The organism is Sorangium sp. So ce406 (assembly GCF_051474675.1).
Taxonomy (GTDB): Bacteria; Myxococcota_A; Polyangia; order Polyangiales; family Polyangiaceae; genus Sorangium; species Sorangium cellulosum_G.
Genome location: NZ_CP150340.1, coordinates 5,570,001 through 5,800,686, shown reverse-complemented (window position 1 = coordinate 5,800,686; position 230,686 = coordinate 5,570,001). Strand labels below are relative to the sequence as shown.

At 71.4% G+C, this 230,686-nt stretch carries 168 protein-coding genes, 1 rRNA gene and 4 pseudogenes (2 of these 173 only partly in view); 92 read left to right on the top strand and 81 right to left on the bottom strand.

Annotated features, from left to right (window positions below):
* A protein-coding gene (locus WME96_RS21355; protein ID WP_437291935.1) for a helix-turn-helix domain-containing protein crosses the window boundary here: on the bottom strand, nt 1–814 show its 5' portion. 452 nt of this gene lie to the left of the window's left edge; only the first 814 of its 1,266 coding nucleotides appear in the window; it begins with the start codon at nt 812–814; the stop codon falls past the left edge of the window.
* A gap of 295 nt (nt 815–1,109) precedes the next feature.
* Here WME96_RS21355 and WME96_RS21350 point away from each other — a divergent pair, with 295 nt between their 5' ends.
* Nucleotides 1,110–1,817 carry a DUF899 domain-containing protein gene (locus WME96_RS21350; protein WP_437291934.1) on the top strand — a complete coding sequence of 236 codons (708 nt, stop codon included), beginning with the start codon at nt 1,110–1,112 and terminating at the stop codon, nt 1,815–1,817.
* 119 nt (nt 1,818–1,936) lie between these two features.
* Nucleotides 1,937–2,335, top strand: coding sequence for an iron chaperone (locus WME96_RS21345; RefSeq protein ID WP_437291933.1), 399 nt, complete (start codon nt 1,937–1,939; stop codon nt 2,333–2,335).
* Between the two features lie 39 nt (nt 2,336–2,374).
* On the opposite strand, the gene WME96_RS21340 is transcribed toward WME96_RS21345, so the two are convergent.
* A complete protein-coding gene (locus WME96_RS21340) occupies nt 2,375–3,871 on the bottom strand; it encodes a sigma 54-interacting transcriptional regulator (protein ID WP_437291932.1) in 1,497 nt (498 codons plus the stop codon).
* Between the two features lie 204 nt (nt 3,872–4,075).
* On the opposite strand from WME96_RS21340, the gene WME96_RS21335 reads away from it, so the two are divergent.
* Nucleotides 4,076–6,223 carry a caspase family protein gene (locus tag WME96_RS21335; RefSeq protein ID WP_437291931.1) on the top strand — a complete coding sequence of 716 codons (2,148 nt, stop codon included), beginning with the start codon at nt 4,076–4,078 and terminating at the stop codon, nt 6,221–6,223.
* A 12-nt stretch (nt 6,224–6,235) separates the two neighbouring features.
* Here the strand turns inward: WME96_RS21335 and WME96_RS21330 are convergent, their stop codons facing one another.
* The 6 genes from WME96_RS21330 to cml all read right to left on the bottom strand — a co-directional run bounded on the left by WME96_RS21330 (nt 6,236) and on the right by cml (nt 16,435).
* Nucleotides 6,236–8,797 (bottom strand): protein kinase domain-containing protein, encoded by a 2,562-nt coding sequence (locus WME96_RS21330; RefSeq protein ID WP_437291930.1) that lies wholly within the window; start codon nt 8,795–8,797, stop codon nt 6,236–6,238.
* A gap of 75 nt (nt 8,798–8,872) precedes the next feature.
* Nucleotides 8,873–11,968: a multidrug efflux RND transporter permease subunit gene (locus WME96_RS21325; protein WP_437291929.1), complete on the bottom strand. Its 3,096-nt coding sequence runs from the start codon at nt 11,966–11,968 to the stop codon at nt 8,873–8,875.
* 17 nt (nt 11,969–11,985) lie between these two features.
* A complete protein-coding gene (locus WME96_RS21320; protein ID WP_437291928.1) occupies nt 11,986–13,143 on the bottom strand; it encodes an efflux RND transporter periplasmic adaptor subunit in 1,158 nt (385 codons plus the stop codon).
* A 236-nt stretch (nt 13,144–13,379) separates the two neighbouring features.
* On the bottom strand, nt 13,380–13,766 hold the full coding sequence (locus WME96_RS21315) for a fucose-binding lectin II (protein WP_437291927.1): 387 nt from the start codon (nt 13,764–13,766) through the stop codon (nt 13,380–13,382).
* A gap of 361 nt (nt 13,767–14,127) precedes the next feature.
* Nucleotides 14,128–14,943: a S1 family peptidase gene (locus tag WME96_RS21310; RefSeq protein WP_437291926.1), complete on the bottom strand. Its 816-nt coding sequence runs from the start codon at nt 14,941–14,943 to the stop codon at nt 14,128–14,130.
* 259 nt (nt 14,944–15,202) lie between these two features.
* Nucleotides 15,203–16,435 (bottom strand): CmlA/FloR family chloramphenicol efflux MFS transporter, encoded by a 1,233-nt coding sequence (gene cml / locus WME96_RS21305; protein ID WP_437291925.1) that lies wholly within the window; start codon nt 16,433–16,435, stop codon nt 15,203–15,205.
* 663 nt (nt 16,436–17,098) lie between these two features.
* On the opposite strand from cml, the gene WME96_RS21300 reads away from it, so the two are divergent.
* A complete protein-coding gene (locus WME96_RS21300) occupies nt 17,099–18,169 on the top strand; it encodes a hypothetical protein (protein ID WP_437291924.1) in 1,071 nt (356 codons plus the stop codon).
* Between the two features lie 244 nt (nt 18,170–18,413).
* The gene (locus tag WME96_RS21295; RefSeq protein WP_437291923.1) at nt 18,414–19,898 is read left to right on the top strand and encodes a hypothetical protein; all 1,485 of its coding nucleotides are present in this window, start codon (nt 18,414–18,416) and stop codon (nt 19,896–19,898) included.
* A 135-nt stretch (nt 19,899–20,033) separates the two neighbouring features.
* Here WME96_RS21295 and WME96_RS21290 read toward each other — a convergent pair whose 3' ends face one another.
* Nucleotides 20,034–22,097: a toxin-antitoxin system YwqK family antitoxin gene (locus WME96_RS21290; RefSeq protein WP_437291922.1), complete on the bottom strand. Its 2,064-nt coding sequence runs from the start codon at nt 22,095–22,097 to the stop codon at nt 20,034–20,036.
* Between the two features lie 159 nt (nt 22,098–22,256).
* Here WME96_RS21290 and WME96_RS21285 point away from each other — a divergent pair, with 159 nt between their 5' ends.
* Nucleotides 22,257–23,081, top strand: coding sequence for a hypothetical protein (locus tag WME96_RS21285; RefSeq protein ID WP_437291921.1), 825 nt, complete (start codon nt 22,257–22,259; stop codon nt 23,079–23,081).
* Nucleotides 23,082–23,090: 9 nt separating this feature from the next.
* On the opposite strand, the gene WME96_RS21280 is transcribed toward WME96_RS21285, so the two are convergent.
* Complete coding sequence (locus WME96_RS21280; protein ID WP_437291920.1) at nt 23,091–24,035, bottom strand: LysR family transcriptional regulator; 945 nt, start codon at nt 24,033–24,035, stop codon at nt 23,091–23,093.
* A gap of 237 nt (nt 24,036–24,272) precedes the next feature.
* On the opposite strand from WME96_RS21280, the gene WME96_RS21275 reads away from it, so the two are divergent.
* On the top strand, nt 24,273–25,127 hold the full coding sequence (locus WME96_RS21275; protein WP_437291919.1) for an SDR family oxidoreductase: 855 nt from the start codon (nt 24,273–24,275) through the stop codon (nt 25,125–25,127).
* Between the two features lie 55 nt (nt 25,128–25,182).
* Here WME96_RS21275 and WME96_RS21270 read toward each other — a convergent pair whose 3' ends face one another.
* Both WME96_RS21270 and WME96_RS21265 read right to left on the bottom strand, forming a co-directional pair.
* Nucleotides 25,183–26,127 (bottom strand): bifunctional methylenetetrahydrofolate dehydrogenase/methenyltetrahydrofolate cyclohydrolase, encoded by a 945-nt coding sequence (locus WME96_RS21270; RefSeq protein WP_437291918.1) that lies wholly within the window; start codon nt 26,125–26,127, stop codon nt 25,183–25,185.
* Between the two features lie 216 nt (nt 26,128–26,343).
* Complete coding sequence (locus tag WME96_RS21265) at nt 26,344–27,153, bottom strand: hypothetical protein (protein WP_437291917.1); 810 nt, start codon at nt 27,151–27,153, stop codon at nt 26,344–26,346.
* Nucleotides 27,154–27,838: 685 nt separating this feature from the next.
* On the opposite strand from WME96_RS21265, the gene WME96_RS21260 reads away from it, so the two are divergent.
* Nucleotides 27,839–32,734: an MG2 domain-containing protein gene (locus WME96_RS21260; protein ID WP_437291916.1), complete on the top strand. Its 4,896-nt coding sequence runs from the start codon at nt 27,839–27,841 to the stop codon at nt 32,732–32,734.
* A gap of 61 nt (nt 32,735–32,795) precedes the next feature.
* Here WME96_RS21260 and WME96_RS21255 read toward each other — a convergent pair whose 3' ends face one another.
* Nucleotides 32,796–34,319, bottom strand: coding sequence for an endo alpha-1,4 polygalactosaminidase (locus WME96_RS21255; protein ID WP_437291915.1), 1,524 nt, complete (start codon nt 34,317–34,319; stop codon nt 32,796–32,798).
* Between the two features lie 245 nt (nt 34,320–34,564).
* Between WME96_RS21255 and WME96_RS21250 the strand changes: the two genes are divergently transcribed.
* The 3 genes from WME96_RS21250 to WME96_RS21240 all read left to right on the top strand — a co-directional run bounded on the left by WME96_RS21250 (nt 34,565) and on the right by WME96_RS21240 (nt 39,939).
* Nucleotides 34,565–36,025 carry a sigma 54-interacting transcriptional regulator gene (locus tag WME96_RS21250; RefSeq protein ID WP_437291914.1) on the top strand — a complete coding sequence of 487 codons (1,461 nt, stop codon included), beginning with the start codon at nt 34,565–34,567 and terminating at the stop codon, nt 36,023–36,025.
* 822 nt (nt 36,026–36,847) lie between these two features.
* Nucleotides 36,848–38,506, top strand: coding sequence for a DUF1592 domain-containing protein (locus WME96_RS21245; protein ID WP_437291913.1), 1,659 nt, complete (start codon nt 36,848–36,850; stop codon nt 38,504–38,506).
* Nucleotides 38,503–39,939 (top strand): DUF1552 domain-containing protein, encoded by a 1,437-nt coding sequence (locus WME96_RS21240; RefSeq protein WP_437291912.1) that lies wholly within the window; start codon nt 38,503–38,505, stop codon nt 39,937–39,939. Before WME96_RS21245 ends, WME96_RS21240 begins: the two co-directional genes overlap by 4 nt.
* Nucleotides 39,940–40,043: 104 nt before the next feature.
* On the opposite strand, the gene WME96_RS21235 is transcribed toward WME96_RS21240, so the two are convergent.
* The gene (locus tag WME96_RS21235) at nt 40,044–41,102 is read right to left on the bottom strand and encodes a LacI family DNA-binding transcriptional regulator (protein WP_437291911.1); all 1,059 of its coding nucleotides are present in this window, start codon (nt 41,100–41,102) and stop codon (nt 40,044–40,046) included.
* A 579-nt stretch (nt 41,103–41,681) separates the two neighbouring features.
* On the bottom strand, nt 41,682–43,388 hold the full coding sequence (locus WME96_RS21230; protein ID WP_437291910.1) for a right-handed parallel beta-helix repeat-containing protein: 1,707 nt from the start codon (nt 43,386–43,388) through the stop codon (nt 41,682–41,684).
* A gap of 664 nt (nt 43,389–44,052) precedes the next feature.
* Here WME96_RS21230 and WME96_RS21225 point away from each other — a divergent pair.
* The 8 genes from WME96_RS21225 (at nt 44,053) to WME96_RS21190 (ending at nt 54,273) form a co-directional block, all read left to right on the top strand.
* Nucleotides 44,053–45,705 (top strand): ribulokinase, encoded by a 1,653-nt coding sequence (locus tag WME96_RS21225; protein ID WP_437291909.1) that lies wholly within the window; start codon nt 44,053–44,055, stop codon nt 45,703–45,705.
* An 11-nt stretch (nt 45,706–45,716) separates the two neighbouring features.
* Nucleotides 45,717–47,222 (top strand): L-arabinose isomerase, encoded by a 1,506-nt coding sequence (araA, locus tag WME96_RS21220; protein ID WP_437291908.1) that lies wholly within the window; start codon nt 45,717–45,719, stop codon nt 47,220–47,222.
* Nucleotides 47,223–47,280: 58 nt separating this feature from the next.
* Nucleotides 47,281–47,931, top strand: coding sequence for an L-ribulose-5-phosphate 4-epimerase AraD (gene araD, locus WME96_RS21215; protein WP_437292338.1), 651 nt, complete (start codon nt 47,281–47,283; stop codon nt 47,929–47,931).
* An 81-nt stretch (nt 47,932–48,012) separates the two neighbouring features.
* A complete protein-coding gene (locus WME96_RS21210; protein ID WP_437291907.1) occupies nt 48,013–48,984 on the top strand; it encodes an ABC transporter substrate-binding protein in 972 nt (323 codons plus the stop codon).
* 48 nt (nt 48,985–49,032) lie between these two features.
* A complete protein-coding gene (locus tag WME96_RS21205) occupies nt 49,033–50,556 on the top strand; it encodes a sugar ABC transporter ATP-binding protein (protein WP_437291906.1) in 1,524 nt (507 codons plus the stop codon).
* Complete coding sequence (locus tag WME96_RS21200; RefSeq protein ID WP_437291905.1) at nt 50,553–51,611, top strand: ABC transporter permease; 1,059 nt, start codon at nt 50,553–50,555, stop codon at nt 51,609–51,611. The genes WME96_RS21205 and WME96_RS21200 overlap by 4 nt, the downstream gene beginning before the upstream one ends.
* Before the next feature lie 44 nt (nt 51,612–51,655).
* Nucleotides 51,656–52,687, top strand: a complete 1,032-nt coding sequence (gene yjfF, locus WME96_RS21195; RefSeq protein ID WP_437292337.1) for a galactofuranose ABC transporter, permease protein YjfF — start codon at nt 51,656–51,658, stop codon at nt 52,685–52,687.
* 467 nt (nt 52,688–53,154) lie between these two features.
* Complete coding sequence (locus tag WME96_RS21190; RefSeq protein WP_437291904.1) at nt 53,155–54,273, top strand: non-reducing end alpha-L-arabinofuranosidase family hydrolase; 1,119 nt, start codon at nt 53,155–53,157, stop codon at nt 54,271–54,273.
* 228 nt (nt 54,274–54,501) lie between these two features.
* On the opposite strand, the gene WME96_RS21185 is transcribed toward WME96_RS21190, so the two are convergent.
* The 6 genes from WME96_RS21185 to WME96_RS21160 form a co-directional block, all read right to left on the bottom strand.
* Nucleotides 54,502–55,536: an alpha/beta hydrolase family esterase gene (locus WME96_RS21185; protein WP_437291903.1), complete on the bottom strand. Its 1,035-nt coding sequence runs from the start codon at nt 55,534–55,536 to the stop codon at nt 54,502–54,504.
* A 130-nt stretch (nt 55,537–55,666) separates the two neighbouring features.
* Nucleotides 55,667–57,001, bottom strand: a complete 1,335-nt coding sequence (locus tag WME96_RS21180) for a DUF1552 domain-containing protein (protein ID WP_437291902.1) — start codon at nt 56,999–57,001, stop codon at nt 55,667–55,669.
* 58 nt (nt 57,002–57,059) lie between these two features.
* The gene (locus WME96_RS21175; RefSeq protein WP_437291901.1) at nt 57,060–58,550 is read right to left on the bottom strand and encodes a DUF1592 domain-containing protein; all 1,491 of its coding nucleotides are present in this window, start codon (nt 58,548–58,550) and stop codon (nt 57,060–57,062) included.
* A 940-nt stretch (nt 58,551–59,490) separates the two neighbouring features.
* Nucleotides 59,491–60,357 (bottom strand): formylglycine-generating enzyme family protein, encoded by an 867-nt coding sequence (locus WME96_RS21170; protein WP_437291900.1) that lies wholly within the window; start codon nt 60,355–60,357, stop codon nt 59,491–59,493.
* Nucleotides 60,357–61,487 (bottom strand): hypothetical protein, encoded by a 1,131-nt coding sequence (locus WME96_RS21165; RefSeq protein ID WP_437291899.1) that lies wholly within the window; start codon nt 61,485–61,487, stop codon nt 60,357–60,359. Before WME96_RS21165 ends, WME96_RS21170 begins: the two co-directional genes overlap by 1 nt.
* Nucleotides 61,488–63,284: a protein kinase domain-containing protein gene (locus WME96_RS21160; protein ID WP_437291898.1), complete on the bottom strand. Its 1,797-nt coding sequence runs from the start codon at nt 63,282–63,284 to the stop codon at nt 61,488–61,490.
* A gap of 146 nt (nt 63,285–63,430) precedes the next feature.
* Between WME96_RS21160 and WME96_RS21155 the strand changes: the two genes are divergently transcribed.
* Entirely contained in the window at nt 63,431–64,012 is a 582-nt protein-coding gene (locus WME96_RS21155; protein WP_437291897.1) for a type 1 glutamine amidotransferase domain-containing protein, read from the top strand.
* A gap of 28 nt (nt 64,013–64,040) precedes the next feature.
* Here WME96_RS21155 and WME96_RS21150 read toward each other — a convergent pair whose 3' ends face one another.
* Entirely contained in the window at nt 64,041–64,436 is a 396-nt protein-coding gene (locus tag WME96_RS21150) for a VOC family protein (protein ID WP_437291896.1), read from the bottom strand.
* Nucleotides 64,437–64,770: 334 nt separating this feature from the next.
* On the opposite strand from WME96_RS21150, the gene WME96_RS21145 reads away from it, so the two are divergent.
* Entirely contained in the window at nt 64,771–65,703 is a 933-nt protein-coding gene (locus tag WME96_RS21145) for a hypothetical protein (protein WP_437291895.1), read from the top strand.
* A 55-nt stretch (nt 65,704–65,758) separates the two neighbouring features.
* Here WME96_RS21145 and WME96_RS21140 read toward each other — a convergent pair whose 3' ends face one another.
* The 3 genes from WME96_RS21140 to WME96_RS21130 are packed head-to-tail and all read right to left on the bottom strand — an operon-like array spanning nt 65,759 to nt 69,515.
* A complete protein-coding gene (locus WME96_RS21140) occupies nt 65,759–66,751 on the bottom strand; it encodes a formylglycine-generating enzyme family protein (protein ID WP_437291894.1) in 993 nt (330 codons plus the stop codon).
* Nucleotides 66,752–66,756: 5 nt separating this feature from the next.
* The gene (locus WME96_RS21135) at nt 66,757–67,368 is read right to left on the bottom strand and encodes a hypothetical protein (protein WP_437291893.1); all 612 of its coding nucleotides are present in this window, start codon (nt 67,366–67,368) and stop codon (nt 66,757–66,759) included.
* Nucleotides 67,369–67,394: 26 nt separating this feature from the next.
* Nucleotides 67,395–69,515, bottom strand: coding sequence for a hypothetical protein (locus WME96_RS21130; RefSeq protein ID WP_437291892.1), 2,121 nt, complete (start codon nt 69,513–69,515; stop codon nt 67,395–67,397).
* Between the two features lie 95 nt (nt 69,516–69,610).
* Between WME96_RS21130 and WME96_RS21125 the strand changes: the two genes are divergently transcribed.
* The gene (locus tag WME96_RS21125) at nt 69,611–70,477 is read left to right on the top strand and encodes an alpha/beta fold hydrolase (protein ID WP_437291891.1); all 867 of its coding nucleotides are present in this window, start codon (nt 69,611–69,613) and stop codon (nt 70,475–70,477) included.
* Between the two features lie 52 nt (nt 70,478–70,529).
* Here the strand turns inward: WME96_RS21125 and WME96_RS21120 are convergent, their stop codons facing one another.
* Entirely contained in the window at nt 70,530–72,386 is a 1,857-nt protein-coding gene (locus WME96_RS21120) for an alpha/beta fold hydrolase (RefSeq protein ID WP_437291890.1), read from the bottom strand.
* Nucleotides 72,387–72,535: 149 nt separating this feature from the next.
* Between WME96_RS21120 and WME96_RS21115 the strand changes: the two genes are divergently transcribed.
* Complete coding sequence (locus WME96_RS21115) at nt 72,536–73,726, top strand: cytochrome P450 (RefSeq protein ID WP_437291889.1); 1,191 nt, start codon at nt 72,536–72,538, stop codon at nt 73,724–73,726.
* Nucleotides 73,727–73,783: 57 nt separating this feature from the next.
* Here the strand turns inward: WME96_RS21115 and WME96_RS21110 are convergent, their stop codons facing one another.
* Together WME96_RS21110 and WME96_RS21105 are read right to left on the bottom strand one after the other, a co-directional pair.
* Nucleotides 73,784–74,644, bottom strand: coding sequence for a fibrinogen-like YCDxxxxGGGW domain-containing protein (locus tag WME96_RS21110; protein ID WP_437291888.1), 861 nt, complete (start codon nt 74,642–74,644; stop codon nt 73,784–73,786).
* A 243-nt stretch (nt 74,645–74,887) separates the two neighbouring features.
* Nucleotides 74,888–75,778: a hypothetical protein gene (locus WME96_RS21105; protein ID WP_437291887.1), complete on the bottom strand. Its 891-nt coding sequence runs from the start codon at nt 75,776–75,778 to the stop codon at nt 74,888–74,890.
* A 441-nt stretch (nt 75,779–76,219) separates the two neighbouring features.
* On the opposite strand from WME96_RS21105, the gene WME96_RS21100 reads away from it, so the two are divergent.
* From WME96_RS21100 to WME96_RS21060, 9 genes are all read left to right on the top strand, one after another.
* Complete coding sequence (locus WME96_RS21100; protein WP_437291886.1) at nt 76,220–77,539, top strand: CmpA/NrtA family ABC transporter substrate-binding protein; 1,320 nt, start codon at nt 76,220–76,222, stop codon at nt 77,537–77,539.
* Nucleotides 77,540–77,602: 63 nt separating this feature from the next.
* Nucleotides 77,603–78,400, top strand: a complete 798-nt coding sequence (gene ntrB / locus WME96_RS21095; RefSeq protein WP_437291885.1) for a nitrate ABC transporter permease — start codon at nt 77,603–77,605, stop codon at nt 78,398–78,400.
* Nucleotides 78,401–78,405: 5 nt separating this feature from the next.
* Nucleotides 78,406–79,230 carry an ABC transporter ATP-binding protein gene (locus WME96_RS21090; protein WP_437291884.1) on the top strand — a complete coding sequence of 275 codons (825 nt, stop codon included), beginning with the start codon at nt 78,406–78,408 and terminating at the stop codon, nt 79,228–79,230.
* Complete coding sequence (locus tag WME96_RS21085) at nt 79,227–80,108, top strand: ABC transporter ATP-binding protein (RefSeq protein WP_437291883.1); 882 nt, start codon at nt 79,227–79,229, stop codon at nt 80,106–80,108. The genes WME96_RS21090 and WME96_RS21085 overlap by 4 nt, the downstream gene beginning before the upstream one ends.
* A gap of 323 nt (nt 80,109–80,431) precedes the next feature.
* Nucleotides 80,432–85,489: an AAA family ATPase gene (locus WME96_RS21080; protein WP_437291882.1), complete on the top strand. Its 5,058-nt coding sequence runs from the start codon at nt 80,432–80,434 to the stop codon at nt 85,487–85,489.
* A 211-nt stretch (nt 85,490–85,700) separates the two neighbouring features.
* Nucleotides 85,701–86,735, top strand: a complete 1,035-nt coding sequence (locus WME96_RS21075; protein WP_437291881.1) for a sugar-binding protein — start codon at nt 85,701–85,703, stop codon at nt 86,733–86,735.
* A 70-nt stretch (nt 86,736–86,805) separates the two neighbouring features.
* Nucleotides 86,806–88,329: a sugar ABC transporter ATP-binding protein gene (locus WME96_RS21070; protein ID WP_437291880.1), complete on the top strand. Its 1,524-nt coding sequence runs from the start codon at nt 86,806–86,808 to the stop codon at nt 88,327–88,329.
* Nucleotides 88,330–88,373: 44 nt separating this feature from the next.
* On the top strand, nt 88,374–89,510 hold the full coding sequence (locus tag WME96_RS21065) for an ABC transporter permease (RefSeq protein ID WP_437291879.1): 1,137 nt from the start codon (nt 88,374–88,376) through the stop codon (nt 89,508–89,510).
* Nucleotides 89,511–89,919: 409 nt separating this feature from the next.
* On the top strand, nt 89,920–92,550 hold the full coding sequence (locus tag WME96_RS21060; RefSeq protein WP_437292336.1) for a glycoside hydrolase family 15 protein: 2,631 nt from the start codon (nt 89,920–89,922) through the stop codon (nt 92,548–92,550).
* 82 nt (nt 92,551–92,632) lie between these two features.
* On the opposite strand, the gene WME96_RS21055 is transcribed toward WME96_RS21060, so the two are convergent.
* From WME96_RS21055 to WME96_RS21035, 5 genes are all read right to left on the bottom strand, one after another.
* A complete protein-coding gene (locus WME96_RS21055) occupies nt 92,633–93,718 on the bottom strand; it encodes an NAD(P)H-dependent flavin oxidoreductase (protein WP_437291878.1) in 1,086 nt (361 codons plus the stop codon).
* A gap of 15 nt (nt 93,719–93,733) precedes the next feature.
* A complete protein-coding gene (locus WME96_RS21050) occupies nt 93,734–95,434 on the bottom strand; it encodes a M1 family metallopeptidase (protein WP_437291877.1) in 1,701 nt (566 codons plus the stop codon).
* Between the two features lie 71 nt (nt 95,435–95,505).
* Entirely contained in the window at nt 95,506–96,687 is a 1,182-nt protein-coding gene (locus tag WME96_RS21045) for an ATP-binding protein (RefSeq protein WP_437291876.1), read from the bottom strand.
* On the bottom strand, nt 96,684–97,907 hold the full coding sequence (locus WME96_RS21040) for a sensor histidine kinase (RefSeq protein ID WP_437291875.1): 1,224 nt from the start codon (nt 97,905–97,907) through the stop codon (nt 96,684–96,686). Before WME96_RS21040 ends, WME96_RS21045 begins: the two co-directional genes overlap by 4 nt.
* Nucleotides 97,908–98,219: 312 nt before the next feature.
* Nucleotides 98,220–99,722 (bottom strand): cobalamin B12-binding domain-containing protein, encoded by a 1,503-nt coding sequence (locus WME96_RS21035; protein WP_437291874.1) that lies wholly within the window; start codon nt 99,720–99,722, stop codon nt 98,220–98,222.
* A 219-nt stretch (nt 99,723–99,941) separates the two neighbouring features.
* Here WME96_RS21035 and pucL point away from each other — a divergent pair, with 219 nt between their 5' ends.
* From pucL to WME96_RS21005, 6 genes are all read left to right on the top strand, one after another.
* On the top strand, nt 99,942–100,787 hold the full coding sequence (gene pucL / locus WME96_RS21030) for a factor-independent urate hydroxylase (protein WP_437291873.1): 846 nt from the start codon (nt 99,942–99,944) through the stop codon (nt 100,785–100,787).
* 33 nt (nt 100,788–100,820) lie between these two features.
* Nucleotides 100,821–102,500 (top strand): lipase maturation factor family protein, encoded by a 1,680-nt coding sequence (locus tag WME96_RS21025; RefSeq protein ID WP_437291872.1) that lies wholly within the window; start codon nt 100,821–100,823, stop codon nt 102,498–102,500.
* Between the two features lie 141 nt (nt 102,501–102,641).
* Entirely contained in the window at nt 102,642–104,351 is a 1,710-nt protein-coding gene (locus WME96_RS21020; RefSeq protein ID WP_437291871.1) for a DUF1592 domain-containing protein, read from the top strand.
* A gap of 13 nt (nt 104,352–104,364) precedes the next feature.
* Entirely contained in the window at nt 104,365–105,708 is a 1,344-nt protein-coding gene (locus WME96_RS21015; RefSeq protein WP_437291870.1) for a DUF1552 domain-containing protein, read from the top strand.
* Between the two features lie 96 nt (nt 105,709–105,804).
* Nucleotides 105,805–106,815, top strand: a complete 1,011-nt coding sequence (locus tag WME96_RS21010) for an NAD-dependent epimerase/dehydratase family protein (protein WP_437291869.1) — start codon at nt 105,805–105,807, stop codon at nt 106,813–106,815.
* A 146-nt stretch (nt 106,816–106,961) separates the two neighbouring features.
* Complete coding sequence (locus WME96_RS21005; RefSeq protein WP_437291868.1) at nt 106,962–108,641, top strand: RICIN domain-containing protein; 1,680 nt, start codon at nt 106,962–106,964, stop codon at nt 108,639–108,641.
* A 4-nt stretch (nt 108,642–108,645) separates the two neighbouring features.
* Here WME96_RS21005 and WME96_RS21000 read toward each other — a convergent pair whose 3' ends face one another.
* The gene (locus WME96_RS21000) at nt 108,646–110,616 is read right to left on the bottom strand and encodes a hypothetical protein (RefSeq protein ID WP_437291867.1); all 1,971 of its coding nucleotides are present in this window, start codon (nt 110,614–110,616) and stop codon (nt 108,646–108,648) included.
* Between the two features lie 14 nt (nt 110,617–110,630).
* Nucleotides 110,631–113,099 carry a heavy metal translocating P-type ATPase gene (locus tag WME96_RS20995; RefSeq protein ID WP_437291866.1) on the bottom strand — a complete coding sequence of 823 codons (2,469 nt, stop codon included), beginning with the start codon at nt 113,097–113,099 and terminating at the stop codon, nt 110,631–110,633.
* A 194-nt stretch (nt 113,100–113,293) separates the two neighbouring features.
* Between WME96_RS20995 and WME96_RS20990 the strand changes: the two genes are divergently transcribed.
* Both WME96_RS20990 and WME96_RS20985 read left to right on the top strand, forming a co-directional pair.
* Nucleotides 113,294–113,905: a cadmium resistance transporter gene (locus WME96_RS20990; protein WP_437291865.1), complete on the top strand. Its 612-nt coding sequence runs from the start codon at nt 113,294–113,296 to the stop codon at nt 113,903–113,905.
* 702 nt (nt 113,906–114,607) lie between these two features.
* Entirely contained in the window at nt 114,608–115,402 is a 795-nt protein-coding gene (locus WME96_RS20985; protein ID WP_437291864.1) for a hypothetical protein, read from the top strand.
* A 61-nt stretch (nt 115,403–115,463) separates the two neighbouring features.
* Here the strand turns inward: WME96_RS20985 and WME96_RS20980 are convergent, their stop codons facing one another.
* The 3 genes from WME96_RS20980 to WME96_RS20970 form a co-directional block, all read right to left on the bottom strand.
* Nucleotides 115,464–116,705, bottom strand: coding sequence for a flavin-dependent oxidoreductase (locus WME96_RS20980; protein ID WP_437291863.1), 1,242 nt, complete (start codon nt 116,703–116,705; stop codon nt 115,464–115,466).
* A gap of 130 nt (nt 116,706–116,835) precedes the next feature.
* A complete protein-coding gene (locus WME96_RS20975; RefSeq protein WP_437291862.1) occupies nt 116,836–118,191 on the bottom strand; it encodes a sigma 54-interacting transcriptional regulator in 1,356 nt (451 codons plus the stop codon).
* 330 nt (nt 118,192–118,521) lie between these two features.
* Nucleotides 118,522–120,015, bottom strand: a complete 1,494-nt coding sequence (locus WME96_RS20970) for a serine/threonine-protein kinase (RefSeq protein WP_437291861.1) — start codon at nt 120,013–120,015, stop codon at nt 118,522–118,524.
* A 74-nt stretch (nt 120,016–120,089) separates the two neighbouring features.
* Between WME96_RS20970 and WME96_RS20965 the strand changes: the two genes are divergently transcribed.
* The 4 genes from WME96_RS20965 (at nt 120,090) to WME96_RS20950 (ending at nt 127,271) form a co-directional block, all read left to right on the top strand.
* Entirely contained in the window at nt 120,090–124,274 is a 4,185-nt protein-coding gene (locus tag WME96_RS20965; RefSeq protein WP_437291860.1) for a protein kinase domain-containing protein, read from the top strand.
* A gap of 164 nt (nt 124,275–124,438) precedes the next feature.
* Complete coding sequence (locus tag WME96_RS20960) at nt 124,439–125,287, top strand: hypothetical protein (RefSeq protein WP_437291859.1); 849 nt, start codon at nt 124,439–124,441, stop codon at nt 125,285–125,287.
* A 410-nt stretch (nt 125,288–125,697) separates the two neighbouring features.
* A complete protein-coding gene (locus tag WME96_RS20955) occupies nt 125,698–126,849 on the top strand; it encodes a zinc-dependent alcohol dehydrogenase (protein WP_437291858.1) in 1,152 nt (383 codons plus the stop codon).
* Nucleotides 126,846–127,271: a hypothetical protein gene (locus WME96_RS20950; protein WP_437291857.1), complete on the top strand. Its 426-nt coding sequence runs from the start codon at nt 126,846–126,848 to the stop codon at nt 127,269–127,271. The genes WME96_RS20955 and WME96_RS20950 overlap by 4 nt, the downstream gene beginning before the upstream one ends.
* Nucleotides 127,272–127,492: 221 nt before the next feature.
* On the opposite strand, the gene WME96_RS20945 is transcribed toward WME96_RS20950, so the two are convergent.
* Nucleotides 127,493–128,293, bottom strand: coding sequence for a DeoR/GlpR family DNA-binding transcription regulator (locus tag WME96_RS20945; RefSeq protein WP_437291856.1), 801 nt, complete (start codon nt 128,291–128,293; stop codon nt 127,493–127,495).
* A 77-nt stretch (nt 128,294–128,370) separates the two neighbouring features.
* On the opposite strand from WME96_RS20945, the gene WME96_RS20940 reads away from it, so the two are divergent.
* Entirely contained in the window at nt 128,371–129,606 is a 1,236-nt protein-coding gene (locus tag WME96_RS20940) for an MFS transporter (protein ID WP_437291855.1), read from the top strand.
* Between the two features lie 125 nt (nt 129,607–129,731).
* Here WME96_RS20940 and WME96_RS20935 read toward each other — a convergent pair whose 3' ends face one another.
* From WME96_RS20935 to WME96_RS20905, 7 genes and pseudogenes are all read right to left on the bottom strand, one after another.
* On the bottom strand, nt 129,732–131,261 hold the full coding sequence (locus tag WME96_RS20935; protein ID WP_437291854.1) for an arylsulfatase: 1,530 nt from the start codon (nt 131,259–131,261) through the stop codon (nt 129,732–129,734).
* Between the two features lie 51 nt (nt 131,262–131,312).
* Nucleotides 131,313–131,933: a class I SAM-dependent DNA methyltransferase gene (locus WME96_RS20930; RefSeq protein WP_437291853.1), complete on the bottom strand. Its 621-nt coding sequence runs from the start codon at nt 131,931–131,933 to the stop codon at nt 131,313–131,315.
* A gap of 66 nt (nt 131,934–131,999) precedes the next feature.
* Nucleotides 132,000–132,719, bottom strand: coding sequence for an alpha/beta fold hydrolase (locus WME96_RS20925; RefSeq protein WP_437291852.1), 720 nt, complete (start codon nt 132,717–132,719; stop codon nt 132,000–132,002).
* Nucleotides 132,720–133,041: 322 nt separating this feature from the next.
* Nucleotides 133,042–133,431 (bottom strand): annotated as a pseudogene (locus tag WME96_RS20920) (response regulator); the annotation flags it as partial.
* A 132-nt stretch (nt 133,432–133,563) separates the two neighbouring features.
* Nucleotides 133,564–133,875 (bottom strand): annotated as a pseudogene (locus tag WME96_RS20915) (sensor histidine kinase); the annotation flags it as partial.
* Nucleotides 133,876–134,037: 162 nt separating this feature from the next.
* A pseudogene (locus tag WME96_RS20910) lies at nt 134,038–135,012 on the bottom strand (DUF4118 domain-containing protein); the annotation flags it as partial.
* Nucleotides 135,013–135,197: 185 nt separating this feature from the next.
* Nucleotides 135,198–137,504 (bottom strand): response regulator, encoded by a 2,307-nt coding sequence (locus tag WME96_RS20905; protein ID WP_437291851.1) that lies wholly within the window; start codon nt 137,502–137,504, stop codon nt 135,198–135,200.
* 761 nt (nt 137,505–138,265) lie between these two features.
* Between WME96_RS20905 and WME96_RS20900 the strand changes: the two genes are divergently transcribed.
* Nucleotides 138,266–139,165, top strand: coding sequence for an S-adenosylmethionine decarboxylase (locus WME96_RS20900; protein ID WP_437291850.1), 900 nt, complete (start codon nt 138,266–138,268; stop codon nt 139,163–139,165).
* A gap of 90 nt (nt 139,166–139,255) precedes the next feature.
* Here WME96_RS20900 and WME96_RS20895 read toward each other — a convergent pair whose 3' ends face one another.
* Complete coding sequence (locus WME96_RS20895) at nt 139,256–140,155, bottom strand: metallophosphoesterase family protein (protein WP_437291849.1); 900 nt, start codon at nt 140,153–140,155, stop codon at nt 139,256–139,258.
* Nucleotides 140,156–140,571: 416 nt separating this feature from the next.
* Here WME96_RS20895 and WME96_RS20890 point away from each other — a divergent pair, with 416 nt between their 5' ends.
* Nucleotides 140,572–142,065: a protein kinase domain-containing protein gene (locus WME96_RS20890; protein WP_437291848.1), complete on the top strand. Its 1,494-nt coding sequence runs from the start codon at nt 140,572–140,574 to the stop codon at nt 142,063–142,065.
* Between the two features lie 107 nt (nt 142,066–142,172).
* On the opposite strand, the gene WME96_RS20885 is transcribed toward WME96_RS20890, so the two are convergent.
* Nucleotides 142,173–142,982, bottom strand: a complete 810-nt coding sequence (locus WME96_RS20885) for a helix-turn-helix domain-containing protein (protein WP_437291847.1) — start codon at nt 142,980–142,982, stop codon at nt 142,173–142,175.
* Nucleotides 142,983–143,157: 175 nt separating this feature from the next.
* On the opposite strand from WME96_RS20885, the gene WME96_RS20880 reads away from it, so the two are divergent.
* A complete protein-coding gene (locus WME96_RS20880; RefSeq protein ID WP_437291846.1) occupies nt 143,158–143,577 on the top strand; it encodes a hypothetical protein in 420 nt (139 codons plus the stop codon).
* Between the two features lie 61 nt (nt 143,578–143,638).
* On the opposite strand, the gene gstA is transcribed toward WME96_RS20880, so the two are convergent.
* Nucleotides 143,639–144,244: a glutathione transferase GstA gene (gene gstA / locus WME96_RS20875; RefSeq protein ID WP_437291845.1), complete on the bottom strand. Its 606-nt coding sequence runs from the start codon at nt 144,242–144,244 to the stop codon at nt 143,639–143,641.
* A 1-nt stretch (nt 144,245) separates the two neighbouring features.
* On the opposite strand from gstA, the gene WME96_RS20870 reads away from it, so the two are divergent.
* Nucleotides 144,246–144,425 carry a hypothetical protein gene (locus WME96_RS20870; protein ID WP_437291844.1) on the top strand — a complete coding sequence of 60 codons (180 nt, stop codon included), beginning with the start codon at nt 144,246–144,248 and terminating at the stop codon, nt 144,423–144,425.
* Here WME96_RS20870 and WME96_RS20865 read toward each other — a convergent pair.
* From WME96_RS20865 to WME96_RS20840, 6 genes are all read right to left on the bottom strand, one after another.
* On the bottom strand, nt 144,422–144,928 hold the full coding sequence (locus WME96_RS20865; RefSeq protein WP_437291843.1) for a GNAT family N-acetyltransferase: 507 nt from the start codon (nt 144,926–144,928) through the stop codon (nt 144,422–144,424). The two genes, WME96_RS20870 and WME96_RS20865, sit on opposite strands and share 4 nt — an antisense overlap.
* Before the next feature lie 135 nt (nt 144,929–145,063).
* Nucleotides 145,064–146,773 (bottom strand): TIM44-like domain-containing protein, encoded by a 1,710-nt coding sequence (locus tag WME96_RS20860; protein ID WP_437291842.1) that lies wholly within the window; start codon nt 146,771–146,773, stop codon nt 145,064–145,066.
* Nucleotides 146,770–147,402 carry a TPM domain-containing protein gene (locus tag WME96_RS20855; RefSeq protein WP_437291841.1) on the bottom strand — a complete coding sequence of 211 codons (633 nt, stop codon included), beginning with the start codon at nt 147,400–147,402 and terminating at the stop codon, nt 146,770–146,772. Before WME96_RS20855 ends, WME96_RS20860 begins: the two co-directional genes overlap by 4 nt.
* A gap of 207 nt (nt 147,403–147,609) precedes the next feature.
* The gene (locus tag WME96_RS20850; protein WP_437291840.1) at nt 147,610–148,323 is read right to left on the bottom strand and encodes a Uma2 family endonuclease; all 714 of its coding nucleotides are present in this window, start codon (nt 148,321–148,323) and stop codon (nt 147,610–147,612) included.
* Nucleotides 148,324–148,521: 198 nt separating this feature from the next.
* A complete protein-coding gene (locus WME96_RS20845; protein WP_437291839.1) occupies nt 148,522–149,118 on the bottom strand; it encodes a TlpA family protein disulfide reductase in 597 nt (198 codons plus the stop codon).
* A gap of 9 nt (nt 149,119–149,127) precedes the next feature.
* Complete coding sequence (locus WME96_RS20840) at nt 149,128–149,685, bottom strand: hypothetical protein (RefSeq protein ID WP_437291838.1); 558 nt, start codon at nt 149,683–149,685, stop codon at nt 149,128–149,130.
* Here WME96_RS20840 and WME96_RS20835 point away from each other — a divergent pair.
* The gene (locus tag WME96_RS20835) at nt 149,684–150,016 is read left to right on the top strand and encodes a YnfA family protein (protein WP_437291837.1); all 333 of its coding nucleotides are present in this window, start codon (nt 149,684–149,686) and stop codon (nt 150,014–150,016) included. The genes WME96_RS20840 and WME96_RS20835 overlap by 2 nt on opposite strands.
* A gap of 910 nt (nt 150,017–150,926) precedes the next feature.
* Nucleotides 150,927–153,626, top strand: coding sequence for an RICIN domain-containing protein (locus tag WME96_RS20830; protein ID WP_437291836.1), 2,700 nt, complete (start codon nt 150,927–150,929; stop codon nt 153,624–153,626).
* A 117-nt stretch (nt 153,627–153,743) separates the two neighbouring features.
* Here the strand turns inward: WME96_RS20830 and WME96_RS20825 are convergent, their stop codons facing one another.
* The gene (locus WME96_RS20825; RefSeq protein ID WP_437291835.1) at nt 153,744–155,375 is read right to left on the bottom strand and encodes an amidase; all 1,632 of its coding nucleotides are present in this window, start codon (nt 155,373–155,375) and stop codon (nt 153,744–153,746) included.
* Nucleotides 155,376–155,976: 601 nt separating this feature from the next.
* Here WME96_RS20825 and WME96_RS20820 point away from each other — a divergent pair.
* From WME96_RS20820 to WME96_RS20800, 5 genes are all read left to right on the top strand, one after another.
* A complete protein-coding gene (locus WME96_RS20820; RefSeq protein ID WP_437291834.1) occupies nt 155,977–156,453 on the top strand; it encodes a hypothetical protein in 477 nt (158 codons plus the stop codon).
* Between the two features lie 435 nt (nt 156,454–156,888).
* Complete coding sequence (gene tkt / locus WME96_RS20815) at nt 156,889–158,877, top strand: transketolase (protein ID WP_437291833.1); 1,989 nt, start codon at nt 156,889–156,891, stop codon at nt 158,875–158,877.
* 82 nt (nt 158,878–158,959) lie between these two features.
* A complete protein-coding gene (locus WME96_RS20810) occupies nt 158,960–159,157 on the top strand; it encodes a hypothetical protein (protein WP_437291832.1) in 198 nt (65 codons plus the stop codon).
* 61 nt (nt 159,158–159,218) lie between these two features.
* Entirely contained in the window at nt 159,219–160,169 is a 951-nt protein-coding gene (locus tag WME96_RS20805; RefSeq protein ID WP_437291831.1) for an AEC family transporter, read from the top strand.
* A 102-nt stretch (nt 160,170–160,271) separates the two neighbouring features.
* Nucleotides 160,272–160,691, top strand: a complete 420-nt coding sequence (locus tag WME96_RS20800) for a nuclear transport factor 2 family protein (RefSeq protein WP_437291830.1) — start codon at nt 160,272–160,274, stop codon at nt 160,689–160,691.
* 50 nt (nt 160,692–160,741) lie between these two features.
* On the opposite strand, the gene WME96_RS20795 is transcribed toward WME96_RS20800, so the two are convergent.
* Nucleotides 160,742–162,295 carry an Hsp70 family protein gene (locus WME96_RS20795; protein WP_437291829.1) on the bottom strand — a complete coding sequence of 518 codons (1,554 nt, stop codon included), beginning with the start codon at nt 162,293–162,295 and terminating at the stop codon, nt 160,742–160,744.
* A gap of 202 nt (nt 162,296–162,497) precedes the next feature.
* On the opposite strand from WME96_RS20795, the gene WME96_RS20790 reads away from it, so the two are divergent.
* On the top strand, nt 162,498–163,376 hold the full coding sequence (locus tag WME96_RS20790) for a hypothetical protein (RefSeq protein WP_437291828.1): 879 nt from the start codon (nt 162,498–162,500) through the stop codon (nt 163,374–163,376).
* Between the two features lie 83 nt (nt 163,377–163,459).
* Here the strand turns inward: WME96_RS20790 and WME96_RS20785 are convergent, their stop codons facing one another.
* The 4 genes and pseudogenes from WME96_RS20785 to WME96_RS20770 form a co-directional block, all read right to left on the bottom strand.
* Nucleotides 163,460–164,080: a hypothetical protein gene (locus tag WME96_RS20785; RefSeq protein WP_437291827.1), complete on the bottom strand. Its 621-nt coding sequence runs from the start codon at nt 164,078–164,080 to the stop codon at nt 163,460–163,462.
* A gap of 41 nt (nt 164,081–164,121) precedes the next feature.
* Nucleotides 164,122–164,271: pseudogene (locus WME96_RS20780) on the bottom strand (NADH:flavin oxidoreductase/NADH oxidase); the annotation flags it as partial.
* A 233-nt stretch (nt 164,272–164,504) separates the two neighbouring features.
* The gene (locus WME96_RS20775; RefSeq protein WP_437291826.1) at nt 164,505–165,644 is read right to left on the bottom strand and encodes a substrate-binding domain-containing protein; all 1,140 of its coding nucleotides are present in this window, start codon (nt 165,642–165,644) and stop codon (nt 164,505–164,507) included.
* Between the two features lie 451 nt (nt 165,645–166,095).
* Nucleotides 166,096–168,606, bottom strand: a complete 2,511-nt coding sequence (locus tag WME96_RS20770; protein ID WP_437291825.1) for a glycoside hydrolase family 31 protein — start codon at nt 168,604–168,606, stop codon at nt 166,096–166,098.
* A 1,058-nt stretch (nt 168,607–169,664) separates the two neighbouring features.
* Between WME96_RS20770 and WME96_RS20765 the strand changes: the two genes are divergently transcribed.
* The 7 genes from WME96_RS20765 to WME96_RS20735 all read left to right on the top strand — a co-directional run bounded on the left by WME96_RS20765 (nt 169,665) and on the right by WME96_RS20735 (nt 179,977).
* On the top strand, nt 169,665–171,350 hold the full coding sequence (locus tag WME96_RS20765) for an Ig-like domain-containing protein (protein WP_437291824.1): 1,686 nt from the start codon (nt 169,665–169,667) through the stop codon (nt 171,348–171,350).
* A gap of 3 nt (nt 171,351–171,353) precedes the next feature.
* Nucleotides 171,354–173,702, top strand: coding sequence for a PKD domain-containing protein (locus tag WME96_RS20760; RefSeq protein ID WP_437291823.1), 2,349 nt, complete (start codon nt 171,354–171,356; stop codon nt 173,700–173,702).
* Entirely contained in the window at nt 173,699–175,108 is a 1,410-nt protein-coding gene (locus WME96_RS20755; protein WP_437291822.1) for a c-type cytochrome, read from the top strand. Before WME96_RS20760 ends, WME96_RS20755 begins: the two co-directional genes overlap by 4 nt.
* A 144-nt stretch (nt 175,109–175,252) precedes the next feature.
* The gene (locus tag WME96_RS20750) at nt 175,253–176,278 is read left to right on the top strand and encodes an amidohydrolase family protein (protein ID WP_437291821.1); all 1,026 of its coding nucleotides are present in this window, start codon (nt 175,253–175,255) and stop codon (nt 176,276–176,278) included.
* 197 nt (nt 176,279–176,475) lie between these two features.
* On the top strand, nt 176,476–177,489 hold the full coding sequence (locus tag WME96_RS20745; protein ID WP_437291820.1) for a zinc-binding alcohol dehydrogenase family protein: 1,014 nt from the start codon (nt 176,476–176,478) through the stop codon (nt 177,487–177,489).
* Nucleotides 177,490–177,522: 33 nt separating this feature from the next.
* Nucleotides 177,523–178,653 carry a mannitol dehydrogenase family protein gene (locus tag WME96_RS20740; protein ID WP_437291819.1) on the top strand — a complete coding sequence of 377 codons (1,131 nt, stop codon included), beginning with the start codon at nt 177,523–177,525 and terminating at the stop codon, nt 178,651–178,653.
* A gap of 43 nt (nt 178,654–178,696) precedes the next feature.
* Complete coding sequence (locus tag WME96_RS20735) at nt 178,697–179,977, top strand: MFS transporter (RefSeq protein ID WP_437291818.1); 1,281 nt, start codon at nt 178,697–178,699, stop codon at nt 179,975–179,977.
* A gap of 78 nt (nt 179,978–180,055) precedes the next feature.
* Here the strand turns inward: WME96_RS20735 and WME96_RS20730 are convergent, their stop codons facing one another.
* Entirely contained in the window at nt 180,056–181,543 is a 1,488-nt protein-coding gene (locus WME96_RS20730) for a UxaA family hydrolase (RefSeq protein WP_437291817.1), read from the bottom strand.
* Nucleotides 181,544–181,772: 229 nt separating this feature from the next.
* Between WME96_RS20730 and WME96_RS20725 the strand changes: the two genes are divergently transcribed.
* Nucleotides 181,773–182,204 carry a carboxymuconolactone decarboxylase family protein gene (locus tag WME96_RS20725; RefSeq protein ID WP_437291816.1) on the top strand — a complete coding sequence of 144 codons (432 nt, stop codon included), beginning with the start codon at nt 181,773–181,775 and terminating at the stop codon, nt 182,202–182,204.
* 1 nt (nt 182,205) lies between these two features.
* Nucleotides 182,206–183,120, top strand: a complete 915-nt coding sequence (sigJ, locus tag WME96_RS20720) for an RNA polymerase sigma factor SigJ (RefSeq protein ID WP_437291815.1) — start codon at nt 182,206–182,208, stop codon at nt 183,118–183,120.
* 8 nt (nt 183,121–183,128) lie between these two features.
* Here sigJ and WME96_RS20715 read toward each other — a convergent pair whose 3' ends face one another.
* Entirely contained in the window at nt 183,129–183,962 is an 834-nt protein-coding gene (locus WME96_RS20715) for a helix-turn-helix domain-containing protein (RefSeq protein WP_437291814.1), read from the bottom strand.
* Nucleotides 183,963–184,121: 159 nt separating this feature from the next.
* Between WME96_RS20715 and WME96_RS20710 the strand changes: the two genes are divergently transcribed.
* From WME96_RS20710 to WME96_RS20700, 3 genes are all read left to right on the top strand, one after another.
* Nucleotides 184,122–184,994, top strand: a complete 873-nt coding sequence (locus WME96_RS20710; protein ID WP_437291813.1) for an NAD(P)-dependent oxidoreductase — start codon at nt 184,122–184,124, stop codon at nt 184,992–184,994.
* Between the two features lie 72 nt (nt 184,995–185,066).
* Nucleotides 185,067–185,831, top strand: a complete 765-nt coding sequence (locus WME96_RS20705) for an SDR family oxidoreductase (RefSeq protein WP_437291812.1) — start codon at nt 185,067–185,069, stop codon at nt 185,829–185,831.
* Between the two features lie 120 nt (nt 185,832–185,951).
* Nucleotides 185,952–186,764, top strand: a complete 813-nt coding sequence (locus tag WME96_RS20700; RefSeq protein WP_437291811.1) for a hypothetical protein — start codon at nt 185,952–185,954, stop codon at nt 186,762–186,764.
* On the opposite strand, the gene WME96_RS20695 is transcribed toward WME96_RS20700, so the two are convergent.
* The gene (locus tag WME96_RS20695) at nt 186,712–187,113 is read right to left on the bottom strand and encodes a PEGA domain-containing protein (RefSeq protein ID WP_433937234.1); all 402 of its coding nucleotides are present in this window, start codon (nt 187,111–187,113) and stop codon (nt 186,712–186,714) included. The genes WME96_RS20700 and WME96_RS20695 overlap by 53 nt on opposite strands.
* 134 nt (nt 187,114–187,247) lie before the next feature.
* Here WME96_RS20695 and WME96_RS20690 point away from each other — a divergent pair, with 134 nt between their 5' ends.
* Genes WME96_RS20690 through WME96_RS20640 form a run of 11 tightly spaced genes read left to right on the top strand, consistent with a single transcriptional unit; the run spans nt 187,248 to nt 196,852 of the window.
* A complete protein-coding gene (locus WME96_RS20690) occupies nt 187,248–188,813 on the top strand; it encodes a radical SAM protein (RefSeq protein ID WP_437291810.1) in 1,566 nt (521 codons plus the stop codon).
* Nucleotides 188,810–190,312, top strand: a complete 1,503-nt coding sequence (locus tag WME96_RS20685; RefSeq protein ID WP_433937232.1) for a radical SAM protein — start codon at nt 188,810–188,812, stop codon at nt 190,310–190,312. Before WME96_RS20690 ends, WME96_RS20685 begins: the two co-directional genes overlap by 4 nt.
* Entirely contained in the window at nt 190,309–191,052 is a 744-nt protein-coding gene (locus tag WME96_RS20680; protein WP_434048374.1) for an SDR family NAD(P)-dependent oxidoreductase, read from the top strand. Before WME96_RS20685 ends, WME96_RS20680 begins: the two co-directional genes overlap by 4 nt.
* A complete protein-coding gene (locus tag WME96_RS20675) occupies nt 191,052–191,807 on the top strand; it encodes an SDR family NAD(P)-dependent oxidoreductase (RefSeq protein ID WP_437291809.1) in 756 nt (251 codons plus the stop codon). The genes WME96_RS20680 and WME96_RS20675 overlap by 1 nt, the downstream gene beginning before the upstream one ends.
* Complete coding sequence (locus WME96_RS20670) at nt 191,807–192,400, top strand: hypothetical protein (RefSeq protein ID WP_437291808.1); 594 nt, start codon at nt 191,807–191,809, stop codon at nt 192,398–192,400. Before WME96_RS20675 ends, WME96_RS20670 begins: the two co-directional genes overlap by 1 nt.
* The gene (locus WME96_RS20665) at nt 192,400–192,876 is read left to right on the top strand and encodes a 3-hydroxyacyl-ACP dehydratase FabZ family protein (RefSeq protein WP_437291807.1); all 477 of its coding nucleotides are present in this window, start codon (nt 192,400–192,402) and stop codon (nt 192,874–192,876) included. The genes WME96_RS20670 and WME96_RS20665 overlap by 1 nt, the downstream gene beginning before the upstream one ends.
* Complete coding sequence (locus WME96_RS20660; protein ID WP_437291806.1) at nt 192,873–193,769, top strand: beta-ketoacyl synthase N-terminal-like domain-containing protein; 897 nt, start codon at nt 192,873–192,875, stop codon at nt 193,767–193,769. The genes WME96_RS20665 and WME96_RS20660 overlap by 4 nt, the downstream gene beginning before the upstream one ends.
* Complete coding sequence (locus WME96_RS20655; RefSeq protein ID WP_437291805.1) at nt 193,766–195,022, top strand: beta-ketoacyl-[acyl-carrier-protein] synthase family protein; 1,257 nt, start codon at nt 193,766–193,768, stop codon at nt 195,020–195,022. The genes WME96_RS20660 and WME96_RS20655 overlap by 4 nt, the downstream gene beginning before the upstream one ends.
* Nucleotides 195,019–195,777 (top strand): SDR family NAD(P)-dependent oxidoreductase, encoded by a 759-nt coding sequence (locus WME96_RS20650; protein WP_437291804.1) that lies wholly within the window; start codon nt 195,019–195,021, stop codon nt 195,775–195,777. The genes WME96_RS20655 and WME96_RS20650 overlap by 4 nt, the downstream gene beginning before the upstream one ends.
* Nucleotides 195,774–196,403, top strand: coding sequence for a nitroreductase family protein (locus WME96_RS20645; RefSeq protein ID WP_437291803.1), 630 nt, complete (start codon nt 195,774–195,776; stop codon nt 196,401–196,403). The genes WME96_RS20650 and WME96_RS20645 overlap by 4 nt, the downstream gene beginning before the upstream one ends.
* Complete coding sequence (locus WME96_RS20640) at nt 196,400–196,852, top strand: phosphopantetheine-binding protein (RefSeq protein WP_437291802.1); 453 nt, start codon at nt 196,400–196,402, stop codon at nt 196,850–196,852. The genes WME96_RS20645 and WME96_RS20640 overlap by 4 nt, the downstream gene beginning before the upstream one ends.
* A gap of 32 nt (nt 196,853–196,884) precedes the next feature.
* Here the strand turns inward: WME96_RS20640 and WME96_RS20635 are convergent, their stop codons facing one another.
* Nucleotides 196,885–197,316 (bottom strand): nuclear transport factor 2 family protein, encoded by a 432-nt coding sequence (locus tag WME96_RS20635; protein WP_437292335.1) that lies wholly within the window; start codon nt 197,314–197,316, stop codon nt 196,885–196,887.
* 340 nt (nt 197,317–197,656) lie between these two features.
* Between WME96_RS20635 and WME96_RS20630 the strand changes: the two genes are divergently transcribed.
* Nucleotides 197,657–200,497, top strand: coding sequence for a glycoside hydrolase family 3 C-terminal domain-containing protein (locus WME96_RS20630; RefSeq protein WP_437291801.1), 2,841 nt, complete (start codon nt 197,657–197,659; stop codon nt 200,495–200,497).
* A 300-nt stretch (nt 200,498–200,797) separates the two neighbouring features.
* On the top strand, nt 200,798–202,246 hold the full coding sequence (locus tag WME96_RS20625) for an amidohydrolase family protein (RefSeq protein ID WP_437291800.1): 1,449 nt from the start codon (nt 200,798–200,800) through the stop codon (nt 202,244–202,246).
* Between the two features lie 86 nt (nt 202,247–202,332).
* Here WME96_RS20625 and WME96_RS20620 read toward each other — a convergent pair whose 3' ends face one another.
* The gene (locus WME96_RS20620) at nt 202,333–202,716 is read right to left on the bottom strand and encodes a VOC family protein (RefSeq protein WP_437291799.1); all 384 of its coding nucleotides are present in this window, start codon (nt 202,714–202,716) and stop codon (nt 202,333–202,335) included.
* Between the two features lie 335 nt (nt 202,717–203,051).
* Complete coding sequence (locus WME96_RS20615; RefSeq protein WP_437291798.1) at nt 203,052–203,489, bottom strand: hypothetical protein; 438 nt, start codon at nt 203,487–203,489, stop codon at nt 203,052–203,054.
* 220 nt (nt 203,490–203,709) lie between these two features.
* Here WME96_RS20615 and WME96_RS20610 point away from each other — a divergent pair, with 220 nt between their 5' ends.
* Nucleotides 203,710–204,039: a hypothetical protein gene (locus tag WME96_RS20610; RefSeq protein WP_437291797.1), complete on the top strand. Its 330-nt coding sequence runs from the start codon at nt 203,710–203,712 to the stop codon at nt 204,037–204,039.
* A 23-nt stretch (nt 204,040–204,062) separates the two neighbouring features.
* Here the strand turns inward: WME96_RS20610 and WME96_RS20605 are convergent, their stop codons facing one another.
* The 3 genes from WME96_RS20605 to WME96_RS20595 are packed head-to-tail and all read right to left on the bottom strand — an operon-like array spanning nt 204,063 to nt 205,412.
* Entirely contained in the window at nt 204,063–204,548 is a 486-nt protein-coding gene (locus WME96_RS20605; RefSeq protein ID WP_437291796.1) for a hypothetical protein, read from the bottom strand.
* A gap of 10 nt (nt 204,549–204,558) precedes the next feature.
* A complete protein-coding gene (locus WME96_RS20600) occupies nt 204,559–205,209 on the bottom strand; it encodes a hypothetical protein (RefSeq protein ID WP_437291795.1) in 651 nt (216 codons plus the stop codon).
* A complete protein-coding gene (locus WME96_RS20595) occupies nt 205,173–205,412 on the bottom strand; it encodes a hypothetical protein (protein WP_437291794.1) in 240 nt (79 codons plus the stop codon). The genes WME96_RS20600 and WME96_RS20595 overlap by 37 nt, the downstream gene beginning before the upstream one ends.
* An 823-nt stretch (nt 205,413–206,235) precedes the next feature.
* Between WME96_RS20595 and WME96_RS20590 the strand changes: the two genes are divergently transcribed.
* Entirely contained in the window at nt 206,236–208,074 is a 1,839-nt protein-coding gene (locus tag WME96_RS20590; RefSeq protein WP_437291793.1) for a M2 family metallopeptidase, read from the top strand.
* Nucleotides 208,075–208,111: 37 nt separating this feature from the next.
* Here the strand turns inward: WME96_RS20590 and WME96_RS20585 are convergent, their stop codons facing one another.
* The 8 genes from WME96_RS20585 to WME96_RS20550 all read right to left on the bottom strand — a co-directional run bounded on the left by WME96_RS20585 (nt 208,112) and on the right by WME96_RS20550 (nt 217,345).
* Nucleotides 208,112–208,912, bottom strand: a complete 801-nt coding sequence (locus WME96_RS20585; RefSeq protein ID WP_437291792.1) for a GNAT family N-acetyltransferase — start codon at nt 208,910–208,912, stop codon at nt 208,112–208,114.
* A gap of 107 nt (nt 208,913–209,019) precedes the next feature.
* Nucleotides 209,020–209,571, bottom strand: a complete 552-nt coding sequence (locus WME96_RS20580; RefSeq protein ID WP_437291791.1) for a hypothetical protein — start codon at nt 209,569–209,571, stop codon at nt 209,020–209,022.
* A gap of 274 nt (nt 209,572–209,845) precedes the next feature.
* A complete protein-coding gene (locus WME96_RS20575) occupies nt 209,846–210,148 on the bottom strand; it encodes a DUF3817 domain-containing protein (protein ID WP_437291790.1) in 303 nt (100 codons plus the stop codon).
* A 75-nt stretch (nt 210,149–210,223) separates the two neighbouring features.
* Entirely contained in the window at nt 210,224–211,468 is a 1,245-nt protein-coding gene (locus WME96_RS20570) for a ferritin-like domain-containing protein (protein WP_437291789.1), read from the bottom strand.
* A gap of 166 nt (nt 211,469–211,634) precedes the next feature.
* Entirely contained in the window at nt 211,635–212,960 is a 1,326-nt protein-coding gene (locus WME96_RS20565; RefSeq protein WP_437291788.1) for a hypothetical protein, read from the bottom strand.
* Between the two features lie 127 nt (nt 212,961–213,087).
* On the bottom strand, nt 213,088–215,418 hold the full coding sequence (locus WME96_RS20560; protein WP_437291787.1) for a hypothetical protein: 2,331 nt from the start codon (nt 215,416–215,418) through the stop codon (nt 213,088–213,090).
* A gap of 137 nt (nt 215,419–215,555) precedes the next feature.
* The gene (locus WME96_RS20555) at nt 215,556–216,590 is read right to left on the bottom strand and encodes an ABC transporter permease (protein ID WP_437291786.1); all 1,035 of its coding nucleotides are present in this window, start codon (nt 216,588–216,590) and stop codon (nt 215,556–215,558) included.
* Nucleotides 216,587–217,345 (bottom strand): ABC transporter ATP-binding protein, encoded by a 759-nt coding sequence (locus tag WME96_RS20550; protein ID WP_437291785.1) that lies wholly within the window; start codon nt 217,343–217,345, stop codon nt 216,587–216,589. The genes WME96_RS20555 and WME96_RS20550 overlap by 4 nt, the downstream gene beginning before the upstream one ends.
* A gap of 161 nt (nt 217,346–217,506) precedes the next feature.
* Between WME96_RS20550 and WME96_RS20545 the strand changes: the two genes are divergently transcribed.
* Nucleotides 217,507–218,631: an anion permease gene (locus WME96_RS20545; protein ID WP_437291784.1), complete on the top strand. Its 1,125-nt coding sequence runs from the start codon at nt 217,507–217,509 to the stop codon at nt 218,629–218,631.
* On the opposite strand, the gene WME96_RS20540 is transcribed toward WME96_RS20545, so the two are convergent.
* The gene (locus WME96_RS20540) at nt 218,584–220,044 is read right to left on the bottom strand and encodes an alpha/beta fold hydrolase (protein WP_437291783.1); all 1,461 of its coding nucleotides are present in this window, start codon (nt 220,042–220,044) and stop codon (nt 218,584–218,586) included. The two genes, WME96_RS20545 and WME96_RS20540, sit on opposite strands and share 48 nt — an antisense overlap.
* 92 nt (nt 220,045–220,136) lie before the next feature.
* On the opposite strand from WME96_RS20540, the gene WME96_RS20535 reads away from it, so the two are divergent.
* The 5 genes from WME96_RS20535 (at nt 220,137) to WME96_RS20515 (ending at nt 225,448) form a co-directional block, all read left to right on the top strand.
* A complete protein-coding gene (locus WME96_RS20535; protein WP_437291782.1) occupies nt 220,137–221,069 on the top strand; it encodes a LysR family transcriptional regulator in 933 nt (310 codons plus the stop codon).
* 126 nt (nt 221,070–221,195) lie between these two features.
* Nucleotides 221,196–222,686, top strand: coding sequence for a radical SAM protein (locus WME96_RS20530; RefSeq protein ID WP_437291781.1), 1,491 nt, complete (start codon nt 221,196–221,198; stop codon nt 222,684–222,686).
* The gene (locus tag WME96_RS20525) at nt 222,683–223,435 is read left to right on the top strand and encodes an SDR family NAD(P)-dependent oxidoreductase (RefSeq protein ID WP_063826962.1); all 753 of its coding nucleotides are present in this window, start codon (nt 222,683–222,685) and stop codon (nt 223,433–223,435) included. Before WME96_RS20530 ends, WME96_RS20525 begins: the two co-directional genes overlap by 4 nt.
* Before the next feature lies 1 nt (nt 223,436).
* Nucleotides 223,437–224,744, top strand: coding sequence for an aspartate aminotransferase family protein (locus tag WME96_RS20520; RefSeq protein ID WP_437291780.1), 1,308 nt, complete (start codon nt 223,437–223,439; stop codon nt 224,742–224,744).
* The gene (locus WME96_RS20515) at nt 224,741–225,448 is read left to right on the top strand and encodes an SDR family NAD(P)-dependent oxidoreductase (RefSeq protein WP_437291779.1); all 708 of its coding nucleotides are present in this window, start codon (nt 224,741–224,743) and stop codon (nt 225,446–225,448) included. The genes WME96_RS20520 and WME96_RS20515 overlap by 4 nt, the downstream gene beginning before the upstream one ends.
* On the opposite strand, the gene WME96_RS20510 is transcribed toward WME96_RS20515, so the two are convergent.
* Nucleotides 225,397–226,101, bottom strand: a complete 705-nt coding sequence (locus WME96_RS20510) for a DUF1349 domain-containing protein (RefSeq protein ID WP_437291778.1) — start codon at nt 226,099–226,101, stop codon at nt 225,397–225,399. The two genes, WME96_RS20515 and WME96_RS20510, sit on opposite strands and share 52 nt — an antisense overlap.
* Nucleotides 226,102–226,175: 74 nt before the next feature.
* On the opposite strand from WME96_RS20510, the gene WME96_RS20505 reads away from it, so the two are divergent.
* A complete protein-coding gene (locus WME96_RS20505; protein ID WP_437291777.1) occupies nt 226,176–226,619 on the top strand; it encodes a hypothetical protein in 444 nt (147 codons plus the stop codon).
* Nucleotides 226,620–226,680: 61 nt separating this feature from the next.
* Here the strand turns inward: WME96_RS20505 and WME96_RS20500 are convergent, their stop codons facing one another.
* A complete protein-coding gene (locus tag WME96_RS20500; RefSeq protein WP_437291776.1) occupies nt 226,681–228,201 on the bottom strand; it encodes a hypothetical protein in 1,521 nt (506 codons plus the stop codon).
* A gap of 1,387 nt (nt 228,202–229,588) precedes the next feature.
* Here WME96_RS20500 and WME96_RS20495 point away from each other — a divergent pair.
* Nucleotides 229,589–230,686: ribosomal RNA gene (locus WME96_RS20495) — 16S ribosomal RNA — on the top strand (it continues 459 nt past the right edge of the window).

Below are 230,686 nucleotides of genomic sequence, written 5' to 3'. Positions count from 1 at the left end.
GCGCGAGCGCCTCGAGCATGGCGAACAGCACCGGACGGCGCGAGAGGTCGGCGCGCGCGGCGCCGCCATCGAGGACGCGGCGGCGGATCGCGTCGACGACGACGCGTCCGGCGGCCGCGGCGGCCAGGGACTCGACGTCGGCGAGGCGCGCGAGCTCCTCGCGGCCGCCGCGGAGGACGCGCGCCACGGGCTCGTCGTGCGCGCGGAGGAAGCGCTCCGTCTCGGCGATGAGCTGCGGGTGTCCGCTCGCCCGCGCGCACGCCGCCGCCTGCTCCGCGGCGCGCCGCGCCGACGACGCGCGCACGAGCCGCGCGTGCAGCTCGGCGCGCGCCAGCGCCAGCGCGGCCCTCGTGAACGCCGGCGCGTCGCCCGTGACCGTGGCCTCGGCGGACGCGAGCGCCCGCGCCGCCTCGGCGACCTGACCGTCGAGCAGCGCGGCGCGCGCCGCGCCGAGGCGGGCCCACGCCGCGTTCGTGAGATCGCCGGCGCGCTCGAGGGCGTCGCCGGCCTCGACGAGCCCGCGCCGCGCCTCGCCGAGCTCCCGCTGCGCGAGCGCGACCTCCCCGAGGGCCGCGCTCGCCCGCGCGAGCGCGCGCTCCGCGCCCGACGCCGCGAACACCCGCGCGGCGCGCTCGAGCGCCGCCCTGGCCTCGGCGTAGGCGCCGATCTGCGCGAGCGCGATCCCGCGGAGCGCGAGCGCGTGGGGACCACCGAACGGGCCGGCCACCTTCAGCGCGTCGAGCGCGTCCCCCGCCGCGAGCGACCGGGCCGCTCGCGCGCCGAGGTCGGCGGGGATCTCGACGGTCGCGTCCACCGCCTCAGCATCTCACGCCGGACCGCGCGCGCCAACCGATCGCGACATCGATGTTGCTGTCGCGGTCCCAGGCGGCGTGGTCATCTCTCCGCGTCGGCGACAGAACGCAGCGAGCGGCGGACAGCCGCGCGCGGCGCCGGCAGGAGGAGAGCAGTCCCATGTGTCCTGCGTGTCTCACATCTCTCGGATTGGTCCTCGCCAAGGCGGCGTCGGCCAGCGCCGTGACCGCGATCGTCGTCAAGAAGCTCCGGAGCGCGAAGGCCGCCGGCGCGCCCGCCTCGAAGGGAGGGAGCCGATGAGCCGCGCCAGGGTGGTCTCGAGGGAGGAGTGGCTGGCGGCGCGCCTCGCGCTGCTGGAGAGGGAGAAAGAGCACGACCGGCGGCGCGACGCGCTGAGCGCCGCGCGCCGTGAGCTGCCGTGGGTGAAGGTCGAGAAGGGGTATGTGTTCGACGGCCCTTCGGGCAAGGTGACGCTGCGCGAGCTCTTCGGCGCGCGACGGCAGCTCATCGTCTACCATTTCATGTTCCACCCGAGCTGGGACGAGGGGTGCAAGAGCTGCTCGTACGTGGCCGACAACATCCAGGGGGGCCATGTCCACCTCGCGGCCCGCGACACGGCCTATTGCGCCGTATCCCGCGCGCCGCTGGCCAAGATCGAGGCGTTCAAGGCGCGCATGGGCTGGACGTTCCCGTGGGTCTCCTCGAACGAGACGGATTTCAACTTCGACTACGCCGTGTCGTTCCGGGAGGACGAGTACGCTCGAGGCGACATCGAGTACAACTTCAAGAAGTCGCGGTTCCCCCAGCCCGAGGCGCCGGGGCTGAGCGTCTTCGCCCGCGAGGGGGACGAGGTCTTCCACACCTACTCGACCTATGCGCGCGGGCTCGACATCCTGATGGGCACCTACAACTACCTCGATCTCACGCCCCTGGGCCGCGACGAGGCCGCGCTCCCGTACGGGATGGCGTGGGTCCGCCACCACGACAGGTACGGCACGACGTGATGTACCGAGTCCGGTGATGTCCACGCCGTCGGCGGTGCCGCGTCGCCGGTCGCCTGCCCCCTGGCCACCGCGACCTCGGTGCACTATCCTGCGGCCTCGCCACCCCGACAGGAGGAGCAGTGCCCGCCGCCCCGACGACGATCGACGAGTACATCGCCGCCTGCCCCGAGGCGGTTCGCCCGGCGCTCGGTGGCATTCGCGACGCCATCCGGCGGGTGTTGCCCGACGCCGAGGAGCGCATTCGTTACGGCATGCCCGCGATCATGTTCGACGGGCGAAACGCCATCCACTTCGCCGCGTGGAAGAAGCACATCGGCCTCTACCCGATTTACCGCAGCGACGACCCCGTCGAGGCCGAGATAGAGCCTTACCGCGACGGCAAAGATGGCCTGAAGTTCCGGCTCGACCGGCCCGTACCGTATGATCTGGTCGAGCGCGTGGTGCGCATGCTCGCGGCGCATCACGGCGATGCAGCTCGGCGGACACCTCCGCGCGCACGGCGGCCTGCCTCTCCCTGAGCTCGGGAAGCGCGCCGTCGAGGCGCGCTCCGAGGCCGGCTACGTGGCGTCCGTCGTGATCCCGTACCTCCGCATCAGCCGATAAAGCACATACCGGCTCGACAACCCCAGCGCCTGCGCCGTGCGCACGATGTTCCCATCATGCGCAGAGAGGCTCGCCCGCACCTCGGCCTCCGACGGCTCCGGCGCGTCCCGGACCCGCGCGGGCTCCACGTCGGCGGGATGGTCGTCCTTCAGGGGCTGCGCGGCGCCCGGGGGCGCCGAGCCAGCCGGCGGGGCGCCGTCGCTCCACGCGATGGCGTCGCCCGAGCTCGTCGACATCGCGCGCCAGAGGAGCGCATCGAGCTCCCGGATGTTCGTTGTGTACGGGCGCTTCAGCAGATGATCGATGAGGCTCGGCCGGAGGTTCGGCTCCAGCGCCCCGTCGCTCGACGGCGTGAAGAACCGCCGGACGGCGTCCGGGCTCCTCGCCGCCGCGCGGCCGAGCAGATGGCGAATCAGCAAGGGCACGTCGTCGCGGCGCTCGTCGAGGCCCGGGAGCTCCAGCCGGAGCACGAGGCGCGCGGCAAGGTCGTGCTTCAAGGCCTCGGGATCCCGGTTCGTGGCGCCGAGCAGACGGAAATGGGAGCGCCTCGTCGTGGATCCGCCGAGGCTATGGTACTCGCCTCCCTCGTCGAGCACGCGCAGCAGGTTGGCCTGGAGGCTCTGGGGCAGCTCGCCGATCTCGTCGAGGAACAGCGTGCCGCCGTTCGCCGACCCGATCAGCCCTGGCCGCTCGGGCATCCCCGGGTTCGGATACCCCTTCACGTTCCCGAAGAGCTCGGCGTCCACGAGGCTGCCGGGGATCGTCGCGGCGTTGCGCGCCACGAAGGGCCCGCGCGCGCGGGCGGAGAGCGCGTGCACGGCGCGCGCGCACAGCTCCTTTCCCGAGCCGCTCCCGCCGAGCAACAGCGTGTGCGCGTCGGCCTTCGCCGTCCAGGCGAGCCGATCCCGCAGGCGCCAGACGGCGGGGCTCTCGCCGAGGATCCCGTGAGCGTCCGGCATGCCGAAGGGAGGCGCATCGTCGAGCGACGCGGTGCGGAGCGGATCGAGCTTCCGGGGGCGAGCGGTGCAGAAGAGCAGCAGCTGCCCTCTGAGCAGCAACGTATCGCCGCGCGCGAGGACGCACCGATCCACCCGCTCGCCGGCGACCTCCATCGCGCATTTGCCGATCCGCTCGATCCGCAGGCCGTCGCCGGCGGGGCGAATACGGAGCTGCTCCCGCGACAACCCGGGGCTCGCGAGGGGCGGCATTCGCTCGGTGGTCCCGGGGCGCTGGCGGTGAAACACCACCCGTTCGCCGCCCGAGCCGTCCGCAGGCGCGCCGCGGCCGAGGATCCGCGCGCCCTCGCCCGCCTCGAAGAGCGCCACCTCGCCGACGCGCGAAGGCTCGGCGGGCGCCCAGGCGATCACCAGCGCAAGCGCCTCCTGCTCGTGATGGCCCGGTCCCAGGGCGGCTGAGCTGCCGAGATCGAGGGTGGAATCACGCTGGATCATGCCGGCTGCCAACCTACACGATCCGGGGTCCTCCCGGCATCCGCCGTGGCGCGCGCTCGCGACGACGATGCGACCGCTGGCGCAGCGCTTGCTTTGTTGCTGTGGCAGACGGTTCATCCGACGATGCCAGCGCCGACGCTCGTTCGGTCGCGCCACCCCTGGCGCGGCCCCGCTCGGCGAGCAGCTTACCCCGCGGAGACGATCATGACCAAGACAGACTCCCCCGTCGAGCGTGACGCGCCGAGCGCCGTGAGGCCCGCTCTGGCCGCTGCCAGGGAGCAGATCTCCCGGCTGCGCGGCGGCGCGCTGCTGATCGGCGTGGAGCAGTACCCGAACTTCACCGACAAGGACCTTCCGGCGGGCCGCAATGACGTGCTCGCGTTCTGGAAGGTCTGCCGTCGACTGGGTTACACGCAGATCCGGGCGCTCTCCAGCCCGGCGCTCACGGAGGACGATCTCGTCCGCGCCGAGCTGGAGCTGGCGCCCGAGCTGTCCCCGGGCGAGACTCGAGTGGAGGTCGAAGCGCGCGTCAGGCGCTGGCTGTCGCGCAAGGCGCCGGAGCCGACCCCCGAGCTCACGGGGGAGACCGCGGCAGAGGTCGCGGAGCGCGTCCAGGAATGGCTGTCGCGCATGCGGCGGGAGCCCGGCGATCTGGAGGTGACCCTCGGCGAGGCCACCTCCGACGAGATGAAACGAGGGGCCGAGTGGCTGGCCAGGGGGCTCGTGACCAGCGTGAAGCTCACGTGGGGAGCCTGGGAGATCGATGAGGACTGGATGGCGCTCCCCGGGCTCATGACGTATTCTGGTCACGGCGCGCAGCGGGACGGCGACCTCGTACTCTGCCCGGCGGACACCGGCCGCGGGCTCGAGAACGCCGTCTCGTTCTCGGAGCTTCACGCGCTGTTCAACCCCGCGCTCGATCGCCCCGGCAGAAAGCGGCCCTCCGACAACCTCACCATCGTGCTCGACTGCTGCTTCGCGGCTGCCGGCGAGCCGACCGGCAACGCCCAGCGGGTGCCGACCCTCACGCCGGCCGGGCCGTCCACGGGGACGACGCCCCGCGCGACGAAGGAGATCGGCAGCCGCGTCTTCTGCGCGTCGGGGCGCGACGAGCCGTCGTACCAGGCCATGCTGGGCGGACACTGGCACGGCGCGTTCACCTGGGCGCTCACGGTGGCGCTGGAGCAGTGGAAGATCCAGCAGGACGGCCAGTTCAGGCGGAGCACGATGTCGCACGCCGAGCTGCTCTTCCGGGCGAGGATGCTGCTCCAGGCGCTCTCGTTCCGCCAGCACCCGATCCTGGTCGACGGGCTGGGGAACCTGCCTGTGTTTCACCACGGCGCGAGCGACGGCCACGAGACGAGCCCGGTGCCCGACGCCGAGCGGCCGGGGGGTCAGATCGACCCGACCGGGGACCGCGATTACGCGTACTACCGGATCCTCGCGAACGGCGAGCTCCTGCTGGAGATCGTCGCGACCCGCACGGGCAGCCCCCAGGGCGGCTTCATCAAAGGCAAGGAGTACTGGAAGATCCGTGATGGCCTCGCGCAGATCGACACCAACCAGGCGTCGTCCATCAAGGTCGTCAAGCGCGTCCGCATGTGGAGCGACGGGAACAACCCGCCGCCGTTCGCGGCGGCGGCCGCGAGCTTCATCTGCTCCCTGGACGCGACGTGGACGGCCCGCAACCACGCCTCGGATTACCGTGCCTATGCGGACGAGAGCGGCGGATACCAGGGCTTCCGGCTGAACGCCAGTCGGAGCCAGGACGGCACGTGGGCCGGAACCATCGAATGGTTCAGGCCGGCCTCCCAGGTCCATCCCATGTTCTTCAGCAACAACACGGACCGAGAGTTCACGCTGACCGCGCGGCGCGACGCGATCGGCACGACGTTCGTGAATTACCTGGGGACGCACTGGACCGGCCCGCTCACCGGGTACGGCGACGGGGACTGGAAGGCCGCTGTGCTGCTCCCGGGTGGGGCCCCCGCGACGGCGGTGCAGGTGCGTTATCAAGACTCGCCCTACGGGATCATCAACGCCAGGTTGTTCGCGGGCTCCACCCCCACCGCGGCGTGGGCGAGCGACGACATGGATGGCAGCTCCTTCCCATCCGACGCGAAGGCGTCGCAAGGGGCGCCCGTCATGGGCGTGCGGATCTACGCCGACGGCAACAAGGGGCTCGTGAACCTCGACCATGGCACCGGCTGGCTCACGGCATGGAAGAGCGGGACCGTCATCGACGCGCCGATCCCCGCCGGCTGCGTCGTGGTCGGCGTGAGGGGCAAGAAGCGGGCGGGGTACGGACTGGTCGATATCGACGTTGCCTACCGTCAGCTACAGCGGGCCTGACAAGGGCTCGCTTCACCGCCGGATCGGCGCGTCTCTCGCCAGCCGGACGCCCACCACCGAGCGGCGAATGCCCGGCCGCCCGCCGAACCGGGCCGGCGCGCGGCCCTGGCTCAGCGCGCCGGTCCACGCGCCGCCCTTGATCACGCGGAGGTCCGGATCGTCCGGCGCCGCGGCGTCGAGCCGGAGCCGTCCGGCCTCGACGCGCGGGCCGTCGTGCCTCCAGACATCGAGGCACCAGTCGCGCGCGTTGCCCGCGAGACCTCGCACGCCGTAGGGGCTCTCGTCGAACGGGTGGCCATTCACGCCCTCGCGCGCTGCTTCCGAGGGGCTCGTGTCGGCCACGCAGGCGAAGGTCGGGTCGGCGTGGTCGCCCCACGGGAAGAGGCGGCCGTCGACGCCGCGCGTCGCCTTCTCGCGCTCGATCTCGCCCGGCAGCCGCCAGGGGTGCCCCGTGCGCTCGGCCAGCCACCTCGCGTGAGCCGTCGCCGCGTGCCAGTCGATGAGGACCATCGGCCAGTCGAGGCGCCAGCGCAACCCCTCTCGGTCCGGCGGCAGACAGAAGAGGCCGGACGCGTCGCGGTGGAGCGCCGGCTCGTCGGCGACGGCCGAGACGCCCTCGTGCACCTTGGGGCACGCCGCGACGGCCTCGGCCTCGCGCCCGCGGGTCACGAGGTCGTTCAGGAAGTCGAGGTACTCCGCCGTCGTGACAGGGAACCGGCGGAGCACGAACCCGGCGATCCAGATCCGCCTCCGAGGCAGGCTGTCCGGCGTCGCCGCGTCACCGCCCGTCCAGCACCACCCCGCCGGCACAACCACGTCGTTCGGGCCGAGCTCGCCCTCCGCCGGGAGCACGATCGGATACGGCTCCTCCTCCCCGGGCGCCCGCCCGTCCCAGCGCTCGTCGCGCTCGATCAGCACAGGATACCGCACCTCGGCCCGCCCGGGCGCGCGCAGCCGCAGCAGATAGCTCCCGCGCCCGAGCGGCACCTCGACGAGCGGCGTTCGCCCCAGCGCGCGCTCGGGCACCGGCACGAGACGCCGGTCCTGCGGGACGAAGCGCTCGACGACGACCTCCGCGCCCGGCGGATCGGTCACCAGCGTCAGCGCCCCGTCGCCGCGCAGGAACGCCGCGTGCCGGCCGCGATCGTGGATGCGCAGCATCTCCTCGGCGCGCGCCGCGTCCTCGTCGTCGTGGGCCAGCTCCGCCTCGGCGAGGCGCGTCCGGTGGTGGTCCGCGAGGAGCGCGTGCGCCTCGGCGAGCTCCGGATCCAGGCTCAGCGCGCCGTGCACCGCCTCCAGCCACCTCGTCTCGGCGAGCGCGGCGGCGCGGCTCAGGCGGGCTGCCTCGTCCTCCTGCGCCCACGCGGGGCGCTTTCTCTCGAGGGGGTCGAAGGGCCGCAGCGCGCTCCGGAGCGTCCGGGCCCGCGCCGCCGCGTCGGCGGCCTGCGCGCGCAGCGAGGCGTTCTCGGCGCCGAACGAGCGCGCCCGATCGAGGGCCGCGAGGGCCTGCTCGCGGCGGCGCGCGCCGTCGAGCCAGCCGAGCACGCCGGCGGCCAGCGCCTCGGCGCTCGGGGTGCGGTCGGCGATCGCGGGGCGCATGGCGCGATCGCAGAGCGCGCACAGCTCCTCCGGGACCGGAGGCCCGCCGCGCGCCGCCGCCATCGCGGGCGCGGGAGGTCCCGAGAGGATCGCCGCGAGCACCTCCGCCGCGCTGCTGCCCCAGTACGGAGGACGCCCCGTCAGGAGGCAATACAGCACGGCGCCCAGCGCGTAGACGTCGCTCGCCGGGCCGTGCATGGACGTGTCGCCGCGGGCCTGCTCGGGCGGCATGTACGCGGGCGTGCCGAGGATATCGCCCTGGCGGGTGAGCGCGGGAGATCGCAGGTCAGGCGCGCTGTCGTCGCCGGTCTCCGCCGGCTCGTCGACATCGATCCTGCGCGCGAGGCCCCAGTCCATGACGAGGACCTCGCCCAGCTCGCCGACCATGAGGTTGTCGGGCTTGATGTCGCGGTGCACGACGCCGCGGCCGTGCGCGTGCGCGATGGCCTGCGCGATGCGCGCGAACGCGTCGACGAGGCGGCGGAAGGTCCAGCCCGCGGCCGTGGCGCCGAACCCGGCGGGGCCCGAGGCGGCGTGCAGCTCGTCGATGACCTCGCGCAGCGTGCGGCCGCGGACCTCCCGCATCGTGAACCAGAGGCGGCCGTCCGGGAGCTCCCCGCGGTCGTACAGCGCGATGATGCCGGGGTGCTGGAGCTGCGCGGTGAGCCGCGCCTCGGCGAGGAAGCGGCGGCGCAGGTGGGCCGCGCCCGCGTGCTCGGCGTGGAGCAGCTTCATCGCGACAACGCGGTCGAGGAACGTGTCGCGCACGCGGCGGACCTCGCCGAACGAGCCGCCGGCGATGAGGCCGAGATCCTCGTAGCGGCCGGGCAGCTCGATCGTCGCCGCCGCGCCCCGCGGGACGACGCCGCTGCCGAGCGCCGCGAGCGTGTCGCCGCGAGCGGTCTCGGCGCCTTTCGTCGCGTCGTCGTGGTGGGGCTTCTTCACCTGCTCGCGCTCGGTCGGGCAGGTTACCACGGCGAACGTTCGCGGCTGTGCGGCTCGACCGGGGCCTGTGCGCGAACATGTGCGCCGCCGGCGCCGGCGCTGGGCTCACCCTGGCGGCGCCCGCCGGAGGCGGCTGATGAGCACGAAGAACAGCGGCGCGAAGAAGATGCTGAAGATCGTCGCCGTGATCATGCCGCCGAACACGCCCGTGCCGATCGCGTGCTGCGTGGCCGAGCCGGCGCTCCGCGCGAAGACGAGGGGCACGACGCCCAGGATGAACGCGAGCGACGTCATCAAGATCGGCCGGAAGCGCAGGCGCGCCGCCTCGATCGCCGCCTCCCGGGCGCTCTTGCCCTGCTCGCGGAGGCTCTTCGCGAACTCGATGATCAAGATCGCGTTCTTCGCCGAGAGCCCCATGATGGTGATGAGCCCGACCTTGAAGAACACGTCGTTCGGCAGGCCGCGCGCCGTCATCGCCAGCACCGCGCCCACCACGCCGAGCGGCACGACGAGGATCACGGCGAGCGGGATCGACCAGCTCTCGTAGAGGGCCGCGAGCACCAGGAACACCACCACGAGCGCCAGCGCGAGCAGCGCCGGCGCCTCGGCGCCCGACAGCCGCTCCTGGTACGACTGGCCTGTCCACTCCACCCCGAAGCCGGGCGGGAGCTGCGCCGAGAGGCGCTCGATCTCGGCCATCGCCTCGCCGGTGCTGCGCCCCGGCGCCGGCTGCCCGCTGATCCCGGCGGCGGGGTAGCCGTTGAAGCGCCCGAGCTGGAGCGGGCCGCGCTCCCACTGCGCCGTGGCGAACGCGGCGAGCGGCACCATCTGCCCCGCGCCGTTGGGGACGAAGAGCGCAAGCAGATCCTCCACCTGCATCCGGCTCGCGGCCTCGGCCTGGACGATGACCTGCTGGAGCCGGCCCTGGTTCGGGAAATCGTTCACGTACGACGAGCCCAGCGTCGTCGACAGCACGGCGGCGACGCTCTCGAACCGCACGCCGAGCGCGTTCGCCTTCTGGCGGTCGATCCGGAGGCGGATCTGCGCGGCGTCGCTCTGCGCCTCGGCGCGCACCTGCTCGAAGACAGGGTTGCCCGACGTGAGCTCGATGAGCCTCTGCTGCGCGGCCACGAGCGCGGCGTTGCCGCGGCCGCCGCGGTCCTGCAGCTTCAGGCTGAAGCCCGAGGTCACGCTGAGCTCCATGATCGGCGGCGGCACGAGGCTGAAGATCGCCGCGTCGCGCACGGCGCCGAGCTTCTCGTTCGCCAGCGCCGCCTCCTCCTGCGCCGTCGCGCCGGCGGGGCGCTCGTCCCAGTCCTTCATCATCATGAAGACGAGCGCCACGTTCTGCCCCGACCCCGAGAAGCCGAAGCCAGGGTAGGCGGAGACGAAGCGAACGGCGGGGCGGCCCTCGAAATGCGCCTCGATCTCCTTCACGGCCCTGAGCGTACGGTGGAGGGTGGCCTCGGGCGGGAGCTGGACGTCGACCATGACCACGCCCTGATCCTCCTCGGGCAAGAACGAGGTCGGCAGCCGCACGTAGAGCACGCCGAGCGCCGCCGTGATGAGCGCGAACGCGAGGAGCATCCGGAGGGGCCTGTCGAGCGAGCCCGCGGCCCACCGCTTGTACCCGCCGGTGAGCCGCGCGAAGCCCGCGTTGAACCACCCGAACGCCCCCCGGCGCTCGCCGTGGCCCGCCGGGATCGGCCTGAGGAGCTTCACGCAGAGCGCCGGCGTCAAGGTCAGCGCCAGGAACGCCGAGAACAGGATCGAGACCGCCATCGAGAGCGAGAACTGCCGGTAAATCGCGCCCGTGGACCCCGACGCGAACGCCATCGGGACGAACACCGCCGACAGGACGAGCGTGATGCCGACGACCGCGCCGGAGATCTCGCGCATCGCCTTGATCGTCGCGTCGCGCGGGGACAGGCCCTCCTCGGCCATGATCCGCTCCACGTTCTCGACGACCACGATCGCGTCGTCGACGATGATGCCGATCGCGAGCACCATCCCGAACAGGCTCAGCATGTTGATCGAGGCGCCGGCGAAGAGCATCACCGCGCACGTGCCGAGCAGCGCGATCGGCACGACGATCGCCGGGATGAGCGTGTAGCGGATGTTCTGCAGGAACAGGAACATCACCACGAACACGAGCAGCATCGCCTCGGCCAGCGTCTCGATCACCTTGTGGACCGACACCCGGACGAACGGCGCCGTGTCGAACGGGACGCTGTAGGTCACGTTGGGCGGCAGGCCGCGCGAGAGCTCCTCCATGCGGGCGCGCACGAGGTCGGAGGTCTTCATCGCGTTGGCGCCGCTCGCGAGCTGGATGCCGATGGCCGCGTCGGGCTTGCCGTTGCTCCGCGACGACGACGCCATGTTCTGCGCGGCGATCTCGATCCTCGCGACGTCGCGGAGGAGCACGCGCGACCCGTCGGGCCGCGCGCGCAGGACGATCTCCCCGAACTCCTCGGGCGTCGTGAGCTGGCCCTCTGCGATGAGCGTCGCGCTGATCTGCTGCGTCGGCGGGCTCGGCACGTCCCCGACGCGGCCCGAGGCGAACTGGATGTTCTGCGCGGCGATCGCGCTCGACACGTCGGCGGGCGAGAGCGAGAGGGCCGCGAGCTTCGCCGGGTCGATCCAGATCCGCATCGCGCGCTCGCTGGCCCAGAGCTGCACGCGGCCGACGCCGGGGACGCGCTTGATCTCGTCGATGACGCTGCGGGCGAGGAGGTCGCCGAGCGAGGTCGGGTCCACGCTGCCGTCGCGCGACGACAGGCTGACGATCATCAGGAAGCTCGACGTCGAGGCCTCGACGAAGAGCCCGTATTGCCGGACGGCCGGCGGCAGGCGCGGCTCGACCGCCTTCAGGCGGTTCTGCACGTCGACCTGCGCCAGATCGGGGTCGGTGCCAGGCTGAAAGGTCGCGGTGATCTGGGCGCCGCCGGAGGCGTCGCTCGTCGACTGGAAGTAGAGCAGCCGCTTGACGCTGCTCAGCTCGCGCTCGATCAGGCTGACGACGCTCTGGTCGAGCGTCTGCGGCGTCGCGCCGGGGTAGCTCGCGTAGATCGAGACGGTGGGCGGCGCCACCGAGGGGTACTGCGCGACGGGCAGGCGCGGGAGCGCGATCGCGCCGACGATCGCGATGAACATCGCGAGGACGATCGCGAAGATGGGCCTGTCGATGAAGAAGCGCGGCATGCTCGCCTCGGATCGGGTCAGGGCGCGGCCGGGGCCGCGGGCCCGGAGGTCCAGGGGACGGCGCGGACCTCCGCGCCGGGCGCGATCTTCTGCTGGCCTTCGACCACCACCCGGTCGCCGGGCGCGAGCCCCTCGGTGACGATGTAGCGGTCGCGATCGACGCCGCCCGTCTGGATTGGCCGCACGAGCGCCTTGCCGTCCGCCTGGACGACGACGACCGTCGCCTTGCCGCCGGTGTCGCGCCCCACCGCCTGCTGCGGCACCATGAGCGCCGCCGGATCGACGCGCCGCGCGAGCTTCACGCGCGCGAACATGCCGGGCAGGAGCAGGCGGTCGGGGTTGGGGAAGGCGGCGCGGAGCGTGACCTCGCCGGTGCCTGGATCCACGCTGATGTCGGAGAAGAGGAGCGCGCCCTTCTCGGGGTACTCGGTCCCGTCGTCGAGCACGAGCGTCACCGGCGCTTCACCGGATCCGCCCTCCGTTCCGGAGCCGCCCGTGGCCGCGCGCCGCAGCCGCGTGAGCTGCGACACGGGCTGCTTGATGTCGACGTACACGGTGTCGATCTGCTGGATCACGGCGAGCGGCGTCGCCTCGTTCTGGCCGACGAGCGCGCCCTCGGTGACGAGCTCGCCGCCGATGCGGCCGCTGATCGGCGCGGTCACGGTGGCGTGGCCGAGGTCGAGGAGCGCCTGCGCGTGCGCCGCGCGCGCCTGCGCGAGGTCGGCGCGCGCCATGGCCTGCGCCGCGATGGCGTTGTCGTACTGCTCGCGCGTCATGAGCCCCTCCTCGACGAGCCCTGTCGCGCGCCTGGCCTGGGCCTCCGCCTGGGCGAGGCTCGCCTGCCCCTTCTCGGTGGCGGCGCGGGCGCTCGCGGCGGCGACCTTGAACGGCCCCGGGTCGATGTGGAAGAGCGTCTGGCCCTGCTTGACCTCGCTGCCCTGCTCGAAGGTGCGCTTCAGCACGACGCCGGGCACGCGCGCGCGCACCTGCGCCATGCGGAAGGGCTCGACGCGGCCGGGGAGCTCGTCGCGGATCGTGACGGGCTCGGGCTTCACCTCGATGACGGCGACCTCGGTCGGGGGCGGCGGCGGCGGGGCATCCGGCGTCGATCGGCAGGCGCCGAGGAGCAGGAGGACGGCTGCAAGGCCCCCGCCGAGCGTGGGTAGTCGAGACATGGGTCGCTTCCGTCTGGGGCTGAGCGGAGGCCGCTCGCGGGGTTGGCTGGCTGCCGGCGGCTGCCGTACTGCGACCCAGGCCGGCCTTCAATCCCGTAGCAGCGTTCGACCCCGCGCCAGGGCGGCCTCATCCTGGACGGCCTGTCGACCGGCGCGACGCGCTGGAGGCGGGAAGCGGCGGGCTGACGTTGAGCCGCAGCGCGAGCGCTCCTCCGCCTCCGGAGCTCCGGACGACGCTACCGGGGCGTGCTCCAGTTGAATTCGAGGACGCTATCGTTGTAGTCGTTGTCGTCCCCGTTCTCGGCGACGACCACCATGAAGTTGTGGTTGCCCACCGTATAAGGACCGCCAGCTTTCAGCTGGCTGGACTTGCGCCATTCTGCGTTGATGTCCGTTTGATACTCGAACGTCGCTCGCAGCTTCGCTCTTGAACTGGCAACGATCGTCGACTGACCCGTCATCGCGTTGCGCTCACCGGAGCCCGTGAAGGCGCACAGCACCTCGTCGTTGCGAGTCACGGTGATCTTCTGGGTGTGACGCGAGTTGGTCGTCGCTCTGATGGTCACGGTCACACCGTCCGGAAGTTCATCGATCTCGCAGGTGTTGCCGTTCAATTGAGGCATGTGCTCGTGTCCCTTCCTATGGATCGCGTCCCGCGGCCGGGAGGATGACCGTCGAGACCGGGGACGGTCTCGCGGCGCGAGGTGCCAGAGGATGGCTATCAAACCTCCCGTAAACGCGCAACGACAAACAGAAGTGCTGTGTGGACGTGTGGTCTTATATCGCCTGTCCGCGGTGGCGTGTCGGCGAGCGCCGCCTCGATGTCGCGCTCGCTCATTTTCCGCGGCGCGGCGCGGCGCGGTCAAGGTCGTGTGGCGCGCGCTCGCGCTCGACCTCCCGCTCCGCGCGTCCGCTCGCCTGATGTCTCGCACGCGGAGCGGCTGGCCCGGAAGTACGGGTCGTGCCCGGGCGGCGGGGCGCTCGCTACGGCGCGCTCACGAACGCGTCGATGAAGCCGGTGTAGAGGTCGACGCGCGTATCCCAGCCGTCCACGCAGACATTGCCGTCGATCGAGGTGCCGAATGACGTCACGCCGATGATGGTGGGGACGCCGTTCACATCCATCAACGCGGGCCCGCCCGAGTCACCCGTGCACGTGTGGTGGTCCGCGTCGCCGAGGCCCAGCAGCAGCGGCGTGACCGTGTTGATGATGGTGGTCACATGGCGCTTCGTGCCGTCCCAGAAATCCTCGTCCAGGCCGAAGCCGATCAGCCGGACCGGCGCGCCGACCATGTCCTCGGTGATCGGCGCGCGGTTGTAGGGCAGCGGCGCGATGGCGACGGGCTCCTCGAGGATGGCCACCGCGATGTCGTGCCCCCCGTGCAGGTTGGAGCGGTTGAACTCGGGGTCGTAGTGAACCTCTTTCACGTTGACCCAGTATCCTGCTTCCGAGACCTCGGTGCCGAAGAGGGCCCTGCCGACAGGTCCGCTGTCCACCAGCCGGAAGTCCATGCAGTGGGCCGCCGTCAGGAGCACCGTCGGAGCGATGAGCGAAGCGGTGCAGTTGTAGGTCACCACGCTTCCAGACGGCCTTTTCGCGTAGATCTGCAGATTCGCCACGGCCGGATCGCCCTCGTCGATGGTGCCTCCGATGATGGCCGCGGAATCAGCGTCTGTCGGGCTCGTAGGCAGGTCGTCCGCCCCTCCCACGCACGCTGTAAGGAAGGCCGCCGCCGCGAAAATGATCTTCTTCATGGCAATCTCCGCCGAAATTTCAAGTCCTGTCAGAAAAACATCCAAGAGGAGCGCAGCGCCGCCGGGCTCCGCCGGTAGGCCACGGAGATGCGCCCTCAGCTCCAGCGGCCCCGAGGCTCGAGGCGCTGCCGGCCGCTGCGTCGACGCTCCACCGTCAGCCAGTGGATGCCGGCAACCCCGGTCGTCCTTCGCGCGAACGAGAAAGCCGGGACGTTTTTTTCGCTGCTGTGCGGGACCGGGCAGGGGGGATGGCGGTCCCTGTCGGGCGAGCGGCGGGCTCGACGATACGCCGAGCCCGCTCACCTCACGTCTCGCGATGACGCGCTGGATCCGGCAAGACGCCGGTCACCGGGGACGTCTCCGCTCGCCAGACGAAGCCCAGCACAACGAGGGCCATGAGCGTGCAATAGGCCGCCAGCGGCCATGCCGTATCCCCGGGCAGCAGGACGACCAGCGTCGTTCCCACGACGCCGACGATGAGGCTCTCGATGCAGTAGTAGAGCGCTGTCGCGGTGCCGGCGACGTCGCCGAAGCTCTGGAGCGCGCCGTTCGCCGTCACCGAGCTGGCGAACACGATGCCTATCGCGATGATCCACATGGGCGGGATGAACGTCCAGAACGACGGAGCGGCGATCACCTGCCCGACGACCAGCAGCGCGGCTCCGAGGAGCAGCATGCCCATCCCGCGGACGAGGCTCCCGGCGCTTCCCCATCGCGCCACGAACCGCCTCGCGAACCGGGTCGTCGCGATCATGACGAGCGCGACCGTGGCGAAGAGGAGGCTGAAGGCGAGCTGCGAGAAGCCTGCGCGATCGATCATGACGCGTGACGCCGTCGAGAAGAAGACGAAGAACGCGCCCATGGCCGCGCTGAAGCCGAGCGTGTAGGTCCAGAACGAGGCGTCCGCGAGGATCCGACCGAACGCCGCGCGTGGCCTCGACGCGTTCACGGGCCGCGTCTCGGGCCACCTCGGAGCCGCGTTCAGCGCCGCCGCGGTGGCGGCGACGCCGAGCGCGAGGAAGATCGCGCGCCAGCCGAGATGGTCCGCGAGTAGCGCGCCGACCACGGGCCCCAGCGCTGGCACGAACGCCAGCATCGAGCCGAACAGGCTGTAGATCACCGCCCCCTCGGCGCGCTCCGCGTAGACATCGCGCACCGTCGCGAACGTCGCGACGAGCGCCGCGGCCGCGCCGAGCGCCTGCAGGACGCGAAGCACGACGAACCCCGCGGCGGACACGGTGCCCGCGAGCAGATACGACGCGGCGGCAAACAAGGCCGCACCGGTGAGCAGGACCGGCCGCCGGCCCATCCTGTCCGAGATGGGCCCGAACACGAGCTGCCCGGCGCCCAGGACGACCATGTAGAGGCTCAAGGTCAACTGAACGACCGCCGGCGATGTGCCGAGGATGCCTGGCATCATCGGTACCACCGGCAGATAGACATCCATGGCCAGCGAGGCCAGGAGGTCGAAGGGGGCCATCAGCAGCAGCGCTGCGGCCAGCGAGAAATTCCAGGTTGTTGATGTGGTTCGAGGCACGACGATACACCCGCGCAAATGGTGGACATTCGGCGGCGATCTGCCTCAGGACGGCACTCGTCGGACGATCGAGAGCAGATGGCCGCAGCAACGAGATCAGGAGTTGCTGCGGCTCAATCGTCTGAGGTGATGGTGTCCATGCGTACGCCTCGGGCGTGCCTTCGTTGCAGACGGCGCAGGATAACGGTCATCGAGCAGCTCGTCGAGGGCTCACGAAGCCTCGATGCCCAGCCGTGCGTCTTCGCCTTCGCCGCTCCGAGAGCGCGCGGGCGCCGCCGCCGCGCCGGTCGAGGGGGAGCCATGCCCTGCCGGCGGTGCACGCCTCTGGCGCCGCCCGTGTGCCGGCAGCAGGCGCCCGCGGGCGCATGGCGGCACCGTGATCAGAGCGCGCGGCATCTTCGCGCTTGTTTCCCCGGCGCGGCGCGCGCAGAGGTGGGTAGGGGAACAGCAGTTGCATGACCCGTCCCGGTCATGAGGTGGACAATGGCACAGATTGGCAGGATTCCGGGGTTGTTGCTCGCGCTCGCAGCCTTTGTGGGCTGCGGCGAGGTCACGGTGGTGCCTCAAGAGGACGGGGCTCCGCCTGAAGGGGAGGGGCCCGTGCCAGCCCAGGAAGGTGCGGTGCCAGCCGAGGAAGGTGCGGTGCCAGCCGAGGAGGGGGGCTTGCCCGTGGATGTCCCGGCCGATCCCTGCATGGCCGGAACGCTCGTCTCGCTCTTCGCGCAACCGGGGATGGACGCCAACGCGCTTCTTCCCGTCGAGGGCGAGGGGTTCATCGCGATCGGGGCGCCGCACAACGGGGGCGTCGCGGAGCTCGACGGCGCGGGAAACGTCGTGTGGAGCTCGGTCCCGCTGCCCGGGGGATTCCTGCATACAGGCGCCCGGACCGGGGACGGCGGGCTCATGGTGGCGGGACAGACGTATGATCCGGCCTCTCCCTCCGGCAAGGGGCTCTGGCTCGGCCGGCTCGACGGTGCCGGTACGCTGCTCGCCGCCCATTCGCTCGGACCGACGCATTATATGGCGCTCGTCGAGATAGAGCTGCTCCAGCACCCAGAGGGCGGATACTTGCTCTCCACCCACGAGAGCCTGCAGGATGGAGAGGCGCCGCAGCTCGTGCTGCTCCGGCTCGACGACGAGGGCCAGCTCGTCCACCGGCGGGCGACGCCGCTCTCCCCGGGATCCGAGGTGGGGTACAACTGGAGCCACGGCGCCGCCGCGCTCCTGCCCGGAGGGGACGTCGTTCAGCTCACCGCGGACGGCGCGCATGTGCGCATCATCCGCAGCAACGGGGCGACCGAGCCGGTTTTCGACCGCGTTCTGGAGGAGATCGGCGAGGCCTGGCCGCAGGACGTCGCCGTCCTGCCGGACGGCCGCATCGCCGTCGTCGCGCTCAGCGTCGGGCACAACCACGTGGTCCTGCTGGATACCGAGGGCTCGGTGCTCTGGCACAGGACGTATCGACCCGAGCGCGACACCGAGCTGAGCGCCGTCGCCCACGACCCGAGCACAGGCCTCCTGCACCTCGCCGGGACGACGCGCGGAGCGGACGGCGGCACGCAGCGCATGTGGCTGATCTCCGTCGATACCGACGGCGCGCTGCGCTGGGAGCACGAAGGCGAGGTCGGGACGCCGACCGGGATCAACAACGTCACGGCGCTCCCCGACGGAGGCTTCGCGGCGGCTGGCTTCGGCGACTTCGCCTATGCCGTGGTCCGTCCGGCGTGCCCCTGAAGAGCCCGCGCTGGGCCGTCTTGCGCGCGACGAGTCCGGTTCGAGCAAACCCGGCGCAACTTGCGCAACACCACCGCGACCGATGATCCCGCGTCTGGCGGGAAAGCCTGCCCTGTCCCGCTGGCACGCCGGTTGATCGTGCGTCCGGCACGCTGGGCGCGTCGCGGGCCCCGGGGGCGCACGCGCAGCCGCTCCGCCGGGCGCCTCCCGCGCCGGCGCGAAAGGACGCGTTTTTCTCATGCAGATGTTCGGCAGAACTCTCGCCCTCGCCCTCGCCGGCGCCGCGATCGTCGCCGCGTGCAGCGGCTCGCCCGAAGACGCCATGTCCGAAGACGCCATGTCGGAAGACGTCGTGTCGCACAGCGAGGCCGCCCGGTGCGAGGATTGCGAACCGCCGCCTCCTCCCCCGTGCACTCCGAGCTGTGCGGGCAAGTCGTGCGGGGCGCCCAACGGCTGCGGCGGCAAGTGCAGCAGCGGCAGTTGCCCGGCGGGGACGACCTGCGGCGGCGGCGGCGTCGCCTATCAGTGTGGGTGCACGCCCCAGTGCTCGGGCAAGGCCTGCGGGGCGCCCGACGGCTGCGGCGGCATCTGCACCGGCGGCGCGTGTCCGGCGGGCGAGGCGTGCGGCGCGGCGGGCGTGCCGGGCCAGTGCGCGACGCTGCCGGTCGGCCAGGGAGTCGAGTGCTTCGTGTTCAACGACGGCTACACCGACATGGCCGGGCCGACACAGGCGCTCTACATCTCGGAGTCGGGCCAGGCGTGCATGCCCGACGGCAGCCCGGGCGGCACCTGCCGCAAGTGGTTCGGCGCCTGCCGCACCATCGACCCGAGCCACACGCCGGTGCTCTTCTGGGTCTTCAACGACGGCGGGGCCGACATGGCGGGCCCGTCGGACGCGGTGTTCGCGCCGGGCGGCAACAAGGCGTGCGTGCCGGGCAACGGCGCCGCGGGCATCTGCCGGCGCTGGTTCGGCGAGGCGACGCTTCCCGACGGGCGCCCGGTCGAGTGCCGGCTGTTCGACGACGGCGGCGCGCGGAAGACGAAGTTCACGGACGACGAGATCTACAACCATGGCTACGGGAGCGTGTGTTTCCCCGACGGCAGCCGGCACGGCCTGTGCCGCAAGTGGTTCGGCGAGTGCATGGTGACCGGCTGCGGTGACGGCGCGTGCAACGGCGGCGAGACGCCGTCGAGCTGCCCGTCCGACTGCAAGTGCGGCGACGGGATCTGCAACGGCACCGAGTGGTGCGGCAGCTGCGCGCAGGACTGCGGCTCGTGCTGCGGCAACGGCACCTGCAACAGCAGCGTCGGCGAGACGTGCAACACGTGCTCGCAAGACTGCGGCTCCTGCTGCGGCAACGGCGTCTGCGACATCGGCGAGACGTGCGACAGCTGCTCGAGAGACTGCGGCTCGTGCGCTCCGAAGACGTGCTCGGGGCAGACGGCCGGGGCGCAGGCCCAGTACGTCACCGTGGGCATCGAGGACGGCTGGGGCTGCCTGCTCCAGACCCAGGTCTACTTCGCCAACTCGGTGGACGAGGCCGCGCAGTGCGGGCGGGCGGCCTACCCCGGTTACACCATCGTCACGAGCGGCTCGGTCGGCACCTACATCTATCACACCGGCACGATCAACGGCTGCGCCTCCCTCACGTTCGCCGCGGTCTCGTCGTCGAAGGCGGCCTCGTGCGCGAGCGCGCGCGGCTACCCGTACGCAGGCCCCTGCCCCTGAAGCGCGCCGGTGGGCGAGAGCGCCCGCGCGGCGGCCCGTGGCCCCTGTCGTCCACCGGCCAGCGTGCGGAACGCTGCCGACGACCGCGGCGCGCGGACGGCGTGCTCCCACGCCGACCGCGCCGCTGCGGTCGGCTCACGCCGCGCGGATGTCGCTCTGGAACGGAGAGACGTTCTCCGGGAACATGAGCCACACGAAGAGGCACCGCACCTCGAAGTACTCGTCGGCCGCGATGACCGCGAGCGTCGGGTCGAGCTCGTCGACCGCGAGCCCTTCCCAGGCGAATCCCGGCACGCCGCGCGCCCGGCTGACGAGCCCGCTGGTCTGCAGCTGGTCGCGCGCGCGGAAGCAGCGGGTGAGCGACATGTTGACCGCCGCCGTGAAGTCGGGCCGGGGCGCGACGCGCTCCGGCAGGGCGACGCGGTCGAGGCCGGCCGACCAGCAAAGCCAGCAGAGGGCGGCCCACTCGGCCCGGGCCCTTCGCATCAGGTGAGAGACCGGCAGGGCTCCCGGGTCGAGCGTCTCGTCCACGGTGAGCTCGACGGTCTCGACCCCGTCCTCGGTCTCCTCGGTCAAGGTCGCCGCCGTCCGCGCGAGCTCCACCGGCCCGTCCGGCAGCACGCGCGACAGGTCGGGCGGGAGCCACGGACAGGGCTCCGTCCCCGGCAGGCTGCGCTGCACCGCCTCGCGCAGGCGCAGCAAGCGGGTGGCGTAGAGCTGGATCTTCTGCCGGATCTGCTCGATCGGCTGGCCGACCTCGACCGTGACCGACGCGTCGTCCGGCATCGGATCGATGGGCTCGCGCGCCGGCCAGAAATCGAACTCCGGGGACAGCAGCCGCACGAAGGTCCTGAGGTGCTCGGCCACGGCGGGGGCCCCTGGCTCGATGCGGTCGGCGTCCTCGAGCACCCCGCGCGTGTCGCCGAGATCGAGCCGCAGGAGCGCGCGCGTGACGTACGTCGAGCGGCGCTCGGGCTCGAGCAGCAGCGACGCCTCGACGAGCGAGAGCGCGACCCGGCGCGAGCCCGGCGAGACGGCGGCGAGCGTGCGGTACACCGCGCTCGGCTCGGCGCCGAGCAGCAGCTCGTCGAGGACGCCGAGCGCTGTCGCGCCGGACGCCTCGAGCAGCGCTCGCCCGCGTCGCTCCGCGACCTCGGGCCTCGGCCGCAGCGTCGCGGCGTCCAGGAACTCGACGAGCCTGTCGCGCTCGTCCCCGCGGACCGCCGCGCGGGCCGCGGCGCAGCAGGCCTCGCGCGCGCGGCCGTCCTGCAAGAGCTCCTGCGCGAGGGCCCAGACGCGCTCGGCGTCCCACCCGGCGAGGTCCTCGGCGAGCGCGGGCGACGCGCCCAGGCCGGCCTCGTCGAGGTCCGCGCCGAGCTCGCGTCGGGCGACCGGCGCCCCGTCCGCGTCGAGCAGCGTGAACGCTCCGACGGGGTGACCGTGCGTGTACTGACCTCGCTCCTCGCGCACGCGCGGATCGAGGTATGGGCTCGCTTCCGGATCGGGAAACCAGCGGACGGACGGGCCGTGAAGGCGCCCCTGGGGATCGAGGTGCCGCTCCTCGGAAGGGCGGCCCAGCGCGTCGTAGCGGAGCTCGCGATGGCGCGCTCCAGCGCGGATCTCGATCTCCTGAGAGGGCTTGCCCTCGCGCGTGAAGTAGCGGTGGATGGACGTGGCCGAGGCCTCGTCCTCCTCGCTGACCAGCCAGCGTTGCGAGCCGTCGTCGTAGTCCGCCTCGCCGACGCCGGCGGGCCTTTCGGGCCAGCGGGAGCCGTCCGCGGAGATCGGGTATCCGGCGCGGTCGTGAAACACCTGGCGCACGACGCGCCCCTGCCGGTACCGCGCGCGCAGCTCCCAGGCGCCTGGCGGCACGCAGCACGGTCGCAGCCTGAGCTCTGTCGGGGCGTCGCTGCCGTACAGCGCCACCTCGCCGTCGAGCTGGCCGCCCCGGTAGTGCCCGCGCTGCGCGGGTTGACCGTTCGGGTGGAACACGGTGAACGGCCCGTCCTTCACCCCGTCCGCGTAGCGGCAGCACGAGAGCAACGAGCCGTCGCTCGCGCGGTACACGCGGCACTCGCCGGAAGGACGCCCGTCGGCGTCGGTCTCCACGAGCTCGAACGTCCTGTGCTCGGGGTTGTACCTGGCCGAAGGCGGGACCGACGGAGGTCGCTCTGCGCCGTGCGGTGTCGTCGCGTCCATGCGTCGCAGCCTATCGGGGTTCGCGCCGACACGGCGGGCGGCCTCGCCACGGCGTCATGAGGGCGTGCGTCTGTTCGGGAACCCGGGTTCAGTCCTGTACAACTGTTCGCGACGCGTGGTACACGCCCGAGCAGCTCTCCCTCTGGAGAAGCTGCGCGCATGTCCAGGCCGAAAGCCCTCCCGCACGTGACTGCTGCCCGCGCCGCCGGGCTGGCCGCGCTGCTCGACGCGGCCGATCCTGCCGCGGAAAACGAGCGCGCCGGCAGCGCCGCGAGGCACTTCGAGCGGTCGCGGCGGGCACGCGCGGCGCGGCCCCTCGCCCCCACGAGGCCCGACGCCGGCCCGAGCGCGCCGCCGGGCGGCGCGCCGTCTGCGGACGCCCCGCGCGCCGCGCGGGAGTACCTCCACGCCGAGCCGACGCGCTCGCCGGTGCTGAACGCGTTCCTCGGCGAGCTCGGCGCGGAGGGAAGGGCGCTCGTGCCGGCGAGCGTCCACGTCTTCGACGAGCACACCCTCGCGCCGAGGCTCGTCGAGCTCGCGCGTCAGCGCGTGGTCTCCATGCTGCTCGCCGTGGGCAGGACCGACGTCGCCCTGACGCTCGCGCAGATGCCGCCGATCGCCAACGAGCGCGCGGCGCGCCTCTTCATGCGGCAGGCCGTCCACGTCGGCGGCGACCTCGGGGCGATCACGCGCGACTACGGGCGGCACTACCGGCGCTCGGGGTCTCCGGACCACGACGACCAGCGCGCGGGCTGCATCATGGCCGCCTTCGCCGGACGGCTGATCGCGATGGCGGAGAAGCTCCTCGGCCCGCACGTGCGCGCCGAGGTGCGGGCCGAGCTGGAGAGGCTGACGTCGCAGGGCAGCCCCCCCGCGCGGCGGACGCGGGCGAGCGAGCTCCGGACGCCGCAGGGCGCGGGGCGCGCCGTCACCCCGGCGGCGCTCGACGCCGCGACCTCGACGAGGCGCCCGAGAGGCAGGTAGGCCGCCGCGTCAGGCGCCGTCCTGCCCGGCGCCCGCGCCGCCGCCCCGCCGGTCCCGCAGGGCGGGGCCCATGCGCTCGCGCACCAGGTCGAGGAACGCCTTCACCTTCGGCGACAGGTGCCGCGTGCCCGGGTAGACGACGTGGAGCGCCACGTCGACCGGGCTCCACCCGTCGAGCACGCGCGCGAGGCGCCCCTCGCGCACGTCCTGCTCGCAGCGCGTCGCGGGCAGCATCCCGATGCCCACGCCTGCGAGCGCGATCCGGTGCAGCACCTCGAGGTTGTTCGCCGTCGCCCGCGGCGTCACGCGCACCTCCGCGCGCCGCGCGCCCCGGTGCAGCACCCACCGCGCGCCCGGCGCCTCGCCCGCGCGCGCCCCGGCCGACACGAGGACGTCGTGGCCCTCGAGGTCGGCCGGCGCGCGCGGGGCGCCGCGCCGCGCGAGGTACGCGGGCGCCGCCACGAGGTAGCGCGGCACGGCCCCGAGGCGGCGCGCGACGAGCGACGCGTCGCTGGGCGCGCCGAACCGGAGCGCCGCGTCGAACCCCTCCGCGACGAGATCGACGATGCGGTCGGTGCAGACGACCTCCACGCTCACGTCGGGGTGGACCCGCAGGTACTCGGCGACGACGCCGCCGATCCACCCGAAGTGCAGCGGCGCCGTGATCCGCAGGAGCCCGCGCGGCCCCTCCTGCATCTGCGTCACCGTCCGGTCCGCGTCGTCCAGCTCGGCCACGACGCGCGCGCAGCGCTCGTAGTACACGGCGCCGACGTCCGTGAGGCCGAGCTTGCGCGTCGTCCGCCGGAGGAGCTGCGCGCCGAGCCGCGCCTCGAGCTCGGACACCTTCCGGCTCACGGTCGACTTCGGCATGCCGAGCTCGCGCGCGGCCCGCGTGAAGCTCCCGGCCTGGACGACCCGGGTGAAGACCGCGATCTCGTTGAGGTCGGGCAGCATCGGATTGTTCCACCCATGGAACGATTCTTCCTGTACGTCAAGACTAATCAAGCACGCGGAACAGTCATAGGCTCTCTCCAGACAGGGTGGTTTGCCCCGCCGCGCTCAGGGCGCGATCCGGGGCGCGCGACCGTCGACTCGACGGCTCGCGCGCAGCGACGGTTCCCCTGGGAGCCATCGAGTCGCGCCGCGAAAATGCGCCACGCCGCGCGGGGACCCACCCGGAAGGAGACAGCCATGTACTTGGTCACGGGTGCCACGGGGAATGTCGGCAAGGAAGTCGTCGAGGAGCTCCTCGGCGCGGGAGAGAGGGTCCGTGTCTTCACGCGCGATGAGCGCAAGGTGGCCCGCTGGGGATCCACGGTCGAGAAGGCGGTCGGCGACCTCGGGCGACAGGACACGATCGCGCCGGCGCTCCAGGGCGTGCGGGCGGCGTTCCTGCTGCCGGTCGCGGAGGCGGACGGCGTCGACCACGTCCGGAGCTTCCTCGAGGCGGCGCGGGCGAGCGGCGCGCCCCGGATCGTCCTCCTCTCGAGCATCAGCGCGGGCGCGCCGACGGTCCAGCTCGCCCATCGTCACGCCGAGCGGGAACAGCTCGTGAAGGCCTCCGGGCTCCCGTGGACGTTCGTCCGCCCTGGCACCTTCATGTCGAACACCTTCCAGTGGGTCCGGTCGATCAAGGCCGAGCGCGTGGTCTACAACCCCCACGGGGACGGCAAGACCGCGCCCATCGCCCCGCGCGACATCGCCGCCGTCGCCGCCCGGGCGATGGTGACCGAAGAGCTCCTCGGACAGGCGCTCGAGGTGACGGGCCCCGAGCTCCTGAGCACGCCGGAACAGGTGGAGATCCTCGCGCGCGTCCTCGGCGTCCCGCTGCGACGCGTGGACGTCTCGGTCGACGCCGCCCGGCGGCGGATGATCGAGGCCGGAATGCCCCCGTCGTTCGCGGCGGCCCTCGGCGAGCTCATCGAGCGCATCCGCTCGGGGAACGGCGCCCTGAAGACCGACACCGTCGAGCGCGTGACCGGTCGAACGCCGGCGACCTTCGAGGCCTGGGCGCGCGCGCACGCGCAGGCCTGGACCGCGAGCTGAAGCGCGCGGAACGCCGCCGCCCACCGGGCGGCGTCGCGCCGCGGGCGCTCCGGGCTCACCCGCCCTGGTGAGCGTTCTTGTAGAGCCGCAGGCTATTGCGGATCGCCATCGTCACGGTCATGGGGCCGACGCGGGGCACGAACACCCTGGCCTTGCCCTGGACATCGTCGCTGAAGTTCTTGAAGGTGGAGAAGTTGATGCACAGGCAGCCCTCGCGGATCTCCGCGGCCTGCACGTGGGGGAAGCTCCGCGAGGGGACGCCGGTCACGACGATATCCGCCTGCCGCAGCGCGCTCGCCCGGTCCACCGTCGTCTCGTGCACCTCGTGCGTGTCGCCGGACGAGCTCGGAACGAAGAGGAGGGGACCGTCGATGTCGAACGAGGTCACGTGGGCCCCGTCGTGCGCCATCATGCTCGCGAGCGGCCTCCCGACCACCTCGCTGCGGTTGAAGATGCACACGCTCCGGCCCTCGAGCGGCCGCTCGCCCTCGCCGAAGAAGCCGGCCGCCTCGACCAGCTTGAGGATGGCCAGCGGCGTGCAGGGCAGGATTGCCTTCCTCGTCCTCGCCTCGTCCAGGAAGCGCTGGTTGCCGTACAGGCAACGTGCCCAGAACGTGTGGAGCCCCTCGATGTCCTTGGACGGATCGACGGAATCCCGCAGATACACGTCCTGCTCCGTGCCGAAGATCGGGTAATACACCATGATCCCGTGCACGCTCGCGTCCTCGTTCGCCGAGCGGATGGCGGCCTCGGCGCTGAGCCGCGTGGCGTGGCGGATCTCGAAGCGGACTCCCACGTCCTCGCACGCCTTGCGCGTGTACTCCGCGTACGTGTACGACGGCCCGTGATCCGCCGCGAGCACGCCGACCAGGAACAGCGGCTCGGGCAGGGCGGCGAGCTCTTCCCGGATCTCGCGACGGAACGTCTCCGCCACCACGCTCGGATCGATGACGCTGGCCGTGCGAGTGTCCTGGCTCGGCGGCTTGTGTTGCGGGTCCATTTTGGGGCGGAGACGAGCACGCGCCAGCATCGCTGTCAAGTTTCCGGCGGTCCGGTTCAGCCGTCACCCGACCGGCGCTCTCACCATGATCCAGTCCTCATTCACGACCTCGTTCAAACCACCGATCCCGGATATCGACTCACGGCGCCGCGGAGGAGCGCAGTCCGGGAGGAGCGTCGGGGCGGCGCGATCGCCGTTCGCGAGCGCACCGCGCGATCACCGGGAGGGGTGGCGCCGCTCCGCGCCGGCCGCCGCGCCCGCGTCGACGGGCTCTGCGACGCGGTTGTCGATGGCCTCGCCGGCGGGGCCGCTGGTGCCGGGCACGTTGAGGACCATGCCGCCCTTGCCGCGCAGCTCGTCGACGAAGTCCTCGCCGAACACCTCCTCGGGCGTGTCGCCGTCGAGCCCGCCCATGCCCGAGAGCCCCTCGAGGTCCGCGAGGTTCCCGTCCCGGCGCCTCGGCGCTGGATGCACCTGGAGGACCTCGTCCCGCGTCACCGTCAGCGCCACCACGTCCTCGCGCATCACGCTGATCCACGAGGCGGGGAAGTCGGCCTCGGCGCCCGCGGGGCCGCGCACGTGGAGCCGCGAGATGTCGTTGCCGGGGTCGTTCGCGCCGACCCCCACGAGCTGCACCTCGGCCTCGTCGGCGGTCATCACCCGCGTCTCGGGGCCGAGCTCGACCGTATCGTCCGTGACCCCCAGCGCCTCTTCCAGCTCCTGCCTGCGCTCGGGCGGCTGCGGGACGAGCGAGGTGTCGACGCGCCCCGCCGGCTGCGCCGTCGTCCGTCCCTCGTAGTACCGAGGTAGCGCCATGAGCTCGTCTCGACCCGGGCGCAGCTGGAGGCGCCCCCCGGCCGTGCCCTGCACGAGGTCCATCGGTACCAGCAGCTCTTCGCTCGCCAGCGGTGAGCGGAGAACCACATGGGTCACGATGCCTCGCTCCCGGTCGACCAACACGCGGTCGAGGACGCCGGCCTCGAGACCGCCGCCAGCGACCACGGGCATATCGAAGTCGATCTGCATGATTCCTCCTCGGACGACGAGCCTCGTGCTCGATCGAGAGCCTGAGACGGGCCGGCGCCGATGTCCAGTGGAGCACCGGCGACTCGAGGCTCGAGCGCAGAGCCCGCCAGCAGCGCACGAAGACACGCGCTTTGCCTGCCGCCGGTCACAGACGGTCTCGCAGACGAAGGCGAAGGGCGGCGCCGGGCGGCCCCATCCTGGAGGCTCCAGGGCAGGCCGGCGCTCGCGTGACCGCGTGACCGCGTGACCGCGTGACCGCGTGACCGCGTGACCGCGTGACCGCGTGACCGCGTGACCGCGACGTCGAGAGTCGTCGCGTGCTCACGGCGTGTCCCGCGGTGCGCCGGGAGCTTCGCTGGGAGCGACGATGACGTGATGTCATGGACATTGTCCATGACGACAGGAGATCTCGAGTTACGGTGAGGACGGGGCCAGTCGTGCTCTCTCGTCGGCCGACGGGGCCCGGCGCGCCGGAAGCGGGGCCGGATGAGCCGGATCCCGGGCACACCGTGGCACACCCGCGTACCCGAGCTGCGTCTATTCCCGCGAAATTGCTGCTTTCTGGTCCTGGTACGCCGGATGCAACCTACGGGCCGGCCGCTGGATGTGTGCCAGCGCCTTCGGGAGGACTGGACTTATGCGCGTACGCTTCAATGCAACCCGCCGACGGTGGAGTTCCCTTCACGTGCTCGCCGCGCTCGCGCTGGCGGGCGTGGTGTCGTCGGGGGCTTGCTCCTCGGACGAGGCGCCGCCGACGACGGGCGTTGGCCGTCCTGACAGGCCGCAGAACGGCTTGATCGAGGTCGATGAGGCGAAGCTCCGGGGCGTGATCGAGGGGGGCGACCTCCGCCTCCAGATCCCGGTGCGCAACCTGACCGCCGGGGCGATCCGGGGCCACCTGCGCGTCACGCTCGTCGACCTCGACGCGGACAGGGAACAAGGCACGACCGAGGTCGACGTCGAGGTCGCGAGCGCGGCCGCCGCGACCGCGGAGGCGCGCCTGAAGGCGCCCTCGGTGAGCGCGCAGCCGGGGCTCGCGCGGTACCTCGTCCGCATCGACGACGGATCGGACGCGGGGCTGCTCGTGACCCGGAGCCTTCTGCGCGTGATCCCGCCCTACGACGTGCAGCTCGAGGGGCCGGCGCGCGTCGTGCGCGGGCGCCCCGCGAGCTACCGCGTGCGCGCGACGGACGCCATCACCCACGCGGCGGTGCCCGACGTCGAGGTCGAGCTCTCCGTGGGCGAGGGGGACGCGGCGCGGCAGCTCCGCGGGACGACCGACGCGCTGGGCGCGGCGGTGTTCGAGGTGGAGCCCGGCGCGATCGGCGAGCACCCCGTCTCGGCGCGGGCGGACGGCTTCGGGGTGAGCGCGCTCATCGACGAGCGCGTCACCGTCGAGGGCCCCGGCCCGAAGCTGCTCCTCACCACCGACAAGCCTCTTTACAAACCCGGTCAGACCATCCACCTCCGCGGGCTCGCGCTCGAGCGGGGGAACAACGAGCCGCTCGCCCGCACGTCGGTCACCTTCGAGGTGGAGGACGGCAAGGGCAACAAGATCTTCAAGAAAGCCGTCGTGACCGACGCGTTCGGCGCCGCCGCCACCACGTTCCGGATCGGCTCCATCGTGAACGTCGGCGACTTCAAGGTCCGCGTCGTGAGCGGCGAGATCACGACCGAGAAGACCGTCACCGTGGGGCAATACGCGCTCCCGAAGTTCGAGGTCGCCGTCAAGACCGACAAGCCCTGGTACAGCGCGGGCGACACGCTGACAGGCACCATCGACGCGCGCTACTTCTTCGGCAAGACCGTCGCCGGCGGCGCCGTGACCATCGAGGCGGCGTCGCTGGACGTCGGTCAAACGACGTTCCAGCGCATCCTGGGCGAGCTCGACGCCGAGGGGCATTACGGGTTCACCCTGACGCTGCCGCACAGCCTCGCGGGCCTGCCGCTCGAGCAGGGCGACGCGGCGGTGACGCTCACGGTCACCGTGGCCGACACGGCGGGTCAGGAGGTCACGAAGGCGATCCCGGTGAAGGTCGCCGCGGACGTGGCCTCTCTCGTGCTCGTGCCCGAGGGGCGCGAGCTCGTCCCCGGGGTTCCGAACACCCTGCTGCTCTTCGTCACCGACCCGCTCGGGGAGCCTCTACCCGACACCGACGCGACCATCGAGGTGCCGGGCGGGAGGCGGCTCAACGCGCGCACCGACGCGTTCGGCCAGGCCTCGGCGACCTACACTCCGTCGCTCGGCTCGACGGGCGTCGCCTTCACGGCCCGGGCCAAGGTGGGGGGCCGGACGGTGGAGCAGTCGTTCTCTTTCACGGCGCAGTCGGGCCGCGAGCACCTGATCGTGCGCACCGATCGCGCCGTGTACGAGGCGGGCGAGACGATCGAGGTCGTCGTCGAGTCGAGCGAGGAGACAGGCAGCGTCTACGTCGACTGGCTCAACGACGGTCAGGCCGTCGACATGCGGTCGCTCGAGCTCGAGGGCGGGCGCGCCCGCTTCAGCATGCCGGTGGACGCCGGGCTGCTCGGCAGCAACCGCGTCGAGGCGTACCTGGTCGACGACGACGGCAACCTGGTCCGCTCGGGCCGCACGGTCTTCGCGCGCGGCGACTCGGCGCTCAGCATCGAGGTCGACGCCGACAAACCGCTGTACGCGCCGGGCGAGACGGCGACGCTGCGGTTCTCGGTCAAGGACGACGCGGGCAACCCGAAGGTCGCCGCGGTCGGCATCCAGGTGGTCGATCAGGCCGTGTTCGCGCTGGTCGACGCCCAGCCCGGGCTGCTCCGCACCTACTTCGAGCTGGAGGACGAGTTCGCGAAGCCGAGCTACCAGATCCGCGGCCCGTCGGCGAACCTCCAGAACCTCCTGTTCAGCGCGACCGCGAGCGACGATCCCGAGCAGGCCGAGGCCGCGCAGCGCACCACGCAGGCCTCGCTCGCCGCGCTCGCCGGCACGTCGGTCACCGGCCTCCAGGCGCGCACCTGGCCCGCCGTGCTGGCGAAGGTGCAGCAGGAGCTCGCGCCGTTCCACGCGCGCCAGAGGGGCGCGCTCCAGCCCGCGCTCGCGGAGGCCACGGCGAACGCCGTGGCCGACCTGGAGGCGCTCGGCTGCAAGTCGAGCGAGTTCTTCTGCGCGGCGGAGCAGAGCCCGTACGCCGATCTGCTCGGGAGGCGGGTCACCGAGCGCTTCGAGGCCTACGACGTGTGGGGCAACGCCTACCGGATCGCCACCGGCTCGGGCGGGCTCTCGCTGCAGTCTTCGGGGCCCGACGAGGTGGCGCAGAGCCAGGATGACGCCTCGGTCGCGTTCACGTTCGACGAGCTCGGGGTCACCGTGCAATCGCAGGACTGGTGGGCAGAAGAAGGGGGCCCCGCCGCCGGCGATGGCAACTGGGGCGGCGCCGCGTCCGGCGCGGGCGGCGGCACGGGAGGCCCCCCCAGCGACCCCAGCGACGGGAGCGGCGAGGGCGGCCCGCGCGTCCGGCGCGAGTTCCCTGAGACCCTGTACGTCAACCCGAGCGTGATCACGAGCGCCGACGGCACGGCGACGCTGAGCATCCCGCTCGCGGACAGCATCACCGAGTGGCGGCTCTCGGCGCTCGCGAACTCGGCCGACGGCAAGCTCGGCGGCGTGCAGAGCGGCTTCAAGGTGTTCCAGGACTTCTTCGTCGACGTGAACTTCCCTGCCACGCTGACGCGCGGCGATGAGGTGGAGTTCCCGATCGCCGTGTACAACTACCTCGACGCGCCGCAGACGGTCGATCTCACGCTCGATCCCGGGAGCTGGTACACGGCGCTCGGCGCGACGTCGACGCAGGTGTCGCTCGCGCCCGGCGAGGTGCGCGGCGTCCGGTTCCCGGTGCGCGTGGACACGGTGGGCGTCAACTCGCTCACGGTCACCGCGCGGGGCACGGACGGCGCCGACGCCGTGGCGCGCACGGTGCGCGTGGTCCCGGACGGCAAGCCGGTCGCCGAGAACCGGTCGGGCATGCTCGAGACGGGCAGCGTCACCCACGCGCTGTCGTTCCCCGAGGGCGCGGTCGCCGGCTCGAATCAGCTCTACGTCGAGGTCTACCCCGCGTTCCTGTCGCAGGTCGTGAGCGGCATGGACAGCATGCTCCAGGTCCCGTCGGGCTGCTTCGAGCAGACCACCTCGACGACCTGGCCCAACGTGCTCGTCACGCAGTACATGAAGCAGACGGGCCAGATCACGCCGGAGATCCAGATGAAGGCCGAGTCGCTGATCTCGGCGGGCTACCAGCGCCTGCTCACCTTCGAGCACGCCGGCGGCGGCTTCTCGTGGTTCGGCGAGCAGGACGGGCACCCGTACCTGTCGGTCACGGCGTTCGGCGTGATGGAGTTCGCCGACATGATCAAGGTACACGCCGTGGACGAGGCGATGCTCGCCCGCACGGTCGCCTGGCTCGCTGGGCAGCAGAAGGCGGACGGCACGTGGGAGGGCGATCAGACGGAGTTCTTCAGCTTCCACACGGGCACGCTCCGCAACAGCGCCTTCGTGCTCTGGGCGCTGGCGAGCGCGGGGTACACGGGGCCGCAGGTCGCGGCGGGGCTCGCTTACCTGGGCAGGGCGGTGCAGCCGGCCACCGACGACCTGTACACGCTGGCGATCGTGGCCAACGCGCTCGCGGTGGCCGACCCCTCCGGCGCGCTGACGGACCGGGTGCTCGACGCCCTGGACGACCGCAAGACGCTGGATGGGGATGTGATCTTCTGGGATGACGGCGGCACGCAGACGTCGTTTTACGAATACGGCGACGACGCGAAGGTCACGACCACCGCGCTCGCGGCGCACGCGCTGCTCTCGGCGGACGCTCACCGGTCGAGCGCCGACGGCGGCGTGAAGTTCCTGACGCAGTCGAAGGACTCGATGGGCAACTTCGGCTCCACCCAGGCGACGATCTGGAGCCTGCGCACCCTGCTCCTCGCGGCGAGCAAGGGGACCGAGGGCGCGACCGGCTCGCTGACCATCGCGGTCGACGGCGAGCCGGCGGGCACGGTCTCGCTGCGCGAGGACCAGGCCGACGTCATGACCACGGTCGACCTCACGCGCCTCGCGACCGCCGGCGCGCACGAGGTCACGCTCGCCTTCGAGGGGGACGGGAAGCTCAGCTACAACGTGGTGGGCCGCCACAACCTGCCGTGGAGCGCGGTGCCGAGCGACGGGGGCGGGCCGCTCGCGGTCAGCGTGAGCTACGACAAGACGTCGCTCTACGTGAACGACATCGTGACCGCGTCGGTGAGCGTGAAGAACGCGACGGACGCGGCGCAGAACATGGTCCTCGTGACCGTCGGGCTCCCGCCCGGCTTCCAGGTCCTGACCGAGGATCTCCAGGCGTACATCGACGCGGGCCAGCTCTCGAAGTTCGAGATCACGGGCAAGCAGCTCATCCTGTACGTGAAGGAGATCGCCGCGAGCGGCGTGGCCGGCTTCAATTACCGGCTGCAGGCGACCATGCCGGTGAAGGCGGAGGACGGCGGCGCCGAGGCGCACCCGTACTACCAGCCGGAGCAGCAGAGCTTCGCCGGCGCGCAGACCCTGGAGGTCGTGGGCGAGTGAGCGGCTGATCCGGCGCGCGCTGGCCGCGGGGGCGCGGCCAGCGCGGCAGCGCCGTGCCTGATCACGGGCAGGCGATGCGCCAGGCGTCGAGGTCGAGCCGCTTGATCACCGTCGACAGCCCGAGCGGCTTCGTCGCCGCGCAGACGGCGTTCGCCTGCGACGCGTCGGCGTACTCCGCGTGGAAGACAGCCTTTCCGGCGCGGATGAACGGCGTGAGCATGTCGCACTCGTCGTACGCGTAGCACTCCTCGTTGAGCGCCCAGTCGAAGCTGCCCACGAGATCCCTCACCTGATCGAGGTCGTTCTTCAGCCCGATGGACAGCCCGCGCGCGTGCGCCTCGGCGGCCAGGAAGCGGTTGTAGTCGAGCTGCGTCGCCGCGGTCAGCGGGAAGCCGGGGTTGTTCTGGTAGCCGTCGACGTTGTCGGGCTCCACGCCGTCGCAGCGCTTCCGCGCTGCCAGGTCGAGCCGCGCCTTCATGAGGTCGCGCACGGCGGCGCTGCGGGTGTCGAGCCACCGCTCGCCCGGCCAGCCGTCGAGCGCGTTGCCGAGCGCCGCGGCGGGGAACTTCGACGCGTCGCTGCGCCAGTCCTCGTAGCTCCCGCCGCTGAAGTAACAGACCACCTTCTTCCCGGCCGCGCGGAGCGCGTCGATCGTCGCCTGCGGGGTGTCGAAGAGGTCGATATCGTACATCGCGACATCCAGGCTGGTGTCGATGGTGCCCGTGAGCTGCCATTGCCAGGTCGTCCCCGGCGCGGGGACCCAGACGCCGCCACCGGTGCTGCCGCCGCCGCCGGTGCCCCCAGTGCCGCCACCGCTACCGCCAGCGCCGCCGGTGCCGCCGGTGCCGCCGGTGCCGCCACCGCTACCGCCAGCGCCGCCGGTGCCGCCGGTGCCGCCGGTGCCACCGCTACCGCCGGTGCCGCCGCCGCTACCGCCAGTGCCGCCGGTGCCTGTGCTGCCGCTCCTCGTGCCCGTGAGGACGAGCTGGTCGAGCATCGAGCTGTCGGCGGAGCTGGTCGTGGCATACCGGATCTTCAGGCCCCCGCCCGACACGAAGCGCTGATAGGGCGCGGGCAGGTTCAGGCTCGCGCTCGTCCAGGACCAGTCGCCCGCGAACGTGTTGTCGCCGACCGGGACCCAGGCGCCGGCGGCCGCGTCCCACGCCTCGAACGTCCAGCGCATGTCCGCCTTCACCGGGCCGCGGTAGTTCACGCCGAGCGCGAGGGACGCGAGCTGCGCCGCCGACGTGCCGGCGGGGAGCGCGTACTCGCACGTGGCGCTCGTGCGGGGCGCGAACTCGACGTACTTGCTCCACACGTCCTGCTCGCCGGTGAGATCCGCCGTCGCGAGCGCGGCGGCCGTCTGCCCTGCGCCGATCTTGCCCCGGCTCACCGTCAACCTGGAGCACGTCATCGTGAATCCGCCCGTCACCGCGTCGCCGCTCGCCGCCGAGGTGACCTCCGCGTCGGCGCCCGGATCCGAGCTGCACCCGGCGGCCGCGATCGTCGCGGTCAGGCACACGAGGGCATGGCGCATGGCGCTGCGGATCGCGAGGACGGACGCCGGTCGGATGGAATAAGTCATGGTCTCTGCTCCTGTGGTGCTCGTCGTTGGTGAAGCTCGGCGCACGTCGGCGCGACGCGCAGCAAGGCGCGCGATCTCCGCGATGGCTCCCGGCGACGGCGGCTCCCGCCTCTCGTCTCCGTGCGCGCTGGAGACGCATTGCAAGGCGGGGACCAGCGCGCGCACGGCGCGCTTCCCGCGGCGTTGCGCGGCGCCGTTGCTGATCGTTGCGCAAACGTCGTACAGTTGCGCAACCTTCGAACGGCATGGCGGAGCGAGATCCTCGTCGACAGGCAGCCCCTCCCGGGGCGGAGCCGCCGCCCGTCGGGGCCGAGCTCGCGACCGAGCTCGAGGCCGCGGAGGGCGCGCCCGGCGATCGGGCGCCGCAGGGCCAGGCGTCGCTGATCGTGCGCGCCGGCGACGGGGCGGCGCGGGTGATCGACATGGCCGACGGCGACGTCGTCGCGATCGGCCGCGCGCCGGAGTCCACGGTCTGCCTCGACGACGCCCGCGTCTCGCGCAACCACGCCCGCATCGCGCGGCGGGGCCACGCCCTCGCGCTCGCCGACCTCGGGAGCCGCAACGGCACTTCCGTGAACGGCGCCGTCGTGCGCGGGGCCGAGCGGGCCCTCGCCGGCGGCGACGTGATCCGCGTCGGCCCGGCCGAGATCGTCGTCGCGATCGCCGCGCCCGCGCCCGTCGAGGCGCCGCCGTCGAGCTCAGCGCCGGCGGCCCTGGAGGGCCCGTCGTCCGGTCTCGGCGCCGGCTTCGTCGTCGCGGACGAGGCGATGGTGAAGGTCTTCCAGGTGGTGCAGCGCCTCGCGCGCGCCCAGACGACGGTGCTCGTCCTCGGCGAGACGGGGGCGGGGAAGGAGGTCGTCTCCGAGCAGATCCACCGCGCGAGCCCGCGCGCCGCGGGCCCGTTCGTGCGGCTGAGCTGCGCGGCGCTGCCCGAGACGCTGCTCGAGAGCGAGCTGTTCGGCCACGAGAAGGCCGCGTTCACCGGGGCGGACCGCCGCAAGATCGGCTATTTCGAGGCCGCGCAGGGCGGCACCCTGCTGCTCGACGAGGTCGGCGAGCTGCCGCTCGCGATGCAGGCCAAGCTCCTGCGGGTGCTCGAGAGCCGGCGCATGGCGCGGATCGGCGGCACGCAGGAGATCGAGCTCGACGTGCGCGTCGTGTGCGCCACGCACCGCGACCTGCAGGCCGAGGTGGCGGCCGGGCGGTTCCGGCAGGATCTCTACTACCGCATCAGCACGTTCGTCCTGCGCGTCCCTCCGCTCCGCGAGCGGCGCGCCGAGATCGCGCTGCTCGCGCACCGCTTCGCGCACCAGGTCGCCGGTCGGATGGGCGAGCCGGCGCCGCGGTTCGCGCCGGCCGCGATGCGGGTGCTGGAGGCGCACGCGTGGCCCGGCAACCTGCGCGAGCTGCGCAACGCGGTCGAGCACGCCGTGGTGCTGGCCGAGGCCGGCGTCATCGAGGTCGAGCACCTGCCCGCGTCCGTGGTCGAGGGCGACGCGGCGCCGCTCAGCGCGGGCGCGCCGGGCAGCGCGGGCGCGCCGGCCGAGGGCGGGCCGATGCCGGCGCGCCTCGCCGAGCTGGAGAAGAAGAGCATCGAGGAGGCGCTCGCCGCCGAGGGGAACAACCAGACGCGCGCGGCGAAGCGGCTCGGCATCTCGCGGCGCGCGCTGCTCTACAAGCTGGACAAGTACAACATCCGGCGGTGAGCGCGGGCGCGGCGCCCCCACAGGCTCGAGCCGGTTCGCCTGCACCTCCTCTATCGCGAGGTCGGAGGGACCATCGGGCTCCATCGCTTCGACGGCGTCTGTGGTTTCATCCCGGTAGGATGGATGTATTGCGACTGGAACGAGGGAGAGCTCACAGAGGGGCCTTCCTCCTGCGCGTGCTCGTGTCCCGAGGGCGCCGGGCAGCGCGAGCGGCCGGGGAAGTGAAGGGGACTGGACTGCCCTGCGCGCGCGGACGTGCGCTATCGTCCCCGCCCTGACTTGCCCACTGTAGGGGGCCGCCCCCTGCGCCCCCTGCCCATTATTGTGAACGTTCACATTTGCGGCCGCACCACGCGGGCTCCTTTGTAACGCGCCGTTCCTGCGTCCATGCGCCTCGATCCGGGCGGATGACGGGCCGATTCGCATTGACACACCACATGTGATCGTTCACATTTGACTGCAGGGGGCTTCCTGCAGGCGGAGCAGCCACCGGCGCGCATCGGCCCCGGTGAGGCCGCGCTTCGTGCGGCTCACGCGAGCATCCCCGATGGCCCGGTGGCGAACGCCTGCGCCCCCGAGCTCGCGCGATGGTCGATCTGGCAACAAGGCGGGATCTCCGGGAGGCATCGTATGAATCGACCGACGTTACTGACCGGCGCTCAGGGCGATGTTCAGACCGCCCCGGAGCGCGCTCTCGGCAGAGGTCGCATGTGCCGTGAAGACCGATATTGCGCAGCCGATATCATGAATTTTTCCACTCACCATTGCAGCCGGAGCGTCGCGAGCAATCGAATGAAAGTGGAAACATCCACTCACAGCAAGGTGGCCTCTCGACTGCGCGGACTCGCCGCCTGCGCTTCGCTCCTCGTCGCAGGGTGCATCGGCGACATCGGCGCGGGCGCGACCCCCTCGGGCGGCGGCACGGCCGCCTCGGGCGGCGGTTCGAACCCGCCGGGGAGCGGCGAGAGCGGCCTGTGCAGTCCGCGGCTGGAACGGCGGATCGTGCTGCTCGCCGACCTGCAGTTCACGAACGCCATCCGGGATCTCCTGGGAGACGAGGCCATCGAGCCGGACCAGGCGCCGGACGCGCGCACGAAGCCGTTCGTCAAGAAGGGGCTCGTGGTCGGGACGTCCCTTGTGCATGCGCGGCTCGCGCGGGCCGCCTATGCCGCCGAGAGCCTCGCGGGGCGCTTCGAGCAGGTGACCGGCTGCGCCGCCGGCGGCGACGACGCCTGCGCCAAGGAGTTCCTGACGCGGTTCGCGCAGCGGGCGTTCCGCCGGCCGATGGAGGCCACGGAGCTCGACAACCTGTGGGCGGTGTACAGCCTCGGGCGAGAGACGAGCCTCGCGCGCGGCGTCTCGCTCGCTGTCGAGGCCGTCCTCGCGTCGCCCTCGTTCTCGTACCGCACCGAGCTCGGCGGCGCCGCGAACGGCGACGTGGTCAAGCTCACGGCGCACGAGACAGCCAGCGAGCTCGCGTTCTTCCTCACCGACAGCCTGCCGGACGCGGAGCTCGCCGCCGCCGCCGACTCCGGCGCCCTGAACGACCCGGAGGAGCTGAAGCGCCAGACCGAACGCCTGCTCGAGAAGCCCGAGACGCGCAGCAGCCTGAGCACCACGCTGATCGCCGCGTGGGGGCTCAGCAACCTGTTCGGCACGATCAAGGACCCAGGGCTGTTCCCCGAGTACACCCCCGCGCTCCAGGCGAGCATGTTCCACGAGACCGAGCTGCTCCTGGACGAGCTCCTGTGGAGCCGCGGCGCGGACGTCTCGACCCTGCTCACCACGCGGGAGACGTTCGTGAACGGCCCGCTCGCCGAGGTCTACGGCGTCGAGCACACGGGCGCCGCCCCGGAGGAGTTCGCGAAGGTCACGCTGCCGGCCGACGAGCGCGCCGGGATCCTCACGCAGCCCGGCCTGCTCGCGGCGCTGTCCCGGACCGACAACACGAGCGTGGTCGCGCGCGGGCTCTTCGTGCGCGGCGCGCTGCTCTGCATGGGGAAGATCCCCTCGCCCCCGGAGGCGCTCGCGGGCGCGATCGAGGAGCTGCTCAAGGCCGACATGACCGAGCGCGAGCGCGCCGAAGCGCGGGCCGGGAACGCCACCTGCGCGGCCTGCCACAAACAGTTCGACGCGTTCGGCCTGCTGCTCGAGCGCTACGATCCCGTCGGTCGGTACCGGGATACCCTCGACGGGGAGCCCATCGACGCGCGCGTCGATCTGACCAACATGGGCGACATCGATGGCGTCTACACGAGCGCCGTCGAGTTCGCCGACACCGTCGCGCAGACCGACGAGTTCGCCGCCTGCGTCGCGCGGCACCTCGTGACGTACGGCACGGACGACGAGGCGCTCTCGACCCGCGACTGTCAGGTCGAGCGCGTGATCGCGGCGCTGCCGGAGGGCCAGCGGACCCTACCCAACATCGTGAACGCCATCGTGACCTCGCCGGCGCTGACCGAGCGCGCCAAGGAGAAATGACAGTGCGCTACAACCTGTCGTATGCATGGTCTCGCCGACGCTTCCTGCAAGGCATCGGCGCCGCCGCGGGCCTCGTCACGGTGCTCAGGAGCCTCGAGTCGGCCGCGGAGGGCGGGACGGCGCCGAAGCGCCTCCTGATCATCCAGCGCCCGGTAGGCACCGTGTACCAGAACTTCTGGCCGCAAGGCAGCGGGACCGACTTCACGCTCTCCCGCATCCTCGACCCGTTCGCGGCGATGAAGGATCGCATGGTCGTGATGCGCGACCTGAAGCTGCCCTTCGAGGGCTCCGTCGGCGGCGGCCACGAGCGCGGAACGGTGCTGATGACCACCGGGCAGCGGACCAAGAAGCTGTATCCGGGCAACGGCGGCGACGATCCGGTGGCCGAGGGGCCGAGCATCGACCAGCTCCTCGTGCGGCAGTCGACCGAGCTTCAGGGCACGGCCATCGCGTCGCTCCAGGTCTCCTGCGACAAGCGCGCCGACACGCCCGAGGTGTCGACGCGCCACATGTCCTATTCGGGCGCGAGCGCGCCGATGACGCCGTACTACCAGCCGCTGGACGCGTACCGGCGGGTGTTCGGCGCGCTGATGCCGGGCGGCCCCACGAGCGACAACCTGGACGCCCTGGCCCGGGCGCGCCTCGAGAAGAAGAGCGTGCTCGACTTCGCGATGAAGGACCTCAAGCGCCTCGAGAGCCTCGCGCCGAGCTCGCAGCGAGAGACGCTCGACGCGCACGCCGCCGCCATCCGCGAGGTGGAGAAGGAGTTCGACGCGGACCCGAGGGACCCCGCGTCCTGCGGCGTCGCGGAGGAGCCCGAGACGATCGACGTGAGCGGCCACATCGACCCTTACAACAGCTCGCACGTCGTCAACGAGCGCGACGACGTGAAGCACGCGCGCATCGGCGCCCTGCACTTCGCGGTGGTCAAGGCGGCTCTCCGCTGCGACCTGACCCGCGTGGTCACGTTCCAGTGGGCCCCGGGCACCAACCACGTGAGCTTCGGCGAGCTGTGGCCGCCCGACTCCTCCATCTACAAGGTGCACCACACGACGAGCCACGACCCCGATACGCGCGACACGCTCGAGTTCCTCACGCGGGTGGAAGAGTTCTACGCCCGCCTCGTCGCCGGCTTTCTGCAGCAGCTCGCGGAGACCGAGGACGTGGGCGGCGGCAAGCTGCTCGACAGCACGCTCGTGCCGTACATCACGGAGGTCGGCACCCGGACCCACAACTGGGACAACATGCCGTGGGTGCTGTTCGGCGGCGCGAACACCAAGCTGCGCGGCGGGCAGGTGTGGAACAACCGCGGCGGAGGCCTCCGCTCCACCAACGACGTGTGGATGGCGTGCGCGGCTGCCCTCGGCGCCCCGGACCTCGTGATGGGGGACAACGACCAGCGGACGAAGGCCGTCGAGGGGCTGTTCGGGTGAGCGCGCGGCGTCACGCCTAGAGCGTGACGCGCCTCGCGCGCGCGACCTGCCTCGCGGGGGTCGAGGCGTGTAGGCGAGCTCCTGCGATCGCCGGCCTCGCGGGCTTACCCGCGCCTGGGCACCGTGGTGCTCTTGCGCAGGATCAGCTCGGCCTCGACCACGACGCGCGTCCACGAGCGCTGGCCGCTCTCGATCTGACCGAGCAGCAGGTGGAGGCACCGGCGCCCGAGCTCGGAGAAGTCCTGGCGGACGGTCGTGAGCGGCGGCGTGAAGTAGGCGGCCTCCGGGATGTCGTCGAAGCCGACGATGCTGATGTCCCGCGGCACCTCGCGCCCGATCTCGTGGAGGTAGCGGAGCACGCCGAGCGCCATCTGATCGTTGGCCACGAACACGGCGGTCACGCCCGGCGTGCTCGCGAGCCTCGGGGCGAGCTCGTAGCCGGATCGCGCGCTCCAGTCGCCGCGCAGGGGAGGGGGCACCTCTGCGCCGGCGGCCTGCAGCGTCGAGCGCCAGCCGTCGAGGCGCTGGTCGGCCTCTAGCCAGTCGGTCGGGCCGGCGATGTGCCACACCGTCTGGTGGCCCTGATCGAGCAGGTGCCGGGTCGCGGCCACCGCGCCGCCGAGCTGGTCGACGGCGACCACGGGGACGAGGTCGTCCGGCCCGCCCTCGACGGCGACCACCGGGACGTCGGAGGTGAGGTGGCGGAGCGCGTCCACCGCCGACCGCTGCGGGGCGATGACGACGATGCCGTCGGCCCCCTGATCGCACAGCCGCTGCACCGCCTCCACCACCGGGGCGCGGCTGAGCGATCGCAGGCTGGCGATGCTGACGCCGTAGCCGGCGTCGTGCGCCGCCTCCTCGAGCCCGAGCAGGGTCGACGCCGGCCCGTAGAGCGTCGTGTTGAAGCTGACCACGCCCAGCTTCCTCGACCGCCCGGTGACGAGCGCCTGCGCCACCGAGCTCGGCCTGTAGTCGAGCTGGCGGATCGCGTCGAGCACGCGCTCCCTCGTGTCCCGGCGCACGTGCGGGCTGTCGTGCAGGACCCGCGAGACTGTCTGGTACGAGACCCCGGCGAGCTTGGCCACGTCGACCATCACCGCGGCCCGGCGCCCGCCTCTCTTGACGCGTCGCTCCGTGGGCGCCTTGACTTCCTTGTCATCCATCGGGGCGGGAGAATAGTCGCGGCCGGACAGATTGGAATTGACATCAAGGATGTGAACGTTCACATTTGTGCCCGAGCTCATCCTTACCCCTGCCTTACCCAGCGCACGGGCCGTCACGCGCACCGGAACCTTCGTCATCGGGGTCGATCGCGGCACCGACGCCGTTCGCGCGCGTCGTCGTGGACGCGAGCCACGGCGGGCTCGCGATCGATCCCGCCGCCGCGCCGGTCCTGACCGCTGCGCTCCGGGGGAGGACCGCTGGCCTGCGCAGGAGGGTGCGGCAGTCCAGGCGTGGGCGGCGCGGCCGAGGGCGGCTCTGCCGGCACAGGCGCCGGGGGTGCTTCGTTCCCGGCGACGCTGGAGGGGGCGGCTCCGCTGACGTCCTCGATTGCGGGCCGAACGGCGTGGCCATCGAGAGCGCGGGCCCACCTGAAAACCGCGTCAACCACGTCATCCTGGGCGACGGCCACGACGCCACGGCCCCTGCCGAGGAGCTCCAGGGAACGACGTGCCAGTAGCCGTGCTGCTGAGGGGCGTGCCGCCCTGGTAGCTCCCGGTGGCGGCTTCGCTCACGACAGGTCAGCCAAACCTCGGCTGCCGGCCGCCCTTGCGCCGCGCCGTCCTCGGGTCGCGGGAGCGCGCGGCGAGCGCGGCGGCAAGCGCGACAAGCGCGAACCCGCCGATACCGGCGGTGGCGTCGTCGGATGAGACGGCGAAGGCGCAACCCGCCGCGGAGCTGCCGCCTTTCGAGGTCCCTGCGGCTCCGGCGCGGCCTCCCGATTCGCCGTCGGTGCCGACCGTGGCGCCGCCGGTTTCCGGGGAGCCGTCGCCATCCAGAGCGCCACCTTCGCCGGCGCCACCCGCTGCGCCCACGCCAGGGTCGGTGTCGCCCGTGCCACCGGACCCGTCGTCACCGCCTCCATGGGCTGCCGTGCCGCCCATGCCGCCGCCCGCGGTGCCGGAGCCACCGGCGGCGCCGCCACCCGCCCCCGCGGTCGGCCCGTCGCCGAACTCGTGAGCTCCGAGGTCCGGCGCCAATCCGACGAACGGAAGCCCCACGTCCGTGCCTTTGTCGATCAGATCGCTCCCGGTCTTGAGCTTCATGAACACGCACGCGGAGGGGATGCTGCCGTCGGCCTCGCGGGGTCCGGTGCAACCGGCGTCGGACGTGCTCTCGAAGGACGAGCTCGCCTCCGTGATGTTCAGGTCCCAGGTGTTGAACGCTGTGTCGACGCCCCCCATGTTCGAGTTCTTGTCGGGGAAGCCGATGTTGTTCCGCATCCTGTGCGCGAGCGCTCCGGTCAAGATGATCGTCTGGCTGCTATCGTCGGGCGGGCTCGCCAGCATGTTGTACTGGGTTCTGTTGTTGTACGCGGTGTTGTTGAGCCAGGTATTGCCGCCCGACGAATGGTTCGCGTAGAAGCCCGCGGCCTTGTTCTTCCAGGCCACGTTGTTCTGCACGATGTGCCGGACGCCCGTCTTGCTGCTGCCGACCTTGAACCCGTTGCCGTTGCCCTCGCTGCCCCGACCGTTCGACATGGCGAAGCTGCCCTCGGTGATGACAGGCACCTCCTGCGAGATGTAGTCGTAGCCGTCGTCCGAGTTGTTCCACGCCCGGCATCCCCGGATGATCGTGCTGGGACCCGTCGTCTGGTAGTGTACCCCGAAGCCGTCTCCGTTCTGGCCGTCGCCCTGGCTGCCGTTCTGGTCGTAGTTGTCGTGCGCGTCGCAGTTGAGGACCAGGTTGCCGCCGTTGCCTTTGTCGATGAACAGGCCGGGCCCGAACCCATGGTGGAGGTGGAGCAGCTCGAAGATGTTGTTGCTGGAGCCCTTGGTGCGGAGCAGCGAGTACGAGTGGTCGCCGCTTCTGCCCACCTTGGCGTTGCCGATCTCGAGCCCACGAAGGTGCATCCAGCTTCCGGTCACCAGGACCACCGGCACGTCAACGGCCGGGTTGCTGGTGACATACCTCGACGCGTCGAGCACCGGCTTCTCACCCGGGTAGGCCCAGATCTTCGTGCGGTTCGTATCCGAGGTGCCGCTCCTCGAAAGGACGAGCTGGCCCGTGATGTAATAGGTGCCGCCGCGCACCCAGATGGTGTCACCGGCGGCGGCGGCGCTGTTCGCCTTGGAGAGGGTGGCGAACGGCTGGAGCATGGTCCCGCGATTGGAATCGCTGCCGTCCGGCGCCACGTAGTGCTCCGCCGCGCGCGCGTATCCGGTCGCGAGCAGCACGAAGAGGGTCGCAGTCGTCGAGGTCGCCGCCAAGGACTGTTTTCGATTCATGCTCATCGGTGTAGCCTCGCGAGAAAAATGAAGTCGCTGACGAGAAGCGTCCGACCTCATGGCCAGTCTGAACGCGGGTCGGGATCGGAGCCGCAGGCAAGCAGGACCGTGATCGCAGGGACGGCGATCATGAGATTCTTGTTCTTACGCCGGTCCGGGGAGGGCCACTGGACGCGCTGGTGGACGTGGAGCCCTCCTTCCTACCCGCGACGAAGTCGAGAACGCGTCGTCTCTCTCCCCGTGTACCGGAGCGCTCTCCATCAATCACGGGTCGCTCGACTCTTCATCGAGGGATCGAAGCGTTCGCCTCGGATGGTAAGTTTACATCGAGAAAGGGCGCCACGGCTTCCAACCGGTCGTGGGCTCCTGGGCTCGCCTGTGCGGGCGGCTCGGCGAGCGCCGCCTGCTCTCCGGCGCCGCTGTCGGCGCCTCGAACACGCCGACCGCTCCGGCGCGCCCGGCCGCCCCCGTCTGCCCGCCTCCGCTGCCGCTTCCGCCTACCTGCCCAGGCGCGGTCACGCTCTTGACGACGTGCTGGCCCTCGCTCCCCGCCCCGCCGATCTGGCCACGGGCATACGGATTGGAATTGACATCTGCGATGTGAACGTTCACATTGAACTTCCGAACCCATCCTTTCCTGCTTCACCCCAGCCAGCGGGTCGTCATGCGTACCGGAACCTTCGTCATCGGGATTGACTTCGGCACCGACTCCGTTCGCGCGGTCGTCGCGGACGCGCGCAACGGCGAGCTCGCGGGGGCCGCGGTCGTGCCGTACCCGCGCTGGGCGCAAGGCCTCCACTGTGACCCGCACGCGCACCGGTTCCGCCAGCATCCGCTCGACTACCTGGAGGCCATGGAGCAGTCGGTCCGCGCTGCCCTGGGCCAGGCGGGCAGCGACGCCGCCGCGCGCGTGTGCGGGATCGCGGTCGATACCACCGGATCCACGCCGGTCCTGGCCGACGCGAAGGGCAGGCCTCTCTCGCTCTGCCCCGGCTTCGAGGAGGACCCGGACGCGATGTTCATCCTCTGGAAGGACCACACCGCGGTGGCCGAGGCGGAGCGGATCAACGACCTCGCCCGGACGTGGGGCGGCGTGGATTACACGAAGTTCGAGGGCGGCGTGTACTCCTCCGAGTGGTTCTGGGCCAAGGTGCTCCACGTCATCGAGACCAATCCGGCGGTGGCGCGCGCGGCGGTCACCGTCCTGGAGCACTGCGACTGGATCCCCGCGGTCCTGACCGGCACCGACGACCTCAAGCGGATCAAGCGGAGCCGCTGCGCCGCCGGCCACAAGGCGATGTGGCACCCGGAGTTCGACGGTTATCCTTCGAACGAGTTCCTGGCGAGGCTGAACCCGCGCCTGACGGAGCTCAGGGCCACGCTCGGGTCGCAGACCTGGACCGCGGACGCGCCCTTCGGGACGATCTCGCCCGACTGGGCCGCGAGGCTCGGCGTCCCGGGCGACACCGTCGTCGCCGTCGGCGCCTTCGACGCGCACATGGGCGCGGTCGGCGGCGACATCCAGCCGCACCACCTGCTCAAGGTCATGGGGACCAGCACGTGCGATATGCTCGTCGTCCCGAAGACAGGCGCGCCGGAGGTCCTCGTCGCCGGGATCTGCGGTCAGGTCGACGGCTCCATCCTCCCGAACGCGATCGGCTACGAAGCGGGGCAGTCCGCCTTCGGCGATGTCTTTGCCTGGTTCAAGCAGCTCCTGAGCTGGCCGCTGCGCGCGCTCCAGCCGGCCCTCCCGGCCGGCGATCCGCTCATCGACCGGATCATCCCCGAGCTGGAGAGGGCGGCCGCGGAGATCCCGCCGGCGGCGAGCTCGGTGGTGGCGCTCGACTGGCTGAACGGGCGGAGGACCCCGGACGCGGACCAGCGGCTCCAGGGCGCCATCGTCCGCCTCGACCTCGCCACGGACGCTCCGCGGATCTACCGCGCGCTCGTCGAGGCGATCGCCTTCGGATCGCGCGCCATCGTCGAGCGCTTCCGGTCTCACGGGATCCGCATCGACGGCATCATCGGAATCGGGGGCGTCGCGCGCAAGAGCCCCTTCACCATGCAGGTCCTGGCGGACGTGCTCGACATGACCGTCGAGGTCCGCGCCGGCGAGCAGCCGGTCGCCCTGGGCGCGGCGATGTTCGCCGCGACGGCCGCCGGCCTGCACGCGACGATCGAGGACGCGCAGCGCGCGATGTCGTCCGGGACCGAGGCTGTGTATCGTCCCGATCCGGCGCGCGCCAGGCTCTATGACGCGCTATACCGGGACTACGTCGCGCTCGGGTCGTTTGTGGAGAGAGAGCTGACAAAATGAGCGGAGTCGTCATGCAAGATCTTCGAGAGGGCTTCGAGGTATGGTTCCTGACAGGCAGTCAGGATCTTTACGGCGAGGAGGCCCTGAGGCAGGTCGCCGAGCACTCGCGGGAGATCGCCGCGTACCTCGACACGTCGGGCAAGCTCCCGGTGAAGGTCGTCTGGAAGCCGACGCTCAAGAGCCCCGAGGCGATCCTCGCCGTCTGTCGCGAGGCCAACGCGACGCCGCGATGCGCCGGTGTGATCACGTGGATGCACACCTTCTCGCCCGCCAAGATGTGGATCGCGGGGCTCCTGCGCCTGGAGAAGCCGATCGCGCACCTGCACACGCAGTACAGCCGCGAGCTGCCCTGGGACAGCATCGATATGGACTTCATGAACCTGAACCAGTCGGCCCACGGGGACCGCGAGTTCGGGTACATCGGCGCTCGCCTGCGCATCGACCGGAAGGTCGTCGTCGGCCACTGGATGGACGACGACGTCCTCGGGAAGCTCGACGTCTGGGCGCGCGCCGCCTGCGCCATCGTCGACGCGCGGCGGCTCAAGATCGCCCGCTTCGGCGGCATGAACATGCGAGAGGTGGCCGTCACCGGCGGTGACCGCGTCGAGGCGCAGGTCAAGCTCGGGTGGTCGGTGAACGGCTACGCGCTGGGCGATCTCGTGGCTCGGATCGCCGAAATCGGCGAGGCCGAGGTCGATCGCCTGGTGGCGGAGTACGACGAAGCGTACGCGGTCGCTCCCGCCCTGAGGAAGGGCGGAGAGCGCCGCGGCGAGCTGCGGTACGCGGCCAGGCAGGAGGCGGCGATACGCTCCTTCCTCGTGGAGGGCGGGTTCGGCGGGTTCACCACGACCTTCGAGGACCTGCACGGGCTCAAGCAGCTCCCCGGCCTCGCGGTGCAGCGGCTCATGGCCGAAGGCTACGGCTTCGGGGCCGAGGGGGACTGGAAGTCCTGCGGCCTGGTCCGCGCCCTGAAGGTCATGTCGGCCGGCCTGCGCGGGGGCGTGTCCTTCATGGAGGACTACACGTATCATCTCGTCCAGGGAAAGGAGCGCGTCCTCGGCGCCCACATGCTCGAGATCTGCCCGTCGATCGCCGCCGCGAAGCCGTCCCTGGAGATCCACCCGCTCTCGATCGGCGGCAAGGGGGATCCGTGTCGGCTCGTCTTCGACGCCGGGACCGGGCCCGCCGTGAACGTCGCCATGATCGACATGCGCGGCCGCATGCGGATCGTCGCCAACGAGCTCGACGCGGTTGCGCCCGACCGGGCGATGCCGAAGCTGCCCGTGGCGCGCGCGGTGTGGATCCCCAGGCCCAGCTTCAGGCTCGCGTGCGAGGCGTGGATCCTGGCCGGAGGCGCCCATCACTGCGCGCACAGCCGGGCCCTCACGATGGAGCACGTGGAGGACTTCGCCACCATCGCCGGCGTGGAGCTGATCCGCATCGGCGAAGGGACCGAGATCCGCGCGCTCAAGAACGAGCTCCGCTGGAACGACCTCGCCTACCGGCTGGCGGATTGAGGGGCAAGACGTGAGCGCGACCTACCGAGAGCTGCGCGAGCGCGCGTGGGCGGCGAACATGGAGATCCCGCGCCGAGGGCTCGCCATCTACACGTTCGGCAACGTGTCGGCGTTCGATCGCGACAGAGGTGTCCTGGCCATCAAGCCGAGCGGCGTCGCCTACGATACGCTGTCGATCGACGACATGGTGGTGCTCGATCTCGAGGGGAAGGTGGTGGAGGGCCGCCTCCGCCCCTCGTCGGATACCCGGACGCACATCTTCCTGTACGCGAATTTCCGCGGGCTCGGCGGCGTCGTGCACACGCACTCGACGTACGCGACGAGCTGGGCGCAGGCGGGCACGCCGATCCCGATCTACGGGACGACGCACGCCGACCACCTGGCCGAGGACGTGCCGTGCACCGAGGTGATGCGCGACGATGCCGTGAAGGGCGACTACGAGACGGAGACAGGGAAGCAGATCGTCGAGTGCTTCCGTGAGCGGAACCCGCTCCACACGCCGATGGTGCTCGTGGCGGGCCACGGCCCCTTCGCGTGGGGAGAGAACGCCGAGAAGGCGGTGTACAACGCGGTGGTGCTCGAGGAGATCGCGCGGATGGCGTTCATCACCCGCACGATCCACCCGGGCGCCGCGCGCCTGCCCGAGGCGGTCGTGCGCAAGCACTTCGACCGCAAGCACGGCAAGGGCGCGTATTACGGCCAGAAGTGACGCCGGACGTCGCTGACGACGGCGAGGACGATCGATGTGCCCTGGGGGACGGGGCGAGGACGAGAGGAGACGAGCTGCGCCATGAAGAGGAACAAGGTTGTCGCCGCGTGGATGATGCCACTGGTCGTACTGGCGCTGGTCCTGGCCGGTCTCGGCTGTAGCAAGGAGAAGGGCAAGGTCACGCTCGGGTTCTCCCAGATCGGCGCGGAGAGCGAGTGGCGGACCGCGAACACCAAGTCGATCGAGGAGACCGCCAAGGCGGAAGGGATCGAGCTCAAGCTATCCGACGCTCAGCAGAAGCAGGAGAACCAGATCAAGGCCATCCGGTCGTTCATCGCCCAGAAGGTCGACGTCATCGCGTTCTCGCCCGTGGTCGAGACCGGGTGGGAGCCCGTTCTGCGCGAGGCCAAGGAGGCGAAGATCCCCGTCATCCTGACCGACCGCGCCGTGGACACGAAGGACGACAGCCTCTGGGTCACCTTCATCGGGTCGGACTTCGTCGAGGAGGGCCGCCGCGCGGCGAAGTGGCTGGTCGAGAAGACGAAGGACCGCACCGACACCGTGAACATCGTCGAGCTGCAGGGCACCGTCGGCTCGGCCCCCGCGATCGACCGCAAGAAGGGGTTCGAGGAGGTCATCAAGGACAAGCCCCAGCTCAAGATCATCCGCTCGCAGACGGGCGACTTCACCCGCGCGAAGGGCAAGGAGGTCATGGAGGCGTTCCTGAAGGCCGAGGGCAAGAACATCCACGTCCTCTACGCCCACAACGACGACATGGCGATCGGCGCCATCCAGGCGATCGAGGAGGCCGGCCTCCGCCCCGGCCAGGACATCCTCATCATCTCGATCGACGCGGTGAAGGGCGCGTTCGAGGCGATGATGGCGGGCAAGCTCAACGTGACCGTCGAGTGCAGCCCCCTGCTCGGGCCGCAGCTCATGAGCGCGGTGAAGGATCTCATGGCAGGCAAGACGCTGCCGAAGCGCATCGTGACCGAGGAGGGCGTCTTCCCGATGGAGACCGCCGCCCAGGAGTTCCCGAAGCGCAAGTACTGAGCGCGGGGTGACGGGGGCATCGATCGCCGAGCCGGGAGGATGAGAGCCATGGGGAGCAACGCCGTGCCCGTGCTCGAGTTGAAGAGGATCTCCAAGAGCTTCCCCGGCGTGCAGGCGCTCCTGTGCGTCGACTTCCGCATGCTGGCGGGGGAGGTGCACACGCTCATGGGGCAGAACGGCGCCGGCAAGTCGACGCTGGTCAAGATCATGACCGGCGTCCACCCCCCGGACGGCGGGCAGATCCTCCTCGAAGGGAGGGAGATCAGGCCGTCGAGCCCGCAGAGCGCGCAGCGGGCGGGCATCAGCGCCGTGTTCCAGGAGGTGAACCTCTGCACCAACCTGTCGGTCGCCGAGAACATCTTCCTCGGGCGGGAGGGGTCGAGCCCCTTCGCCATCCGGTGGGCGGAGATGCGCCGGAAGGCCGAGGCCCTGCTCTCGGATCTCAACGTCCACCTCGACGTCGCCGCGCCGCTCTCGACCTACTCGCTGGCCATCCAGCAGATCGTCGCGATCGCCCGCGCGCTGAGCGCGAAGGCCAAGATCCTCATCCTCGACGAGCCGACATCGAGCCTGTCCGAGGATGAGGTCAAGGTGCTGTACTCCGTCATCCGGCGCCTCAAGGCGCAGGGGATGGCGATCCTGTTCATCACGCACTTCCTCGACCAGGTGTTCGAGATCTCCGACCGGATCACGGTGCTGAGGAACGGCCAGCGCGTCGGCGAGTACCTGGCCTCGGAGCTCTCACGCATGCAGCTCGTCACACGGATGGTGGGGCGCGACGTCTCGGACGAGGGCCCGCGCCGGGCCGACCGCGCTCAGGCCGCGACGCCGGCGGGCGGGGCGGCGCCGTTCCTGCGGGCGCGCGGCCTCGGCAAGAAAGGCTCGGTCCGGGACATCGACCTCGAGGTGAGGCCCGGGGAAGAGCTCGGCGTCGCGGGCCTGCTGGGCGCCGGGAAGTCGGAGACCGTCAGGCTCCTGTTCGGCATCGACAGGGCGGATCAGGGCACCATCGAGATCGACGGCGAGCAGGCGCGCATCGGCTCGCCGCTCGACGCGATCGCGCGCGGCCTCGGCTTCTGCCCCGAGGACCGGAAGCTCGAGGGCATCGTCGGCGAGCTCTCGCTGCGCGAGAACATCGTCCTCGCGCTCCAGGCCAAGCGCGGCATCTTCCGCGCCCTGTCGCGGACGCGACAGGACGAGATCGCCCGCGCGTACATCGAGCGGCTCGGCATCGTGGCGGCCGACGCGGAGGTGCCCATCTCCAAGCTGAGCGGCGGCAACCAGCAGAAGGCGCTCCTGGCCCGCTGGCTGGCGACCGACCCCCGCATGCTCATCCTCGACGAGCCGACCCGCGGCATCGACGTGGCGGCCAAGGCCGAGATCATGGGCAAGGTCATGGATCTCTGCGACCGCGGGATGGCCGTGGTGTTCGTCTCGTCCGAGATGGCCGAGGCGCTGCGCTACGCCGACCGGGTCGTCGTGCTGCGCGACCGGCGCAAGGTGGCCGACCTGGCCGCCGGCGAGACCGACGAGCAGGCGGTGTACCAGATCATCGCGGGAGGCGCGGCGTGAGCGCGGCGGCCGCCTCCCTGCGCCGGCTCAGCCGGAGGAGCGCCTTCTGGCCGACGGCGATGCTCGGCCTCCTGCTCCTCTTCAACCTGGTCATCAACCCGCAGCTCTTCGCGATCACGGTCAAGGACGGCCACCTCTACGGCAGCGTCATCGACATCCTGAACCGCGCGGCGCCGCTCATGATCGTCGCCATGGGGCTCACCCTGGTGATCGCCACCCACGGCATCGATATCTCGGTCGGCGCGGTCGTCGCCATCTCGGGCGCGGTCGCCGCGGCGCTGATCGGCGGCCAGCTGGTCCTGCACGGCGGCGCCGGCATGCAGGACGTGACGCAGGTCCCGCTGCCGATCGTCATCGGCTGCGCGCTCGGCGTGGCGCTCGTCTTCGGCATGTGGAACGGAGCGCTGGTGTCGATGCTCGGCATGCAGCCGATCATCGCGACGTTGATCTTGCTCGTCATGGGCCGGGGCGTCGCCCAGCTCATCACGAACGGCCAGATCATCACGATCTACTACAGCCCTTACTACGTCATCGGGAACGGCTTCTTGCTGGGCATCCCGGTCTCGCTGTTCATCGTGGCGAGCGTGGGCGCCGCCCTCTGGCTCCTCACGCGCAAGACCGCGCTCGGCATGTTCGTGGAGGCGATCGGCATCAACCCGGTCGCCTCGCGGCTGGCCGGGATCCGCGCGCGCTCGATCACCTTCGCCTGCTATGCGGTGTGCGGCCTGTGCGCCGGCATCGCCGGGCTCATCGTGAGCTCGAACGTCAAGAGCGCCGACGGCAACAACGCGGGGCTGCTCTTCGAGCTCGACGCCATCCTGGCCGTCGTCCTGGGCGGGACGTCGCTCTCCGGGGGCAAGTTCACGCTGGCGGGGAGCGTCATCGGCGCCCTCATCCTCCAGACGCTCACCACCACGATCTACTCGGTCGGCGTGCCGCCCGAGGTCAACCTGGTGGTGAAGGCGTTCGTCGTCTTCCTGGTCAGCATCCTGCAATCGCAGAAGGTCAGGGACCTCATCGGAAAGCAGCGGGCAGGGAAGGTGGCCACCACATGAGCGACACCGCAGCCGGAACCAGGAGCGACACCGTCGCGACGGCCATGAGCGACACCGCGGCCGGAGCCAGGAGCGACACCACCGCCGGGAGCAGACCGTCGATCCGGTTCGACCGGAGGCACCTTCCGCTCGCCGTCACGATCGGCCTGTTCATCGTCATGTTCGGGGCCGGGTCGATCCTGTTCGACGGGTTCTTCTCGCTGCAGGTGTTCCTCAACTTCTTCATCGACAATGCGTTCCTGGCGATCACCGCCATCGGGATGACCTTCGTCATCCTCTCCGGCGGGATCGACCTCTCCGTCGGCTCGGTCATCGCGCTGACCACGATGGTCTCGGCGTCGCTCGTCGAGAAGCACGGCTATAGCCCGTCCGTGGTCATCCCGCTCGTCCTCGCCATGGGCGCGGGCATCGGCCTCGTGATGGGGGTCGTCATCCAGTACTTCGAGGTGCAGGCCTTCATCGTCACCCTGGCGGGCATGTTCCTGGCCCGCGGGCTCTGCTACCTCATCAGCATCGACTCCATCACCATCACTCATCCTTTCTATGTCGACGTGTCGTCGCGCCGCATCCCGTTCCTGTTCGACACCTCGATCACCTGGAACGTGATCATCGCGCTCACGTTGTTTGCCGCGGCCGTCTACCTCGCGCACTACACGCGCTTCGGCCGCACGGTCTACGCGATCGGCGGCAGCGAGCAGTCCGCCATGCTCATGGGCCTCCCGGTGCCGAGGACGAAGGTGCTCGTCTACACCTTGAGCGGATTCTGCTCGGCGCTGGCCGGCGTCGCCTTCACGTTCTACATGGTGTCCGGCTACGCGCTGCACGCCGGCGGGATGGAGATGGACGCCATCGCCGCCGTCGTCATCGGCGGCACGCTGCTGACCGGCGGGTTCGGCACCGTCTTCGGTACCCTGTTCGGTGTGCTCATCCTCGGCACCATCCAGACCCTCATCACGTTCGAGGGCACGCTCAGCTCCTGGTGGACCAAGATCGTGGTCGGGCTCCTGCTCCTGGTCTCGTGCCTCTTTCAGCGGCTGTTCGATCGTCGCTCGCTGGGCGTGAAGCGCGAGGGGTGAGGGGGCGCCTGGGGCCCCCGGCGACGACGAGCTCTCGAAGGCAGAGCTCGACAGGCAGCTCGCGCGCGCGCCGCGACCGGCCGCCGCTGCGCGTCATCCACCCCTCCGGATCGAGGATCGCCGCGCGCCGGTTTTTTGTTTGACTCCGGCCGTGTGAACGTTCACAATTTATTCCTGGTATCCTTCCGCTTTGCCCCGGATGAGCACGCCGTGTGCCCCGGCCCCTTCGTCCTCCTGCGCGTTAACCTTGACGGTCGGGCTCTGAGGAGCTCGCTGCCCGAACGGGCATCCCCCTGGAGACTGGCATGAACACTCACCTCGATTTGCCCTGTCAAACCGTGACCCTGCGCCGTTCTACCCTTCTCTTCTCTGCCCTCGGTTGCGTGCTCGCGGCCCTCGCCGGCTGCGCCAGCGACACGACGGAAGGGGAGCAGACCCCTGCCGGGACGGGTGGCACGGATAGCCCGATGTCCAGCGCCAGCAGCACGACGGGCTCGGGCGGAGGGGGCACGGGCGGGTCGATCCCCGGCGCGAGCTCGTCGAGCGCCGCGGGCACGGGCGGCGACATGACGGGCGACATGGCGTCCTCGGGGAGCGGTGGCTCTCCGGCGGTCGGGAGCGGCGGCGCAGGCGGCTCGACGCCGACCTGCGAGCTGCCGACCAGGTTCAAGTGGAAGTCGGGGCCTCCGGTGATCAGCCCCAAGCCGCCGGCTGGCCGTACGTTCGCGTCCGTCAAGGACCCGACGATCGTGTACCACGACGGCAAGCACCACGTGTTTGCCACCGTGTTCGACACCACCAGTGGCAACGGCGGGTGGCAGTCGGTGTACCTGAACTTCACGGACTTCTCTCAGGCGAACGCCGCCGAGCAGCACTACATGGCGGGCTGGCCCACCGGCAGCACGGTCGCTCCCCAGGTCTTCTATTTCCGGCCGCACAACAAGTGGTACCTCATCTACCAGTGGAACGGCAGGTACTCGACCAACGACGACATCAACAACATGAACGGGTGGAGCCGGCCCCAGTCGCTGCTCCGGGGCGAGCCGGGCGCCATGGGGAGCACCCTCGGCGCGCTGGACTTCTGGGTCATCTGCGACGACGCCAACTGCCATCTCTTCTTCTCGCGGGACGACGGGAAGCTCTACCGCTCCAAGGTCCGCATCGAAGACTTCCCGAAGTTCGACGGTTACGAGGTCGTCATGTCGGCTCCGAGCGCGGGGCTCCTGTTCGAGGCCAGCAACGTCTACAAGGTGGATGGGTCGAACAAGTACCTGCTCCTGGTGGAGGCGTTCGACAACAGCCCTCGCTTCTTCCGGTCGTGGACCTCCGAGAGCCTGGACGGCCCCTGGACTCCCCTGGCTGACACCAAGGCGAACCCCTTCGCCGGCCCCGCGAACGTGACGTTCGAAGGCTCGGACTGGACCGACGACATCAGCCACGGCGAGCTGACCCGCTCCGGGATCGACGAGCGAATGACCATCAACCCGTGCGACATGCAGTTCCTCTACCAGGGGAGGGATCCGAACTCCCGCGAGGAGTACGGCCGCTTGCCCTACAGGCTCGGGCTGCTGACGCTCGACCTGTGACCCCGTTTCCCCTCCGAGCTCTCGGAGGGGACCTTCGGGCAGGAGAGGCGATATCCCCGACGAGCCCGCGGCGACTCGACGTCACCGCGGGCTCGCTCGCCTCTGGTCTCCGGGAAGCTCGGCTCGGACCCTTACACCGGCCCCTCGTGACGCTCGGGCTGCGGCGCTGCGCGTTCGGGCGTCGCCGCAGCCGGTGCTGGGCTCGGTCACGTCACGCCAGCGCGAAGCTCACGGCATGCCCGTGAAGAAGTCGTACATCGCCTGGATGGCGAAGCACGGCACGCCGTGGCTCGTATTGCTGTACGCGGGATCGTCGTGGGAGCACCAGATCGTCGGCTCCGAACAGCCGCTGTAGGAGACGCAGCCGGGGTTCACCGTCTTGCCGCTGCTCTGGCAGCCCATGACCTCGGAATACGGTGTCGAGCTCATCTGGCACATGTTGGCGGTGCGGAACCTGGCGACCGTGCTCGCCCCGTCGCCCCCGCGGACGGTGTCGTTCTTGCCCTGGATGTACATCACCGGCATGGGCACCTGCAGCGCGCCGTAATCGGAGGCCGCGACGGGCGCGACCGCCCTGAAGTTCAGGTGCTCGGCGTCGGACCTGTGCGCCAGGATCTGCACGATCATCTGGGCACCGGAGCTGTGGCCGGTGGCGAACACACGGTCCACGTCGATGCAGTAGTTGTTCATGATGTCGTCGTGGATTTGAAGGACCTTGGCGATGTCGTTGTTGTAGTTCCAGCATCCACCCGAGTCCGACGACCTTCCCACGGCGCGCACGTACTCCGTCTCGAAGGCCGACCCCCGGGTGAGGTTGATGAACTGGTCGATCGGGTTGCCGCAGGCGTGGAAGCCCACCAAGAGGGGGAAAGGGGTGTTGCCGTCGTAGCTGTCCGGGAACGTGTAGATGTGATCGTTGTCGACCTTCACCGTTCCGTTCGCGGGCCGCCCCTGCTTGCCGCAGCCTGGGCTCGGGTTGCCCATGGGCGATTCAGCGCCGCCGGTCCCCATGCCGCCGCCCCCGGTCGACGATGCGCCCCCGGTCGATTCACCTGTCGCGCCACCCCCGCTGCTCGCAGAAACGTCGGCCCCGCTCGTCGTCATCGCGCCGCCCGTGGAGGAAGCGCCGCCGCTCGTGGATGCGCCGCCCGTGCCCTGACCGGTACCGTCATCTTCCTTGTCGGGCGTGCCTGTCTCGGACGAGCAAGCGAGGACCATCAAGGCGACGGCGGGGATACAGGAACGAAAACGTGGGTTCGGCATGGTCTGGACCTCGTGGTGATTGTGCGATCAGGAGATGATCGGGTCGACGAGGCCGCCGTGGAGGCTGCTGTCGCCGAAGTCGTCGAGCGGGCCGCCCTGGCCGTCGGTGCAGCCGACGGCCGAGCCGATCTCAGACCTGGATGCCCGCGAGCGGCGACGTGACCCGCCCCGCGTCGGCGCCGATCTCCGTCGCCTTCGAGCCCATGATCTGGGCGACGGTCAGGAGCGCCTTGCTCAGGTTGTCGCCGGGGAAGTTGTGATGCTCGTCGCCGCGCAGCCGTCCTCCGGCTTTCCCCGCGAAGAGCACCGGCCACTCCGCCTTCGTATGCACCTTGCCCCACGCGGTGTCGGACGTGACGAACACGAGCGTGTTGTCGAGCAGGTTCGAGCTGCCGTGTGGCGTGCTCTTGAGCTTCGTCAAGAACTCGTTCAGGCAGCGCATCGTGTAGATCACGCCCTTGTCGACGCGGGGCTGACTCGATTGATCTCCGGCGTCCCCGTGGCAGATGGTGTCGTGGAAGTCGTCGTTCATGTCCTGCGCGAGGTGCCGGTAGTAGACGTGCGCGGCGGGCAGCGAGAACATGAACGAGAGCACGCGGGTCCTCTCGCAGGCGAGCGCGAGCGCCGAGAGCTCGACCATGGCGGTGTTCACCTGCGGGGGCGCTTCGCTCTGCGCGTCCTTGCCGGCGGTGGGGGCCGTCGGGCTGCTGCATGCGGATGGCGTGCCGCCGCCGGGGGTCGTCGCCTCGAGGCGCCGCTCGATGGCGCGGATCGACTCGAGGTGCTGCTCCACGCGCTGCCTGTCGGCCGCCCCGAGCCGCTGCTGCAGGCTCGCGCCGTCTTGCAGGACCGAGTCGAGCACGCTCTTCCGGACGTTCGCGAGCTTCGCGGCCTGCTCCGCTCCGTCGTCGCTCGGCGCGGGCGTGCCGCCCATGAACAACCGATTGAACACGGCCTTCGGATCGAACTCCGGGTTGTTGCGCGAGCTCGGCCCTTTGTGTGAGACCGTATGCAGCGAGTCCTGAGGGCCGTTCGGCGTCGCCGGCGTCACGCCCACCTCGAGAGAGCGGTACGGCGCCCCCTCGGAGATGGCGTTCGCGACGACCTGGTCGATGGACTGGGCCCGCACGGCGTTTCCGCTGAGCGGCGCGCCGGTCGTGGCCCCCGCCGACCCGCTGGGGTGCTCGAAGCCGGAGACGACGAGCTTGTTCTCGAGGCCGCTGATCACCGTGAGATGAGACTTGTGCTCCGCGAGCGGCTGGAGCTGGGGGCTGAGCTCCCAGGCCGAGCCGGAGCCCGTGCGCGCCGGCTTCCAGCGGCCGGGCAGCGTGCCGTTGCCGAAGAACCACGTCACGTAGAGCGGCGAGACAGGCGTCTTCGGCTGGGCGAGCGCCGTGCCGCTCTCGTTCAGCATGATCTCCAGCAGCGGCAGCGGGATGGTGACGGCGGCGCCCGTCGCCAGCATGCCCCGGAGTACGGTTCGTCGGTCCAAAGCTTTCTTGGTCATGGTGGGCACCGTGCGTTCAGGGTTGGGGGGCGACGGAGGAAAAGGCTTCGTTCGTCACGACGTCGAGGACGAGCTCGCGCAGCTGGAACCCCGACGCCTCGAACGAAGCGGCCAGCGTGTCCAGCACGCTGCCGTCCACCTTGCGCTCCTCGTGGCCTGCTGCATACGCGTAGTACTTGCGGACGAGGCACCGAGCGACAGCGTCGCTCTCGCTGACGGTCATGCCGAGCTCGCGCGCGTCGGCGACCGCCTCGCCGTTGAAGTCGCCGCTGGGGTCGATCGGCAGACCGTGATCGGTCGTGCGATACCGGCCGATCGCGTCGAACGTCTCGAGCGGCAGGCCGAGCGGGTCCATGAACCCATGGCAGCCGGCGCAGGCGGGAGCCGTCCGGTGGGCCTCGAGCCGCTGACGCTTCGTGAGCGGCCTGTCCGCCGGCGGCTCCGGGAGCTCGAGGGCGATGTCGCCGGGGGGCGGCGGGACGGGCGTGCACATGAGGGCGTCCCGCATGAACTTGCCGCGCAGCGTGGGTGAGCCCTCTTTCTGGTTGGCGAACTGCGAGAGGAAGCCGGCCTTGCCGAGGATCCCGACGCGCGGGCCGTCCGCGGGCAACGAGCGGACCTCGAAGGTGCTCGAGCTCAGGCCGGTCGTGTCGAGGCCGTAGAGCTGGGCGAGCTCCGTGTTGACGACGACCTTCGTTGTCGAGAACAGGTCGAGCGCGCTCGCCTGATCGTCGAACGCGAGGACCTCCCAGGTGGCTCGCATGTCGCGGACCATCGCCGCTCGCAGCGCGGCGTCGTACTCCGGGAACAGCTCCGTGTCTTTCGCCTGCGTGCCGATCCGATCGAGCCGCATGTACTCCTCGGCGAAGGCGCCGACGGCCTCGCGTCCAGCGGGCGCGTCGAGCATCCGCGTCGCCGCGGCGCGAACCCCCTCCACCGTGTCGAGCGTCCCGCTCGCGGCCTCGTCGAGCAGCGTCTTGTCCGGCAGGCTGTTCCACACGAGGAACGCGAGCCGGGACGCCATCTCGTAGCCCGTCAAGCGAAGCGACCCATCGGCGCTCGAGGCGCCGAGCTCCGGCCGATACAGGAAGTTCGGCGACGTGAAGAGCGCCACCGTCGCCCAGCGGGCCCCCTCGACGGGGCTGTCGAGCTCGGTCGCGGCCTTGCTGGCGACCGCCGCGAGCCTGTCGACCTCCGCTGTCTCGAGCGGGCGGCGCCACGCTCGAAGCCCCAGCGCCTGGATGAAGCCGCGCACGCACGCGTCGTCCTGCGCGCCGCTGGGCGTGCAGCCGATGAACTGGTCCCGCTTCGCGGAATCCGCGAACACCGCGTCCACGGCGCTCTCGATGGCCGTGTGGTACTGCTCGACGCCTCGCTCCGAGGTCACCACGGTCGCAGCGCCGATGACCGCGAAGTTTCCATTCCAGCTGTCGGCGTCGAGCTCATTGATGTTGACCTCCACCCCGAACACGTCGCGCACGGCATTGCGAAATTGCGTTCTCGTCAAACGACGCAGCATCCCGGCCGCGGGTTCGAACGGCGGAGGGGCCGAGCCCGAGCCCGTCGATGGTCCCTCGTTCTCGACCTCGACGGAGGGTCCCCCAGCACCCTCCGTGCGGTCACCCAGGCTGCCCGTGCACGCGGCCGCGAAAGCGAACGCACAAACAACGGCGGCTTGTCTCGAGGAACGGAGCTCGTGCCAGGACGGCTTCTTCATCTTGCTCTCCGATCATGCAAGGGTGTGACGGCACACGGGTAGCCGCACCTGGCGACCATGCCTCAGCTCAACTGCTCTCACCGCGAAGCCCGTTCAGCCCGGTGTGACTGGCTTCGGAGCACCCGATCCCGGACGAGGCCAATGTGAAGACACCGGTCCGCCCGAGGAGGGGCTGCGCATCGTCCGCCGCAACACAGGTAACGCCGCCCCCGAAGTCGCCATCCGGTCGCTTTGCCGGATTCATGAGAAAATTCCGCCGGGCAGCGCTCAGGGTTCCACGACAGCCGTCGAACAAGCGAGGTCTGTCGTGGTCTCTGGTGGATCACCCCTGGCGAAATGCCAGACACCGTCGATCGGCAATCGCTTCCGCGACGACCGAGCGAACGCAATCGGTGCCGAGACCGATCAGACGGGGAAGGTCTCGGCGAGCGTGACGAGCCACCCAGGGCCAAGCAAAAGCATACCCCTCGAGAACAATGTGAGCGATCACATTTTTGATGTCAATTCCAATCGACCGGCCAGCGGGGCTCCTCGATCCCGGGGGAGGATCGGGCTGGCGGGCCGTCTGGAGCGACGCGTCACGCGCGTTCGAAGGACAGCTCACGCGGGCGCTGCGGCTGGCCGCCGCTCCGCGCCGATCGGATCGACAAGGGCCTCGCGTCTGGTTATTTCGATGGAGACCGCATTTGTGAACGTTCACATTGACGGGGGCGCGCCGGCGTCGCCGACGCTACCCGCTACAGCAGCGGAAGCCGATCGCGTGGTCCGTGTCGGCGCGCTCGCGCCCGTCGCGCGCGTCGCACCGGAGCTCGTCGAGCGCGTTCCCGCTGTCGAACGCCCCGCCGCGCGTGACGCAATAATCGCCGGGGCCGGTGTCTCCGGAGCACGCGTCTTCCCACTCGCGGACGTTGCCGCTCATGTGCTGCAGCCCGTGATAACCGCCCTCGCAGATCGCGCTGTCCTCGTCGCCGACCGGCACGGTCCCCGCGCCGTCGCCGTTGCAGAGCTGGGCGTCGAACTCGCCGGTGGCGTGCGTGCGCTCGCCGCCCTTGCTGCACGCGTCGAACCACTCGCCCTGCGCGCCGCTCGCGCCGCCGTACGGCAGCGCGCCGCCGTGGATTTTGCCGCAGAGGCGCTTTCCCAGGCTCTTGCAGAAGGCGCGGGCGTCGCACCAGTCGAGGCACGTGGCGGGGAGCTCGTCGCCGGTGAGGCGGTCGTTGCAGACGTCGGGCGCGTCGGGCCCGGTGTCGAAGTCGAAGCTGCCGTTGAACAGGCAGAACGGCTCCTGCGCCTCGAGATTCGGGTTCGTGGCGAGGAAGCGGCGGTAGGCGGCGTTCGACACCTCGGTCTGGTCGACGCAGAACGTGCTCTGGATCGTCACCATGCCGGCGGGGCACTGGCACACGCTCCCGAGGCACGAGGCCGTCGCGCAGTCGGCGTCGGCGTCGCAGGGCTGGCCGTACAGGCACGAGGCGTTTCCGGCGCCCGGCTCGCAGGTGAGGCCGTCCAGCGGGCGCACGAGCGTGCACGCCGAGACGAGGGCGGCGAGGAGGGCGGCCGCGGCGCCGTGACGGGGGATCGGCCGGCGATGGTGCATCAGAAGGCGCCCTCGAGGCCCGCGGCGGCGCCGGAGAAGAACGGCCGGAGCGCCGGCCGGTGCGCGCTCGCGCCGACCCGGGGCGGCCTTGCTGCGGCCGGCTGGGGCGGACGCGCGGCGGTCGGCCGCGGCGGGTGCGCGGCGGTCGGCCGCGGCGAGGGCGCGGCGGTCGGCCGCGGCGAGTGCGCCGCGCCCGGCCGCGGCGGGGGCGCGGCGGTCGGCCGGGTGAGATAGAGCCACGCCGCGGCGCCCAGCGCGACGACGCCCACGCCGAGGCCGATGTCGGCCACCGCGTGCTGGACGCGGACGGCGCGCACGTCGTCGGCTGCGCAGCGCGGGGCGCAGGTGGCGCGCAGGTCGGCCTCGGCGTCCAGCGAGAGCGCGCCGGCGACGGCGAACACGGCGAGCCCCGCGACGCCGACGCCGCCGGCGGCCCACGCGAGCGGGGGAGTCGAGGGCTCCGCCGGCGGCGCGGCGGGCGAGGCGAGCGGAGGCGCGGCCGGCGAGGCGAGCGGAGGGGCGGCGGGTGAGGCGAGGGGAGGCGCGGCCGGCGAGGCAGGCGGCGGTGCGGCCTGCGAGGCGGGCGGGCGGGGAGCGGCTGGCGCGCTGGCCGCCGGGGCGCCGAGGGTCACCGTGATCGCGCGGTTCTTCTCGCCCTCGCGGATCAGCAAGCGCTCCTCGACGGCGGGGCCCGTTGCGGGCTCGAACCGGAAGGTGCGCGGGCCCGGGTCGACCGGCAGCGCCTTGCCGTCGAGCGCCGCGGCGAGGAGGCGCCCGTCGACGAGCACGCGCACGTCGAGCCGCTCCCGGCCGTCCGCGTCCTTCGCGGCGATGACCACGGAGGGCAGGCTCTGCTCCACCTCGGCGAGCCACGGCCCGCAGTCGGCGACGGCGGCGGCCGGGCACGTCGGCTGCGAGCAGGTGATCAGCGCCTCCCGGGCCTCGAGGAGCTTGCCGTCGCGGCGGAGTCCCTGCGCGCGCTCGTAGGCGGCAGCGCACGCCCGCTTGCTGGGCGCGGCGTGGACGCGCGCGCCCGCGAGCGCGAGCGCGGCGCCGAGGGAGAGGGCGAGCGCCGTCCGCGCGCGGACGCGCGCGGGGGCGCTCGCTGATTTCTGTGTGTTTACGTGCAATTACATGCACTCCGGCTTGAGCCGGCGGATGCCGGCTCTGTCCACGGTGTAGGGTGGGGAGCAGCGCTGGGCGTCGCCGCGGGTCGCGCGCGGGGCAGGCGCAGGAGCGCGCGCGCTCACGGCCGCGCGCGCCGGGCGCTGGGCGGGCGTCGTCGCGACGGCGCTCGGCGTGTGCGACGGGGCAGGGGCGAGGACGGCGCTCGGCGCGCTCGCGGAGCGGGTCGCGTCCGCGACGCCGGTCGCTGCCGTGGCGCCGGTCGCGCTCGGCGCCAGCGGCGGGGCAGGGGCGGGCGACGCGCCGGGCGCGGCCGTCGCCTGCGGCTCGCCCGTCGCCTGAGGCTCGCCCGTCGCCTGAGGCTCGCCCGTGCCGTGGCGCTGCAGGGGGGCCGCGTGGACCGCGCCCGCCGCGTCCTCCGGCCCGGGCGGGCCGCGGCGCGACCAGTGCACCGCGAGCGCGGCCGCGCTGACGAGGAGCACCGCGCCCAGCGCGAGCAGCGGGCCTGCGCGCCTCGCCGCCCTCGGGGCCGCGCCGCGCGGCGCGCCGTCTCTCGGGGAAGGCGTCAACGAGGTCCCGCCGGTCATCCCGTCCGCGGCCGCGGCCGTCCCCGCGAGCGTCGGCTGCCCGGAGGCGCCGGCCTGGATCTCGAGCGCCGTCTCCGCGAGCCCCTGCGCTTCCGAGCCCCGCGACGCAGGCTCACGCGCGCCGCCCTCCGCGCCGCCGCTGCGGCGCGCGCCCTCCGCGCCGCCGCTGCGGCGCGCGCCCTCTCCGCTCCCGCCTGCCGCAGCCGCCCCCGCGCCGGCCGTCGCCTCGCCGCCCGGATCTGCCGCGGAGGCGCTCTCGATCGCCGCGACGCGCGCGGCCCGCCGCGCGAGCGCCTCCCCGGCGAGCTGCTCCACCCACTCGCCCACCGCGCGCTGCGACGCGAGCGGCACGGCGTCCTCGATGGCGATCGCGAGCTCGCGCGCCGTCGGGTAGCGGCCCTCCGCGTTCCGCTCCAGCGCCCGGAGGACGATCGCGTCGAGCGCCCCCGGCACGTGCGCCGCGAGCGAGCTCGGCGGCGGGATCGGCTGCTCGAGCACGGCCCCCACGACGGCGCCCTCGTCGCCCCCGTCGAACAGCCGCCGACCCGCGAGCGCCTCCCAGAGGACCACCCCCGCCGCGAACACGTCGGTCCTCCGGGTCACGTCGGCGCAGAGGATCTGCTCGGGGGCCATGTAACACAGCTTCCCCTTGAGCTGCCCGCCGCGCGTGGTGCTGAGCCGCCCGCGCGCCTTGGCGATGCCGAAGTCGAGCAGCCGCGCCGTCCCGTCGACGCCGACGAGCACGTTCTCGGGCGAGATGTCCCGGTGCACGATGCCGAGCGGCTCGCCGGACTCGCTGCGCGCCTCGTGGGCGGCGTGCAGGCCGTGGAGCGCGCCGCACGCGATGCTCGCGACGATGGGGGGCGGCGCCGGCTCGCCGCGCGCGCGCGCCGCCCGGAGCAGCCGCGCCAGCGACTCGCCGCGCACGTAGTCCATGACAAGGAACGCCTCGTCCTCGGCGAGGAGCAGGTCGATCGTCGCGACCACGTTGGGGTGCTGGATGCGCGCGACGATGCGCGCCTCGTCGCGCAGGCTCTCGGCGATCTCGGGCGCCTCGGCGAGCTGGGGGTGGAGCCGCTTGATGGCGACGGTGCGCGAGAACCCCGCCTCGCCGATCAGCCGGCCGAGGTGCACGGACGCCATCCCGCCGGAGGCGATCGGGCTGTAGAGCAGGTACCGGCCGATTCGCCTGGGCTGGTGCGGCTCCGACGGCATGCCGGGGCGATGATACACGAGCCCGCGCGCCGCGCCCGCCCGGAGCGTCGCGCGGGAGACACAGGCGCCGGCGCCGGACCTCGCGCAGCCCGTCGAGCTTGCGGGCGCCCCCCGCGGCACAAGCTTCTGCGCGGAGGTCGAGCACCATGGCGCGCATCGCATTCCTCGTGGACGAGATGTTCGAAGATACGGAGTTCCAGGGCCCCTACGACCGGGTGAGGGGCGCCGGGCACGAGGCCGTGATCGTGGGCCTCGCCGCGGGCAAGGAGCTCACCGGCAAGAAGGGCAAGGTGCGCATCACGACGGAGCGGGCGGCCGAGGACGTGTCGGACGACGACGTCGATGCGGTCGTGATCCCGGGGGGCTACTCGCCGGACCACCTGCGGACGAGCACGGCGGCGGTCGGCCTGCTCCGGAATGCCTTCAATCAGGGCAAGCCGGTCGCGGCCATCTGCCACGCCGGCTGGATGCTCGTCGAGGCCGACATCGCCGACGGGCGGACCCTCACGTCGTGGCCGTCGATCAAGACGGATCTCCTGAACGCCGGCGCGCGCTGGGTCGATCGGGAGGTGGTCGAGGACGGCAACCTCATCACCTCGCGCAAGCCGGACGACGTGCCGGCGTTCTGCGACACGCTCCTCCGCCAGGTCGAGCGCGGCGTCCCGGCGCGCGCCGAGCCCGCGATGGCGCCCGAGGCGGCGGCGCAGGAGCCCGCGCCGGGCCCGTGACGGCGCGGCCCGGCGGCCGGGCCGACCGTCACGCGCGGACGGGGGCGCTCGGCTCGACGAAGCAGAGGCGGTACCCGTCCGGGTCGGCGACGACGACCTCGCGCGTGTGCCACGGCTGGTCGCGCGGCCCGTCGACGGCCGCGCCGGCGGCCGCGGCGCGCGCGGCGATGGTCTCGATGCCGAGGTCGCCCGTGGCGCTGAAGCAGACGATGACGCCGAGGCCGCGCTGCCCGGCGAGCGAGGCGCCGGGCGGCGTGGCGACAAGGAAGAGGTCGGCGTACCGCGCCCAGCGCAGGTGGACGAACACCGGATCCTGGTGGACGCGCTGGAAGCCGAGGAGCTCGTAAAACGAGGCGGAGCGCTCCGCGTCGCCGACGAGGAGCTTGACGTACGAGGGCATCAGGTAGGGTTCGTCGCTGTGCATGGTCCCTGGGCGCGGAGGTGTGTGCCGCGCAGGGCCGGAAGGCAAGGCGCGCGCGCCGGCGGGCCGACGGGCCGCGCGCCCGCCGGGATGCCGCGGCCGCCGCGAGGGGCGATCAGTCCTCGAGCGCCTTCGGTGCGAATGGGCGCGCCGGAGAGGGTGGAGCTGTCTTGGCGAGCGGGTACCGCTCTCGAACGGACGCGGCCGAGTCTCACTCTGTTCGATTTTGTGATTGAAATAATGACGTCTCGGTAATGCTCAGCTGTGCCGCTCGCGGCGTCCGCGCGCATTGACTGAATGTGTCCTATCGATCTCTGGTGTGGTATCGGCAGCCGTCATGCATTTCCGTCTCGACCAGCTCGGCAAGAACCTCCTCCGGGACTTCTTCGTGCTCGTGGGCGCAGCCGAGACCGAAGTGGAGGTGCCGCCCGGGGACGCACAGCGCATCGACATCTGGCATGTTCCCGATCCGGAGCTGTTGCGCGCGCACCCAGAGATTCAGCCTGGCTTGCTCCGCTCGATGGCGGCCGAGGCGGGGATGGTCGAGGTCTTCAGCGCCGCGCCGGACGCTGCCGAATTCCACGCCTGCATGCGCAAGCGCTATCAGTGGCACCACATGCTCGAGCTGCGCGCGGAGCGCGTGCTCGATCTGCCATCGGCGTGGCTCGTGAGCGCGGGACGGCCGGACGGGGTGCTGCGCGACTTCGGGCTCGTGCAGGACGCTGCCGGGCCGGAGGGGCTCTACGCGGCGCCCGCACCGGGGTGGCGGATCCAGGTCGTGGTGATCTCGGAGCTGCCGCGCGTGAGGGGCACGGTGCTGCTGCGCTTGCTGGGTTCGCCGCGCGTGCGGCGCGCGGCGCTGCGGGACCTGGCGGCGCTCCCCGAAGAAGCGTGGGAGCGCCGGGTGGCGCTGCCGTGGCTCGTTCGGTTAAACTTCGAGGTGCCGGACCAGCTCCTTCCAGAGCTGCCGTCCGAGGAGAGGGATTTCATCATGGAAACCCGGGAATGGTACGAGCAGTGGAACGCGCGGAGGATGAAAGAGGCGAAAGAAGCTGAGGAGCGTGCCCAGCTCCGTGGGCAGCAGCTCGGGCAGCTTCAGATGACGGCCCGGCTGTGCGCGATGCGGCTCGGCCGCCCGCTGACCGAAGCGGAGACCACAGCGCTCGCGGAGCGGCTCGATCGGCTGCGAGAGGATCGGGTAGGGGAAGTGGTGCTCTCATCCTCGGCTGAAGCGCTCGCGGCCTGGCTCTCCGATCCGAACGCGACGTAGCGCAGCGCGCGCTGGCGCCGGACGCCCTGGACAGGTGTGCTCCGGCGCTCGCGCCCTACTTCGCCGCCGGCGCCGCGGGCTCCGTGACGCAGCGGATCCCGAGGAACCCGCAGCGGTACGTCACCTCGAACCCTCCCGGCCGGGCCGTCCTGACGAGCGGCGGGATGCCGTCGCGCCAGCTTCCGCCGCGGGCGACGCGCATCTTGCCATTGGCGTCGTTGGCGCTCGTCGTCCACTCGAAGACGTTGCCGGCCAGGTCCTGGATGCCCTGCGGGTTCGCGCCGGAGGGGAAGCTCCCAACGTCGCACGCGGTCTTGCGCACGGCGCCGCCGCCGGACCAGCAGAGCTGATCCTTCGGGGCCTCGCCGCCCCACGGGTACGGCCGCGCCTCCTCGCCGCCGCGGGCCGCCCACTCCCACTCGTCGTCGCGCGGCAGCCGCTTGCCCTGCGCCGCGCAGTAGGCCTGGGCCTGCGCGAAGTCGACGCAGACCATCGGCTGATTCTCCTTGCCGGCCACGCCGTAGGTCGACGCCTCCTTGGCGCAATTCGCCAATGTATCCGTGCACTTGCCAGCGTTGACGCATGCGGCGTAGGACGCGGCGGTGACCTCGGTCCTGTCCATGCACAGGTCGCCCACGGTGGCCTTCACCTTGAGCGGCCCCATCACGAAGCTGCCGCCCGGCACCCGGGCCATGCCGTCGGGGCAGCCGTCCGAGGGCGTCGCCGGCGCGGTGGAGGCGGTGGCCCCGGCGTCCGCTGGCGCGGCTGCCGACGCATCGCCGGCCCGCGCGGCGGTCGGATCGCCGCCGGGCTGCCCCGAGGCTGCGGTCGGCCCGGGCTCGGGCGCTGCGGCGGTGGGCACGCCCGCGGCGGCGCCCACGCCCGCGGCGGCGCCCTCCGGCGCGGCCTCCGCAGCGGGCGCCGGACCGGCGGGCGGGGAGCCGTCGGGCGCCGCGGGAGAGGCGCCGCAGGCGGCGGTGAGGGCGCCGCACGCGGCGGCAGCGAGGAACAGCGAGGGGACGGCGAGGGGCGTGGTGTGCGATCGCATGGTGTCTAGGAGGCGGTCACGGTCGGCGCCGGCTCGTCGTCGAGCCACTGCTCCTGGACGACGATCGCCGGCAACAAGGTGAAAGGCCCGTCGTAGCCGGGCCCGAAGGTCAGGATCTGGATCACCCGCCGATCGCCGCGGCGGATCGGGAACATCACCTCTCCCCCGCGGGGGAGCTCGCTGCCGCCGCGGGGCGGATCGATCCAGAAGGCGACGCCCTCCGTCTTGCCGCCGAGCAGCGACATGGCCGAGACGGTGAGCTCCGGGCAGCGGATGCGCAGCCACTCCCTCATCCGGTACGCGCGGCACCCGGCGGCCGCGGGGCCGGCGCGCGAGAGGCGGACGCGCGGCGCGGTCTTCCACTCCGCGGCCGTGGGCTGCCTGGACGGCTCGGCCGGGAAAGGCTCGGCGTCGAGCGGTCGCTCCTCGCCGGCGTCGACCGCGCTGGCCTGCGGCACGCCGCTCGGCTGGGCGCCGGCCGCGCCGGCCTGCGGCGCGTCCTTCGGCTGCGCGCCGGGCACCCCGGTCGCGCCGGGCACGCCGGCGGCAGCGCCCTGCGGCTGCGCGCCGGGCACCCCGGGCGCCGCAGCCAGCACGCCGACCACGCCGGCAGCCATCAATCCGAGCAACGCAACGCGCGGCCTCATAACGTCTCCAGGAACGCCACGAGCGCCGCCCGATCCTCCGGCGACAGGTGGCTCGTCTTGCCCATCCAGTCGGCGTTCTGCTCGATGAGCTGCGCCAGCGTCGCCGCCCGGCCGTCGTGCAGGTACGGCGGCCGCCCGCCCACGAAGCGCAGCGAGGGCGTCTTGTACTCGGGGCGGGGATCGTCGTCGTAGCCCGGAGGCGGCGGCCGCTTCGGCATCGGGTACGGCGTGCGATCCGTGTAATCGCTCGTCGGCACGTGGCAGCGGGCGCACTTCGCCTCGTCGCTGTGGAAGATCTCCCGGCCGCGCTTCGCGCGCTCGTCGGCCGCCCCCTCGGCGCGCGGCGGCGTCACGAGGCCCCGGCGCAGGAACATCGTGAGGTAGGTGGCCCGGGCCGCGAGCCCGGCCGGGGTGTGATCGATCGGCAGCCCGCCCCAGCGGTGGAGCCCCATGCCCGCCTGGAGCCTCCCGAGGAGATCCTCGTTCTCGCCGTGCCACCCGTACGGCCCGTCCGCGCCCACGTTGCCGGCGAGCATCGGCGTGCGCCGCGGATACCCCTTCTTCTTCGCGACCTCGGGGATGTTCTCCGGCCTGCCGACGAAGTTGGCGTGCTCGCCGTCGGCCGTGCTGAACGTCGCCTCGCGCCAGACGTACCCGTCGTCCCGCCCCTCCGGGTGGCACCCCGCGCAGCCGAGATTGCCGCTCACCGTGGCGTCGAGCGCGCTGTAAAAGAGCCGGCGGCCCTTCGCGACCTCGGGGCCGAGCGGATCGTCGGCGAGGTGCACGAGCGCCGCCGGCCCCGCCGCTCCTCCCGCCGCCGGTCCCGCGACGGGATCGTGCAGCCGGATCGCCGCCACGTCCCCGGTCGAGCGGCAGAACACCCACGCCGTCGCCTCGTCCGCGGACAGCGCGAGGCCCGTCGGCGCGCCGCAGGTGCCCGCGACGCGGATGTGCGGGTCGTAGCGGCCGCCGACCGGATAGCTCTTCACGATCGCGAGCGTCGGATCCACCGCTGTCGCGTCCACCTCGAGCACGAGGTCGTCGCCCTCGCCGGCGACGAGCAGCGTGCGCGCGCGCTTGCGGTAGGCGACGGCGCGCGGCTGGGTGACGGGCGTGACGCTCGCGCCCGGCAGCGTGATGACGCTCTCCGGCGTGATCACCTGCTCCGCGAACGCCGACCGGAGCACCGGCAGGTTGCCGTGGTGCGGCGGGGCGAGCGGCTCGTCGCGGCCGGTGAGCAGCACGTCCACCGTCGCGGCGCCGAACCACGCGGCGTGGCCCATGGCGCCGAGCGCGTGCCGCGCCGCGAACAGGCGCCGCCCGTCCTCGGAGAGCGCCAGCGCGTAGCCCAGCGACGCCGCGAGCCGCTCGCCCGACGGCGCGCGCAGCGGCGAGGCGGGCAGCGCGACGCGCCGGACCCTCGGCGCCCCGCCGAGGTCGTCGATCCGCGTGAGATCCGCCCCGACGAGGTGGCTCACGTACGCGGCGCTGCCGTCGGGCAGCACCGCCACGCCCCGCGGCTCGCGCGCCACGTCGACGGTCCACCGCGCCTTCCCGGCCTCGAGATCCACGGCCGAGACCTTGTGCGTCCACGCCGAGGTCACGATCGCTGTCTTCTCGTCGGGCGTGACCGCGATGCCCCACGCGTCCGCGGGCAGCGCGACGCGGCCGACCTCGACGAGCCCCGCCGCCGCATCTGGCCGGAGGATGAGCAGCAGCCCCGGGTCGCGCACCGTGGCGAGCACGCGCGCTTCGGACCCGCCGCGCTCGCCGAGCGCGAGCACCTGCGCGGGCCGGCCCGGCGCGGGCACACCTGCGCCGGGCCGCGCGGGGGCGAGCGGCAGCGGCACGACGCGCACGACGCCATGGTCCTCGTCGGCCACGTAGAGCGCGTCCTCGCGCGCCGCGCGGGCGAGCGCGCCGCCCTCGCGGACCGGCGCGCGCAGGGGCGCGGCCGCCGGGGGCAGCGGATCGGTCGGGGCGCCCGCGCTGCCGGCCGGGGCGCCCGCGCTGGCCGGGGCGGCGCCCGCATCCGCGCTAGGCGCGGGGCCTCGGGAGCAGGCGCTCGCGGCGAGCGCGAGGAGTGCGGCGAGAGAGCGTGTCGCGCGGTGGTGCAAAGGGATCGCCGGATCTTCGCGCGCCCTCGCGCCCCGGGTCAACGGGGCGGCAGGCGTTGATCCGCGCGCTCGCACGCACTATCGCCGCATGCCCCATGACGACAGCATCCCTGGCGGGCCGCGGCGGGCCGGACGGCGCGCAGAAACCCCGGTTCATCGAGGTGAACGGCGCCGAGCTCGCGGTTGCGGAGCAAGGCCAGGGCGCCCCGGTGGTGTTCCTGCACGGGGCCGCCTCGGACCACCGGATGTGGGACCGGCACCTCTCCATCGTGGGCCAGCACCACCGGGCCATCGCCTACAGCCAGCGCTATTTCGGGACCGGCGCGTGGGGAGCGAGCTGGCCCCGGTTCGGCGTGCAGACGCACGCGGACGATCTGGTCGCGTTCCTTCGCGCCCTCGGCGCGGGCCCGGCGCACGTGGTCGCGTGGTCTTACGCCGGCCATGCGGTCCTGACCGCCGCGCTGATCCATCCCGAGCTGTTCAGGAGCGCTTTCATTCACGAGCCGGGGGTCCCCTCGTATGTGACCGATCCCGCCGAGCTGAGCGCGCTAAGGGACGACCTGAACGCCATGTTCGGCCCCGTCTTCGGGGCGGTCGAGCGCGGTGAGCTGCAGGAAGCCGTGAGGCTCCTGCTCGACGGGTCGGGCCAGCGCGAGGGGTATTTCGCCGCTCAGCCCGCGGAGAGACAGGCCGTCAACCTGGACAACGCGCGGACCATGCCGCTCCTCCTGTCGCAGCCCCAGCCGCCGGCCATCACCTGCGCCGACCTGGCCCGCCTGAAGGTGCCGGTCACCATCGCCCACGGCGAGCTCTCCCGGCCGACGTTCGGCGTTGTTTCCCGCGCGGCGGCCCGCTGCATCCCCGGGCAGCACCTCGTGGTCCCCGGGGCCACGCACATGTGGCCCGAGGAGGACCCGGGCGCGTTCTGCGCCGCGGTGTTGCGCCGCATCGAGGATTGCTGATCGGCGCCTGCGCCGCCGGGATCGCCGGCGGGGCGCTCCGGTTCCGCGTCGTTCACCGCCGGAGCCAGCGCGTCTTCTCCCCCGCGCGGCGCGCGGCGGCCGTCCAGTCGATCGGCGCCGCCTTCCGCGGTGCGGGGCCGAGCGAGGCCGTGTTCTCCCACATGTCCGTCGTGCCGAAGAGCAGCTCGACCACGGCCGGGTCCTCGTTCCAGGCGACGGGCACGAGGTCGTCGAGGCACGTCGTGTCGACGGCGGCCTCGGGATCCTCGATGAACCGCGCCATCATCTGCGTACCGCAGGGCGCCGCGCCGGCGCTCCTCACGGGGGACTCGTACGCGACCCAGTGCGGGCTCCACGGCACCACCACGAACGTCTGATGGGGCGCGGTGAGCCTGTCCGCCACGCGCACCGCCCGGCCGATGGGCGTCTGCGGGTCGAGCACGCCGTTCATCGCCAGGACGGGCACGGTGAAGATCGGCCACTCGTCCCAGAACTGGTCGTGCGGATAGCGCGGCCAGGCATCGTACAGCGCGCCGAGCTCCAGCCCATCCTCGGGGCAGAAGCGCTGCGAATCGCACCGCTCCTGGAGCTCGGCCAGGGGCGGGGCGGGCTCTTCCCACAGCTCGGAGAGGGCCACGTGGTTCCCCAGCACGATCGAGTCCCGCGGCGCGCCGCCGTCGGTCTGCGAGAACACGTCGAGCAGCGTTTGCATGTAGTGGCCGACCACCTGCACGTCGCCCTCCTCGCAGCGGTCGATGCGGTACGCGAGCGGGAAGATGTGCGTCCGCAGGACGCGGGTCTGCGCGAAGATCGGGACGATGGCCGTGAAGAGCGCGGCGTCGGCGCCGAGCTGCGGGCAGTGACCGCTCGTGAGCTTGCCGAGGAGCGCGTCGAGCTTTTCCCAGGGGTCGGCGCCGAGCTTCGCCCCGCAGACCGGATCGGCGGCGCAGATCGCGGACAGATCCCTCACCACCGGATCGAACTGCGTGTCGTACGAGGACAGGTGCTGCGCGCCCGGCGACATGACCGAGTCGAGGATCACCGCGTCGGCCCCGTCGGGGTGCGCCTGCAGGAAGCGCATCGCGCGCGTCGTCCCGTAGGAGGCGCCATACAGGACCACCTTCTTGCCGGGCTCGCGCGTCATGTCGATGAGCCGCGCGAGGTCCTCGGCGTCGGCTGTCGTCGTGAAGCGCGCGAGATCGCCGCCCCACCTCGCCTTCACCGCCTCGATGCAAGCGGGCCACTCGAGCGCGGTGATCTCCGCGCCGCCCTCCGAGCTCGGGTCCTCCTGGACCGGGCATTCGAGGCGGCTGGAAGGCCCGACGCCGCGGTGCTCGAGCACGTACCAGTCGACGTCGGGCATGACGCCCTGCCACAGATCCTCGATGGCGTCCTTGAACACGTAGCCGGACCCGCCGGGGCCGCCTTGCAGCAGCCAGACCTGCGCCTTCGCCGCGCCGCCCGGCGCGAGGTGGCGTGATACGAAGACGGGGAGCGCCTCGCCGTCGGGACGCGAAGGATCGAGCGGCAGGGGGACCGTGGCGCACTCGGAGATGAAATCGTCGGGGCAGCTGCCCCATGCGATCGCCGGGCTGCCGCCCGAGCCGCCAGCACCGCCGGAGCCGCCAGCGCCGCCCGAGCCGTCGGAGCCGCCCGAGCCGCCAGCGCCGCCGGAGCCGCCAGCGCCGCTCGTCTTGGCGCTGACATCGTCTTCGCCGCCGGTGCAGCCCGCGGCGACCGCCGTGAGCCCGAGCGCCGCGGGGAGGAGCCCCCGCCAAACGATGTTGTTCACGATCCTCTCCGTGAACCTCGTGACCACCGCGAGGGCGGCGGGTCGAGCTGCGGTATCTGCCCTGGTGGTGCCCTGGGCGCCGGCGGCGGCCGTGAAGGTGGGATTGTCGAGTGCCATGCTGTGTGTTCCCGCTCGGCCCGGCTCTGTTCAAAGCCGGAGCGGTCACACGGGGAATGGCTATTCGCCGCCGAGCGCCTTGCCGCGCGCCCCCGCTGCAGGCGACCATGCCCGCTCCATCCCTGACCCGCCCGGGAGGTCCTCGACCCATGAGCGAACGGCTGAACCTGATGTCCCCCGCGATGCTCGCCGACCCGTACCCCACCTACGCAGCGCTGCGGCGCGACGCGCCCGTGTGCCAGGTGGATCCGGGCGGCTTCTGGGCGGTGACCCGCCACGACGACGTCATCGCCGTCCTCAAGGACACGGAGCTGTTCTCGTCCGAGGGCTTCCGCGCCGCCACCAAGCCGGCGTGGCTCGGGCACAACCCGTTCGGCGACTCCATGATCGTCCTCGACCCGCCGGCGCACGGCCGCCTGCGCTCGCTCGTGAGCCGCGCCTTCGCGCCCGCGGCCATGGCCCGCCTCGAGGCGCGCGTGCGCTTCTTCGCCGACGACCTCGCGGCGCGCCTGCCGCTCGGCGAGCCGATCGACTGGGTCGAGGCGCTCGCCATGCCGCTGCCCGCGAGCGTCATCGGCGAGCTCCTCGGCCTGGATCCCTCGCTTCACCCGCGCTTCAAGCGCTGGACGGACGATCTCACCGGCATCAGCCCGGTCACGCCGGACATGACCGCGCGCATGGAGGAGATCCGCACCACCGTGCGCGAGGCCGAGCAGTACATGACCGAGGTGCTGGCCCGCCGCCGCCGCGAGCCCGCCGACGACATGGTGACCGACCTCCTGCGCGCCCAGGTCGACGGCGAGTCGCTCACCGACGCAGAGCTCATGAGCTTCCTGTTCCTGCTCCTCGTCGGCGGCCTGGAGACCACGGTGCACCTCCTGAGCCACACCGCGCGGCAGCTCATCGCGCACCCGGAGGTGCACGACCGCGTGCGCGCGGATCCCGCGCTGATCCCGCGGCTCGTGGACGAGGTCCTGCGCTACGAGCCGCCGGTGCGGTCGGTGTACCGGGTCGCCACGGCCGACACCGAGCTGAGCGGCGTGTGCGTCCCCCGGGGCGCCAGGGTGCTGGTGGTGATCGGCTCCGCCGCGCGGGACGAGGCGCACTTCCCGGACGCGCACCGGTTCGACATCGACCGGGGCGGCGCCACGCACGTGCCGTTCGGGCACGGCGTCCACTTCTGCCTGGGTGCGCCGCTCGCCCGGCTGGAAGCCCGGCTGGCGCTCACGGCGCTCCTGCCGCGCGTCCGCCGCTTCACCGAGGCCGGGCCGGCGGCGTGGCGGCGATCCATCTCCGTCCGCGGGGTGACGTCGCTCCCCCTCGTGGCGCACCCGGCGTGACGCGCGGCGCACCCGGCCCGGCGCCCGGCGCGCCCGGCCCGGGCGCGCCGGGCGCGCTCACCAGCGGGTCCAGCGGGAGATCCGGTTCACGCGCGTGTAATGGCTGCCGTCGTTCGAGAGCCCGTACGACGTCGCGACCACGGTCTCCAGGTGAGGGCCCCAGTCCTCGTCGGTGACCGACACGTCCTCGTCGCCGTCCGCGCCGAGGCTGTAGACGAAGCAGTTCCCGTAGTGCTGCGCGACGCCCGCGAACGCGCTCGCGCAGTTGCCGTCGCCCTTGGTGTCCCTGTCGAAGTCCGCCGACGCCCACCCGGTGCCGAACTGCCAGTTGAAGAGGTTATCGTCCCCGGCGAGGCGGATCGGCGTGAGGAGCTGCATGGTCTCGGGATCGATGCCCTCGGCGTTCGCGCGCAGCACCTCGACGACGGTCCCCGGGATGTCCTCGATCTCGTCGCGGTATTCACGGCCGGCGAGGTACAGGCCAGGCTGATAATGGTTGTTGTCGAGCGACGGCTCCCCCTTGGGGCTGAGCCGGTCGGCATAAAGGATGTTCCAGAACGCGAGCGTCGGTCCGCCCAGCTCGCCGACGCTGTTGTAGACGAGCGCCCACCGTCCGCCGTCCGCCGGCTCACCGCAGTAGACCTGGAGCGACCCCGAGGGGCCGGTGCCGTCGGCATCGAGCGTGTAGACGCCGGCCGGGGCGCTCTCGGGGACGGCGCCGCACCGATCGTAGACGCACCCCGCGCTCGCCTCCTCGTCGCACCCGGGGGCGCCGCCTCCGGCCCCGCCGCCGCCGAGGTTGTCTCCGCCGCTCCCCGTCGCGAGGTGATAGGGCTTGTCGAGCCCCGCGAGCGCCGTACACCCGCAGGTCAGCAGGCACGCCGTGGCCCACACCCATGTCGTGGACTCGCTCCTCATCTCGGTTCCTCTTGCGGCCGCATCAGCCCGTCCGGCCGTGCGTGACGGCGACCCAGGCCGCGCGGACGCTACCGTCTCACCTGCGGCCTGGCAAGCGACGCACGCGGACGCTCTGGCCGCCGCGAGCCCCCGCTCAGGGCGCGTGGCAGCGCCGGACCGGGCAGCGACCGCGCCTCAGGGGGCAGCGCGTCCGGGGGGCACCGCCCGCGTCGGCGGCCGGACGCGCGACCACGACGGAGCCGCTCATTCGTAGAACGCGACGTCGTCGACCCAGACGTTGAACTCCTGCTTGGCGTTGAAGCGAAACTGGATGGCCCAGAGCTTCGTCACGTCCACCGCCTCGAACTGCTCGCCCCACCCTGTCTGCGTGAGGTCCGCGAACGGGATCTCGTAGTACTTCCAGCAGGGCGTCAGCGCGACGATCGTGCGGAAATGGTCCTCGCACAGGCCGTTGGTGCCGCAGATGCCGCCGCCTGCCCATGTCTGCACGTCGGCGACGTCCACGATCATCCTCTCGTAAGAGCCGCTCTCGGCGTAGGCCCAGAACGAGATTCCTCGGAACCTGGAGGCGTCGTGGACGCCTTCCGTCGCGGGCTCGACGCCGTTCAGTCGAAGGCCGAAGAGGGCTCCCCATCCCGTGAATCCGTCGTCCGCTTCGACGTTCACGGCCAACGTGCTGTTGCCGCGCGGGAGATCGAGCTCGCTCATGTAGAAGTCGCCGGTCGGGGGGTGCTGCTCGCCGTACGTGTCATTGCCCACGTACCAGTACCCTTTCCGAGGGTTCACTTCGTCCTCGATGGGGATGATCTTTTTGTCTCCATCCTCCATATCGTCGATCAAGAGCGGCGGGGTCGGCGCCTCGCCCGCCGGCACCTCGACGACACATCCGCCTCCGGCGCCCCCGGCGCCAGCGCCTGTACCTCCGGCGCCCTCGCCTCCGGCGCCCCCGCCTCCGGCGCCGCCGGCTCCCCCGGTTCCGGAGCTGCTGGCGCCCCCGCCGCCAGCGCCCCCGCCGCCAGCGCCTCCGGCTCCTTGACCCTCGACGACGAGGTACTCCTTGTCGAAGCCGAAGATCTGTGCACACCCGATCCAGGTCATCGCGATGACGCACACACTGGCATGTCGAATGGCCATTCGCGCACCTTTCAACGTCATGGAACGAAATTCTCCGGATGCTCTCACGTGCAGCTTATGAAACCAGCTCGTCCAAGGGAAGGGCGTTGCTGCGCGACGCCGCCGACCGGGCCCGCTGCCTCCCAAATACCTGCGCGGGCGGCATCTCGAATGCAGAAAAAACATTGTAAGGAAACGCCATAGAAACGCGCACGGATGCATGGTCCTCGGCGGATCATGGGCCCATGTAGGGTTGAGGCCATCCTGGGCCCACAACCGCCGCGGAACGGCGCTCGACGCGCCGATTCGCAGCGGACCTGATCTGGCTCCTTCTCGAACCACAGGGCGATGTCACCGGCGGCGCCGCGAAGCGCGACCGCGCCGCCCTGCCGCGACCGACAGGCGCGATCGAATCGTCGCGCCTGCGGCGCCGCGCCCATTCCCCAGCAAAGGACCTATTGAATGAAGAAACGCCAACCTTCGAAGGAAGCATCGAGCGCCTCGCCCCTGGATCGGCGGCGGTTCCTCGGCGGCGCCCTCGGGCTCGGGGGAGCGGCGCTCCTCCCGGCCTGCGGCTCGCGGTCCGATGAGCCGGGGCCGCCCGCGTCGAACGCCGCGCCCCTCGCGGCGGGCGCCGACAGGCCGGAGGTCTCCGACCTGCGCTTCGGCATCATCGCGCTGACCGATTGCTCGCCGATCGTCATCGCGCACGAGAAGGGGTTCTTCAAGAGATACGGGATCAACTCGACCATCGTGAAGGGCGCGAGCTGGGCCGCGATCCGCGACTCGCTGTCGAACGGAGATCTCCAGGCGACGCACATGCTCTTCGGCATGCCGCTCGCCTCGACGATGGGCCTCCTCGGATCGCCGAAGAAGCCGATGGTCATCCCGTGGCTGCTCAACCGCAACGGCCAGGCGATCACGATGAAGATCGACCTCAGGGGCAAGGTGGCCGCCGACCCGAGGGCGCTCAGGCCCTTCGTGGACGAGGCGCGGGAGAAGGGGGCGCCCATGACCTTCGCGATGACGTTCCCCCCCGGCACGCACGCCATGTGGACCCGTTATTACCTCGGCGCGGGCGGCATCCACCCGGACAGGGACGTCGCGCTCGTCACCATCCCCCCCGCGCAGATGGTCGCCAACATGAAGGTGGGCAAGATGGATGGGTACTGCGTCGGCGAGCCGTGGGGCGCCAGGGCGATCGCCGACCAGATCGGCTACACCGCCATCACCACCCAGGAGCTCTGGAAGGACCACCCCGAGAAGGTGTGCGCGTTCACCGCGGAGTTCGCCGAGAAGAACCCGAGGACGGTGAAGGCCGTGATCAAGGCGCTCCACGAGGCGAGCGTCTGGCTCGACAGGCTCGAGAACCGCCCCGAGCAGGCCGACATCGTGTCGAGGCCGACCTACATCAACTGCCCGCCGGAGCTCATCCTCGGCCGGCTCCAGGGCCATTACGACTACGGCGACGGGCGCAGGAAGGAGGACAGGGACTACATGATCTTCAGCGACCGGAGCTGCAATTACCCGCAGCCGAAATACGCGCTCTGGTGGCTGAGTCAGTTCCGCCGCTGGGGCATGGTGGAGGGGAAGCCGGATTACGAGGGGGTCGTCAAGCAGGTCATGCGCCCCGACCTCTACGAGGAGGCGATGAAGGAGCTCGGCGCCCTGCACGGCGGCCCGAGCGACCAGCCGGAGACGCTGTTCGACGGCGTGACGTTCGATCCGAAGGACCCCGAGAAATACGCGACGTCGTTCCCGGTCCACGCGCTGAAAGGATGACCCCCACCTCGCCGGGCGCCGCCGGACAGCGCGGCGGCGGGCGGCGTGATGAAGGAGTGCTGCATGAGCGAGGCGAAAGCGATCTCTCCCAGGATTCGAGTCGACCACATGATCCTGCCCCTCTTCGGGGTGGCCTGCGTGATCGGGCTGTGGGCTGCCGCGAGCAGCCTGTGGGCCCAGACGCTGCCCTCTCCGCTCAAGACGTGGGAGGTGAGCAGGCCTTACATCTTCGAGCCGTTCGAGAAGCGCGGTGAGCTCGATCAGGGCATCCTCCGCTTCACCTGGTACTCGCTCCAGCGGGTCGCCAAGGGCTACACGCTGGCGATCCTGCTCGGGACGCCCATCGGGTTCTTCCTTGGCGCGTCGAAGCTGTTCAGGTCGAGCTTCGACCCGATCATCCAGATCCTCCGCCCTGTCTCGCCGCTCGCGTGGCTCCCGCTCGGCCTCGTGCTCTTCCAGAAGCCGGACCCGGCCGGCGTCTTCACCATCGCGATGTGCTCGATGTGGCCGACGGTCCTCAACACCGCGCTCGGGGTGCGGTCGATCCCGCAGGACTACATGAACGTCGCGCGGGTGCTCCGGCTCTCGCGCACGAAGACGCTGTTCAAGGTGCAGCTCCCCGCCGCGCTGCCGTACATGTTCACGGGGTTCCGGCTCAGCCTCGGCATCGCCTGGCTGGTCATCGTCGCCGTGGAGATGCTGACCGGCTCGCCGGGGGTCGGCGGCTTCCTCTGGCAGGAGTACAACAGCCTGATCTACGAGCACATCATCCTGTGCATCATCACGATCGGGGTCGTGGGCTTCCTCCTCGACGCGCTCATGAGCCTCGTCGAGCGCAGGCTCAAGCTGGCGGGAGGGTGACGCCGATGCCGCTCGTCGAGCTGCGCAACGTGGGGAAGAGCTACGGCGCCGGGGCCACCCGCACCGAGGTGCTCAGGGACGTCAACCTGGAGATAGAACAGGGCGAGTTCGTCGCCGTCGTCGGCTATTCGGGGGCAGGGAAGACCACCCTCATGTCGCTCGTGGCCGGGCTCCTCCGGCCGGACACCGGGGTGGTGAAGCTGAACGGGAAGGAGGTGGAGGGGCCGGGGCCCGACCGCGGCGTCATCTTCCAGAACTACTCCCTCCTGCCCTGGCTCACTGTGTACGAGAACGTCTATCTGGCCGTGGACCAGATCTTCTCGTCCTGGCCCGCGGAGCGGAAGCGGGAGCACGCCGAGCGGTACATCGCGATGGTGAAGCTCACCGCCGCGCGCGACAAGAAGCCGGCGCAGCTCTCCGGCGGCATGCGCCAGCGGGTCTCGGTGGCGCGGGCGCTCGCCATGGACCCCGAGGTGCTCCTGATGGACGAGCCGTTCGGCGCGCTCGACGCGCTCACGCGCGCGACGCTGCAGGACGAGACCGCGCGGATCTGGCGGGCCACCCAGAAGACCGTGCTCCTCATCACCAACGACGTGGACGAGGGCATCCTCCTCGCCGACCGGATCATCCCGCTCAGCAAGGGTCCGGGCGCCACGCTGGGGCCCGGGGTCGCCGTCGAGCTCGATCGCCCGCGGGATCGCAAGGCCATCAACCACGATCCGCGCTTCAAGGAGATCCGCGGCGCGGTCATCGGCTACCTGCTCGGCCCCGGCGCCGGGGCGGGCACGAGCGCGTCCGGCGCGGCGCGGGCGTCGGAGGCGGTCGCATGAAGAAGTATCTCGAGATCTGGAATGTCACCAAGACCTTTCCCACGCCGAACGGGCCCGCGGTCGTCGTCCGCAACTTCGATCTGAACCTGAGGAAAGGCGAGTTCCTGTCGCTCATCGGCCATTCCGGCTGCGGCAAGTCCACCGTGCTGTCGATGGTCGCGGGCCTGAGCGAGATCACGAGCGGCGGTATCGTCCTCGCGGGCCGGCAGATCCGCGGGCCTGGCCCGGATCGCGGGGTCGTGTTCCAGTCGCCCTGCCTCCTGCACTGGATGACGGCGCTCGAGAACGTCCTGCTCGGGGTGGAGCAGGTCCACCGGCAGAAGAGCAAGAAGGACTGCACCATCATCGCGGCGCACTACCTCGATCTCGTGGGGCTCGGGGAGTCGATGCACAAGAAGCCGCGGGAGCTGTCCTCGGGGATGCAGCAGCGGGTCGGGCTGGCGCGCGCCTTCGCGCTGTCGCCCAAGATGCTCCTCCTGGACGAGCCCTTCGGCATGCTCGACTCGCTCACCCGGTTCGAGCTCCAGGAGGTGCTGATGGACCTGTGGGCCGAGGACCAGAAGACCGCGCTGATGGTCACGCACGACGTGGACGAGGCCCTGTTCCTGTCGGACCGCATCGCGATGATGACGAGCGGCCCGGGGGCGCGGGTCGGCGAGATCCTGGCCGTCCCGTTCCCGCACCCGCGGGACCGGAAGGCGGTGCTCGAGGACCCGATGTACTATCCCCTCCGCGAGCGCCTCATCTCGTTCCTGGAGAGCCAGTCGCACAAGGACCCGCCGGCCGCGGAGAGCGCGCGCGAGGCCGCTCCGGAGGCCGCCGCGAAGACGGGGCGCTCCTGGGCCGCGCTCTGGAAGGGCAGCAGGACGTCGGCGTGACGCGCGTCTCCTGATCGTGCCTCTCCGGGCATCTCCTCATCACAGATGTAGCCCACCCCGCATGGAGCGTCGCGGCACCCACGTGTGGGCGCGATCGGCGCCGGACGACCGTGAATCGCGGGCTCAGCAGGCGCCTGGAGAGCTGGAACACCGGGCCTGAGCAGTCCCGGGCGGGCGAACCAGCGCTCCCGGACTCGCGGTGATTGCGAGCCAGCAATCTAGACAGGATCCGCCGCGGGTGCGATCGTGCGAGACCGCCGTCCGCGGCTGTCCCGGGCGGTCCAGCACCCTGGCGAGGTCAGATGCTCTCCGCAACGTGTACCGTGGGTCAGAAGATTTACAGTGACACGAGCATCGACGTGTTCCAAGGGACCTGGGGTGACGACCGGAAGCCCGTCGCCGTCAAGGTCCTGAAGAGCGAGTTCCCGAGCGCGCGCGAGCTGGCCTCGCTCCGGCACGAGTACAACGTCCTCCGCGAGCTCGACGTCGAGGGCGTCGTGAAGGCCTGCGGGATCGAGAAGCACAAGAACGGCCTCGCCCTCGTGATCGAGCGGCCGAGCGACACGACGCTCCACGACATCCTGCGCGCCGGACGGCTGGAGCTCAAGGCGGCGCTGACGATCGCGCGCTCGGCCGCCCGGATCCTCGACGAGATCCACCGCCGCAAGGTGATCCACAAGGACATCAAGCCGCAGAACATCCTGGTCGACCCCGACACGCTCGAGGTCCACTTCGTCGGCTTCACCATCGCCACGCTCCTGCCGCACGAGACGCAGCAGGCGGTGAGCCCCGAGGCGCTCGAGGGGACGCTCGCGTACATGTCGCCCGAGCAGACCGGCCGGATGAACCGCGTGATCGACCGCCGCACCGATCTCTACTCGCTCGGCGTCACGCTCTACCAGATGCTCACCGGCGCGCTGCCGTTCGCCGAGGGCGAGCCGATGGATCTCATCCATGGCCACATCGCGCGGACGCCGGTGCCCCCGTCCGAGCGGGCCCCGGGCGTGCCCGAGGCGGTCTCCCGCGTCGTGATGAAGCTCATGGCCAAGAACGCGGAGGACCGCTACCAGAGCGCCTTCGGGCTCGTGGCCGACCTCGACGCGTGCCTGCGCCAGCTCTCGACGTCCGGCGCCGTGGCGCCGTTCGGGCTCGGACAGCGCGACATCCCCGACACGCTGCGCATCCCGCAGAAGCTCTACGGCCGCGCCGACGAGGAGCGCGCGCTGCTCGCCGCCTTCGAGCGCGCCGCGGGGGGCGAGCGCGAGCTGCTCCTCGTGTCGGGGTACTCGGGCATGGGCAAGTCGGCCCTGGTGAACGAGATCCACAAGGCCATCGCCCAGCGGGGCGGCTACTTCGCCGCGGGCAAGTTCGACCAGCTCAACCGCGGCGTCCCGTATGCCTCGATCGCGCGCGCGTTCCGCGAGCTCATCCGCCACATCCTCACCGAGCGGCCGGAGCAGCTCTCGCGGTGGAGCGCGGCGCTCGAGCGCGCCCTCGGCGGCAGCGGCCAGCTCCTGCTCGATCTCATCCCGGAGCTCCAGTGGATCATCGGCCCGCAGCCGCCTGTCCAGCCGCTCGGGCCGGCGGAGTCCCAGGGCCGGTTCCACGCGGTCTTCAAGGCGTTCCTCCACGTGTTCGCGCGGGTCGAGCACCCGCTCGTGCTCTTCCTCGACGACCTGCAATGGGCCGACCCGGCCTCCCTGAAGCTGCTCCAGGTCATCGCCGCCGATCCGGAGCGCGCGCACCTGCTCGTCATCGGCGCCTACCGCGACAACGAGATCTACGCGGCCCACCCGCTGCGCGTCGCGCTCGGCGAGATCGAGAAGGCGGGCGCGCCGCTGCGGGAGCTGGAGCTCAAGCCGCTCGCCCTCGCCGACGTGATCGAGCTGCTCTCGGACACGCTCTCCGCCGCGCGGGAAGAGGTCGAGCCGCTCGCGCGCGTCGTGTTCGAGAGGACCCGGAGCAACCCGTTCTTCGTCCGGCAGTTCCTGGGCGCGCTCCACGCCGAGGGGCTGCTCCGCTTCGAGGCGGGCGCGTGGACGTGGGAGATCGACCGGATCCGGCGGCGCACGGTGACCGACAACGTGGTCGATTTCATGGCGCGCCGGCTCGCGGAGCTCGATCCCGAGCTCCAGGGTGTCCTCAAGCTCGCCTCGTGCATCGGGCACGAGTTCGACCTGCGCTCCCTGGCGGTGATCAGCGAGCGGCCGCCGCACGAGACTGTGGCCGCGCTGTGGAGGATCCTGCAAGAGGGCCTGATCTCCCCCGTGGACGCCGACTACCGCCTCGCGCACGCGGCCGACGGCGACGCGCGGGGCGGCGTCGACTGGCGCGTCAACTACCGCTTCTTGCACGATCGCGTTCAGCAGGCGGCCTATTCGCTCATCGACGAGGACCGGAAGCGCGACGTCCACCTCCGGATCGGGCGGCTCATGCTCGCGAGCAGCTACGGCGCCGCGCGCGACGAGGCGCTGTTCGATATCGTCGGTCACTTCAACATCGCGGCGCCCCTCGTGAGCTCCGCGGAGGAGCGGGCCACGGCCGCCGAGCTGAACCTCGCCGCCGGCAGGAAGGCCAAGGCGGCCACCGCCTACGAGGCCGCCGCGGGCTACTTCCGCGCGGGGATGGGGTTTCTGCCGGGCGGCGGCCTCGATGACCACTACGATCTCGCCATCGCGCTCCACAAGGAGCGCGCCGAGGTCGAGTCGCTGTGCGGCGCCTTCGACGAGGCAGAGCGGCTCTGTGCCGCGGCGCTCGCGCGCGCCCGGACGGCGATGGACAAGGTGTCGATCCACCTCGTCCAGGCGAATCAGTACCTGCTCCAGTGGCGCAATCACGAGGCGACCCTGGTGCAGAAGGCCGGCCTCCGGCTGCTCGGTTGCCCGATCCCCGAGGACAGGGCCGAGGTCGCCGCGCTCCTGGAGCAGGAGCTCGCGGCGGTGCCCGTCCTCCTCGGCGGGCGGAGCATCGAGGAGCTCGCGCACGCCCCGAGAGCGACGAGCCCCGAGCACCCGATGACGCTGGAGCTGCTCGTCAACCTGTTCTTCGGCGCGTACAACTCCAGCGATCAGACGCTCGCGAACCTCGCCATCGTGAAGATGGTGACGCTCTCTCTGCAGCACGGCAACAGCGATATGTCCGCCTTCGGATACGTCGCTTACGGGATGGTGGTGGGCCCGCTGCTCGGCGAGTACGCGACGGCCTACCGGTTCGGCAAGATGGCCATCGAGCTGGCCGACCAGCTCGACAACCTCGTTCTCCGGGCCAAGACATACCACATCTTCTCCGCGGACGTGCACAGCTGGACGCAGCCGCTGCGGCGCGCAGACCCGTATTACGACCGGGTCTACGATCTCGGGCTCCAGGCCGGCGACTGGACGGCCATGGGGTACATGATCAGCCAGAGCGGCTCGGACCGGCTCACCTACGGGATGGCCCTGCCGGAGCTCGCGCGGCTGACCGAGGTGCACCTCGCCTTCCTGCAGCGGGCCAGGAGCCACGATATCATCGATATCCTCCTGGCGGGCGTGATCCAGCCCATCAAGTGCCTTCAAGGGCTCACGAAGAGCCGGCTCAGCTTCGACGACGAGGCGTTCGACGAGGCGGCGTACACCGAGAAGCACGGCGGCTCGCCCTACCACATGGGGTGGCTCACCTACGCCAAGATCCGGAACGCCTATCTGTTCGGCGACCGCGCGAGCTTCGCCGATCTGATGCCGAAGCTCGCGATCATCGAGGGCGCGCTGCCGACGCACGCGAAGGTGCCGGAGGCGACCTTCTACGCGGGGCTCATGCGGATCGCCGCGTGGGAGGCCGCCGGCGGCGACGAGCGGAAGGAGCACGAGGAGCACATCGAGCGGCTCCTCGGGCGGATGAAGCGCTGGGCCGACGCCGGGCCGGACAACGTCCTTCACAAGCACGCCCTCCTGCTCGCGGAGAAGGCGCGCGTCGAGGGGCGGGCGGCCGAGGCGATGGACCACTACGAGCGGGGCATCGAGGCCGCGCGGCAGGCGGATTACATCAACAACCAGGCCCTCGGGAACGAGCTTTACGGCAGGTTCTGGCTCGCCCAGGGGAGGCTCGAGTTCGCGGGCATCTTCCTGCGCAGGGCGATGTACCTCTACGAGCGCTGGGGCGCGAGCGCCAAGGTGGAGGCGCTGCGCGAGGAGCTCGCGCCGCTCGTCTCACCGGCCCTCGGCCTGCCCGCGGGGCTCGCGACGTCCTCCGGGGCGACGGCCACGGCGCTCGGCGGGCTCGCCGCGGGGGAGGTCTGCGATCTCGCCACCGTCCTGCAGACGGCCCAGGCGATCTCCAGCGAGATCGTGCTGGACAAGGTGCTCGAGCAGGTGCTGCGCAACGTGCTCAAGAGCGCCGGCGCGAGCCGGGGGTTCTTGATCCTCGCGCGCGGCGAGGGGCTGACGGTCGAGGCGATGATCTCGGTCGATCCCGACGCGGTGCGCCTCGGGCTCTCGACGCCCATGGAGGAGCGCCTCGATCTCGCCCGCCCGGTCGTGCACTACGTCGCGCGCTCGCGCGAGGCGGTGGTGATCGGGCGCGCGGAGGACGACCCGCGCCTCGCCGGCGACCCCCACGTGAGCTCGCGCCGTCCGAAGTCGATCCTGGGCTTGCCGCTGCTCCATCAAGGCCGGCTCAGCGGCGTGCTGTACCTGGAGAACCACGTCGCCGAGCACGCGTTCACCGCCGATCGCATCGAGCTCCTGCGGCTCCTCTCGTCCCAGGCCGCGGTGGCGGTGGAGAACGCCCTGCTGTACGCGGACCTGGAGGCCGTGAGCGCCGAGCTCCGGCGGTCGAACGAGCGGCTGGAGCAGGAGGTGAAGCAGCGGACCGAGGAGCTCTCGCAGGCCAACGCGCGCCTCTGCGAGCAGAGCGAGGAGCTGAAGGAGACCAACCTGCGCCTCCTGCACGAGCTCGGCGAGCGCGAGCGCGCCGAGCGGTCGCGCGCCGAGCTGCACGAGGCGGTGATCCGGTTCCAGCGCGAGAAGATCGCGGAGCTCTCGACGCCGCTCGTCCCGATCACGAACGACGTCATGGTCATGCCGCTCATCGGCACGCTGGACGAGGAGCGGGCGCAGGAGGTGCTGCAAACGCTGCTCGACGGCGCGACGAGGAGCCGCGCCCGGGTCGTGATCATCGACGTGACGGGGATCAGGGCGGTCGACGAGCGCGTCGCGAACGCGCTGATCAACGCGGCCAACGCGCTCCGGCTGCTCGGGGCCCAGGCCGTGCTGACCGGCGTTCGCGGCGAGGTCGCGCGCGCGCTCGTCGGGCTCGACGTCGACATGACGCGCATCGTGATCCGCGGGACGCTGCAGAGCGGTATCGCCTACGCGGTCGGGCGCCGCGGCGCCGTGCTCGCGTGAGCGGCGCGATTGCGCGAGCGCGCGCGGCGTCGAATGGTGTGGACACATCCGCGGCGGATCGCGCATGATGAGGGCGCGAGTTGGCCGGGGGGTCGTGATCCGTTGCGATCACGCGCAGACCGTACGCTGACCACGCGCAGACCGCGCGCTGACACGAGGCGCGCGGATCGGCCGGGGCAGGGCGGCGCCTCGCGGCCGGAGGGGTGAGGGGATGTTGAAGAGCGTCGGTCGGTTCGTCGTCGGGGTCTGCATGGCGGGGCTCGCGGCCCTGGGCTGCGAGAGCAGCGGCGGCAATGGGAGCGAGGCGCCGGCGGCCTCCGCCAGGCCGAAGCTCGCCTACATCACCAACGGCGTCGCGCCGTTCTGGACCATCGCCGAGAAGGGCGTCATCGACGGAGCGAAGGAGTACAACGCCGACGTCAGCGTGGTGATGCCGAGCGACGTCAACGACCAGATGCAGCGGGTCGAGGACCTGCTCATCCGCGGCGTCGACGGCATCGCGATCAGCCCGATCGACGCGGAGAACCAGGTCCCGCTGCTCAACAAGGCGGCCGCCAAGACCAAGCTCATCACGCAGGACTCGGACGCGCCGAAGAGCAATCGCCTCGTGTACATCGGCATCGACAACTACGTCGCTGGCCGGATGGCGGGGCAGCTCGTGAAAGAGGCGATCCCGGGCGGCGGGAAGGTGGCGATCTTCGTCGGGCGCCTCGAGGGCGACAACGCCAGGAAGCGCCGCCAGGGCGTCCTCGACGAGCTCCTCGACCGCCAGGACACGAGCGGCGGCAACGACCCGCTGAACGACGTGCTGAAGGGGGCGAAGTACACCATCGTCGCGACGCTGACCGATCAGATCGACGCGGCGAAGGCCAAGAGCAACGCCGAGGACATGATGTCGGCGCACCCGGACCTCGTGGGGCTCATCGGCCTGAACGCGTACCACACGCCGGCGCTGCTCGAGGCGCTCAAGCAGGCGGGGAAGATGAGCTCGATCCAGGTCGTCGGCTTCGACGAGCAGGACGCGACGCTGCGCGCCATCCAGGACGGCGAGGTCGTCGGCACGGTGGTGCAGAACCCGTACATGTACGGCAAGGAGTCGGTGCGCGTGCTCGCGGCGCTCGTGCGGGGCGACGACTCGGTGGTGCCCCCGGGCAAGTTCATCTCCCTGCCGGCCCGGCAGATCCGCAAGGCCAACCTCCCCGAGTTCTGGGCAGATCTGAAGCAGAAGGCGGCGAAGCCCGAGTGACGCCATCCTCGCCCGATCCGGGCGCGGCGCCCGCGCGGCGCGCCGCCACGGCCGGCGACCCCCGCAGAGAATGACGTCCTCCCCGCCCGAACCAGGCGTGACGCCGCTGCTCGAAGCGCGCGGGCTCACCAAGCGCTTCCCCGGCGTGCTCGCGCTCCGCGACGTTCACCTCACGCTCGGCCGCGGCGAGGTGCTCGGCATCGTCGGCGAGAACGGCGCCGGCAAGAGCACCCTCATGAAGATCCTGGCCGGCGTCGAGGCGCCCGACGCCGGTGAGATCGCGCTCGAAGGGCGGCCCGTCGCGCTCGGCTCGGTGAGAGAGGCGCTCTCCCGCGGCATCGCGCTCATCCACCAGGAGCTCAACCTGGCGGAGAACCTCGATATCGCGGCCAACATCTTCCTCGGCCGCGAGCCGCGGCGGGGCGGCTTCATCGACGAGGGGCGGATGGAGCGCGACGCGCGGGCGATCATGGCGCGGGTCGGCCTCGCCGGGTCGCCGCGCGCGCTCGTCGGCGGCCTCTCCCTCGGGCAGCGGCACCTCGTGGAGATCGCGAAGGCGCTCTCGGCCGACGCCCGGGTGCTCATCATGGATGAGCCCACGTCGTGCCTGTGCCCGCGCGAGGCCGAGGCCCTCTTCCAGGTCGTGCGGGAGCTCCGCGCGGGCGGGATCGGCGTCGTGTACATCTCTCATCGCCTCGGCGAGGTCGAGGCGCTGTGCGACCGCGTGCTCGTGCTGCGCGACGGCGAGAACGCGGGCGAGCTGCGGCGCGACGAGGTGAGCCACGACCGCATCGTGCGGCTCATGGTGGGGCGCGAGCTCTCGCAGTTCTATCCGCACGTCCCGCACCCGCCGGGCGAGCCCGTGCTGGAGGTCTCCCGCCTCCGGACGGCGCGGCACCCGGAGCACGCGCTGAGCTTCACCGTCCGCGCCGGGGAGATCGTCGGCGTCGCGGGGCTGCTCGGCGCGGGGCGCTCGTCGCTGCTGAGGACGCTGTTCGGCGTCACGCCGGCGGCCTCGGGCTCCATCCGCGTGGCCGGCCGCGAGCTCACCCCGCGCACCCCGCGCGACGCGATCGCCGCCGGGATCGGCCTCGTCCCCGAGGACCGCCAGCAACAGGGCATCATCCTGGAGATGGCGATCCGGGCGAACGTGAGCCTTCCGAGCCTGCAAAGGACGCAGCGCCGCGGCGTCCTCGACCGGGCGGGCGAGCGCCGGATGTCGGCGCAGATCGTCCGCGAGCTCGGCGTGAGGACGCCGAACGACGTGCAGCCGGCGCAGCACCTCTCCGGCGGCAACCAGCAGAAGGTGGTCATCGGAAAGTGGCTGTCGATGTCGCCGCGCGTGCTGCTCCTGGACGAGCCGACGCGCGGCATCGACGTCGGGGCGAAGCACGAGATCTACCAGCTCATGGAGCGGCTGGCCGCGAGCGGCATGGCCACCCTGTTCGTGTCGAGCGACATGGAAGAGGTGATGGGCATGTCCGACCGCGCGCTGGTGATGCACGAGGGGCGCATCGCCGGGGAGCTCGGCCGCGCCGCGCTGAGCGAGGAGGCGATCATGCAGCTCGCGACCGGCAGCGGCGTCGCGGCCTGAGCCGGGGCGCTCGAGACGGTGGTGAGGGGCGAGGTCAGAGGAGCATGCCTGTGACGACGACACGTGATCCCCGGGCGGCGGGCGCCGAGCCCCCCGCGCCGCTCGCGCCGACGACGCGGCGGAAGGTGCTCGGCGTCTTCTGGCTCCTCCTCGCCGTGTCGCTCGGCACCGCGCTCCTGAACGGCAGGTTCCTGCTGGCGGAGAACCTCGAGAACCTGATCCGCCGGACAGCGCTGTTCGGAATCCTCAGCATCGGGGCCGGCTTCGTCATCATCACGGGCGGCATCGACCTGTCGATCGGCTCCGTCGTGGCGCTCGCCGGCTGCATGCTGCCGTGGCTCCTCGCCGTCCATCACTGGCCGGCCTCCGTGGTCGTGCCGCTGCTGCTCGGCATCTCCCTGTGCATCGGGCTCGCGCACGGGCTGCTCATCACGAAGCTCCGGCTCCAGCCGTTCGTCGTCACGCTCTGCGGGCTCCTGCTCTACCGGGGCACGGCGCGCGGCATCGCGGGGGACCAGACGCAGGGGTTCGGCGTCGGGTTCGAGTCGCTGCGGTACCTGGCCGTCGGCACTCCGTTCTCCGTCCCGGTGCCGTTCCTCTCGTGGATCTCGGAAGGGCGGTTCAGCCCCTATGCGGTGCACCCGTTCACCGGCGTGAAGACGCGCCTTGCGCCGATCACGTGGATCGATATCCCGATGCCGTTCCTGCTGTTCCTCGCCATCGCGATCGCGGCGTCGATCTTCCTGAACCGCACCATCTACGGTCGTTACCTCATGGCCCTCGGCCGCAACGAGCAGGCGGCCCGGTACAGCGGGGTCGATACCGACCGGATGACGATCCTCGCCTATGTGCTCTGCTCGGTGCTCTCCTGCTTCGGAGGCATGCTGTTCGCGCTCGAGGTCAACTCGGCCCAGCCGGTCGATTTCGGCAACTTCTACGAGCTCTATGCGATCGCGGCCGCCGTGCTCGGCGGCTTCAGCCTGCGCGGCGGCGAGGGGGCGGTGATGGGCGTCATCCTCGGCACCGCGCTGATGCAGGTCCTGCGCAACGCGATCAACATGCTGGGCGTCCCGACCCAGATCGAGTTCGCGGTCATCGGCGCCGTCATCCTGAGCGGCGTCATCGCGGATGAGCTGGTGAGGCGCTACGCGGCGGCGCGGCGCAAGCTCGCCGGCTCCTGACAGGATCTCCGCGTGCGGCACGGTCCGCTAACGCGTCTGCTCCGCCTCCCCTGAATCCATCTGACTACACCGGCTCCATGGCCCCGGGGGCGACGCCCGCCTCCCGTGATCGCCGGGGGCCGACGGCGCGGCGCGCTGGAAAGGAAAATGACGCCTGCGTGCTACGCTGCGGACCGCGGGGTTCACTGCGGAGCAGGCGCGGGCCGATCGCGTGGCCCCGCGCAGGGCGCGCGTGTGCCCTGCAGAAACCGCAGTCGAGTCGATAACTTACGGTGGCCGAGCAGGTGTGCTCCCGGGCGCTGCCAGGTGGAAAGGGGTTGGCGTGATGCTGAAGCGAGTTTGTTGTGGGACTGCAATTTTACATCTCACAGTGGGGCTCGCGGGCTGCGCGCTCGACGCGGACGAGCCCATCCTCAGCGAGTCCGCCGTCCCGTTCGGGCGCGGCGGCTCGCCCCCGCCCGAGCGCCTGAAGGCCCTCGCCGCGGGCTCGGGGGCAGCGTCGGTGTGGGGGCCGGCCGACAAGTCCTTCCTCGGCACGTCGATGACCGACCAGTCGAGGGTCTATTTCACCGGCCACCGCGGCATCGTGTCCGAGGTGTTCTACCCGGTGCTCGACACAGTCAACACCGTCGACCTGCAGTTCCTGGTGGGGGATACGGCCAAGACGTTCGTCGACGAGGAGAAGCAGCAGAGCTACACCGTCACCCAGCCGGACAAGCGCTCGATGCGGTGGCAGGCGACGACCACCAACAGCGGCCACAACTGGCGGATCACCAAGACCATCTTCACCGACCCGGGGCGCAACGCGCTGATCCAGCGGGTCAAGTTCGACGCGCTCAACGGCAAGAACGTCACCCAGTTCAACCTCTACCTGCTCCACAACCCGGCGATGGACAACTCCGGGGCCGGCGACTCGTCGAAGACCGTCAAGACGGTGACGCCGGCGCGCACGATGCTCGTGGCCTCGGAGAACAGCCGCGTCTCGGCGCTGGCGATCTCGCGGTCGTGGAAGGCGGGCGCGGGCGGCCTGCCGATGGTGTCGAGCGGCTTCGTCGGCGAGACGGACGGCTGGACCGACCTGCTCGGCGGCAGCAGCGACAAGACCATGAGCTGGCGCAACGACGCCGCGAGCGGCGGCAACGTGGCGCAGATGGGCTGGATCGACCTCGGCGCGACCGCCGCCACCAGCGTCTCGTTCGACGTGGTCCTCGGCTTCGGCGCCACCGAGGGCGAGGCGACCTCCACCGCGAACGCGACCCTCGGCAGCAACCTCGCCGCCCTGCAAACCACCTACGACAGCGGGTGGAATACCTACACGTCCACCAAGCTCAACAGCCAGGGCGGCACCGCCGACGACCAGTACTACCTCGCGGCGATGGCGCTCAAGACGATCCAGGACAAGTCGAACGGCGCCATGATCGCCGGCATGGGCACGCCGTGGGGCGAGAGCAGCGGCGATAGCAACAATGGCGGCTACCACCTGGTCTGGCCGCGCGACCTGTTCAAGTTCGCCGGCGCGCTGGTGACGGCCGGCGACACGGAAACCGCCAGTTCGGTGGTCAATTACCTGTTCAACACGCTGCAGCAGACGAGCGACTGCGGGGTCGGCGAGTACAACGCACCCGGCTGTCCGCAGGGCTACAGCCGCGTCGGCCGCTTCCCGCAGAACGCCTGGGTGAGCGGCTGGCAGTACTGGCAGGGCACGCAGATGGATGAGCAGGCGATGCCGATCATCCTCGCCTGGCGGCTCGGCGCGGCGGTGTACAACCCGCTGTGGCCCAAGATCAAGAAGACCGCCGATTACATCGTCAACGTCGGCCCGTATACCCAGCAGGAGCGCTGGGAGGAGAACTACGGGTACTCGCCGTCGACCATCGCGGCGGAGATCGCGGGGCTCGTCTGCGCGGCGACGATCGCCCGCGCGAACAACGACACCGCCAGCGCGGCCCGCTACATGGCCGCCGCGGACTACTGGCAGCAGAGCGTCGACCGGTGGACGTTCACCAACACCGGCCCCCACGGCGATGGCAAGTATTATATTCGCATCAACCCGTCGCAGCGGAGCAACTCCGGCACCGGGCCGCAGGTCTACAACCCGGTATCCGGTCCCGACGCGGCGATCCAGGTCACGCACGGCAACGGCGGCGGCACGCACGACCAGCGATACATCATCGACGGCGGGTTCCTCGAGCTCGTGCGGATGGGGGTGAAGCGGGCGGACGACCACTCGATCGCCGCGACCCTGCCGGAGTACGACGCCATCCTGAAGCGGACCATCCCCGGCAAGGGCGACGCCTGGTTCCGCTACAACTTCGACGGTTATGGCGAGAAGGTCGGCGGCGCCAGCTACGACGGTCTCACCGGCCGCGGCCGGCTGTGGCCCATCTTCACCGCCGAACGCGGCATGTTCAAGATCGCCAGCACGGGTGTGGGCAGCGACGGCGCGCCGTTCCTGACGGCGGTGAAGGCGTTCTCGACGCCGCAGGGCTTCATCCCCGAGCAGGTATGGAGCGAGCCGACGCTCGTCACGGGCTGGGACGTCGATCTGCCGCCGGGCGCCACGGCCGGCACCCCGACCCGGTCGATGAGCCCGCTGAACTGGGCGATGGGCGAGTACATCAGCCTGCTGGCGTCGATCCGGGCCGGCAAGGTGGTCGACATTCCGTCGGTGGTCTGCGGCCGTTACAACGCCTGCGTCGTGCCGCCCGCGGCAGGCGAGGTCGGCGTCTCGGTCAACGTGACCGCGAACACCGTGGTCGGCCAGCACGTGTATGTCACCGGCAACACGGCGGCGCTGGGCAACTGGAACACCGATCTTGGCGTCCCGGTCGCGATCATCCCGGTCACGGCCGTTTTGAACAGCTACCCTGTGTGGAAGAACCGCGTCAACCTGCCGGTCAGCAGCTCCGTGCAGTACAAGTACTATCGCAAGAACGCCAATGGCAGCGTGACATGGGAGAGCCTGCCGGGCGGCGGCAATCGCACGATGAGCACCCCGGCGACCGGGACGCTCACGCTGAATGACACGGTGACCTGGTAAGACGACGCGGGCGAGGGGAGGCGCGGAGGGGTGAGCGGCGCGCTCGCCGGGCGACCTGGCTGGCTGGCGCGCCGGCGCCCCCTCAGCGCTTCATGAGCCCGAGGATCACCTGCTCGGTCTGCTCGACGAGCGCCGCCACAAGCTCGGCCGCGGGCCGCGGCCTGGCGAGGGCGGCGCTCTGGCCTGCCCAGAGGGACAGGTGGTCGTCGCGCCCCGCGGCCGCGGCGGCCCGGCGGATGGGCTGGGTGAGCCAGTTCTGGACCGGATACTCCGGCACGTCGGCCTCGTGCGGCGTCATCGCCTCGACGAACTCGTTGATGAGGCCGCGCGCGATGCGGCCGGAGAAGACCCGCGTGAGCACCGTCGTGCGCGCGCGGGGCGACGCCAGCGCGCGGCGGTGGCCGGCGCTCGCGCCCGACTCGTCGCAGGCGAGGAAGGCCGTCCCGATCTGCACCCCGTCGGCGCCGAGCGCGAGCGCCGCCGCCACGCCGCGGCCGTCCGCGATCCCGCCCGCGGCGACCACGGGGGCCCGCACCGCGTCGACGACCTGCGGCACGAGCGACAGCGTGCCCACCAGCGACTCGCGCACGGGCCGCAGGAACGCGCCCCGGTGCCCGCCGGCGTCGCTGCCCGAGGCCACGATGACGTCGATGCCGGCCTGGTCGAGCGCGATCGCCTCGTCGACCGTCGTGGCGGTGCCGAGGAGGGCGATCCCGCGCGCCTTGGCCGCGTCGATGACGTGGGCGGGCGGGACCCCCATGACGAAGCTGAGGACCTGCGGCCGCGCGTCGATCGCGGCCTCGACCTGCTCCTCGAAGCGCGGGGTGAACGCGCTGGGCAGCTCGGGGTCGGGCAGGCCGAGCTGCCGCAGGATCGGGCGCAGGCGCGCCACGTGCCGCTCGAGCTCCGCGGGCGCGATGGTGGTCGGCTCGCCGGGCTGCGGGACCCACAGGTTCAGCGCGAACGGGTGCGGCGTGAGCCGCCGGAGCTCGGCGACGAGCTCGACGATCTGCGGTGGGGTCAGGAAGTGGGCCCCGAACGAGCCGAGCCCACCGGCGTTCGAGACGGCGGCCGCCAGCGCGGCCGTGGACATGCCGCCCCCGAAGGGGCCCTGGACGATGGGGAGACGCAGGCCGAGCTGTCGTGTGAGGCGTGTATCGGTCCACATGGTCGAGCGCTCTCGTCAGGTGGGGCAGAGGGTCGCGAAGTCGACCGGGCACTCGAGCGTACGGAGCCAATCGGCGGCGAGCGCGTCGACGGCGGCGGCCCCGGCGGCGTCGGTGGCTGCCTTGATGGCGTCGAGGAGGTCCTGCGTGCGCGCGGCGTTCCCCACGTTGGCGGTGTAGAACCCGGCGAGGGCCCGGTCGAGCACGTCGACGCCGATCGCCTCCGCGACCTCGCGGAAGAAGAACGCTCCCTTCATGTAGGGCACGGACGACCAGAGCGGGTGATTCAGGATGTCGATCGCGTTGCATGTGTCCGGGAGCGCGATGGCGTTCCGGCCCTCCGCCGGATCGCAGACGGACTTGAGCGTGCATTCATAATCGGCCCACGCGTCCACGCCGGCCTCCCCGAGCGCGCGGGCCGCGAGGTACGTGGCGGTGCCTTCGGAGAGGATGAAGTCCTCCCAGCAGGCGATGCGCACGCCGTTGCCGAACCAGCCGTGCGCGGCCTCGTGCGCGTTGACCTCCTCGCTGTAGAGAGAGCCGCTCGAGACGTGCCAGAACGGGTGGTGCTCCATGCCGCCGTAATCGCCGCCGCCCCAGTCGGCCGAGACGGTGCCGACGCTGTCGCCGAAGGGGTAGGGGCCGTACGTGGTCTCGAAGAAGTCGAACACCTCGACGAGGTGCTCGGTGCCGCTCGCGGCGTCGGCCTCCTGGCCGGGCAGGTGCCACACGCTCACCCGGGTGCCCGCCGTCGTGGTGCCGAGCTCCACGCGCGTGAGCTCGTCGACCGCGATCGCCGGCATGTAGGCGGGCGCCGCGGTGGGGATGCTCTCGGGATAGACAGCGGTCATGCCTTCCGGCACCCCGGTGACGCGCAGGGTGAAGCGCACGCCGTCCGCGGGATCGGACTTGCACGGGAAGAGGTTGCCGCAGAAATAGGGCCAGAGGAACGAGACGCCGGATCCGGGCATCCACCCGTCGAACTCTGTGTGGGGCTTGAAGGCGTAGTCGATGATGATCGTGGCGTCGCTCCCGGTCGGCGGGACACCGACGTCGAGCTGGCCAGAGCTCACCGCGTGCGCGAGGGCGCCCGACGGACCGGTGACGGACGCGATGTCGAGGTCGCCGATCTGGAAGGAGGCGGCGGTGCTGTCCGACGCGGCGAGCACGATGGTCGCCCGGCCCGTGAGGCTGGCGAGGTCGAGCTCGAGGGCGGTCGAGAGGATGTCGCGCGTCCAGTCCTCGCCGGCCGGCGGCGTCGCGTCGCCGCCGCCGGAGCCGCCAGCGCCACCGGAGCCGCCGGAGCCGCCATCGGAGCCACCGGAGCCGCCGTCCGAGCCCCCGGAGCCGCCACCGGAGCCACCGGAGCCGCCGTCCGAGCCACCGGAGCCTCCGGAGCCGCCATCGGAGCCGCCGGAGCCTCCGGAGCCGCCATCGGAGCCACCGGAGCCTCCGGAGCCGCCATCGGAGCCGCCGGAGCCTCCGGAGCCGCCATCGGAGCCGCCGGAGCCGCCGTCGCCCCCTGTGGAGCCCGAGCTGCTGGTCGCGTCGGCGCCACCGCCGCCGCCCGCGGAGCTCGAGCTGCTCGTCGCGTCAGCGCCGCCGCTGCCGCCGACGCCGCCAGCGCCGCCGCTTCCCGACGTGTCGTCGTCGCCGCACGCCGCGGTCGCGAGGGTCGCAGAGGTCAAGATCGATAGCCAGAGACGGGTGCGTCGCATGCGTTCGCTCCTGCAACAGGGGGGCGCAGGGTATGCGACGGAGGATCGCGCTCGAAGAAAGCTGCGTCGATTCAGCCGCTCGTCGGGCCGGCTTCTCCCTCGGGCAGCGGCAGCGTGAAGCACACCCGCGTTCCCCGTCCGAGCTCGCTCTCCACGCGGATCGCGCCGCCGTGGCGCTCGACGAGGTTCTTGCAGATCGACAGGCCGAGCCCCGTGCTCTTCTCGCCGCCGGTCGACCGGGTGCTCGTCCTCCGGAACTTGCAGAACAGGCCGCTGATCTCCTCAGGCCGGATGCCGAGGCCCTGATCGTCGATCGTCACCTCCACCGCCGGTCCGAGCCGCCGCGCGCGCACCGTCACCGTCGTGCCCGGATGCGAGAACTTGAACGCATTGCTGAGCAGGTTGCTCAGGACCTGCTCGATCCGCTCGACGTCGCAGCGGACCAGCGGCAGCTCGGCGGGCACGTCGATGGCCACCTCGATCCCCTTCCAGCGAGCGCTGTGCTCGTTCAGGGAGACGGCCGCCGCGACGAGGCCGCGCAGATCGGCGTCCTGCATCCGGAGCGCGACGCTGCCGCTCTCGAGCGTCGTGATGTCGAGCAGGTCCTCGAGCAACTGCAGCGTGAAGCCGGCGTTGGACTGGATCTTCAGCAGGTGCCGCCGGACGTCCTCGCTCCCGGCGCCCGCGCCGGCGAGCAGCATCGTCGAGAACCACTGGATCGCCGCGATCGGATTGCGCAGGTCGTGCGCGGCGATGCCCACGAGATCGTGGCTCCGCTGCTTCAGCTCGGCGAGCTGCTGGTTCTCCCGGTCGAGCGCGTCGACCCTCGCCTCCAGCGAGGAGAGCGCCCGCTGGCGCTCGCTGAGGCGCGCGTGCTGGGAGAACGCGTCCTTCAGGATGCCGGCGAGCCCCGTCGGATCCCACGGCTTGGGGATGAACCGGTACACGCTGCCCTCGTTGATGGCCTGGATCGCGGCGTTCGTGTCCGCGTAGGCGGTCATGAGGAGCCGGACGGTATCCGGGAACTCGGCCTTCACCCGCGCGTAGAACTCCGTGCCGGTCATGCCCGGCATCCGCTGATCGCTGAGCATGACGTCGACGGGGCGCTCGCGCAGGACCGCGTAGCCCTGCTCGGCGCTCTCGGCGAGGAGGACGTCGTAGTCGCGCCGGAGCTCGCGGCGGAGCGCCTTCAACGTCTCTCGCTCGTCGTCGACGATGAGCAGCGCGCCCCGATCGCCGCCCGCGCGCGTCACGGTTCCAGCTCCTTCGGCAGCGTGATCGTGAACGTGCTGCCCGCCCCGGGCGTCGACCGGGCGGAGATCGTGCCCCCGTGCTGGTCGACGACGATCTTGTGCGAGATGGTGAGGCCGAGCCCGGTGCCCTGCCCGACGGGCTTGGTCGTGAAGAACGGATCGAAGATCCGGCCGAGGACGTCGGGGGTCATGCCGGCGCCGTTGTCCTCGAACTCCAGGGCGACGCAGCGCGCTTCATCCCGCGCGCGGATCACGACGCGGCCGTTCCCCCGGCCGCGGCACTCGACCGCCTGGGCCGCGTTGATGAGCACGTTCAGGAACACCTGGCTGAGCTCCGCCGGCTTGCAGCGCAGCCTCGGCAGCTCCGCCCACTCCAGCGCGACCTGGACGCCGCTGCTCTTCAGCGCGGGGCCTGCGATCGCGAGGGTGCTCTCCACGCTCTCTCTCAGATCGGAGAGCTCCACCTCCGCCTGGTCGAGCCGCGCGAAGGTCCTCAGATCCTCGACGATCTTCTGCACGCGCGCGAGGCCGCCCAGGGTGCCTTTCACGAGGTCGCCCGCGTCCTCGCGCAGGAACTCGAGGTCGATCTCCTCGCGCAGCGCCCGGGCGAGCGCCGCCATGTCCCCGGAGCTCCCGGGGAGGGCCGCCGCATCGAGCGCCTCGTACGCGGCGAGCAGCCGCGCGAACGACTCTCCCAGGGTGTGCACGTTGCTGCGGACGAAGGCGAGCGGGTTGTTGATCTCGTGGGCCACGCCGGCGGCGAGCTTGCCGAGCGCGTTCATCTTCTCCGAGTGGACGAGCATCGCCTGCGTGGCGCGGAGCTCGTCGAGCGACCTCTCGAGCGCCGTCTGCTCGGACACGAGGCTCCGCTGGAGGTTCGTGATCTTCGAGTTGAGCGCGGACACCTCGGAGAGCACGCGCTCGAGCTCCACGACGTCGAACTCGGCCAGGATCACGAGATCGTCGTCGAGCCGCCAGACCTCTCCCCGGAGGCTGTGCGCGACGGAGCGCAGGTCCCCGAAGTGCAGGATCCCGCGGTAGATGGGCGCGTCGCCGCGCTTCCCCGCCGCGGCGAGCTGCGGGAAGCCCGGGCTGACGAGGCGGACCGGGGCGCGGCCCAGCCCGCCTGCCCCGCCGAGCAGCCGGCGCATGCCGCGGTTCTCGAGCCGCGGCGCGCCGTCCGTCGTGAACACGCCGACCGCGACCGCCGTCGCATCCATGAGGTAAGCGAATGCGAGCCTGGCGACCGCGCCGCTCAGCGCCTGCCCCGGTGGAGCGACGACTGGCGATCGTTCATCGTCTTCTCGTGTTCTTCGCGGCTCGCGCGGGCCCATGAGAGTCCGATCCTCTCCTTCGTTCACGGCGGAGACACTCGGTTCTTGGCAGCCCGGCGCGAGGCTCGCTACATCAAACGCACCCCACGCCGGCCCCGCCGCTCGTCCGTCATCGATGTTCCTCATCGAGCGCCGGAGTACGGGGAAGGGCGGGAGATGAAGCGAGCTCCAGCGCGAGGGGGCGTGGTCGATCCGATCTCACGCGCCCCGCGCTGCGAGGAGATCCTTCGCCACGTGGACGGCCCCCTCCGCGCTCCGCGACGAGCCGTCGGCGCCGAGCTGCCTCCAGAGGTCGTGGACGACGCGGAACGGCTGCCCGCCGACCAGGAGCACGACGTTCCTGCAGCGGTGGTCGTCGCGGGCGGCGGTGATCAGCGCGTGCACGCTCGTGAGGTGCTCGGCGAGCGCGGCCGAGACCGCGAGGACGTCCGCCTGCCGTCGAACGACCTCGTCGATGACGTCCTGGGCCGGCGTGCTGGCTCCCAGGTAGAACGTGTCCCACCCCGCCATCTCGAAGAAATCGGCGACGAAACGCGCGCCGATCTCGTGGAGGTTGCCGTCCACGGAGGTGGCCACGAGCCGGCGACCGGCGCGGTCGGCGTTGAAGACGAGCGGATAGAGCTGGCTCACGATCGCCTGGGTGACCGCGGTGCAGTAGTGCTCCTCGGCGATGCTGATCTGGTGCGTCTGCCAGAGCCGGCCGATCTCGTACTGACACGGCTGGAAGACGTGAGCATAGATGTCCTTGATCGGCGTGCTCGCCTCGACCGCCTCCCGGATGAGCCTCAGCGCTCGTCCCCGGTCTCCCTGGAGCAACGCGTCGAGGTAGCCGCACGCGAGGGTGCCCAGGGGAGCGTCGGGTTGCACGAAGCTGGCGTGCTCGACATGGCCGGCGGCGAGCCGGACGAGCGCCGCCGCGAGGTACCGGCGCGGCGCCTCGGCGAGGTGCTCGGGGAGCGCGATCGCGATGGCGTCGCCGAGCGCGTCGAGGTGGGTCACGAGGGCCGCGGGCTCGAGGCCGAAGCTCGTCAGCAGCGATCGCACCCAGTCCGCGTACTCGCCGAAGAGCGCGGGCGTCTCCAGCTCGACCGTCGCGGCGAGCTGGGCGAGGTGGTGCCGGGCGTCCTCCAGGCAGCGGCCGCGCCGCGCGCCGTGCGCGAGCGCGTCCTCTGGGCGCCGCATGTAGCCGAGCGCGACGCTCATCGGCGCGATGCGCGGCGCCGCGCGCGCCAGGGCCTCCGCCGGCTCCGCGCGCTCGTCGAGGGGCGCGGGCGCCTCGGCGGGGATGGTCGCGAGCGCGATCGGCGTCACGATCGGCGAGGCGTCGAGCCGCCGCCGGCCGGCCGCCAGCGCCTCCTGCGCGATCGCGGAGAGCGCGGGGGCGAGCTGCTCGCCGACGGCCTCGCCCAGCGCGTCCAGCGCGGCGCCGAGCGTGCTCCGCGGCACGCCGAGCCCCTCGATGAACACCGCGGTGAAGGCGCAGTACTCGCTGAACTGCTCGGCGCCCGCGGCGCGGAGCGCCGCCGAGAGCGCGTCGATGTGCGCGCCGACGTCCTCGCCGCAGCGCGCGAGGTCCTCTCGCCCGTCGCCGTCGCCTGGCGCTCGCCGCGCTGCCTTCAGCCGGCCGATGGCGGCGTCTACCAGCGTCTCGCGGCGAGCGAGGAGCTCGTCCGCCGCCGTGTCGCGCTCTGGGATGACCATGTCGACGTATCTGGTGACGCCCGATCGCCGGCGCACGTCCGATATCGCACGAGCCCGCCCGGGGGGCTCCCTCGCGGGCGGCCGCCCCGACGGAACGCGAGGGACGCAGCGCGCCGCTGGCGCCGCCGGCCTGCCGTACTTGAGCTGCCATCCTCCTTCAAGGTACGGTCTCCCGCGTCGCCGAGAGGCGTCGTTGCCCGGCGCGGGAGCTGAAGAGCGATGGCCATCTCCTTGGTGCGGAACAGCTACGGCAAGTCGAGGGTGCGGCTGGTCAAGGTCCGCCGCGCGGAGGGGCGGCACGAGCTCACCGACATCGACGTCGACATCGAGCTCGAGGGCGACTTCGACGACGCCTACACGCAGGGCGACAACGGCAAGGTGCTGCCCACGGACACGATGAAGAACACCGTGTATGCGCTCGCCAAGGGGCATCCGGTCGAGCCGATCGAGGATTTCGGCGTCCTCCTGGCCGAGCACTTCCTCGGCAAGGGCCATGCGCGGCGCGCGCGGGTCGCGATCGCGGAGAAGGTCTGGTCGCGCATCGACGCGGGCGGCGCGCCGCACCGGCACGCCTTCCTCCGCGCCGGGGGGGAGCGGCGGACGGCGGAGATCACGGCGGCCGCCGGCGAGCTCGCGATCGAGAGCGGCGTCGCGGATCTGCTCGTCCTCAAGACGACCGGCTCGGCGTTCTCGGGCTTCCCCCGCGACCCGTACACAACGCTCAAGGAGACCGACGACCGCATCCTCTCGACCCTGATGGTGGCGCGCTGGCGCACCGCGACCCGCGACGAGGCGCCCACGAGGACGTGGGAGAGCGCCCGCCGCGCCCTGCTCGAGACGTTCGCCGAGCAGCACAGCCTCTCGGTGCAGCACACGATCCACGCGCTCGGGAGCGCCGTCCTCGAGGCCTGCCCCGCCGTCGACGAGGTGAGCCTCTCGCTGCCCAACAAGCACTGCCTGCTGGTCGATCTCTCGCCCTTCGGGCTCAGCAACGACAACGAGATCTTCGTCCCGGTGGACGAGCCCCACGGGCTCATCCACGCCACGATGAAGCGCGGTGGATGACCGGCGCGCGAGGGGGTTATCCTCTCGCGCCCGATGGCCCGCGAAGCGCCGCCCCCCGCCGCAGATCCGGCCGACCCCGCCGCAGATTTGGCCGCCGAGGACGACGGCGCGCTGCTCCGGCGTATCCGGAGCCACCCGCTCCGCCGCTTCCTCGGCCCGCCGCGGTCCTATGTCCTGACGCGCTTCGTCCTGCTCCGCCTCCTCGGCTTCGTCTACTTCATCGCGTTCTTCTCGCTCGCCCGGCAGCTCGGCCCGCTCCTCGGCCCGCAAGGCCTCCTGCCGGCCGACCGCTTCCTCGAGCGCCTCGTCGACGTCACCGGCTCGCACGGCGCGGCGTTCCGCCGGCTCCCCACGCTGTTCCTGTGGCTCGGCGCCTCGGACGGCGTCCTCCACGCCGCGGCCTGGGCGGGCGTGGCGCTGTCGCTCGCGGTGTGCGCCGGCGTCACCAACGCGATCGTGCAGCTCGCGCTCTGGGCGCTCTACCTCTCGTTCGTGCACATCGGGCAGGTCTTCTACGGGTACGGCTGGGAGCACCAGCTCGCGGAGACCGGCTTTCTGGCCGTCTTCCTCTGCCCGTTGCGCGGACTCCGGCCCTTCCGGTCGCCGCCTCCGCCCGTCGTGGTGATCTGGCTCTTTCGCTGGCTCATCTTCCGGATCATGCTCGGCGCCGGCCTGATCAAGCTCCGCGGCGACCCGTGCTGGACCGACCTGACCTGCCTTGTCTACCACTACGAGACGCAGCCGGTCCCGAGCCCGCTGAGCTATTACCTCCACCAGCTCCCCGCGTGGGTGCACGCGATCGGCGTGCTCTTCAACCACCTCGTGGAGCTCGTCGTCCCCTGGTTCGCGTTCGGCCCCCGGCGCGCGCGCCACGTCGCCGGCGTGTTCCTGGTGCTCTTCCAGGTGATGCTGATCGCGAGCGGCAATCTCTCCTTCCTCAACTGGCTCACGATCGTGCCGGCGATCGCCTGCTTCGACGACGGCGCGCTCGGCCGGCTCTTCCCCGCGCGGCTCCGCGAGCGCGCCGCGGCGCTCGCCGAGCAGCTCTCCCCGTCGCGGGCGCACCGGATCGCCGCCGCCCTGCTCGCCGTCGTGGTGCTCTGCCTCAGCGTCAATCCGGTCATGAACCTGCTCTCGCCGCGGCAGGCGATGAACGCGACGTTCGACAGCTTCGGCCTGGTGAACACCTACGGCGCGTTCGGCAGCGTGGGTCGGGAGCGCTACGAGGTGATCCTCGAGGGCACGCGCGACGAGGCGCCGGGGGAGGGGACGCGGTGGCTCGAGTACGACCTGCCGTGCAAGCCCGGCGACGTGCGCCGGCGCCCGTGCGTCATCACGCCGTATCACTACCGCCTCGACTGGCAGATCTGGTTCGCCGCGTTCGGCAGCTACGAGAGCGAGCCGTGGCTCGTTCACCTCGTCTACAAGGTCCTCTCCGGCGACGCGGGCGCGCAGCGCCTGCTCGCGAGGAACCCTTTCCCCGACGCGCCGCCTCGCTATATCCGCGCCGAGCTCTACCGGTACAGCTTCACCCGCGTCGGCGACGGAAGCGGCGCGTGGTGGCGCCGCGTCCGCGTCGCGGAGTACCTGCCGCCGCTGTCCGTCGACGATCCGTCGCTGCTCCGCTTCCTCGCGGCGTACGGCTGGCTCCCCGCCTCCCGCGCGCTCACTCCGCCGCGCGACGAGCGCGGCGAGGTCGAGCCCGCCCCGTGATGTGGGTTTAGCTCAGGCGTACTTGTACAGTCCTGTCCGGGCAGCGCATGTTTTGGCCGATCCCGTGATCAAGGTGCCGCGCAGCGGGCATTCCGATCGCCGCTGCTCTTGCGTTCTGCATTGACGGTAGGAGGTCACGGTATGGCGGACTTGAGATATCGTCGCTGGCGAGCGGGTCGCGTGCCGATCGTGACGCTCGCGCTGGCGCTCGCGGCCGGGTGTGCGCCCGGGCAGATCGGAATCGGAGGCTCGGGGGAGGACGGATCGACGTCCGGACCAGGAGGTCCTCAGGACGCCTGCGGGAGCAGCGAGCGGCTCCCCGCGCCGCAGCGGCGCCTGACGCGATTCGAATACAACAACACGGTTCGCGATCTCCTCGGAACGTCGCAAACCCCCGCCGATCAGTTCCCGGCAGACGAGGTCGCCGGCGGCTTCAACAACAACGCAGCGGTGCTGACCATCTCTCCGCTGCACGCCGAGAAGTACCTCCTCGCAGCCGAGTCGCTCGCGGCCGAGGCCGTGGCCGGCGACCTCTCGAGGCTGCTGCCGTGCGATCCGGCGGCGGTCGAGGGCAAGGTCGATCAGGAGGAGGCGTGCGCCCGTCAGTTCATCGAGCAGTTCGGCCGGCGCGCGTACCGCAGGCCGCTCGCGCCGGCGGAGGTCGAGCGGCTGATGCGCGCCTACGCGGCGGGGCGCACGGGCGGGTCGCTGCGCGAGGGCGTCGAGGTCGTCATCCGGGCCGCGCTGCAATCGCCGAAGTTCCTGTTCCGCCTCGAGCTGCGCCACGATCTCGACGGCTCCGCGCCGAGGGTGCGCCTCGACCCGTACGAGATCGCGTCGCGCCTGTCATACCTCGTCTGGGCGTCGGGCCCCGACGACGACCTGCTCGCGGCCGCCGAGGCGGGCCTGCTCGAGACCCCCGAGCAGCTCGCCGAGCGGACCCGCGAGATGCTGGAGAGCCCGAAGGCGCGCCTGGCCATTGCGGAATTTTACAAGCAATGGCTCAACCTCGGGAAGCTCGAGAGCATCGTCAAGCTGGAGGGCATGTTCCCCGGATTCGACGAGGAGCTCGTCGCGGGGATGAGCGCGGAGACGCCTGCGTTCATCGATCACGTCCTGTGGTCGGGGGACCGCAAGCTCTCCAGCCTGCTCACCTTGCCGATCGGCTTTGCCACCGAGGCGGTCGCGGAGGTGTACGGCGTGAGCGTCCCGCCCGGATCGACCACACCGCAGCTCGTGAATCTCCCGGCCGAGCGCGCCGGGGTGCTCACGCAGCCCGCGTTCCTGGCCGTCCACGCGCATCCGGATCAGACCTCGCCGGTCCTGCGCGGCAAGGCCATCCGGCAGAAGTTCATGTGCCAGGAGCCGCCGCCGCCGCCGCCGGACGTCGACCTCACGCCGCCCAAGGGCGAGAGGGGCGTCACCGCGCGCGAGCGGTTCAACCAGCACGCCTCCGATGCCTCGTGCGCGGGCTGCCATCAGCTCATGGACCCGATCGGCTTCGCGTTCGAGAGCTTCGATGCCGTCGGCGCGTACCGCACCGAGGAGGGCGGGCAGGTCATCGACACCTCGGGCGAGATCTTCGCGTCCGACGACATGGATGGCGCCTTCGTCGGCGTCCGCGAGCTGGCCGAGAAGCTCGCCGGGAGCGCGCAGGTCCGGGAGTGCCTCGCGACGCAATGGTTCCGCTACACGGCGGGCCGCTTCGAGACCGCCGGCGACGAGTGCTCGCTCGGCGCGCTGCGCGCGGGGTTCCACGGCACCGAGGGCGACCTCGTGGAGCTCATCGTGGGCACGACGCAGACCGAGGCCTTCATGTACCGCAGCGCGATCGCAGCAGAGGAGGAGTGAGATGAGACCGCGATTGATTTCTCGACGACGGCTGCTCCAGGGCTCGCTGGCGGCGACGGCGGCGATCCCCCTGCTGAACGCCGACTGGGCCCGCGGCGACGAGAGCACCGCGCCGAAGCGCTTCGTGGTGTTCTACACGCCGAACGGCACGCTCGAGTCGCAATGGATGCCCCGGGGCACGGAGACCAACTTCACCCTGAGCCCGCTGCTGCAGCCGCTGGAGCCATTCAAGGCGAAGCTGCTCCCGCTGCGCGGGATCAACATGGACGTCGTGGTCAACTCCAACATCGGCTCCGAGCACGCGCGCGGCATCGGCGGTCTGCTCACGGGGCGGGCGCTGCTCCGGGGCAACTTCCGGAGCTTCAACTCCAGCAACGCGGGCTGGTCGTCGGGGATCTCGCTCGACCAGCACCTGGCGAACACGCTGAAGCCCTCGACGCTGTTCCGCACGCTGGAGCTCGGCGTCCAGGTCCGCGACGCGGAGGTGCGCGGCCGGATCTGCTACGGCGGGCCGGACCAGCCGATCCCCCCGCGCGAGGACCCGTACGACACCTTCGAGCAGCTCTTCGCGGCCGCGACGCCGGGGCAGAGCAGCCCCGACGCGATGGATCGGCTGCGGGCGCAGCGGCGGACCGTGTTCGACATCCTCGGCGAGGAGATCGCGGACGTGCGGCCTCGCATCGGCGCGGAAGACCGCATCAAGCTCGACGCGCACATGCAGTCGATCCGCGACATCGAGGAGCGCCTGGCGGGCAGCAACGGCGGCGTCGCGACCGCGGGCTGCACGGGTCCCGCGCTCGGCGAGCGCATCAACCTCTCGGACGACGCGAACATGCCCGCGATCGGCAAGCTCCAGATGGACATGGCGGCGGCGGCGCTCGCGTGCGACCTCACCCGGATCGTCACGATCCAGTGGTCGTACGCGGAGAGCGAGCACCTCTACCCGTGGCTCGACCTCCAGGGGAACCACCACGCCATCTCGCACCAGTGGGACACGGAGGGGAAGGCGCAGTACTCGAAGATCCACACGTGGTTCGCGGAGCAGCTCGCCTACCTGCTCGGGAAGCTCGACTCGTACGCGGAGGGAGATCGCACGCTCCTCGACAACACCGTCGTGCTGTGGGTTACCGAGATCAGCGAGTCGACGCAGCACGCGCTGACGAACATGCCGTTCCTGCTCGCCGGCAGCGCGGGCGGGGTGCTCCGGACCGGGCGGTTCGTGGATTACCTCGCCAGCGGGGGGAAGGCGCGGCAGCACAACGATCTGCTGCTCACGATCGCGAACGCGATGGGCACCGACGACACCACGTTCGGGGATCCGGCGTTCTGCAGCGGGACGCTCCCGAGCCTCACGTAGCCGCGAGCGGCGCCCCTCACGGGTCTTGCATTTTTGCCGCCATGGGTTGTTTTTCTGGGCGTTGTCTTGCATCGGTGCAACCACCATCCTGGTTGCATGAACAACGCATCGCCAGTCGACGCCTCCTCGTCTCGCCTCCACGTCGTGCTCGGCGCCGGCCAGATCGGCCCGCGGGTCGCGGACCTCTTGCTCGCGCGGGGCCACCGCGTGCGCCTGGTGCAGCGCACCCGGCGCGCGCCGGAGCGGCCGGGGCTCACGTCGGTGTGCGGCGACATCACCGATCTCGCCTTCGCCGAGGAGGCCACGCGCGGGGCCAGCGTGGTCTACGATTGCATGAACCCGCCCTACCATCTCTGGGCCGAGCAGCTCCTGCCCATCGCCCGTGGCGCCGTGCACGGCGCGGGCAAGGCGGGCGCGAGGCTCGTGGCCCTCGACTGCCTGTACATGTACGGCGTCCCCGACGGCCCCATGCGCGAGGACTCGCCGCGCCGCCCCTGCAGCAGGAAGGGCGCGCTGCGCGTCGAGCTCGAGGAGATGCGCCTCGCGGCCCAGCGCCGCGGCGACGTCCACGTGGCCGTGGGGCGCGCGAGCGACTTCTTCGGCGCCGACGTGCCGCTGTCCGCCTGGGGAGACCGCTTCTACGCGCGCGCGCTCGCCGGGAAGTCCGTCGAGTGCATGGGCGATCCCGACATGCCCCATTCGTACACGTACGTGGAGGACGTGGCGCGAGGCCTCGTGACGCTGGGCGAGCGGGAGGAGGCCATGGGCCACATCTGGCACCTGCCGACGGCGCCCGCGGAGAGCACGCGCGCGCTCGCGCGGCGCCTGGGAAGCGCCCTCGGCGTCGAGGTGAAGGTGGCGCGGCTCCCGCGCTTCGTGCTGCGCGCGGCGGGCCTGTTCTCGCCCTTCCTGCGCGAGGCGGCCGAGATGGCGTATCAGTGGGATGTACCCTATGTCATCGACGACTCGCGCTTCCGCCACGCCTTCGGCTGGTCGGCGACTCCCACCGATCGGCAGGTGGCGGAGATCGCTGCCTGGGCCCGGAACAAGTACGGGCTCGCCGCCCCGCCGCAGGCCGCCGCAGCGATCTCTGCCGGTCGAGCCTGAGCGGGCCAGAAGACGATGCGCGCGGCCGCGATCGACCCGGCGTAGATCGCACCGGAGCGGATCATGTCAGTCCGGGCATAGCGGGCGCAAAGGCCTTGACAGGCCAGGTTGAAGACGTGGAGATGAGCCTCTGTCTGGAGGGCATCATGCGTCGTTCTTCCTTGTCTCCGGTCCCGTGCTTGCTGGCTGTCACGCTCGGCCTCGCGTCCTGCGGCGATGCTGGCCAGCCCGAGCCCTCCGACGGTTCGGCGTCCGCCGGCGGCGCGGCCCCCGGCGTCGGCGCGTCCGGCGGCTCGTCGTCCGGAAGCGGCAGCTCGGCCTCCGGAAGCGGCAGCCCGGCCTCCGGAAGCGGCGGGGCGGCGTCTGTGGGCGGCGCCTCCACGACCGGCACGACGGGCGGCTCCACGCCCGGCGAAGGCGGCGGCCCGGACGGGACACCGGCGGATCTCGGCCCTCTGGTCAACGGGATCCAGTGGGCCGACACCTCGGGCAACCCCATCCAGGCGCACGGTGGAGGGGTGATCCAGGTGGGGTCGTATTACTACTGGTTCGGGGAGAACCGGAACCCGGATGGGACGTTCTACGCCGTCTCCGCGTATCGCTCGGAAGACCTGCGTCACTGGGAGCTCAGGAACCATGTCCTGACGATGGACTCGGACGAGGACCTCGATCCGGCGAACATCGAGCGCCCGAAGGTGGTCTACAACGAGTCCACCGGCAAGTACGTGATGTGGATGCACTGGGAGAACGGGGTGAACTACGGCGAGGCGCGGGCCGCTGTCGCGAGCTCGGACACCGTGGACGGCGATTACACGTACCACGGCAGCTTCCGGCCCCTCGCCGGCAGCGGGGTGACCGACCACGGCAAGCCCGGGTACATGTCACGGGACTGCGGGCTCTTCGTGGATGACGACAAGAAGGGCTATTTCATCTCCGCCTCGAACGAGAACTACGATCTCAACCTGTACCAGCTCACCCCCGATTACCTGAAGATCGACCGCCTCGTCGCGGTGCTCTTCCCCGGCGGGCACCGCGAGGCGCCCGCGCTGTTCCGGCGGAAAGGCACCTATTTCCTGCTGACCTCCGGGGCCACGGGCTGGTCGCCCAACCAGGCCAAGTACGCGACCTCCCGCTCCCTCGCCAGCGGCTGGTCGTCGATGACCAACGTCGCCGACGGCACGACGTTCCACTCCCAGTCCACGTACGTGCTCCCGGTCCAGGGCAGCTCGGGGACATCCTACCTGTACATGGGAGACCGCTGGGCCGGCGCCTGGAGCGGGCGGGTCAACGACTCGACCTATGTCTGGCAGCCGATCGCGTTCCCGTCGGACACCACCATGAGCATGAGCTGGAACAACACGCTGACCATCGACACGGCGGCCGGCACCGTCTCGGGGGCGACGAACAACTTCAAGCTCATGAACAAGAAGAGCGGCAAGGTGATGGAGGTCGCTGGGGCGTCATCGGAGGACGGGGCCGCGGTGGTCCAGAACCCGGACGGCGGCGGGGACAACCAGGAGTGGAGCTTCAACTACAATGGATCGGGCCACTTCCGGCTGACCAACGTCAGGAGCGGCAAGGTGCTCGACGTCCCTGATGAGTCGAAGAATGACGGCATCGCGCTGAAGCAATGGACGAACCACGACGGAGACAACCAGGCGTGGCTGTTCATCGATGTCGGCGGCGGCGACTACCAGATCCGGAACAAGAACAGCGGCAAGCTCATCGGGGTCGTCCAGGGCTCCACCGACGACGCCGCCGCGATCGAGCAGCGGGGGAGCAGCGGCGGCGACGAGCAGCGGTGGCGGATCGTCGTCGCCGACTGACGGACTACGAGCGCGGGCGGCTGCGGCGCGCGAGGGCGAGGAGGCCCGAGAGCGCCGCGGCGAGCGCGGCGGCGCCGCCCGGAGCGCGCGCCGTGCCCGAGGCGCTGCACCCCGCCGCAGCCGGCCCGAGGTCGCCGCCCGTGTCCGCGTCATCGCCGGTCAGCTCGGCGCCGTCGGACAACACCGGCAGCGCGTCGGGCTCGTGCAGGTCGCGGACCGACACCGGCACCTCGAGCAGCTCGTCGCCGGTGAACGAGGTGGACAGCACCTCCGCACGGTCCTCCGGCGCGAACGCCGCGGTCGCCGCGAGGCGCGCGGGGGAGGCGCCCGCGCTCGCCGCCTGGAACAGCGTGTTGCCGATGGTCACGTACCAGATCCCGTCGACCCAGCGCCCGTGCCCGAGGTCCGTGCTGATGCGCTCGGGCGCTGCGCCCGGCCGGCCGATGTAACGCTGGCGGTCGTTCAGGAAGAGGACCTCGCCTGTGTCGCTGAGGCCGTCGTGGCCGACCCGGAGCTTCGTTTGATCGAACTGGCTCGACGTCGCGAAGTTGCTGATCTGATGCTGCTCGCCGTCGGGGGTCCGCAGCCATACCTGGTTGACGGCGCCGTCGGTCTTCAGGAATCCCGCGTGGCCCGCGTGCGCCAGCAGCCCGGCCGAGCTGTTGGTGATCGAGTCGCCCAGGAACACCTCTTCTCCATCCTCCGTGTACAGGTAGCTCGAGCTCGTGCGCCCGTCCCACCAGCGACCGAGGACGTTCGTCCCGTCGGTGATCGGCCGCTGCAGGTTGCCCTCATGATCCCCGAGCAGCGCCCCCCCGGGCCCGACGATCGAGCCGCGCTCGTAGGTCCCGAAGTAGATCCCGCCGGACGCCGTGATGTCGGCCTGGAACGGCGACCTGCTGCCCGCGCTCGACCAGAGCGTCCTGTTCGTCCCCGTGGACAGCGTGTGCGCGAGGGCCCGGTCGTCGCTGTTCATCGTCCACACCGCCGTGTCCCCGTTCACCGCGTCGAGGCGCGCCGCGCGCGCGACGGCGTTCCGGGTGCCGTTGACCCAGGAGTGGATGTAGCCGTTCGTCGTCTGGTACACGGCCCCGGACGGCGTGAGCGCCCCGTAGACCTCGCTCAGCGGCTTCGTTCCTTCTCCTTGCAGCAGCTTCTCGATCCACGTGATGGCCTGCGTGGCGCGCTCGAAGATGCCGAGGCGCCCGCGGTAATCCACGAAGAGGAACCGCGTGGCGTCGAAGTCGAGGATCGCGCCGGGGGCGCGCTGGACGACGGTGAGCAGCGGGCTCCGATCGACGTGGATCGGGCCGACCGTCCTCGTGACGGTGCCCACGCCGTCGCTGGCCTCGAGCGTGAGCGTGTACGTCCTGCCCGACGGGATCAACGGGAACCCGTCGTTGCCGCCGGACTGCCACTCCTTGAGGTAGAGCCGCCCCGGCACGGGCGAGGGGGACCACCACCGATCGTTCTCGATCGTGACGCTCCCGTCGGCGCTGCTGAAATGTGCCACGATGCTCTCGCACTCGTACGGCGGCGTCGGGATGCACTTTGCGCCGAAGCGCCAGCCTGCCGTGAGGGTGTCGTCCGGCAGCACGTTCCATCCGAGGATCGGCGGCGCGTACCGATGCAGGGTGCGCTGCGCGCTCCCCACATCGCCGAACGTGCTGTACGCGTCGACCGTCAGGACGTGAGGGCCATAGGGAAGCTCGCCCCCGAGCTCGCCGAGATCGAACGACCCCTCGAAGTAGCCGTCTTCCGCTGGCGTGAGCTCGATGATGAGCCCTTCGAACTCCGCTTCTACATAATAGATGTCATCGGGAGACGACGCGGCGACCCGCACCGGGATCGTCTCGCCTTCGATGAACCTGTCCGCCTCGATGCTCCCGACCGTGACGGCCGCGTGGGCGGCCTCGGCCGAGAGGGACAGGACTACAGCAATCGCGGTTCCAACGTGTCGGCGGTAAGCTGGCATGGATCCTCCGTATTTCAGCAGGCTTCGGTGCGCCCGCGGCCTCTGTCATTCATTCCGTGGCGCCCGAACGCGCGGAGCCGGAGCGAGTTGCCGAGCACCGACACGCTCGACAGCGACATCGCCGCGCTGGCGAGGACGGGCGAGAGGAGCCATCCGGTCAGCGGGTACAGCAGGCCCGCCGCGATCGGGATGCCGAGCACGTTGTAGACGAACGCCCAGAACAGGTTCTGCCGGATCGTGCGCAGCGTGGCGCGCGCGAGCGCGAGCGCCGTGGGCAGACCGGCGATCCCGCCGCGGAGCAGCGCCACGTCGGCGGAGGCGACCGCGATGTCCGTGCCGCTGCCGAGGGCGACGCCCACATCGGCGCCGGCGAGCGCGGGCGCGTCGTTGATGCCGTCGCCGACCATCGCCACCCGGCGGCCGGCGGCCCGCTGCTCGCGGACGATCCGCGCCTTGTCCTCGGGCTTCACCTCCGCGAACACGCCGCGGATGCCGAGCTCCTCGGCGACGGCGCGCGCCGCGCCCGCCCGATCGCCGGTCACCATGGCCACCTCGACGCCGAGCTGCTTCAGGGCCGCGACGGCGCGCCGCGCCTCCTCGGTCGGCCGGTCGGCGACCGCCACGAGCCCCGCGAGCCGCCCGTCGACGGCCACGAACGACGGCGTGCGGCCCTGCGCGGCCAGGCGCTCGGCCGTCGCCTCCAGCGCGTCGGTCGCGACGCCCGCGCGCTGCAGCCACGCCGTGGTGCCGGCGCGCACGAGGCGGCCGGCGACGTGCGCCTCGATCCCGTGGCCGATCTCCGCGCGGAACGCCGACGCCGGCGCGACCGCGACCCCGCGGCCGCGCGCGCCCTCGACGATCGCCCGCGCCACCGGGTGCTCGCTCTCGTGCTCCGCGGCCGCCACGAGGCCGAGGAGCTCGGCCTCGCCGCGGCCCTCCAGGGCGACGACATCGGTGAGCTCGGGCCGCCCCGAGGTGAGCGTCCCCGTCTTGTCGAGCAGCACCGTGTCGACGCGGCTCGCTGCCTCGAGCGCCGCGCCGCCCTTGACCAGGACGCCGAGCTCCGCGCCGCGCCCTGTCCCGACGGCCACGGCGGCCGGCGTGGCCAGCCCGAGCGCGCACGGGCACGCGATCACGAGCACCGAGACGAACCGCTCGATCGCGGTGGCGAGGCCGCCTTCGGTCGGGTCGACCGCGAGCCACGCGACGAAGGTGAGCGTCGCGACGCCGAGGACGACGGGGACGAAGATCCCGCTCACCACGTCGGCGAGCCGCGCGATCGGCGCGCGCGACCCCTGCGCCTGCTCGACGGCCTCGACGATGCGCGCGAGCGCGGTGTCGGCGCCGGTCTTCGTGACGCGGAAGGTGAGCGCGCCGCTCTGGTTGAGCGTCCCGCCGAGCACGGCCGCGCCGGCGGTCTTGTCGACGGGCATGCTCTCGCCGGTGAGCATCGCCTCGTCGACCGCGGACGCGCCGCGGACGACCTCGCCGTCGGTCGCGATGCGCTCGCCCGGCCGCACCAGCACGAGGTCGCCGGGCGCCAGCGCGGCGGCGGGCACCTCGTCCACGGCGTCGCCTCGGACGCGCCGCGCGGTCCTCGGCTGGAGCGCCACGAGCCCGCGCACGGCGTCGGCGAGCCGCCGTCGCGCCCGCGTCTCGAGGAGCTTGCCGAGCAGCACGAAGGTGACGATCGCCGCCGCGGCCTCGAAGTAGACGGGCGGCGCGTGGCCGTGCGCGGCGTGCGGGAAGAGGCCCGGCGCCGCGACCGCGGCGGTCGAGTAGAGCCAGGCGGCGCCCGTCCCGAGGCTCACGAGGGTGTTCATGTCCGCGGCGCGGTGCCGGAGCGCGCTCCACGCGAGGCGGAAGAACCGTCGCCCCGGCCCGAGGACGACGACGGTCGCGAGCGCGAGCGAGAGCCAGCGCCCGGCGGGGCCGTCGAGCGCCGGGATCGCGCCGTGGGACATGGCCACGACGAGCAGCGGCGCGGTGAGCAGGCCGGCGATCGCGACGTCGCGCCGGAGCGCCCGCTGCTCCTCCTGTTCGGCCGCGTCCATGGCCGCGGCGCGCTCCTCGGCGGCAGGTCGCGGCAGAGGTCGTGGCCGGGCGGCCGGCGCGGGGGCCTCCGACGCGTCGGGGGTGCCGGGCACCTCGTCGGGGGTGCCGGGCACCTCGTCGGGGGTGCCGGGCACCTCGTCGGGGGTGCCGGGCACCTCGTAGCCTGCGTCGACGATGGCGCGGGCGAGCGCGGCCGGCGTGGTCGCCTGCGCGTCGTAGGTGACGGTGGCCCGCTGGGTCACCAGGTTGACCGTCGCCTCCTGGACGCCGGGCGCCGCGCGCAGCGCGCGCTCGACGCGGCGCACGCACGCCGCGCAGGTCATGCCCTGCACCGGGAGGTCTGTCCGGGCGCCCTGCGCCGCGGGCGCCGCTGGCGCGGTGGCGCCCATCGCGCTGGTCGGCTCTGCGGGCGGGGGGATCGTTGCCATGCTTCTCCTCGTGCGACCGCGCGGCTCGTCTCCTCTTGCCCTGCGCAGACGCGCGGTCTCTCCGGCCATCACGGTCTAGCCCAGAAGGCGTCAGGGGGCAGCGGCGGCGTCGTCGAGGAGAGCGCGCCGCGCGGCGCCGGCGCCTCGCCGGCTGAGCGCGCCACCGCCCGCGGTGCTACGTCCGCGGCCGCACCATGGAGCAGATCCTTCCGGCTCTCGGGGTGAGCGCCGTCGTGTTCATCTCCACGAACATCGACGACATCCTCCTGCTCTCGGCGTTCTTCGCGGACCCCGACTTCACCCCGCGCCAGATCGTCGCCGGTCAGTTCCTCGGCATGGCGGCGCTCGTGGCGGCGAGCGTCGCGTGCGCGCTCCTCGCCGTCCGCGTGCCGGAGGGGTGGATCGGCCTGCTCGGCCTGGCGCCCCTCGCGCTCGGCCTGAGGGGCCTGCGGGCGCTCTGGCGCGGGGAGGCCGAGGAAGAGGAGGGCTCCGAGGACAGGCCGCGCGGCGCCGCGTCGCGCTTCCGGGCGCTCGCGGTGGCGAGCGTCACGGTCGCCAACGGCGGGGACAACCTCGGCGTCTACATCCCGCTGTTCTCCAGCGCTCCCGGGCTCATCCCGCTCCACGCGGCGGTGTTCGCCGTCATGACCGGCGTCCTGTGCGCGCTCGGCCATCACCTCGTCAACCACCCGGTCCTGGGCAGCCGCATCCGGCGCCATGGCCGCGTGGCGCTGCCGTTCGTCCTCATCGGCCTGGGGCTCTGGATCCTCTCGGATGCCCTCGTCCTCGTCCGTCACGTCCCGTGAGGGCGAAGGAGACGAGCCACAGCCGTGGTTCTGTGGTGGGGAAGAAGGGGAACCACAGAGGCACAGAGGGCACAGAGGAGAGAGAGAGAGAAGAGAGGAGGGTGTCGGCGGTGCCTCTCTCGTCTCGTTCGCCATCCATTGCGTCGCTGACCATGAAGGCTCACGGGCAGCGTTGGCCTGGTCAGGGTGGTAAAGAGAGCGGAATTTTACACAACGAAATGCGTTGCCCGCGGCGGGCGCTCGCTGCTTGCTGCGGCCAGCAGCGCTGCTTGCTGCAGCCACCACGCGCTGCCTGCTCCACCCCATCCTTCGCGCGTCGGGCGGACCTGGGAGGCCGGGCGTCGGGCTGCCGCCTCGCCTCGAAAGCCGGGCGGATCGGCGCTGCGAGGCCCTGATCCCGGGCGGCCGTCGCGCCGCTGGCTCCATGGCCCGATGCCTGCTTGTGGCGCGGGCGGGCGAGGCGCCGTCGCGAGCTCCGGCATTTCCGGGCGCCTCGCCGCTGTCCCAGCGTGAATCCAATGCTTCAAACGAGAAGAGAACCGCCCGTGACCGTCGTCCGGGGGGTGACCCGTGAAATCGCTGTCGCCGCTCCCGCCGTATCGCGGGCCGGGTCGCCCCGCGACGGCGCCCGGCTCAGCGCGCTCCCGGCCGCGGAAGAGCCGTTTGCGCCTGCGCAGGCGCGAGAGCGCAGAGGAGGCCAACGTGCCTGTCGCGCGAGCTGACGAAGCCGGCCGGCGCGCCGTCGATGAGGCGCTCGATCGGGGCGAGGCGGTCGTGCTGCCGATGCCCTCGCCCCTGGCCTACGTGCTCGCCGCGAGGACGGCGATCGCCGTGAACCGGGCGAAGGGCCAGCCGGACGGCCAGCTCGTCGCCGCGTGGGAGCCGCGCTTCGACCGGATCGCGCCGCACCTCGCGCTCGACGAGGCGGAGCGCCGCCGCCTCGGCTGGCTGCTCTCGGTCGAGCGGGTGACCGCCCTCGTGCCGCACGACCGCGACGCCGGCGCGCCGGGCTGGCTCGCGCCCGCCACGCAGTACGGCATGACGCTCCTCTTCGGCGTGACGTGGGATCCCATCGCCTGGCTGCTCGAGCGCCACGCGCCGCTGTTCGTGAGCAGCGCCAACCGCCCCGGCGTGCCGCCCGCGACCGATCTGCGGCAGGTCCTTGCGGGCTTCGGTCCCGAGGTGTGGGTGCTCGACGGCGATTCCCTGCGCGAGCGCGCGCGCCCGCACGCCTCCACGACGACGCTCCGCTTCGTCCCCGGCCGCGGCTGGGAGATCCACCGGCACGGCATCCAGGACGCCCTCCACGCGGCCGCCGCCCGGAGCGACTACCTCGCCGACGTCCTCGCCCGCGCCGACGCCGCCCTCTTCCGGAGGCCTGGCCCCCGCAGGAACGACGGCCGGGGAGGGCGCCAGGCGAGGCGCTCGCGCACCACCGACCGCCCCGCGCTCCTCCGCGCCCCCGGCCCCCGCGGCCCAAGGCTCCAGCCAGCCTAGCTCCGCGCGTCCGAGGCTCCAGCCAGCCTAGCTCCGCGCGTCCGAGGTTCCGTCAGTTCCGTCAGGCTTTTCGCTCGGACGCCGCGGGCTCCGAGGCGGGCTTCAGGCCGCTCAGCGCCTTGTAGTGGGCGGCGATGCCCTCCAGCTCGCCGGGGGCGAAGACGTCCTCGATACGGTCGAAGCCGTCGGGGGCGCGCTCGTAGGCGACCTGCAGGCAATGCTCCGGACCGCTGCGGCGATTGGCCGCGACGATGGCGGCGGTGGCGGGCAGGCGCTCGGCCTCGTAGGCGGCCAGCGCCTCCACCGGATCGGCATGGGCGGCGAGCGCGCGGACCAGGGCGCGGGCGTCCAGGATGGCCTGGGTCGCCCCGTTGGAGCCGTTCGGGTACATGGGATGGGCGGCGTCGCCCAGCAGCGTCATGCGCCCATGGCTCCAGCGCGGCAGCGGATCGCGGTCGACCAGCGGGAACTCGTAGATCGCCTCGGCGCTCCGGATCAGGCCGGGCACATCCAGCCAGCCGAAGCGCCAGTCCTCGAACCTGGGCAGGAAGTCGGCGGGGTCGCCCGGCCGGTTCCAGTCCTCCGGTCGCAGGTTCCTGGAGACCGCGAGATCGGCGGCCCAGTTGATCCTCTGGCGGCCGTCCGGCCCCGGTGGGGAGATCGGATAGACGACGAACTTCTGGTCCTGATGCCCGGCGATGATCATGCTGGCACCGGTGAGGAACGGCGCCGCCAGGCTGGTCCCCCGCCACAGGAGGTGACCGCCGTAGATCGGCGGCCCCTCGTCCGGATAGAGGCCGGCGCGCGCCGCCGAGTGGATGCCGTCGGCGCAGATCAGGAGGTCGGCGGCGCTCCTCCACGCCGCGCCCGCGCGATCGAGGAAGCGCGCCGCGATGCGGCCCTTGTCCTCCTCGTGGCCCGAGAGGCGCCGATCGCAGATCACCCGGTCAGGGCCCAGCCGCTCGACGGCGGCGTCGAGCAGCACGCCCTGCAGGGCGCCGCGGTGCAGGGAGATCTGCGGCGCGGCATGCCCGGCGAAGCGGCCGCGCGGCTCGCCCCAGATGCGCTGGCCGAGGCGGTTGAAATAGACAATCTCGCGGGTCGCCACCCCGTCGGCCAACAGGGCCTCGACCAGGCCCAGCTCGCCCAGCACCTCGACGGCGTTGGGCAGGAGGTTGATGCCGACCCCGAGCGGCAGGATGGTGGACGCCGCCTCGAACACCGTCACCTCATGGCCCGAGGCATGCAGCGCCAGAGCCGCGGCCAGGCCGCCGATCCCGGCGCCCGCGACGATCACTTGCATAAATCCTCCCGTAAGATATGCGGCTCGACGCCGCCCCTTGTTGAAGTCCCGCCCTCTGTCACGAGGGCCCCCGGAGACGGTGTGTTCACCCGGGAAGACCGCGGCGAGCGCGCGCTCGTCGCGCTCGGTTCTACGACTCGCTCGCCGTGACCCCGTGCCGCCGCAGGAGCTCCCGCAGGTGGTTCCGGTCCATCCGCCCCGCCCGCGCCGCGTGCGACAGGTTCCCCCCGTTCGCGCGGATCAGCGCCTTGACGTACGCCCGCTCCCAGCGCGCCACCGTGCGCTCCTTGGCCTGACGGAACGAGAGCGCGAGGTCGTCCGGACGGAGCGCCGGCTCCTCCTCGCCGCCCTCCCGCGGCGCGGCGTCGCCGTGCTCGCCGATCGCGGGATCGCCCGTCAGCACCGCGCGCTCCACCGCGCTGCGCAGCTCGCGGACGTTGCCCGGCCAGTCGTGATGGATCAGCCGCTCCACGAGCTCCGCCGGCGGATCCGCCCTGTCCGCGAACTGCCGGTAGTAGTGCGCGACCAGGAGCGGGATGTCCTCCCGCCGCTCGCGCAGCGGCGGCACCCGCAGCCGGACCACGTTGAGGCGGTAGAACAGGTCCGAGCGGAACGTGCCGCGGTTCACCTCCTGCCGCAGGTCGCGGTTCGTCGCCGCGATGATCCGCACGTCGAGCGGCACGGGATCCAGGCTGCCGATGCGCCGGATCGACCGCTCTTCCAGGGCGCGCAGCAGCTTCGGCTGGAGGTCGAGCCGCAGCTCGCCGATCTCGTCGAGCAGCACCGTGCCCCCGCGCGCCGCCTCGAACGCGCCGGCGCGCGCCTGCTGCGCCCCCGTGAAGGCGCCCCGCATATGCCCGAACAGCTCGGACTCGATGAGCGTGGGCGGGATCGCGCCGCAGTCGATGACCACGAACGGGCCCGCCGCGCGCGGGCTCTGCTGGTGCAGCACCTCGGTGAGCAGCCCCTTGCCGGACCCGGTCTCGCCCTCGACGAGCACCGTCGCGTCCGACGCGGCGATCCGCGGGAGCATCGCGAAGAGCCGGCGCATCGCCGTGCTCTGCCCGAGCACCCGCCCGGAGAGCACCGCGTCCCCGAGCGGCTCGCGCACCTCCTCGGGCAGGTGATCGAAGTGCAGCAGCGTCTGGCCCACGCCGAACGTGGCGCCGGGGGTCAGGTACGCCGTCCCCACGCGGAACCCCGCGAGCGTGATGCCGTTCGTGCTGTCGAGATCGCGCAGCAAGTAGCCCTTGGGGGTCGCCGTGATGACGCAGTGGTGCCGCGACACCGACGGGTCGGTCAGCACGAGGTGGTTGCCCGCCGCGGTGCCGATCGAGAGCTCCGGCGCGTCGGCCACGTGGACGGCGCCCTGATCCGGTCCGCGCACCACGTGCACGCTGAACCTGCCGAACGCCACCTCGCCCGGCCGGACCTTCAGCACGGTGGTGGCATCTGCGCCTGATGTGGGGTCCGAGGTGCTGCTCACCTGCACGACATTACCATGGTGGACCTCGCGCGAGCGGCGTCCTGGACGCCTCGCCTCGGCGTGCTGGCCCGGGCAGGCAGGTGCTGATGCCTGTCGCAGGCAGCACCGGTGGTGGATTTTTGCACCCGCGCTTGCAGCGGCTCGCTCGTTCCGCCCTCCAGGAGTCCGGCCATGGATCCGGACAGAGATTTCAACGCAAAGGCGCAAAGACGCAAAGGCGCAAAATCAAGAACAAATACATGCAATTTTGCGCCTTTGCGCCTTTGCGCCTTTGCGTTGAACCTCTCCTCTCGCGAGGCAGATCCCTGGCAAGACTTGCGACCCGCGGTACTAGGCGCCCGCCAGCACCAGCATCGCCCCCTCGGCCGCGGGCGTCACGGTGGCAATCCCCAGGCCGGCGAGCGCCTCGGGCGAGGCGAAGACGCCCTCCGCCGTCCCCTCGGGCGCCCAGCCGCCGACCTCCGCGAGCGCCCCGCCCAGGAGCTCGCCCGAGGGGCCGACGAGCAGCTCCCCCGCGTGGACGCTGAGGCGCACATACACCCGGGGGTCGCGCCCGGGCCGCCCCGCGAGCCGCCGGAAGATCCGGAGCGCCGCGTCCACGGCGCGGCGGCGCGCCTCCCTGTCGGCGGTCGCCTCGCCGGGGCGCTCCGCCGTGAAGAGCAGGCTGTTGCCGGTCTCGGCCGCGGGGGACAGCCCGGCCTCGGAGAGCTCGGCGGCCACGAACGGAAGGATCGCCTCCAGGTCCGCGAGCAGGCGATCGTCCGGCGGATCGAGCGCCTCCGGGGCGGCGCCGACCTCGGCGTGGACGGCGACGCCGGGGCGGGCACGCGCGCCGGGCGCCGCCTCGTCGACCACGCCGCGCGCGACCTCGAGGGCGCCGCGGAAGTCCGCGAGGAAGGCGGCGGCCGTCGGGTGGCGCGCCGCCGGCTCCTTGGCGACCGCCCGGAGGAGCACCTCGTCGAACGCCGGCGAGAGCCGCGCCCGCGCGCTCGGGCGCGGCGGGCTCGCGTACAGGTGGAGCTGGCGCAGGAGCGCGCCGAGATCCCCGGCGAACAGCGGCTCGCCGACGAGCATGCGGTAGGCGAGGGCGCCGAGCGCGTAGACGTCCGCCCGGACGTCGACGGCGTGGCCGAGGAGCTGCTCGGGCGAGACGCACGAGGGGCTCCCGACGACCTCCCGCGACGAGGTCAGCGACGGCCCGGGCGCGTCGAGCAGCTTGGCCACCCCGAAATCGAGCAGCACCACCCGGCGGCGCCCGCCCTCCTCGAGGAAGACGTTCGAGGCCTTGAGGTCGCGGTGCACGACGGCCTGGGCGTGCGCGGCCTCGAGGGCGTCGCAGAGCGGCTCCAGCACCGCGAGCGCCTCCTCGGGCGACAGGCGGCCGCGGGCGCGGAGGTGCTGATCCAGGCTGACCCCGGCGAGCAGCTCCATGGCGTAGTAGGGGCGCCCGTCGTCGAGCTGCCCCTGCTCGAAGACCTCGACGATGCCGGGGTGCCGCAGCCGACGCACCGTCTCCACCTCGCGCTGGAAGCGGACGACGACGTCCGGCAGCACGCTGAGCTCGGGGTGCAGCACCTTCACCGCGGCGAGCGCGCCGTGGACCGCGTGCGTCGCGCGGTAGATCACGCTGAAGCCGCCCGCGCCGAGCGGCTCCTCCAGCACGTAGTCGCCCGCCCGGGCCCCGGGCGGCAGCGCGGCCACCGCGAGATCGCCGACGATCACCGCCGGGGCGGACGGCACGGCGAGCGTCGCCAGCGCGGTGCGCACCGTGGGGTCGACGCGAGACCCCGCGCCGGGGAGGGTGTCGGGGTCTTCGGTCGCCATCGACGGACCGACCGACGGTACCATAGGGGGGCGGAGAGCAGATCCCTCTCCGCCCTGCCCCAGGGAGCCACGACGTGTCCCGCTGCCCACTGTGTCACCGCCGGCTCCCTCCGACGGGCGTTTGCCCCCGCGACGGCGGCTCGCCGCCGCCGGCGGTCGAGCGCACGCCCGAGTCGTCGGGGCGGCCGCGGGTCCCGGGCTACCGGGTCGACGGCCTGCTCGGGCAGGGCGGCTTCTCGGCGGTGTGGGCCGCGCGGCGCGAGGCGGACGGCGCCCGCGTCGCCCTCAAGGTCGGGCGCTCGGCGCGCGCCGCCGCGCAGGCGCGGTTCCGGCGCGAGGCGGGCGCGCTCCGGCGCGTCGGCCCGCCGCACGTCCCGCGGGTCCACGGCGAGGGGCGGCTCGACGACGGCCGCCCCTGGATCGCCATGGATCACGTCGCCGGCGAGACGCTCGCCGAGGCGCTCGCGACGCTGCCCGGGCCCCCGGATCCGTCCTGGGCGGCGGCGCGCGCCGCCGCGCTGCTCGACGCGCTCGCGGCCGCGCACGCGCGGGGCGTCGTCCACCGCGATCTCAAGCCGGAGAACGTGATGCTCGCGCCGCCCCGCGCGGCGGCAGGCGCGGCGGCCGCGCCGGCCCCGGCGGCAGGCGCGGCGGCCGCGCCGGCCCCGGCGGCAGGCGCGGCGCGCGCGGTGCTGCTCGACCTTGGCCTGGCGCGGCCCGCCGGCGCGTCGCGCCAGGACGACGAGGGCGAGATCACGCGCGGGGGCACGATCGTCGGCACGCCCGAGTACATGGCGCCCGAGCAGCTCCGCGCGGGCGCCGCCGTCGACGCGCGCACGGATGTGTACGCCTTCGGCGCGATCCTGTTCGAGCTGCTCACCCTGCGGCCGCCGTTCGTGGGGGACACGGGCGCGGTCGAGCACGGGCACCTCGCGCTTCGGCCGCCGCGGCCCGGCGAGCTCGCGCCGATCCCCGAGGCCCTCGAGGAGCTCGTGCTCTCGTGCCTCGCCAAGGAGCCCGACCGCCGGCCCGCGAGCGCGGCCGCGCTCCGGCGCGCGCTCGAGGAGGCGTGCCCGCTCGGCGCCGCCAACGACGCGGAGCCGACCCCGCGGTCGTTGCCGATCGCGCCGGCGCCGCCGTCCGGCGCCGCGGCGGGGCCGCCGTCCGGCGCCGCGGCGGGGCCGCCGTCCGGCGCCGCGGCGGGGCCGCCGTCCGGCGGCGGCAGGCTCCTCGCCGAGGGGCTCCAGCCGGCCGTCGTGCTGGTCGCGGAGACCGGCGCCGCCACGCCGCTCGTGATCGGCGCGCTCACGCGCCGCAGCGGCGTCTGCGTCCGGCAGCGCGGGCGCCGCCACGTCGCCGTCTTCTCGGCCCGCGACGCCGAGCACCCCGTCCGGCTCGCGCTCGCCGCCGCGCGCGAGCTCGTCGAGCGGCACGGCGCCCGCGCCGCGCTCCACCTCGCGGGCGTGATCATCCGCCCGCGCGACCGGGGCGCGCCCGCCGTCTACGGCGCGGCGGTGGATCGCCCAGAGACCTGGCTCCCCGACGCCCCATGGTCCGGCGTCCTGCTCACGAAGGAGCTCGAGCGCGCCCTCGCCGAGGCCGAGCCGACCTCGACCCCGACGTCGCCCCAGCTGGTGCGGGCGCCCGAGAGCGACGCGCCGCCGATGGTGGGGCGCTCCGAGGCGATCGCGGCGCTCGAGGCGAGCGCGGCCGCGGCGTTCAGCGGCGCGTGCCCGGCGCTCGTCACGGTGCTCGGCGACGCCGGGCTCGGCAAGACCCGCGTCGCGGCCGAGGCGGCCGCCGTGGCGCAGCGCCTGCGCCCCGACGCCGCGGCGCTCGTGGTGCGCGCGGCGCAGCCCCTGCCGGGCGAGGCGAGCAAGGACACCGCGGAGATCCTGCGCTTCGCGCTCTCCGCGCCCGCCGCGGCGCCGGCCGACCCCCGCGCGTTCTGCGAGGCGCGGCTCGGCCCCGAGATCGGCGCCTCGACCTTCGCGTCCGTCGCCGCGGCGCTCGGGTGGGCGCTCCCCGGGGTCTCGCGGGCCGCGCGCGCCGCGACGCCCCACCACGTGGCGCGGGCGATCGCCGAGGGGCTGCGCCGCCGCGCGCGCCGCGCCCCGGTCGCCGTGATCGTGGATGACGCGCAGTGGGCGGACGTCACCGTGCTCGACGCGCTCGAGGTCGCGACGCTCGACGGCGCCGGCGTGGCGCTCTGGGCCGCGGTCGTCGCGCACCCGCGCTTCGAGCGGCTCCGCCCCACCTGGGGCGCCCGGACGCAGCGCGCCGACCGGGTGACGCTCGCGCCGCTCGACGACGCCGCCGCGTCGGAGCTCGCGGCGCGGCTCCTCCTCCCCGCGGCGTACCCTCCGGCCGACGTGCTCCGGGGGCTCGCGCGCTGGGCCGGCGGCAACCCGGGTTGCCTCGCCGCGATCATCCGGTCGCTCAAGCAGGCCGGCCTCGTGCGCCGCCGCCCCGGGGGCGGCGACTATTGCGTCGAGGCGTCGGCGCTCGAGGGCCTGCCGGTCTCCCCGGCGTGGCAGTGGCTGGCGATGCGCCAGCTCGGGGCGCTGCCGCAGGAGATCGCCGCGCTCGCGCGGCTCTGCGCCGTGCTCGGCGAGTCGTTCATCCGGGCCGAGCTGGAGTGGGTGCAGGACGCCGTCGACCGGGTCGGCGGCGCCGGGACGCCTGTCGACGCGGGCTACGGGCTCGGCGTGCTCGTCGAGCGGGGCATCATCGCGCGCGGCGAAGGCGGCGGAGGTGGCGACGGCGGGGCGCGGGGCGCGCGCGGGGGCGCCGAGCGGTGGTGGTTCCAGAGCGGCCTCTTCCGCGACGCGGTGTACGAGACGCTGGATCCCGAGCACCGCGCGCAGATCCACCGGCACGCGCTCGCCTTCTGGCGGGCGCGGGTCGAGCGCGAGCGCCCTCCGGCGCAGCCGGGGCCGGAGGATCTCGAGCCGCTGGCCCGGCACGCGGGCGCGTGCGGGGCGGGGGAGGAGGCGGCGGAGGCGCACCTCCGGCTCGGGGATCTCGCGTTCGCGCGGCACCGGCACGTCGAGGCGGAGCGCTGCTACACCGCGGCGCTCAAGCTGGCCGGCGAGGACGACCGCCGCCGCCGCGCGCGCGCGCTGGCCGGGCGCGGGCGGATCCGCTACCGGCTGCACCTCATCGAGGAGGCCATGGCCGATCTCTCCGCGGCGCGCGAGCTCGCGGGCTCCGACGCGGACGCCGAGTTGCGCGCGGACGTCCTGCTCGAGGAGGCGACGGCGCTCGACTGGACGGGCGCCTACGAGGCGTCGTCGGCGCGCGTCGCGCTGGCGCGGCCGCTCATCGAACCCGCGCGGTCGCCGCGGCTCTCGGCGCGCCTCTGCGTGGCCGAGGGGCGCACGCGCCTGCGGCGGGCCGAGGTCGCGGAGGCGATCGCGCTCCTCACGGAGGGCGCGTCGCTGGCCGAGTCGGCCGGGGACGAGGAGAGCCGGATCATCGCGCTCGTGCTGCTGTCGACCGAGCTCGCGCACGCGGGCCGCTTCGCCGAGGCGGAGCGGCGGGCCGAGGAGGCGATCGCGCTCTGCGAGCGCGGCGAGGACCTGCCGCACCTCTGCGTCGCGATCATGAACCGCGTCGTGCTCTGGACGCTGAAGAAGGATCTGCCGCGGGCGACCGCGGATCTCCGGCGCGCGATCGCGCTCGCGCGGGAGATCGGCAACCCGTGGCTGGAGCGCGTCGCCACGTACAACGTCGCCGAGCTCCTCTACTGGAGCGACCAGCAGGACGAGGCGCTCTCGCTCGCGCGCCGCGCGCACACGCTCGAGCGGCGGTTCGTGGATCGCCCCGTGCCGGACTGCTCGCTGCTCCTCGCGCGCATCCTCGCGGCGCGGGGGGAGCTCGACGAGGCGCGGCGCCTGCTCGCGTGGATCGCCGGCGCGTGCCCGCCGGAGCCGTCCGCGAGGGCGGCGCACGGCTGCTTCCTGCTGCTGCGCTGCCTCCTCTCGGACGACGCCTCGGACGGCGCGCCGCGCGCGCTGCTGCTCGGCGGGCTCGACGACGCGGAGCTCGAGGCGGGCCCGTTCCTGTTCGCCGACGAGCTCCTCGAGGTCCTCTCCTGGCGGGCTCGTGCGGCAATCCGCCACGGTCTGGTCGAGGTCGCCGCAGCGAGCCTGGACCGGGCCGGCGGGCTCCTCGCCGAGCATCCCGCCTGGCGGTCCCGGTTCGACGCGCTGGCGCGCGGCCTCGATGCGCTGCGCGCCGCCGGGCGCGGCGGCTGATCCTGCATGGCGCGCGGCTGCCGAGCCTGCTCGACGACCGGCTGAGCCCGGTCTTCGCGGGCCGCGCGCGTACCGGGGCGACCGATCAGGCCCGGCCCCGGACCGGGATTTGCTTGCTCCCGGTGCGAGGCGCACGCACGTGCGCCTGAGATGGAGGACAGTGCATGCTTTGCTTGAGGGTCAACGCTGCCGGGGTGATCGGGTGCTGCTTGCTTGCGGCCGGGTGCGGAGCGGCGCCGGCGGACGACGGCGAGACGGTCCTGGCCTCGGAGCAGGGGATCATCGTGATGAACGGCCTCGATCCCGCCTTCTTCTGGGAGCCCTCGACGCAGGAGGCGCTGCGGTCGCTGGCGCGCTCGCCGCTGCCCGAGGCGCTGGGCGGCCGCGGGGGCGCCGTGCTGCTCTCGAGCGACGAGGGCAGGCACCTCGTCGAGCGCGTGATCGCCTGCGCCCTGCCCGAGGGGGCGGCGCTGCGGACGACCTCCCGGCGGTCCTTCAGCGGGTCGATCGGGCTCGCGCCGCGGTGGTCGTCCGCGCCGCTCTCGGACAGCGCCGCGCGGCGCTGGATGACGGCGTGTCTGCTGCAGTCGCTGAACGCGACGGGCGCGCACGTCGCGGTCCGCCTGACCGGCGGCCACCCGGCCCTCGCCGGCGCGCCGGACAGCGAGGCGAGGGAGTACTCGGTCCCGGACGCGATCATGTTCGGTGATCTCTTCGACCAGGTCAGGCCGACCGCGTTCGCCTGCGCCGACAACGACCTGGTCGACGCGTGCGGCGTGGCGCTGAGCACGCGGACGCTTCAGCGCATCTGCGGGCAATCGCCCTCGTGCGGGATCACCCTCCGCGGCCACTGTGACGTGGTCTGCGACCGGGACCTCGCGGGCGCGCCGACCTGCAGCGCCGGGAGGGCGGTGTACCCGGAGTCCATCGCGTCGAGCCTGGAGCCTCTGGTCGCGCTCTCCGGGGGCGGCCTGACCTGCGGTGTCCTGGATCTGCTCTCGGGCTTGCTGTAGGGGCGGGCGCGCCCGCTCACCGCGGCTGTCTTCCGGGCGCCACCTGCGCGAGCCAGCTCTCGGCACATGGGCGCGCTCACGCGCTGCGGCGCCATGCTCTTTCGACCTCCGCGCCTTTGCGCCCATGTCTCCCTGCTGTCGCTCGCCGGGTCGTCCTCGCGCAGAGATTCCACGTCCGCGCCTTTGCGCCCATGTCTCCCTGCTGTCGCTCGCCGGGTCGTCCTCGCGCAGAGGCAGAGATCGCGGAGGGCGGCCCACGCGCCAGCGCTCCCGCAAACGATGGAGAGCCGTCGGCCCTGACTCCCGGGCGGCGGGCTCGCGGAGGCCGTGGCTACGCTGGTCGCACTCACGAGCGCCCGCGCCGGTTCGCGCCTTGCATCGCGCGTGGAGCAGAGGGGGAGATAGCTCGAATGCTGGCGCTCACATACCATGGGCCGAGGTGCGTTCGTATCGAGGAGAACCCGGAGCCTCGGATCCAGCATCCGAACGACGTGATCCTCCGCGTGACGCGCTCCACGATATGCGGCTCTGACCTGCATCTCTATCATGGCTACGTGCCCGACACGCGCGTCGGCACCGTCTTCGGCCATGAGTTCACCGGGGTCGTGGAGGAGCTCGGGCCGTCCGTGCGGACCCTCCAGTGCGGCGACCGCGTCGTGGTGCCGTTCAACATCGCCTGCGGCACCTGCTTCTTCTGCCAGCGAGAGCGCACGTCCGCGTGCGAGAACACGAACCCGCTGAGCACGATCACCGCCGGGATCTTCGGCTATTCGCACACGACCGGCGGCTACCAGGGCGGGCAGGCCGAGCGCGTGCGCGTCCCCTTCGCCGACGTCGGCCCCATGAAGATCCCCGACGACCTCTCGGACGAGGACGTGCTGTTTCTCTCGGACATCATTCCCACGGGGTACCAGGCCGCGGAGATGGGCGACATCGGCCCCGCGGACACGGTGGCCGTCTTCGGCTGCGGTCCCGTCGGCCTCATGGCCCAGCGGTGCGCCTGGCTGCTCGGCGCGCGCCGGGTCATCGCCATCGACTCGGTCGGTTACCGCCTCGCGTTCGCGCGTCGGTACAACAAGGCAGAGACGCTCGACTTCAGCAAGGTCCCCGACGTCGTGTCCGTCCTCCGGGACATGACCGACGGCCGCGGGCCGGACGTCTGCATCGAGGCGGTCGGCCTCGAGGCGAACGGCTCGATGATGCACGACGTGCTGGGCAAGGCGCTCATGCTCCAGGCGGGCTCGCCCATCGCGCTCAACTGGGCGATCCAGTCGGTCCGCCGCGGCGGGAGGGTCTCGATCATCGGCGTCTACGGTCCGCCGTGGAACCTCATCGACATGGGCGCGGCCATGAACAAGGGCCTGACGATCAAGACCGGGCAGTGCGACGTGAAGCGGTACATGCCCCACCTGCTCGAGCACATCCGCAAGGGCAACATCGACCCGAGCGCGCTCATCACCCACCGCGTCCCGCTCGAGTCGGCCGCCGAGATGTACCGCATCTTCGCGGCGAGGACCGACGGGATCATCAAGTGCGTGCTCGTTCCGTCGGGGGCCAAATGAGCTCTTTCATCGAGGAGGAGGTGATCATCGTGGAAGCCGAGATGCTGCGGCCGAGCGAGTTGCCGTACTGGGCCGTGGATCTGTGCCCGGAGGACAGACCCGGCGTTCCGAGAGAGGCGCCGCCGCACCTCCTGGCGAGCGCGCACTGGTTGGAACCTGCGCGGCAGCCGATCGAGGGCCGGGTGCTCACGCGCCCGGGGCTCGCCCGTCCGACGCCGGTGTTCAGCGCCGCCTTGCCGCCGCGAGGCGTGAGCGGCGTGCTGCGCCGCGCGGCCTACGAGGTCCCGGATCACCGGCTTGCCCACTGGATCCTGCTCATGGGCGCGGACCGGGTCGACTGGCTCCAGAGCCTTCCGCTCCTGTTCAGGAGGCGCGCCGCTCGCGCGCGCACGCGGAGAGGCATGGCGTCGAAGCACGGGTGACCGAGGCTCCGAGGAGGCGCAGTTGCATCCGCGCTGCGCACCTCGGACGCGGACGAGTCATGACCTCCTCTGACCGGCAGCCATCCGCGGTGGTGCTCGGGCTGCGGGGGAGGACCACACTGAAGCCGACTGACGCTCCCTCGAGCAGGTCGATGGCAGGTCGAGAGGAGCAACTGCCCGCGAAAGCGGCCGGTGCGGCGCTCCACCGGGCGGCCTCGTGGCTACGCCGGCTCCGCCTCGACGTCCTGCGTGACGGTGACCCCCGCCTCCCGGTACGGCGCGAGCACCTCCTTCGGCACGCCGCGCTCCGTGAAGAGCCACGTGAGCTCGCTCAGCGGGGCGACGACGTACGCTGACGCGGTGCCGAGCTTGTCCGCGGTGACCAGCGCGACCACCTCGGCCGAGGCCTCGACCATGGCCCGCTTCACGTACGACTCGTCCAGATCCACCGTCGTGATCCCGAACGCCGGGTCGAGGGTGCACACGCCGAGGTAGCAGAGGTCCGCGCGGATCTGGCGCACGCCCGCGATCGTCACGGCGTCGGCGGCGGCCAGCGGGTCCTTGCGCACGCGCCCGCCGAGCAGGACCACCTCGACGCGCGGGTGCTCGGAGAGGGCGATGGCGACAGGAGGGCTGTTGGTCACGATCGTGGCCTCGAGATCGCGCGGGAGGTGGCGCGCGACGGCCACGTTGGTCGTGCCGCTGTCGATGAACACGACCTGCCCCGGCTTGATCAGCGTGGCCGCGGCCCGCGCGAGCCCTTCCTTGACGCGCGGCTGCTGCCGCTCCCGCGCGGGGAAGCTCGGGTTCACCTTCGCGAGCGGCAGGCCGCCGCCGTGCACGCGCTGCAGCAGCCCCTCGTTCGCCATCTCGCGCAGGTCGCGCCGGATCGTGTCCTCCGAGACGCCGAACGCGCGGCTCAGCTCCGCCGCGACCACCTTTCCATCACGTTCCAGCACCGCGAGAATTTCCCGGCGCCGTTCGGCCACCATCAGGCCCGAGCTGTCTGCTTGGTTTTGCACGATCGTTCCTGTTTGTTCACGAAGCCGCTTGCTTTGGCCGCGGTCGGCTGCATGATTGTTCCCTGATGTTCACGAAAATGCACGAAAGTTCGGAGGAGCGTCCTGCCCTCTCCACGGCGCAGGCCAGGCGCGCCGTCTCGGTCATGTTCCTGGCGAACGGCATCGCCTTCGCTTCCTGGGCCGCGCGCGTCCCCGCGGTGCGCGAGCGGCTCGGGCTGCGCGACAGCGCGCTCGGCCTGGCCCTGCTCGGCGTGGCCGTCGGCGCCATCCTCGCCTTCCGCGCCGCCGGGCCGCTGGTCGCGCGCCTCGGGAGCCGGCGCGTCACCCGCGTCTCGGCCATGCTGCTGTGCGCGGCGCTGCCCCTGCCGGCGCTCGCGCCTTCCTTCGCCGCGCTCGTCGCGGCCCTCGTGCTGCTCGGCATGAGCAACGGCCTCATGGACGTGGCGATGAACGCGCAGGCCGTCGAGGTCGAGCGGCGCCACGGCCGCCCGATCCTCGCCTCGGTCCACGGCATGTTCAGCCTCGGCGGGCTGATCGGCGCGGCCCTCGGGGCGCTCGCGGCCGGCATGGCGGTGTCGCCGGCGGTGCACCTGCTCGCCGTCGCCGCCGTCCTCGCCGTGGTCATCCTCGACGCCGGCGGGGCGCTCTCGGCCGACGCGCGCCCCGAGCCGGCGGTCGCCGCGGTCGCGGGCTCCGCCGAGGGGCGCCGCTCGACCCGGCTCCTCCTGCTCGGCCTCATCGCGTTCTGCTCGTCCGTGGGCGAGGGCGCCATGGCCAACTGGTCGGCCGTCTACCTCCGCGACGAGCTCCACACCACCGCGGCCGTGGCCGCGATCGGCTACGCCGTCTTCTCGCTCGCGATGCTCGTCGGGCGGTTCTCCGGGGACGGGCTCACGCAGCGCTTCGGCGCCGAGCGGCTCGTGCGCGCGGCGGCGCTCCTCGTCGCGGGCGGGCTGGGCGCGGCGCTGGTCGTCAACGTCCCGATCGCCCTGCTGCTGGGCTTCGGGTGCGTGGGCGCCGGCCTGTCCGTCGTGGTGCCGCTGGTCTTCCGCGCCGGCGCGAGCGCGCCCGACGTGGCGCCCGGAAAGGCCCTGGCGACGCTCGCCACCCTGTCCTACGGCGGCTTCCTCGTGGGGCCTCCGCTCATCGGCCTGCTCGCCGACCGCTTCACCCTGCGGGGCGGGCTCGCCGTCGTCGTGGCGCTGGTCCTCGTGATCGTCGCCCTGGCCCCGGTGGTGGCGCGCGGTCCAGCCGCCCGCTCGTCCGCCGCCCGCCTGCCCGCCGGAGGCCCGCGCGCGATCAGGGCGCACTGACCGCGGACGTCGCCCGCATCGAGCGCTCTTCGCATGCCGGGGAGAGACAGCGCCGGGAAGGGAGCGCGATCGTCGCGGTCGCCTGCCAGCCAGGCAGATGAACGACGACGAGGCTGAGCGGCCGCTCAATCCGACATCCGTTCCATCCGCTGGAGGATGGTGTCCAGGTTCCATGTCTCCGGCTTGTACCGGGGAGGGAACTCCTGGAACGAAGCGATGAATTGCTTCGCGATCTCGATGGCCGGCGCGATCACGAAGGCGTGATCGATGCGCCACTTGTCGTAGAAGATGCTGCCCATATCGGCCCTCTCGAAGGGATCGGCCCGGAGGTCGACGAGCTTGGGCAGCCGGAGCGGGACGAACGGCTCCTGCCAGACACCGAGCCCGCTGGCGCGCTGCTCGGCGAAGACGATCTTCCAGCGATCGTGGCGGAGGGCGACGAGCTGCCCCTCGTCGTTCACGTAGAAGAACGCGCGCCGCGCGCTCGGGCCCTGGCCGGAGAGCAGCGCGAGCTGATCGTGGCCGTCGAGGTGGACCTTGAACGTCCTGTCGCCGACGCGGCACCCCGCGAGCAGCCGCTGCTTCACGTCGCGGAGCCCCGCCGCCGCGGCCAGCGTGGGGAACCAGTCCTCGGACGCGATGAGCGAGGTGTTGACCTGACCGGGGGAGATCACGCCGGGCCAGCGGACGAGGCAAGGCACGCGATAGGCACCCTCGTACTGGGTGTTCTTCTCGCCCCGGAACGGCGTGGTGCCGCCGTCGGGCCAGGTGAACGCCTCGGCGCCGTTGTCGGTCGTGTAGATGACGAGGGTGTCCCCGGAGAGGCCGAGATCGTCGAGCTTGCGCAGCAGGCTGCCGACGTGCCCGTCGTGCTCGACCATGCCGTCGGCGTGGATGCCGAGCCCTGTCTTGCCCTGCGACTCCGCCTTGAGGTGGGTCCAGATGTGCATGCGGGTGCTGTTGAGCCAGACGAAGAAGGGACGCTCCGACCTCTGCGCCCGCTCGATGAAGTCCACGGCAGCGGCGAGGATCTCCTCGTCGATGGTCTCCATGCGTTTCCTGGTGAGCGGGCCCGTGTCCTCGATCCGCTGTCCGCCCTGGCCATCAGCCCAGGCGTGGAGCACGCCCCGCGGCCCGAACTTCGCGCGGAACTCCGGGGCCGCAGGGTAATCCGGGTGCTCGGGCTCCTCCTCGGCGTTGAGGTGGTAGAGGTTGCCGAAGAACTCGTCGAACCCGTGCATCGTGGGCAGGTGCTCGTCCCGATCACCGAAATGGTTCTTGCCGAACTGCCCGGTGGTGTAGCCGAGCTGCTGGAGGATCTCGGCGATGGTGGGATCTTTGTCGCTGATGCCTCGCTTCGCGCCCGGGATACCGACCTTGGTAAGGCCGGTCCGGAGCGGCGTCTGGCCCGTCATGAGCGCGGCGCGCCCGGCCGTGCAGCTTTGCTGTCCGTAATAATCGGTGAAGAGCACTCCTTCTCGCGCGATACGGTCGATGTGGGGCGTCTCGTAGCCCATCATCCCCCGGTTGTACGCGCTCAGGTTGAACCAGCCGATGTCATCTCCCATGATGATCAGAATATTCGGCCGATTCCTGCTTCCCGTTCCCGCGCGCGCGCGGGCCTTGCCATGCAGGCGTCTGGGCTTCTGACGCATGTCTCCACCATGGGGCCGGACGCCTGGCGCTGGCACCCCACCGGCCGGACATCAGCGCTTGCGCCACACCGTCGCGAGCCACGGCTGCTGCGCGCGGGGCAGGCCTGCGGGCCGGTAGTAGTGCTGGATCTCCTCGAATCCCGCGGTCGTCACGTGGTCGCGCCACCGCTCGAGCGACCAGTAACAGCCGTACCGGTCGCCGGACCACCCCTCCCGGTCGTCGCCGCGCGGGTTGGAGCTGAAGAGGACGCCGCGCGGGCGGAGCGCGGCGTGGAGCTCGCGGAGCACGCGCGGGAGCTCGGCGCTCGGCACGTGGAACAGCGACGCGTTGGCGAAGATCCCGTCGAAGCGCTCGGCCCCGAGATCGAGGCGCAGGAAATCCTGGTGGAGCACCTCGCAGCCCGCGTGCCGCCGCGCCATCTCGACGAACCGCGCCGACCCGTCGAGCCCGACGGGGATGTGCCCCGCGGCGCGGAACGCGGCGAGGTCGCGCCCCGGGCCGCAGCCGAGATCGAGGATCGTGAACGGGCCCGGCCCCTCCAGCGCCGCGAGCAGCGCGGCGCGGTTCTGCGAGACGTCGTGATCGCGGGTGCCCTCCCAGAACGACAGGGCGTGATCGTCGTAGTGACCCAGGGTCCTCGCGGTGAGGCGAGCGGTGTCGTCGTCGCGCATGGCCGCAGTGTGGGCCGCGCGCGTCCCGGCGGGAAGGAGCTCATGCGATCGAGCGGCCGGGCTGCGTCACGCGGCGGTGAGCCAGGCCTCGAGCTGCTCGGTGAACCGGTCCGGTGCGTCCATCATCAGCCAGTGGCCGGTCCCTCGCAGCACGGCGGCGTCCAGCGCGGGCCTGAGCACATGCAGGCTGAACGGCCGCGCGTTCGAGGGAGCGACGAGGGCGTGGGCGCGGGCGCCCGGGGCGGCGAGGTAGCGGTCCAGCGTGTCCACGGCGGGGAACTCGATCATGCTGCGGTACATGCCGAGCAGCCGGTCGCGCGGCGTGGCAGCGAGGCGGCCCAGCACCACGTCCCGCGTCGCCGGCGTGCTGCCCACGAGCGCCGCATCGAACCCCGCGCGGGTGGCGGTGCGCCAATCGTCCGTCTCGAACGCGGCCCGCAGGGGCGAGAGCTGCTGTTCGCGGATCTCGGCCGGGAGCTGCGTGAAGTCGCCGGGCGGGTCGACGAGCACGAGCCGCGCGACGCGCTCCGGATGGGCGGCCGCGGCGGCGATGGCCACGAGCGTGCCGAAGCTGTGGCCGACGAGCGCCACGCGCGGAAGGCCCAGGGCGTCGAGCACCGCGAGCACGTCGGCCGCGCACGCGGCAGGCGAGTAGTCCGCGTCGGGCGGGGCCTCGGACGCGCCGTGGCCCCTCAGATCGATGGCGACGGCGCGGCGCCTGCCCGCGAGGTGCGCGAGCGCCGCTTCCCAGAAGCCGACGTGGCCGACCATCCCGTGCACGAGCACGAGCGGCAGCGGCTCGCCCGCGGTCGCATCGCCCGGCGCCGGCGCGGCGCCTGCGGCTGGATGAGCGCCTGCGGCTGGATGAGCGCCTGCGGCTGGATGAGCGCCTGCGGCTGGATGAGCGCCTGCGGCTGGATGAGCGCCTGCGGCTGGATGATCGACGATGTGGAGCGCGCCCGCGGGGCCCGCGATGATCTGGGAACGCATGTGCATCGGTCGCCTCGGTGTGAGTGGCCGCGTGAAAGAACCGTGTTGCGCTTGCGAGGGCGAAGGGTAGGCGAGGCCCCTCGCCCAGGGCAACACGGCGGTCGGTCGCCTCGGCGCGTCACGGCGCAGCAGCGCGCGCTCGGGCAGGGCTGGGGGGCAGCCCCGCGGCCAGGCTGCTCACGACCTCGGAGAGCTCGGCGGCGACGACGGGCTTCGTGAGGCACACCTGAAAGCCGGACGCGAGCGCCCGCTGGCGATCCTCGCGCCGCGCGTACGCCGTGATCGCGATGGCCGGAATGGCGCCCCCGGCGTCCGGCGCGAGCGCGCGCACCTTGCGCATCAGGGAGAAGCCGTCCTCGTGGGGCATCGCCAGATCCGAGATGAGGATGTCGGGGCGAAACTCGACGAGCGCCCGGAGCGCCTCCTCTGCCGATCGCACCACCCGCGGCTCGACGCCCAGCTCCCGGAGCATGGCGCCGGCGATCTCGCCCGCCTCGTCCTCGTCGTCGACCACGAGGACGCGGAGCCCGTCGACGCGCCGCTCGGGCGCCCCCGGCGGCGCGCGCCCGGGGGCCGCGCCGTCGCGCGCCCGGACGGGGCCGTCGTCGCCCGCCTGCGCGGGGCCGGCCACGGGCAGCACGACCTCGAACGTCGCGCCTCGCCCCTCGCCCTCGCTGCGCGCCGAGATCGTCCCGCCGTGCAGCTCGACCAGGTGGCGGACGATGGCGAGCCCGAGGCCGAGCCCGCCGTGGCGGCGCGTCGTCGAGCCGTCGGCCTGGCTGAACCGATCGAAGACGAACGGCAGGAAATCGGGGCGGATGCCTTGCCCCGTGTCGCTGACCTCGATGTGGAGATCCGCGCCTCGCTGCGCGACCGCGACGCGCACCACGCCGCCCGTCGGCGTGAACTTGATCGCGTTGGAGACGAGGTTCCAGCACACCTGCTGGAGACGCGTGGAATCGCCCAGGATCCGGGCGTCCCGCGCCTCGACGGCGAGCTCGAGCGCCACCCCCTTCTCCTCGGCTGAAGGGCGCAGGGACTCGACCGCAGCCCCGATGATCGCGCCAGGGTCGATGAGGTGCCTGTCGAGCCGCACCTTGCCGGCGATGATCCTGGACACGTCGAGGATATCCTCGACGAGCCGCGCCTGAGATCGGGCGCTGCGCTCGATGGCCTGCAGCCCGCGCGCCTTCTGCTCGGGCGCGGCGGTCTTCGCCTGGAGCAGGTGCGACCAGCCGAGGATCGCGTTGAGCGGCGTCCGCAGCTCGTGGGAGACCGTCGCCAGGAACTCGTCTTTCAGCCGATTGGCCTCCTCCGCCTCGGCGCGCGCGCGGCGCTCGCTCGCGAGGAGCGCCGCGCGCTCCTCCTCCGCCCGCTTGCGCGCCGTGATGTCGCTGAAGTGGACGGCGATCCCGTCATGGAGCTGCACGATCATGATCCGGAACCAGCGGCGGCGCTCCTCCTCGCCCCAGGGCAGCTCGACGTCGACGGGATCGCCCGTCTCGACCACGCGCGCGCACCGCGCGAAGAGGTCGCGTTTCGTCTTCTCGCCCGGCAGCATCTGGAGAAGATCCCGGCCCACCAGGCGCTCCGGGGCGCACAGCAGCATGCTGGCCGCGGCCGGGTTCACGTACTCCCAACGGAAGTCCACGATGCTCCCCTGCGCGTCCCGAACGGCCCACAGCGTCACGAACCCGTCGAGCGAGTGATCCTGCGCGATCCGCAGCCGCTCCGCGCTGCGCGCGGCGAGCCGCCTGGCCCTGTGCAGGTTCTCGGCCAGGAGCGAGCTCATCACCGCGGTGACGACGAACGTGCCGAGCTGCACCGTGCCGTGAATCGGGGGAGGCGCGAACGAGTGATATGGAATCAGGAAGAAATACCAGACGAAGGCCGCGCAGAGCGCTGTCGTGACGAGGCCGGCCTCGAGGCCCCCGAACCAGGCGCTCGCCACGACCGCTGGAAAATAGAGGATGAATGGCACCTCGTCTCCGAGGACCGAGTGGAGCGAGAGCCTCAGCGCGATCGCCATTCCCGCGATGAGCACGGCGGCGCCGCAACGCACCGGAGCCGAGCGCTTCCTGGTCGCCATGCTCGCCATGCGCTGACTCCAGGCCACGGGCGGTGCTTAACCCGGCCGCGCCGCCCGGTCGAGCCGCGATGCCGTCGCGCGTGACGAACGGACACGGCCAGTGGGCGCCGTGGCCGACTCCCCGTGACGGGACTCCCCATCAGCACGGGGCGCCGCCATGACAGGAGTCCGCGCGCCCGCGCGCGCTACGCCTCGGCGCGGTGGAGCTCTTGCACGAGGGCCGCGAGCCCGGGCGGCGAGGACGTGAAGTGGATGCGCACCACGTCGTCCGCGCGCGGGTCGAGCTCGATCACCTTCGCGTGCAGCTCGCCGCCGAGCTGCTCCGCGAGCGCGACGGACGGGTGGAGCTGGAGGTTGGTGAAGGGCGCGGGGCGGGGGTGTAAGCGCAGCACGGCGCCGAACGGCGAGAGCCCGAGGATGTAGGCGGACTGCGGCTCGCCCTCCACGCGCTTGCCGGCGAGGCGCGCGCAGACCACGGGCAGCGGCGACGAGAGCGGCAGGATCTCGACGCGCCGCTCGGGCAGGTAGAGCCGCTCGGGGTTGTCGAGGCCCAGCACCTCGTGGACGAGCACCCGCGTCGAGAACCCCTTGACGGACAGCGCGTGGCTCTGGCCGAGCAGGAGGCCGGAGCCGGCGGCGCGGCGCGTGCCGTCGGCGATGAGGATCTGGCGGCCCACCGTGCACGACTCGATGCGCGACGTCAGGTTGACCTGGGCGCCGACCACGCCGTATTTCGTGCGCGCCTCGGAGCCGATGTTGCCCACGACGACAGGGCCGGTGTTGAGCGCGATGCCCATCTGCAGCGTCGGCAGGCCGTCCGCGCTGTTCCTGTCGTTCACCGCGTCCATCGCGAGCTGCATCTCGATCGCGCACGCGACCGCGCGGCGCGCGTCGTCGCCCGTCGAGAACGGCGCGCCGAAGAGCGCGAGGATCGCGTCCCCGATGAACTCGATGATCGTGCCGCCGCGCGCGATGATGATGCGCGCCATCTCGCCGAGATAGCCGTTCAGGAGCCGCATGACGACGTCGGGCGGCATGTTCTCGGTCATCGTGGTGAAGCTCCGGAGGTCCGTCATCATGATCGTCACCTCGCGCTCCTCGCCGCCGAGGAGCTGGGCCTCGGGCGAGGAGAGCAGGCGGCTCACGACCTCGTCGCTCAGGTAGCGGCCGAACGTCTTGCGGATGAACTCGCTCTTGATCGACAGCTCCGCGGCGAGCTGCGAGAGCTGCTCGCGCGAGCGCTTCAGCGTGAGCTGCGTGTCGAGGCGCCCGAGCAGGATGTCGAAGTCGATCGGCTTGGTGACGTGATCGTTGGCGCCGAGCCGGAGCGACTCCACCACGTCCTCGCTCGCGCCCCGCGTGGTCACCATGATCACGGGCAGCTCCGCCTGCGACCGGCTCTGGCGCAGCGCGGAGAGCACGCCGAGGCCGCTGATGCCGGGCATGTTCACGTCGAGCAGCACGGCGTCGAAGCGCTCGCGCGCGGCCAGGCCGAGCGCGCGCGGGCCGTCCTCGGCGGCGATCGCGCGGAAGCCGTTGTTCTGCAGCACCCGGCAGAGCACGTCGCGGTTGCCGCGGCTGTCGTCGACCACGAGGATGGCGCCGCGCCCGCCGCCCTCGAGCTCCGCGTGGAGCGCCGGCTCCTCGTGCGGGGAGGAGGGGACGCTGACCTTCACGCTCGAGGGCGCGTCGTCCTCGCCGCCCCCGTTCTCCATCGCCTGGACGATGCCGAGCAGCTTGCGCGAGGCGAGCTCGATGTTGCGGATGTCCTCGATGTGCTGCGGCGCGACCTTGCCCTGCAGCGACGCGACGAGCAGGCGCGTGTAGCCGAGGATCTGGTTGATCGGCGTGTACGGGTCGTGCCCGCCGCCGTGCGGCTCGTGGAGCCGCTGCGGCTCGCGCCGGGCCGCCGGCGCGGGCTGGTGCGCGGCGGCCGAGGCGACGGCGGCCACGCGCCTGCCCGGCGACGAGGCCGGCGCGTGGCCGCGGCCCGTGTCCTCGAAGCGCGACACCTCCGGTACGCGCGAGCTCGGCGGCTCGGGCGGCTGGGTCGCGGGCAGCGTGGCGGGCGGCGCCTCCGCGTCCCAGGTGGCGAACGGATCCTGCGCCGCGAGGCCGCTGCGCGCCGCGGCGGCGGCCACGGCCGCGGCGCCCGGCCGATCGCGCCAGCCGCGCGCTTCCTGCGGCGGAGATCCGACGAGCGGCGCGAGCGGCACGCTCGGCCGGTCCCGCCGGAGGCGCGGGTCGGCCGGCAAGTGGCTGCCCCGCGCGGGGGCCGGCACGTGCTGCGGGGGCGGGAGCGTGCTGCCGCCGCGGTTCGACGGCGGCGCCGGCGGCAGGCAGCTCGAGTTGTTGCGCGGCGGGTGCGGCGCCGGCGGCAGGCAGCTGCTGTTGCTGCGCGGCGGGCTCGGATCCGGCGAGCTCCCTCGCGACGGCACGGGGCTCATCGGTGCCTTCTTGTGCGCGTCCTTGTCGGAGGGCGATCGGCTCATAGCTCCGGCGATTCTACGCCTCCGGGCGTCCGGGCGACGACGGATGACACCGCTGCTTCACTTTTTATCGCACCCCGACGCCCGATCCACGGCGGATGGATTTCCTCTGCCGGCGTTCCCGCGCCCCCGAGAGCGTCCAGGCCGTCCTGGTGAACGGTTTCAGTGAGCCGGCATCCCGGGCGAGAGACGGTATCTCCCGCCAGGAACCAGCCCGTCTGTCGCGTCGCGTGATCCGGCGGCGCGCGCCGGCTACCCGACATGAGCGCCGACGTCGCGCTGCCCGGAGGGCGATTGTCGCGGACAAATGAAACACGTTTTTTGAAGTCAAGCGTCACTCGGCCTCGCCGGCGCGCGCCTCGCGGCGCCCGTGGTGTCCGAGGCGCCCGTCGTGACGGTCCGGTGGACGACGGCCGCGAGCGGCGACCCCCGCGGACTCACCAGGCGACGTGGGCCCACATGCGGACCCGCTCCAGGGCTCCGGAGCCGCGGCCCGTCGCCGCCGGTGTGGCAGTCGAGCGCAGCAGTGGCAGTCGGGCGCCGTCCGGGCGTGCTCATCCCACGCGGCGCGGCGCGCCGGGAGCTGCGGCGCTGCGGCGGATCGCGCGCCGGGCGCACGACAAGCATGCTTGTCTCCGGCTTCCCCACCTGATCATCGGGCGGCCCACATGCGCGCGCTGGAGGGAAGGCAGCTCGCCAAATTAATCCGATCGCGCCTGCTCCGCGTGGAGTAGCATCGCTCAACTCGTCGACGAAGGGGCAACATGCATAAGGCGCGCAAGAACCTCACCCATTTCACGATGGACGGCTTTCACGGCTTCCGGAGCCGTTTTGATGACGTGAAGCTGGCTCAGGAGCTTCTGGAGGAGGTGCCCGGCGTGCTCCGGCTGAAGCCGGTGATGCCTCCGTTCATCCTTCCCTACTACAACGGCGTGGTGGCCGAGGACTGCGGCATCAGCGCCTTCGTGCTGCTGCTCGGCGGCCACCTCACCATCCACACCTTCAGCTTCCGCGAGTGCTTCTTCGCCGATCTCGTGTACCCGGGGGCCTTCGATCCGCAGCGGGTCCAGATGATGCTCCAGACGACGCTGCCGTGCCGCAGCGTGTTCACGCAGACGGTCGATCGCGGCGAAGGGGGCGACCTGCAGGAGCGCAGGGGGCACGAGGTGGTGAGCCCGGAGGCCGACTTCGGCCCTCACCTCTTCCTGCAGTTCAGCCCGTACCGCGGGCCGACCTCGCTCGACGCGCTCTTCGACATCTTCGACCACCTGCCCTCGAAGATCGGGATGACCCCGATCATGCGCCCCTTCGTGGTGAAGACGGCGACGCGCGAGGGGACCCCGGTGATCAGCGCCATGGTGATGATCGCGGAGTCGCACATCACGCTGCACATCTTCCCCGACAGCGACGAGGCGTTCTTCGATCTCTTCAGCTGCAAGTTCTTCGACGTGGAGCCGGTCGTGCGCGTGCTCGCGGAGCAGTTCGGCGGCAACGTGACCGAGCAGGTGCTCGTCCCGCGCGGCCAGCGCTACCTGCAGCTCAGGACCGAGCGCCCGCACGTGATGAGCCACGTGAACCAGTGGCTCGCCTCCTCGCACCCCGGCGTCTACGCGCGCATGCCGGGCGACGGGGGCCCGCTCGGGCCGAAGAGCTCGAAGGGCTGACGTCGAGGCGCGCCGCCGCCGGCGGCGCCGCCTTCACATGCACCTACCTCGAAGCGCCGAGATCGCGCGCCGCCGCCGGCGGCGCCGCGCTCACAGGTACCTGTAGTTCGACCTGGTGTACTCGCCCAGCCACGGAGCGTCGAGGAGCGCAAACGAGCTCTCCTCGGGCCCGGCCCACCGGAGGATCCCGATGCACCCCGGGTTGAGCCGGTGCGGCTTCAGGAAGTTGACGGCGTTGAGCTGGTAGCTCTGCGTGTCGCCCGTCACGGCGAGCGGCTGTCCCGGCTCGTGATAATGCCCGGCGAAATGGTACCTCGGCCGGAGATCGCGGAGCAGCTCGAGCACGTCGCGTGAGCCGCCGTCGTCGTAGCGGGGGTGGATGGCGGCGGCGGCGCCGTGCGGCGGCTCGTGCGAGAGGAGCACGTCGATGCGATCGCCGCGGGAGCGCAGCTTGCGGACCTCGGCCGCGGTGTAGTGCTCCGAGACGGGATCCCGGCCGGGCCGGCCGCCGTCGGAGATGCCGCCCAGCCCGCCGATCGTGATCCGGTGCGGGCCGCGGCCGAAGGTGAACCGGCCGCCGTTCGGGAGATAGAGGATCTTCTCGTGCGCGTCGACCGGCACCGGCGCGTCGGACCCGGCGCCCGCCTCGTCGAGGAACTCGAAGTCTTCGTGATTCCCCCTGATGAACACCGTATCAGCGGCTATCCGTCGATCCGCCGGCGCGTCGGGCCCGAAGAACGCATCGGGCTCCGGGCCGCCCTCGTGATAGACGGCGAACCCCAGCTCGTCGGGGTCGCTCTCCGCGAACCGCTTCGTGGCGCGGTCGAGCCGGAACGGGGGAGGGAACGCGCCGAGATCGCCGACCTGGAGGATGAGATCGAGCGCGCGGCCGGTCTCCCGCTGCCAGCGCCCGAGCAGCCGATAGGCGAGCGTGAGGTGGCCGTGAACATCGCCGAGCACGGCGATCTCGAGGGGGGCGTCCGGCGTCATGAGGGCGCGGAGCATAATGCCTCGGGCGCTGGCAGGCATCCGGGACTCCCGTAATGAGCCCGCCGAGCAGGAGCGCTGCATTGCTGTTCGTCGCCGCGCGCCGCGACCGCCCGCGCGCGGCGCGGCGCGGCGTGGACTCGGTGAGGTGATCGGTGCGCTCCTGTGCGCTCATCTGCCGACACGAGCGCCTGTGCGACGTCCGTCCACGTCGCCAGGTGACCCGGTTGTGATGGCTTGAAATCGACGCGGTCCCGCGCGGTGCGTTCTATGGCGTGGAGGTGATGGATGAGGGGCGGAAGAGCGCGTGTTTCTCTTGCGGAGACAATGGAGGAGGCGTACTGATCTATTGACGCGAGTTTCGGCTGGAGCTGACGGACACACCGGCTCGGGCCTCTTCAAGAAGGAGTAGCAGAGGTATGCCCCTGCACACGGGACAGCTGGTGACCCCTGCGCTGCGGCTCGTTCGCATCCTGCGGCGGGGCGGGATGGGGAGCATCTGGGTCGCCGATCGCCTGCCGCTGAAGGCGCAGGTGGCCGTCAAGTTCATGTCGCCCGAGCTCGCGGACGACGCGGGGTACGTGGAGCGGTTCCGGCGAGAGGCCGTCGCGGCGGCCCAGATCACGAGCCCGCACGTCGCGCAGGTCCTCGATCACGGGCTGACCGCGGACGGCATGCCGTACATCGCGATGGAGCTGCTGCGCGGCGAGGACCTCAGGGCCCGCATCCGCCGCGTGGGGAGGCTGCCGCTCGGCGAGGTGGCCCGCATCGTGGCGCAGACGGCGAAGGCGCTCGGGCAGGCGCACCGGCTCGGCATCGTCCACCGGGACATCAAGCCGGACAACCTGTTCCTGACCGAGGTGGACGGCGAGACCTTCGTCAAGGTGCTCGACTTCGGTATCGCCCGGCGGGCCCGGGACATGCGCGTCACCTCGACGGGGAACGTCGTCGGGACGCCGCTCTACATGAGCCCGGAGCAGCTCACCTGCTCGAAGGATCTCGATTTCCGCGCGGACCTCTGGGCGCTCGGCGTCGTCGCCTACCACGCGATCACCGGGCAAGTCCCGTTCTTCGCGGAGACGATCGTCGGGCTCACGCTCTCCGTGCATTCCGGCAAGTTCACGCCGCCGAGCGCGCTCCGGCCCGAGGCGCCGCCCGCCCTCGACGACTGGATGCGGCGGGCGTTGCAGCTCGACCCGAACGCGCGCTTCGGCTCCGCCAGGGAGATGGCCGAGGCGCTGGAGCGGGCGCTCTCGTCGCGCCGGAGGAGCGCCGGGCCGCTGGGCACGGCGACCCAGGACACGGGCGCGGAGGCCCTGGCGCAGGCGCCGGTCGCGGGCGCGCAGGACACCGCGGTCACCCTGCGCCACCCCGCGCCGGCGCGGCTGCCGGTGGCGCTCGCGGACACCGATCCGTGCGACAGCGACGCCCCCGACCGCACGACGACGGTGATGATGACGACCTCGAGCCGCAAGAAGAAGCGGCCCGCGGCGCGGATCGCCACGGTCGCCGCCCTCGGCGCCATGCTCGCCGGCGCCGGCGTGTACATGGCGGTCCGCCTCGCCGCGACCAGCACCGACGGCGCCGCGCTCGCCGTGGACAGCGCCGCGCTCGCGGCCGTCGCCGCCGCCTCCCGCAGCGCCGGCTTGCCGGGCACCGCCGAGGCGACGCTCCTCGCCAGCGTCGTGGACGCGCCCCGGCCTCTGCTCGCGCCGGGACCCCCGGAGCCGGCCGAGATCCCGGCGACGCAGCCCGATCCGGCGCCGTCGACCGAGAAGGCGCGGCCGACCCCGAAGAAGCCCACTGCGCGCCCCGCGCGCTCCCCCGGGCGGACCAAGCCCGCCCCGTCGGCCGGAAGGCTCACCCGGCGCGTCAAGCCCTTTCCACGTCACGACATCGCCATGCATCGGTGAGGCCGACTCGGCGTTCTCCGACGCACGACATCCGCCTACAGCGGTGATCCTCGCCCCGGCACGTGCAGGGGTCCTCTCGCTGAAGTCACGCCTCCGCGGCCCGGCCCTCAGCGTCGCGCCGCCGCGCGCAGGGCCTCCGCGGTCGCCTGATCCGCGGGGAAGAACGACTCGACAGCGAGCTCGGACAGGGTGACGTCGACCGGCGTTCCGAAGACCATGGTCGTGCTGAGGAAGCTCAGGGTGCGGTCCTCCGCCCGGATCCTGAGCGGCACGGCGATGACAGCGGCGCTGGGCTCGCGCGCGGGCTCCGGGCGCCGCGCCCCTGCCGGCTCCGGCGGTGGATAGCCGCTGAGCTCCTCGAGGAGCTTCACGAGGACGGGGTCGGCGCTCACCTCGATCTGGCGGCGCAGGCGGGCGAGGAGGTGAGCGCGCCACTCGGGCGCGTTCTCGATGCGCGGCGCGAGGCCCTCGGGGTGGAGGCTCAGGCGCAGCACGTTGATCGGCGGGCGGAGGAGGGAAGGGGCGGCGCCGACGAGGAGCGGGCCGACGGCGGTGTTCGCGGCGACGAGGGTCCAGTGCCGGTCGATGGCGAGCGCCGGATAAGGCTCGTGGCCGGCGAGCACGAGATCGATCGCCTTGCGCGCCGCCGTGAGCGCGGGATCGTCGAGGCTGCGCTCGGGATAGAGCGGCGCATACCCCGCCGCCACGAGGAGCTGGTTGCGGTCGCGCAAGGGCACGTCGAGGCGCTCCGCCAGGTGGAGCACCATCTCGCGGCTCGGCTGCGCGCGGCCGGTCTCCAGGAAGCTCAGGTGGCGCGTCGAGATGTCGGCCTCGCACGCGAGGCCGAGCTGGGTCATGCGACGGCGCTGGCGCCACTCGCGCAGGAGTCCACCGACAGGCGGGTGTGAGGTCATCATCGCGCGACGACCTTACCACGCCGGGAAGAACGACCCATTACCTGGGAGGTAATCGACCCCATGACCGAGGCCACCCATAGTGGGCATGCGTCAGGGGCGCTGCGGACAGCGGGCGCGATGCGCGCGTCGGCTCTCCCGATCAGGCCCAGTCCACCCAGGGGCGATGAGCCCGAGAATGCAACGAAAGGAGCCCACCATGTCGTTCCTGTCCTCTCCTGTCTTCCTTCGCCGTGCCCTCCTCGCCGACGCCATCGTCAGCGGCGCGACTGGCCTCCTGATGCTCGCGGGCGCGGCGCCCCTCGCCGGCGTCGTCGGCCTGCCGGAGGCGCTGCTCCGGTGGTCCGGAGCGAGCCTGCTACCGTTCGCGGCGATCGTCGCGTGGCTCGGCACGCGCGAGCGGCCGGCGCGGGCCGCCGTCCTCGCCGTCGTCGTCGCGAACGCGCTCTGGGTGATCGACAGCGTGCTCCTCCTGGCGCTCGGCTGGGTCGAGCCGACGGCGCTCGGTTACGCGTTCGTCGCGGCGCAGGCGCTCGTCGTCGCGCTCTTCGCCGAGGCGCAGGCGCTCGGGCTGCGCCGGGCGCGGATGACCGCCTGAGGGGCGAGGCGCCGTCGTCACGGGTCCGCCATCGGGCTGACGACGCGGGTCGCCCCGAGGCTCACTTCCCCTGCTCGGCGGCCAGGGCGGCCTGGACCGCGGGTCGGGCGCCGACGCGCTCCCTGTACTGGACGAGGGCGGGCCAGCGATCGAGCTCGATGCCCGCGAACTTCGTCCAGGTGAGCACGGTGAAGAGGTACGCGTCCGCCACCGTGAACTGGTCGCCCATCAGGTACGCTGCACCCTCGAGGCGCGGCGCCACGTACTCGAGGCGGCGGCTGATGGCTTCCCTGGCCGCGCTCTTCTGCTCGTCCGGCGTCCTCGGCTTGAACAGGGGGGCGAACTGCTTGTGCAGCTCGGTGCTGATGAAGCTCAGCCACTCCTGGAGACGGTAGCGGCCGAGGGTGCCGGCAGGCGGCGCGAGCCCCGACTCGGGCTTCTGGTCGGCGATGTACTGGACGATCGCCGGCCCCTCGGTGAGCACATCGCCGCTCTCGAGCTCGAGCGCGGGGACATAGCCCTTCGGATTGATCTGGTTGAAATCGGCGCCCGACTTCGTCTGCTTCGTGCCGAGGTGGACCTGCTCGAGGTCGAACTGCAGGCCCGCCTCGCGCAGCACGATGTGGGGAGAGAGCGAACAGGCACCAGGACTGAAATAGAGCTTCATCATGACCTCCAGGGGCGCTCGGGAGGGGACCTTCCCCGAGGGCGCGGCGTCCGTCAAGGCGGTGCCCGAGGGCGGCGGGGCGCCGCGCCGGCGATGGGGCGGGCTCTGCGACGCGGCCGCGCCCGCCTGCACGCCGGCGCGCGCTCTCTCTCGCCGCAGCCCTGACAGCCGCACGCGCTAGCCAGGCGGCCTCGCGCTGTCGTGCGGCGCCGTGTCGTTCAGCGGGTCAGCGTAGACTCCCGGCGTGGAGTCCGGGATGAGCGTCGCGCCGACCGCGCGCGCATAGAAATCGGCGGGGCCGACGCCGCCGATGATGCCGTAGGCATACCCCATCTGCGCGAGACCGTGCAGGGAGGCGAGCAGCAGGGCGCGACCGACCCCCTTGCCCCGCTCGTGCTCGGCGACGCCGGTGGGGCCGAAGAAGGCGCGCCGGGTGCACTCGTAAGCGGAGAAGCCGATCACCTCGCCTCCGCGGATCGCGAGGTACACGCTGACAGGCTTGTTCGCATATGCGACGCTGATCTCGTCGGCCCACGCCGGCGTGAAGTGCCGCTCGACGAACCGCCGGACGGGCGTGATCTCGGACGGCGTCGCCCGCCGTACGACGACGGAGTCCCGCCGCAAGGCCTCGATCACGGGGTCGAGCGGCGGCAGCTTGAGCAGGTTGACGAGCATGTCGGACATCGGTCCTCCCGAGCAAGGGCTGGAGCGACGCGGAAGCGAGCCGCGCTCCGGCGGGCCGTCGTACCAAGGCCGGGAGGAGCCGTCGATGGAGAAGAGCGCGGGGGGGGCGCCACGCCGGGGCGCAAGACTGCGAGCTCAGCCGCGATAGGCCTCGTCCTGCTCGATCCGGCTGAGGACCCAGTCGAACTCGCCCGAGGTCACCTTGGCGCTGCAATGGGCGCAGTTGCCCGCCATGGTCACGTCGAGCGGCGCGCCGCAGTTCGGGCAAGCGAGCGTCGCCCTGGGCGCGCCGGTGCGGCTCGAGCCGCGGATCAGCGTCCAGTACTCGGTGTAGTCGCGGTTGCGCTCCCGGCTTCCGGAGACGACCTTGCCCGTCGTCTCGTCGATCGTGTAATCGAGGCCGGTCGCGTGGACGCGCACCGTGACGGCGTCGTAGTACGCGTCCGAGGTGATCTTCGCCATCTGCACCCAGACGATCCGAGCGTCCTCGGTGATGTTGCGGAGCCTCTGCTTCCTGTACGTCTCCATCCAGTAGAGCTGCGTCTGAAAGAGGCTGTCGCTGACGAAGGGCCGGGCGTGCTTCCACTCCCGCGACGACCACGCGATCTGGAGCTGGTCGAAGATGACCTGGATCCGCCCCTGGAAGGTGGACCAGGCGAAGCCTGGGTCGCGGCCGGAGAGCGCCTCGAGGCGTGACTTCGCGTCGGGATCAATGATCGTGGGGAGATCGGTCCCCTGCTCCTCGGTGTTGCCGGTGAGCTGCGGTCCCCGCCGTTCTTTATCCATCTCCACGATGCGCTCCACCCGCCAGTCGAGCTCGCCGGTGTCGACGATCTGGCCGCAGTACGAGCAGCGGTCGCCGCGCAGTGCCGAGAGCGGGGCGCCGCAGTTGGGGCAGCCGATGATGCGCGCCTTCTCGGGCGGGCGCGATCGCGCGACGCGGCGGCGCACAAGGTGCCATGACTCCGCCGCCCAGTAGCTCTGCTCCGAGCCGTCGGGCCGCACCTCGGTGTAGTTGGAGGTGAACTCGACGGTGACCCGAACGTAGGACGATGTTTGCTCGACGCCGGCGATCTCGAACGATCCGATCACGATCGCCTTGACCTCGCGGAGCGGAGGGCCCGAGATCGCGCACCTCGCGCTCTCGGAGAGGTAGGGCGAGAGCTGATCGAGCTCGCCGGCGCCCCGCGCCTCGTGCGCGCGGGCGTACAGCGCGTAGAGGAAATCCTCGAAGAGGACGAGCGAGAAGGCCGGATCGTGGGCGCGCAGCGCCTCGAGGCGCTTGCGCATGGAGACGGGCGGCGGCCGAGGAGGGACAGGCAGCGACAGAGAGGCGGCGGGCACCATCGTCGCCCAGGCGGGGCTCTGCTGCGTCTTGCGTTGGTGGCGATAGACGAGGAGGCCGAAGCCGACGAGCAGACCACCCAGGAGGAGAGTGCCCCGCCTGGACTCGAAGAAGAGGGCGAACAGTGACGGGCGATCGCGATCGAGGTCCAGCGTGGACGACGAATATGACGAATACGACGTCGAGTCGGAAGCGTACGGCGACACGGGCGACGAGGTCGACGGGCGCGAGGGCGTCGAGGACCAGGACGGCGACGACGTCGACGGGCGCGAGGGCGTCGAGGACCAGGACGGCGACGAGGTCGATGAGCGCGACGGCGACGAGGGCGACGAGCGCGACGGCGACGAGGACGACGAGGACGATCGCGACGTCGACGAGGAGCTGGAGCTGCGGAAGGTGTTGCCGCCGCCCGGCCGCCCCTCCGCGACGGGCGCGGCGAGGCCGGCGGCGAGGAGGAGCGCGAGCAGGACGGGGCGCGTGCGTCGGCGTGAGATGCTCATGCGGCCACATCCAGGTCGTCGGAGAGCTCGTTCACGTCCTGCACGGCCCGCGGGAGCGCCGCGGAGAGAGCGGGGCCGAGCGCCTCGAGCGCGGCGAGGAACCGATCGGGATCGAGGCCGGCGCGGAGCGACCCCTCCAGGGCGCGGACGGCCTGCTCATAGGCCTCGCCGGGCTGCGCGGCCTCGACGCCGACGTCGGCGACGACCGCGACCCGCCGCTCGAACGTGGAGACGAAGACGAGCACGCCGCTCCGCCCCTCGGTCCGGCTCACCCCGCAGTCCACGAAGGACGCGCGCGCCGCGGTCCTCACGCTGTCGTCGAGGAGCTTGCGCGGGAGGAGCAGCCTCCGCAGCGGCGAGGCGTTGGCGCTGAGCACCGCGCCGATCGCGAAGGCGCCGAGCACGTCGAGCGGCATGGTGTCGACGGTGAACGACTGTGGCAGGAACAGCAGCAGAAGGAGCGCGACGAAGCCCGTGATCGCGCCCGCGAGGTAGTCGGCCTGTCGGTAATGGCCTGAGCGCGGGCGCACGGCCACCACGATCTCGGCCGACGTCTGCCGCTCGATCGCGGCGACGGTCGTCTTCACCCTTGCTCGCGCGTCGTCATCGAAAAAGCTCTTCGTCGCCATGTACGTTTGCCCTCCCCGGGCCGGCCGGCGAGCATAACGAACGCCGATCGACGCTGTCACGCAGGGACGGACGCCGCAGCGCGCGCGGCGCGACGCGAGCACGACCGCGTCGCTGCCCGAGAGCCCGATCGCGCCGCGCGCGGGCCGCCGTACGTCAGCGCCCTTCAGCGCCCGCGCTGCTTCGGGCGAGGGGCGTGGGCGTGGGCGTCACTTCAACGTGTCGGGATCGACGCCGAGCTCCCGGAGCTTCTCCGCCAGCCGCGCTGCCCGTTGCTCCGCGGACTCGGCCCGCTGCTCCGCGGCCTCGGCCCGCTGGGCGAGCTCCTGGCCAGCCGGCACGAGCTCTCCCGCGGGGGTGAAGAAGCGGAGCTGCCCTTTCTCCACGCCCAGAAAGAGCCCGAGCTGCGCGCTCCAGAGGCGGCCAGAGGCGTCGGGGGAGAGCGGCTGATACTGCCCGTCGACGAGGTGGAAGCCCGAGAGCTCGAGCGTCTGTGGATCGAACCAGAAGTAGTCCGGCGTCCGGAAGACATCCTGGTAAGTCTGCTTCTTGAGGCCGCGATCGATGCTCGCGGTGCTCTCCGAGAGCACCTCCACGATCACGTTCGGATACCGGCCGTCCTCCTCCCAGACGACCCAGCTCTTGCGCGGTCTCCGCTCGGTGCCGAGCACGACGAAGAAATCCGGACCCCGGAAATGCTCCGATTCGAGCTGACGAGGGCTGAAGTAGATCGTCAGATTGCCCGCCGCGAAATAGTCAGTCCGCTCCTTCCAGAAGAGCTCCAGGCTCTCGAGCAGCAGGAGCATCTGGATGAGGTGCTGATAGCTCTCCATGGGCGGCTCGTTGCTGTCCAGATCGCCCGGCGGGGCGACGACGCTCGGGTCGACGATCTCCGCCGGCATCGCGAAGGCGAGGGACGTCATGCCTCCAGCCTGCCGGAGGAAGCAGGCCGCAGCAAGGTCCGGGGCGCATCTCGCCATGCCCGATCGGGTTTACGGATCCCGGCAGCGTTCATTTCGAGATCCGACGATCGGCCAGGTCCACGCCAGTCGCCCGACGTTCGTCCTGCCAGCCCCGCGCAGCGTTCGTCGCCGCCGCACGTCGCCGTCCGGACGCGCCGTTCAGCGCGGCGGCGCGTCCGGCGCTCCAGGTCCCGTCCACGCCTGTCCGGCCAGCAGCAGCTTCGCCTCCGGCGCGCGCCAGTCGCGCGCGCCCGTGAACCGGAGCGCCAGGCTGCCGTCCGGGCGCACGAGGAACGTGTCGGGCAGCGTCGAGACCCCGAGCCGCCGCGCGAGCGCGGGCGAGCCGGCCCGCACGACCTCGGGCGGCACGTCGCCGTCGAAGAAGGCGCGCACGACGTCCCAGCTCTCGTCGACGCTCACGGCCACGAGCTGGACCTGCCCGCTCCGCTGGAGCTCCCGGCCCAGATCGAGCAGAGCGGGGAGCTCGGCGCGGCACGGCGCGCACCAGGTCGCCCAGACGTGGAGCAGCACGGCCCGCCCGCGCAGCGAGCTCAGGCGCAGCTCGCTCCCGTCCGGCCGCGCGAGCGCCTCGTCGGGCGCGGGCTCGGCGCCGGAGAGCTGCTCGTGCTCGAACGGGCGCCCCGGCCGCGCCGCCCCGCGGCCGTGCTCCACGGCCCAGTAGAGGCCCACGGCCAGCGCCTGGAGGAGCATCAGGACGCCCGCGGCGCCGCCGAACGCGCGGAGACGAGCAGGCACGCGCACGGCCTACTCCGCCGCCGGGGGCAAGGCCGGAGGGAACGCGTCGATCGGCAGGCGGCGCGGCGCGCGGCACCAGGACCGCGGCGCGCGCGGGGGCGAGGATGCGCGCCCGGCCGAACATGTTGGCCCGCTGCGCGCCGCCCGGCCGCCGGCGCTCGCGCCCACGTCGGCGCTGTCGATGACCGCGGGCGGCGCGCCCTTCTCGACCTCGGATCCCACGTCCACGAAGAGCTTCTTACCCACGCCCGGGGCGCGGGCGTTGATCTCGGCGACCTCGAGCGCGTCGTAGACGATCCTGACGGTCGCAGGGATCCCGCCGCCCTGCCGCTCGACGGCCTTCGCCGTGACGATGCCGGCGAGCCGGGCCGTGTCCCTGGTCCTGAGCTTGACCTTGGTCCCGTCGGCCGGCGCCTCGTCGCGGGTCACGTCCGCGGCCGGCTTGCCGCCCGGCGGCGCTGCCGCGCCTCGCTCTCGACATCGGACCACGTGCCGGCGGAGCGTACCACGGGTCCGCGAGCGCGCGAGGGCCGCCGGGCCGCCGCCCTCCTGATAGGCTCGGCGCATGCGGGCCGCGCTCCTGTTCCTCGCCGCGGGTCTCCTCGAGATCGGCGGCGGGTACCTCGTCTGGATCTGGCTGCGCGACCAGCGCCACGCGCTCCTCGGCATCGCCGGGTTCGTCGCGCTCGCCGCCTACGGCGTCGTCCCCACGATGCAGGCGGCAGAGCACCCGTTCGGCCGCGTCTATGCCGCGTACGGCGCCGTGTTCATCGCGCTCTCCATGCTGTGGGGCTGGGGCATCGACGGGAAGCTCCCCGATCGTCGGGACTGGATCGGGGCGGCGATCTGTCTGCTCGGGGCGGCGATCATGCTGTGGCCCCGCGCGCCGCAGCGCTAGCGCGCGAGCTCGCGCCGACTGGCCCGTTGCCTCGCACTGCCGCGATCGTCGCGCTCACCGGTGTGCTGAGCCGCGCCGTCACCCTCGACAACAGGTGACGTCACGGGTCGCCGATGACGTGATGGAGCGCCGGCTCAGGTCGCCTGTGTTCACCCGAAGCCGCCGTGTTGGATGTTGGACCGTGAAACCCTGGTAATTCCCTTCCACGGGCTCCTTGATCTCGATCATCGACATTTATTTTGCGACCGAGTGACGACTGCCCGGTTCGTCTCGCTGGCTGACTCATCAGGACGCACCAGGCGGATTCTTCCGAGCACACCGGCGGATCCGGCCGGGTCCTGGCGTCAAATTCTTCTCCGGGTGTCCTCCTCGCCCTGGCGCCTCGAACCACGCCCGTCTCGACACCACCCCATGGAACCGATCAGCCTGGAATTCTGAAGGAATTCAGGCATGCGGCGACCTGGTCGCCGGACGATCCAGTGGGCATTGCGGCGTATCGAATTCAGGCGAGACTTAACCAGTTCACTGCCACGGGCGACGGCGCGTGCCGAGGCTCGGGTTCGTGTCGGATATTGCGCCACCAGACATCACACGACGACTGCCGTTGTTGTGATTTCGTAATCGTCAGGGCCTCGCGCAAAATGCACGATTGTCTTGACGGGCAACATGATTGTCTTGACCGGCCAGGTGAGTTGGAACAAGAATCACCTTCGTCGCGGTGCCTGATCGCGCACCGAACGAGCCTACCCGCTCAGCGCATCTCGTGGTTGAGATTCACCGGCACGACGATGGCCACGGGGCCATCCCTCGGGGGCAAGCATCGCGCGGCGAGCGCTCCCGGTCGACGCAGGGCCAGCGTAGAGCTGCAGACAGATAGATTTTTATTAGCTCACTTAACGAGGAGAATCACATGAGATTCGCATCCAGGCGTGTCTTGCTTGCCGCCGGGACGGGCCTTCTCGCCGTCTCCTGCGTCGGCGTCACGGACGAGTACGACAGCGAAGAGGGCGGCGTGCTCGAGAGCGCCGTCATGATCGATCCGGGCGCGACCTACACGCTCGTCGGCCGGCAGAGCAACAAGTGCGTGGAGATCCGGGGCGGGAACGCGGTGATCGCCACCTGCACCAGCGGCGCGAGGCAACAGCAGTTCCGCGCCGAGGACGCCGGCGGCGGTTACTTCCGGATCAAGAGCGTGGACGGCAACACCTGCCTCGGGGTCAGCGGCTCGTCGACAGCGAACGGCGCCGCCATCGTCCCGTCCGCCTGCACCTCCGGCACGAACCAGCAATTCCAGTTCGCCGATGTCGCCACCGGCGTCCAGCGGATCAATATCCGGAGCAGCGGCAAGGTGCTCGACGTCACGGGCCGATCGACGGCGGACGGCGCCCGCCTCCAGCAGTGGGGCTGGGCGAACGGCGACAACCAGAAGTTCTCGCTCAGGACCGTGGGGGGCGGCTCGAGCAGCAGCACCACGACGACGACCTCGACCACGACGACCTCGACGACGACCACCACGACGACCACGACCAGCAGCTCCAGCAGCGGCACTGGCGGCGCGGGCGGCGCCGGCGGTGCCGGCGGCGCGGGTGGCGGCGGCGGCAGCGGTGGCTTCACCGGCGAGGGCGAGGTGGGGGTCGCCCCGCCTGGAGGGTGCGGGCTCGGCTACAGCCAGCTCCCGGACGGCAAGGGGGGCCTGAACGTCGAGGCCGTCTGCCTCCCGAACGACTTCAACATGGCCACGTCGCTCGAGGCCTTCAAGACGACGGTCTACCCGATCCTGACGGCGAACTGCTCGGGCTGCCACGGCTCGGCGGGCAAGGCCCAGTCGCCCATGCACGCCGACGCCGATCCGGCGCTGGCGCACCAGTACGCGCTCACGCGCGTCAACTTCAGGAAGCCCGCGGACTCGAAGCTCGTCGTCCGGATGGGCATCGACAGGCACAACTGCTTCGGGTCGAGCTGCAGGGACGCGAACACGCAGATGCTCAACGCCGTCACGGCGTGGGCCAACGCCGTCGCGCCGACCCTGCCGGCGACCCCGCGCCCCGTCGCGGCGGCCGAGAAGGTCACCGAGGACCAGGTCAAGGCGTGGGTCGCGACGGACAAGGCCACCGTCGCCGCGGCCGACGCGGAGTTCATCAAGTACGCCTCGCTGCACGAGCTCCACAACAAGGGCGTCAGCGCGGAGGAGATGAACGTGGCCCGCGTGGGGCTGTCGAAGGCCCTGAACTCGGTCGCGCGCTGGGCTCCGCGGATCGTGAACCCGGTGGACATCAACGGCAAGGGCATCGTCTACCGCTTCGATACCCGCGATTACTGGGGCTACAACAAGGGCGTCACGAAGCTCCACTTCGGCGGGTCGGACGACGACGTCTTCTTCGGGAGGACCACGGTCAACTACCTCGGTGAGCCGGTCGGCTCCGACGTGACGTTCAGGGAGAAGTACCGGTACACCGCCGAGGTCCAGAGGGACACGAGCTTCGCGAAGCTGGTCTGGGGGCGCGTCCTCGCCGGCAACGTGGAGGGCGCGACGGACAGCGCGGTGCTGCCGAAGAACACCAACGGCTTCAAGGCGGACTACATCGAGGCGAGCCAGCTCGTTTACACGCTGACCCGCCCTGACGTGTACAACGCCATCATGGCGATCCCGTGGTACGCGCAGGACCTCGAGGCCGAGATCGGCGTCATCCGGGATCAGGGGATGAAGTCGTACGAGTACATGCTCACGAAGCAGGCCATCACGGTCGACTCCCGCATGTACTACCGGGCGCGGACGAAGAGCGGCGGCTTCTACTGGAAGACGTGGGACGTCTTCACCGGCCAGCTCGACGGCGGCGTGACCACGATCGAGCAGGCGTACGAGACCGGTCAGATCCGGTTCCCGTTCTGGGCGCACCCCGTCCCGAAGTTCATCAGCGGGACGGGCCTCGGCGGCTCGGCGAGCAACTACAGCTTCATCGCGACCCTGGCGCAGCCCCAGGGCACGGAGCCGGAGGGGTGCGACGGGCAGCCGAGCTACGGCGGCAGCGGCTTCCTGAACTGCCGCTATTACACCGGCACCGACGGGCTCCAGCAGTCGGCGGAGGAGGCCATCTGGAACCTGCCGAACGGCCTGCAGGCATACGCCCTGTGGGGCGGCTTCAACCAGCGCCGCGTCGACGCCTTCGTCAACATCGTGCGTGATCCGCGCATCGCCCGGGACGCCTCGGACGCGGCGATCAACAGCCTGGTGGGCTTCGCCAGCCCGGACCGCCGCCTGAACGTCGGCAGCTCGTGCATCGGCTGCCACGCCGACGGCATGAACCGCGGCAGCAACGATCTGCGCGACTGGCTGGACGCTGGCGGCTCGCGCCTCCCGAAGGGCGAGCACGGGGTCGACGGGTGGATCGACGACCCGGCGGTCGTGGAGCAGGTCAAGGAGCTCTACCCGCCCTCGACCGTGATGCGGCCGCGGATGGAGGACGACCGCAAGATCTTCCTGTCGGCGATGGCGAAGATCAAGCAGGGGATGATCCTCGGCACGGACAAGAACGTGTACGTGGAGCCGACGATCTGGACCATCGAGTGGGCGCAGAGCTTCTACAGGTACCCGACGACCCGCTCGAACTAGCCTCCACCTGACGAACGTCGCGAGCCCGAGCCCAGGGACCGCGAGCGCCCCCCGCGCTCGGCCCTGGGCTCGTGCCGTTTCCTGGCCCGCCACGCAGCGCCGCGCGCCGCGCGCCCGCTACAGCGTCAGCACAGCCTCGATCCTGTGACGCGTCGCCCGCTCGTAATCGTAAGCAAAGCCGAGCAGGCGGGCCTCGCTCCACAGCGGGCCGACGAAGATCAGGCCGAAGGGGGCGCCGCTGCTGTACTGGCCGGCGGGCACGACGACCCCGGGCAACCCGGCGATGTTGATCGCCGACTCCGTGGTCGCGGCGTAGGTGGCGCTGCTGAACAGCGCGGGGACCTCCTCGTACGTCTGCGGAAACGCGAGGCCATCCAGATCGTGCGCCGCCATCACGGCGTCGAAGATGCTCAGGTACTGGCCTCGCAGGGCCCAGAAGTCGGAGAGATCGGGCAGATCCTCGGGGTGCAGCAGCGAGTCCGCCAGCACGGGGAGCGCGTCGGCGTACCAGGACAGCGGACCGCCGTCCGGCTGGAACGGCGAGATCCCTGTGATGAGCGTCAGCTCATCGATCGTGCCGACCACGTCACCGTTGAACGTCAGCCCGCCGAGGTAGCTCTGGAAGTCGTGGGCAGCGGACTCGGTGCCTCGGAAATCGTAGGGCTCACCGGGCAACGCCAGCTCGGCGAAGCCGCTCCCGGCGAACGGATCTTCGACGACGGTCGCGCCCTGGATCTCGAGCTCCTCGATGGTCCTCTCGTAGAGAGCCTGCGTCTCCGGTGACAGGTCGCTGAGGCGCCACCCCGGGCCATACAGCCCGATCCGCTTCCCGCGGAGGGCGGTCCGGCTCAGCTCGCTCGTGTATCCATGGCGGGGGAGGTGCCCTTGGGAAGCGCTCGTCTTGGGATCCTCCGCGCTGTATCCGGTGAGGACGTCCATCACCAGGGCGGCGTCGAGGACGGTCCTCGCGATGGGCCCTGCCACGTCCCTCGTGCTGCCCGCCAGAGGCACGATGCCCGTCGTGGGGACGAGGGCGAACGTCGGTTTCACGCCGACGAGGCTCTGCGCGCCCGCCGGGTTCTGGATGGAGCCCCCCGTCTCCTCCGCGAGGCCCAGCACCGCGAAGTTCGCGGCCACCGCCGTCGCCGTCCCGCTGCTGCTCGCCCCCGGCGCCAGGTCCCTGTCCACGGCGTTGTAGGTGGGGCCTGCCCAGCTGCTGTTCGCGCGGGTGCCGTCGTCGCTGAACGCCGGGATGTTGGTCTTCCCGAGGATGATGGCGCCCGCCTCGATCAGCCGCTCGACGACCACGGCGTTCCTGATCGGGAACAGATCGACGCCGCCCGCCGCGGAGCTGAGGGGCGCCCAGCCCGACGTCGACGGCGATCCGACGAAGTCCATCGACTCCTTGATGACGACGGGGATCCCCGCCAGCGGGCCGAGCCGCTCTCCCCTCCTTCGCCGCCTGTCGATCGCGCGCGCCTCTTCGAGCGCGTTCGGGTTCAGGAACGTGAAGGCGTTGTAGGACGCCTCGTACTGGTCGATCCTGTCGAGGTACGCTTGCGTCAAGGCCTCTGCGGTGTAACGCCTGGTCGCGTAGGCCCACCTGATCTCCGCGATCGTGAGCTCTGTGACGTCGATGTCGGAAGCGTCGATGGGCCCAGCCGCGGCGTGGCTCGTACCAGGGAGCCCCAGGGCAGCTCCAAGGCAGATGGCCGCGGCCCATTCGATGAATGGACGAGTGCTCTTCATGATGGATCAATCCCTCTTGCGCCATTCTCACGTCGAGACGCAAGTTGTGTGTCGATGGATGGACTCTGCGCCACGATCGGGCCGATTCGCGATCGGAAGGGGAGGTGGCGCGCGGGCGACGCCGTCTCCCTCGTGGAGGCGACGCGGCGGGCACAAGGCCCGCATACTCGGGGCCGGCAGCACGGTCAAGGAGGGGCAACTCCGTCTCGGCGCGCCAAGCAGCTTTCAGGCGCCAGCGCTCTGGCAACGCATGTCGGATGTCCTGGAGCGCGGTGTCGGAATGGCGCGATCACGTCGCCGCCGTGGACCCACCGTGGCGTGTCTCCAGGCGGTCACAGGGCCTGGACGTACGCGACGGGGCCCGTCGTTCAGAGGCTGTCAGCGACTCCAGCGCGCTGCTCGGAGCGCCGCGGCAGAGGCGCGTCCGGCCGTCTGGTCGACATCAGTCGGCGACGGGCGCCGTTGGCAACGTGCTTGAACCCGTGTCCGTCTGGTACTTCGCGGGCGTCTTCGATATCGGATAGGACATCCACCCCGCTGCGCCGGTCCACCTGCATCCGCGGAAGCAGTTCGGGAAAGACGACCGAAGAAAGGACATGAGATGAGAATTCATTGCGCATGGATCATTGTCGGACTGGCGCTGCTCGGGTGTGGTGAGACGGTCACGGGCAGCGCGGGCACGAGTCTCACGCTCGATCACGAGCCCCTGGCGCTGGGCCAACCAGCCACGGCGCACGTGACGCTGTGGGGCTACGATAGTCACGTTGCTGACGCGAGCGCCACGGCGGTGGCGCGCTACACGTTCGATGTCGAGGCGCTGCCCGTCGAGCTCGAACTCGACATCCCGGAGGAGCCCCACACGCGGATCGAGCAGGGGTTCGGGCCGGTCGAGCGCGAGGACGCGAAGTTCTACTTCTCGGTCATGATCGACGTCGGCAGTGACGGGCAGATCTGCGCGGAGGACTTCACTCAGGATTACGATCGAAGCGACTGGATGTCGTTCGCGGAGGAGCCGCCGGAGGAGCACAGGGTCTTCGTGAAAGAGGACGGCTCCGATTGCAGGCCGATCGATCGATGAGCAGGGACAGGGAGCCGCGATCCAGGGGGGCGCCGTGACGAGCCGACGTGGCGCCCGTCCCGGAGCCTGCCTGGAGAGGCCTCATCGCGGCAGGTGCGACGACCGCCATGCCCCGGAGCATCGCTCTCGGTCGTGGAAGGGCGGTCGAACCGCCCCCCGAGCATCGCTCTCGGTCGTGGAAGGGCGGTCGAACCGCCCCCGAGCATCGCTCTCGGTCGTGGAAGGGCGGTCGAACCGCCCCCTGAGCATCGCTCTCGATCTGGAAAGGCGGTCGAACCGCCCCCGGAGCGCCGATCTCGGTCCCGGCGAGGCGACCGGACCGCCTCCGGAGCACCGCGCGCGGCGGAGCGCCCGGGCAGGCCAGGCGCCGTGGGCACCAGGGGCAAGGTGAGCGAAGGGGCGCGTTTCGAGGCGAAGTAGGTTAGAGTGCGCGCCATGCCTGATTTTGCCAAGCTCGCCGCCGCGTGCACGATGGCCCGCGGCCTCGCCATGGACGCCGTCCACGCCTGCTCGTCCGGTCACCTCGGCCTGCCGCTCGGGGCCGCCGAGATCGGGGCCGTCCTCTATGGCGACCTCCTCCGCCACGATCCGAGCGAACCGCACTGGCTGAACCGCGACCGCTTCATCCTGTCCGCCGGCCACGGCAGCATGTTCCTGTACGGCTGGCTGCACCTCGCGGGGTACCCGGTCTCCATCGACGACATCCGCCGCTTCCGGCAATGGGAGTCGAAGACGCCCGGCCACCCGGAGTACCACTACACCGAGGGCGTGGAGGCGACGACGGGCCCGCTCGGGCAGGGCGTGGGCAACGCGGTGGGGCACGCGGTGGCCGCCAAGATGCTGGCCGCCCGGTACAACACGAAGGAGCACACGGTCTTCGACCTCAAGGTCTACTGCCTCGCCGGCGACGGCTGCCTCCAGGAGGGCGTGGCCGCCGAGGCGGCCTCCTTCGCCGGGCACTTCAAGCTCGACAACCTGATCCTCATCTACGACGCCAACGACGTCACCCTCGACGCGATGGCCGTGAAGACCCAGAGCGAGGACACCGGCAAGCGCTTCGAGGCCTACGGCTTCGAGGTGCTCCGCGTCGAGCAGGGCAACGACCTCGAGGCCGTGCACAAGGTGCTCAGCCAGGCGCGCGCGTCGAAGAGCGGGAAGCCGAAGTTCGTCATCGTCCACACGCTGATCGGCAAGGGGATCCCCGAGGTCGCCGGCACCCAGAAGGCCCACGGCGAGGGCGGCGCGAAGTTCGTCGACCAGGCGCGCAAGGCCCTGGGGCTGCCCCCGGAGCACTTCTACGTGAGCGAGGAGGTCAAGCAGTTCTTCGCGAAGCGCAAGGAGGAGCTCGGCAAGGCGCGCGCGGCGTGGGAGTCGACCTTCCAGGCCTGGCGCGAGAAGAACCCGGAGCTCGCCCGGCAGCTCGAGGAGGGCACCTCGAGGAAGGTGCCCGCGGACCTCGACGCGCGCGTCCCCGCCTTCGCCGCCGGCACCAAGGTCGCGACGCGCAAGGCCGGCGAGACCGTGCTGCAGGCGGTCGCCGAGGCGGTGCCCGCGCTCATCGGGTCGAGCGCCGACCTCTACGGCTCGACGTTCAACTACATCGCGTCGAGCACCGACTTCGATCCGGAGCACTGGGGTGGCCGCAACATCCGCGCCGGCATCCGCGAGCACGGGATGGGCGCGATCATGAACGGCATCGCCTACCACGGCGGCCTGCGCCCGAGCGGCGCGACGTTCCTCGTGTTCGCCGACTACCTGCGGCCGAGCATCCGCCTGGCCGCGCTGTCGCACCTGCCGGTCATCTACATCTTCACGCACGACTCGGTGGGCGTGGGCGAGGACGGTCCGACGCACCAGCCCGTCGAGACCGTGGCCGGGCTGCGCGCCATCGTCGATCTCGACGTCATCCGGCCGGCCGACGCCGAGGAGACGGCCGGCGCGTGGATCGCCGCGCTGGAGCGCACCGACGGGCCGACCGTCCTCGCGCTCACGCGGCAGGCCGTGCCGTTCCTGCCGGGCGACGCCGCCGTGAAGCGCGAGGGCGTCCGGCGCGGCGCCTACGTGCTGGTCAAGGAGACGGCGGCGCTCGAGACCATCCTGATCGCGACGGGCAGCGAGGTGCAGCACGCGGTCGCTGCCGCGAAGGAGCTCGGCGGCGGCGTCCGCGTCGTGTCGATGCCCTGCGTCGAGCGGTTCCTGCGCCAGGACCGCGGCTACCGCGAGGCCGTGCTGCCGGCGGCCTGTACCCGGCGCGTGTCCCTCGAGGCGGGCGTCACCTTCGGATGGCACCAGTGGGTCGGGTCGAAGGGGATCGCGCTGGGCATCGATCGCTACGGCACGAGCGCCCCCGGCGACATGGTGATGGAGCGGCTGGGCATGAATCCTCAGGCCGTCATCCAGGCCGTGAAGGACCTCGTGCCCTGAGGAGGGGAGGGGACGGCCTGCGCGAGCGCCTCCGGAGCTCGTCAATCCGTCCCCCGTCTTTCGTCTCCCGTCTTTCGCCTCCATGCGCTGCCCTCTCTGCACCTCACCCCTCGCCTACATCCACGGCCACGCCGCCTGCGTGAACAGCCGCTGCCCCAGGTTCGGCGCCAACCAGGCCGAGTGCTGCAGCGGCGAGACCGCGGAGAGCTGCCCTGCCGCGGCCGACAACGGCCCGGCGCCGCGGTCGCCCGACGGGGCCGCGCGACGACGCGCGCCGTGACGCGCTCCGCCCGCGCGACGAGACCGCTGGACGTCGCGCGCCGCGGAGCTACAAGCCGCCCGTGCCATCAGGCGACCTGATCTCTCAGCTCCTGGCCCTCTTCGCGGTGCTCGGGGTCGGCGTGCTGCTGAGGGCGCTCGGCCGCGGGGGCCAGGCCGACGCGGCCGCGCTGAACCGGCTCGTCATCGACGTCACCACGCCGGCGCTGATCGTCTCCGTGCTGCGCCGCTCCGGCATCGGCCACGGCGCGTGGGGCGGCGTCGCCGCCTCGACCCTCGCGCTCTTCGCGTGCGCCCTCGCGGGCATCGCTGTCGCGCGCGCGCTCGGGCTCCCGCGCGCCGCGCAGGGCGCTGCCGGCCTCGTCGGCAGCTTCTCCAACACCGGGTTCCTCGGCGTCCCCGTCGTGCTCGCCCTCTACGGGCGCGCGGGCGACGCCGCGGGGACGGCGATCCTCGTCGACAGCATCGTCACGACGCTGATGCTCTGGACCTTCGGCGTCGCGCTCGCCGCGCGCATGGGCGCGGGCGGCGACGCGGGCGGCGACGCCGGCGCGCGCGGCCTGCTCCGGGTGCTCCTGCACCCCAACGTCCTGTCGATCGCCGCCGGGCTCGCGCTCCACGTCCTGCCGATCCCCTTGCCGACGTGGGTGGAACGCGCGCTCGACGCGCTCGGGAGCGCGACCCCGACCCTCGTCTTCCTCGCGCTCGGCCTGAGCCTCGACCTGCGCTCGCTCCGCGGCCGCGTGCGGCCGCTCGTCGCCGTCGCCTCGGTGAAGCTGCTCCTGGCCCCCGCGGTCGCGCTCGGCGCCGCGATCGCGCTCGGCCTCGAGCGCCCCGTGTCCGAGGTGGCGGTCCTGCAGTCCGCCATGCCGACGTCGATGGTGTCCGTGATCGTCGCCGCGCGGTACGGCTGCGACGGCCAGTTCGCCGCGGCCACCGCGGTCGTCACGACGCTCGGCGCGCTGGCGACGCTGCCCATGGTGGTCGAGGTGCTGCGCCGGATCGTCCCCTAGCGGCGCCCCGACCCGCGGGCGCCCCGACCCGGGCTGGCGTGTTCATACCAGGCGGCCGTCCTGGTCCTTGCGTCGGCGCTGGCCGGCGCGCATGGTCGCTGCATGAGCGTCGAAGCGAAGCGGCTCGTCCTGGCCGCGAACGAGGCGTTTTACGAGGCGTTCCGCGCCGGGGATCACCAGGCGATGTGCCGGCTGTGGGCCGAGCAGGCGCCCGTGGCCTGCGCTCATCCCGGCATGCAGGTGATCTCGGGGCGCGCCAGCGTGCTCGAGAGCTGGAGCCAGATCCTGCGCAATACCTCGGGCTCTCGCATGCGCTGCGAGGGCGCCGTGGCGCGCCTGTTCGGCGACTTCGCCTTCGTCACGTGCCTCGAGGCCAACGGCGACGCGCCTGCGCACCTGTGCGCGACGAACATCTTCGTCCTCGAAGACGGGCAATGGAAGATGGTCCACCACCACGCGGGTCCGCTCGCCACGCCGCAGCCGAGGCGGCGGCCCCCGGCCGGCTCAGGGCTCCTGAACTGAGGGCCTCGCGCCCCCGGCCGCGCGACGAGCGGCGCTGGCCAGCGCGGCGCTCACGCCCCGACCTGGTAGACGCGCTGGTACCCCGCCTCGACGTCCGTGATCGTGACCTCGACGATCCCGTGCGGCGTGATCGCGTACTGCTCCTCGATCAGCGGCCCCTCGCCGCCCATGCGCTCCACGGTCACGGCGGCGAGCTCGGCGGCGCGGTCGCGGAGCTTCCGGTCGAAGGGGAACACGACCTCGCTGAAGGCGGTGATGTCGCCGTGGGGCACGCCGAGCCGGTCGAGCGAGGCGCACTCGACGAAGCGGTAGCGGCCGACGTTGTGCGCCGCCCGGTACACGCGGCGCGAGACCACCGGCGCCTCCTGGCTCGAGGGGACGCGCGCCTCGCGATCGAAGATCGGATCGAAGACCACCTCGTCGCCGCCGCTGCTCTCCCGGAACACCCCGAAGTGGCGCGATAGCCGGTCGGAGAGCTCGAAGCCCGCGTCCTCGTCGACGGCGATGGCGAGGCCCATCGCGATCGCCGCCGAGGGGTAGGGGGACCGATGGACGCGCCGCCCGAAGCGCTCGCGCAGCGTCCGCGCGACGACGGGCAGCGAGCTCGCGCCGCCGACGACGTAGATCCCCGCGATGTCGGCGAGCGCCTCGCCCGCGCCGGCGTCGAGGCGCGCGATCACCGGCTGCATCGCGGTGATCGTCGCCTCCACGAGCGGCACGCACCGGTCGTAGAAGTCCGACGCCGAGATCGTCACCTCGTGGGCGGGCGCCAGCTCGCCGAGGCACGCGTCCAGGTCGATCACGATCCGCCGGGAGTTCGGGTTGAGCCGCTCCTTGGCCTCGCGGCACTGGTCGGCGAGCCCGGCGAGCGCGCGCGCCGGGAGGTCCTCGCGCTCGAGCTTGGCCGCCTCGAGCGCCATCGCGGCGAGCGCGGCGTCGAAGTCGTCGCCGCCGAGGTGGTTCAGCCCGGCGGTCGCGACGGCGTCGTGGCTCCGGCCGGTCATGTGGACCAGCGACGCGTCGAACGTCCCGCCCCCGAGGTCGTAGACGACGATGTGCTCGCGCTTCGACGTGATGGTGCTGCGGTGGCGGTGCGTGTACTCGAAGCCGGCGGCCGAGGGCTCGTTCAGGAGCGCGATGACCTCGAAGCCGGCGCGGCGGAAGGCGTCGAGCGTCACGAAGCGCTGCGTCCCGTGCGCGTTCGCCGGGGTCGCCACCACGCAGATGAGCCGCCCGTCGTCGTCCGTCTTCTTCCTGGGCCGGTTCGACCGGTGCAGGACGGCGTCGCGGAGCGACCTCAGGAACAGCGTCAGGAGGTCGAGCACGCGGAGCTTCGTGCTGCCGATCTCGACCTCGAAGTCGGGCGACGCGCGGGGGCCCGAGAGCACGCGCTTGAACGACCGGAGCACGGTCCACTCAGGATCCGAGGCGACCGCGAGGGCGTCGAAGCCGAACCGGAGCTCCCCCTGCCGCTCGGCCGCCACGGAGGGGTAGAAGTCCACGGTGTCCCCGGCCGCGTCCTGGAAGCTGATGACGGGGTAGTTCCCGCGGTCGCAGCACGCGACCACGGTCCGCGTGGTTCCGAAATCGATCCCGAGGCGCACGGTGGGTTCCTCCGGCGCGCATGCTGCCACATCCGGCCGCCCGCGGTGAAACTCCGCTGCGCTCAGCGGCCCGGGGGTTCGCCGCGGCCAGGGAAGTGCCCGGCGTGGCACGACCGCTCCTGGCACGGCGTTTCGCTGGCGACGGCGTCTTCCTCCTCTTCGGTATGGCGAAGAGGCTGATTTTCGCGGCACAACGCTCGCGATGACGCAGAGGACGACGACGGACCGCAACCTTCTTCTTGGCATCATGCTCTCCACCTCGCTCCTCGCCGGTTGCTCCGCTTCCGAGCTCCTCGGCAGCGGGGGCGCGGGCGGCGGCGCAAGCGGCCGCGGGGGCGCGGGTTCCGGCGGCAGCGGCGGCGCAGGCGGCAGCGGCGGGGTCGAGTGCTCGATCCCGGCGATGGATCGGATCACGTGGTCGTTGACCACGCCGGACGGCAACCCGTTCCCGCCCGGAGACCCTGACGACGACGCGGACGCGTTTCCCACGGAGATCTCGCTCCGGGGGCGAGTCGTCTCATCCACCTCGGGCGCGATCACCATCGACGCGTGCCCGCCCAACGTGGGTTGCGACCCATCGCCCATCGTGCTGGCGCTCGCGGCGCGTGGATTGCCCGATGTGCTCGTTCCTGAGGGCACGTTCGTGCAGCTCGACTTCCAGTCGCAGCGCGTGACGGACCCCTACGCCGACTACACCGCGATGCACCTCTACATCGAGAACGTCCCCATCTGGGCCGACCTCTCGAACCCTGTGGCCAGCGACGATCGCATCTGGCTCGCGGCGCACGACCGTCTCGTCACCGGCGGACCCAACTCGCTCACCGCCGCGTTCGACCCCTTCACGGTGGAGCGCATCGACGTCTGCTTCTCGCCCCATGCCGGCAATCCGGTGTATGCGATGCGGTTCTCGATGCCGGACGCGCTCCCGTCCTCGGTGACGTTGCACGCCGGCGAGGAAGCCTCGATCCACGTCACCGGCGCGCACGCGGGTGAATACAGGTTCCGGAATCTTCGCTCGTTCGAGGTTGCGGAGCCGGCCCACGAGTTCGCCTACTGGCTGGCGTTCTCCGACGCCCCGTGAGCCGGCGCCGATCTCCGGGCGTCCCTTCGTTCACGGCGCCACGACCCGGGCCGTCGGACCGGCAATCGCCTCGAACGCCGTTTTCACCCGCGCGCGCGGCGGGTCGCGCGCACCTTGGCCGCGCCTTTCGCGGGCAGCTTCGCCGCCTTCTTCGCGGGCAGCTTCGTCGCGCGCTTCGCAGGCTGCCTCGTCGCGGCCGTCTCGGGGGGCAGCTTCGCCGCCGCCTTCTTCGCCGCCGCCTTCTTCGTCGCTGCCCCGGCCCGCGGCGAGTCGTCCCGCTTGCGCTTCTCGCCCGGCACCTTCCCGATGCGCGGGTCGCCCGCCTCGATGAGCGCGCAGGCCCGCAGCGCGGCCTCCTCGAAGTCGGGCGCGTCGGCCGGGAGCACCTGCCAGCCCGTCACGCTCTTCCCGAGCACCTCGATGCTCCGCATGCTCGGGAACTCCGGGCGCAAGGCCGCGTGGTGCTCCTCGCTCGTGGCCAGCCAGACGCCGTTGTCCGGCGAGGCGCCGGGCTTGTCGCGCAGGGCGAGGACGATCTTCTCTCCGACGTAGACGGCCAGGCAGCCGAACAGCGGCCGCGTCTCGGGGCTGAGCGGCGCGAGCGCCTCGAGCACGAACTCGTGCGGCACCGGCTTGCGCTTCCTGGCGGCGAACACCTCGTCCGCCGGCGGCGCGAGGCGCCCGCTCCTGCTGCGGGTCGTCATGGCGCGGGCCGCTCTCCTCAGCGCTTGAGCCAGTGGCCGTACGCCGGCCCCCTCGCCATCGAGCCCAGGTGAACAAGGTGCCAGTCGGTGGCATGCCCGTTCACGGAGGAATACTGGCACATGGGAGAGACGACCACGCGGTTGCGCAGCGTCATGTCCTTCAAGCGAAAGGGCTCGAACAACCTTGCCACGAAGACCTCCTTGCCGAGGGGGCGCAGCTTCGCACGCCCGGGCGCGCGGGGGCAAGCGGAGGCGCCCTCCGCCGGCCCTCTCCGGGCATGTCCGCCCCTCGCCCGTCCTCGGTCTTGCAAGCGGTCTTGCGAGGGTCTTGCAGCCTCCCCGGCGCTGCCGGGCCGGACCCGGGATCCTCGCGCGTCGAGCGCCCGCCGGCGCCGCGCGAGGTCTCCCCCGAGCGGCGACCCCGCTACTGAACTGCGCCGATCTCGTCGAGGAACGTGTTGTAAGCGTCGAGCTTGCCCGACGGAACCACGTCGAGGCCGATGTCGACCCGGCTGTCGCCGTCCATCAGCGGGGCGAGGACCTCCCTTGTCGCGTCGAGGCCGATGGTCTTGATGCTATAGAGGATGTAGGGCACGAGGTAACCCTCGTAGTACTGCCGCTGGGTGTGTGTGGCCTTGATGCGCCCCTCGCGCATGTAGGCGACGGTCCTGGGATCGAAGTCGAACGCGACGATGGGGACGTCCGGTATGCCCGCGGCGTCTGCGCCCATCACGCACCTGTACGAGATGTTGAACAGGCCGACCATACCGACGACGGGCGGGTCCGCGGCCTCGATCTGGCCCTTCATCGCGTCGACGTCGTAGGCCTCGTCGGCGAAGAAGGCGGCCTGGCTCACCAGGGGCGTGTAACCGGCTGCCTCGATCTCCTGCAGGGCTCCCTGCGTCCGAGCATACCCGTCGACCCAGTCTTCCGCGATGGTGCCGTGGATCACCACCGTACCTGGAGGCGGGGGCAGCATCGCGAGCAGGGTCTTCCCCGCCGTGGCTCCCGCTTGCGTGTTGAGCAATCCGACATAGAGCGAGCGCTTGGAGGTCGCCACGTCGGTGTCGAGCGTCACCACGTGGACCCCGTTCGCGACAGCATCGTCGACGGCGGCGGCGTTGACGTCGCCGTAGGGCGAGACGCCGATCCCCTCGGCGCCACCCGCCACCGCCTGCTCGATCTGCTGATTTTGGATGTCCTGCGATGTCGTGGAATCGCCCGACTGGTCGGTGGGCCCGAGCACGTTCCCCGTCACATCGAGCTCCCCCATGGCTCGGCTCGCGCCCGTGGCGATCGGCTCGAAGAAGGTGTCGAGGTTCTTCAGCAGGACCACCATCTGCATCGGCTCGATCGTGCTCTCCTCGATCGTGCTCTCGTTGAGCACGGCGATGAGACGATCGATCGTCGCCTCGAGCTCAACCGGAGTGAACTCGCTCTCCGGCGTCGGCGGCCGATCGATGCGTCCGACCTCCGTGCCAGCGTCGATGGCATCGCTCGACCCGCACGCCGTCGTCATCAGGAGCCCGAAAACCGCCGTCCGATATCGTCCAATCATCGTCATGAGACTCCTCCTCGTCCGTGTTCGTTCGATCGCGCGCGGCACCCCTGCGTCAGAGTCCCTCCTCCCGCGACATCGTTTCCGGGTGTGGCATGTGACGGACACCGAGTGACCCGGCGCCGCGGGCGAGCGCGACGCCGAGAGCCGGGACGCGACGCCCACGCGCAGCCCGGCTTCCAACCAGCACAGGCGTCGTCCGCCGTGCGCGAGCCAAGCACCCTCGAACGGAAGCGATGCAGAGCGCCTGGCCTCCCGGAGTCCATGCTCGATCCATCGTGATACGAGGTCGAGGATCAAGCTGTCAAGCGGTAGGGGGCAATCGACGAGGAGCGGCGGTGGGTCGAGAAGGAAATCATGCTGTTGATGTGAGTCTTCACACGGCGGCCGGCGCCGGGGGGCGGGCCTGGGCGGCGCCGTGGCAGGGTGCGTCGGCGAGAGCGCCAGCAGCCGTCGCTCAGTTTGCTGTCACAACCACCTCGGAGCCGTCATACGCGACCACTTGATCTGCAGCAGCGGTGACACCGACGCCGGCGCCATGGTTGGATCCCACCCACACGATCTTGAACGTTCTGCTGGCCGGCATTCCGCTGTAGCTCCCCGTCCTCGCGCCGATGGTCAACTTCCTGGCAGACTCATCCCACGTGAGCGGAATGGTCGAGTACTTGCCGCCCTCGTAGTCGTAGCCGTCGCCCTCGTCCTCGTACAGGGTGAAGGACCCGTCTTGGCCTGCGTAGATCCGGATCTCCACCGGATCGATGCTCTGCGTCGCATACTGGATATCGGGACCCATGGGGACGATCGAGCCCGCCTTGACGAAGAGCGGGATCTCGCTCAGCGGCGCAGGGACCGAAGCCGTGCGCCCGCCGTCTGTCGTCGAGCCTGTCCAGAAATCGTACCAGGTCCCCGCGGGGAGGTAGACGGAGCGGCTGGTAGCGCCCGCGGTGGTCACCGGATTGACGAGGAAGGCAGGGCCGAACAGGAACTGATCCTTGATGTCGAACACCTTCTCGTCGTTGGGGTAGTCGAAGACCAGGTGACGCATCATGGTGTAGCCTTCGCTGGTCACCTTCCACGCCAAGGAGTAGATGTACGGCATCAGCCGGTAGCGCAGGTTGTCGATCTTGAGGAGGTTGGCCTTGGTGGCGGCGCTCCAGCTGTTGCTGTACAGCTCCCTCGAGCCGCCTCCGTGGATCCGGAAGATCGGGGAGAAGGCGCCATACTGGAACCAGCGGGTAAAGAGCTCATTGTTCGCGCTGGTGGTCCAGTCCACGTTGTGGCCCCAGTACCCGCCTATATCCGTGGTCCAGTAGGGCATCCCCGCGAGCGAGAAATTGAGCCCCGCAGGGATCTGCCTGGTATAGGTGGGAAAATCGCTGTCGATGTCGCCCGACCAGCACGTCGTGGCATACCGCTGCTGCCCGGCAAAGGCGCTGCGGCTGAGGACGTAGACCCGCTTCTCCTTCGGGCCGGTCGTACGCCAGTGCTCGTACAGCCCCTGGGCGTGCCCCAGGGGATAAGCGTTCACGTACAGCGCCCCCTTGCCGAGCGCGGTGTCGGCGGCCCGCACGTCGACGCGGTCTGGATAGCCTTGAGGTTCGGTATTGTCGGCCCAGATGCCGTCCCAGCCGTGCGGCTCCAGGAGGCGATCGTGGATCTGCTGGTACACCAGCGCTCTGGCGGCGGGGTTGAGGGTGTCATAGAAATGGTGGGTGCCGCCGCTGGCGAACAGCGCTCCGATCTGGTCGAGCGCTTTGTAGTTGTCCATCTCTCCCGCCTTCTTCTCCGTGTTCACGCGCTGATACAGCGGCCAGATCGATATCATCGTGTGAACGTTGTCCTTGTGCATCTCGTCGATGAGAGCTGCCGGATCTGGGTAGCGGCCTTGATCCATGAAGTGGGAGCCCCACGCGTGCGGCGTCCAGTAGTCCCAGTCCTGGACGATGCAGTCGACAGGGATGTTGTTGTCGCGGTAGCCGTCCTTGACCCTCAGCAGCTCGGACTGGCTGCCGTACTTGTCCTTGGACTGGAAGAGCCCGTAGGCCCACTTCGGGAACAGCGGGGCCGCGCCGGTCGCGGTGCGGTACCGGGCCACGACCTGGTCGATGCTCGGGCCATAGAAGAAGTAATAATCCACCATCTCGCCGGCCTCGGACACGTAGCTGTACTTGGTGTCGTTGGCCTCTGTCCCGTCGAACTCCGAGGTGGAATAGTTGTCCCAGAAGACGCCGTAGCCCCTGTTGGATACCAGCATCGGGATGTTGATCTCGGTGTTGACGTTGATGATGCGCCGGGTCGTCCCTTTGCGGTTCATCACGCCGTCCTGGTGCTGGCCGAGACCGAACAATGCTTCGTCGGCGGGTGAGTCGAAGACCGTCTCGACGCGGTTCGTGCTGACCCCCTCGACGGTCACGGGGGTCAATGTCTTGCTGTCCTCCGACAGCAGGACGTCATCGTTCAAGTCGGCGTATGTGACCAGGCCGCTTGTCGTGTCGACGCTGGCCTTGAGGCGTGAGGTGGTGATGGTCACGGTCCCGGAGCTCTCCGTCACGCAGAAGCTCGGTGTGCCCCACTTGTTGTTGACAGACAGAGACGTCTTCTCAGGGAGCGAAGGAGCCGTGGCGTACTGGACCCTGATGATGCTCTCGTTGCAGACCTCCAGCCTCAGCAGTCCGCCTTCCAGGTTGAAGGTGACGCCGGCGGCGTCGGCAGCGTAGAGCCCGGTCTCTGGGGGCGCAGGCGGGCACTCCAGCTGGTCGCCGCCTCCCTGGCCTCCCGAACCGCCGCCGCCGCCGTCGCCGCCGCCGGTCGCGCCGGATCCACCGCCTCCCACCCCGGTGGTGCCAGCGGCGCTGGACGCCGTGCCGCTGGCGCCCGGGCCGGGGTCGGACCCGCCCGAGCATGCACCGCCCAGCGGCAAGAGGCCGACCAGAGCCGCGTAAAGGGTACGCTTGATTGATCTTTGCATGATTCCTCGCGGGCAACGGATTTCAAAGAAGTTGTCACGAAATTCAACGATTCACGCCGACGACGCGAGCGCGGGCACGGCTCCATGCGGTCGGGGCAGGGGGCTGTTTCAGACTGAATGCGGCGTGGGCGAGCCACGTCATTCGTCGAACAAGCGTTGCTTGCCGTGTGCTCCGGCGGATCACCCTGCCAGAACGCCGATCAACGTCGATCAGGAGTCGCCCCCGCGACGACCGGGCGAAAGGAACCGGTGCCGGGATCGAGCAAGATCGATCCGACGCGAGCGCCTCGGTGCGCGTGTCACGACCCGAACGTGGCGAGATAGGCGGATACGTTCGGCCGTATTGTGAACGTTCACACGATCCACGTCAACGCCAATCGACAGGCCCGCGGGTAGCCTCGATCCCGAGGGGGGGACCGGGCTGGCGGGGCTCCTCCAGAGCGCCGCGTCGAACACGTCGCGCAGGTACGCCTCGGGATCGAGGTGGTGGAGTCGACATGAGGCCCGCGCGGATCGCTCCGGCAGGTGGAGGCGATTCCGCGCGGTCTGGAACAATGTGGCGCGCACGTGCGTGAGCGCTGGTTCGACGGCGAGCCGTTCACGAGCTTCTGGTGTGTCCTTATATGTTCCCGGGCATCATTCAGAATGGGTGCAACTTTTTGATGAATGCCGACACGGTAGCGGGGGAGGACCAACCGTCCCCTGCGCCGACAGCGTCCGAGCCGACTGAATCGCCGCGCCGCGCGTCCTCGATGGCCCAGTGACGAGCGCCTGCACGATCGAGCTGGGCCCCTGGTCGAGCCGCCGGAACGCGTCAATCGCGTCAAAACACGTGCAGTCGATCGAGCTTGACACGAGTAATGTGAACGTTCACATTCGGTCCTGACGGGGGCGCTTTCTGCGTCTGTGCGGCTTGCGGCTGTGCGGCTTGCGGCTGTGCCCCCGTGCGTCCGCAGGATCGCGGTGGATATCGTCGGCTCCAGGTCCCCGCAGATTGACCATTGATCATGACTCACGCGGCAGAGAAGAGGTCAGGAATGCGTTCGAAGAGGATAGGGATGCGTTGGCTCGGCTCTCCTGCGTTCGCCGCCCTGCTCGCGGCGTGCTCCGGCGGCGGTCCCGGCGCGACGCCGGAAGGGAATGACGGCGGCGGCTCCGGCGACACATCAACCGTGGTGAGTGGCAGCGGCGGCGCAGCGCCGATGCCGGTGACAGGAGCCACGACAAGCAGCTCCACGACAAGCAGCTCCACGAGCGGCTCGGGCGGAGACGCCACGGCCGGCAGCGGCGGCTCGGGCGAGGTCGACCCGGACATGATCACCGCCCCGGAAGGCAAGATCCCGAACATGCCGATGCCGGCGAGCAAGGTCAACCTGCCGCGTCAGAGCTGGCGAGACGGCCTGGTGTCGCCGACGCTCGAGAAGGACCACCACCAGAACCAGCCGATCGTCGTCAACGGCTACGTTCAAGGCGCCGGCAACGCCGAGATCGTCTTCTACGACATCGCCGACCCGACCAATCCGAGGATGCTCTCGCGCATCCAGAGCCCTGGCTTCGATCCCAGGGGAGGGCCCAAGGGCGTCGGGGAGGCGGAGTCGCACCAGACCTCGCTCGCACGCTACGGCAACAAGTTCTACCAGGTCACCACCTCGGGCACCGGCGTCGACATCTGGGACGTCACCGACGCCCGCGCGCCTCGTCACGTGAGGCTCGTCCGGCTCGAGGGCATCAACTATGGCGACTTCACCGACTCCGTGTGGGGCATGTACTGGCAGGGCAGCGTCATCTACATCGGCGGCACCAACACGGGCCTGCACATCCTTGACGCAGCGGATCCCGAGAACGTGCGGTTCGTGAAGAAAGTTCCGATCTCGCAGTTCGGCGGCGTGAGCGCCGGTCCGCTGTGGGCCGTCGGCAATACGCTCGTCATCACGACGCCCAAGGACAACGGCGGCATCGCGACGATGGACATCAGCGACCCGATGAACCCGGTCGCGCTCGACTTCATCACCCCGAGCAAGAGCTACATCTGTGGGCTGTACGGCAAGCACGTCTACGTGCAGTCGCCGCTGCGCGTGTGGGACGTGCTGACCGATCCCACCGACATCGGCTCGGCCAATTCACCCCTCGCCACGCTGCCCGACTCGGCGTTCAGGGCCAAGGGCTACCCCGCTGGGTCCGAGTACGTGAGCTTCTCCGACGGCTACCTGTTCCTGGGTCACCTGCGGCCAGACGCCGGCGTCTCCAAGATCGACGTGCACGACATCCAGCGGATGTCGATCGAGAATCGAATCTGGGGCCGGCTCGAGTTCGAGAACGGCGACGACCAGTTCTCGATCGCGGTCGGCAGCCTGCTGGTGCTGGCCGACGACGAGCTGCCCTACCGCGGCATGGTCATCGCCGCGCACTCCACGGATCCGGACACCACGCCCCCGGCGGTGGACACGGTGTTGCCGAAGAGCGGTGCGACCGGTGTGACCAGGAAATCGCGCGTCGGTCTCAGCCTCACCGACAACATCGAGCTCGCCACGGTTCACCCGGGCAGCTTCATCGTCCGACCGGTGGGCGGCGCGCCGGTGAAGGGCACGTTCGGCCTGTACATGGGCATCGTGAACTTCGACCCCGACGAGGAGCTGATGCCGAACACCACCTACGAGGTCATCCTGCCGAAGGACGGCATGAAAGATCTCGTCGGCAACGGCATGGCGGCCGAGTTCAAGTCAACGTTCACGACCGGTCCCTGAGCGATGCGCTCGCTGCCGAAGCTCCTCGGCCTGCTCGCGGGCATCTGCTGGGCGGCGGCCTGGCCGGCCGAGGCGCGCGCCGTCACGGCCAGCGTCCCCGAGCGCGCGCCCTCGCTCATGGGCGAGGCCGTCACGTTCGACCTGACGATCGGCGACGCTGTCGGCCCCGTGCAGGTGCGCTGGGACATGGGGGACGAGACACGCACGGAGTTCACGGTCGGCGACGTGCAGCAGGTCCACACCTACGCTGCGCCCGGCCACTACCCGGTGCTGGCGACGGTCAAAGACGATGTCGGGTTCACCAGCGTCGCGTTCGTGCACACGGTGCACCGGCCGCTCGTCACGGGCAGCGCGGCGGGCTCGACCGATCTCGTCTACGACCGGCCGAACGCGAAGATCTACACGGCCAACTACGAGAACGACAGCGTGAGCGTGCTCGACACGGGCGCGATGACCAGGCTCGCGGAGGTGCCGGTGGCGCGCGGCCCGGTCGGGCTCGCGCTCACGGCGCAAGGCAAGCTGTGGGTGCTGCACCGCGACGCGCATTCGCTCTCCATCATCGACACCGCGTCGTTGGCGGTGGAGAGCGAGGTCATGCTGCCGTACGCGTCGCAGCCGATGGGCCTCGCGATCAGCCCGACCGGGGACGCCGCGTACGTGACGCTGATGGCGGTCGGCAAGCTGCTGAAGCTGGACGTGGCGAGCGGCGCGGTCGTGGCCGAGCTGGCGCTGGGCGGTACGCCGCGGGGCGTTTCGGTGTCGCACGACGGCGCGCAGGTCTACGTCACGCGCTTCATCTCCGAGGACAGCCACGGCGAGGTGGCGCGCATCGACGCGGCGACCTTCCAGGTGAGCACGCGCTTCGAGCTCGCGGCGGACACCACGACGGAGGACACGGATCAACAGGGGCGTGGCCTGCCGAACTACCTGTTCTCGGTGGGGCTCTCGCCCGACGGCTTGTTCGCGTGGGTGCCGGGCAAGAAGGACAACATCTTCCGCGGTCCATTCCGCGATCAGCTCGCGCTCACCGACGACAACACGGTGCGGCCGCTCGTGGCGCTGCTGAACGTCGCGGAGGGCGCCGAGGACGTCGCGCGGCGCATCGATCTGGACGACCGCAACCTGCCCAACCAGGTCGTGTTCACGCCGCTCGGCGACTACGCGTTCGTCAGCGTCGCCGGCTCGGCCCTGGTGGAGGTCCGCGACGCCTACACGGGCGAGTTCGTGACCGCGCTGAAAGAGACGGGATTTGCGCCGCGCGGCCTGGCGCTGACCGAGACCGACAGGCTGTTCGTCCACGCATCGCTCAGCCGCACGGTGGCGGTCTACGACGTCGCCGACATCGTCAGCTCGCACGATCTCATCACCAAGAAGCTGGCCGACATTCCGACCGTCGCCGCGGAGAGGCTCGACGCGCAGGTCTTGCGCGGAAAGCAGCTGTTCTTCAACTCGGCCGACATACGCATGAGCGATCAGGGCTACATCAGCTGCGCGTCGTGTCACTTCGACGGCGCGGAGGACGGGCGAGTCTGGGACTTCGGCAGCGTGGGGGAGGGGCTTCGCAACACCGTCTCGCTGGTCGGACGGCGCGGCACGGGCCACGGCAACACGAACTGGAGCGGCAGCTTCGACGAGATCCAGGACGCTGACGACAACATCCGCGACCTGTTCGGCGGCAAGGGCTTCCTCGGCGCCGAGCAGCTCGCCACGGGCACCGTCGCCACGCCGCGCGGCGACAAGAAGGCCGGGCTGAGCCCCGAGCTCGATGCGCTGGCGGCGTTCCTCGGCTCGCTCGACACGTACCGCCCGAGCCCCTTCCGCAACGCCGACGGCTCGCTCACCGAGGACGGCGTCGCGGGCCGCGCCATCTTCCAGCGCCTGGGTTGTGGCTTCTGCCACACGGGTCCCGATGGGACCGACAGCGCGCGTGGCAAGCTGCACGACGTCGGCACCGTGAAGCCGTCTTCCGGGCTGCGCGCCGGTGAGCCGCTGTTCGGCATCGACACGCCGACGTTGAACGGCGTGTGGGAGACGGCGCCGTACTTGCACGACGGCTCGGCGCCGACGCTGCGCGACGTCCTCGTCACGGCCAACCCCGAAGATCGCCACGCCTTCACCAGCGGGCTCAGCGAAGCCGAGCTCGGGCAGCTCATCGCCTACGTGCAGCAGCTGGACGGCACCGTCGAGGCGGAGCCGAGCGAGGACCAGCCGGCGCCGAGCGAGGCCGGAGGCTTCCTGGGCCTGGGCTGCAGCGCGGGGGGCGGGCCCTCCGACGGTCGCGCGCCGCTCCTGGCCTTCGCGCTCGTGGCCAGCTCGATGGCGATCGGCGCCCGCCGCAGGAGGCCGTCATGAAGCACCTTCCGAGGCTGTGCTTGGTTTCGCTGCTGCTGCCGGCGTGCGTCGGCGAGATCGGCGAGGAGATGGCGACGGACCAGGCGGCGGTCGACTGGGACACGCTGCCGCCCGTGAGCGCTCCCGACCCGGAGCTGTTGGCCCTACCCACACGCGAGGCGCAGCTCCGCGCGCTCTGCGCCACGCCGCGCGGCGATAGCTTCTTCCAGGCGGTGTGCGCCACGCCGCGACCGGACATCACCGACTTCGCCAGCTTGCTCGAGGTCGCGAACCTCGACGAGAGCCGCGCCTTCGCGCTCACCGGCAACTCCACCTCGCTCGTGAAGCGGGCCGTCTCCGCCATCAATCCGCGCATCATCGTCTTTCCGCGCGTGACCGAGATGCGCGAAAGGCCGGCTGAAATGACCGCGATCGGCTTCGTTCGTGGTGAGCCCTTCGTCGAGATCGTGAGCCGCGACCTCTCGAGCGGCGACTACAACTTCTACCTGCTCACGTTCGAGCGGCAGTGTGACTACGACGGGAGCTGCGATCTCGCGAGCCTGCTCACCGAGGAGATAGAGCACGGCTGGACCGCGTTCAGCGTCTACAGCGAGGAAGACGTCGAGAATACGTCGTTCGACTGTCGCTCGTGCCACCAGCCCGGCGGCCACGGCACGACGAAGATCTTGCGCATGCAGGAGCTGGAGTTCCCCTGGCTGCACTGGTTCCCGCAGCGCTTCGTGCAGCGCACGGAGTCCGATCGGGTGCTCACGGCGCAGTTCGTGGAAGCGCACGCGCGCGACACGCAGTACGGCGGCATCCCCATCGCGACCATCCAGAATGCCCTCGACGAGGGCAGCGGCGCGCAGCTCGAGGCGTTGCTCGTCGCCGAGGGCCAGGCGGCGCAGCCGAACGTGTTCGACCCGCGCATCGAGGCCGAGATCAAGGCCGGCCCGTCGAGCCCGACCTGGGAGAAGCAGTTCGCCGTGTCGCTGGCGGGTGATTCGATCTCGGTGCCTTACCCGCTCGCGGACGTGACGGATCCTGCGCTGCGCGCGGAGCGGACCAGGTCCTACCTCGACGTGGTGATGGGCGCGGCCCCGCGAGAATCCCTCCTCGACCCGCGCGACCTCTTCTCCGAGGACGCGAAGGTGAAGCTCGGCCTGGTGCCGCCGCCGGGGGCGAGCGGGCGCGCCGTGCTCACGCAGCTCTGCTCGCGCTGCCACGACGGTCGCGGGAACCCGGCGCTGAGCCGCGCCGCGTTCAACGTGAAGAACCTGGACGGCATGTCGCGAGAAATGAAGGACCGGGCCATCCATCGCTTGCAGGAGCCCGCGACCTCGCCGCTGCGCATGCCGCCCTGGCGCGCCGCCGACGCGCTGCCCCCCGCGGAGCTCGCCGCGGCCATCGAAGAGCTGAGCAAGTAGCGCTGTCACCTTGCGGTTGATGTGATGTGAACTGTCTCATCGAGAACAATACGTCGGCTTTGCCCTGAGGCGGTCGTCATGCGTGCCGGCACCTTCGCTCTCGGGATCGAGTCCGGCACCGACTCCGAAAGGCTCCACCTGAAAATGCTCACGAGCATCAAAGCGAACTTCGCCACGTTGTGCCTGACGATGGCGCTCTCGCCGCTCGCGGCGTGCGCGTCGTCTTCCTCGACCACCGCGCCGACGCCGGAGACGGCGGACGACACGAGCAAAGCGGCGCCCCCGCTGGCCGTGCCGGCGGAGCAGCGCGGCCCGATCCTCGACACGCACATCCATCTCTACCAGGTCACGCGGCCAGGCGGCGTCGTCTGGCCGGAGGCCAAGCAGAAGCCGATTTACCGCGACGTGCTGCCCGCGGAGTACGAGGCCATCGCGAAGCAGAATGGCATCATCGGCACCGGCGTCGTCGAGGCCAGCCCCGTCGTCGAGGACAACCTCAAGGTCCTCGAGATGATGAAGGGCAACGGCTTCTTCAAGTTCCTGGTCGCGCAGCTCGAGATCGGCTCGCCGACCTTCAGCGCCGATCTGGCGCGCCTCGCCGCGGACCCGCGCGTGGTCGGCATCCGCGGCTTCCTCTGGAGCCCGAAGCTGACGCTCGACCAGAAGCAGCTCGCCTCGCTGGAGGAGCTCGCGGCCAAGGGCATGACGCTCGACATCATCAGCCGCGGCACCTTGAACCCGAAGGACAAGGTCGAGGCGCTCGCGACCGCGGTGCCCAGGCTCCGGATCATCATCGACCACCTCGCGGGCGCGAAAGGGGCGACGCCGGATCCGGCCTGGGTCGATGCGATGGAGCGGCTGGGCAAGCACCCGAACATCTACATCAAGTTCTCGTCGTTCTTCGACATGTACAACCCGGCCGCCACCGAGGACGATCCCTGGAAGGCGCCGACCGACGTCGCGGCGTACAAGCCCCACTTCGACGTGCTGATGAAGGCCTTCGGCGAAGACCGGCTGATCTGGGGCAGCAACTGGCCTGTGGTCGACATGGGTGGCAGCCTCGCTTCGCAGATCGAGGTTGCCGAGCTCTACCTCAAGGAGTTCGGTCAGGAGGCGCGTGACAAGGTGATGTTCAAGAACGCACTGAGATTCTATGCGCGTCATCCCTGAACAGGGGCGTCCCGAACGCCACGGCGGGGGCGCCTGCGGCCCCACGCACGGCTCGTGAAGAAACACCACGTCGCCTCGGCTCCTGCCAGTCGACGTGCCGCTGTGTTTTCTCTGTTGCAGTAACGAAGCGGCCCCGGCTGCGGAGCGCGCCGTGAAAGCCGCGAATGAACCAAGTCGCTCGGTGAGGCAATGACAGCATGAAAGCCCTGACGATCACGGGTCCGTCGGCTGCGCAGGTGACCCAGATCCGCGAGCCTGAGCCGGCGCACGACGAGGTGTTGATCCGCGTGCGGCGGGTCGGTCTGTGCGGCTCCGACCTGAACACGTTCCTCGGCAAGAACCCGATGGTGACGTACCCTCGGGTGCTGGGTCACGAGGTGGCCGGCACGATCGTGGAGCTCGGCTCCGGCGTCGAGGCGGACTGGCGCGTCGGGACCGACGTCACGTTCACGCCGTACACGGCGTGCGGCGTGTGTCCCTCGTGCCGCGCGGGGCGGCGCAACGCCTGCCGCGACAACAAGACCATGGGCGTGCAGCGCGACGGCGCGCTGACCGAGCTCGTGGCCGTGCCGTACCAGAAGCTCTTCACGTCACGGAAGTTGAACCTCACGGAGCTCGCGCTGGTCGAGCCGTTCTCGGTCGGCTTTCACGCGGCGGCGCGGGGGCGCGTCGAGGCCGAGGAGACCGTTTTGGTGATGGGCTGCGGCGGCGTCGGGCTCGGCGCCATCGCCGGCGCGGTGAGCCGCGGCGCGCGCGTGATCGCGCTCGACACGCAGGACGAGAAGCTCGCGCTCGCCAGGGCGCTCGGCGCGCGCGAGGCGGTGCTCGCGAACGCCGATGCGCGCGAGCGCGTGATGGACCTGACGAACGGCGACGGGCCGGACGTCGTGATCGAGGCCGTGGGCGCGACGGCGACGTACCGCAACGCGGTGGAGTGGGTGAAGTTCTGCGGTCGCGTCGTGTACATCGGGTACGGCAAAGAGCCGGTGAGCTACGAGACCAAGCTGTTCGTGATGAAGGAGCTCGACATCCTCGGCTCGCGCAACTGCCTGAGCGAGTTCTCGGACGTGATCGCCTTCTTCGAGCGGCGCACGTTCGACCCGAACCTCCTGATCTCGAGATCGATCCCCATCGAGGGCGTGCCCGACGCGCTCGCCGACTGGGCTGCCTGCCCCGGTCGAACCTCCAAGATCATGGTCGGCGTGTCGTGAGCGCGCGCCGACCGAGCCGCCGGAGCAACTGACATGGGCAATCCGATTCTCCAGTTCGGCACGAGCCGGTTCTTGCAGGCTCACGCGGACTTCTTCATCTCGGAGGCGCTTCAGGCCGGCGACGCGCTCGGGACGGTCACCGTGGTGCAGACCACATCGAACCCCGAGAGCCGCGCGCGCATCGACGCGCTGCGCGTACAGGGGCGTTACCCCGTGCGGATCCGCGGGCTGCGCCGCCAGGAGGTCGTCGACGCGACGATCGAGTGCAGCTCGATCACGGAAGCGCTCGACGCGAACACCGACTGGCCGCTCGTGCGCGAGCGTTTCGCGCGTGATGCGCGCGTCGTGCTCTCGAACACGAGCGACAGCGGATACGCCTGTTTTCCCGAGGACACGGCGGCGTTGCTCGCGCCCGGCGCGGGCGTGCCGCGCGGGTTCGTCGCGAAGCTCGTCGTCCTTTTGCGCGCGCGCTTCGAGGCGGGCGGCGCGCCGCTCACGCTGCTGCCTTGCGAGCTCGTGTCGAACAACGGCGACACGCTGCGCGCGCTCGTCGCCGGCGTCGCGCGCCAGTGGGGCGCCGATGCCGCCTTCCTGCGCTACGTCGAGCACACGTGCGTCTGGGTGAACTCGCTCGTCGACCGGATCGTCTCCGAGCCGATCCGCCCGGTCGGCGCGATCGCCGAGCCCTACGCGCTCTGGGCGATCGAGCGGCGCGAGGGCATGGTGCTGCCGTGCCGGCATGAAGCGATGATCGTGACGGACGACCTGCCCCATTACGAGCGCTTGAAGCTGCTGCTCTTGAACCTCGGGCACACCTACCTCGCCGAGCGCTGGCAGACGGACGGGCGCCCCGCCGACGAGAACACGCGGCGCGCGATGCGCGATCCGGCCTTGCGCCCCGAGCTCGAGGCGCTCTGGCGCGACGAGGTGGTGCCCGTCTTCGATGCGCTCGGCAAGGGCGCCGCCGCGCGCGCCTACCTCGACGAGGTGCGCGAGCGCTTCGAGAACCCGTTCCTCGATCACCGGCTCTCCGACATCGCGCGCAACCACGCCGAGAAGAAGCGACGGCGCTTCGGTCCGGTGATCGAGCTCGCCCGCGAGCTCGGCTTGAACCTCGAGCAACCTCGACTGCGCGCGTCGCTCCGCGCAACCGTGCCCGCATGAGCGTGTGAGGCTGCCACACACGGCCCGCCAAGGAGACATGCAGATGAGAAAGATGCGTTGGGTCGTGCTTCTCCTGTGCTTTCTCGCCGTCGCCCTCAACTACATCGATCGCGCCAACCTGGCGGTCGCGGCGCCCGAGATAGAGAAGGCGCTCGGCATCGGCCCTGCCCAGATGGGCCTCATCATGAGCGGCTTCTTCTGGACCTACGCGCTCATGCAGATGCCGTTCGGCTGGTTCATCGACCGTGTCGGGGGGCGTATCGCGCTGCCGATCGCCGTCGGCTGGTGGTCGCTCTTCACCGTGGCCACGGCCGGCGCGTCGAGCGTCGCGGCCATGTTCGGCTGCCGGTTGCTGCTCGGCGCCGGCGAGGCCGGCGCCTACCCGGCCTGCGCCAAGCTGGTGAGCCAGTGGTTCAAGCCGCGCGAGCGCGCGCTCGCGACGGGGATCTTCGATAGCGGTGCGCGCGTCGGTTCGGCGCTGTCGATCCCCCTCGTCGCCCTCATCGTCGATACGCTCGGATGGAAGGCGGCCTTCATCATCACGGGCTTGCTCGGCGCGGTGTGGATCCTCGGCTGGGTCATCATCTACCGCAGCCCCTCCCACGGCGACATGACGGGCGAGGTCGACGTCGTCCACGCAGCGCCCGCCAGGGACGCGCAGAACTACGTGTCGTGGGCGTCGCTCTTCCGCAATCGCACGCTCTGGGGCATGATGCTCGGCTTCTTCTGCCTCAACTTCACGAACTACTTCTTCATCACGTGGTTCCCGAGCTATCTCGTGCAGACGCGCGGCTTCTCGCTCAAGGCGCTCGGTACGCTCGGCATGGTCCCCGCGCTGATGGCGATCCCGGGCGGCTGGATCGGCGGCCTCGTCTCCGACGCGCTCTATCGCCGCGGCTGGAGCCTGACCGCCGCGCGCAAGACCTGCATGGTCGGCGGCATGCTCGTGTCGTCGGTGATCACGTTGTCGTCACTGACGTCCAACGTGACGCTGATGCTCATCCTCTTCGGCATCTCGTACTCGAGCCTCGCGTTCGCCGGCGCCAGCGTCTGGTCCCTTCCTGGCGACGTCGCGCCCACGCCGCGCCACGTGGCCTCGATCGGCGGCATCCAGAACTTTGCGTCGAACCTGGCCGGCATCGTCATCACGACGTTCACCGGCGTGATGGTCTCGGTGACCAAGGGCTCGTTCACGATCCCGCTCGTCGTGGCGGGCGGCTTCTGCCTGCTCGGCGCGTTCAGCTACCTCTTCATCGTCGGCAAGATCGAGCCGCTCCAGATCGAGCCTCTCCGGATCAAGACCGCTCGCCACGAGGTGACCTAACGTTCCAGCGGTCCTGGGCGGGCCGTTCGACGTGCGGCGGAGCGAGGCCGAGCGCGGCCCCCGGGCGGCGCTCCAGGCTCAGAGGGTGACGCCCCGCTTCCAGAGCGCGATCTCGCGCTCGTCGTTCTCCTCGGCGCGCGTCGGGCGGCCCGAGGCGGTGGCCAGCACCAGGTCCATCAGGGCGTCGGCGGTCGCGTCCATGGATTCGCCCGAGGCGACGCGGCCGGCGTCGAAGTCGATCCAGCGCTTCTTGCGCTGGGCCAGGCTGGAGTTGGTGGCGAGCTTGAGGGTCGGCACGGGGAAGCCAAGCGGCGTGCCCCGGCCGGTGGTGAAGAGGATCACCGTCGCGCCGGAGGCGGCGAGCGCCGTGGACGAGACAGCGTCGTTGCCGGGGGCCTCCAGCAGAGCCACGCCCGGCTTGCCGCGGATCTGCCCGCCGTAGCGGACCACCTCGGTCACCGGGGCGCGGCCGGCCTTCTGCACCGCGCCCAGGGACTTCTCCTCCAGCGTGGTGATGCCGCCAGCGATGTTGCCGGGCGAGGGGTTCTCGGACACCGGCTCGCCGTGGGCGATGAAGTAGCTCTTGAAGTCGTTCACCACGCCGACGACGTCCGCGAAGACCGCCTCGCTCTCGGCGCGGGCCATGAGCAGGCGCTCGGCGCCGAAGATCTCCGGGATCTCGGTCAGGATGGCCGAACCGCCGGCGGCGCAGACCTTGTCGGCGATGCGGCCCACGAGCGGGTTGGCGGTCAGCCCCGAGAAGCCGTCCGAGCCGCCGCATTTGAGGCCGATCACCAGGTCGGAGGCGGGGCAGGGCTCGCGGCGGTCCTGCTCGGCGATCCTGACCAGCGCTTCGACGGCCTCGAGGCCGGCCTCGATCTCATCCTCGGCCGCCTGGGCGGTGAAGGACCGCAGGCGCTCGCGATCGAGGTGCGGGGCGCTCTCGAGGAGCAGGCCGAGCTGGTTGTTCTCGCAGCCCAGGCCGATGATCAGCACGCCGCCCGCGTTCGGGTGGCCTGCCAGGGCCGCGGTCATCCGGCGGGTGGCCTCGAGGTCGCCCCCCAGCTGGGAGCAGCCGAAGGGGTGGGTGAGCGCGTAGACCCCGTCCACCCGGCCCTTGAAGCGTCTGTCCGCCTCGGCGGCCACCTTCTGGGCGGTGCGCGAGACGCAGCCCACCGTCGACAGGATCCAGATCTCGTTGCGGGTGCCCACCCGGCCGTTCTTCCGCCGGTAACCCATGAAGGTGCGGCCTTCGGTGGCGGAAAGGGGCTCCGGGGTCGTGGGCTCGTAGGCGTAGGTGTCGAGGCCGGAGAGCGCGGTGGCCAGGTTGTGCGTGTGCACGTGGTCGCCCGGCTGGATGTCCACCGTCGCCCGCCCGATCGGCCACCCGTACTTCCGCACCGGCTCGCCGGCGGCCACCGCGCGCAGCGCCACCTTGTGTCCGGCGGGGATCTCGACACGGGCGGTGATCGCGTCGGCCACCGGATCGCCGGCCGCCAGGCCTTGCACGGCGACGGCCACATCGTCTCGGGGATCGATCCGCAACAGGAAGGCTGCCAGGCTCATCTCACCAGGGTAACCGGAAGGCGCTCGGGTGGCAGAGGGGTCGCGCTCGCGGCGCGCTGGGCTCCCCAGCCGGCGCTCCTCGCAGCGAGCTCTCGATGGATTGGTGTAAAATTCGTGTGAAAGCGAAATTATTGATCGGCGAGCACGCGTGTCGGTCAGACGTCACAGACGGGAAGGCTGGATCGTCGTCAGGGGGAGGGCCGAACGGCCCAGGACAAGGAGAACGACGATGAGCGAGCAATCCCCCGTGAAGTACGAGCAGGCGATCCCGGACGTGCTGCAGGCGCTGGCCGGCGTGCACAAGGTGATCGACGGGTACGGCCTCGACCGGAAGCTGATCCACCTCGTGCAGCTCCGCGCCTCGCAGATCAACCAGTGCGCCTTCTGCGTGAAGATGCACACGAGGGACGCGCGGCAGGACGGCGAGACGAACGACAGGCTCGACCGCGTGATCGTCTGGGAGCACGTCCGCGATTTCAGCGAGCGTGAGCGGGCCGCGTTCGCCTGGACCGAGGCCCTGACCGTCCTCGACCGGCGGACCGACTACGCGGCGCTCCGCGCGCGGCTCAGGGAACACTTCTCCGACCGGGAGATCGGCGCGCTGACCGCCGCCGTGGCGATGATCAACCTGTGGAACCGCATCCAGGTGTCAGGGCACTGAGATGGATCCCCGCGACGACGCCTCCGCGTTCGAGGCCGCGAGGCCGATGCTCCTCGGCCTCGCGTACCGCATCCTCGGCTCGCGCGCGGAGGCCGAGGACGCGGTGCAGGACACGTACCTGAAGTGGCAGAGCGCCGACAGGAGCGCGATCGAGAACCCGGCCTCCTGGCTCACGACCCTCTGCACGCGCCGGTGCATCGATCTCCTGCGGTCCGCCCGCCACGCGCGCGTGGACTACGTGGGCGCGTGGCTGCCCGAGCCCATCCAGGCCGCGGCCGAGCCCGATCCCGGCGAGAAGCTCTCGCTGGCGTCGTCGCTCCAGACGGCCTTTCTGCTGGTGCTCGAGCGCCTCGCCCCGAAGGAGCGGGCGGCGTACCTGCTCCACGAGGTCTTCGACGTGCCGTATCCGGAGATCGCGACGGCGCTCGGCATCCAGGAGGGCGCGTGTCGCAAGCTGGTCTCGCGGGCGCGCGCCAACATCGCGCAATCGAAGGCGCGGCACACGACCCCGCTGGACAGGCAGGAGCGGCTGCTCGAGGCCTTCCAGGCGGCCGTCGCGAGCGGCGGCACCGACCACCTCGCGGCGCTGCTCTCGGACGACATCGAGCTCTGCGCCGACGGGGGCGGCAAGGTCGCCACCGTCCTGCATGTGCTGCGGGGCAAGGACGAGGTGCTCGACTTCATCGGCCGCGCGCTCCGCGAGTACTGGAGCCCTTACGCGTGGGACGCGACGGACATCAACGGAGCGCGGGGCGTCGTCCTGCGGAAGGACGGCGCGGTCGCGGCCTGCGTGTCCTTCGCCTACGACGAGCACGGCGCGGCGACGAACATCTACATCGTGCGCAACCCCGACAAGCTGGCCCGCCTGGACGAGGAGGATGCTGGCGCGCTCGACGGCGCGCGACGGGCGCGGTGAAGCGGTGATCAGCGGGCGGGCGAGCGGCCCGCCAGCGCGGTCGGGGTCACGCCGAGGACGCGGCGCATGCACCGCGCCATGTGGCTCTGGTGCGCGAACCCCGCCTCGATCGCCACCTGGCTGGCCGGCAGATCGCCGCGCAGCAGCAGCGCCCTGGCGCGCTCGACGCGGCGCTGGACGACGTACTCGTGCACCGGCAGGCCGGTCGATCGCTTGAACAGGGTCTTGAGGTGGGAGGCGCTGATCTCGGCGACGCCGGCGAGCCGCTCCAGGGACAGGCGCTGATCGAGGTGCTCCTCGATGTACGCCGTCACGCGCCGTAGCTGCTGCTTCGACAGCCCGCGCGGCGACCGGCTCGGCGCCGGGGCGCGGCCGAGCAGGTGCGCGGCGAGCGCGAGGCCCAGGCTCTCCGTGTAGAGCAGCCCGCTCGGATACCCGGCCACTCGTTCGGCGTCGAGCGCCCAGGCGATGTGCTCGACCTGCGGATCCCTGAGCTGGTGGCGCAGATCGAGGCCGGCCGTGTCGGGGTTGCGCCCCATGTCCTCGGCCGCGCGGCGAAGGAGGGAAGGGGACAGGCGCAGGATGAGCGAGGTGCCCGCGTCCTGCTCCTCCCAGACGTCCGAGTACCCGGCGGGGAGGACGTCGACGTCGCCGCGCGTGTAGACGAACCGGTGCGCGCCGCACCACCCGCGGACCGGCGACCCCGCGTGGACCCGGAGCCGGTGGTCGTCCGCGGCCTCGAGCGAGACAACGCCGGCCGGGGTCGTGAGGACCTCCAGGCGCATCCCGAGGCGGGGCCGGGGCGCGCCCGCGGCCTGCTCCTGCGTGCGGGGGGCTTGCATCGCCCCCCGAGTATCCAACGGCGCCGCGCTGCGCGCCACGGCCGTCCGAACGTGCTCTGCGCGCGTCCGAACGTGCGCGACGGCGGGGCGCGCGGGCCGCACCCATGGCGAGCACGAGCGCCCCCCATCCATCGCGGGGGCGCGAACGGAGGACATCGTATGCGTGACGTCTCGATCATCGGTCTCGGTCCCATGGGCATCGCGCTGGCGCGGGCGCTGCTCCAGCGCGGCGCGCGCGTCACCGTCTGGAACCGGACGAGAGAGAAGGCCGAGCCGCTCGTGGCGGAGGGCGCGGCGACGGCGGCGAGCGTGGCGGAGGCGGCGCAGGCGAGCCCGGTCGCCGTGGTCTGCGTCGCCGACTACCGGGCGACACACCGCCTGCTGGAGCCGGGCGAGGTCGCCGCCGCCCTCGCCGGCAAGGTGCTCGTCCAGCTCAGCACGGGCACCCCGCAGGACGCCCGCAGCGGGGAGGCGTGGGCGAAGGAGCGGGGCGTCGACTACCTCGACGGCGCGATCCTGGCTGTCCCGAGCCAGATGGGGAAGCCCGAGAGCACCATCCTCGTCTCGGGCTCGACCACGGCCTACGACAAGAGCAAGCCGCTCCTCGAGAAGATGGCCGGCGCCGTGCCTTACCTCGGTCAGAACGTGGGCGCGGCGTCGGCCCTGGACCTCGCGTTCCTCTCGCACCTGTTCATGGGCCTCCTGGGCTTTTATCACGGCGCCCGCATCTGCGAGGAGGAGGGCCTGCGCGTGGCCGACCTCGGTTCGATGCTGGCCGACGTCGCTCCGGCCATCGGCGCGATGGTCAAGCACGACGCCAACGTGATCCAGGGCGGGGCCTACTATGGCTCGGAGAGCTCGCTGGACACCTGCGCGCGAGGCGTCGAGATCCTCATGCGGCAGGCGCGGGAAGCGAGGATCGACGGCGCGATTCCGGCGTTCGCCGCGGGGCTCTTCGAGAAGGGCGTGGCCGCGGGCCTCGGTGACGAGTCTCCGGCCGCGCTCATCAAGGTGCTGCGTGAAGGGGCCTGATTCGTCGGGTTCGTCAGGTCCGTTGGAACCGTCAGGTTCGTTGGATTCGCCTCATCGCAGAAAGGACATGCCATGAAGAGCTATGCAGGGAAGAAGGCAGTGGTCACCGGCGGGACCCACGGCATGGGGCTCGCCACGGTCAAGGCGCTCCTCGACGGAGGCGCCGAGGTGCTGCTCACCGGCCAGAACGAGCGGAACCTCGAGGCGGCGCGGCGCGAGCTCGGCCGCGGGGCGCACGTCGTGCGCTCCGACGCGGGGAGCCTCGCGGACATCGGCGCGCTCGGCGCCATCGTGAAGGACAGGCTCGGCGAGATCGACTTCCTGTTCGTCAACGCCGGCGTGGCGAGCCTGGAGCCGTTCGGTCAGGTGACCGAGGCCTCGTACGACGCGACCTTCGCCGTCAACACGAAGGGCGCGTTCTTCGCGATGCAGCGCCTGGCTCCCATGATCCGGGACGGCGGATCGATCGTCGTCACGACGTCCATCGCCAACGAGGGGGGCAACCCCGGCATGAGCGTCTACGCCGGGTCGAAGGCCGCGCTCCGCGCGTTCGCGCAGGGCTTCGCCGCCGAGCTCCTGCCGAGGCGCATCCGCGTGAACGCGGTGAGCCCCGGGTTCATCGAGACGCCGACCATGGGCGTCGCGGGCGCCTCCGCGGAGGTCCTGGCCGCCTTCGCGCAGGAGGGCCGCGAGATCACCCCCATGAAGCGCATCGGGACGCCCGAAGAGGTGGCCCGCGCGGCGCTGTTCCTGGCCTTCGACGCGACCTTTACCACGGGCGTCGAGCTGCCCGTCGACGGCGGCCTGGGTCAGGGCATCACCGCGCCCCACGCGTGACCGGCCTGGCGAACACGGCCATCCTGTGCGATCTCGGGCCGTAGGCTCGATGGCCGGTCATCGCAAGAACACGCTGAAACACCGCGCGCGGCGGCGCGCTCGATCGACGGCCGGGACCGCGTGCTGCTGAAGCTCGCGCTCGTGGGCGCGGCCGTGCTGGCGTCGTCGCTGGCGGCGCGCCGCTTCGGCCACGCGGTGGGCGGCACGCTCGCCGGGATGCCGATGATCGCGGGCTCGATCACGGGCTTCGTGCTGCTGCAGGAGCCGCCGGCGCAGGTGAGCGCGATCGCGCTCGCGACGCTGGCGTGCCTGCCGGCCACGATCGCCCACGTGCTCTGCTTCGCCTGGTGCGCGACGCGCTTGCGCTGGGGCGCCGCGCTGCTCGCGGCCAACGCGGCGTTCCTGTCGCTCGGGGCGGCGCTGCTCGCGCTGCGGCTCCCCCCGCCGGCGGTCTGCGCCGCGGCGCTCCTGTCGCCCCTCCTGGGCGCGCTCGCCATGCCGCGCCTGCCCCTGGCGGCGGCCGCGGTGACCATCCCGCGCGTCGAGCTCGCGTGCCGCGTCATCGCCGCGATGGCCATGGCCTGGCTCATCCTGCGCACCGCCGGCGTCGCGCCGGCCGGCCTCAGCGGCCTGCTGCTCGCCGTCCCGATCGCCGGCAACGTCCTGCCGAGCTTCACCCTGCCCCGGCACGGCGCGGCCGCGACCGTGGCGCTGCTGGCGGGCTTCGCGCGCGGCCTGCTCGGCTTCGCCGCGTTCTTCGTCGCCCTGCGCGTCGGGCTCGGGCGGCTGTCCCCCGCGGCCGCCTACGGCCTCGCGTGGGGGGTCGCGCTGCTCGCGGCGCTGGCGCTGCGCAGGACCGGCGACGCCGCGGGGGCCGGCGCTACTTCTTCTCTTCGGGCTTCTCGCCCTTGGCGTCGCCGGCGTTCTCCCTGATGGAGGGCGGCGGGTCCGACTGGACCGTCTTCGCGTCGCCGGGCTCGAGCGTCACCATCATCGTGCGGTTGCCGCGCTCCGGATCCACGAAGGTGACCTCGTGCGTGCCGGGCGGGACCTTGCGCCCCGAGATCGGCGTCGTCCCGATCGGCTTGCCGTCGAGCAGGATCTCGGTGGGCTGCGCCGAGACGACATCGAGCATCGGCGCGTCGTCCAGCGGCGGCTCGGGCTCGGGCTCGGGCGTGGTGACGACCGGCGGCGGCGTGGGCTCGACCGGCGGCGGCGGGCTCGCGGCCCCGCCGCAGCCGGCGAGCGCGATGACGAGGAGGGGAGCGGCGACTCGGAGCATGCGGCGAGGCTAGACACGAATTCACGCGCGGGGGAATGGCCCCGCGACGCCGCGCGAGCGCGGGGCGCGCGCGGCGCCAGCGCCGGGAGGCCGAGCGTTGCGTTGCCCGACCAGCCCAGGTACTTCTGGTCGCCATGTCGACCGTGGTGACCTGCGGAACGGGGACGGCGAGCCAGCGACAGCCGACGGAGCACGTCTACTACTCGTCGACGAAGAGCCTCTGCAAGACGTGCAAACAGGCCGTCGACGCCAAGATCCAGTTTTCTGGTGGGGCCGTATATTTCGACAAGTTCTGCCGGGATCACGGCCACCAGCGCGTGCTCGTCGCCTCCAGCGTGGAGTGGTACCTCGACGCGCTCTCGTTCGTCGCGCCGCACACGCCGCCGCGCGGCGAGATCCACGCGGTGCGGAGCGGCTGTCCTTTCGACTGCGGCCCGTGCGCCTCGCACCAGCAGAAGGTGTACATGCCGGTCGTCCCGATCACGTCGGCGTGCAACCTCGATTGCCCCATCTGCTACACGGTCAACAAGAACGAGGGGGCGCACCAGCTCAGCGAGCGCGAGTTCGCGGCGATCCTCGGCCACCTGCGCGCCCAGCACGACGAGCTCGACATCATCAACTTCACGGGCGGCGAGCCCACGATGCACCCCGAGCTCCCGAAGCTGCTCCGGATGGCGTCCGAGGCGGGCATCCGCCGACTCACCGTCTCGACCAACGGGCTCAAGCTGCGGAACGAGGCCTACGTCCGCGAGCTCGCCGCCGTGGACGCGCGCATCGTGCTGTCGCTCGACACCTTCGATCCCGAGGTCGACCAGCGGATGCTCGGGGCCAACACCGTGCGCGCCAAGCTCGAGGCCCTCGAGCTCCTGGAGAAGCACGACGTCACGACGACGCTCCTGCCCGCCATCGCGGCCGGCCTGAACGACAGGGACCTCGGCAAGCTCTTCGACCTGATGATGCGGAAGCCGAACATCGTGTCGCTCGAGCTCCACACGCTCACGTTCACGGGGCAGGGGGGCGCGGGGTTCGACCGCACGGCGCGCATCACCACGCCCGATCTCCACCGGCTCCTCGAGGAGCACACAGGCGGCGCGATCGCCGCGCGCGACTTCGTCCCTTCGCCGCTCGCCCACCCGCACTGCTACTCGATCTGCTACCTGCTCGCGCTCGACGGCGGTGGGTTCGTCCCGTTCGCGCGCTTCATGGGCCGGGAGAAGCTCTTCGAGCTGCTCGGCGACTCGCTCTACATCCAGCCCCGGGAGCCCGTGGAAGAGGCGCTCCGGACCGCCATGGACGAGCTCTGGGCCGACCCGGACCGGCTGCCCGAGAGCGAGGCGCTGCTCCGGACGCTGAAGCGCCTGCTCCGGGAGATGTTCCCCCCGGGCAAGCCGCTGCCCATGGCGCAGCGGCAGAAGATCGCCGAGCGCGCGACCAAGGCGATCTACATCCACTCTCACATGGATGAAGAGAGCTTCGACGTCGCCCGCGTCATGAAGTGCAGCATCGGCGTCCCCGAGGTCGACGGCAGCAACATCCCGACCTGCTCGTACAACGTCCTTTACCGCGAGAACGACGCGCGCTTCGCCGATCCGGACATGCTCGCGCGCATGGGCCGGACCGAGCCGCACCCGCTCCTCGCGCCGGCGCCCGCGCCGCCGGAGAACCGGCGCTCCCTCCCGATCCTCAAGGTGCCGTCATGACCACCAGGCTCCCGCTGGTCGATCGCAAGTTCACGTTCACCCCGAACGCGAAGGACCGCGAGGTCTTTCACTCCTTCTCGCGGGGGCTGTGCCCGCAGTGCAAGAAGGCGGTCGACGGGGTGAGGATCCTCCGCGACGGCAAGGTGTACCTGCGCAAGCAGTGCCCGGCGCACGGGCAGAGCGAGGCGCTGATCTCCGGCGACGCCGACTGGTTCCTGAGGTCGCTCACCTACGTGAAGGAGGGATCCCGGCCGCTCGAGTACTCCACGCCGGTCGAGCGCGGCTGTCCGGACGACTGCGGCCTCTGCCCGGATCACGAGCAGCACTCGTGCCTGCCGATCATCGAGATCACGAACCATTGCAACCTCGAGTGCCCGATCTGCATCGTGCAGAACCGGCACAACTACAACATGACGCGCGAGGAGTTCGGGCGCGTGCTCGACGGCATCGTGGCGAAGGAGGGGACGCTCGAGACGATCAACCTCTCCGGCGGCGAGCCGACGCTCCACCCGCAGTTCCTGGAGCTGCTCGACATGGCCCGCGCGCGGACCGAGATCGCGCGCGTCTCGATCTCGACGAACGGGCTCCGCTGCGCGAGCGACTACGCCTTCTGCGAGGAGCTCGCCCGGCGCAAGGTGTACGTCAGCCTGCAGCTCGACGCGCTCAGCAACCCGGCGCTCCGGGTCCTGCGCGGGGCAGGGGACCAGGCCGCCGCGCGGGAGAAGGCGCTCGCCAACCTGAAGCGGGCCGGCGTGCGCACGACCCTCGTCTCGACCGTGGCCCGCGGCGTGAACGACGACCGCATCGGCGAGTGCATCCGGCTGCTCTACGACAACGATTTCATCCTGTCGCTCACGTTCCAGCCGGCGGCGTACACCGGCTACGGCGGCGCCCACTTCGCGCCGCACGATCCGCTCGACGTGATGACGATCCCCGATGTCGTCCGCGCGGCCGAGGAGCAGACAGGGCTCCTGAAGAAGAGCGATTTCCTGCCGCTGCCGTGCTCGCACCCGAGCTGCTTCGCGCTCACCTACCTGCTCAAGGTCGACGGCGAGTTCATCCCGTTCCCGAGGTTCCTCGAGCTCGACAGGTACCTCGAGCTCCTGTCGAACCGGGGCACCATCCGCCCCGACGAGGAGTTCGAGGGAGCGCTGCGCGACGCCATCGACCAGATGTGGACGAGCTCGGGCCAGGTCCCCGACTGCGACAGGATCCTGAAGGTCCTGCGCCGGGCGATCTTCCTCATGTACCCGGAGGAGCGCGCCCTGGAGCTCGAGGAGCGGCTCCACATCGGCGAGGGGCTCGTGAAGACCGTGTTCATCCACGCCTTCATGGACGTGCACAACTTCGAGGTCGACCGCATCAAGAAGTGCTGCACCCACTACGCGCTCCCCGACGGGCGGCTCATGCCCGGCTGCGCGTACAACAACCTCTACCGCGACAGGGACCCGCGGTACGCGGGCCCCATCGGCGAGCCGCAGATCTGGGGCAAGACGTGACTGGCCTCCTCGCCGGCAAGCGCGCGATCGTCACCGGCGGCGGGCGCGGGCTCGGGCGGGAGATCTGCGCGACGTTCGCGCGGCACGGCGCCCGGGTAGCGTTCACGTACGCGAAGAGCGAGGAGGGCGCCCGGCGCCTCTGCGAGGAGATCGCGGCCGGCGGCGCGGAGGCGCGCGCGTTCCGGGCGAGCGTGCTCGACGCGGACGCGACGCGCGCGATGGTGCGCGCGGTCGAGGAGGCGTGGGGCGGGGTCGACGTGCTGGTCAACAACGCCGGCGTGTCCCAGAACCTGCCGATGGCGCTGCTCGAGGAGCAGGACTTCGATCACGTCGTCGATCTGAACCTCAAGGGCGCGTACCTGACCGCGCGCGAGGCGCTGCGGTCGATGATCCGGAAGAAGCGCGGCGTGGTGCTGAACATCGGGTCGCTCGCCGGCGTGCGGATGATCGACGCGCCGATCCACTACTGCGCGAGCAAGGCCGGGCTCAAGGGGATGACCGAGGCGATGGCCAAGGAGGTCGCGCGCCACGGCGTCCGCGTGCTGTGCGTCGCGCCCGGGTTGCTCGAGGACGGCGTGGGCCGCAACCTGCCCGAGCACCGCCTCGCCGATTACCTGAAGCACTGCGCGCTCGGCCGCGTCGGCACCTTCCGCGAGGTCGCCGAGCTCGCGGCGTTCCTCGTGTCCGATCGCAACGGCTACATGACCGGCGCCACCGTGGTCGTGGACGGGGGCGTGTGATGGCCGGCGCGACGGCGGGGAGGGCGGAGAGGCCGCGCCGCTGCGTCGTGTTCGGCGGCTCGGGCACGGTCGGCCGCGCCCTGGTCGCCGAGCTCGCGCGGGCGGGGGCGCGCGTGGGGTTCACGTACAGGCAAGGGCGCGAAATTGCTGATGATTTGCTGCGCGCGCTCCCGGGGACGACGGCGCTCCAGGTCGACCTCGGCGACCCGCGCGCGGCGGCGGAGGCGGCGGACGCGCTCGCGCGGCGGCTCGGGGGCGTGGACGCGTTCGCGCACTGCGCGGTGCGCACGTCGTCGGTCGAGCCGCCGGTGTTCGACGCGATCGAGGACGTCTCGTTCGAGGGGTTCGCCGACGTCTTCACCGTCAACGTGACGAGCGCCTTCGCGGCGGCGCGGAGCCTGCTCCCGCACTTCGACGGCGGCGGGAACATCGTCCTGTTCGGCTCGGTCGACGGCATCAAGCCGGTGCCTTCGCCGGTGCCCTACGCCGCGTCGAAGGCGGCGCTGTCCGGCCTTGCGCTCAGCCTCGCGAAGTCGCTCGGGAAGCGCGGGATCCGCGTGAACCTCGTCGCGCCCGGCGTGCTCGAGGCGGGCGCCTCGCGCATGCTGCCGGACGACCTGCGCGCGGAGTACCTCAAGCACTGCGGCCTCCGCCGCCTCGGCAAGGTCGAGGAGGTCGCGGCGCTCGCCGCGTGGCTCGCGCTCGAGAACACCTACGTCACCGGCCAGACGATGATGGTCGACGGGGGGCTCTGATGGCGGCGGCGCCCTCGTCCCGCCTCCGGGTGATGGGCGGGCTCGCCGCGATGGCGTTCGTCGTCCACGGCGGCAACCACGTGCGGCGTGGCTCGCCGTATGACCTGCTCTGGATGTGCAACGTCGCGCCGATCCTGCTCGCGGCCGGCTGCTTCCTCGCCAAGCCGGATCTCGCGGCGATCGCGGCGCTGTGGCTCGCGTTCGGGACGCCGATGTGGCTGCTCGACATCGCGACGGGGAGCGGGATCATCCTGACCACGTTCCTGCCGCACGTGCTCTGCCCGGTCGTGGCCGTGCTCGCGGTGCGCGAGATGGGGCTCGCGCGGCGCGCCTGGCTCAAGGCGACGGCGGCGCTGCTCGCCCTCGTGGGGCTGACGCGCGCGCTCACGCCCCCCGGGCCCAACGTCAACCTCTCGCACCGCGTCTGGGCGGGCTGGGAGGCGGCGTTCCCGCGGTACGATCGGTACTTCGCGCTGGTCGCGGCCGCGGCGGCGCTCACGTTCTTCGTCCTCGATCGCGCGCTCGCGGCGTGGCTCGGGCGCTCGCGCCGGGGCGCCGAGGACAGCATGACCCGCGGGGCCAGCACGACCTGATGCGTTACATCCTCCTCGACCGGATCACCGCCGTGGAACCTGGCCGCAGCGCGCGCGGGCTGAAGGCCGTGACCCTGACCGACGAGGTCCTGCACGACCACTTCCCCGACTACCCGATCTACCCCGGGGCGCTGCTCGTCGAGGCGGCGGCGCAGCTCGCCGGGTTCCTCGTCGAGGTGACGGAGAACAGGCCGTCGGAGGAGCCGCGGCGGGCGCTGCTCGCGCAGATCGACAGGGCGAAGTTCTACCGCCCCGCCCAGCCGGGGGACAGCGTCGAGCTCTTCGCCGAGCTGGCGCAGTCGCTGGACGCGGCGGCCAAGGTCTCGGTCGGCGCCGACGTGCGCGGGGAGAAGTGCATGCGGGCGACGCTCACCTTCATGCTGAGGGCGGTCGACTCGGAGCGGGTGCACGCGCAGCGCCGCTACCTCTACGCGCTGTGGACGCGCGAGCTCCCGGACAAGGTGTGGCTGCCATGACGCTCGTGACCGGCCTCGCGTCCGTCGTGCTGTTGCCCGGCGAGCCGTGCGATCCGTCGCCGTTCCTGCGCGAGAAGAAGAGCAAGAAGTACCTCGGGCTGCAGGACGCGCTCGCGGTGGTGAGCGCCGGGCGGGCGCTCGCGGCGGCGGGGCTCGCCGCGTCGCTGCCGGGCGAGCGCACCGGGCTCTACCTCGCGGTCGGCTACATCCCGTTCCTGGAGCGCGACATCGCGCCCGTGCTCGAGGGCTCGCTCGACGAGCGCGGGGACTTCAGCCCGGCGCGCTTCGGCGCCGAGGGGTACACGCGCGCGCACCCGCTGCTCGCGTTCCGCTGCCTGCCCAACATGCCCGCCTACCACGTCGCCGCGAACTTCGGGATCGAGGGGCCGTACGCCGTGCTGTACCCGAGCGCGGGGCAGCTCTACGTCGCGCTCGAGGAGGCCGCGCTGGCGCTGGATCGCGGGGAGGTCGACGTGGCGCTCGTGGTCGGGGTGGCGCACCAGCGCAACTACCTCGTGGAGCACCACATGCGGCGCATCGACGATCCGGTGGCGGCGGACCGGCTGCTCGACGCGTCGGCCACGGTCGTCCTGGAGCGCGCGGACCACGCGGCGCAGCGGGGCGCGCGGATCGCGGGCGAGCTCGCGTCGGTCGAGGTCGCGTACGCGCCTTTCGATCCGCTCGCCCGCGCGCCCGCGAAGCGCGAGACGGTCGCGGTCGTGGGCGCGTCGGCCGCGGTCGCCGCGCCGATCGAGGGAGCGGAGCTCGGGCCGGCGTCGCCGCTCGTCGCGCTCGCGCGCGCGTGGGAGGGCGGCGCCGTCGAGGTCGTGCACCGCCTCGAGGGGCGCGACGGGATCACCGCGGAGAGCCGCTGGATCCGGAGGGCGTCGTGACGGCGCGCCACGCCGTGGTCGTGACCGGGATGGGCGTCGTGTCGCCGCTCGGCGATCGCGTCGACGCGTTCTCGGACGCGCTCCTCGCCGGGAAGAGCGGGATCGGCCCCATCACCGTATTCGACGCGTCCACCCTGCCCACGCGCATCGCCGGGCAGGCCCCGCTGCCGGCCGAGGTGCCGCTCGGCGACCGAAAGGTCGCGTTCGCGCTCGCGGCGGCGAGGAGCGCCCTCGAGGCGTCCGGGCTCGCGCTCGACGCCGGCGGCGCGGGCAGCGGCGCGCCGCGCGCCGACGCGGGCGTGAGCCTCGGCGTGGGGCTCGAGCTCTTCAACATGGATCACCTCGCGGCGGCCCGGCGCCCGGGCTTCGCGCTGCCCGAGGGCCTCGCCGCGCGGCTCGGCTTCCTGCAGACGCCCTCGGAGGTGTGCGTCCACGCGCTCGGCCATCGCTTCGGCCTCGCCGCGCCGCCGCTCGTCCACGTGTCGGCCTGCGCCGCGGGCACCGACGCGATCGGCGCGGCGTACCGGCTCATCGCCGCGGGCCGCCGCCGCGTCATGCTCGCGGGCGGCACCGACTCGATGATCAACCCCCTCGGCGTCGCGGGCTTCTGCGCGCTGCAGGCGACGAGCCTCCGCAACGACCGGCCCGAGACAGCGTCGCGGCCGTTCGACAGGACGCGGGACGGGTTCGTGATGGGCGAGGGGGCGGCCGTCCTCGTCCTGGAGCGGCTCGACGACGCGAGGGCGCGCGGCGCGCGCATCCTCGCCGAGGTCGCGGGGTACGGGAGCAGCTTCGACGCGTACAAGATCAGCGACCCGCACCCCGAGGGGCGCGGCGCGTTCCTGGCCATGGCGCGCGCGCTCGCGGACGCGGGGATCGGCGCGGACGAGGTCGACGCGGTCAACGCCCACGGGACGGGCACGCCGAAGAACGATCCCGCCGAGACGCTCGCGCTGAAGCGGCTGCTCGGGGAGCGCGCGCGCGGCGTCCCCATCTCGGCGACCAAGTCGATGATCGGCCACCTGATCTCGGCGTCCGGCGCGGTCGAGGCGGTGGCCGCGATCGCGTGCATGCTGCGCGGCGCGGTGCACCCGACGATCAACCTCCACGAGCCGGACCCGGCGTGCGACCTCGACTACGTGCCGAACGAGGCGCGCGCGCACCGCCAGCGCCACGTGCTCTCGAGCTCGTACGGGTTCGGCGGGCACAACGCGGCGATCGTCCTGCGCCACCCGGAGGCGATCCGGCCGTGAGCCTCCTGCTCGAGGGCAAGCGCGTGGTGGTGACGGGCGCGAGCCGCGGCCTCGGCCGGGCGATCGCGCTGGCGTGCGCGCGGGAGGGCGCGGCCGGCGTCGGGATCGGCTACCGCGAGCGGGCGGCGGAGGCCGCGGAGGTCGCGCGCGCGGTCGAGGCGGAGCGCGGAGGTCGCGCGCTCGCCCTGGGGTTCGACGTCGCGGACGCGGCGGCGGCTGCGGCGGCGGTCGAGCGGTTCGAGGCCGAGCTGGGGCCGATCGACGGCTGGGTCAACGGCGCCGGGGCGGTCGCGCCGGGGCTGCTCGTGACGAGCGACGTGGCGCAGCTCCGGGCGCAGATCGAGACGAACCTGCTCGGCCCGCTCGTGTGCGCGCGCGCGGTGCTGCCGCTCATGATGCGGCGCAAGCGCGGCGTCGTGCTCAACGTGAGCTCCGTCGCGGCGGTCCGCCCCGCGCGGGGTCAGGCCGCGTACGCGGCCGCGAAGGGCGGGATCGAGGCGCTCACGCGCGCGCTCGCGGTCGAGTACGCGCGGAAGGGCATCCGCGTCGTCTGCCTGCGGCCCGGGCCGATCGACACGGACATGCTCGGCGGGACGCGCGCGCTCGCCGGCGAGGAGATCGTCGCCCGCGTGCCGCAGCAGCGGATCGCCGCGCCGGACGAGGTCGCCGGCTACGCGGCGTTCCTGCTGAGCGACAGGGCCGCGTACGTCACCGGCGCGGTGGCGTCGGCGGACGGGGGCTACGCGGTCGGATGACGCTCGAGGAGCTCCTGCGATCCCGCCGCAGCGTGCGGAGCTTCCTCCCGGAGCCGCCGCCGGACGCCGTGATCGAGCGGCTGATCGAGCTCGCCGTGACGGCGCCGTCGGCGAGCAACAAGCAGCCGTGGCGCTTCGTGGTCGTGAAGCGCCCGGAGGCGATCGCCGCGATGGCGGGCGCCGTGCGCGAGGCGGTGGCCACGGTGGCGGAGCACGTGGCGGCGGACGGGCGGGCGGGCTTCGTGGCGTACGGCGACTACTTCACGCGGTTCGAGGGCGCGCCGGTGGTGATCGCGCCGATCTTCCGCGGGCACACCGTCCTGTCGGGCCTTGTCGCGCCCTCGCTGCCGGCGGAGCTCCACGAGGCGATCGCCGCGATGGAGCGCGACTCGGGCCTTGTCGGCGCGTCGCTCGCGCTGATGAGCCTGCTGCTCGCGGCGCACGACGCGGGGCTCGGCGCGTCGGCGATGACGGGGCCGCTGCTCGCGGCGGGGCGGCTCAAGGAGATCCTCGGCGTGCCCGCGAGCTGGGGTATCGTCGCGCTGGTGGCGGTCGGCTACGCGGCCGGCGAGCCGTCGCCGACCGATCGCAAGGCCGGGAGCAAGGTCACGAGGTGGATCCGATGACGGACGCGGGCACAGCGAGCGTGGACATCCCTCCGCATGTGATTGACACGGTGAAGCGCTGCATCGTGGAGAGCCTCGCCGTGGAGGCCGAGGCGGTCGAGCTCGGGAGCCGGCTCATCGACGATCTCGGCGCCGACTCGCTCGATTTCGTGGACATCGTGTTCATGGTCGATCACGAGCTCCACATCCGCGCGCGAGAGAGCGAGTTCAACTTCATCACCCGGCTCGATTTCTCGTCGCCCGAGGTGATGAAGGAGGGGTTCCTCACCGAGCCGGTGGTGACCCGGCTGGAGACGTGGCTCCCGGCGCTCGCGGCGGTGGAGGACAAGACGCGGGTGACGCCGCGGCAGCTCTTCTCGCTGATCACGGTCGAGGCGATCTGCATCGTGGCCGCGCGCCGGCTGGCGGCGCAGTCGGGCGGCGGTGCCTCCGCGGTGCAGCCGGGATAGCGCGTCGCGAGGCCCTCACCGAGGGATCGCGTCTATTTCTTCACCGTCGAGTGGATGAAGTCCAGCTTCCATTCGTTGCCGACCTTCTTGAAGGTCGCGCTCTCCAGCCAGTCGCGCGTGAGGACGCTCGCGTCGTTCGTCATGAACTTGCCATGGTTGAAGTAGATCACGCTTCCTGAGCTGCTGTCGACGTTGACCCTGACATTGTCGAATGAGTAGTCGGCCCTGGTTATCGGCGATCCGTTGATGATCGCGATCAGGCCATCGTTGTTTATCACCTTCCCGTTCTCGAAGATGATGAAGTCGGGGGTCGTCAAGGACTTCATTCGTGTGAAGTCCTTTCGGCTGATGCAGTCAAAATATGCCACGATCACGGACTTCAGCTTTTCGGGGTTGTCTGGCCTGCTTGGCTGACAGGCGGATGCCGCTCCGGCGAGGACCAGGGAAGCGAGTGCTCTTTTCATCGAGGGTGTCATAATTTTATCAGCGCTGATGATGCTTTCAATGATTTCCCCTGGGTAGCCGTTCACGGCAGGGACGACGATCGACGCACCCGCGTATCCCCGTCGTCTCACGGACGGCGCGGACCTCTCGGCGAGACCTCCCGCGCAACCAGGCGCCCCCCGACCCAGCTTGGGGGAACCCCCCTGCGCCGCGCGACATACCGTGCTGCCCGCATCGCCGCCGCCTCCCTGGGCAGTTGCCGCTCGCCCGCGTTTCCTTTACGTAACGCGTATTACACCGCGTGGAGGATCAGGCAGCAAGCCTGTCCACCGTCTTGTCACCACGGAAAGAGCCCAAGGCATGACCACCAAGCACCTTGCTTTCACAAGCGCGCTCTCCGCGCTCCGCGGCGCGCTCGCGCTGACCGCGGTCGCGGCATGTTCGTCCGACCATGCTCCGCCCGACGTTGTCGGGCCCGCGTCGGGCTTCGATCCGGCGAGCGCCGACTCGCCGCGCCTCGATCCGGCCGAGATCGGGAAGGATCGGGCGGTCAACCTGTCCATTTACCGGAACCGCCGCTTCTCCCCCGAGGAGCGCGCCGCGGACCTTGTCTCGCGCATGACGCTCGCCGAGAAGGCCAGCCAGATGATCAGCAGCCGGGCGCCGGCCATCCCGTCGCTCGGCATCCCCGCCTATGGCTGGTGGAACGAGGCCGCGCACGGCGTCGCGCGCGAGCAGGTCAACGACCGCGGCAACCCGCCCAACACCGTCAACACCACGTCGTACCCGGTCGATCTCTCCCTGGGCTCGACCTGGAACCCCGAGCTCATGTACCGCGAGGCGGTCCTGATCTCCGACGAGGCGCGCGAGGTCTTCCGCGAGAACAAGCTGAATCTCAACTTCTACGCCCCCACGATCAACCTGGCGCGGGATCCCCGCTGGGGCCGCAACGACGAGGCGTTCAGCGAGGACCCGGTGCTCACCGCCGCCATCTCCGCGCAGTTCGTGAACGGCATGGAGGGCAAGGACCAGCAGGGGCGCCTCCTGGTCGAGGGGGGCGGCTACCTGAAGGTGAACACCACCCTCAAGCACTACGCCGCGAACAACAGCGAGTTCAACCGCCGCCGCGGCAGCTCGGACATGGATGAGCGGACGCTGCGCGAGTACTACACGGCGCAGTTCCGCGACGTCATCCGCTCGTCGGATCCGGCGTCGATCATGAGCGCCTACAACCGCGTCAACGGCGTGCCCGTGGCCGCGAGCATCCAGCTCAAGGAGGTGCTGGCGCGCTCGATCTTCGGCTTCCAGGGCTTCTTCACCTCGGACTGCGACGCGATCCGCGAGATCCAGTCCGGCCACAAGTGGCAGCCGCCCGGCTATCCCCACCCGCTCGACGCCGTCGAGCGCCACGCCTTCGCCGCCGTCGCCGGCGAGGATCTCAACTGCAACTGGGGCTACCACGACAGCTACAGCTACGCGAACACCCTCGTCGACGCTGTCGCGCGCGCCATCCCCACGCCGACGGGCATCTTCAACGAGAACGACGTGGATCCGCTGGTCACCCGGCTCTTCGCCGCGCGCATACGCCTCGGCGAGTTCGACGACGACGCCCGCGTCCCCTGGGTCACGCAGGCGCGGGCGCGCGTCGCGCCGGGCACCTGGACGAACAGCGACGACAACGGCGCGATCACCCAGACGCCCGAGCGGCTCGCGATGGCGCGCGAGGTCGGGGCAGAGGCGATCGTGCTGCTCAAGAACAGCGAGACCCGGCGCAAGGACGGCTCGACCGGCAAGCTCCTGCCGCTCCAGGTCCCGCGGGCGGGCGAGTTCCGCCTCGCCGTGATCGGCACCTACGCGAACCCCGCCGAGGTCTTCCTGGGCGGCTACTCCAGCGATCAGGGCCCCGCGGGCAACGCCAACGCGGTGAACGGCTACAGCGGCATCAAGGCCGCCGTTCAGGCCATCAACCCCGCGGCCGTTGTCGACTTCTACCCCGGGGTGACGCCGGAGACCCTCACCGAGGTCGACCCGGCCTCCGTCGCCGCCGCTGCCGAGTACGACGTCGTGGTCGTCTACGTGGGCACCGACGGACGCCACTCGCGCGAGGACGTGGATCGCTCGACGCTCGCGCTGCCCGGCGCGCAGGCCGAGCTCATCCGCCAGGTGGCGGCGCAGAACCCGAGCACCGTCGTCTACATGGAGACCGTCGGCCAGATGGATGTCGGCAGCTTCGAGCCCGGCGTGGCGGCGCTGCTCTGGAGCTCCTACAACGGCCAGCGCAAGGGCGAGGCGCTCGCCGACGTCCTGCTCGGCGCCCACAACCCGAGCGGCCGGCTGCCCTTCACCTGGTACGCGAACCTCTCCGACCTGCCCCCGATCGACGATTACGCCATCCGGCCGACGGAGAGCAGCCTCGGGCGCACGTACATGTACTTCCAGGGCGCGGTCACCTATCCGTTCGGTCACGGCCTGAGCTACACCCGCTTCCGTTACTCGAACCTGAGCACAAACCAGGCGAGCGTCGACGCGAACGGCGCGCTGCGGGTGAGCGTGAACGTCAGCAACGTCGGCCGCACCGCCGGCGACGAGGTGGTGCAGCTCTACGTGAGCACGCCCGGCGCCCGCGCCGCGCTCGAGCGTCCCCGGAAGCGGCTGCGCGCGTTCCAGAAGATCTCGTTGCGCTCGCTGGAGAGCCGGACGGTGAGCTTCGATCTGCGCATCGCCGACCTGGCCTTCTTCGACGAGGGGCAGGGGCGCTACACGGTCGACGCGGGGACCTACGGGATCCAGATCGCGCGCTCCGCCGCGGATGCCGACATCGCGGCGCAGACCTCCGTCACGGTGACGGGCGCGCTCCAGCCGGTGCCCGCGGTGGTCACGGCGAGGCCGCAGATCGCGGGCGATCACGAGCTGGGCATCCAGCAGCGGGTCTTCTTCCCCGTCGGCGCGGAGATCGATCCGCAGCTCACGGTCTCGCTCAGCGACGAGTCGGTTCACGGCTACATCACCAAGGGCGCCAGCCGTCCGCTCCCCGAGGGCATGCGGGTGAGCTTCGAGAGCAACCGGCCCCGGGTGGTCTCCGTGGACGGCGCCGGGACGCTCCGCGCTGTCGCGCCCGGCGTTGCCACGGTGACCGCGTCCGTGGAATACCGCGGGGTCACCGCGAAGGTCGATTTCGTCATCTACGTGCGATCCACGTGAAGTGACGTGAATTGACGTGAACTGATGGGCTCGTTGGCCCCGTTGCCGGGCGCGGTGTTTGCCGCCCGCGGGGCCAGCGTCGGCCCTGGTCCTCGGCGAGCGCGACCTCCCGGCGCGCGCTCGCGCGGCGCGAAGTACCCCCGGACTACCTACCTGCACGGCGCCGTGTCGGCGGCTTGCCCGCGCGGATCCGGCTCGCCATCCTTCGATCCGGATCACGACAGCGTCGTGTGCGGATGAGCCCGCATCACGGCATGCCCGCAGTGAACTCCTCGATCGCGAACCAACAGGAGCCACCGAATGAAGAAGAGCCTACCTGACGACGCACTCCGGCTGCCGGTGAAGCTCGACTCCACGAGCAACGGTGAGTACTGGCCGCGTCCTCCGGACGCGGCGCTGCGCGAGGTGCAGCGGAGCGCGATGGAGAGCGCGCTCGAGAACGCCGGCAAACTCGGGATGAGCCGGCGCGACTACCTGGCCAGCACGTGCGGCGCCGCGACGGTCTTCCTCGCGCTCAACCAGCTCGGCTGCGGCGGCGGGCGCTACCAGGTCACGAAGGAATCGACGCTCGACCCCGGCGCCGCCAACGAGGTGCTGACCGGCAAGGAGTTCATCTTCGACGTGCAGACGCACCAGGTGACCGCGGAGCGCGTCTGGTGGAAGGAGGGGCAGCCGTCGCTCGCGGATTTCCTGAAGACGACGCCGCAGGCCGACTGCGGCGCGGCGCCCTGGGCGCGGTGCTTCACCGATGACGTGCTGATCCGCGAGGTCTTCATGAACAGCGACACCCAGCTCGCGGTGCTGACCGGGCTCTGGGGAGATCCGCTGCCCATGCTGACGGAGGAGGCGGCGCGCACGCGGGAGAAGGTCGCGCAGCTCGGGCGGGACCGGCTGCGCATCCACGGCGTGGTCCAGCCGACCGCCGCGCCCTGGGAGAAGATCGCCGACGACATGCGCAAGCAGGCCGAGACGTTGAAGCTCAGCGCGTGGAAGCTCTACACGGTATGGGGACCGACGGGGGAGGGCTGGTGGCTGGACGATGAGGTGGGTCGGAAGACGATCGAGCACGGCCTCTCCGTCGGCGTTCCGATCTTCGCCGTGCACAAGGGGCTCCCGCTGTCGGGAATGAACCCGGAGTACACGCGACCGAAGGACGTGGGGCCGGCGGCGCGCGCGTTCCCCGGAGCGACGTTCCTCGTCTACCATTCCGGGTTCGAGCCGGACATCCCCGAAGGTCCCTATGACCCGCAGGCGACGCGCGGCGTGGACGCGCTGATTCGCTCGCTCGAGGAGAACGGCATCGGGCAGAACGGCAACGTGTACGCCGAGCTCGGCTCCACCTGGCGCGAGGTGATGAAGAAGCCGGACCAGGCCGCGCACGTCGTGGGCAAGCTGCTCAAGCACGTGGGCGAGGACCGGATCCTCTGGGGTACCGACGCCATCTGGTTCGGCTCGCCGCAGGATCAGATCCAGGCGTTCCGCGCGTTCGAGATCACCCCCGAGTTCCAGGAGCGATACGGCTATCCGGCGCTGACCGCGGAGCGGAAGGCGAAGATCTTCGGCCTCAACGCGGCGCGCGTGTACGGCGTCAACGTCGCCGACGCGCGGAAAGCCCAGGCCGGCGACGAGGTGAGCCGCGCGCGCGCGGAGTACGCGAACGCCGCGATGCCGTCGTTCCAGACCTACGGCCCGAGGACGCGCCGGGACATGCTGCGGCTGCTCGATTTCACGCGCGGCATGCCGGACTGAGGCGGCGGGAGAGGGCGCCGACGCCGGCCGGCATCCGGTGTCGGCGTCCTCGTCCGTGCCGTCGTGCGAGGCGCGGCGCGCCGGGATCAGCCGCCGCTGCCGTAAGGACGGGTGATGATCTCGAGGAAGTGCCCGTCGGGATCGGGGAAGTACACGCCGCGACCGCCGTCGTGGTGGTTGATCTCGCCCGGGTGCTGCGCCTGGGGATCGGCCCAGTACTGGAGCTTGCGCGCGCGGATCCGCCCGAAGATCTCGTCGAACTCTGCCTCGCTGACCAGGAAGGCATAGTGCATGGGGCGGAACTCGTCAGGGCTGTCGACGAAGTCGAGCGTGACGTCGTTGTCGAGCCGCACCGCCAGGAAGTGTCCGAACGGCACCGGGGGATCGAGGCCCAGGATCTCGGACAGGAAGGTGGCGGACGTCTTCTTGTCCCGCGCCGGGACGATGGTGTGGTTGAGCCGGACGGTCATGCGCGCACCCCCCTTTCGTGCATCCTCAGCAGGCCCTCTGGCCGCTGCGTCGAGGCCATGATCTCGGCCTTCGGACTGGTGTCATCCATGTGGATATCCTCCGTCCGAGTCGAGCCCGCCCGCGCGAACCGCTTCACGAGGTCCGCCGCGCGTGCCCGCCCCGGATGATGGCGAGCGTGCCATGCGGGAATCACGGCAGCAAATTGCGCCATCCGCCGGGTACATGAGGGCGCTCGACGCCGGCGTCATGACAGCGGCCATCTCGCCCGGCGACGGGGGCGCGCGCCGCGCCGCCCGCCGCCGGAGGAGCATGGCCGGGAGAGGTCATGATCAACTCAGGCGCGGGCGCCCCGAAGCCGCGCGCCGGCCCAGGCGCACGGCAGCGCGATCGCGATGTTCGCGAGCGAGTACCAGGCCGGGCCGAACTCCCACATCACGACGGCGCCGAGGGTGGCGAGCGCGAGGCCGACGGCTCCGAGGGCCAGCGCGTGACGCATCGGGCGGGCCGGGGCGAGCCGGGCCGCGACGTGGCCGCCGGCGGCGTTGAGGACGACGCGGTACGCGAGCGCGAGCACGAACAGCGCGTCGCTCATCCGCTCGCCGTGCGGCGGGAAGACGCCGGAGGCGTGGAGCGCCAGGTCCACGGCCGTGGTGAGGACGACGGTCGCGAGGAGGCCGCCGAGCACCGCGCCGACGCTGCGGAGCGTGGTCCGGGCGGGGGTTGCCGAGGTCGTGGCGGAGAGCGTTCCTTGAAGGGCGTCGATCGTGTTCATGGTGTCCTCGTCCGGGTGGTGGCGCCGTCCTCGGCGCTTCACCGAGACGTCGGAGCCGCCGGCGCTCCCTCGACATCGGCGGCGACTTTTTTCGACATGCTGCCGGTCGTGCGGATCGCGGCCGTCTCCGACATCCACGGCGACCCGGCCGCCCTGGAGGCCTTGCTGGCGGACATGGCCCGCCGCGGCGCCGACGTGACGGTCAACCTGGGCGACACACATGCCGCGCGCGGTGCGCCTGGAGGACGGCCGCCTGGTGGCGAACCCCGGCAGCGTCGGGCTGCAGGCCTACAACTGGGACCAGCCCCGCGAGCACACGATGGCCACGGGCTCACCACGGGCGCGCTACGCTATTTTCGAGGGGCTGGCGGATGGCTGGGCGGCCGAGATGATGACAGTGGACTACGACTGGGCCGCGGCCGCGGAGATCTCCGCGGCGCGGGGCGCGCCGGACTGGCCGGAGGCGCTGCGTACCGGCCGGCTCCGGGCTATGCCCGGCGAACGCCGCGAGCGACCCGAGCCTGGCGAGGGCGAGCCAGGAGCGCCGTAGAGCTCAGGTCGATCTCCGGCGGCTCAGGTGCCATCGCCGCCAGCGCCTCCGCTTCCGCCTCCACCCCCGTTCCCGCCCCCGCCTCCCGACGCAGCAGCAGAAGAAGACGCCTCTGCGCTGCTCGTCGCCGAACTGCCCGTCCCGATGAACGAGCACTGCGCGGAGCCGGCGTCTCCCACGGACAGCCGACCCTTGCAGATGCTGTTCGCGTATTCCACAGCCTCGCGCGCCTGCGGCTTTGCCTGGTCGCCACGCGAGTAATAACATGCGTCGACGTCGAAGTTGAGGGCCTGGCACCTGCATTCGTCGTCCACGGAGTAGAGCTCTTCTGCGACGCAGCACGAGCAGAACGGGGTCCCCGCGTACGCCGGCTCGTCACAGATGCTCTTGATGGTGTTCTCTATGTCGGTCTTCGCGTCTTCACAGCCATTGGCGGATTCGTCGCAGGCGACGGACGACGCAGAGAGCATCATGAGAGCGGCGACGGTGAAATGATGAAATCGCTGCATGGATCGGCTCCTAGAAGTTGAAGCTCTTGCTCAGATTGACCAGACCCACGGCGAGTCCCACGTAGGGCCGAATGCCTTTGTCAAGCGACGTGTTCGCGAGCCCGACCATGGGCATGAGCGTCACCAGGCCGATGTCCTCCGTTCCAGCCGTCACGCCCGCGTACAGCCCCACGACGGGTGACATCGACACGTTCCCTTCGCACGGGAGGCGCCGCTCGAAGCCACGGGTATCCTTGCGGCAACCGTTTCGCTGATCTGTCGTCGCCAGGTCCTTCGAGACGAGCATCGTGAGGAGGCCTGCCTCGAAAGAGAACCGGGCCTTCCTGTCAATCGGCACACGCAGACCCATGGTTGGAATAGCGGTCGAGACCAGCGTGCGGGAAGTCTTGCCCCCGTGAAATTCTCCCATGCTCGTCGAGGTCAGCGAGCCGCTCGCGGCGAACGCGCCGATGTAGAAGCATATCTTGAAGCCTTTCTCCTCTTTGCCGCACGTCGCCTCGGCCGTCTTCTCGATGGTCTTTTCTGTCTCGGCCGTCGCCTTTGCGACCTCGGCGTCACCGGGTGGCAGCTGTCCTTCGATAGCTTCGAGGCGATCTCGCGCTTCTCCCGGCTCTCCGGCGCTCGCTAGAGTTCTGATGCTCTCGAGCTGCTCTTTTGCCACTGCCGGGGCCAGAGGCGCGGCCACAGCCGTGCTCGGAGCACCCGGCGCGGCGGCAGCACCAGCAGCCGGCGCAGCGGCAGCACCAGCTGCAGCACCAGCACCCGGCGCGGCGGCAGCACCAGCAGCCGGCGCAGCGGCAGCACCAGCGGCAGCACCAGCAGCCGGCGCAGCGGCAGCACCAGCAGCCGGCGCAGCGGCAGCACCAGCAGGCTGCGGCACGTCCTGCGCCGAAGCGGTAACAGCAAAAAGCACGCCGAACGCGGCTGTCGATAAACCCATGATTCCGGGCAAATGCCTGAGCATGATGAACCTCTTGCTGCTCTGTTGTAACTGCATGCGTGAACCACCGCTTCTGGCAGCGGTATTGGCGCTGCCGTACGCGTTCGACGCCCTTGAGCGCCTGGTTGCTCAAAGGCACATGGTGGTAGGGCGTGCGCCACGACAGCGCAGGCTCATCTCAGCATCCGAGAGAGCCAGCGCTAGCCACAGGCGGAATCTGATTCAAATGGAGTGACGAATCCCCTCACTGGGGACGTCCGTCTGGTCGTCGTTCTCGTGATGGAAAGCCATGAAATGAAGCGTTGATGACGCAGGCTCCAACCGATCTCGGCTCCAGTGAACCGTAGCCAGCACGCATCGGTCGGCTGCACATCGCGCTTCGGCAAGCGAGGCGCACAAGTGTGAACGATGTTCCCACGAATGAATACAAGATGTCAACTCATTCCACGATCGTTCAGAAATGTGTGGTTGTCGGTGTTCTTGTGTGGTTTCTGTAAGGTTCGTCAAGGGATCGTACAGATACGTCGCCGTTCCAGTCCTTCCGCCCATCGGGTTGGCGGTCCGGGTATCCGCGCCGTAACGCCGCGTCGATCGCGCGCGTCACGCGCCGCTGCCCCACCGATTGCTCGAGCCGGCGAGCGGCCTTAGAGGCCCACCAGGATCGCGGCGCCGGCGCGCACCCCACGAGCATCCGGGGTGGAGGGACGATTCCATGCCGGAGATGCCCGCGACCAAGGAGCAGCGGAAATGATGCGCATGGTTCCGATGTTCGCCGTCGCCTTGCCCTGCGGCGCCCTCGCGCTCTCGTCGGCCTGCTCCGATCCCGCTCCTCCCGCGCCGCAGCCCGTTCCGCGGCCGACGCCCGCGACGGAGGAGGCGACGCGGTTCATCGAGGAGGCGGAGTCCGAGCTCCACCAGCTCAGCACCCACAACAACCGCGCCGCGTGGGTGGCGTCGACGTACATCACGGAAGACACGCAGATCCTCGCGGCCGCCGCGAGCGCGAAGCTGCTCACCGCGCAGGCCGATCTCGCCAAGCGGGCCGATCGCTTCCGCGACCTCGAGCTCCCCCATGATGTCCGCCGGCGGATCGATCTCCTGCGCACGTCCCTCACGCTCTACGCCCCCGCCGATCCGGCGAGGACCCAGGAGCTAGCGACCATCGCGTCCAGGCTCGAGGCGGCGTACGGGGCAGGCAAGTACTGCCCTGCGGGCGGCCAGTGCCTCGACCTCGAGGCGCTCGGCAGGATCATGGCCAACAGCCGCGATCCGGAGGAGCTGAAGCGCGCGTGGGTCGGCTGGCGCACGGTGTCCGCGCCCATGCGCGCCGAGTACACGCGGCTCGTGGAGCTGGCGAACGAGGGCGCCCGCGAGCTCGGGTTCAAGGACACCGGCGACGCATGGCGCGCGAAGTACGAGCTGCCGCCGGGGGTGCTGCCAAGGGAGGTCGACCGCCTCTGGGCGCAGGCCAAGCCGCTCTACGACGCGCTCCACTGCTACGTGCGCGGCCGGCTCGCCGCGCGGTACGGCGCCGAGGTCGTGCCCGACGCGCGCCCGATCCGCGCCGATCTGCTCGGCGATATGTGGGCGCAGGACTGGACCAACATCTATGAGCTCGCGGAGCCGGAGGGGGCGGCGCCGATCTACGACCTCAGCGCCGCCCTCCGGGAGAAGGGGTTCACGCCGATCGAGATGGTGAAGACGGGTGAGCGCTTCTTCGTCTCGCTCGGCTTCGACCCGCTCCCGGCCACGTTCTGGCAGAGGTCGATGTTCGTCAAGCCGGCGGACCGCGACGTCGTCTGTCACGCGAGCGCGTGGAACATCGACGACGAGGAGGATGTGCGCATCAAGATGTGCATCGACATCACGGCCGACGATTTCCACACGATCCACCACGAGCTCGGCCACACCTTCTATCAGCTGGCGTACAACCAGCTTCCGCTCCTCTACCGCGACAGCCCCAACCCCGCGTTCCACGAGGCGCTCGGCGACACCATCGGACTGTCGGTCACGGCGGACTATCTCCGGCAGATCGGGCTCGTGTCCGAGCTGCCGCCTGCGTCGAGCGATCTCTCGCTCCTCCTCCGCCACGCCCTCGGCAAGGTGGCCTTCCTGCCGTTCGCGATCCTTGTCGACCGGTGGCGCTGGGGCGTCTGCTCCGGGGACATCCGGCCGGCGGAGTACAACAGCGCCTGGTGGGCGCTCCGGGCGAGGTACCAGGGGGTCGCGCCGCCGGTGCCCCGCTCCGAGGCGGACTTCGATCCGGGCGCGAAGTACCACGTGGCGGCGAGCGTGCCTTATATCCGGTACTTCTTCGCGCACATCCTCCAGTTCCAGTTCCACCGCGGGCTCTGCGAGGCGGCGGGGTACAAGGGGCCGCTCCACCGCTGCACGATCCACGGCAGCGCGGAGGCCGGCGAGCGGCTCCGGCGGATGATGGAGATGGGGCGCAGCCGCCCGTGGCCCGAGGCGCTCGAGGCGGTGACCGGCTCACGGCAGATGGATGCGGCGGCGATGCTCGATTACTTCGCGCCGCTCAAGGAATGGCTCGATCAGCAGAACCGCGGCAAGACGTGCGGGTGGTAGCCGGCGGCCAGCGCGGGACGCGCGCGCGGCCCGGGCTTCAGGCCTGTGGCGGCGCGTAGAAGGAGAAGCGCGTGACGGCGCGGTACCCCATCCGTTCGTACACGGGCCGCCCGATGTCCGTCGCGTGGAGGACGCTCCTCTGGAGCCCCGTTCCCCTCAGCGCGTCGTCGAGGCAGCCGCGCATCGCCGCCTCGGCGTACCCTTTGCGCCGGTGCTCGGCCGCGGTGACGACGAAGCCCACGTAGCGGATCCCCTCCACGATGTACGTGGCCGCGGAGCACACGGGCTGGCCGCCCACGTAGCCGACCTGCCCGAACGCCCTGTCGCCCCACAGCGCCTCGTGGGCCACGGAGGCGCGCGCCGCGGCGATCGGGACGCCGTAGGTGATGGCGTTGAGGTCGGCGATGGCGGCGCGCGTCTCGGCGTCGGCCACGCGCCGGAGATCGAGGTCGGAAGGCGCGCGCTGCGGCGGGGCGATCGCGTCGGCCACCATGCCCGTGAGCGACACGGCCGGCTGGAAGCCGAGCCGACCCAGGAGATCGGCGGTCGCGCCCGCGTCGCCGCCGGGCGACCAGCTATCGGACATCGCGAAGAGCCAGGGCACGCCGCCGGCCCGGGCGAGCTCGACGGCCCAGCGCGCCCGGCGCTCGAGGTCCTGGAGGTCGGTGGCCGGCGAGGAGAGCGTGGCCACGTTGAGCAGGACCATGTCCGTGCCCGAGAGCACCACGGTGACACCGTCGTTATGCTCGATCCGATGGCCGGGGAGACCCTGGCTGAAAAGGATCCAGGCGGCCAGGAACTGAGCGTTGGACTCTTCGATCTCGAACGGGTCGGGCATGCGAAACCTCCTCCGGACGGAGCGTAACCGGAGCAGGCCGTCCCGGGATCGAGAGAGAGGACGGGGCGCGCAGGGCTCCGCGTGGTTCGCTCACGCCTCGGGCCTTCTCACGGCTTGACCTCTTCCAATGTGTGGCAGTAGTGGCACGAGAAGTCGCCTGTCTCCGTCATCGGGTCGAACCTCGGGATCTCGAGCAGCGCGGCCATCTCGGGCACGACCCTCTCGTACATGAAGGTGCCGAACGCCTCGCGCTCCGGGTGCGCCGGGTCGGCCACCCACTCGAGGAAGCCCTCCGGGGTGGCGGGGAGCGGGGCGATCTGCGGGGTCGGCATCGCGTAGCCGCGCGCGACAGCGTCGCTGCCGTGGCACGTCTCGCAGGTCATGTTCTCGTACTTTGCGTCGTACTCGACGAAGACCTCCGTCATCCGCGGCAGGACGATGTCGGTCATGAACTCGCTGCGCTCCTCGAAGCTCATGTCCTTCCACGCGACGGGCTCGTCCTCTCCCCCGCACGCGGCGACGAGGGCCAGGCACGCCGCCATCGAGATGCGCCTCAGGGCCGTGTCGCCGCTCCTCGCCTGGCGAGCGGAGGGCGCCGGGCGGGCCAGCGGAGCCGCATCGGTGTTCGCGTCGTGGGTCGTCGGTGCCGCGGTGTTCATGGGTCGCATCGTCGTGTCTCCTCGGGTCTGGTCGAAGCGGGGCATCCGGACGGTCCCGGCCGGATGCGCCGTGGGTCTACCGGAACGACGAACGGGCGATCGCGGGATCGACACGCGGGCGATCTTTTTTGCAATGTTCTGTAAGTGTATGAAATCACATGGTTTATGATCGCGCGCGGGCGCGGAGCCGGCGCGCGTGGGCCCGGCGGGCGCGGGGCGGGCCAGGCGTTCCACCACCCCATCGCCGCGCGCCGCGCCGCCCCGCCCGAGGGGCCTAGGTCGGCGGGGTCGCCGCGATCTCGCGCTGCAGCGAGCGGTCGAAGACGAACGTCCCGAAGGGGACGATCGACGACGCGAAGGCGAGCGACGAGCGGCCGAGCGACCACCGGCGCGCGACGGCGGCGCGGAGGAGCGCGGCGAGGAACAGCACGAAGAGCAGGCCGTGGGCGCTGCCGACGACGCGCACGGCGAGCGGGAGGTCGGCGAGGTACTTGAGCGGCATCGCGATGAAGAGGAGGAGGAGGTACGACACCCCTTCGAGGATCGCGATGAGGCGGAGCTGGCGGAGCGCGGTCATGACGGGACGGTAGGGCAGGCGGCAGGGAAACTCATCGGGGTCGTCTCATCCTTCTCACGAAGGCGGCGCCAGGCCTCACGAAGGCGGCGCCAGGGGCTCACGAGGCGTGTCGAGGCCGGCGACGGGCTGGAAGGCGGTGAGCGGCGCGGACAGCAGCGCCTCGGCGCACGGCGCGATGACCTCGCGCACGGCGGTGACATGGCAGCGCGCCCGCTCCGCCTCGGTGAGCCGCCCGTGGTCGCCCCACGCGGCGGCGTCGACCCCGGCGCGCTCCGGACCGCGCGCGGCCAGCGCGTCGGCGAGCGCCTCGTCGAACGCGCGCGCGACGGCCGCGCGCACCGGCGCGCCGCCGCGCGCGACCGCCCAGCGCACGAACGCCCAGGCGAGCTCGGCGTGGGTGGACTCGTCGGCGGCGATCCTGCTCAGGGCGCGGCGCGCCTCGCTGTCGCGCGCGCGGCCCCACATCGCGTCCGCCTGCACCGCGGCGAGCGTCTCACCGACGCAGCCCTCGCGCACCGCGCTGGCCGCGGCGCCGGCGAGCGTGGGCGCGTCGAGCGCGCCGTCCATGGCGAGCGCCCCCGGGCCGAGCGGCCGGCCGGCGTAGCGGCTCGCGAGCGTGAAGCAGGCGCGGGCGTGCTGGAGCTCGTCGGCGAGGGCGCGCTGCGCGGCGTCGATCAGGGCGGGCGGCGCGCCGAGGGCGAGCAGATCGAGGGTGAAGCGCGCGAACGACGCGATCGACGCGTGCTCCAGGCGAGCGTCGGCGAGCCACGCCTCGGCGAGGGCGGCGCGCGTCGCGGGATCGAGCGCGAGCGGCTCGTCCGCCGCGGCGTCGAGCGCCCAGTCGCGCCGCACCTCGACCCCGGCCAGGCGCGGCGCGCCGTCCACGAGGAACGGGCGGCCGCAGGCGCCGATGCCCGGGTCGTTGACGTCGTAGCAGCACTGCCCGTCTTCGAGCCGGCCGTTCTCGTAGCCGACGCAGGACACGGGGTTGGGGTGGTACTCGCTCGGGCAGGCCTCGGCGCCTCCCCCTGCGCCGCCGGCGCCGGCGGCAGTGCCGGCGCTGGCCCGGACCTCTTCCAGCGAGAAACACCTCGTCTCCCCGGTGGTGCCCTGACCGCCGGCCCCGCCGACGCCTGCCGCGCCGCCGCTGCCTGCCGTGCCGCCGGTGCCTGCCGCATCGCCGGTGCCCGTCGCGCCACCGGCGCCGCCGGTCCCCCCCGCGCCGCCGGCGCCGTCGTGGCAGCCGAACGCCAGCGACAGGCCCGTGAACATGCCGGTTCCCACGATCTGCATGATGCGCGCGCGCAGCTCTCTGCTCATGGTGATGTGCCTCTCTCGATGTGCCGCCTGCGGCCCCTCGGCGTCCTGACAAGGATCGGGACCTCCGGTCCGCGACGCAAGATTCCTGGCGCCCCGCCCCCACGGCGCGCGGCGCTCCGCGGCCCGCGCCGGGCGAGGCGGCGGCCTCGCGCCGGCGGCGCCGGGCTCACTCGTAGTCGAGCAGCGAGACGGCGAAGCCCGGGTAGGGATCGTCCGGGAAGTAGTAGTCGCCCGGGAGGCGATAACCGACGAGGAGAGCGCTCGAGACAGGATCGTGGCGGACCACGACGGCGGCCCCCAGGTCGAGGGAGTGCATCCGCTGGGACTCGACCGTCCGAGAGGCGATATCGACCCGCTGGACGAGGCAGCCGGCCTCGCACGGAGGATCGAGGTAGAAATTCCCGGACACGCTCACCAGCCCGTACAGCTTGCCCTCGGCGTCGTTGTCCATGCCGACGAAGCGCTGGGCGCCGAGGAGCGTCCCCAGGGCGCCGTCGCGGAGGAAGCACTCGGCGTCGAAGCTGCTCGCTGCGGCGCTGCACCGAGGGCCGTAGATGCGGAGCATGAGGCCCTCGTGCGTCACGAGGTGGGTGGGCGGGCTGCCGTTGAAGGCATAGACGTCCGTGACGGCGAAGTCTCCGTGATAGGGCGACTCGTTCACGTACTGGGCCTCGCCCGTGTCGAGCACGGAGTACAGGTGGAAATCCGAAGGGGAGGAGTCGACAGTGACCGTCACGAAGTCGTCGGTCCCCGGGATGCGGCGCATGGGGATGCCGTTGTACGTGTACTTGTCGGAGGAGGCCACGAACGCCCCGGTCCGCGCGTCGTACGCGGTGAAGATGCGATCCCAGTCGTTGGTCGGGCCGCAGATGAAGCGGTGATCGCTGACGAGCACGGCTGACGCGCACTCCTCGGCGAGGTCGCCCTCGGTGATCTTCGACAGCGCGAGATCGTAGCTCGCGAATCGGGCCCTGTCCGCGACGACGAGGATCTCGCCGTCGAAGGCCGCCGCGGTGATCTCGCGGGCCGAGTCGACGCGCGCGAGCTCCTCGCCCGCGCGGTCGACCAGAAGGACGGCGTCGGCCAGCACGATGATGATGCCCGCCTCGGCCACGAACGCGTCGATGAGCACCGAGGTCCCGGTGCTGAGCCGCGTCTCATCGCCGCCGACGACCCCGCCGCCGCCGGTCCCTGCGCCGCTGCCGGTGGTCGCGCCGCCGCCGGTGCCTGCGCCGCTGCCTGCGCCTGCGCCGCTGCCTGCGCCTGCGCCGCTGCCTGCGCCGCTGCTCCCGGACGTTCCCTGCCGGCACTGGCATGCCTCGAACGTCCCGTCGTCCCCGCAGACCTGCGCGCCGGTGCGCCCGTCCGCGCAACCACAGCTCACCGTGTGACCGGGGACGCACCGCGGCGGACGGGGTCCGTCATCGATGACCGACGACGAGCCGCACCCCAGACCGAACACGAGTCCTGCCAGCAAGCAGGGCTGTCTCATGGATCTCATCTCGTTCAACGCTCCTTGTTGTTGAAGGCTCGGCGAATGTGGCGGGCCCGCGATCCGCCATCGTCGGGCGGCGCATGGCCATTGTCCGTTGATGCTGCAAATGTGTAAACTGTGTGGATCAGAAACCCACCTTGGCGAGGAAGGTGTCCTGCGCCGTCGCGGCGACGAGCGGGCTCTCGCCGAGGGTGATCGTGCCTGCGAAGGTGCCGGCGATCACCGCGCTGCCTTCCGCGGACACGGCGAGGTGACTCACGCGCTGGTCGCCCGCGTCGCCGTAGGTCTCGACGAAGGTGACGTTGCCGTCGGGGTCCAGCCTGGCCAGGTACATGTCCTCGCCGCCGGCGCTCGTGTGCGTGTCGGTGCCGAGGCCGAGCGTGCCGGTGCCGGTGAACGAGCCCGCGAGGACGACGTTCCCGAGCGCATCGGCGCCCAGCCGCATCTCCTGCTCCGACGAGAACCACAGGCTCCAGAGGGAGGTCGCTGCGCCGTCGACCTTGTTCACGCGGCGCGCGCCGCGAGAGTCGGCGCTGTGGAGCACGGTGTTCCCCGACGCGTCGATTGCGAGCTGCCAGGTGTCCGCTGGGCCGTCAACGCAGGTCCGGTCGAGCACCTCGCCGGAGGGGCTCAGCGTGATCAGCTCCCCGCAGGCCCTGTGGACCAGATCCCCGGCCAGGAACTCAATGACGTTCACGCTCCCGACGGCCACGATATCGCCGTTTTCACGCGTGGCCACGTCGTTCAGGCGCTCGCTGTCGTCGTCGTCGCCGAGCCTCCTCTGCCACGTGGTGGCTCCTGTCGCGCCGTCGAACTTGCGGATGAAGCCATGGGTCAAGTTGAACGACTCGGTCGCGCCCGCCAAGAATACGTCCCCTGCGGCGTTCATCGCCACCGCCCTCCCGGTCTCGAGGAGCGCGACGAAGTCGCGGTTCCAGAGGAGCCCGCCTGACGGATCGAGCTTCGCGACGCGGTGATAGAGCTCGTAGTACGAGATGTCGTCGAGATGATCGAGATTGAGGACGGTCCCGAGCAGCGCGATGTTCCCCGACGCGTCCGTGGCGATATCGATGGCCGCGTGGTCTTGGCCCTCGAACGTGTTCGCGAAGAGGACATGCCCGCTCGGATCGAACTTCGCGACGAACGCCTCGGTGCCGGCGGTCCGGGGCAGGAGGGGGCCGGCCCCGAGGTCCACGGGGCTCGTGAACGAGCCTGCGACGATGGTGTTCTCGAAGCCGTCCACGGCGACAGCGGTGATCGAGACGCCGGAGAGCTGCTTGACCCAGTGCGCGATGATCCTGGGAGCGCAGTCGCTGCCGTTCTCGTTCACCTCACCGTCGCAGTCGTCGTCGACCGGGGTCGCGCACGACTCCGGCTGCGGGAGCACATCGCCCTCGCACGGCCCGAGGCTCGTGCCCTGCGCGTCGCAGAGCGCCGTGCCAGGTGTGCACGCCCCGACGTTCGCGGCGCTCGGCGGGCCGGAGTAACACGAGACGCGCTGGTTTGGCGGGCAGACGCAGCTCTCGCCTTCCTCGTTCACCTCACCGTCGCAGTCGTCGTCGATCGGGGTGAGGCACGTCTCCGGCGCGGGCAGCACCTCGCCCTCGCAGGGGCCGAGCTGCGTGCCGTCCGGCTGGCAGCGCGCGGTGCCGCCGGCGCAGCGGCCGACGCCCTCGGTGCCGGCAGGGCCGGAGTAGCAGGGGACGACCGCGTCGGGGAGGCAGGCGCAGCCGGCGCCCTCCTCGTTGGTCTGGCCGTCGCAGTCGTCGTCGACCGACGTGGCGCACGTCTCCAGGCCTGGCAGCACCTCGCCCTCGCACGGCCCGAATCCCGTGCCCTGCGCGTCGCAGCGCGCGGCGCCGCCGGCGCAACGGCCGACGCCCTCGGTGCCGGCAGGGCCGGAGTAGCAAGGGATGACCTCGCCGGGGAGGCAGGCGCAGCCGTCGCCGTCCTCGTTGGTCTGGCCGTCGCAGTCGTCGTCGACCGGCGTGGCGCACGTCTCCGGGACTGGCAGCACCTCGCCGACGCAGGGGCCAAAGCCGCTGCCGTCCTCCCTGCACTGCGCCTTGCCGGCCGCGCACGCGCCGACGCCGAGGGTATCGAGGGCGCCGGAGTAGCAGATCACCTCGGTTCCCGGGACGCAGACGCAATCGGCGTCATCTCCGTCCGCCACTCCATCGCAGCCGCCTGATCCGCCGTCGCCGCCCGAGCCGCCGTCGCCGCCCGAGCCGCCGTCGCCGCCCGAGCCGCCGTCGCCGCCCGAGCCGCCGTCACCTGAGCTGCTGACGCTGGTGTCGCCGCCTGACCCGCCGTCACCTGAGCCGCTGACGCTGGTGTCGCCGCCCGAGCCGCCGGAGCCGCCGACGCCCCCGTCGCCGTCATTAATGGGTGTACACCCGGCCACCACGCCGAGCAGGAGCGCCGCCCACCGCCGCCGTCCATGCGATGCGACCACCGTGTCGAAGGGAGCCAATAGAGCTGGTTCTTTCCGCATGGGTCCTGTGATGCGCGCGTCCGCGGCGTCGTTCACCGGCCGGCGTCGTCCGCGCAGCAGACCGCGACAGCGGCGTTCGTGAGGGGTGAAGGGCGCTTTCAGCGGTGCCACCGGAAGAGCCGGAGGCTCAGCGCGAACGTCGCGACCGTCCAGCCGGCGAGGACGGCGAGGCCGCCGGCGAGCTGGCCGGGATCGGTGACGCCGAAGAGCAAGGTCTCGCGGATGAGCCGCACCATCTGCGTGCTCGGGAGCAGGGCGCCGAGGGCGGCGAGCGGGCGGGGGAGCGACGAGAGCGGGAAGAAGATCTCCGACAGGAAGACGACCGGCAGGTTCACCGCGCTGATGATGTCCACCACCAGATCCTCGGTCGTGATGACGCAGGCGAGCACGAAGCCAGCGCCCATGAACGCGAGCAGGCCGAGCAGCGAGACCAGCGCCACCCAGGACGCCGAGGCCGCGGTGAACGGCACGCCGAAGAGCAGCGCGCCGGCCGCGGCGACGAGGGCGATCTGCCCGAGGACGAGGACGGAGCGCGCCGCGATCTGCGCACCGACGAACACCGCCTTCGGCATCGGCGTCGTCGCGAGCTTCTTCAGGAAGCGGTTCTGCCGGTAGAGCACCATCGTGTAGCCGGTCGCGAACAGCCCGGCGAGCATGACGCTGAACGTGAGGATCCCCGGGAAGAGATAGTGGACGTACCCCCAGCGCGGGACCTCCACCACGGAGAGCTCGGCCTTCACGCCGGGCGACGCGGCGATGCCCCGCCCGAAGATCCGGTCGCGGGGGCCGACGAGCACGCGGCCGGGCGCGCCGCCGCCGGGGACCACGAGGACGGCGCTCGCGGTGCGCGCGTGGAGATGCGCCAGCCCCTCGGCCTCGCTGCGCACGCGGAGGAGCCGCACGTCGCGGGCGAGCTCGGCGTCGAGGGCCGCGGCGGGACGCGCGGCGTCGTCGTGTGCGCCGGGCGCGGGGACGACCGCGATCGTCCGCTCCTCGAACGGGTGGCCGTTCATGAACACGAGGCCCACGACCACGAGGAGCGCGACCGGGAACAGCAGCACGAAGCTGGCCGAGCTCGCGCTCCGCAGCACGTCGAGCAGCCGGAGGCGCGCGAAGGCCCAGAACGCGCTCACGACGCCTCCTGTGCCTCGCCGTCGCGCATCCGGACGGCGCAGAAGTGGAAGAACGCGTCCTCGACCCCGAGCCCGGTCCGGCGCCCCTCGGGCACCGCGGCCACGAGCTCGTCCCGGGCGCCGCTCGCCCGGAGCTTGCCGCCGACCAGGAAGAGGAGGTGGTCGCAGAGGGCGTCCGCCTCGCGCAGGTCGTGCGTCGTCATGAGGACCGTCCGCTCGCGGGCCACGCCGCGCAGCAGCTCGCCGACCTCCTGCTTGCTCGCTGGATCGAGCGGCGCGGTCGGCTCGTCGAGGAAGAGCAGGTCGGGCTCGTGCACCAGCGCGGCGGCGATGAAGAGGCGCGCCGCCTCGCCGCCCGACAGGCGCGCCATCGGCACGGCCGCGCGCGCGGCGAGGCGCGCCCGCTCGAGGATGCGCGCCGCGCCGTCGCGGATGCCGTAGATCGCGGCGAAGAGCCCGGCGTACTCCCGCGTCGTGCAGCGATCGAGCTGGACCTCCTTCTGCATGACGACGCCGACCCGCCGCCGCGGGTAGGGCGGGATGGGCGCGCCGAAGAGGCGGACCGCGCCGCGCGTCGGCTCGCTGAGGCCCTCCAGGATGTCGAGCAGCGTCGTCTTGCCGGCGCCGTTCGGGCCGAGGATGCCGACGAGGCCGGGTCCCTCGACGCTGAAGCTCACGTCCGAGAGCGCCGCGACGTCGCCGAAGGTCTTGGTGAGCGACTCGACGGCGACGACCTCGTCCGGCGCGCGGGGCATACGGGAGAGCTTATCAGGTCGGACGGCCCAGGATGTCGGCGCGCGGACTCGGCGTCTGGTCTCGACGCGCGCGTCCGGATACCATCCCGCGGCTTACACACCACGGCGGCGGCGGATCGCGTGATTCTTGCACCACGGCCCGTCGCGGTCGGAGGACATTGATGACATTCGTCTTGCTGCTGCTCGTGTGTCTGCTCGCGTTCGCGAACGGGGCCAACGACAACTGCAAGGGGGTCGCGACGCTGGTCGGCTTCGGCGCGGCCAGGCCGCGACAGGCGCTGATCTGGGCCGCTGTCACCACCGCGTGCGGCGCGGTGATCTCCTACTGGATCTCCGGCGCCCTGGTGGACAAGTTCAGCCGCGCCCTGTTCGACGCGGGGCTCGTGCTGGACAACGCGTTCTTCGTCGCGGTCCTCTTCGGGGCGCTCGGCTGGGTCCTGCTCGCCACGAGGTTCGGTTTCCCTGTCTCGACCACGCACTCCATCACGGGCGCGCTCCTCGGGGCCGGGCTCGTCGCCTTCTCGAGCCAGGGCATCCGCTGGTCCCTTCTGGTCGAGAAGTTCGCCAAACCGCTGGCGCTCAGCCCCGTCGTCTCGCTCGGGATCGTCTTCCTCCTCGCCTGGCCGATCGCGGGCCTGGTCCGGCGTACGTCAGGGCGCTGCGTCTGCGTGGTCCCGCCGCAGCCCGCGCCGCTCGCGGCCGCGCCTGGCGCCCCGCGCCTGAGCGTGATCCAGCCCGCCGCGCCGACGCTCGTCGCCGGGACCGACAGCGCCTGCGCGGCGCAGCTCGCCACGCCGGTGGTGACCGCCTCCTCGGCGGTCAATGCCGTCCACTGGCTCAGCAGCGGGATGGTCGGCTTCGCCCGCGGCTGGAACGACGCGCCCAAGATCGCCGCGCTCGGCACGGTCGCGGCGACGGCCGTCGCCAGCGAGCACGGCCGCCCGCTGGCGTTCTCGCTCGTCACCGTCGCGATGGCGGTGGGCGGGCTCGTGGCGGGCGCGTCGGTCCTGGAGACCCTTGCCAGGAAGCTCACCCCGCTGCCGCTCGTCGAGTCCATGACCGCCAGCGCGGTCACCTCCACGCTCGTCAGCCTCGCGTCGTGGAACGGGCTCCCGGTGTCGACGACCCACGTCTCGACGGGCGCCATCATCGGCGCGGGCCTGAAGAACGACGCGCGCGCGGTGCGGTGGGGCAAGGTCGGTGAGATCGTGCTGTCGTGGATCATCACGCTGCCCGTCTCAGCGCTCCTGGCCAGCGGCGCCAAGCTCCTCCTGGGCCTTCTCTGAGCGCCGCGCGCTGCGGCGGTCCGAGTCGATGAACGCGCGGATCGCCGGGATCATGACCTCCGCGGCGTCCTCGAAGAAGAAGTGGTCCGCGTCGGGGAGCTCGATCGTCCTGTGGTCCGGGAAAGCCGCCTCGAAGCGGGCGGTGTCGCTGCCGGGGAACCCCACGTCCTTGAGCGCCCAGAAGATGAGCGCCTTCCTGTCCGCGAGCCGGGGAAGGCCCGCCTCGACCTCCTCGAAGTAGTCGGTCGCGGCGGTGATTTGCCCGGGATAGAAGGCCGCAATGCCGCGGCGTTCGAGCGGGCGAAACGGCCGGACGTAGACGTCGGCGATGTCGGCGGGGAGCTCCCGGACGATGCCGTTGTCGATCCCGAGCGCGGCGAACGCGTTGAAGTTCACCTGCGCGAACTCGCCGACGGGGCCGCCGGCGATCATCGAGAACTTGCCGCGGGGCGTGTCCGTGCTCGTCGGCCACGCCCACGTGCTCCCGAGCACGACGCGCCGCACGAGCTCGGGCCGGCGCCCGGCGAACCCGAGGCCGATGGGGCCGCCCCAGTCCTGCATGACCAGGGTGATGTCGCGCAGGCCGAGCCGATCGACGAACTCCTCGACCACGCGGCTCTCCTCGCGGGGCGTGAAGCCGAACCCGGCCGGCGCCTCGGACAGGCCGAAGCCCGGGTAATCGAGCGCGACGCACCGGTACGATCCCCGGAGCTCGCGGATGAGGTCGCGCCACTGGAACGACCACGCCGGGTTGCCGTGCAGGAAGAGGAGCGTCTCGCCCTGGCCTTCGTCCACGTAGTGGACGCGCGCCCCGCTCGGGAGCTCGACGAACCTGTGATCGGCGTCGAACATCGCGCGCGGGATCTCGAAGGCGAGGCCCTGGGCGCCGCGCGGCACGCCGCGCTCGGTCGAGAGCGCGCCGGCGAGGCCGACGAGCTCGAGCGCGCCGAGCGCCGCGAGGGCGACCGCGCCGGCGCGTGAAGGGCGCGGCCGGTCGACGAGGCGAGGCACGAGCAGCGCCAGCGCGACGGCGACGACGATCACGGCCGGGAGCGCGGCGGCGGCGAGGCCGCGGGGGCCGGCGACGGCCATCCCCAGGAGGACGCCCGCCGCGAGCCCGGCGAGGACCGCCGCCAGCGAGAGGCGCGGCCGCGCGGAGCGCGCGGCGAGGGCGCCGTAGAGAAACGCCGCAGAGACCGCGGCGAGGACGCACGCGGGGGTGACGACCGCGTAACGGAGCGCGGGGAAGAAGGCGATGCCGCGCGCGTGCGGCGCCGCCAGCACGGCCATCGTGGCCAGCAGGACGACGGCGGCGGACGCGGTGAGCCCGGCGCGGAGGACGCGCAGCGCGCCCGCGCCGGTCCGTCTCGTGGCCGATGTGTCGATCAGGGGTGCTCTGGCTTCGGTGATCAAGGGGTGTTCCTCCGGTGGGGCCGCGTTGCGCTGACGAGCCCATCCTGCGACCGGCATCACCATGCTTCCAATACATGGTACTCATGAGAATCATGCACGATGGACATGACGTCCGAGAGCTCGCGGCCCTGGACCTCAACCTGCTGGTGGTGCTCGACGCGCTGCTCGCCGAGCGGCACGTCACCCGCGCCGCCGCGCGCCTCGGCATGACCCAGCCCGCGTGCAGCCACGCGCTCGGCCGGCTGCGCCGCGCGCTCGGCGATCCGCTGCTCGTGCGCGGCGCGCGCGGCGCGATGCTGCCCACGCCGCGCGCCGAGGCGCTCTCGCCCGGCCTGCGCGCCGCGCTGCGCGGCCTGGCCAGCGCGGTGCGCGGCGAGGCGCGCTTCGATCCCGCGACGGCGCGGCGCACCTTCCGGATCGCGTCCGGCGACTACGCGGAGCTGGTGCTGCTGCCGCCGCTCCTGTCGCTCCTGGCCGGCGAGGCCCCCGGCGTCGACGTCTGGATGATGCCGCTGGCGCTGACCCGGGAGGGGGTGGTCGCGCAGCTCGCGTCGGGCGCCGTCGACGTCGTGATCGGCCCGCCGCGCCGCGGCTGGCCCGACGGCCTCTACGTCCGCCCGCTCTTCGAGGAGCGCTTCCGCTGCGTGGTGCGGCGCGACCACCCGGCGGCGCGCAGGCGCCTCACGCTCGACCGCTACTGCGCGCTCTCGCACCTGCTCGTGGCGCCGCGCGGCACGCCGGGCAGCCTGGTCGACGACGCGCTGGCGGCGCTCGGGCGCAGCCGGCGCGTCGCGGCGGTGGTCCCGCACTTCCTGGTGGCGCCGCACGTCATCGCCGCCACCGACCTGATGGCCACCCTCGGCGCCCGCATCGTCGACGCCACCGCGGCGCCGCTCGGCCTGGCGGTGCTGCCGCCGCCGCTCGAGCTGGCCAGCTTCTCGTTCGCGATGATCTGGCACGAGCGCACGCACCACGATCCGGCGCACCGCTGGCTGCGCGACCAGGTCGCGAGGGCGGCGTGCTGAGAAGACCTGAGGGGAGGGGATGAACCATGCCTGACGGCCCGCGGTGCCCTGGTCCCGCGCGCGGCGCTCGTTCGCGGCGCGCGCGAATCCTCACCAGCGCGCCCCACCCTGATACCCTCGTCGCCGATGGCGACCGATCGGCTGATCCACGAGACCACGAGCCTCTGTCCGGCCTGCAAGATCGCCGTCCCCGCCCGGGTCGTCGCGGCGCCCTCCGGCGAGGTCTGGATGCGCAAGGCGTGCCCGGACCACGGCCCTCACGAGGTCCGCCTCTCGACGAGCGCCGCCTGGTACGAGGCGACGCGCGCCATCGCGCCCATCCCTGCGCCGCCCACGGCGCCGCGGCGCCCGATCGAGCACGGCTGCCCTTTCGATTGTGGCCCGTGCGAGAGCCACACCCAGCGTATCCGCATGCCGGTCGTCACGATCACCAGCGCCTGCGACCTCGATTGCCCCATGTGCTACGTGCACAACAGGAACGACGGCGCGTTCTTCATGAGCAAGGCCGAGTTCGGGGACGTGCTCCGCCACCTCGTATCCGGCGCCGGCGGCGATCTCGACCTCATCAACCTCACCGGCGGCGAGCCCACGCTCCACCCCGAGCTGCCCGAGCTCGTCGCCATGTGCAAGGACGCCGGCATCCACCGCGTCAGCATCTGCAGCCACGGCTTCGGCCTGCTCAGGAACGACGCGCTGCTCCGGCGCCTCGCCGAGCTCGGCGCCCGCGTTGCGCTCTCGTTCGACACGTTCGACGACGCCACCGACAGGGCCCTGAACGGCGTGAGGAGCGTCGACAAGAAGCTCGCCTGCCTCGAGCGGCTCGACGCCGCCGGCGTCGACACGACCCTCATCCCGGTCATGACCCGCGGCCTGAACGACCACGAGATCGGCCGCATCGTCGAGCTCGGCCTCCGGCTCGACTGCGTCCGCCACCTCGAGGTCCACACGATGACCTTCACCGGCCAGAGCGGCGTCGCCTTCGATCGCGGCGGCCGCATCTCGACCCTCGAGGTCCTCGAGCGCATCGCCGAGACCACCGGCGGCCTCCTGTCGCCCGGCGACTTCGTCCCGTCGCCGTGCGCGCACCCGCTCTGCTACCAGATCGCCTACCTGCTCCTGGATCCGGCCGGCGGCCCGCCGATCCCGTTCACCCGGTTCATGAGCCGCGAGGCGCTCTACGCCTGCCTCGGCGACCACCTCTACCTCGAGCCGAGCGCCCGCCTCGAGCGCGCCATGCAGGACGCGATCGACGCGCTCTGGTCGCGCGGCGACGACGACCGCGCCCTCGGCCTCCTGAACGGCCTCCTCCGCGCGCTGTTCCCGGCGAAGAAGCCGCTCCGCAGGGAAGAAGCCCTGCGCGTCAGCGAGCGCGCGGTGAAGGCGGTCTACGTCCACTCGCACATGGACGAGGAGACGTTCGACGTCGAGCGCGCCGCGCAGTGCTGCGACAGCAACTGCTACGCCGACGGCAAGACGGTGCCCGTCTGCAACTACAACGTGCTCTACCGGGAGAAGGAGCCGAGGTTCATGAGCGTGCCGAGGACGTGGTCGGATCGATCCGGCGGGAGGCGCGCCCTCCCGCTCCTGTCGCCGTCGCCCCGCCGGGAGGCCCCGTGAGCGCCGCCGCGCGCCTCCTCGACGGCAAGCGCTGCCTCGTCACGGGCGGCTCCCGCGGCCTCGGCCGCGCGATCGCACTCGCGTTCGCCAGGCACGGCGCGCGCGTCGCCTTCACCTACGCGACCGACGACGCGGACGCCGCGGAGGCCACGAGGCAGCTCACCGCCGCCGGCGCCGCGCCGCTCGTCTTCAAGGGCTCGGTGGCCGACGCCGCCCACGTGAAGGACACCCTCGCCGCGCTGCACCGCGCCTGGGGTGGGCTCGACGTGCTGGTCAACAACGCCGGCATCACCCAGGTCCTGCCCATCTCGCTGCTCGAGGAAGAGGACTGGGACCTCGTGATGGACGTCAACGTCAAGGGCGCCTACCTCATGAGCCGCGCCGCGCTGCGCCACATGATCCGCGAGAAGCGCGGCGTCATCCTGAACATCGGCAACTTCGCCTCGGAGCGCGTGATCGAGGCGCCCGTCCACTACGCCGCCTCGAAGTCGGCCCTGCGCGGCCTCACCGAGGCGCTCGCGCGCGAGGTCGGCCGGCACGGCGTGCGCGTGAACCTCCTCGGCCCCGGCCTCCTCGAGGAGGGCATGGCGCAGGGGCTCCCGCAGCACCGCCAGGACGAGTACGTCGCGCATACAGGCCTCCGGCGCCTCGGCCGCCTCGATGAGCTCGCCGAGCTCGCCGTGTTCCTGTGCTCCGACGAGGGCGCCTTCATGAGCGCCGCCAAGCTCGTCGCCGACGGAGGGCTCTGACATGGATTCACACGAGGACATCCTGCGCGACGGCTTCGACGACTACCGCGCCTTCGTGAACCCGCTCATCGCGCAGCGGGCGAGGCTCGCCCGCGAGCCGATCCGGGTCGTGCGCGCCGAGGACGGCCTCCTCGTCGACAGCGAGGGGCTCGTGATCGAGGACTTCCACGGCACCCAGGCGTTCGGCCACCGCAACCCGGCGGTCGCCCGCGCCCTGCGCGCCTTCCTCGACTCGGACGCGCCCTCCTGGTACCCGTCGCGCGTCAACCCGTTCGCCGGCCGCCTGGCGCGCCGCCTCTGCGAGCGCACGGGCCACTACGACAACGTCTTCTTCGGGTGCACGGGCAGCGACGCCGTCGAGGCGTCGCTCAAGCTCGCCCGCGCCCTCACCCGGAAGCCCGTCCTCGTCGGCCTGACCGGCGCCTACCACGGCTGCTCCTACGGGAGCGTCTCGTTCATGGGCTCTGGCTACCTCCGCGACCCGTTCGTGCCCCTCCTGCAAGGCGCCACCTCGATCCCGTTCGGCGACGTCGACGCGCTCGCCCGCGTGCTCGCCGGCGGCGACGTGGCCGCCGTGCTCGTGGAGCCCATCCAGGGCGAGGGCGGCGTGCGCGAGCTGCCGCCGCCCTTCGTCGAGGCGCTCTGCGACCTCACCGCGAAGCACGGCGCGCTGCTCATCGCCGACGAGGTGCAGACGGGCCTCGGCCGCACCGGGCGCGGCTTCCTCGCGACCGAGCGGTGGCCGCGCCGCCCCGACGTGGTCCTCCTCGCGAAGCAGCTCGGCGGCGGCCTCCTGCCGCTCTCGGCGATGCTCACGCGGCGCGAGATCTTCGTGCGCGCCTACGGCAGGGAGTTCGCCGCGGGCGAGAGCCACAACAACACCATGGGCTACAACGCGCTCTCCGCCGTCGCGGGGCTCGCCACGCTCGACCTCGTCACGGACGAGCTCATCGCCACCATCCGCGACACGGGCGCGCACCTCCGCGAGCGCCTCGAGTCGGCCCTCCGGCCGAACCGGCTGTTCAAGGAGGTGCGCGGCGCGGGCCTCATGCTCGGCGTGCAGCTCGAGACGCCGGACCACCCCTGGCTCTCCTTCGAGCACTTCGGCTTCCCCGATCTCGCGCACATGTCGGTCGTGTCGCCGCTCGTGTGCCACCGCCTCTACCGCCGCGGCTTCTTCTGCTTCACGTGCGGCCACGACTGGACGATCTTCCGGCTCCAGCCCCGGTTCGACATCCCGCGCGCGACGCTCGACGCGTTCGTCGACGCCGCGGCCGACGCGCTCGCGTACGTGGAGGGCCTGACATGAAGCACGCCGTCGTCTTCGGGGGCACGGGCGCCGTCGGCGCCGCGGTGCTGCGCGCGCTCGCCTCGCGCGGGGCGAGCGCCACGTTCACGTTCTTCCGGGGCGAGGACCGCGCGGCCGCGCTCTCGCGCGAGCTCGGCTTCCGCGCCGTCCGGCTCGACCTCACCGACGCCGCCGCGCTCCGCGCCTTCGTCGCCCGGCTCGGCGCGGACGAGCCCGCGCCCGGCGCGGCGATCCACTGCGCCGGGACCCTCGATCCCACGCCGGGGCTCGAGCTGTCGGACGAGGCGTGGGACCGCGCCTACGCGGTGAACGCCCGCGCCGCCTTCCTCGTCGCGCGCGACGTCGGCGCGCTCATGGCGCGGGGCGGCGGCGGCGAGATCGTCCTCGTGGGCGGGCTCGATCGCGCGCAGTCGCTGCCGATCCCTGTCGCGTTCGCCGCGAGCCAGGGGATGATCGCGGCCACGGCCATGGCGCTCGCGAAGGAGCTCGGCCCGCGGCAGGTCCGGGTCAACATGGTGGCGCTGGGCCTGCTCGACACCGGCCTATCGGCGCAGCTCGACGCGGAGCTCCGCGCCGATTTCCTCGCGTTCTCGGCCCTGCGGCGCCTCGGCACGCCGGACGAGGCCGCGCGCGCGATCGCCTGGCTCGCCCTTCACAACACGTACGTGAGCGGCAAGGTCATCCCCGTGAACGGCGGCATCTGACCGACGCGCGCCAGCGCGTCGTCGCCCGCGGCGTGCCCGCTGCGGAGGTCGCCGAGCCGGCGCGGCGTGAAGCGGAGATCGTCGAAGACGGCGGTGCAGCCGTCGCCCGCCGGCGACTGCGCCGAGAAGCCGACCGAGAGCTCCGTGGCGATGCCGAGCGAGAAGCTGCGGACGAGCTGCCACGTCGACCCGTCGGTGGAGGCGTGGAACGCGCACGCGCGCCCGAGCCGCGAGACGCGCAGCCACACGTGGTCCTTGTGGACGGCGAACGACCTGCGGCTCTCCGACAGGCCGCGCGTCACCACCGAGACGACCGTCGGCTCGCGCTCCGGCGAGAGCTCGAAGCAGAGCTTCGCCCACGAGCGCTCGTGCGCCCAGAGCAGCAGCACGCCGGCGTCGCGCGCGTACGCGAAGCCCACGGCCACGCGCGCGCTGGCGAGGAAGTCCCCGTGCGGCGTCCCGAGCAGGCGCGGCGCGTTCAGGGCGCCGGGCGCGCGCTCCGGATCGAGGAACAGGTCCGTCTTGCCGCCCGTCGTGACGGTCAGGCTCGACGCCTTGCCCACGCTCCAGCTCCTAGGCGGAACCTCCCAGCGGAGCGGCGCCGGAAACGGCGCCAGATACACAGGTGCACCCACGTTGTCTCCCCCCTGCATGATGCGACTCTACCAGGAGTCTGCTCCTGTCTTGTCAACGAATCGTTTCGATGTGTATGCAGGATCTCGGTCACATGCGAATTACCGTCCTTTTGATTTCCTGCTGCCTGGCTGTAGTCCTGTCCGGCTGCTTGACGTCGAGGCGCGCGCCGCCGGAGTTCCTGCTGGCGCCGGGGGAGGTGCGGTCGTCGTCGGGGGGCAGCAACGACTACGCTGGCGCTGCGGCGACCCTCGCTGCAGCGGCCGGGGCGACCGTGGCGCAGCGCGAGGCGTACGGCATCTGTTACGCGTCCTGTCAGAGCGGGACGGCGTGTGATCCCGAAACGGGCCTGTGCGTGCGGCTGCCGTGTGGGGGGAAGTGCCCGGCGGACCGCCGCTGCGCGATCGTCGAGGGGAAGGAGGCCTGCGTCCTCGGAGAGCCCGACCGCGGCGTGGTGCCGCTGGAGCCGGAGCCCGGGGCAGGGGACCCCGCGCCGGCAGGACCGGCCGTCGGGGCGCCGGGGCCGCGCGCGAACTGAGCGTGGCGGCGACACCGCAGCTCGCCGGGATCGCTGGCGGAGCGGCGGCCGCCCCCAATCGCTATCTCCGCGAGAGATCGAGCAGCGCCCTCACGCGCGAGTACGCGATGTACGGGTTGTCCCCGGAGCCACCCAGATCGTCGCCGTCCTCCCCCGCGCCCTGGGCCCTCACGGGGATCCAGAAGTAGTCCGGGTGCATCTGCTTTCCGTTCACGCCATTCGCGAGCGCGGGGTTCTTGATCCACTCGCCGCCGAGCACCGTCATCCGGTCGTCGAGCTCGAGCACGTAATGGAGCTCCGAGGAGAAGAGCGGCACGTTGCGCAGCGCGGCCGGCTGGAGCAGCGCCGCGGTGCTCACCTCGTCCGAGATCATCCCGTAGCGCGCCGCCACGCGCACGAAGCGCCGCGCGCTCGGGTTGAACCGGTAATTGTAGCAGTCTGCCCCCTGGAACCCGCCGTTACAGACGAGCCGCGCTGCCTCCTGCGCGCTCACCTCGTCGATGGTGTCGATGGTGAACGACGTGACCGGGTAGCTCCACACCTCGCGGTGCCACGTGTAGTCGACCACGAACGCGCGCCGCCCGCGCCCGCTCGACGCGGCGCTGATCGAGCTCGCGCCCAGGCCGAGGAGGCCGGTCATCGCCACGTGCATCGTCCCGGGGTTCAGGTCGCGGCACGCCGGATCGATCGGCCTGCCGTAGTGGTCGCGCAGCACGCGATCCTCCCGCGCCTCGCAGCGGCGCCCCGAGAAGGTGGCGGCGTCGTGGTGGTACAGCTCGGTCATGAGCGCCTCGATGTCCGCCATGTGGAACAGGACGCACCCCGTCTCGACCGACGCGCACTCGACCAGCGTGTCGCCGGAGCGCCGCACCCGGACATCGCGCCGCGGCGGGCCGCCGCCCTCGGCCACCACGTAGGCCGCCCACCCGTTGCAATGGCCCCACCAGTACTCGGGGGTGACGCCCTGATACAGGCCGTGGTTCCGCAGCTCCCAGTACGTCGTCGGCCCCGCCACCCGCGTGGCCCGTGGAGAGCCCGGACCCTCCGGCCGGCTCCGCTCGCCGGCGGCCGGCTCGATCGACCGCGCCTGTCCCGTGTAGAACAGGAGATCGTATTTCTCCGCCGGAGAGAGGTTGTCCGGATCCGAGGTCAGATCGCCGTAGTCCTTCACGAAGGAGTTCCACCGGTCCGCGATGCCGTTCCTGCTGTGGGGCCACCACTGCGAGGCGAACGGGCCTGCGGCCTGGCCTTGCAAGAGGGTCGAGTTCAGCGCGGCGTAGGAGCCCCGCAGCTCCGGGTGCAGGCTCGTGGGGAGGTTCGCGGCGTCCATCGGCTCGCGCGTCCCGGTCAGCGGGATGAGGAGCGTGTGTGAGCCGCCGAGGCGCTGGCCTGCCTCCGGCGAGAAGTCGAGCACGTACGGTATCGTTCCACCCTCGATGAAGCGCGCCTCTCCCGGCCTCGCGCCGCCCTGGAGCGCGGCCGCGCTCTCGTGCTCCCGCTCGTGCTCCTGCTGGTCCAGACCCATGCAGCCCAGCGCGAGAACCGCTGAGCTGACCGCCACCGCTCCGATGCGCAATGTCATGGCTGCTACTCCCCCCCCCGGCACGCCTACCCTGTGTCACCCGCGTCGCCGATGTCTGCAGAGGTCGGGCCAGCGGAGACGTGGATGCGTCGCGCAATCGATGCACGCGCGCGGGGCCGAGCTGCGGTGATGGTCTCGTTCCTCCTTTGCGTTCTCCTTTGGGCTCGCGCGGGTGCGCTCCAGACGTCCAGATGTGCGCTCACGCGTTTCCGTCCGCTCACGGAGCGCGGCGGCGGTCTGTCGACGAGCTCGATGGAGGAGGTCTCGCTCGGGAACACGTCCTCTGGCGAGCGCGGCCATCCCGTCGAGCTCGTCTGCCGGGGAGATCCGCCTCTGCGCCTCGAAGACGAAGAGAGCGGGCGCCCGGTGCCGGCCCGTTCAGGGCGAAAGGCCCGGGGCGGGACCACCCCAGGCGGAGCCCCCCGGCGGGTTGACACCGGCGCGGGGCGTCGGTCGCTCCTCTGTCGCGAAATCGGCGGAACCGGAGAGCGAGCGGCGCGAGCTGTGACTCTGGACCGCTCGGCCGACCGTCCTCGAAGGAGGCGGTTGACAGCACCGCGACAAACCGATAAACGACTTGTCGCGAATCGGCGGACCGGAGAGCTCTACAGCGGAAACGCTGTGACTCTGGGCCGCTCGGGTACCACGCCAGCGACCTCACCAGGAGGTGCCTGGTGGACGGTCAACCTCCTCGAAAGAAAAGGTTGACAGACTCGGGACGGGTCGTTAGAACGCCCGCCCCCGAATCGGCGGATCCGGAGCGCTGCAGCGGAGGCGCTGCAACTCTGGACCGCACGGGTGCCCTCACCAGGGCGATGTTGGAGCGCCTGGTGGACGGTCGGCCTTCTCGAAAGAAAAGGTTGACACATTCGAGGCGGGCCGTTAGAAAGCCCGCCCCGAATCGGCGGAGCCGGAGAGCTGACAGCGAAGGCGCTGCAACTCTGGTCCGCACGGGGTTCGCTCATCAAGGCGACGTTGGAGCGCTTGGTGAACGGTCAGCCTTCTCGAAAGAAAAGGTTGACACATTCGAGACGGGCCGTTAGAAAGCCCGCCCCGAATCGGCGGAGCCGGAGAGTCGGCAAGCGAGAGCTTGTGCCTCTCTGGGCCGTGCGAAGCCGGTCTTCAAGCGAGGAGAACGACGCGACGGCGCGACCCGAGAGGGTGGTGCTGCCCGCGAGGCGGCTCCTCCGAAGAGCGGTACGGATTGCAGATTGTCGAGGCGAACTGACCCGCGGAAGCGGGTAGATCTCTCCTCCTCGGTCCTTGAAAACTGGGTTGTATGCCTACGAAGTGACGTGGGTCCCAAGGCGAGCGCAAGCTCGACCTCGCACGTCAGAAATGGCGAGCAAGTCAGGCGGTCTTAGCCACCGTCTGACGCAACAGGATTTAACTGGAGAGTTTGATCCTGGCTCAGAACGAACGTTAGCGGCGCGCTTAACACATGCAAGTCGAGCGAGAAAGGGCTTCGGCCCCGGTAAAGCGGCGCACGGGTGAGTAACACGTAGGTAATCTGCCCCCAGGTGGTGGATAACGTTCCGAAAGGAGCGCTAATACAGCATGAGACCACGTCCTCGAAAGGGGATGAGGTCAAAGCCGGCCTCTTCATGAAAGCTGGCGCCAGGGGATGAGCCTGCGGCCCATCAGCTAGTTGGTAGGGTAATGGCCTACCAAGGCGAAGACGGGTAGCTGGTCTGAGAGGATGATCAGCCACACTGGAACTGAGACACGGTCCAGACTCCTACGGGAGGCAGCAGTGGGGAATCTTGCGCAATGGGCGAAAGCCTGACGCAGCGACGCCGCGTGAGTGATGAAGGCCTTCGGGTTGTAAAGCTCTGTGGAGGGGGACGAATAAGGGTTGGCTAACATCCAGCTCGATGACGGTACCCCTTTAGCAAGCACCGGCTAACTCTGTGCCAGCAGCCGCGGTAAGACAGAGGGTGCAAACGTTGTTCGGAATTACTGGGCGTAAAGCGCATGTAGGCGGTTCGTAAAGTCAGATGTGAAAGCCCTGGGCTTAACCCAGGAAGTGCATTTGAAACTCACGAACTTGAGTCCCGGAGAGGAAGGCGGAATTCTCGGTGTAGAGGTGAAATTCGTAGATATCGAGAGGAACATCGGTGGCGAAGGCGGCCTTCTGGACGGTGACTGACGCTGAGATGCGAAAGCGTGGGGAGCAAACAGGATTAGATACCCTGGTAGTCCACGCCGTAAACGATGGGTGCTAGGTGTCGCGGGCTTTGACTCCTGCGGTGCCGTAGCTAACGCATTAAGCACCCCGCCTGGGGAGTACGGCCGCAAGGCTAAAACTCAAAGGAATTGACGGGGGCCCGCACAAGCGGTGGAGCATGTGGTTCAATTCGACGCAACGCGCAGAACCTTACCTGGGCTAGAAAATGCAGGGACCTGGTTGAAAGATCGGGGTGCTCTTCGGAGAACCTGTAGTTAGGTGCTGCATGGCTGTCGTCAGCTCGTGTCGTGAGATGTT

What these genes read in the sequence shown, in the direction of transcription:
- WME96_RS21350 (WP_437291934.1), top strand. Translation starts at nt 1,110, where the DNA reads ATGAGCCGCGCCAGGGTGGTCTCGAGGGAGGAGTGGCTGGCGGCGCGC.
- WME96_RS21340 (WP_437291932.1), bottom strand. Translation starts at nt 3,871, where the DNA reads ATGATCCAGCGTGATTCCACCCTCGATCTCGGCAGCTCAGCCGCCCTG.
- WME96_RS21335 (WP_437291931.1), top strand. Translation starts at nt 4,076, where the DNA reads ATGACCAAGACAGACTCCCCCGTCGAGCGTGACGCGCCGAGCGCCGTG.
- WME96_RS21325 (WP_437291929.1), bottom strand. Translation starts at nt 11,968, where the DNA reads ATGCCGCGCTTCTTCATCGACAGGCCCATCTTCGCGATCGTCCTCGCG.
- WME96_RS21320 (WP_437291928.1), bottom strand. Translation starts at nt 13,143, where the DNA reads ATGTCTCGACTACCCACGCTCGGCGGGGGCCTTGCAGCCGTCCTCCTG.
- WME96_RS21315 (WP_437291927.1), bottom strand. Translation starts at nt 13,766, where the DNA reads ATGCCTCAATTGAACGGCAACACCTGCGAGATCGATGAACTTCCGGAC.
- WME96_RS21295 (WP_437291923.1), top strand. Translation starts at nt 18,414, where the DNA reads ATGTTCGGCAGAACTCTCGCCCTCGCCCTCGCCGGCGCCGCGATCGTC.
- WME96_RS21290 (WP_437291922.1), bottom strand. Translation starts at nt 22,097, where the DNA reads ATGGACGCGACGACACCGCACGGCGCAGAGCGACCTCCGTCGGTCCCG.
- WME96_RS21285 (WP_437291921.1), top strand. Translation starts at nt 22,257, where the DNA reads ATGTCCAGGCCGAAAGCCCTCCCGCACGTGACTGCTGCCCGCGCCGCC.
- WME96_RS21280 (WP_437291920.1), bottom strand. Translation starts at nt 24,035, where the DNA reads ATGCTGCCCGACCTCAACGAGATCGCGGTCTTCACCCGGGTCGTCCAG.
- WME96_RS21275 (WP_437291919.1), top strand. Translation starts at nt 24,273, where the DNA reads ATGTACTTGGTCACGGGTGCCACGGGGAATGTCGGCAAGGAAGTCGTC.
- WME96_RS21270 (WP_437291918.1), bottom strand. Translation starts at nt 26,127, where the DNA reads ATGGACCCGCAACACAAGCCGCCGAGCCAGGACACTCGCACGGCCAGC.
- WME96_RS21265 (WP_437291917.1), bottom strand. Translation starts at nt 27,153, where the DNA reads ATGCAGATCGACTTCGATATGCCCGTGGTCGCTGGCGGCGGTCTCGAG.
- WME96_RS21255 (WP_437291915.1), bottom strand. Translation starts at nt 34,319, where the DNA reads ATGACTTATTCCATCCGACCGGCGTCCGTCCTCGCGATCCGCAGCGCC.
- WME96_RS21250 (WP_437291914.1), top strand. Translation starts at nt 34,565, where the DNA reads ATGGCGGAGCGAGATCCTCGTCGACAGGCAGCCCCTCCCGGGGCGGAG.
- WME96_RS21240 (WP_437291912.1), top strand. Translation starts at nt 38,503, where the DNA reads ATGACAGTGCGCTACAACCTGTCGTATGCATGGTCTCGCCGACGCTTC.
- WME96_RS21235 (WP_437291911.1), bottom strand. Translation starts at nt 41,102, where the DNA reads ATGGATGACAAGGAAGTCAAGGCGCCCACGGAGCGACGCGTCAAGAGA.
- WME96_RS21230 (WP_437291910.1), bottom strand. Translation starts at nt 43,388, where the DNA reads ATGAATCGAAAACAGTCCTTGGCGGCGACCTCGACGACTGCGACCCTC.
- WME96_RS21225 (WP_437291909.1), top strand. Translation starts at nt 44,053, where the DNA reads ATGCGTACCGGAACCTTCGTCATCGGGATTGACTTCGGCACCGACTCC.
- araA (WP_437291908.1), top strand. Translation starts at nt 45,717, where the DNA reads ATGCAAGATCTTCGAGAGGGCTTCGAGGTATGGTTCCTGACAGGCAGT.
- araD (WP_437292338.1), top strand. Translation starts at nt 47,281, where the DNA reads ATGGAGATCCCGCGCCGAGGGCTCGCCATCTACACGTTCGGCAACGTG.
- WME96_RS21210 (WP_437291907.1), top strand. Translation starts at nt 48,013, where the DNA reads ATGAAGAGGAACAAGGTTGTCGCCGCGTGGATGATGCCACTGGTCGTA.
- WME96_RS21205 (WP_437291906.1), top strand. Translation starts at nt 49,033, where the DNA reads ATGGGGAGCAACGCCGTGCCCGTGCTCGAGTTGAAGAGGATCTCCAAG.
- yjfF (WP_437292337.1), top strand. Translation starts at nt 51,656, where the DNA reads ATGAGCGACACCGCGGCCGGAGCCAGGAGCGACACCACCGCCGGGAGC.
- WME96_RS21190 (WP_437291904.1), top strand. Translation starts at nt 53,155, where the DNA reads ATGTCCAGCGCCAGCAGCACGACGGGCTCGGGCGGAGGGGGCACGGGC.
- WME96_RS21185 (WP_437291903.1), bottom strand. Translation starts at nt 55,536, where the DNA reads ATGCCGAACCCACGTTTTCGTTCCTGTATCCCCGCCGTCGCCTTGATG.
- WME96_RS21180 (WP_437291902.1), bottom strand. Translation starts at nt 57,001, where the DNA reads ATGCTGGCGACGGGCGCCGCCGTCACCATCCCGCTGCCGCTGCTGGAG.
- WME96_RS21170 (WP_437291900.1), bottom strand. Translation starts at nt 60,357, where the DNA reads ATGCACCATCGCCGGCCGATCCCCCGTCACGGCGCCGCGGCCGCCCTC.
- WME96_RS21160 (WP_437291898.1), bottom strand. Translation starts at nt 63,284, where the DNA reads ATGCCGTCGGAGCCGCACCAGCCCAGGCGAATCGGCCGGTACCTGCTC.
- WME96_RS21155 (WP_437291897.1), top strand. Translation starts at nt 63,431, where the DNA reads ATGGCGCGCATCGCATTCCTCGTGGACGAGATGTTCGAAGATACGGAG.
- WME96_RS21150 (WP_437291896.1), bottom strand. Translation starts at nt 64,436, where the DNA reads ATGCACAGCGACGAACCCTACCTGATGCCCTCGTACGTCAAGCTCCTC.
- WME96_RS21145 (WP_437291895.1), top strand. Translation starts at nt 64,771, where the DNA reads ATGCATTTCCGTCTCGACCAGCTCGGCAAGAACCTCCTCCGGGACTTC.
- WME96_RS21140 (WP_437291894.1), bottom strand. Translation starts at nt 66,751, where the DNA reads ATGCGATCGCACACCACGCCCCTCGCCGTCCCCTCGCTGTTCCTCGCT.
- WME96_RS21135 (WP_437291893.1), bottom strand. Translation starts at nt 67,368, where the DNA reads ATGGCTGCCGGCGTGGTCGGCGTGCTGGCTGCGGCGCCCGGGGTGCCC.
- WME96_RS21125 (WP_437291891.1), top strand. Translation starts at nt 69,611, where the DNA reads ATGACGACAGCATCCCTGGCGGGCCGCGGCGGGCCGGACGGCGCGCAG.
- WME96_RS21120 (WP_437291890.1), bottom strand. Translation starts at nt 72,386, where the DNA reads ATGGCACTCGACAATCCCACCTTCACGGCCGCCGCCGGCGCCCAGGGC.
- WME96_RS21115 (WP_437291889.1), top strand. Translation starts at nt 72,536, where the DNA reads ATGAGCGAACGGCTGAACCTGATGTCCCCCGCGATGCTCGCCGACCCG.
- WME96_RS21110 (WP_437291888.1), bottom strand. Translation starts at nt 74,644, where the DNA reads ATGAGGAGCGAGTCCACGACATGGGTGTGGGCCACGGCGTGCCTGCTG.
- WME96_RS21105 (WP_437291887.1), bottom strand. Translation starts at nt 75,778, where the DNA reads ATGGCCATTCGACATGCCAGTGTGTGCGTCATCGCGATGACCTGGATC.
- WME96_RS21100 (WP_437291886.1), top strand. Translation starts at nt 76,220, where the DNA reads ATGAAGAAACGCCAACCTTCGAAGGAAGCATCGAGCGCCTCGCCCCTG.
- ntrB (WP_437291885.1), top strand. Translation starts at nt 77,603, where the DNA reads ATGAGCGAGGCGAAAGCGATCTCTCCCAGGATTCGAGTCGACCACATG.
- WME96_RS21090 (WP_437291884.1), top strand. Translation starts at nt 78,406, where the DNA reads ATGCCGCTCGTCGAGCTGCGCAACGTGGGGAAGAGCTACGGCGCCGGG.
- WME96_RS21085 (WP_437291883.1), top strand. Translation starts at nt 79,227, where the DNA reads ATGAAGAAGTATCTCGAGATCTGGAATGTCACCAAGACCTTTCCCACG.
- WME96_RS21075 (WP_437291881.1), top strand. Translation starts at nt 85,701, where the DNA reads ATGTTGAAGAGCGTCGGTCGGTTCGTCGTCGGGGTCTGCATGGCGGGG.
- WME96_RS21070 (WP_437291880.1), top strand. Translation starts at nt 86,806, where the DNA reads ATGACGTCCTCCCCGCCCGAACCAGGCGTGACGCCGCTGCTCGAAGCG.
- WME96_RS21065 (WP_437291879.1), top strand. Translation starts at nt 88,374, where the DNA reads ATGCCTGTGACGACGACACGTGATCCCCGGGCGGCGGGCGCCGAGCCC.
- WME96_RS21055 (WP_437291878.1), bottom strand. Translation starts at nt 93,718, where the DNA reads ATGTGGACCGATACACGCCTCACACGACAGCTCGGCCTGCGTCTCCCC.
- WME96_RS21050 (WP_437291877.1), bottom strand. Translation starts at nt 95,434, where the DNA reads ATGCGACGCACCCGTCTCTGGCTATCGATCTTGACCTCTGCGACCCTC.
- WME96_RS21040 (WP_437291875.1), bottom strand. Translation starts at nt 97,907, where the DNA reads ATGGATGCGACGGCGGTCGCGGTCGGCGTGTTCACGACGGACGGCGCG.
- WME96_RS21035 (WP_437291874.1), bottom strand. Translation starts at nt 99,722, where the DNA reads ATGGTCATCCCAGAGCGCGACACGGCGGCGGACGAGCTCCTCGCTCGC.
- pucL (WP_437291873.1), top strand. Translation starts at nt 99,942, where the DNA reads ATGGCCATCTCCTTGGTGCGGAACAGCTACGGCAAGTCGAGGGTGCGG.
- WME96_RS21025 (WP_437291872.1), top strand. Translation starts at nt 100,821, where the DNA reads ATGGCCCGCGAAGCGCCGCCCCCCGCCGCAGATCCGGCCGACCCCGCC.
- WME96_RS21020 (WP_437291871.1), top strand. Translation starts at nt 102,642, where the DNA reads ATGGCGGACTTGAGATATCGTCGCTGGCGAGCGGGTCGCGTGCCGATC.
- WME96_RS21010 (WP_437291869.1), top strand. Translation starts at nt 105,805, where the DNA reads ATGAACAACGCATCGCCAGTCGACGCCTCCTCGTCTCGCCTCCACGTC.
- WME96_RS21005 (WP_437291868.1), top strand. Translation starts at nt 106,962, where the DNA reads ATGCGTCGTTCTTCCTTGTCTCCGGTCCCGTGCTTGCTGGCTGTCACG.
- WME96_RS21000 (WP_437291867.1), bottom strand. Translation starts at nt 110,616, where the DNA reads ATGCCAGCTTACCGCCGACACGTTGGAACCGCGATTGCTGTAGTCCTG.
- WME96_RS20995 (WP_437291866.1), bottom strand. Translation starts at nt 113,099, where the DNA reads ATGGCAACGATCCCCCCGCCCGCAGAGCCGACCAGCGCGATGGGCGCC.
- WME96_RS20990 (WP_437291865.1), top strand. Translation starts at nt 113,294, where the DNA reads ATGGAGCAGATCCTTCCGGCTCTCGGGGTGAGCGCCGTCGTGTTCATC.
- WME96_RS20980 (WP_437291863.1), bottom strand. Translation starts at nt 116,705, where the DNA reads ATGCAAGTGATCGTCGCGGGCGCCGGGATCGGCGGCCTGGCCGCGGCT.
- WME96_RS20970 (WP_437291861.1), bottom strand. Translation starts at nt 120,015, where the DNA reads ATGGCGACCGAAGACCCCGACACCCTCCCCGGCGCGGGGTCTCGCGTC.
- WME96_RS20960 (WP_437291859.1), top strand. Translation starts at nt 124,439, where the DNA reads ATGCTTTGCTTGAGGGTCAACGCTGCCGGGGTGATCGGGTGCTGCTTG.
- WME96_RS20955 (WP_437291858.1), top strand. Translation starts at nt 125,698, where the DNA reads ATGCTGGCGCTCACATACCATGGGCCGAGGTGCGTTCGTATCGAGGAG.
- WME96_RS20950 (WP_437291857.1), top strand. Translation starts at nt 126,846, where the DNA reads ATGAGCTCTTTCATCGAGGAGGAGGTGATCATCGTGGAAGCCGAGATG.
- WME96_RS20940 (WP_437291855.1), top strand. Translation starts at nt 128,371, where the DNA reads ATGCACGAAAGTTCGGAGGAGCGTCCTGCCCTCTCCACGGCGCAGGCC.
- WME96_RS20935 (WP_437291854.1), bottom strand. Translation starts at nt 131,261, where the DNA reads ATGCGTCAGAAGCCCAGACGCCTGCATGGCAAGGCCCGCGCGCGCGCG.
- WME96_RS20930 (WP_437291853.1), bottom strand. Translation starts at nt 131,933, where the DNA reads ATGCGCGACGACGACACCGCTCGCCTCACCGCGAGGACCCTGGGTCAC.
- WME96_RS20905 (WP_437291851.1), bottom strand. Translation starts at nt 137,504, where the DNA reads ATGAGCCGATCGCCCTCCGACAAGGACGCGCACAAGAAGGCACCGATG.
- WME96_RS20900 (WP_437291850.1), top strand. Translation starts at nt 138,266, where the DNA reads ATGCATAAGGCGCGCAAGAACCTCACCCATTTCACGATGGACGGCTTT.
- WME96_RS20895 (WP_437291849.1), bottom strand. Translation starts at nt 140,155, where the DNA reads ATGACGCCGGACGCCCCCCTCGAGATCGCCGTGCTCGGCGATGTTCAC.
- WME96_RS20890 (WP_437291848.1), top strand. Translation starts at nt 140,572, where the DNA reads ATGCCCCTGCACACGGGACAGCTGGTGACCCCTGCGCTGCGGCTCGTT.
- WME96_RS20885 (WP_437291847.1), bottom strand. Translation starts at nt 142,982, where the DNA reads ATGATGACCTCACACCCGCCTGTCGGTGGACTCCTGCGCGAGTGGCGC.
- WME96_RS20880 (WP_437291846.1), top strand. Translation starts at nt 143,158, where the DNA reads ATGCAACGAAAGGAGCCCACCATGTCGTTCCTGTCCTCTCCTGTCTTC.
- gstA (WP_437291845.1), bottom strand. Translation starts at nt 144,244, where the DNA reads ATGAAGCTCTATTTCAGTCCTGGTGCCTGTTCGCTCTCTCCCCACATC.
- WME96_RS20870 (WP_437291844.1), top strand. Translation starts at nt 144,246, where the DNA reads ATGACCTCCAGGGGCGCTCGGGAGGGGACCTTCCCCGAGGGCGCGGCG.
- WME96_RS20865 (WP_437291843.1), bottom strand. Translation starts at nt 144,928, where the DNA reads ATGTCCGACATGCTCGTCAACCTGCTCAAGCTGCCGCCGCTCGACCCC.
- WME96_RS20860 (WP_437291842.1), bottom strand. Translation starts at nt 146,773, where the DNA reads ATGAGCATCTCACGCCGACGCACGCGCCCCGTCCTGCTCGCGCTCCTC.
- WME96_RS20855 (WP_437291841.1), bottom strand. Translation starts at nt 147,402, where the DNA reads ATGGCGACGAAGAGCTTTTTCGATGACGACGCGCGAGCAAGGGTGAAG.
- WME96_RS20850 (WP_437291840.1), bottom strand. Translation starts at nt 148,323, where the DNA reads ATGACGTCCCTCGCCTTCGCGATGCCGGCGGAGATCGTCGACCCGAGC.
- WME96_RS20835 (WP_437291837.1), top strand. Translation starts at nt 149,684, where the DNA reads ATGCGGGCCGCGCTCCTGTTCCTCGCCGCGGGTCTCCTCGAGATCGGC.
- WME96_RS20840 (WP_437291838.1), bottom strand. Translation starts at nt 149,685, where the DNA reads ATGCGCCGAGCCTATCAGGAGGGCGGCGGCCCGGCGGCCCTCGCGCGC.
- WME96_RS20830 (WP_437291836.1), top strand. Translation starts at nt 150,927, where the DNA reads ATGAGATTCGCATCCAGGCGTGTCTTGCTTGCCGCCGGGACGGGCCTT.
- WME96_RS20825 (WP_437291835.1), bottom strand. Translation starts at nt 155,375, where the DNA reads ATGAAGAGCACTCGTCCATTCATCGAATGGGCCGCGGCCATCTGCCTT.
- WME96_RS20820 (WP_437291834.1), top strand. Translation starts at nt 155,977, where the DNA reads ATGAGAATTCATTGCGCATGGATCATTGTCGGACTGGCGCTGCTCGGG.
- tkt (WP_437291833.1), top strand. Translation starts at nt 156,889, where the DNA reads ATGCCTGATTTTGCCAAGCTCGCCGCCGCGTGCACGATGGCCCGCGGC.
- WME96_RS20810 (WP_437291832.1), top strand. Translation starts at nt 158,960, where the DNA reads ATGCGCTGCCCTCTCTGCACCTCACCCCTCGCCTACATCCACGGCCAC.
- WME96_RS20800 (WP_437291830.1), top strand. Translation starts at nt 160,272, where the DNA reads ATGAGCGTCGAAGCGAAGCGGCTCGTCCTGGCCGCGAACGAGGCGTTT.
- WME96_RS20790 (WP_437291828.1), top strand. Translation starts at nt 162,498, where the DNA reads ATGACGCAGAGGACGACGACGGACCGCAACCTTCTTCTTGGCATCATG.
- WME96_RS20785 (WP_437291827.1), bottom strand. Translation starts at nt 164,080, where the DNA reads ATGACGACCCGCAGCAGGAGCGGGCGCCTCGCGCCGCCGGCGGACGAG.
- WME96_RS20775 (WP_437291826.1), bottom strand. Translation starts at nt 165,644, where the DNA reads ATGACGATGATTGGACGATATCGGACGGCGGTTTTCGGGCTCCTGATG.
- WME96_RS20770 (WP_437291825.1), bottom strand. Translation starts at nt 168,606, where the DNA reads ATGCAAAGATCAATCAAGCGTACCCTTTACGCGGCTCTGGTCGGCCTC.
- WME96_RS20765 (WP_437291824.1), top strand. Translation starts at nt 169,665, where the DNA reads ATGCGTTGGCTCGGCTCTCCTGCGTTCGCCGCCCTGCTCGCGGCGTGC.
- WME96_RS20760 (WP_437291823.1), top strand. Translation starts at nt 171,354, where the DNA reads ATGCGCTCGCTGCCGAAGCTCCTCGGCCTGCTCGCGGGCATCTGCTGG.
- WME96_RS20755 (WP_437291822.1), top strand. Translation starts at nt 173,699, where the DNA reads ATGAAGCACCTTCCGAGGCTGTGCTTGGTTTCGCTGCTGCTGCCGGCG.
- WME96_RS20750 (WP_437291821.1), top strand. Translation starts at nt 175,253, where the DNA reads ATGCTCACGAGCATCAAAGCGAACTTCGCCACGTTGTGCCTGACGATG.
- WME96_RS20745 (WP_437291820.1), top strand. Translation starts at nt 176,476, where the DNA reads ATGAAAGCCCTGACGATCACGGGTCCGTCGGCTGCGCAGGTGACCCAG.
- WME96_RS20740 (WP_437291819.1), top strand. Translation starts at nt 177,523, where the DNA reads ATGGGCAATCCGATTCTCCAGTTCGGCACGAGCCGGTTCTTGCAGGCT.
- WME96_RS20735 (WP_437291818.1), top strand. Translation starts at nt 178,697, where the DNA reads ATGAGAAAGATGCGTTGGGTCGTGCTTCTCCTGTGCTTTCTCGCCGTC.
- WME96_RS20730 (WP_437291817.1), bottom strand. Translation starts at nt 181,543, where the DNA reads ATGAGCCTGGCAGCCTTCCTGTTGCGGATCGATCCCCGAGACGATGTG.
- WME96_RS20725 (WP_437291816.1), top strand. Translation starts at nt 181,773, where the DNA reads ATGAGCGAGCAATCCCCCGTGAAGTACGAGCAGGCGATCCCGGACGTG.
- sigJ (WP_437291815.1), top strand. Translation starts at nt 182,206, where the DNA reads ATGGATCCCCGCGACGACGCCTCCGCGTTCGAGGCCGCGAGGCCGATG.
- WME96_RS20715 (WP_437291814.1), bottom strand. Translation starts at nt 183,962, where the DNA reads ATGCAAGCCCCCCGCACGCAGGAGCAGGCCGCGGGCGCGCCCCGGCCC.
- WME96_RS20710 (WP_437291813.1), top strand. Translation starts at nt 184,122, where the DNA reads ATGCGTGACGTCTCGATCATCGGTCTCGGTCCCATGGGCATCGCGCTG.
- WME96_RS20705 (WP_437291812.1), top strand. Translation starts at nt 185,067, where the DNA reads ATGAAGAGCTATGCAGGGAAGAAGGCAGTGGTCACCGGCGGGACCCAC.
- WME96_RS20695 (WP_433937234.1), bottom strand. Translation starts at nt 187,113, where the DNA reads ATGCTCCGAGTCGCCGCTCCCCTCCTCGTCATCGCGCTCGCCGGCTGC.
- WME96_RS20690 (WP_437291810.1), top strand. Translation starts at nt 187,248, where the DNA reads ATGTCGACCGTGGTGACCTGCGGAACGGGGACGGCGAGCCAGCGACAG.
- WME96_RS20685 (WP_433937232.1), top strand. Translation starts at nt 188,810, where the DNA reads ATGACCACCAGGCTCCCGCTGGTCGATCGCAAGTTCACGTTCACCCCG.
- WME96_RS20675 (WP_437291809.1), top strand. Translation starts at nt 191,052, where the DNA reads ATGGCCGGCGCGACGGCGGGGAGGGCGGAGAGGCCGCGCCGCTGCGTC.
- WME96_RS20670 (WP_437291808.1), top strand. Translation starts at nt 191,807, where the DNA reads ATGGCGGCGGCGCCCTCGTCCCGCCTCCGGGTGATGGGCGGGCTCGCC.
- WME96_RS20665 (WP_437291807.1), top strand. Translation starts at nt 192,400, where the DNA reads ATGCGTTACATCCTCCTCGACCGGATCACCGCCGTGGAACCTGGCCGC.
- WME96_RS20660 (WP_437291806.1), top strand. Translation starts at nt 192,873, where the DNA reads ATGACGCTCGTGACCGGCCTCGCGTCCGTCGTGCTGTTGCCCGGCGAG.
- WME96_RS20645 (WP_437291803.1), top strand. Translation starts at nt 195,774, where the DNA reads ATGACGCTCGAGGAGCTCCTGCGATCCCGCCGCAGCGTGCGGAGCTTC.
- WME96_RS20640 (WP_437291802.1), top strand. Translation starts at nt 196,400, where the DNA reads ATGACGGACGCGGGCACAGCGAGCGTGGACATCCCTCCGCATGTGATT.
- WME96_RS20635 (WP_437292335.1), bottom strand. Translation starts at nt 197,316, where the DNA reads ATGAAAAGAGCACTCGCTTCCCTGGTCCTCGCCGGAGCGGCATCCGCC.
- WME96_RS20630 (WP_437291801.1), top strand. Translation starts at nt 197,657, where the DNA reads ATGACCACCAAGCACCTTGCTTTCACAAGCGCGCTCTCCGCGCTCCGC.
- WME96_RS20625 (WP_437291800.1), top strand. Translation starts at nt 200,798, where the DNA reads ATGAAGAAGAGCCTACCTGACGACGCACTCCGGCTGCCGGTGAAGCTC.
- WME96_RS20620 (WP_437291799.1), bottom strand. Translation starts at nt 202,716, where the DNA reads ATGACCGTCCGGCTCAACCACACCATCGTCCCGGCGCGGGACAAGAAG.
- WME96_RS20615 (WP_437291798.1), bottom strand. Translation starts at nt 203,489, where the DNA reads ATGAACACGATCGACGCCCTTCAAGGAACGCTCTCCGCCACGACCTCG.
- WME96_RS20610 (WP_437291797.1), top strand. Translation starts at nt 203,710, where the DNA reads ATGCCGCGCGCGGTGCGCCTGGAGGACGGCCGCCTGGTGGCGAACCCC.
- WME96_RS20605 (WP_437291796.1), bottom strand. Translation starts at nt 204,548, where the DNA reads ATGCAGCGATTTCATCATTTCACCGTCGCCGCTCTCATGATGCTCTCT.
- WME96_RS20590 (WP_437291793.1), top strand. Translation starts at nt 206,236, where the DNA reads ATGATGCGCATGGTTCCGATGTTCGCCGTCGCCTTGCCCTGCGGCGCC.
- WME96_RS20585 (WP_437291792.1), bottom strand. Translation starts at nt 208,912, where the DNA reads ATGCCCGACCCGTTCGAGATCGAAGAGTCCAACGCTCAGTTCCTGGCC.
- WME96_RS20580 (WP_437291791.1), bottom strand. Translation starts at nt 209,571, where the DNA reads ATGAACACCGCGGCACCGACGACCCACGACGCGAACACCGATGCGGCT.
- WME96_RS20575 (WP_437291790.1), bottom strand. Translation starts at nt 210,148, where the DNA reads ATGACCGCGCTCCGCCAGCTCCGCCTCATCGCGATCCTCGAAGGGGTG.
- WME96_RS20570 (WP_437291789.1), bottom strand. Translation starts at nt 211,468, where the DNA reads ATGAGCAGAGAGCTGCGCGCGCGCATCATGCAGATCGTGGGAACCGGC.
- WME96_RS20565 (WP_437291788.1), bottom strand. Translation starts at nt 212,960, where the DNA reads ATGAGACAGCCCTGCTTGCTGGCAGGACTCGTGTTCGGTCTGGGGTGC.
- WME96_RS20550 (WP_437291785.1), bottom strand. Translation starts at nt 217,345, where the DNA reads ATGCCCCGCGCGCCGGACGAGGTCGTCGCCGTCGAGTCGCTCACCAAG.
- WME96_RS20545 (WP_437291784.1), top strand. Translation starts at nt 217,507, where the DNA reads ATGACATTCGTCTTGCTGCTGCTCGTGTGTCTGCTCGCGTTCGCGAAC.
- WME96_RS20535 (WP_437291782.1), top strand. Translation starts at nt 220,137, where the DNA reads ATGCACGATGGACATGACGTCCGAGAGCTCGCGGCCCTGGACCTCAAC.
- WME96_RS20530 (WP_437291781.1), top strand. Translation starts at nt 221,196, where the DNA reads ATGGCGACCGATCGGCTGATCCACGAGACCACGAGCCTCTGTCCGGCC.
- WME96_RS20520 (WP_437291780.1), top strand. Translation starts at nt 223,437, where the DNA reads ATGGATTCACACGAGGACATCCTGCGCGACGGCTTCGACGACTACCGC.
- WME96_RS20515 (WP_437291779.1), top strand. Translation starts at nt 224,741, where the DNA reads ATGAAGCACGCCGTCGTCTTCGGGGGCACGGGCGCCGTCGGCGCCGCG.
- WME96_RS20510 (WP_437291778.1), bottom strand. Translation starts at nt 226,101, where the DNA reads ATGCAGGGGGGAGACAACGTGGGTGCACCTGTGTATCTGGCGCCGTTT.
- WME96_RS20505 (WP_437291777.1), top strand. Translation starts at nt 226,176, where the DNA reads ATGCGAATTACCGTCCTTTTGATTTCCTGCTGCCTGGCTGTAGTCCTG.
- WME96_RS20500 (WP_437291776.1), bottom strand. Translation starts at nt 228,201, where the DNA reads ATGACATTGCGCATCGGAGCGGTGGCGGTCAGCTCAGCGGTTCTCGCG.